179 protein-coding genes, 4 tRNA genes, 2 pseudogenes and 1 riboswitch (1 of these 186 running past the window's edge) are annotated in these 200799 nt (G+C 72.0%); of the genes and pseudogenes, 72 read left to right on the forward strand and 113 right to left on the reverse strand.

Annotated features, from left to right (window positions below; genetic code table 11):
- Window positions 1-1508, forward strand: the 3' portion of a protein-coding gene (locus ACF1GV_RS23635; protein ID WP_391684186.1) for a ricin-type beta-trefoil lectin domain protein. It extends 40 nt beyond the left edge of the window; 1508 of the gene's 1548 nt are visible here — the last part of the coding sequence; the start codon falls outside the window, past its left edge; its stop codon occupies window positions 1506-1508.
- 31 nt (window positions 1509-1539) lie between these two features.
- On the opposite strand, the gene hutI is transcribed toward ACF1GV_RS23635, so the two are convergent.
- The 4 genes from hutI to hutU are packed head-to-tail and all read right to left on the reverse strand — an operon-like array spanning window position 1540 to window position 6960.
- Entirely contained in the window at window positions 1540-2709 is a 1170-nt protein-coding gene (gene hutI / locus ACF1GV_RS23640) for an imidazolonepropionase (protein ID WP_391684189.1), read from the reverse strand.
- A gap of 38 nt (window positions 2710-2747) precedes the next feature.
- Window positions 2748-4085, reverse strand: a complete 1338-nt coding sequence (locus ACF1GV_RS23645; protein WP_391684192.1) for a formimidoylglutamate deiminase — start codon at window positions 4083-4085, stop codon at window positions 2748-2750.
- A complete protein-coding gene (locus tag ACF1GV_RS23650; protein ID WP_391684195.1) occupies window positions 4082-5299 on the reverse strand; it encodes an allantoate amidohydrolase in 1218 nt (405 codons plus the stop codon). The genes ACF1GV_RS23645 and ACF1GV_RS23650 overlap by 4 nt, the downstream gene beginning before the upstream one ends.
- Entirely contained in the window at window positions 5296-6960 is a 1665-nt protein-coding gene (gene hutU / locus ACF1GV_RS23655) for a urocanate hydratase (protein ID WP_363263274.1), read from the reverse strand. The genes ACF1GV_RS23650 and hutU overlap by 4 nt, the downstream gene beginning before the upstream one ends.
- 162 nt (window positions 6961-7122) lie before the next feature.
- Between hutU and ACF1GV_RS23660 the strand changes: the two genes are divergently transcribed.
- From ACF1GV_RS23660 to ACF1GV_RS23680, 5 genes are all read left to right on the forward strand, one after another.
- Window positions 7123-8496, forward strand: coding sequence for a diaminopimelate decarboxylase (locus ACF1GV_RS23660; protein ID WP_391684199.1), 1374 nt, complete (start codon window positions 7123-7125; stop codon window positions 8494-8496).
- Window positions 8497-8661: 165 nt separating this feature from the next.
- The gene (locus tag ACF1GV_RS23665; RefSeq protein WP_391684202.1) at window positions 8662-9066 is read left to right on the forward strand and encodes a hypothetical protein; all 405 of its coding nucleotides are present in this window, start codon (window positions 8662-8664) and stop codon (window positions 9064-9066) included.
- On the forward strand, window positions 9063-9887 hold the full coding sequence (locus ACF1GV_RS23670; protein WP_391684207.1) for a transcriptional regulator: 825 nt from the start codon (window positions 9063-9065) through the stop codon (window positions 9885-9887). The genes ACF1GV_RS23665 and ACF1GV_RS23670 overlap by 4 nt, the downstream gene beginning before the upstream one ends.
- 67 nt (window positions 9888-9954) lie before the next feature.
- Entirely contained in the window at window positions 9955-10425 is a 471-nt protein-coding gene (locus ACF1GV_RS23675; protein WP_391684210.1) for a roadblock/LC7 domain-containing protein, read from the forward strand.
- A 15-nt stretch (window positions 10426-10440) separates the two neighbouring features.
- On the forward strand, window positions 10441-10815 hold the full coding sequence (locus tag ACF1GV_RS23680; RefSeq protein ID WP_363263280.1) for a hypothetical protein: 375 nt from the start codon (window positions 10441-10443) through the stop codon (window positions 10813-10815).
- 11 nt (window positions 10816-10826) lie between these two features.
- On the opposite strand, the gene ACF1GV_RS23685 is transcribed toward ACF1GV_RS23680, so the two are convergent.
- Together ACF1GV_RS23685 and ACF1GV_RS23690 are read right to left on the reverse strand one after the other, a co-directional pair.
- The gene (locus ACF1GV_RS23685) at window positions 10827-11411 is read right to left on the reverse strand and encodes a hypothetical protein (RefSeq protein WP_391684213.1); all 585 of its coding nucleotides are present in this window, start codon (window positions 11409-11411) and stop codon (window positions 10827-10829) included.
- Between the two features lie 104 nt (window positions 11412-11515).
- Entirely contained in the window at window positions 11516-12358 is an 843-nt protein-coding gene (locus ACF1GV_RS23690) for a MurR/RpiR family transcriptional regulator (protein WP_391684215.1), read from the reverse strand.
- 120 nt (window positions 12359-12478) lie between these two features.
- Here ACF1GV_RS23690 and ACF1GV_RS23695 point away from each other — a divergent pair, with 120 nt between their 5' ends.
- Together ACF1GV_RS23695 and ACF1GV_RS23700 are read left to right on the forward strand one after the other, a co-directional pair.
- Window positions 12479-13885 (forward strand): purine-cytosine permease family protein, encoded by a 1407-nt coding sequence (locus tag ACF1GV_RS23695; protein ID WP_391684218.1) that lies wholly within the window; start codon window positions 12479-12481, stop codon window positions 13883-13885.
- Window positions 13886-13918: 33 nt separating this feature from the next.
- A complete protein-coding gene (locus ACF1GV_RS23700; protein ID WP_391684221.1) occupies window positions 13919-14341 on the forward strand; it encodes a hypothetical protein in 423 nt (140 codons plus the stop codon).
- A 15-nt stretch (window positions 14342-14356) separates the two neighbouring features.
- On the opposite strand, the gene ACF1GV_RS23705 is transcribed toward ACF1GV_RS23700, so the two are convergent.
- The gene (locus ACF1GV_RS23705) at window positions 14357-15118 is read right to left on the reverse strand and encodes an SDR family oxidoreductase (protein WP_391684224.1); all 762 of its coding nucleotides are present in this window, start codon (window positions 15116-15118) and stop codon (window positions 14357-14359) included.
- Window positions 15119-15267: 149 nt separating this feature from the next.
- Between ACF1GV_RS23705 and ACF1GV_RS23710 the strand changes: the two genes are divergently transcribed.
- Window positions 15268-16158 carry a helix-turn-helix domain-containing protein gene (locus ACF1GV_RS23710; RefSeq protein WP_391684227.1) on the forward strand — a complete coding sequence of 297 codons (891 nt, stop codon included), beginning with the start codon at window positions 15268-15270 and terminating at the stop codon, window positions 16156-16158.
- Here ACF1GV_RS23710 and ACF1GV_RS23715 read toward each other — a convergent pair.
- A complete protein-coding gene (locus ACF1GV_RS23715) occupies window positions 16126-16539 on the reverse strand; it encodes a DUF6924 domain-containing protein (RefSeq protein WP_391684229.1) in 414 nt (137 codons plus the stop codon). The two genes, ACF1GV_RS23710 and ACF1GV_RS23715, sit on opposite strands and share 33 nt — an antisense overlap.
- Here ACF1GV_RS23715 and ACF1GV_RS23720 point away from each other — a divergent pair.
- On the forward strand, window positions 16538-16702 hold the full coding sequence (locus ACF1GV_RS23720) for a hypothetical protein (protein WP_391684232.1): 165 nt from the start codon (window positions 16538-16540) through the stop codon (window positions 16700-16702). The two genes, ACF1GV_RS23715 and ACF1GV_RS23720, sit on opposite strands and share 2 nt — an antisense overlap.
- Before the next feature lie 354 nt (window positions 16703-17056).
- On the opposite strand, the gene ACF1GV_RS23725 is transcribed toward ACF1GV_RS23720, so the two are convergent.
- On the reverse strand, window positions 17057-18439 hold the full coding sequence (locus ACF1GV_RS23725) for a cystathionine beta-synthase (RefSeq protein ID WP_391684235.1): 1383 nt from the start codon (window positions 18437-18439) through the stop codon (window positions 17057-17059).
- 212 nt (window positions 18440-18651) lie between these two features.
- On the opposite strand from ACF1GV_RS23725, the gene ACF1GV_RS23730 reads away from it, so the two are divergent.
- The 3 genes from ACF1GV_RS23730 (at window position 18652) to ACF1GV_RS23740 (ending at window position 22286) form a co-directional block, all read left to right on the forward strand.
- Entirely contained in the window at window positions 18652-19659 is a 1008-nt protein-coding gene (locus ACF1GV_RS23730) for an SGNH/GDSL hydrolase family protein (RefSeq protein WP_391684237.1), read from the forward strand.
- A 355-nt stretch (window positions 19660-20014) separates the two neighbouring features.
- Window positions 20015-21235, forward strand: coding sequence for an acetyl-CoA C-acetyltransferase (locus ACF1GV_RS23735; protein WP_391684240.1), 1221 nt, complete (start codon window positions 20015-20017; stop codon window positions 21233-21235).
- Between the two features lie 271 nt (window positions 21236-21506).
- Window positions 21507-22286: a hypothetical protein gene (locus ACF1GV_RS23740; protein WP_391684243.1), complete on the forward strand. Its 780-nt coding sequence runs from the start codon at window positions 21507-21509 to the stop codon at window positions 22284-22286.
- Window positions 22287-22366: 80 nt separating this feature from the next.
- Here the strand turns inward: ACF1GV_RS23740 and ACF1GV_RS23745 are convergent, their stop codons facing one another.
- Window positions 22367-22678, reverse strand: a complete 312-nt coding sequence (locus ACF1GV_RS23745) for a hypothetical protein (RefSeq protein ID WP_391684245.1) — start codon at window positions 22676-22678, stop codon at window positions 22367-22369.
- A 102-nt stretch (window positions 22679-22780) separates the two neighbouring features.
- Between ACF1GV_RS23745 and ACF1GV_RS23750 the strand changes: the two genes are divergently transcribed.
- On the forward strand, window positions 22781-23008 hold the full coding sequence (locus tag ACF1GV_RS23750; protein WP_361628545.1) for a DUF4287 domain-containing protein: 228 nt from the start codon (window positions 22781-22783) through the stop codon (window positions 23006-23008).
- Window positions 23009-23123: 115 nt separating this feature from the next.
- Here ACF1GV_RS23750 and ACF1GV_RS23755 read toward each other — a convergent pair whose 3' ends face one another.
- The 3 genes from ACF1GV_RS23755 to ACF1GV_RS23765 all read right to left on the reverse strand — a co-directional run bounded on the left by ACF1GV_RS23755 (window position 23124) and on the right by ACF1GV_RS23765 (window position 25655).
- Window positions 23124-24020 (reverse strand): Bax inhibitor-1/YccA family protein, encoded by an 897-nt coding sequence (locus ACF1GV_RS23755; RefSeq protein WP_391684248.1) that lies wholly within the window; start codon window positions 24018-24020, stop codon window positions 23124-23126.
- 207 nt (window positions 24021-24227) lie between these two features.
- Window positions 24228-25403 carry a 4-hydroxybenzoate 3-monooxygenase gene (locus ACF1GV_RS23760; protein ID WP_391684251.1) on the reverse strand — a complete coding sequence of 392 codons (1176 nt, stop codon included), beginning with the start codon at window positions 25401-25403 and terminating at the stop codon, window positions 24228-24230.
- Between the two features lie 168 nt (window positions 25404-25571).
- A tRNA-Leu gene (locus ACF1GV_RS23765) sits at window positions 25572-25655 on the reverse strand.
- A 402-nt stretch (window positions 25656-26057) separates the two neighbouring features.
- On the opposite strand from ACF1GV_RS23765, the gene ACF1GV_RS23770 reads away from it, so the two are divergent.
- Both ACF1GV_RS23770 and ACF1GV_RS23775 read left to right on the forward strand, forming a co-directional pair.
- Window positions 26058-26831: an ABC transporter ATP-binding protein gene (locus tag ACF1GV_RS23770; protein ID WP_391684253.1), complete on the forward strand. Its 774-nt coding sequence runs from the start codon at window positions 26058-26060 to the stop codon at window positions 26829-26831.
- Window positions 26831-29362, forward strand: coding sequence for an ABC transporter permease (locus ACF1GV_RS23775; RefSeq protein WP_391684256.1), 2532 nt, complete (start codon window positions 26831-26833; stop codon window positions 29360-29362). The genes ACF1GV_RS23770 and ACF1GV_RS23775 overlap by 1 nt, the downstream gene beginning before the upstream one ends.
- 56 nt (window positions 29363-29418) lie before the next feature.
- Here the strand turns inward: ACF1GV_RS23775 and ACF1GV_RS23780 are convergent, their stop codons facing one another.
- From ACF1GV_RS23780 to ACF1GV_RS23860, 17 genes and pseudogenes are all read right to left on the reverse strand, one after another.
- The gene (locus ACF1GV_RS23780; protein ID WP_391684258.1) at window positions 29419-30711 is read right to left on the reverse strand and encodes a class I SAM-dependent methyltransferase; all 1293 of its coding nucleotides are present in this window, start codon (window positions 30709-30711) and stop codon (window positions 29419-29421) included.
- Window positions 30712-30992: 281 nt separating this feature from the next.
- Window positions 30993-31112: pseudogene (locus tag ACF1GV_RS23785) on the reverse strand (Uma2 family endonuclease); the annotation flags it as partial.
- Window positions 31113-31267: 155 nt separating this feature from the next.
- The gene (locus ACF1GV_RS23790) at window positions 31268-32656 is read right to left on the reverse strand and encodes an NAD(P)/FAD-dependent oxidoreductase (protein ID WP_391684261.1); all 1389 of its coding nucleotides are present in this window, start codon (window positions 32654-32656) and stop codon (window positions 31268-31270) included.
- Between the two features lie 507 nt (window positions 32657-33163).
- Window positions 33164-33535 carry a hypothetical protein gene (locus ACF1GV_RS23795; protein WP_391684262.1) on the reverse strand — a complete coding sequence of 124 codons (372 nt, stop codon included), beginning with the start codon at window positions 33533-33535 and terminating at the stop codon, window positions 33164-33166.
- A gap of 107 nt (window positions 33536-33642) precedes the next feature.
- Window positions 33643-34608: an exopolyphosphatase gene (locus ACF1GV_RS23800; protein WP_391684265.1), complete on the reverse strand. Its 966-nt coding sequence runs from the start codon at window positions 34606-34608 to the stop codon at window positions 33643-33645.
- Window positions 34605-35159, reverse strand: coding sequence for a DUF501 domain-containing protein (locus ACF1GV_RS23805; protein ID WP_363263306.1), 555 nt, complete (start codon window positions 35157-35159; stop codon window positions 34605-34607). Before ACF1GV_RS23805 ends, ACF1GV_RS23800 begins: the two co-directional genes overlap by 4 nt.
- A 22-nt stretch (window positions 35160-35181) precedes the next feature.
- Window positions 35182-35658, reverse strand: coding sequence for a septum formation initiator family protein (locus ACF1GV_RS23810; RefSeq protein WP_391684268.1), 477 nt, complete (start codon window positions 35656-35658; stop codon window positions 35182-35184).
- Between the two features lie 99 nt (window positions 35659-35757).
- On the reverse strand, window positions 35758-37053 hold the full coding sequence (gene eno / locus ACF1GV_RS23815; protein ID WP_363263308.1) for a phosphopyruvate hydratase: 1296 nt from the start codon (window positions 37051-37053) through the stop codon (window positions 35758-35760).
- 280 nt (window positions 37054-37333) lie between these two features.
- A complete protein-coding gene (locus ACF1GV_RS23820; protein ID WP_391684272.1) occupies window positions 37334-38047 on the reverse strand; it encodes a transglycosylase family protein in 714 nt (237 codons plus the stop codon).
- 3 nt (window positions 38048-38050) lie between these two features.
- Window positions 38051-38221, reverse strand: a riboswitch (cyclic di-AMP (ydaO/yuaA leader).
- 183 nt (window positions 38222-38404) lie between these two features.
- Entirely contained in the window at window positions 38405-39499 is a 1095-nt protein-coding gene (locus ACF1GV_RS23825; protein ID WP_391684275.1) for a transglycosylase family protein, read from the reverse strand.
- 127 nt (window positions 39500-39626) lie between these two features.
- Window positions 39627-40928: a cytochrome P450 gene (locus ACF1GV_RS23830; RefSeq protein ID WP_391684277.1), complete on the reverse strand. Its 1302-nt coding sequence runs from the start codon at window positions 40926-40928 to the stop codon at window positions 39627-39629.
- Entirely contained in the window at window positions 40925-41971 is a 1047-nt protein-coding gene (locus tag ACF1GV_RS23835) for a nucleoside triphosphate pyrophosphohydrolase (protein ID WP_391684280.1), read from the reverse strand. Before ACF1GV_RS23835 ends, ACF1GV_RS23830 begins: the two co-directional genes overlap by 4 nt.
- 154 nt (window positions 41972-42125) lie before the next feature.
- On the reverse strand, window positions 42126-42767 hold the full coding sequence (locus ACF1GV_RS23840) for a SurA N-terminal domain-containing protein (protein WP_391684283.1): 642 nt from the start codon (window positions 42765-42767) through the stop codon (window positions 42126-42128).
- A 145-nt stretch (window positions 42768-42912) separates the two neighbouring features.
- Window positions 42913-43743, reverse strand: a complete 831-nt coding sequence (locus ACF1GV_RS23845; protein ID WP_391684285.1) for a glycoside hydrolase domain-containing protein — start codon at window positions 43741-43743, stop codon at window positions 42913-42915.
- Window positions 43744-43826: 83 nt separating this feature from the next.
- A complete protein-coding gene (locus ACF1GV_RS23850; protein WP_391685080.1) occupies window positions 43827-45338 on the reverse strand; it encodes a serine/threonine-protein kinase in 1512 nt (503 codons plus the stop codon).
- A 17-nt stretch (window positions 45339-45355) separates the two neighbouring features.
- Entirely contained in the window at window positions 45356-45952 is a 597-nt protein-coding gene (locus ACF1GV_RS23855) for a hypothetical protein (protein WP_391684287.1), read from the reverse strand.
- 105 nt (window positions 45953-46057) lie between these two features.
- Window positions 46058-48073, reverse strand: coding sequence for an N-6 DNA methylase (locus ACF1GV_RS23860; protein ID WP_391685082.1), 2016 nt, complete (start codon window positions 48071-48073; stop codon window positions 46058-46060).
- Between the two features lie 405 nt (window positions 48074-48478).
- On the opposite strand from ACF1GV_RS23860, the gene ACF1GV_RS23865 reads away from it, so the two are divergent.
- Complete coding sequence (locus tag ACF1GV_RS23865) at window positions 48479-49180, forward strand: hypothetical protein (RefSeq protein WP_391684290.1); 702 nt, start codon at window positions 48479-48481, stop codon at window positions 49178-49180.
- A gap of 128 nt (window positions 49181-49308) precedes the next feature.
- The gene (locus ACF1GV_RS23870; RefSeq protein WP_391684292.1) at window positions 49309-50043 is read left to right on the forward strand and encodes a hypothetical protein; all 735 of its coding nucleotides are present in this window, start codon (window positions 49309-49311) and stop codon (window positions 50041-50043) included.
- Window positions 50044-50109: 66 nt separating this feature from the next.
- Here the strand turns inward: ACF1GV_RS23870 and ACF1GV_RS23875 are convergent, their stop codons facing one another.
- Window positions 50110-50856: an HNH endonuclease family protein gene (locus tag ACF1GV_RS23875; RefSeq protein ID WP_391684294.1), complete on the reverse strand. Its 747-nt coding sequence runs from the start codon at window positions 50854-50856 to the stop codon at window positions 50110-50112.
- A gap of 177 nt (window positions 50857-51033) precedes the next feature.
- Here ACF1GV_RS23875 and ACF1GV_RS23880 point away from each other — a divergent pair, with 177 nt between their 5' ends.
- A complete protein-coding gene (locus tag ACF1GV_RS23880; RefSeq protein ID WP_391684296.1) occupies window positions 51034-51219 on the forward strand; it encodes an antitoxin in 186 nt (61 codons plus the stop codon).
- 113 nt (window positions 51220-51332) lie between these two features.
- Here the strand turns inward: ACF1GV_RS23880 and mfd are convergent, their stop codons facing one another.
- The 3 genes from mfd to ACF1GV_RS23895 all read right to left on the reverse strand — a co-directional run bounded on the left by mfd (window position 51333) and on the right by ACF1GV_RS23895 (window position 58479).
- Window positions 51333-54866, reverse strand: coding sequence for a transcription-repair coupling factor (gene mfd, locus ACF1GV_RS23885; protein ID WP_391684299.1), 3534 nt, complete (start codon window positions 54864-54866; stop codon window positions 51333-51335).
- A gap of 248 nt (window positions 54867-55114) precedes the next feature.
- Window positions 55115-57694, reverse strand: a complete 2580-nt coding sequence (locus ACF1GV_RS23890; protein ID WP_391684302.1) for an ABC transporter permease — start codon at window positions 57692-57694, stop codon at window positions 55115-55117.
- A complete protein-coding gene (locus tag ACF1GV_RS23895) occupies window positions 57691-58479 on the reverse strand; it encodes an ABC transporter ATP-binding protein (protein WP_391684304.1) in 789 nt (262 codons plus the stop codon). The genes ACF1GV_RS23890 and ACF1GV_RS23895 overlap by 4 nt, the downstream gene beginning before the upstream one ends.
- Before the next feature lie 425 nt (window positions 58480-58904).
- On the opposite strand from ACF1GV_RS23895, the gene ACF1GV_RS23900 reads away from it, so the two are divergent.
- Window positions 58905-60401: an MFS transporter gene (locus ACF1GV_RS23900; RefSeq protein ID WP_391684307.1), complete on the forward strand. Its 1497-nt coding sequence runs from the start codon at window positions 58905-58907 to the stop codon at window positions 60399-60401.
- 74 nt (window positions 60402-60475) lie between these two features.
- On the opposite strand, the gene ACF1GV_RS23905 is transcribed toward ACF1GV_RS23900, so the two are convergent.
- Entirely contained in the window at window positions 60476-61372 is an 897-nt protein-coding gene (locus tag ACF1GV_RS23905) for a hypothetical protein (RefSeq protein ID WP_391684309.1), read from the reverse strand.
- A 321-nt stretch (window positions 61373-61693) separates the two neighbouring features.
- Here ACF1GV_RS23905 and ACF1GV_RS23910 point away from each other — a divergent pair, with 321 nt between their 5' ends.
- Complete coding sequence (locus ACF1GV_RS23910) at window positions 61694-62080, forward strand: DUF485 domain-containing protein (RefSeq protein WP_391684311.1); 387 nt, start codon at window positions 61694-61696, stop codon at window positions 62078-62080.
- A 29-nt stretch (window positions 62081-62109) separates the two neighbouring features.
- Window positions 62110-63690 carry a cation acetate symporter gene (locus ACF1GV_RS23915; protein ID WP_391685084.1) on the forward strand — a complete coding sequence of 527 codons (1581 nt, stop codon included), beginning with the start codon at window positions 62110-62112 and terminating at the stop codon, window positions 63688-63690.
- Between the two features lie 7 nt (window positions 63691-63697).
- Here the strand turns inward: ACF1GV_RS23915 and ACF1GV_RS23920 are convergent, their stop codons facing one another.
- The 4 genes from ACF1GV_RS23920 to ACF1GV_RS23935 all read right to left on the reverse strand — a co-directional run bounded on the left by ACF1GV_RS23920 (window position 63698) and on the right by ACF1GV_RS23935 (window position 69427).
- Entirely contained in the window at window positions 63698-64405 is a 708-nt protein-coding gene (locus tag ACF1GV_RS23920) for a DUF4328 domain-containing protein (RefSeq protein WP_391684313.1), read from the reverse strand.
- Window positions 64406-64572: 167 nt separating this feature from the next.
- Complete coding sequence (locus ACF1GV_RS23925) at window positions 64573-65457, reverse strand: DivIVA domain-containing protein (protein ID WP_391684316.1); 885 nt, start codon at window positions 65455-65457, stop codon at window positions 64573-64575.
- A 195-nt stretch (window positions 65458-65652) separates the two neighbouring features.
- Complete coding sequence (locus ACF1GV_RS23930; protein ID WP_391684318.1) at window positions 65653-68430, reverse strand: SUKH-4 family immunity protein; 2778 nt, start codon at window positions 68428-68430, stop codon at window positions 65653-65655.
- Between the two features lie 7 nt (window positions 68431-68437).
- The gene (locus tag ACF1GV_RS23935; RefSeq protein WP_391684320.1) at window positions 68438-69427 is read right to left on the reverse strand and encodes an SMI1/KNR4 family protein; all 990 of its coding nucleotides are present in this window, start codon (window positions 69425-69427) and stop codon (window positions 68438-68440) included.
- A gap of 328 nt (window positions 69428-69755) precedes the next feature.
- Here ACF1GV_RS23935 and ACF1GV_RS23940 point away from each other — a divergent pair, with 328 nt between their 5' ends.
- Both ACF1GV_RS23940 and ACF1GV_RS23945 read left to right on the forward strand, forming a co-directional pair.
- Window positions 69756-70274 (forward strand): YwqJ-related putative deaminase, encoded by a 519-nt coding sequence (locus tag ACF1GV_RS23940; protein ID WP_391684323.1) that lies wholly within the window; start codon window positions 69756-69758, stop codon window positions 70272-70274.
- Between the two features lie 38 nt (window positions 70275-70312).
- A complete protein-coding gene (locus ACF1GV_RS23945) occupies window positions 70313-70807 on the forward strand; it encodes an SUKH-3 domain-containing protein (protein ID WP_391684325.1) in 495 nt (164 codons plus the stop codon).
- Window positions 70808-70819: 12 nt separating this feature from the next.
- On the opposite strand, the gene ACF1GV_RS23950 is transcribed toward ACF1GV_RS23945, so the two are convergent.
- Window positions 70820-72130: a sensor histidine kinase gene (locus ACF1GV_RS23950; protein ID WP_391684327.1), complete on the reverse strand. Its 1311-nt coding sequence runs from the start codon at window positions 72128-72130 to the stop codon at window positions 70820-70822.
- A gap of 234 nt (window positions 72131-72364) precedes the next feature.
- Between ACF1GV_RS23950 and ACF1GV_RS23955 the strand changes: the two genes are divergently transcribed.
- The 7 genes from ACF1GV_RS23955 (at window position 72365) to ACF1GV_RS23985 (ending at window position 78165) form a co-directional block, all read left to right on the forward strand.
- Window positions 72365-72436: transfer RNA gene (locus ACF1GV_RS23955), tRNA-Gln, on the forward strand.
- A 117-nt stretch (window positions 72437-72553) separates the two neighbouring features.
- Window positions 72554-73999 carry a bifunctional UDP-N-acetylglucosamine diphosphorylase/glucosamine-1-phosphate N-acetyltransferase GlmU gene (glmU, locus tag ACF1GV_RS23960; protein WP_391684330.1) on the forward strand — a complete coding sequence of 482 codons (1446 nt, stop codon included), beginning with the start codon at window positions 72554-72556 and terminating at the stop codon, window positions 73997-73999.
- A 141-nt stretch (window positions 74000-74140) separates the two neighbouring features.
- The gene (locus tag ACF1GV_RS23965) at window positions 74141-75121 is read left to right on the forward strand and encodes a ribose-phosphate diphosphokinase (RefSeq protein ID WP_363263335.1); all 981 of its coding nucleotides are present in this window, start codon (window positions 74141-74143) and stop codon (window positions 75119-75121) included.
- 244 nt (window positions 75122-75365) lie between these two features.
- Window positions 75366-75956, forward strand: coding sequence for a 50S ribosomal protein L25/general stress protein Ctc (locus tag ACF1GV_RS23970; RefSeq protein ID WP_391684333.1), 591 nt, complete (start codon window positions 75366-75368; stop codon window positions 75954-75956).
- A gap of 202 nt (window positions 75957-76158) precedes the next feature.
- Complete coding sequence (pth, locus tag ACF1GV_RS23975; RefSeq protein WP_363263337.1) at window positions 76159-76755, forward strand: aminoacyl-tRNA hydrolase; 597 nt, start codon at window positions 76159-76161, stop codon at window positions 76753-76755.
- A 42-nt stretch (window positions 76756-76797) separates the two neighbouring features.
- Complete coding sequence (locus ACF1GV_RS23980) at window positions 76798-77301, forward strand: hypothetical protein (protein ID WP_391684336.1); 504 nt, start codon at window positions 76798-76800, stop codon at window positions 77299-77301.
- A gap of 156 nt (window positions 77302-77457) precedes the next feature.
- Entirely contained in the window at window positions 77458-78165 is a 708-nt protein-coding gene (locus ACF1GV_RS23985) for an LPXTG cell wall anchor domain-containing protein (protein ID WP_391684339.1), read from the forward strand.
- Window positions 78166-78240: 75 nt separating this feature from the next.
- On the opposite strand, the gene ppc is transcribed toward ACF1GV_RS23985, so the two are convergent.
- Window positions 78241-80973, reverse strand: a complete 2733-nt coding sequence (gene ppc / locus ACF1GV_RS23990) for a phosphoenolpyruvate carboxylase (protein ID WP_391684341.1) — start codon at window positions 80971-80973, stop codon at window positions 78241-78243.
- A 291-nt stretch (window positions 80974-81264) separates the two neighbouring features.
- Here ppc and ACF1GV_RS23995 point away from each other — a divergent pair, with 291 nt between their 5' ends.
- Window positions 81265-82278, forward strand: a complete 1014-nt coding sequence (locus tag ACF1GV_RS23995; protein ID WP_391684344.1) for an acyl-CoA desaturase — start codon at window positions 81265-81267, stop codon at window positions 82276-82278.
- Window positions 82275-82949: a TetR/AcrR family transcriptional regulator gene (locus tag ACF1GV_RS24000; protein WP_361628412.1), complete on the forward strand. Its 675-nt coding sequence runs from the start codon at window positions 82275-82277 to the stop codon at window positions 82947-82949. The genes ACF1GV_RS23995 and ACF1GV_RS24000 overlap by 4 nt, the downstream gene beginning before the upstream one ends.
- A 72-nt stretch (window positions 82950-83021) precedes the next feature.
- On the opposite strand, the gene ACF1GV_RS24005 is transcribed toward ACF1GV_RS24000, so the two are convergent.
- The 3 genes from ACF1GV_RS24005 to ACF1GV_RS24015 form a co-directional block, all read right to left on the reverse strand.
- Complete coding sequence (locus ACF1GV_RS24005) at window positions 83022-83195, reverse strand: CsbD family protein (protein WP_361628410.1); 174 nt, start codon at window positions 83193-83195, stop codon at window positions 83022-83024.
- Window positions 83196-83260: 65 nt separating this feature from the next.
- Window positions 83261-83623, reverse strand: coding sequence for a glyoxalase (locus ACF1GV_RS24010; protein WP_391684347.1), 363 nt, complete (start codon window positions 83621-83623; stop codon window positions 83261-83263).
- A 2-nt stretch (window positions 83624-83625) separates the two neighbouring features.
- On the reverse strand, window positions 83626-84438 hold the full coding sequence (locus ACF1GV_RS24015; protein WP_391684350.1) for a trans-aconitate 2-methyltransferase: 813 nt from the start codon (window positions 84436-84438) through the stop codon (window positions 83626-83628).
- 88 nt (window positions 84439-84526) lie between these two features.
- Here ACF1GV_RS24015 and tamR point away from each other — a divergent pair, with 88 nt between their 5' ends.
- Complete coding sequence (gene tamR, locus ACF1GV_RS24020; RefSeq protein WP_363263345.1) at window positions 84527-85024, forward strand: MarR family transcriptional regulator TamR; 498 nt, start codon at window positions 84527-84529, stop codon at window positions 85022-85024.
- Here the strand turns inward: tamR and ACF1GV_RS24025 are convergent.
- The gene (locus ACF1GV_RS24025) at window positions 84983-85762 is read right to left on the reverse strand and encodes a LuxR C-terminal-related transcriptional regulator (RefSeq protein ID WP_391684354.1); all 780 of its coding nucleotides are present in this window, start codon (window positions 85760-85762) and stop codon (window positions 84983-84985) included. The two genes, tamR and ACF1GV_RS24025, sit on opposite strands and share 42 nt — an antisense overlap.
- Before the next feature lie 239 nt (window positions 85763-86001).
- Here ACF1GV_RS24025 and ACF1GV_RS24030 point away from each other — a divergent pair, with 239 nt between their 5' ends.
- Window positions 86002-86445, forward strand: a complete 444-nt coding sequence (locus tag ACF1GV_RS24030) for a GNAT family N-acetyltransferase (RefSeq protein ID WP_391684356.1) — start codon at window positions 86002-86004, stop codon at window positions 86443-86445.
- On the opposite strand, the gene galK is transcribed toward ACF1GV_RS24030, so the two are convergent.
- Genes galK through galT form a run of 3 tightly spaced genes read right to left on the reverse strand, consistent with a single transcriptional unit; the run spans window position 86438 to window position 89650 of the window.
- Window positions 86438-87589 carry a galactokinase gene (gene galK / locus ACF1GV_RS24035; RefSeq protein WP_391684358.1) on the reverse strand — a complete coding sequence of 384 codons (1152 nt, stop codon included), beginning with the start codon at window positions 87587-87589 and terminating at the stop codon, window positions 86438-86440. The two genes, ACF1GV_RS24030 and galK, sit on opposite strands and share 8 nt — an antisense overlap.
- 40 nt (window positions 87590-87629) lie before the next feature.
- The gene (gene galE / locus ACF1GV_RS24040) at window positions 87630-88592 is read right to left on the reverse strand and encodes a UDP-glucose 4-epimerase GalE (protein ID WP_391684361.1); all 963 of its coding nucleotides are present in this window, start codon (window positions 88590-88592) and stop codon (window positions 87630-87632) included.
- Window positions 88589-89650, reverse strand: coding sequence for a galactose-1-phosphate uridylyltransferase (galT, locus tag ACF1GV_RS24045; RefSeq protein WP_391684363.1), 1062 nt, complete (start codon window positions 89648-89650; stop codon window positions 88589-88591). The genes galE and galT overlap by 4 nt, the downstream gene beginning before the upstream one ends.
- Window positions 89651-89856: 206 nt before the next feature.
- Here galT and ACF1GV_RS24050 point away from each other — a divergent pair, with 206 nt between their 5' ends.
- Both ACF1GV_RS24050 and ACF1GV_RS24055 read left to right on the forward strand, forming a co-directional pair.
- On the forward strand, window positions 89857-91545 hold the full coding sequence (locus ACF1GV_RS24050; RefSeq protein ID WP_363263351.1) for a sodium:solute symporter family protein: 1689 nt from the start codon (window positions 89857-89859) through the stop codon (window positions 91543-91545).
- Between the two features lie 29 nt (window positions 91546-91574).
- Complete coding sequence (locus ACF1GV_RS24055) at window positions 91575-91898, forward strand: hypothetical protein (RefSeq protein WP_391684366.1); 324 nt, start codon at window positions 91575-91577, stop codon at window positions 91896-91898.
- Window positions 91899-92016: 118 nt separating this feature from the next.
- Here ACF1GV_RS24055 and ACF1GV_RS24060 read toward each other — a convergent pair whose 3' ends face one another.
- From ACF1GV_RS24060 to rsmI, 23 genes are all read right to left on the reverse strand, one after another.
- Window positions 92017-92697: a LuxR C-terminal-related transcriptional regulator gene (locus ACF1GV_RS24060; RefSeq protein WP_391684368.1), complete on the reverse strand. Its 681-nt coding sequence runs from the start codon at window positions 92695-92697 to the stop codon at window positions 92017-92019.
- 136 nt (window positions 92698-92833) lie between these two features.
- Window positions 92834-94762 carry a PQQ-binding-like beta-propeller repeat protein gene (locus ACF1GV_RS24065; protein WP_391684371.1) on the reverse strand — a complete coding sequence of 643 codons (1929 nt, stop codon included), beginning with the start codon at window positions 94760-94762 and terminating at the stop codon, window positions 92834-92836.
- A 100-nt stretch (window positions 94763-94862) separates the two neighbouring features.
- On the reverse strand, window positions 94863-96668 hold the full coding sequence (locus ACF1GV_RS24070; protein ID WP_391684374.1) for a PQQ-binding-like beta-propeller repeat protein: 1806 nt from the start codon (window positions 96666-96668) through the stop codon (window positions 94863-94865).
- 229 nt (window positions 96669-96897) lie between these two features.
- The gene (locus tag ACF1GV_RS24075) at window positions 96898-98706 is read right to left on the reverse strand and encodes an ABC-F family ATP-binding cassette domain-containing protein (protein WP_391684376.1); all 1809 of its coding nucleotides are present in this window, start codon (window positions 98704-98706) and stop codon (window positions 96898-96900) included.
- A 101-nt stretch (window positions 98707-98807) separates the two neighbouring features.
- Window positions 98808-99887 (reverse strand): cellulase family glycosylhydrolase, encoded by a 1080-nt coding sequence (locus ACF1GV_RS24080; RefSeq protein ID WP_391684378.1) that lies wholly within the window; start codon window positions 99885-99887, stop codon window positions 98808-98810.
- 41 nt (window positions 99888-99928) lie between these two features.
- The gene (locus ACF1GV_RS24085; protein WP_391684381.1) at window positions 99929-101041 is read right to left on the reverse strand and encodes a GNAT family N-acetyltransferase; all 1113 of its coding nucleotides are present in this window, start codon (window positions 101039-101041) and stop codon (window positions 99929-99931) included.
- Between the two features lie 75 nt (window positions 101042-101116).
- Window positions 101117-101953: a polysaccharide deacetylase family protein gene (locus tag ACF1GV_RS24090; RefSeq protein WP_391684383.1), complete on the reverse strand. Its 837-nt coding sequence runs from the start codon at window positions 101951-101953 to the stop codon at window positions 101117-101119.
- 30 nt (window positions 101954-101983) lie between these two features.
- Window positions 101984-103183 (reverse strand): glycosyltransferase family 4 protein, encoded by a 1200-nt coding sequence (locus ACF1GV_RS24095; protein ID WP_391684385.1) that lies wholly within the window; start codon window positions 103181-103183, stop codon window positions 101984-101986.
- On the reverse strand, window positions 103183-104733 hold the full coding sequence (locus tag ACF1GV_RS24100; RefSeq protein ID WP_391684387.1) for a polysaccharide biosynthesis C-terminal domain-containing protein: 1551 nt from the start codon (window positions 104731-104733) through the stop codon (window positions 103183-103185). Before ACF1GV_RS24100 ends, ACF1GV_RS24095 begins: the two co-directional genes overlap by 1 nt.
- Window positions 104691-105251 carry a 2'-5' RNA ligase family protein gene (locus tag ACF1GV_RS24105; protein ID WP_391684388.1) on the reverse strand — a complete coding sequence of 187 codons (561 nt, stop codon included), beginning with the start codon at window positions 105249-105251 and terminating at the stop codon, window positions 104691-104693. Before ACF1GV_RS24105 ends, ACF1GV_RS24100 begins: the two co-directional genes overlap by 43 nt.
- Window positions 105248-105898: a nucleotidyltransferase domain-containing protein gene (locus tag ACF1GV_RS24110; protein ID WP_391684391.1), complete on the reverse strand. Its 651-nt coding sequence runs from the start codon at window positions 105896-105898 to the stop codon at window positions 105248-105250. The genes ACF1GV_RS24105 and ACF1GV_RS24110 overlap by 4 nt, the downstream gene beginning before the upstream one ends.
- A 267-nt stretch (window positions 105899-106165) precedes the next feature.
- Complete coding sequence (locus tag ACF1GV_RS24115) at window positions 106166-107359, reverse strand: glycosyltransferase family 4 protein (protein WP_391684394.1); 1194 nt, start codon at window positions 107357-107359, stop codon at window positions 106166-106168.
- Window positions 107356-108594, reverse strand: coding sequence for a glycosyltransferase family 4 protein (locus tag ACF1GV_RS24120; RefSeq protein WP_391684397.1), 1239 nt, complete (start codon window positions 108592-108594; stop codon window positions 107356-107358). The genes ACF1GV_RS24115 and ACF1GV_RS24120 overlap by 4 nt, the downstream gene beginning before the upstream one ends.
- A complete protein-coding gene (locus ACF1GV_RS24125) occupies window positions 108591-110507 on the reverse strand; it encodes a glycosyltransferase (protein ID WP_391684400.1) in 1917 nt (638 codons plus the stop codon). The genes ACF1GV_RS24120 and ACF1GV_RS24125 overlap by 4 nt, the downstream gene beginning before the upstream one ends.
- Window positions 110508-110555: 48 nt before the next feature.
- Window positions 110556-112886 (reverse strand): hypothetical protein, encoded by a 2331-nt coding sequence (locus ACF1GV_RS24130; RefSeq protein ID WP_391684403.1) that lies wholly within the window; start codon window positions 112884-112886, stop codon window positions 110556-110558.
- On the reverse strand, window positions 112883-113395 hold the full coding sequence (locus ACF1GV_RS24135; RefSeq protein ID WP_391684405.1) for a hypothetical protein: 513 nt from the start codon (window positions 113393-113395) through the stop codon (window positions 112883-112885). The genes ACF1GV_RS24130 and ACF1GV_RS24135 overlap by 4 nt, the downstream gene beginning before the upstream one ends.
- A gap of 44 nt (window positions 113396-113439) precedes the next feature.
- Window positions 113440-114318 carry a glycosyltransferase family 2 protein gene (locus ACF1GV_RS24140; protein WP_391684407.1) on the reverse strand — a complete coding sequence of 293 codons (879 nt, stop codon included), beginning with the start codon at window positions 114316-114318 and terminating at the stop codon, window positions 113440-113442.
- A gap of 158 nt (window positions 114319-114476) precedes the next feature.
- Window positions 114477-115373, reverse strand: a complete 897-nt coding sequence (locus ACF1GV_RS24145; RefSeq protein ID WP_391684409.1) for a 4-(cytidine 5'-diphospho)-2-C-methyl-D-erythritol kinase — start codon at window positions 115371-115373, stop codon at window positions 114477-114479.
- Window positions 115370-116278: a 16S rRNA (adenine(1518)-N(6)/adenine(1519)-N(6))-dimethyltransferase RsmA gene (gene rsmA / locus ACF1GV_RS24150; protein WP_391684411.1), complete on the reverse strand. Its 909-nt coding sequence runs from the start codon at window positions 116276-116278 to the stop codon at window positions 115370-115372. The genes ACF1GV_RS24145 and rsmA overlap by 4 nt, the downstream gene beginning before the upstream one ends.
- A 45-nt stretch (window positions 116279-116323) precedes the next feature.
- Window positions 116324-117718 (reverse strand): ubiquitin-like domain-containing protein, encoded by a 1395-nt coding sequence (locus ACF1GV_RS24155; protein ID WP_391684413.1) that lies wholly within the window; start codon window positions 117716-117718, stop codon window positions 116324-116326.
- A gap of 104 nt (window positions 117719-117822) precedes the next feature.
- The gene (locus tag ACF1GV_RS24160) at window positions 117823-118722 is read right to left on the reverse strand and encodes a TatD family hydrolase (protein ID WP_391684415.1); all 900 of its coding nucleotides are present in this window, start codon (window positions 118720-118722) and stop codon (window positions 117823-117825) included.
- A 91-nt stretch (window positions 118723-118813) separates the two neighbouring features.
- Window positions 118814-119242 carry a hypothetical protein gene (locus ACF1GV_RS24165; RefSeq protein ID WP_391684418.1) on the reverse strand — a complete coding sequence of 143 codons (429 nt, stop codon included), beginning with the start codon at window positions 119240-119242 and terminating at the stop codon, window positions 118814-118816.
- A gap of 243 nt (window positions 119243-119485) precedes the next feature.
- The gene (gene rsmI, locus ACF1GV_RS24170) at window positions 119486-120349 is read right to left on the reverse strand and encodes a 16S rRNA (cytidine(1402)-2'-O)-methyltransferase (protein ID WP_391684420.1); all 864 of its coding nucleotides are present in this window, start codon (window positions 120347-120349) and stop codon (window positions 119486-119488) included.
- An 86-nt stretch (window positions 120350-120435) separates the two neighbouring features.
- Here rsmI and ACF1GV_RS24175 point away from each other — a divergent pair, with 86 nt between their 5' ends.
- The 3 genes from ACF1GV_RS24175 (at window position 120436) to ACF1GV_RS24185 (ending at window position 125766) form a co-directional block, all read left to right on the forward strand.
- Window positions 120436-122178 carry a dolichyl-phosphate-mannose--protein mannosyltransferase gene (locus ACF1GV_RS24175; RefSeq protein ID WP_391684423.1) on the forward strand — a complete coding sequence of 581 codons (1743 nt, stop codon included), beginning with the start codon at window positions 120436-120438 and terminating at the stop codon, window positions 122176-122178.
- Window positions 122179-122341: 163 nt separating this feature from the next.
- Window positions 122342-123973: a penicillin-binding transpeptidase domain-containing protein gene (locus ACF1GV_RS24180; RefSeq protein ID WP_391684425.1), complete on the forward strand. Its 1632-nt coding sequence runs from the start codon at window positions 122342-122344 to the stop codon at window positions 123971-123973.
- A 122-nt stretch (window positions 123974-124095) separates the two neighbouring features.
- A complete protein-coding gene (locus tag ACF1GV_RS24185; protein ID WP_391684428.1) occupies window positions 124096-125766 on the forward strand; it encodes a penicillin-binding transpeptidase domain-containing protein in 1671 nt (556 codons plus the stop codon).
- Window positions 125767-125805: 39 nt separating this feature from the next.
- On the opposite strand, the gene ACF1GV_RS24190 is transcribed toward ACF1GV_RS24185, so the two are convergent.
- The gene (locus tag ACF1GV_RS24190; RefSeq protein WP_391684430.1) at window positions 125806-126141 is read right to left on the reverse strand and encodes an SsgA family sporulation/cell division regulator; all 336 of its coding nucleotides are present in this window, start codon (window positions 126139-126141) and stop codon (window positions 125806-125808) included.
- A 180-nt stretch (window positions 126142-126321) separates the two neighbouring features.
- Here ACF1GV_RS24190 and ACF1GV_RS24195 point away from each other — a divergent pair, with 180 nt between their 5' ends.
- The 5 genes from ACF1GV_RS24195 to ACF1GV_RS24215 all read left to right on the forward strand — a co-directional run bounded on the left by ACF1GV_RS24195 (window position 126322) and on the right by ACF1GV_RS24215 (window position 130692).
- Window positions 126322-127377 carry an energy-coupling factor ABC transporter permease gene (locus ACF1GV_RS24195; protein WP_391684432.1) on the forward strand — a complete coding sequence of 352 codons (1056 nt, stop codon included), beginning with the start codon at window positions 126322-126324 and terminating at the stop codon, window positions 127375-127377.
- Between the two features lies 1 nt (window position 127378).
- Window positions 127379-128140, forward strand: a complete 762-nt coding sequence (gene cbiQ, locus ACF1GV_RS24200; RefSeq protein ID WP_391684434.1) for a cobalt ECF transporter T component CbiQ — start codon at window positions 127379-127381, stop codon at window positions 128138-128140.
- Window positions 128128-128886 (forward strand): energy-coupling factor ABC transporter ATP-binding protein, encoded by a 759-nt coding sequence (locus ACF1GV_RS24205; RefSeq protein ID WP_391684436.1) that lies wholly within the window; start codon window positions 128128-128130, stop codon window positions 128884-128886. Before cbiQ ends, ACF1GV_RS24205 begins: the two co-directional genes overlap by 13 nt.
- Before the next feature lie 36 nt (window positions 128887-128922).
- The gene (locus ACF1GV_RS24210; RefSeq protein ID WP_391684439.1) at window positions 128923-129390 is read left to right on the forward strand and encodes an HIT family protein; all 468 of its coding nucleotides are present in this window, start codon (window positions 128923-128925) and stop codon (window positions 129388-129390) included.
- Window positions 129391-129534: 144 nt separating this feature from the next.
- Window positions 129535-130692, forward strand: coding sequence for a serine hydrolase domain-containing protein (locus tag ACF1GV_RS24215; protein ID WP_391684442.1), 1158 nt, complete (start codon window positions 129535-129537; stop codon window positions 130690-130692).
- A 24-nt stretch (window positions 130693-130716) separates the two neighbouring features.
- Here the strand turns inward: ACF1GV_RS24215 and ACF1GV_RS24220 are convergent, their stop codons facing one another.
- From ACF1GV_RS24220 to ACF1GV_RS24245, 6 genes are all read right to left on the reverse strand, one after another.
- Window positions 130717-130995, reverse strand: coding sequence for a DUF1876 domain-containing protein (locus ACF1GV_RS24220; RefSeq protein WP_363263387.1), 279 nt, complete (start codon window positions 130993-130995; stop codon window positions 130717-130719).
- A 73-nt stretch (window positions 130996-131068) separates the two neighbouring features.
- Window positions 131069-131914 (reverse strand): EamA family transporter, encoded by an 846-nt coding sequence (locus ACF1GV_RS24225; RefSeq protein WP_391684446.1) that lies wholly within the window; start codon window positions 131912-131914, stop codon window positions 131069-131071.
- A gap of 16 nt (window positions 131915-131930) precedes the next feature.
- Window positions 131931-132119 (reverse strand): DUF397 domain-containing protein, encoded by a 189-nt coding sequence (locus tag ACF1GV_RS24230; RefSeq protein WP_391684449.1) that lies wholly within the window; start codon window positions 132117-132119, stop codon window positions 131931-131933.
- Window positions 132116-132961, reverse strand: coding sequence for a Scr1 family TA system antitoxin-like transcriptional regulator (locus tag ACF1GV_RS24235; RefSeq protein WP_391684451.1), 846 nt, complete (start codon window positions 132959-132961; stop codon window positions 132116-132118). The genes ACF1GV_RS24230 and ACF1GV_RS24235 overlap by 4 nt, the downstream gene beginning before the upstream one ends.
- A 138-nt stretch (window positions 132962-133099) precedes the next feature.
- Window positions 133100-135319, reverse strand: coding sequence for an MMPL family transporter (locus tag ACF1GV_RS24240; protein ID WP_391684453.1), 2220 nt, complete (start codon window positions 135317-135319; stop codon window positions 133100-133102).
- Window positions 135320-135418: 99 nt separating this feature from the next.
- Window positions 135419-136018 carry a TetR/AcrR family transcriptional regulator gene (locus ACF1GV_RS24245; RefSeq protein WP_391685086.1) on the reverse strand — a complete coding sequence of 200 codons (600 nt, stop codon included), beginning with the start codon at window positions 136016-136018 and terminating at the stop codon, window positions 135419-135421.
- A gap of 189 nt (window positions 136019-136207) precedes the next feature.
- Here ACF1GV_RS24245 and ACF1GV_RS24250 point away from each other — a divergent pair, with 189 nt between their 5' ends.
- A complete protein-coding gene (locus ACF1GV_RS24250) occupies window positions 136208-139441 on the forward strand; it encodes a S41 family peptidase (RefSeq protein ID WP_391684456.1) in 3234 nt (1077 codons plus the stop codon).
- Window positions 139442-139517: 76 nt separating this feature from the next.
- Here the strand turns inward: ACF1GV_RS24250 and ACF1GV_RS24255 are convergent, their stop codons facing one another.
- From ACF1GV_RS24255 to ACF1GV_RS24270, 4 genes are all read right to left on the reverse strand, one after another.
- The gene (locus tag ACF1GV_RS24255) at window positions 139518-139724 is read right to left on the reverse strand and encodes a hypothetical protein (RefSeq protein WP_391684458.1); all 207 of its coding nucleotides are present in this window, start codon (window positions 139722-139724) and stop codon (window positions 139518-139520) included.
- Between the two features lie 87 nt (window positions 139725-139811).
- Window positions 139812-140696 (reverse strand): SDR family oxidoreductase, encoded by an 885-nt coding sequence (locus tag ACF1GV_RS24260; RefSeq protein WP_391684460.1) that lies wholly within the window; start codon window positions 140694-140696, stop codon window positions 139812-139814.
- The gene (locus tag ACF1GV_RS24265; protein ID WP_391684463.1) at window positions 140693-141622 is read right to left on the reverse strand and encodes an alpha/beta fold hydrolase; all 930 of its coding nucleotides are present in this window, start codon (window positions 141620-141622) and stop codon (window positions 140693-140695) included. The genes ACF1GV_RS24260 and ACF1GV_RS24265 overlap by 4 nt, the downstream gene beginning before the upstream one ends.
- Entirely contained in the window at window positions 141619-143220 is a 1602-nt protein-coding gene (locus ACF1GV_RS24270; RefSeq protein ID WP_391684465.1) for a flavin-containing monooxygenase, read from the reverse strand. The genes ACF1GV_RS24265 and ACF1GV_RS24270 overlap by 4 nt, the downstream gene beginning before the upstream one ends.
- 153 nt (window positions 143221-143373) lie before the next feature.
- Between ACF1GV_RS24270 and ACF1GV_RS24275 the strand changes: the two genes are divergently transcribed.
- Window positions 143374-144018 (forward strand): MerR family transcriptional regulator, encoded by a 645-nt coding sequence (locus tag ACF1GV_RS24275; protein ID WP_363263398.1) that lies wholly within the window; start codon window positions 143374-143376, stop codon window positions 144016-144018.
- 10 nt (window positions 144019-144028) lie between these two features.
- Here ACF1GV_RS24275 and xth read toward each other — a convergent pair whose 3' ends face one another.
- Window positions 144029-144832, reverse strand: coding sequence for an exodeoxyribonuclease III (gene xth / locus ACF1GV_RS24280; RefSeq protein WP_391684467.1), 804 nt, complete (start codon window positions 144830-144832; stop codon window positions 144029-144031).
- A 79-nt stretch (window positions 144833-144911) separates the two neighbouring features.
- Here xth and ACF1GV_RS24285 point away from each other — a divergent pair, with 79 nt between their 5' ends.
- Window positions 144912-145388, forward strand: a complete 477-nt coding sequence (locus ACF1GV_RS24285; RefSeq protein WP_391684469.1) for a GNAT family N-acetyltransferase — start codon at window positions 144912-144914, stop codon at window positions 145386-145388.
- A gap of 33 nt (window positions 145389-145421) precedes the next feature.
- On the opposite strand, the gene ACF1GV_RS24290 is transcribed toward ACF1GV_RS24285, so the two are convergent.
- Window positions 145422-146054, reverse strand: a complete 633-nt coding sequence (locus ACF1GV_RS24290) for a response regulator (RefSeq protein ID WP_391685088.1) — start codon at window positions 146052-146054, stop codon at window positions 145422-145424.
- Between the two features lie 60 nt (window positions 146055-146114).
- On the reverse strand, window positions 146115-147449 hold the full coding sequence (locus tag ACF1GV_RS24295; RefSeq protein WP_391684472.1) for a sensor histidine kinase: 1335 nt from the start codon (window positions 147447-147449) through the stop codon (window positions 146115-146117).
- Between the two features lie 167 nt (window positions 147450-147616).
- On the opposite strand from ACF1GV_RS24295, the gene ACF1GV_RS24300 reads away from it, so the two are divergent.
- Together ACF1GV_RS24300 and ACF1GV_RS24305 are read left to right on the forward strand one after the other, a co-directional pair.
- Entirely contained in the window at window positions 147617-148462 is an 846-nt protein-coding gene (locus tag ACF1GV_RS24300) for an ABC transporter ATP-binding protein (RefSeq protein WP_391684475.1), read from the forward strand.
- On the forward strand, window positions 148456-150912 hold the full coding sequence (locus ACF1GV_RS24305) for an ABC transporter permease (RefSeq protein WP_391684478.1): 2457 nt from the start codon (window positions 148456-148458) through the stop codon (window positions 150910-150912). Before ACF1GV_RS24300 ends, ACF1GV_RS24305 begins: the two co-directional genes overlap by 7 nt.
- A gap of 79 nt (window positions 150913-150991) precedes the next feature.
- On the opposite strand, the gene ACF1GV_RS24310 is transcribed toward ACF1GV_RS24305, so the two are convergent.
- From ACF1GV_RS24310 to galU, 7 genes are all read right to left on the reverse strand, one after another.
- Window positions 150992-151065, reverse strand: a tRNA-Ala gene (locus tag ACF1GV_RS24310).
- 73 nt (window positions 151066-151138) lie between these two features.
- Window positions 151139-152335, reverse strand: a complete 1197-nt coding sequence (gene glpR / locus ACF1GV_RS24315; RefSeq protein ID WP_391684480.1) for a gephyrin-like molybdotransferase receptor GlpR — start codon at window positions 152333-152335, stop codon at window positions 151139-151141.
- A 238-nt stretch (window positions 152336-152573) separates the two neighbouring features.
- The gene (locus tag ACF1GV_RS24320; protein WP_391684483.1) at window positions 152574-153188 is read right to left on the reverse strand and encodes a GNAT family N-acetyltransferase; all 615 of its coding nucleotides are present in this window, start codon (window positions 153186-153188) and stop codon (window positions 152574-152576) included.
- 17 nt (window positions 153189-153205) lie between these two features.
- Entirely contained in the window at window positions 153206-153712 is a 507-nt protein-coding gene (locus tag ACF1GV_RS24325) for a MogA/MoaB family molybdenum cofactor biosynthesis protein (RefSeq protein ID WP_363263404.1), read from the reverse strand.
- Window positions 153709-154221 carry a cyclic pyranopterin monophosphate synthase MoaC gene (gene moaC, locus ACF1GV_RS24330; RefSeq protein WP_391684486.1) on the reverse strand — a complete coding sequence of 171 codons (513 nt, stop codon included), beginning with the start codon at window positions 154219-154221 and terminating at the stop codon, window positions 153709-153711. The genes ACF1GV_RS24325 and moaC overlap by 4 nt, the downstream gene beginning before the upstream one ends.
- Window positions 154222-154307: 86 nt before the next feature.
- The gene (gene glp, locus ACF1GV_RS24335) at window positions 154308-155630 is read right to left on the reverse strand and encodes a gephyrin-like molybdotransferase Glp (protein WP_391684489.1); all 1323 of its coding nucleotides are present in this window, start codon (window positions 155628-155630) and stop codon (window positions 154308-154310) included.
- Between the two features lie 5 nt (window positions 155631-155635).
- Entirely contained in the window at window positions 155636-156538 is a 903-nt protein-coding gene (gene galU, locus ACF1GV_RS24340; protein WP_391684491.1) for a UTP--glucose-1-phosphate uridylyltransferase GalU, read from the reverse strand.
- Window positions 156539-156651: 113 nt separating this feature from the next.
- Here galU and ACF1GV_RS24345 point away from each other — a divergent pair, with 113 nt between their 5' ends.
- Complete coding sequence (locus ACF1GV_RS24345) at window positions 156652-157251, forward strand: 5-formyltetrahydrofolate cyclo-ligase (RefSeq protein ID WP_391685090.1); 600 nt, start codon at window positions 156652-156654, stop codon at window positions 157249-157251.
- Between the two features lie 65 nt (window positions 157252-157316).
- On the opposite strand, the gene ACF1GV_RS24350 is transcribed toward ACF1GV_RS24345, so the two are convergent.
- Window positions 157317-160148, reverse strand: coding sequence for a penicillin acylase family protein (locus ACF1GV_RS24350; protein ID WP_391684493.1), 2832 nt, complete (start codon window positions 160146-160148; stop codon window positions 157317-157319).
- 213 nt (window positions 160149-160361) lie between these two features.
- On the opposite strand from ACF1GV_RS24350, the gene ACF1GV_RS24355 reads away from it, so the two are divergent.
- The 6 genes from ACF1GV_RS24355 (at window position 160362) to mscL (ending at window position 166179) form a co-directional block, all read left to right on the forward strand.
- On the forward strand, window positions 160362-161861 hold the full coding sequence (locus ACF1GV_RS24355; RefSeq protein ID WP_391685092.1) for a potassium/proton antiporter: 1500 nt from the start codon (window positions 160362-160364) through the stop codon (window positions 161859-161861).
- 279 nt (window positions 161862-162140) lie between these two features.
- Window positions 162141-163433: an MFS transporter gene (locus tag ACF1GV_RS24360; protein WP_391684496.1), complete on the forward strand. Its 1293-nt coding sequence runs from the start codon at window positions 162141-162143 to the stop codon at window positions 163431-163433.
- Between the two features lie 67 nt (window positions 163434-163500).
- Window positions 163501-163824, forward strand: a complete 324-nt coding sequence (locus tag ACF1GV_RS24365; RefSeq protein WP_391684499.1) for an FmdB family zinc ribbon protein — start codon at window positions 163501-163503, stop codon at window positions 163822-163824.
- Window positions 163825-163913: 89 nt separating this feature from the next.
- The gene (locus tag ACF1GV_RS24370; RefSeq protein WP_391684502.1) at window positions 163914-164756 is read left to right on the forward strand and encodes an S-methyl-5'-thioadenosine phosphorylase; all 843 of its coding nucleotides are present in this window, start codon (window positions 163914-163916) and stop codon (window positions 164754-164756) included.
- 259 nt (window positions 164757-165015) lie between these two features.
- Window positions 165016-165585, forward strand: coding sequence for a hypothetical protein (locus ACF1GV_RS24375; protein ID WP_391684505.1), 570 nt, complete (start codon window positions 165016-165018; stop codon window positions 165583-165585).
- A gap of 138 nt (window positions 165586-165723) precedes the next feature.
- Window positions 165724-166179 carry a large conductance mechanosensitive channel protein MscL gene (gene mscL, locus ACF1GV_RS24380; protein WP_363263414.1) on the forward strand — a complete coding sequence of 152 codons (456 nt, stop codon included), beginning with the start codon at window positions 165724-165726 and terminating at the stop codon, window positions 166177-166179.
- A 119-nt stretch (window positions 166180-166298) separates the two neighbouring features.
- On the opposite strand, the gene ACF1GV_RS24385 is transcribed toward mscL, so the two are convergent.
- On the reverse strand, window positions 166299-166481 hold the full coding sequence (locus tag ACF1GV_RS24385; RefSeq protein WP_391684507.1) for a hypothetical protein: 183 nt from the start codon (window positions 166479-166481) through the stop codon (window positions 166299-166301).
- Window positions 166482-166547: 66 nt separating this feature from the next.
- On the opposite strand from ACF1GV_RS24385, the gene ACF1GV_RS24390 reads away from it, so the two are divergent.
- The 4 genes from ACF1GV_RS24390 to ACF1GV_RS24405 all read left to right on the forward strand — a co-directional run bounded on the left by ACF1GV_RS24390 (window position 166548) and on the right by ACF1GV_RS24405 (window position 171409).
- Window positions 166548-167765, forward strand: a complete 1218-nt coding sequence (locus ACF1GV_RS24390; RefSeq protein ID WP_391684510.1) for a low temperature requirement protein A — start codon at window positions 166548-166550, stop codon at window positions 167763-167765.
- 52 nt (window positions 167766-167817) lie between these two features.
- A complete protein-coding gene (locus ACF1GV_RS24395) occupies window positions 167818-168855 on the forward strand; it encodes a P1 family peptidase (protein WP_391684512.1) in 1038 nt (345 codons plus the stop codon).
- A 415-nt stretch (window positions 168856-169270) separates the two neighbouring features.
- A complete protein-coding gene (locus ACF1GV_RS24400) occupies window positions 169271-170491 on the forward strand; it encodes an Ig-like domain-containing protein (protein WP_391684514.1) in 1221 nt (406 codons plus the stop codon).
- A 177-nt stretch (window positions 170492-170668) separates the two neighbouring features.
- A complete protein-coding gene (locus ACF1GV_RS24405) occupies window positions 170669-171409 on the forward strand; it encodes a DUF6227 family protein (RefSeq protein WP_391684517.1) in 741 nt (246 codons plus the stop codon).
- 98 nt (window positions 171410-171507) lie between these two features.
- Here ACF1GV_RS24405 and ACF1GV_RS24410 read toward each other — a convergent pair whose 3' ends face one another.
- From ACF1GV_RS24410 to ACF1GV_RS24430, 5 genes are all read right to left on the reverse strand, one after another.
- Complete coding sequence (locus ACF1GV_RS24410) at window positions 171508-171768, reverse strand: hypothetical protein (RefSeq protein WP_391684520.1); 261 nt, start codon at window positions 171766-171768, stop codon at window positions 171508-171510.
- A 131-nt stretch (window positions 171769-171899) separates the two neighbouring features.
- Complete coding sequence (locus ACF1GV_RS24415; protein ID WP_391684522.1) at window positions 171900-173951, reverse strand: fructose-specific PTS transporter subunit EIIC; 2052 nt, start codon at window positions 173949-173951, stop codon at window positions 171900-171902.
- Between the two features lie 153 nt (window positions 173952-174104).
- Window positions 174105-175091: a 1-phosphofructokinase gene (gene pfkB, locus ACF1GV_RS24420; protein ID WP_391684525.1), complete on the reverse strand. Its 987-nt coding sequence runs from the start codon at window positions 175089-175091 to the stop codon at window positions 174105-174107.
- Window positions 175088-175849 (reverse strand): DeoR/GlpR family DNA-binding transcription regulator, encoded by a 762-nt coding sequence (locus ACF1GV_RS24425; protein ID WP_391684527.1) that lies wholly within the window; start codon window positions 175847-175849, stop codon window positions 175088-175090. Before ACF1GV_RS24425 ends, pfkB begins: the two co-directional genes overlap by 4 nt.
- A 178-nt stretch (window positions 175850-176027) precedes the next feature.
- Complete coding sequence (locus tag ACF1GV_RS24430; RefSeq protein ID WP_391684530.1) at window positions 176028-177551, reverse strand: MFS transporter; 1524 nt, start codon at window positions 177549-177551, stop codon at window positions 176028-176030.
- A 62-nt stretch (window positions 177552-177613) separates the two neighbouring features.
- On the opposite strand from ACF1GV_RS24430, the gene ACF1GV_RS24435 reads away from it, so the two are divergent.
- A complete protein-coding gene (locus tag ACF1GV_RS24435) occupies window positions 177614-178582 on the forward strand; it encodes a WYL domain-containing protein (RefSeq protein ID WP_363263426.1) in 969 nt (322 codons plus the stop codon).
- 588 nt (window positions 178583-179170) lie between these two features.
- Here the strand turns inward: ACF1GV_RS24435 and ACF1GV_RS24440 are convergent.
- Entirely contained in the window at window positions 179171-180166 is a 996-nt protein-coding gene (locus tag ACF1GV_RS24440; RefSeq protein ID WP_391684533.1) for an RNA polymerase sigma factor RpoD/SigA, read from the reverse strand.
- 544 nt (window positions 180167-180710) lie between these two features.
- Window positions 180711-181499, reverse strand: a complete 789-nt coding sequence (locus ACF1GV_RS24445; RefSeq protein WP_363263428.1) for a class III extradiol ring-cleavage dioxygenase — start codon at window positions 181497-181499, stop codon at window positions 180711-180713.
- Window positions 181500-181614: 115 nt separating this feature from the next.
- Between ACF1GV_RS24445 and ACF1GV_RS24450 the strand changes: the two genes are divergently transcribed.
- Entirely contained in the window at window positions 181615-182142 is a 528-nt protein-coding gene (locus ACF1GV_RS24450; RefSeq protein ID WP_391684536.1) for a MarR family winged helix-turn-helix transcriptional regulator, read from the forward strand.
- A gap of 16 nt (window positions 182143-182158) precedes the next feature.
- Here the strand turns inward: ACF1GV_RS24450 and ACF1GV_RS24455 are convergent, their stop codons facing one another.
- Both ACF1GV_RS24455 and ACF1GV_RS24460 read right to left on the reverse strand, forming a co-directional pair.
- Complete coding sequence (locus tag ACF1GV_RS24455; protein ID WP_391684539.1) at window positions 182159-183703, reverse strand: MFS transporter; 1545 nt, start codon at window positions 183701-183703, stop codon at window positions 182159-182161.
- 184 nt (window positions 183704-183887) lie between these two features.
- Window positions 183888-184532 carry a TetR/AcrR family transcriptional regulator gene (locus ACF1GV_RS24460; RefSeq protein WP_391684542.1) on the reverse strand — a complete coding sequence of 215 codons (645 nt, stop codon included), beginning with the start codon at window positions 184530-184532 and terminating at the stop codon, window positions 183888-183890.
- A 498-nt stretch (window positions 184533-185030) separates the two neighbouring features.
- On the opposite strand from ACF1GV_RS24460, the gene ACF1GV_RS24465 reads away from it, so the two are divergent.
- Together ACF1GV_RS24465 and ACF1GV_RS24470 are read left to right on the forward strand one after the other, a co-directional pair.
- Window positions 185031-186350: a M6 family metalloprotease domain-containing protein gene (locus tag ACF1GV_RS24465; protein ID WP_391684545.1), complete on the forward strand. Its 1320-nt coding sequence runs from the start codon at window positions 185031-185033 to the stop codon at window positions 186348-186350.
- A gap of 192 nt (window positions 186351-186542) precedes the next feature.
- Window positions 186543-188132, forward strand: a complete 1590-nt coding sequence (locus tag ACF1GV_RS24470; protein ID WP_391684548.1) for a helix-turn-helix domain-containing protein — start codon at window positions 186543-186545, stop codon at window positions 188130-188132.
- Window positions 188133-188148: 16 nt separating this feature from the next.
- Here the strand turns inward: ACF1GV_RS24470 and ACF1GV_RS24475 are convergent, their stop codons facing one another.
- Window positions 188149-188289: a hypothetical protein gene (locus tag ACF1GV_RS24475; RefSeq protein WP_391684550.1), complete on the reverse strand. Its 141-nt coding sequence runs from the start codon at window positions 188287-188289 to the stop codon at window positions 188149-188151.
- Window positions 188290-188454: 165 nt separating this feature from the next.
- Here ACF1GV_RS24475 and ACF1GV_RS24480 point away from each other — a divergent pair, with 165 nt between their 5' ends.
- Window positions 188455-188712 (forward strand): GntR family transcriptional regulator, encoded by a 258-nt coding sequence (locus ACF1GV_RS24480; RefSeq protein WP_391684552.1) that lies wholly within the window; start codon window positions 188455-188457, stop codon window positions 188710-188712.
- A 368-nt stretch (window positions 188713-189080) separates the two neighbouring features.
- Window positions 189081-189153: transfer RNA gene (locus ACF1GV_RS24485), tRNA-Arg, on the forward strand.
- A 400-nt stretch (window positions 189154-189553) separates the two neighbouring features.
- On the opposite strand, the gene ACF1GV_RS24490 is transcribed toward ACF1GV_RS24485, so the two are convergent.
- On the reverse strand, window positions 189554-190528 hold the full coding sequence (locus ACF1GV_RS24490; RefSeq protein WP_391684555.1) for a magnesium transporter CorA family protein: 975 nt from the start codon (window positions 190526-190528) through the stop codon (window positions 189554-189556).
- A 77-nt stretch (window positions 190529-190605) separates the two neighbouring features.
- Here ACF1GV_RS24490 and ACF1GV_RS24495 point away from each other — a divergent pair.
- The 3 genes and pseudogenes from ACF1GV_RS24495 to ACF1GV_RS24505 all read left to right on the forward strand — a co-directional run.
- Window positions 190606-191023 (forward strand): annotated as a pseudogene (locus ACF1GV_RS24495) (HTTM domain-containing protein); the annotation flags it as partial.
- Between the two features lie 132 nt (window positions 191024-191155).
- Entirely contained in the window at window positions 191156-191860 is a 705-nt protein-coding gene (locus tag ACF1GV_RS24500; RefSeq protein WP_391684558.1) for a DUF5994 family protein, read from the forward strand.
- A gap of 365 nt (window positions 191861-192225) precedes the next feature.
- A complete protein-coding gene (locus ACF1GV_RS24505; protein ID WP_391684561.1) occupies window positions 192226-192612 on the forward strand; it encodes an STAS domain-containing protein in 387 nt (128 codons plus the stop codon).
- Here the strand turns inward: ACF1GV_RS24505 and ACF1GV_RS24510 are convergent.
- The 6 genes from ACF1GV_RS24510 to ACF1GV_RS24535 all read right to left on the reverse strand — a co-directional run bounded on the left by ACF1GV_RS24510 (window position 192561) and on the right by ACF1GV_RS24535 (window position 195325).
- Window positions 192561-192731 carry a hypothetical protein gene (locus tag ACF1GV_RS24510; RefSeq protein WP_391684563.1) on the reverse strand — a complete coding sequence of 57 codons (171 nt, stop codon included), beginning with the start codon at window positions 192729-192731 and terminating at the stop codon, window positions 192561-192563. The two genes, ACF1GV_RS24505 and ACF1GV_RS24510, sit on opposite strands and share 52 nt — an antisense overlap.
- Window positions 192732-192885: 154 nt before the next feature.
- Window positions 192886-193479, reverse strand: coding sequence for an alkaline shock response membrane anchor protein AmaP (gene amaP / locus ACF1GV_RS24515; RefSeq protein WP_391684566.1), 594 nt, complete (start codon window positions 193477-193479; stop codon window positions 192886-192888).
- 10 nt (window positions 193480-193489) lie between these two features.
- A complete protein-coding gene (locus tag ACF1GV_RS24520) occupies window positions 193490-194188 on the reverse strand; it encodes a DUF6286 domain-containing protein (RefSeq protein ID WP_391684569.1) in 699 nt (232 codons plus the stop codon).
- Window positions 194185-194631, reverse strand: coding sequence for an Asp23/Gls24 family envelope stress response protein (locus ACF1GV_RS24525; RefSeq protein WP_391684572.1), 447 nt, complete (start codon window positions 194629-194631; stop codon window positions 194185-194187). Before ACF1GV_RS24525 ends, ACF1GV_RS24520 begins: the two co-directional genes overlap by 4 nt.
- Entirely contained in the window at window positions 194628-194855 is a 228-nt protein-coding gene (locus ACF1GV_RS24530; RefSeq protein ID WP_391684574.1) for a hypothetical protein, read from the reverse strand. Before ACF1GV_RS24530 ends, ACF1GV_RS24525 begins: the two co-directional genes overlap by 4 nt.
- Window positions 194856-194893: 38 nt before the next feature.
- A complete protein-coding gene (locus ACF1GV_RS24535; RefSeq protein WP_391684577.1) occupies window positions 194894-195325 on the reverse strand; it encodes an Asp23/Gls24 family envelope stress response protein in 432 nt (143 codons plus the stop codon).
- A gap of 133 nt (window positions 195326-195458) precedes the next feature.
- Here ACF1GV_RS24535 and ACF1GV_RS24540 point away from each other — a divergent pair, with 133 nt between their 5' ends.
- Together ACF1GV_RS24540 and ACF1GV_RS24545 are read left to right on the forward strand one after the other, a co-directional pair.
- Window positions 195459-196244, forward strand: coding sequence for a hypothetical protein (locus ACF1GV_RS24540; RefSeq protein ID WP_391684579.1), 786 nt, complete (start codon window positions 195459-195461; stop codon window positions 196242-196244).
- Between the two features lie 311 nt (window positions 196245-196555).
- Entirely contained in the window at window positions 196556-197599 is a 1044-nt protein-coding gene (locus ACF1GV_RS24545; protein ID WP_391684582.1) for a fatty acid desaturase family protein, read from the forward strand.
- Window positions 197600-197952: 353 nt separating this feature from the next.
- Here the strand turns inward: ACF1GV_RS24545 and ACF1GV_RS24550 are convergent, their stop codons facing one another.
- On the reverse strand, window positions 197953-198435 hold the full coding sequence (locus ACF1GV_RS24550) for a DUF5994 family protein (protein ID WP_361947075.1): 483 nt from the start codon (window positions 198433-198435) through the stop codon (window positions 197953-197955).
- Window positions 198436-199854: 1419 nt separating this feature from the next.
- A complete protein-coding gene (locus ACF1GV_RS24555; RefSeq protein ID WP_391684584.1) occupies window positions 199855-200307 on the reverse strand; it encodes a hypothetical protein in 453 nt (150 codons plus the stop codon).
- Window positions 200308-200799: the final 492 nt, after the last annotated feature.

Raw genomic sequence — 200799 nt, forward strand, 5'->3', positions numbered from 1 at the left:
ACGCACGTCTGACGGAGTTGCTGCGCACGGGGACCGCGACCGCCTACCCCGCCCTGCAGGAGCTGCGCCGCCGCCACCTGAGCCGCGTCCTGGACTACGCGCGCCTGTGTGCCGCCGGTGACGCGGCGGCCCGGCAACTGGCGGCGGAGGCGTTCGCGCACGCGGCCCGTGAGGTCGCACGCGGGATCGACCCCGCCGTACCGTGGCGGCACCATCTGCTGCTGCTCACCGTCCAGCTCGCTGGCGCCTGGTCCGCCGACGAGCGCGCGGGCGGCCTCGACCCCTCTTTTCTGCTCGTGATGAGCAGCGCCGGCCCGCACGGGCCGGCCCCCGCGATGCTCCCCGCCTTCCGCTCCCTGCCCCCGCGCGCCCAGGGCCTGATCTGGTACGGCGTACTGGAAGGGGAGACGGCCCAGCGCACCGCCGCCCTCGTCGGCGTGAGCCCCGCGGACGTCGCCCACGGCACCGGCCCCGCGCTGAAGACGCTGGCCCAGGCCTGCCTGCGGCAGCGCCTGGCCGCCTCGCCCGACCCGGACTGCGGTGACTTCCGCCGTCTGATCGAGGAGTCGGTACGGCCCGACGGCCCCCGCGACAGCGCCGATCTGCGGGCCCACATGACGCACTGCGCCTCCTGCACGGCCGCCCGCGAGGAGCTGACCGCGCTGTACGACACGCCCGCCGCGGTGCTGGCCGAGGGACTGCTGGCGTGGGGCGGCACCGCGTATCTACGGCGGGAGGCTGCCGACACCGGTCCGCTTCTCCTGCCCGAACAGCCGGCCTGGCGGCCCGCCCGCCGGGTCGCGCTCGCCTCGGCCGCGCTCGGCGTCGCGCTGGTCCCCTTGCTGGTGCTGCTGCTGGAGCCCGCCGAGCAGCCCGCCCAGGACCGGGCGAGCGCGGTCACGACCCCGACGATCGCCCCGCCGGTGACGGTGACGGCCACGACGACCGTCCCGGCGTCGCCCTCGCCGTCCCGCACGTCGGCGTCCCCCTCGCCCTCCCCTTCGACGTCACCGTCCGCCGCGCCGTCGTCCACGCACACCGCGCCGAAGCCGGCTCCCACCCGGCGGCCTCCCGCCCCGCCCCCTCCCGCGCCGCGGCCGCCGGGCGGCACGTACGCGCAGGTGGTGAACGCGGCGTCGGGCCTGTGCCTGGACGTGCGCGACGGCGCATTCGAGGAGGGCAACGACGTCGTCACCGCCCCGTGCGACTCCTCCCCCACCCAGCGCTGGCGCTACGACGACGAGCGCGGCGCGCTGCAGTCGTACGCCGATCCCGGCTTCTGCCTGGACAGCCGCGGCGACGTGGACCGCGGGGTCGGGATCTGGGAGTGCGGTTCCCTGTACGGGCGCAACGGGGACAATCTGCGGTTCGTGGTGGACGGCGACGGGGCGATCCGCCCGGTGATCGACCTCGGCAGTGCCCTCACCCCGGAGTGGGGCGGCGACGGGTTGTCCCTGGACCGCCTCGACGGGAGCGCCCGCCAGCGGTGGCGGGCCGGCGCGCGCTGACGCCGCACGGCCCGCTGCCGCGCCGGCCCGCTCAGGCCACGCGCGTGCCGCGGCGCCAGACCTCCGTGACCAGCGGGACACCCGGCCGGTACGCCAGGTGGACGTGGCTGGGCGCGTCGAGGACGGCGAGATCGGCATAGGCGCCCGGAGTGAGGCGGCCGATGTCGTCGCGGCGCAGGGCGGCCGCGCCGCCCGCGGTGGCCGACCACACCGCCTCGTCGGGGGTCATGCCCATGTCCCGGACGGCGAGCGCGATGCAGAAGGGCACCGAGGAGGTGAAGGACGAGCCCGGGTTGCAGTCCGTGGACAGGGCGACCGTGGCGCCGGCGTCGAGCAGCCGGCGCGCGTCGGGCCACTCGGCGCGGGTGGAGAACTCGGCCCCGGGCAGCAGCGTGGCGACCGTGGAGCTGTTGGCGAGGGCGTCGACGTCGGCGTCCGTGAGGTGGGTGCAGTGGTCGGCGCTGGCCGCGTCGAGTTCGACGGCGAGCTGCACGCCGGGGCCGTGGGAGAGCTGGTTGGCGTGGATGCGCGGGAGCAGGCCCCTGGCCTTGCCGGCGGTGAGGATCGCGCGGGCCTGGTCGCCGTCGAAGGCGCCCTTCTCGCAGAAGACGTCGATCCAGCGGGCGTACGGCGCGCAGGCGTCCAGCATCGCGCCGGTGACCAGGTCGACGTAGGCGGCCGGGTCGTCGGCGTGGTCCGGGGAGACGATGTGCGCGCCGAGGTAGGTGACCTCGTCGGTGTGGCGTGCGGCGATGCGCAGGGCGCGGGCCTCGTCCTCGACGGTCAGGCCGTAGCCGGACTTGGTCTCGAGGGTCGTGGTGCCCTGGCGCAGGGCCTCGGCGAGGTAACGGGTGAGGTTGGCCTCGAGTTCCGCGTCGCTCGCGGCGCGGGTGGCGGCGACCGTGGTGCGGATGCCGCCGGCGCTGTAGGAGCGGCCTGACATACGGGCGTTGAACTCCGCCGTGCGGTCGCCCGCGAAGACCAGATGGGAGTGGGAGTCGACGAAGCCCGGGAGCACCGCCCGGCCGCCGACGTCGACCCGGTTGTCAGTGGCGGGTGCTTTGCTTGACGTACCGATCCAGGCGACGCGGTCGCCGTCGACGACGACGGCCGCGTCCTGGATCAGACCGAGGGGGGAGCCGTCACCGAGGGAGGGGTCGTTGGTGACCAGCGCGGCGATGTTGGTGATGACGGTGCTCATGGTGTCCTCGTGGTGGGCCTGGTCGGGGGACTGCCGGGTCAGCCGCGCAGGGCTTCGACGGCGCTCGCGAGTGCCTGCGGCACGTCCGGTACGAGTGAGTGGTGACCGTCGCGCACGACGTGCCGGCCGCCCACGACCGTGTGCCGTACGTCCGCTGCCGTCGCGGCGAATACGGCCGTCTCGGCGCCGAGCCGGGGCAGCGGTCCCGCAGTCCTGACCGAGTCCAGCGCGATCGTCGTGAAGTCGGCGAGGGCGCCGGGGGCGAGGGTGCCCGCGTCGGACCAGCCGAGGGAGGCGTGGCCGTCGGCGGTGGCGGCGCGCAGCAGGGCGGCGGCCGTCCAGTGGCCGCGGGTGCGGGTGCGCAGCCGCTCGTTCAGCTCCATCGCGCGGGCCTCTTCGAGCAGGTCGACGACGGCGTGGCTGTCGGAGCCGAGGGAGAGCGGGGAGCCGGCGCGCTGCAGGGCGACGGCGGGTCCGATGCCGTCGGCCAGGTCGCGTTCGGTGGTGGGGCACATGCAGGTGCCGGTGGAGGAGCCGCCGAGCAGCGCGATGTCCTCGTCGGTGAGGTGGGTGTTGTGCACGCCGGTGGTGCGCGGGCCGAGCACGCCGTGGTCGGCGAGGAGCCGGGTGGGGGTGCAGCCGTGTGCCTGAAGGCAGGCGTCGTTCTCGGCGGTCTGCTCCGAGAGGTGCACATGCAGCGGGGCCCGCCGCTCCTCGGCCCAGGCGGCGACGGTGGCCAGCTGTTCGGCGGGCACGGCCCGCACCGAGTGGATCGCCGCTCCGATCCGTGCGTGATCGCGTTCCTTGAGAAGTGAAGAGCGTTCGGCCCAGGCCGCGGCGGTGCCGTCGGAGAAGCGCAACTGGTGGGCGTCGGGCGCGGCGCCGAAACCGGCTGACAGGTAGCAGGTGTCCAGAAGGGTGATGCGGATGCCGGCCTCGGCGGCGGCCGCGATCAGCGCCTCGCCCATCGCGTTGGGGTCGGCGTAGGGGGTGCCGCCGGGCGCGTGGTGGACGTAGTGGAACTCGCCGACGGCGGTGATGCCGGCCAGCGCCATCTCGGCGTACACCGCGCGGGCGAGCGCGTGGTAGCTGTCGGGGGTGAGCCGGTCGGCGACGGAGTACATCACCTCGCGCCAGGTCCAGAAGGTGCCCGAGCCGACCTGGACGGTGCCGCGCAGGGCCCGGTGGAAGGCGTGGCTGTGCGCGTTGGCCAGTCCGGGCAGGGTCAGTCCGCGCAGCACCTCGGCGCCGGGCGGCGGGGCGGTGACGCCGGTGCGGACGGCGGCGATGCGGCCGCCCGTGATGTCGAGGGCGACGTCCGGCTCGACATGGGTGCCGAGCCAGGCGTGTTCGAGCCAGTACGTCCCGTGGGTCACCGGCAGGCCAGTCCTTCCAGTACGTCGGCGAGGGCGTGCACTCCGGCCAGGCAGTCGTCCTCGGCGGCGGACTCGGCCGGGGAGTGCGAGACGCCCGTGGGGTTGCGTACGAACAGCATGGCGGTCGGGATGCTCCCGGACAGGATCCCGGCGTCGTGTCCCGCGCCCGTTCCGAGGACGGGCACGGTGAGCTCGCCGTCGTGGCCCAGGAGGCGGGCGAGTTCGTCGCGCAGGGCGTGGTCGAACTCGACGACGGGCGTGAAGGACTCGCGGACCACGTCCAGGTCGATGCCGTGGGCGTCGGCGTACTCCCGGGCCGCCTTCTCGATGCCGGCGAGCACGGTGTCGAGGGTGCCCTGGGCGGGGGCGCGGGAGTCGAGCCAGCCGCGCACCAGGGAGGGGATCGCGTTGACGCCGTTGGGCTCGACGGCGATCTTGCCGAAAGTGGCCACGACACCGGCGAGTTCGGCCTCGCGGCGGGCGGCGAGGACGGTCTGGGCGTAGGGCAGCATCGGGTCGCGCCGGTCCACCAGCCGGGTGGTGCCGGCGTGGTTGGCCTCGCCGCGGAAGTCGAACCGCCAGCGGCCGTGCGGCCAGATGGCGCTGGCCACGCCGACGGCGTCCCCGGTCAGGTCGAGGGCGCGGCCCTGCTCGACGTGCAGTTCGACGAAGGCGCCGATGCGGGCGAGCCGTTCGGGGTCCGCTCCGATGGCGTCGGGGTCGTGGCCGGCGGCTTCCATGGCCTTGGCCAGGGTGACGCCGTCGCCGTCGGTGAGGCGGTGGGCCTGCTCGCGGGTGAGCTGCCCGGCGGTGAGCCGGGAGCCGACGCAGGCGAGGCCGAAGCGGGCGCCCTCCTCGTCGCCGAAGTTGACCAGGGCCAGCGGCTTGGTGAACTCCGCTCCCCGCTCGCGCAGTTCGTCCAGGGCGGCGAAGGAGGACACCACCCCGAGGGGGCCGTCGAAGGCGCCGCCGTCCGGTACGGAGTCCAGGTGGGAGCCGGTGACGACAGCGTCCCCGGCGTGCGGGTCGCCGAGCCAGGCCCACTGGTTGCCGTTGCGGTCCACCTCGTAGGTGAGCCCGCGGTCCTCGGCCTGCTGCCGGAACCAGCCCCGGCAGTCGGCGTCGGCGCCGGTCCAGGCGTAGCGCCGGTAGCCGCCGGAGGCGGAGTCACGGCCGATCGGCAGCAACTCCGCCCACATGCTGTGGAAGCTCACGCCCCGTCACCCTCACGCATCGGCACCCGCACCCCGCGCTCGGCCGCGACGGACTCGGCGATGTCGTAGCCGGCGTCGACGTGCCGGATGACGCCCATGCCGGGGTCGTTGGTCAGCACCCGGCGGATCTTCTCGCCGGCCAGCGGGGTGCCGTCGGCGACGGTGACCTGGCCGGCGTGGATGGAGCGGCCCATGCCGACGCCGCCGCCGTGGTGCAGGGACACCCAGGAGGCGCCGGAGGCCACGTTGACCATGGCGTTGAGCAGCGGCCAGTCGGCGATGGCGTCGGAGCCGTCGAGCATGGCCTCGGTCTCGCGGTAGGGGGAGGCGACGGAGCCGCAGTCGAGGTGGTCGCGGCCGATGACGATCGGCGCGGCCAGTTCCCCGGAGGCGACCATGTCGTTGAAGCGCTCACCGGCCTTGTCGCGCTCGCCGTAGCCGAGCCAGCAGATGCGGGCGGGCAGGCCCTGGAAGTGGACCCGCTCACCGGCCATCTTGATCCAGCGGGCCAGGGACTCGTTCTGCGGGAACAGGTCGAGGATCGCCTTGTCCGTCTTGGCGATGTCGGCGGGGTCGCCGGACAGGGCGGCCCAGCGGAAGGGGCCCTTGCCCTCGCAGAACAGGGGACGGATGTAGGCGGGGACGAAGCCGGGGAAGGCGAAGGCGCGGTCGTAGCCCGCGAGCTGGGCCTCGCCGCGGATGGAGTTGCCGTAGTCGAAGACCTCGGCGCCCGCGTCCAGGAAGCCGACCATCGCCTCGACGTGCCGCGCCATGGACTCGCGGGCGCGGGTGGTGAAGCCGGCCGGGTCCTTGGCAGCGGCGTCGGCCATGTCCTCGAAGGCGATGCCGACGGGCAGGTAGGCCAGCGGGTCGTGGGCGGAGGTCTGGTCGGTGACGATGTCGATGGGGGCGCCCATCGCGAGCAGCTGCGGGACCAGCTCGGCGGCGTTGCCGAGGACGCCGATGGACAGCGGCTTGCGCTGGTCGCGGGCCTCGGTGGCGAGCTGCAGGGCGTGGTCGAGGGAGTCGGCCCTGACGTCGAGGTAGCGGTGCTCGATGCGGCGGTCGATGGCGCGCGGGTCGCAGTCGATGCAGATGGCCACGCCGTCGTTCATCGTCACGGCGAGGGGCTGGGCGCCACCCATGCCGCCGAGGCCGGCGGTGAGGGTGATGGTCCCGGCCAGGGTGCCGTTGAACTTCTTCGCGGCGACGGCGGCGAAGGTCTCGTAGGTCCCCTGGAGGATGCCCTGGGTGCCGATGTAGATCCAGGAGCCGGCGGTCATCTGGCCGTACATGGTCAGGCCGAGGGCCTCCAGGCGGCGGAACTCCTCCCAGTTGGCCCAGTCGCCGACCAGGTTGGAGTTGGCGATGAGGACACGCGGCGCCCACTCGTGGGTCTGCATGACGCCGACCGGGCGGCCGGACTGGACCAGCATGGTCTCGTCCGCCTTGAGGCCCTGCAGGGTGCGGACCATCGCGTCGAAGGAGCGCCAGTCACGGGCGGCCTTGCCGGTGCCGCCGTAGACGACGAGCTTGTCGGGGTGCTCGGCGACCTCGGGGTCGAGGTTGTTCTGCAGCATCCGCAGCGCGGCTTCCTGCTGCCAGCCCTGCGCGCTGAGCTCGGTGCCGCGGGGTGCTCGTACGGGGCGGGGTCCCGACATCGTCTGCCTCCTGCTGTTACTACGACTATTCACATCCTGGCTTCCTGAATAGAACTAGTCAACACGGTGGAGCGGCCGCGTCCGCGCGCTGCGGGTGTTTGGCTGGATGCGGGCAAGGCGGCACGGCAGGCACAGACACAGGGGCGACAGGAGGGGCGATTCGTGGAGCACGACATCGACACCGAGGCGCACCAGCGCGCGGCGCGGCGGGACGAGGCGGTGCGGGCCGCGGTGGAGCAGGGCCTGCTGGGTCCCGACGCGCCGCTGGTCGGACTGCTCGACGTGACCGGCATCCGGGAGTCGGCGGCAGCGCTGCGGGCGGCGTTCGAGGCGGTGGCCGCGCCGGGCACACCGGTGCTGCACGCCTTCGCGGTGAAGGCGACCCCGCTGGTGCCGGTGATGCGGCTGCTGTGGGAGGAGGGCATCGGCGCCGAGGTGGCGAGCCCGGGTGAGCTGGCGCTGGCGCGGGCGGCCGGGGTGCCGGCCGCGGCGACGGTGCTGGACTCGCCGGCCAAGACGCCGGCCGAGCTGCGCGAGGCGCTGGCGCTGGGCGTCGCGGTCAACGCCGACAACCCGCAGGAGCTGGACCGGCTGGATGCCCTGATGCGGACCACCTCCAGCGCATCACCCCTCGGCATCCGGGTGAACCCGCAGGTCGGCGGCGGTTCCATCGAGGCGCTGTCGACCGCGACGGCCACCTCGAAGTTCGGCGTGGCACTGCGCGACGAGGGCGCCCGGGAGTGGGTGGTGCGGGCGTATCTGGAGCGGCCGTGGCTGACCCGGCTGCACGCGCACACCGGGTCGCAGGGCATCCCGCTGTCCCTGATGGCCCAGGGCGTGACGCAGACCTACGAGCTCGCGGAGGAGATCAACGCGCGGGCCGGGCGGCGCCGGATCGACACCCTCGACCTCGGTGGCGGACTGCCGGTGAACTTCGCCTCCGACGCGACGACGCCGACGTACGCACAGTACGCGCGGCTGCTGCGGGAGACCGTGCCGGGGCTGTTCGACGGGAGGTACGGGCTGGTCACCGAGTTCGGCCGGTCGCTGCTGGCCAAGCACGGCACGGTGGTGGCGCGGGTGGAGTACGCCAAGAGCGCGGGCGGTCGGGCGGTGGCGGTCACGCACGCGGGCGTGCAGGTGGCCACGCGCACGGTGTACGCGCCGGGCGCCTGGCCGCTCAGGATCGCCGCGTACGACGCGAAGGGACGCCCCAAGGAGGGGCCGGCCGTGGTGCAGGACGTGGCGGGGCCGGCGTGCTTCGCGGGGGACCTGCTGGCCCGCGAGCAGGCACTGCCGCTGCTGCAGCAGGGGGACCACGCCGCGGCGCTGGACACGGGCGCGTACTACTTCGCGCACCACTACGCCTACAACTCGCTCGCACGGCCCGGCATCTACGGCTTCGCACCGGACGGGGAAGGCGGCGTGACCTTCGCGGTCGCGCGGGAGCCGCAGACCCTCACCGAGATCGTCGCCGAGTCCGGCGGGGCGCACGCCGGGGCGCTCACCACCCTTCCCGCTTCCAAGCGCGGGTGAGCACCCCTCCCCGAACGGGCCAACAGACCCGAACATGTGCTCAGTTGACCCACACTAGTCCGCGCTCAGCATGTTCCGCTGGAAAATGCCAGAAGCCTCACCGGCCCTCCGAACGGTGCGTAGTGTCGTCGTCACTCGCCCGGACCCGAGGCGGAGGGGAGCGACGTGCCCGGAATCGACGAGTGCTTGCTGGAGGCCATGCGGCTGCCCGGCGCGCGCGGCGCGGCCCTGGTCGACTGGACCAGCGGGCTGGCGCTGGGCGTCGTCGGGGAGTTCCCCGGCGGCGATCCCGAGGCGGCCGCCGCGGAGGTGGCGGAGCTGGCCCGGCTGGCGGCCGAACAGCCGGCCTTCGCCGCCGAGGACACCTCCGGCGGCGGGCCGGACGACGCCGACCCGCCGGTGGAGGACGTGATCGTCAGCAATCGGGACGGCTACCACCTGCTGCGGTTCGTCCCGGCGCCGTTCGACAGCGGTGCGGTGCTGCACCTGTGGCTGGGCCGCGCCGACGGCAATCTCGCCCTGGCCCGCATCCGGCTGGGCGAGATGGCCGGGCGGCTGGTGCTGGGATGACCGTGGTCGAGGCCCCTCCCCCGCTGCCGGTGCGGGACAAGGCGCTGCGCGAGCCGGCGGGCGGGGTGTCCCCGATGCTGAACCGGCTCGCCGCCGAGCGCGCCACCGGCGTCCTGGTCCGTGAGGGCGGCACCCTGTACCTCACCGACGGTCTGGTGGTGCACGCCGAGAGTCCGTACGCCCCGGGCCCGGGCGCGCTGCTCACCGCGCAGGGCGCGCTCAGCGCCGAGCAGTGGTGGGCGGCGGCCGGCGCGGCGGGTGATCCGGAGGGCACCGCGCGGCTGCTGGTGGACGCCGGGCACCTGTCCTGGGCCGGGATGGAGATCTGCCACCTGCAAGCGCTGTACGACGCCGCGTACTTCGCCCTCGCGCCGAGCAGCAGCCCGGGCCGCTTCCACTACGCGGCCGAGGCGCAACCCGGCGGCGCGCTGCCGGCGGTGCCGGTCGCCGCCGTGGAGCGGGAGGTGCTGCGCCGGCGGGAGGTGCTGCACCGGCTGTGGCCCGATCCGCTCACCGACAGCGCACCGCTGACGCGCACCGACCTGGTCGCGGCACCGGCGGTCACCGCCCGCCAGGCGGCCGTCCTGGCCCTGGTCGACGGGGTGCGCACGGCCCCGGACATCGCGCTGGCGCAGGGCCGGCGGTCGTTTCCCACGCTGGTGGAGGTGCGCCGGCTGGCCGCCGCGGGACTGCTCGCGACGCCGCGCCCGCACCCACCGCCCGCGGCCGCGGCCGCTCAGCCGTCGGCCGCCCTGCCCGACGACTTCGATCCCCACATCGCCTTGCTGAAGAGGGTCAGGGATGCGCTGGAGGCCCTTTGACCGGCCGCGCCCCCGTGCCGAGCCCCCCACCGACACACCCACCTCACTCACCGAGAGGAGACACCTGATGGCGGCCGAGCCAGAGATCCTCGCCGAGCTCCACCGGCTGCGCGCCCGCCTCCCCCAGCTCACCGGTGCGATCGCCGCCGGGCGCGACGGCCTGGTCCTCGCCCACGACGCCCCCGGCGTCGAGCCGGACGGCCTGTCCGCGCTCACCGCCACCACGCTCGCGGTCGCGATCCGGATGACCGACGCGACCGGCCGGGGCGAGTTCCGCGAACTGCTGATCCGCGGCGCGCAGGGCTACGTCGCGACCTATGCCGCGGGCCGCACCGCCGTGCTGACCCTGCTCACCGAGGACCGCGTCAACGTCGGCCGGCTCCATCTGGAGGGCCGCCGCGCCGGCGCCCGCATCGGCGAGCTGGTCGACGCCCACGAGGCGCTGGCACAGGCGCCCGCCCGTCCCTCGATCCCACCCCAGGAAACCGCGCGTCCGCTGCCCGTCAGGGCAGTGGGGGCGCGCACCACCGACAGCTGAAAGGCAATCACCGTCATGGCCACCACTGAGACCGCGCTGAAGGAAGCCCTCGCCTCGATCGAAGGCGCGACCGGCGTCGCCCTGGTCGACTACACCAGCGGCATGGCACTGGGCACGATGGGCGGCAGCAAGACGTTCGACCTCAACGTCGCCGCCGCCGGCAACACCGACGTGATCCGCGCCAAGATGCGCACCATGGAGATGCTCGGCCTCAAAACGGAGATCGAGGACATCCTGATCACGCTCACCGACCAGTACCACCTGATCCGCCTGCTGAGCGGCCGCAGCGGCAACGGGCTCTTCCTCTACCTGGTCCTGGACGCCAAGCGGGCCAACCTGGCGATGGCCCGCCACCAGCTGAAGAAGATCGAGCAGGAGCTCGAGGTCTGACAGACACCCGGTCAGACCAGCGCCGCGGGGCGGCGGCGGGCCCCGCCCGGGGCCGCGTCGCCCGCCGCGATACCCGTGCCGCGCCAGGCCCTGACCGCCGGGCCGGCGGGACGCCCGCGGCGCCCGTCGAGCCAGTCGACGCGCACCCACAGCAGCGCCTCCCCGGCCCGCTCCCGTCGCCCGAGCCACGCGGCCTTCAGCCACAGCCCGGTGCCGCACCCGGCGAGCAGCAGCCCGCCGGCCACCGGCACGGCGAACGCGGAGGCGAGGGCGGCGGCGAAGGCGAACAGCAGCCACCAGCGGTGCCCCCGGCGCCAGGCGCGCGCGGTCACCGCGCGGTCCTGAAGGATGTCGTACTTGCCCGCGCGGGCGGCCCCGCGGGCAAGGGCGGCGTACCGCCCACGGCGGGCGAGCGCCACCGCGGCCGCGGCGAGCAGATACAGCGCCGCCCCCGCGAACACGCCGATCCGGCGCCCGGTCAGCCCCTGCGGCACCACCCCGATCCCGGCCGCGACCAGTCCGAGCCACCACAGCGGTGCCGCCCCCGCCCGTACGACGACGGCGACCCGCGCAAGTCCCTGTCCACCGCGCGCCACGTCAGCCTCCCGTGTCACGTGTCCATCAAGCCGTCCATGAAGCCGTCGGGAAAGTTAGCGGCAGAACCTGAGACGAATCTGAGAACACCGGAGGTGTCCGGCTGTCACTCCACGAACAGCCCGCGCGCGGCAGCCTTGGCGTCGAAGTCCTCCAGGCGGGCCTGCGCGTCCGGCAGTTCGTCGGCGATCGCCTCCAGCAGCACCCGCCCGAGCAGCATCGGCGCGCAGGCGGTGTCGAAGGCGAGTCCGGTGCCGACGGCGGCGGGCAGCAGCAGGTCGGAGACCTTGGCGACCGGCGCGAACGCGGAGTCGGCGACCGTGACCACGGTCAGTCCGGCCTCCTTGGCGTACTCCAGGGACTCGATGACCTCACGCGGGTGGCGCGGCAGCGCGAAGCACAGCAGGGCCGTGGCGCCGGCGCGCACGGCGGCGTCCACGCGGTCGTGGATCATCGTGCCGCCCTCGTTGAGCAGCCGGACGTCCGGGTGGACCTTGGCGGCGAAGTAGGAGAAGCCGTACGCCTGGGAGGCGGCCGCGCGCAGGCCCAGCACCAGCAGGGGCCGGGAGGCGGCGAGGACGCGACCGGCTTTGTGCACCGGGCGCGGGTCGGCGAGCAGGTCGGCGAGGTGCCGGAGGTTCTCGATCTCGGCCTCGACGGCCTGCTGGTACTCGTTGTACGACGCGGAGTCCGCGGCCGGTTCGGCGGGGACGACCTCGCGCAGGTGCCGCCGCAGCGCCGGGTAGCCGTCGAAGCCGAGGGCGACCGCGAAGCGGGTCACCGACGGCTGGCTGACCCCGGCCAGCTCGGCCAGCTCCACGCTGGACAGGAAGGGCACGTCGGCGGCGCGGCGGACCATGCTGTGCGCGATGCGCCGCTGGGTCGGCGTGAGACGGTGCCCCTCGAAGAGGGCCTGCAACCGGCTCGCCGGGCTGTCGGTCACGCTCATGACGTACTCCCCCTCCAGTTGTCCTCGCCGCCCCGGGAGAGTACAGCGCCGAGGCATTGACAATTTATTCAGTCTACGTGAACCCTGCATACGGTTATACAGACCGACCGGGGAGTACGCATGGCTCAACTCGTCGAACTGCGTTCCATCGACGTCGTACCGGACGAGGAGCGGCACGGCACCGCCTTCAGCCAGTTCACCCTCTGGCTCGGCGCCAACCTGCAGATCACCGCCGTCGTCACCGGCGCCCTCGCGGTCGTCTTCGGCGGGGACGTCGTGTGGTCCGTCGTGGGCCTGCTGCTCGGCAACCTGCTCGGCGGCGCGGTGATGGCGCTGCACTCCGCGCAGGGCCCGAAGCTGGGCCTGCCGCAGATGATCCAGTCGCGGGCCCAGTTCGGGGTGCGCGGCGCGGTGGTTCCGCTGCTGCTGGTGATCGTGATGTACATCGGCTTCTTCGCCTCCGGCAGCGTGCTCGCCGGGCAGGCGGTGGGCGAGCTGACGCACACCGGCGACACCACCGGCATCATCGTGTTCGCCCTGGTCACCGCGGTCATGGCGACCGTCGGCTACCGGGTCATCCACACCCTGGGGCGTATCGCGAGCGCGGTCTGCGCGCTCGCCTTCGTCTACCTCGGCATCCGGCTGCTGGACCGCGCCGATGTGACGGCCCTGCTGCACGACGCGCACTTCTCGCTGCCGATGTTCCTGCTGGCGATGTCCCTGTCGGCGTCCTGGCAGCTGGCGTTCGGCCCGTACGTGGCGGACTACTCCCGCTATCTGCCGCGCACGACCTCCACGAAGGCCACCTTCTGGTGGACCCTGTCCGGCTCGGCGCTGGGCAGCCAGTGGTCGATGACGTTCGGGGTGCTGGTCGCTGCGACGGCGGGCGAGAAGTTCCTGGACGGCCAGGTCGGCTATGTCGTCGCGCTCGGCGGCACCGGCCTCGTGGCCTCCTTCTTCTACTTCGTCATCGCACTCGGCAAGCTCACCGTCAACGTGCTCAACACCTACGGCGGCTTCATGTCGATGGTGACCAGTGTCAGCGGCTTCAGCGGCAAGGCGGTGCTGTCGCGGCGCGGCCGGGCCGCCTACATCGCGCTGATCATGGTGGCGGGCACCGCGGTGGCCCTTGCCGGCAAGGACAGCTTCCTGTCGTCCTTCAAGGACTTCCTGCTGTTCCTGCTGACCTTCTTCACCCCGTGGTCGGCGATCAACCTCGCCGACTACTACCTGGTCTCCCGGGAGCGCTACGACATCCCCGCCCTGTTCGACGCCCGGGGCCGCTACGGCGCCTGGCGCCGGGGAACCCTCGCCGTGTACGGGGTGGGACTGCTGGCGCAGCTGCCGTTCCTGGCCACCGGCTTCTACACCGGCCCGCTGGTCGAGCCGCTCGGCGGTGCCGACATCTCCTGGATCGTCGGTCTGGTCGTCCCGGCCGTGCTCTTCCTGCTGATCTCCCGGCGCCCGGCGGACCCCCGGAACAACACGGGGGTTGTCCCCAGTGCGGAGGCGGCCCGCACTCCCTAGCGTGGACGCCGGACCACGGGACGGGAGACGGTGATGGACGCCCACGACACGGAGCTGAAGAAGGAACTCGACGCCACCCTGCACGCCCGCAGGGAGCTGGGTGAGGAGTACGAGTCGGCGCTGGTCGACTCCTTCCTGGAGAAGGTCGACCAGCGGGTCGACGCGGTCGTGGACCGCCGGGTGCGCCGGCAGCTGGCCGAGCAGCAGATGGCGCAGGCGCGCGGCGCCCGGTCCACGCCGGCCTCGGACTCCTGGGCGGAGCGGTTCGGCTTCGGGATCATCTCCCTCGTGCTCGCCATCCCGCTGTCCGCGATCGCGGTGACCCAGGCGGGGCTGAGCGGCCTGGTCGTCGCCTGGGCGGGCATCGTCGGCGTCAACCTGGTCCAGGCCGCCCGCTCGAACGCCGCCCTGTTCGGCCGCCGCCGTGCCGAGCGGGACTCCGACTGGCAGGAGTGAGGACGCCGCGTCGCCTCACGCCTGCCGGGTCGGCAGCACCATGATCTGGCGGAGGTTGATGTGCCGGGCGCGGCTGGTGACGTAGGCGACGACGTCGGCGACCTCCTCGGCCGCCAGCCCGCCGAGCGCCTCGAACATGCCGTCCAGCTGCGTGGCCAGCTCACCGTTGCCGACGTGATCCTTCAGCTCGGTGTCCGTCAGCCCCGGCTCGATGTTGGTCACCCGCACGTCGCGCGGCCCGAACTCGGTGCGCAGGGACTGCGAGAGATAGGTGACCGCGGCCTTGGTGGCGCCGTAGACGGCGTAGTTGGGGAAGGGGACGTGCGCGCCGATGGAGGAGATGTTCACCAGGTCCGCCGCGCCGCCCTCGGCGGCCGCGGCGACCAGGTCGCCGGTGAAGGCGCGGATCACCCGCAGCACCCCGGTGACGTTGGTGTCGAGCATGCGCTGCCACTCGTCGGTCCGGCCCTCGTCGATGGGTCCGGGCAGCATGACGCCCGCGTTGTTCACGACCAGGTCGACCCGGCCGTAAGCGGCGCGCACGGCGTCGGCGGCGCGCGCCACGGACTCCTCGTCGGTGACGTCGGCGACGACGGCGAGGGCCTCACCCCCGTCGGCGCGGATCTTCTCCACGACCGTCTCCAGCCGGTCCCCGCGCCGGGCCAGCAGCGCGACCCGCGCGCCCCGCGCGGCCAGCAGCGCGGCGACGGCCCGCCCGATCCCGCTGGCGGCCCCGGTGACGACGGCGGTACGGCCGGAAAGGTTCTCGTACGACATGTGGTGCTCCTCGTGATCCGCGGCCGGGGCGTCTCCCCGACGGCACGTGATCACTGTGGCGGCCCACGCCCGCCCCACCCAGGGCTGCGCTTTTCCTGGGTCTGCCAGTACCAGGTTCCCGACGGCCCCGCGCGCCTAGGATCGGGGTCATGACCGGGGACCGGAACACTGCCGACATCGGTGACTTCCTGCGCTCGCGCCGCGCCCGCATCCAGCCGGAGGAGGTGGGGCTGCCCACGCACGGCCGGCGCCGCGTGCCCGGTCTGCGCCGCGAGGAGGTGGCACAGCTCGCCGGGGTGAGCGTCGACTACTACATCCGGCTGGAACAGGGCCGCGGCAGTGGGGGCACCTCCCGGACGAAGTCCGGGGGAGTGAGCGACGCGGTGCTCGACGCCGTCGCGCGGGTGCTGCGCCTGGACGAGACCGAACACGCCTATCTGCGCACGCTCGCCCGCCCGCGCGACCGGCGCACCGCCGTCCGGCCGGCCGCGCCGCGCGTGCGCCGTGGCGTACAGCTGCTGCTGGACGGCATGGAACGCAGCCCCGCCTTCATCGTGAACCAGCGGATGGAGGTACTGGCCTGGAACGCCCTCGGTGACGCCCTGAACGGCTTCAGCCGCATGGCCCCCGAGGAGCGCTGCGTCCCGCGGCAGGTCTTCCTCGACCCGGCCGGCCGCGAGCTGTACCCGGAGTGGCACGCGGTCGCCGCGCAGACCGTGGCGCATCTGCGGCTGAGCGCCGGGCTGCACGCGGACGACCCCGAGCTGTGCGCGCTGGTCGGTGAACTCTCCGTCAAGAGCGAGGACTTCCGCCGGCTGTGGGCCGATCACGAGGTCGCGGAGTGCGCGCGGGGCGTGAAGAAGATCCACCATCCGGTCACGGGTCTGCTCACCCTGCCGTACGAGACCCTGTCCCTGCCCGGGGACCCGGACCTGACGATCGTCGTCTACACGCCCGAGCCGGGCTCGGAGACGGCCGAACGCCTGGCGCTGCTGGGCAGTTGGACCTCAGCCGTCCCCGAAGCCACGGAACGTGCCTGAGGGGTCGGCCGCGTCGGCGTAGTCGGCGAAGTCGAGGTTGGCGATAGAGAGGTTGGCGGCGAGCTCCGGGTACCAGCGCACCGGGACCCGGAAGGTGCGGCCGGGCTCGTCGTGGAGGTCGACGGCGAGCAGCGGAAGTTCGGGATCGGTGAGGGTGGTGGCGTCGGCGAGGAACACCTCGCAGATCCGCTCGTCCTCCTCGGCCGCCAGCTCCTCGTCGAGCAGCGCCTGGACGCTCGCCCCGGAGAACCGGGGGTCGCTGACGCGGCTCGCGCCGTCGGCGGAGTCGAGCGCCGTGCACAGGGCGTCCCAGGCGGTGTCGTCGGTGAAGTCGGTGCGCAGGACGAGCGTGGCGAGGTCGTCGGGCTGGGGAAGGGCCATGCCGGTGATCCTCTCACCCGGCACCGACACCGGCCGACGGGTAATGGGCACGGAAGAGTCGCGGATCCGTTCCGAAAACGTCATGCGCGGGGACGGAAGCATCGTGCGCCGGGACGGAAACATCCCGGGCGGGGCGGAAACACCGTACGCGGCGAAATGGTGACGCGCCGGGGGAAGTTGTGCGCGGGGACCGCCGCACCCCCGTTGCCGGGGGGCGGGACGACGGCGGTCCCCGCGCGGGGACGCGGGCCGGGTCAGGACCGGGCTCCTGCGTCCGTGGCGTCCATGGGAGGTCCGGGAGCCGCTCCGGAGGTCCGTGACGCCGTTACGCCGCCGGCGAGGGACGGGGAGCCGCTCCCGTTCCCCCTGCCGACATCCACCACTGTGCCGGGCGCGTGTTAAGCCGGTGCTGCGCGGACGTGACGCCCTCGTACCACTTCCGCGTCAGCCCGATCGGCCCAGGTCACCGCGAGTTCGCCGCCGCAAGCGGCGGTTCACCCCGGGTTCACCGTCTCGTTCAGCCCTTGGCGAGGAAGGCCAGCAGGTCCTGCCGGGAGACGACCCCGGTCGGCTTGCCCTCGACCAGGACGATCGCCGCGTCGGCCTTGCCGAGCACGGCCATCAGGTCCGCGACCGGCTCGCCGGAGCCGACCTGCGGCAGCGGCGCCGACATGTGCTTCTCCAGCGGGTCCTCCAGCGAGGCCCGCTTGCTGAACAGGGCGTCCAGCAGCTCGCGTTCGACCACGGAGCCGACGACCTCGGCGGCCATCACGTCCGGGTGGCCGGCGCCCGGCTTGACCACCGGCATCTGCGAGACGCCGTACTCGCGCAGCACCTCGATGGCCTGTCCGACGGTCTCCTCGGGGTGCATGTGCACCAGGGACGGGATGGCGCCGTGCTCCTTGTCGTTGAGCACGTCGGCGACGCGGGCGCTCGGCCCCTCGTCCTCCAGGAAGCCGTAGTCGGCCATCCACTCGTCGTTGAAGATCTTGCTGAGGTAGCCGCGCCCGCTGTCCGGCAGCAGGACGACGACGACGTCGTCCTCGGTGAGCCGCTCGGCCACCTCCAGCGCGGCGACGACCGCCATGCCGCAGGAACCGCCGACGAGGAGGCCCTCCTCCTTGGCGAGGCGGCGGGTCATCTGGAAGGAGTCCTTGTCGGACACGGCGACGATCTCGTCGGCGACGTCACGGTCGTAGGCGGTCGGCCAGAAGTCCTCACCGACGCCCTCGACGAGATACGGCCGGCCGGAGCCGCCGGAGTAGACGGACCCCTCGGGGTCGGCGCCGACGACCTTCACCCGGCCGTCGCTGGCCTCCTTCAGGTAGCGCCCGGTGCCGGAGATGGTGCCGCCGGTGCCGACGCCCGCCACGAAGTGGGTGATCTTCCCCTCGGTCTGCTCCCACAGCTCGGGGCCGGTGGAGTGGTAGTGGGAGAGCGGGTTGTTGGGGTTGGAGTACTGGTCGGGCTTCCAGGCCCCCGGCGTCTCCCGCACGAGCCGGTCGGAGACGTTGTAGTAGGAGTCGGGGTGCTCAGGCGCCACGGCGGTCGGGCACACGACGACCTCCGCGCCGTAGGCCCGCAGCACGTTGATCTTGTCGGTGCTCACCTTGTCGGGGCACACGAAGATGCACTTGTAGCCCTTCTGCTGGGCCACGATGGCGAGCCCGACGCCCGTGTTGCCGCTGGTCGGCTCGACGATCGTGCCGCCCGGCTTGAGCTCGCCGCTCTGCTCGGCCGCCTCGATCATGCGCAGGGCGATGCGGTCCTTCACCGACCCGCCCGGGTTGAAGTACTCCACCTTGGCAAGGACGGTCGCCCTGATGCCCTTGGTCACGCTGTTGAGCCGCACCAGCGGGGTGTTGCCGACGAGGCTGATCATCGAGTCGTGGAATTGCACCGTTGTCTCCGGATGCTGCAAAAGATGTGGTCGTAGTGGTTCCGCCAGCCTAGGCCCTGTCGCCGGATTCACGGCGGACGGCGGGAATCGCGCGACGGGGCCCGCGGCCTGCCGCGCGTCCGTGACGGGCGTTCACTCTTCGTTGAGATTGGGCGACGGTCCGTACGGGGCATGGAGTGGGTGAGGGCGGTTCGAGGAGGTGGCGGCGACGCATGACGAGCATGTCGAGGGCGCGGGTGGCCCGTCGCATCGCGGCGGGCGCCGCCTACGGCGGTGGCGGGATCGGACTGGCGGGCGCGGCACTGGTCGGTCTGCTGGTGGCCGAGGCGCAGATGGCCCGCCGTCAGGTGAGCAACGGCACCACCAACCATGTGCCGAACGCCGAGGGCCTGTACGGCCTGTCCTACGACACCCCGGGTGAACCCCCGCTGCGGCTGCTGATGCTGGGCGACTCCACGGCCGCCGGGCAGGGCGTCCACCGGGCCGGGCAGACACCGGGCGCGCTGCTGGCGTCCGGGCTCGCGGCGGTCGCCGAACGCCCGGTGCAGCTGCGCAACGTCGCCCTGCCCGGCGCCCGCTCCGACGACCTGGAGCGCCAGGTGAGCCTGGCCCTGGCGGACCCCGGTCTGCTCCCCGACATCTGCGTGATCATGATCGGCGCGAACGACGTCACCCACCGGATGCCACCGACCCGCTCGGTGCGCCACCTGTCGACGGCGGTACGGCGGCTGCGCACCGCCGGCGCGGAGGTGGTGGTCGGCACGTGCCCTGATCTCGGCACCATCGAGCCGGTGCAGCAGCCCCTGCGCTGGCTGGCCCGGCGCGCCTCGCGGCAGCTGGCGGCGGCGCAGACGATCGGGGCGGTGGAACAGGGCGGCCGTACGGTGTCGCTGGGCGATCTGCTGGGCCCGGAGTTCGCGGCGAACCCGCGTGAGCTGTTCGGCCCCGACAGCTACCACCCCTCCGCCGAGGGGTACGCCACCGCCGCGATGGCGGTGCTGCCGACCGTCTGCGCGACGCTGGGGCTGTGGCCGGCGGAGGAGGAGCGGCCGGACGTCAGCCGCCGCGAGGGCTTCCTGCCGGTCGCGAAGGCGGCGGCGGAAGCGGCGTCGGAGGCCGGCACCGAGGTGGCAGCGGCACGGGGCCCCTGGGCCCTGCTGAAGCGCCGCCGCCGGCGCCGGGTCCCGGAAACGGAGCCGGCTGCGGCACCGTCGCCTTGAGGGGTACCCGGCGCTGAGGTGGGCCGGGGGTGGTTGCGCCGCCCGCGCCCACCCGTGCCGCCCTGGGGGTCCCCCGGGGCCCCCTGCTCGAAGAGCTTGGGGGAGGCCCGCATGCCCGACGGCGCTGCACCCCCCCTAGGGGCGCGGGGAGCTGCGCGACCAGCCGCCCACTCACCCGCGGACGAAAGATGATCCCGGCACCCCCCGCGCCCCTTCCGCCCAGCCGCCGACCAGACAAAAGCAAGCGCTTAGAAAGTTGCGGCCAAGGTCACACCTCGCCGCCCGTGACCTGAACCATACGGAGGGGTAACTTCCCAGGAAGTCCGCTCGACCCCCGCAAGCCCATGGAGCCGTGATGCCCGAAGCCGTCATCGTCTCGACCGCCCGCTCCCCCATCGGCCGCGCCTTCAAGGGCTCCCTGAAGGACCTGCGCCCGGACGACCTGACCGCCACCATCATCCAGGCGGCCCTCGCCAAGGTCCCCGAGCTGGACCCGAAGGACATCGACGACCTCATGCTCGGCTGCGGCCTCCCCGGCGGCGAGCAGGGCAACAACCTCGGCCGTGTCGTCGCCGTGCAGATGGGCATGGACCACCTGCCCGGCTGTACGGTCACCCGCTACTGCTCCTCGTCGCTGCAGACCTCCCGCATGGCCCTGCACGCCATCAAGGCCGGCGAGGGCGACGTCTTCATCTCGGCCGGCGTCGAGATGGTCTCCCGGTTCACCAAGGGCAACTCCGACAGCCTCCCGGACACGCACAACCCGCTCTTCGCCGAGGCCGAGGCGCGCACCGCCGAGGTCGCCCAGCAGGAGGGCACGACCTGGCACGACCCGCGTGAGGACGGCCTGCTGCCCGACGCGTACATCGCGATGGGCCAGACCGCCGAGAACCTCGCCCGCTGGAAGGGCGTCAGCCGCCAGGAGATGGACGAGTTCGGCGTCCGCTCGCAGAACCTCGCCGAGGAAGCCATCAAGAACGGCTTCTGGGAGCGCGAGATCACCCCGGTCGCCCTCCCGGACGGCACGGTCGTCTCCAAGGACGACGGCCCCCGCGCCGGCGTCACCCTGGAGGCCGTCCAGGGCCTGAAGCCGGTCTTCCGCCCCGACGGCATGGTCACCGCCGCCAACTGCTGCCCGCTGAACGACGGCGCCGCCGCGCTCGTCATCATGTCGGACACCAAGGCCCGCGAACTGGGCCTGACCCCGCTCGCCCGGATCGTCTCCACCGGCGTCTCCGGCCTGTCCCCGGAGATCATGGGCCTCGGCCCGGTCGAGGCGAGCAAGCAGGCGCTGCAGCGCGCCGGCCTGACCATCGGCGACATCGATCTGGTCGAGATCAACGAGGCGTTCGCCGCCCAGGTGATCCCGTCCTACCAGGACCTCGGCATCGACCTGGACAAGCTGAACGTCAACGGCGGTGCCATCGCCGTCGGCCACCCCTTCGGCATGACCGGCGCCCGCATCACCGGCACGCTCATCAACTCCCTGCAGTGGCACGACAAGCAGTTCGGCCTGGAGACGATGTGCGTCGGCGGCGGCCAGGGCATGGCGATGGTCATCGAGCGCCTCAGCTGACCCCTGTGTAACCGGCGGGACACCTTGTGTGAGCCCTTGGCCCGGAGTCCGCGAACTCACGCGGCTCCGGGCCGTTTTGTGATCCAATCTCCCCCATGATGTGACCTATATCCCTCACCCAGGGGAAACTCGCAGGTCATCGTGGTCACACCAGCCACCGACGACACAACACCCTGTCCGTTTCGTGACGTTACGCACTGACAACTTGATGGTCCACCCTTCAAGCTGATGTAGGAAGTCGGGGGTCGACTTTGAACCTGGGAGTACGTCAGTGAGCGCCATGCCGATCGCGTTGCTGGTCACCACGGCCGCCACGGGCGCCGTGGGCCTCGCCGTCCTGCGCACCCTCGTCCTGCTGCGCAGGCAGGTGACGGCCCTGCAGACTCAGCTGGCCGTGAACCACTCCGCGACCCACGGGCTGCTGCCCGCGGCGCGCGCCGCGGCCGACGCGGACGAGATACGCGCCGCCGTGGCCGACGCCCTCGCCGAGGAGCGCGAGCGTGAACTCGCCGAGGCACGGGCGTTCTGGGCGGCCCAGGAGGCCCGCGACGCCTCCGACACGCCCTCGTTGCTGGGCCTGGCCGACGGTGAGCTGTTCCTGCCCCGCCAGGCCGACTTCGTGGGCCTGGAGCCGGTGACCGAGCACGGCCCGGAGGCCGACGAGTTCTCGGGCGAGTCCCCCGAGCTGGCCGCGGCCCGCCGCCGACACCCCTCGCACCCGGACTTCGTACCGATGCAGTCACCGGTCGTGAACGACCATGAGCGCACGGTCTCCATCCTGGAGGAACTGGCCGCGGACCGCGTCCAGCTGACCGACGTCCGCCCCGGCCCGCTCGGCACGCTCGACGTCTACGTCTTCGCCGACGGCACCACGCTGTGCATGACCCCGGGCCACCGCGACACCGCGGACCGTCTGGCGGCCGCCCTGCGCGCCGGCGACACCCCGTACCTGCTCGGCGGCTCCGGCATCTCGGGCGCGTACACCCTGACGTTCGCCTGCGGCGAGGACAACGTCTACATCCTGGCGGACCGGGTCATAGCGAGCCTGTAAGGACGGGGTACGGGGCGCCCGCAAGGGGCGCGGGGAACGGCGCGACCGGCCGAAGTCGACCCGCGCCCGCCGACGAGACCTCAGACCCCCGCCCTCTTCTGCGCCTCCTCCACCCACCGCACCGCCTCGTCGACGTCGGCCTGATCGGTGAGCACCACCGCGAGATCCCGTCCCGCGACGGTCACCTGATCGGCCACCGCGAACATCCCCGCGTCGGGCATCTCCCGCACCACGCCCCCCGGCGACTCAAGATCCTGCGCCCACCGGGCCAGCTCTCTGGCCAGCCCCAGCGCCTCCGCGGCAGCCCCCCGTTGCAGTCGGGACTGCGGTGCTGCCCGCAACCGATCGGCGAAGTGATCAACAGCTCGGGTCAGAGACGTCGTATCCACCACGCCGTGAGCCTACGCGCCCGCTCGGGACTGTTGCCAACGAGCGAACACTCAGGCACGGTGACCTGAAGGACCGGCTTACATCCCATGCGTCCGGAGGCGCCGATGTCCCATGTCCTCTCCGAGGAGACCCACCGCAACATTCTCGCCCGCATCCCCCACTGCACCGGTCGTGAGATCGCCGACTGGCTGCGCACCGTCGAAGAAGGCCCGGCCCTCCGTTTCGAGGAGAAGGTCAGCTGGCTGCGGCACGAGCACAATCTCGCGTACGGCCACGCCAAGGCGATCATCCATGAGTACGAACTGAGGAGGGCCGCGCGGAAGCTGCGCTGACCGCTCCGCCTCCCGCGAAGGAGCGTCGCGCGCACCCGCCGACAAACGCCGAAGGGCCCCGGGACGCTCGTCCCGGGGCCCTTCCCGACGGGGGGCCGGCAACCGCCGGCCCGCGTCAGTCGTTGCTGCTGAAGATCGCCACCAGACGCAGCATCTCCAGGTAGATCCACACCAGGGTCATGGTGAGACCGAACGCGGCCAGCCACGCCTCGTTGCGCGGTGCGCCGTAGGCGATGCCGTCCTCGATCTGCTTGAAGTCGAGGGTCAGGAAGAACGCGCCGATCAGGATCGCGATGATGCCCACGACCGCGCCCAGCGGGCCCATGCTGCGCAGACCGCCGTCCCCGGCGACGCCGAACGCCACCAGCAGCAGGTTGACCGCCATGACCACCACGAACGCGATGGCGATGGCCATGCCGATGCGGGCGTAGCGGGCCGTGACGCGGATCCAGCCGGCCTTGTAGACGAGCAGCGTGGCGCCGGAGACCGCCATGGTGCCGAGCACCGCCTGGAACGGGGCGCCGCTCCACGCGCTGTTGTACATCTCGCTGATCACGCCGAGGAAGATGCCCTCGAACGCGGCGTAGCCCAGGATCAGCGCGGGCGACGGGGTGCGCTTGAAGCTCTGCACCATCGCCAGGACGAAGGCGACCAGCGCCGAGCCGACGGCGAGGCCGTAGGAACCGGGCGAGACCGGCAGGACGGCCCAGGCGAGGATCGCGCCGAGGACGACCACGCCGAGCGTGGTGGCCGAGCGCGTGACGACGTCGTCCATCGTCATCCGGCCGGTGGTGGCCGGGGCCTGCGGGGCGCCGTACTGCGTGTCCTGCTGGGCGTACGGGTTGGTCGCGTACGGGTTCTGCGCGTAGGGGGTGCCGCCCTGGGCGTACTGGCCGCCCTGGGCGTAGGGGTTGCCCTGGGCGTACCCGGCCTGCGGTGCGGTGTTGAAGCCCGCGTAGCCGTTGTCGCGGCTGAACCCCCGTCGCGAGAAGACCGGGTTACTGCTCCTCATCTCACTCCTCCATGGCCATCGAGCGTGGCCTTGGCTCAAGAGTAATGGAAAGGCAAAGGATCGACCCTAATACCTGGGAAGGATCTTTCCCGCCCTGTGCTGCGCAACACGCTACGCGTCGGCGTGATTCCCGCCACCGGCGGGATCGATTCATCACCAAGCCGGTACACGTCCGGAATCGGCCGGAGATCCACTCGCGTCCGGGGCTCAGTCGAGCGGGAAACCGGTGTAGGCCTCGGCGAGGTCGGTCTCGGCGGCGCGGTGGCCGGCGATGCGCTCCAGGCGGGCGAGCTGGAGGCGGTCGTCGAAGGGGGTGGCGCCGGGGGCGCGGTGCAGCAGGGTCGTCATGTCGTAGGAAAAGCGCTCGGCCTGCCACACCCGGCGCAGGCAGGTCTGCGCGTAGGAGTCGAGCAGGTCGGGGGAGCCCGTCTCGCGCTCGTGGACCAGGGCGCGGGCGAAGGTGACGACGTCACCGACGGCGAGGTTCAGGCCCTTGGCGCCGGTGGGCGGCACGATGTGCGCGGCGTCCCCCGCGAGGAAGAGGCGGCCGTACCGCATGGGCTCGTGGACGAAGGAGCGCATCGGCGTGACGGACTTCTGGGTGACCGGGCCGCGCCGAAGGCGCCAGTCGTCGGCGGTCTCGAAGCGGCGCTCCAGCTCGTCCCAGATCGCCTGGTCACTCCAGGACTCCGCGTCGGTGTCCGCGGGCACCTGGAGGTAGAGGCGGGAGACGGACGGGGAGCGCATCGAGAGCAGGGCGAAGCCGCGGTCGTGGCGGGCGTAGACCAGTTCGTCGTGCGAGGGGGCGACGTCGGCGAGGACGCCGAGCCAGCCGAAGGGGTACGTCCGCTCGAAGACGCGGGACAGCGCGGTGGGGATCGCCTTGCGCGCCACGCCCCAGAAACCGTCACAGCCGACGACGTAGTCGCACGCGAGGACGTCCTCGTGGCCCTCGTACCGGAACCGCACGCGGGGCCGGTCGGTGCCGGCGTCCTCCACGGCGAGGGCCTCGGCCTCGAACAGCAGCGGGCCGCCCTCCTTGAGCTGGAGCGCGATGAGGTCCTTGCACACCTCGGTCTGGGCGTAGACCATCACCGACTTCCCGCCGGTCAGGGCCGGGAAGTCGACGCGGTGACGCTTCTTGTCGAAGCGCAGCTCGATGCCGTCGTGGCGCAGGCCCTCGCGGTCCATGCGCTCGGCGGCGCCGGCCGCGCGCAGGACGTCCACGGTGCCCTGTTCCAGGATCCCGGCGCGCTGGCGCTGTTCGACATAGGCGCGGTCGCGGCTCTCCAGGACGACCGAGTCGATGCCGGCGGTGTGAAGCAGCCGGGCCAGGACGAGGCCGGCCGGACCGGCGCCGATGATGCCGACGGTGGTGCGCATCGGGCGTTCCCCTTCGCGTGGGCGACACGGCCCGCCGAGCGGCCCGTTCGCGTGGTGAAGTTTTCTTCACTGACTTTCGGGCGTGAGTCTGCGCCCGTCGTCACCCGCTGTCAACGGGTGCGCGGTGACGCATCGGGAAGGGTGCGGCCGACGGCCGAGGGTCGGAGGTGCCCGGAGCCGGACTTGAACCGGCACGCCCGCGAAGGGGCAGCGAGGTTTAAGCTCGCCGTGTCTGCATTCCACCATCCGGGCAGGCCATGGGCTCCGCATCGAGACTCCTGACCCTATCGGGAGACGTCCCCCGAACAGCGGTCGGGTGATCCGATGTTGTCTTATTTTATTGACGTCTGAGGGAGCATCAGCCACCGGAACAGGCCGTCCGCACTTGCCAGCAGCCTTGCGTGCGGCGCTCTGCCGCGTACGCGAAATGACGGAATTTCACCCTCCGAACGAGGGTGCGCCACCGGTTCTCACCATCGCCCCCACCCCGCATTCTCAGGGACGGCCGTCATCCCCAGGTATGACACGGCCGCCCGGCGTCCGACCCCAGTCGGCCCCGGGAACCGGAACAGCGGGTGACTACAGGGGGTCAAGGCGCCGCAACGATGGAACACGTCCCTCGAACATCGTCGTTTCCGTGAGGAGAGCCTTCCCGTGACCACCACATCCGTCGCCGGCCGGACCAGTGCCGCCGTGGCCGCACGCGCCACGGACCTGTCGAAGATCTACGGCCAGGGCGAGACCCAGGTGGTCGCCCTCGACCGGGTCTCGGTCGACTTCCACCAGGCCCAGTTCACCGCCATCATGGGCCCCTCGGGCTCCGGCAAGTCCACCCTGATGCACTGCGTCGCGGGTCTGGACACCTTCTCCTCCGGCTCCGTGCGCATCGGCGACACCGAGCTGGGCTCCCTGAAGGACAAGCAGCTGACCAAGCTGCGCCGCGACAAGATCGGCTTCATCTTCCAGGCGTTCAACCTGCTGCCGACCCTGACCGCGCTGGAGAACATCACGCTGCCGATGGACATCGCGGGCCGCAAGCCCGACCGGCAGTGGCTGGACGCGGTGATCGGGATGGTCGGCCTGGCGGACCGGCTCGGGCACCGGCCCTCGCAGCTCTCCGGCGGCCAGCAGCAGCGCGTCGCCGTCGCCCGCGCGCTCGCCTCCAAGCCGGACATCATCTTCGGTGACGAGCCGACCGGAAACCTCGACTCCCGCTCCGGCGCCGAGGTGCTCGGCTTCCTGCGCAACTCCGTGCGGGAGCTGGGCCAGACCGTCGTGATGGTCACCCACGACCCGGTCGCCGCCGCCTACGCGGACCGCGTCGTCTTCCTCGCCGACGGCCGCATCGTCGACGAGATGATCCGCCCCACGGCCGACGCGGTCCTCGACTTCCTGAAGCAGTTCGACGCGAAGGGCCGCACCAGCTGATGTTCCGCACCGCGCTGCGCAACGTCCTCGCGCACAAGGCCCGTCTGCTGATGACCGTGCTCGCCGTGATGCTCGGCGTCGCGTTCGTCTCCGGCACCCTCGTCTTCACCAACACCATCTCCGGCGCCTACGAGAAGAGCTCCGCCAAGGGCTTCGACCACGTCGACGTCGCCGTGCGGCCCCACTCCCGCGCCGACACCGGAAACACCGTCAGCAAGCGGGCCGAGCTGACCCAGGCTCAGCTGGACACCAGCGCCAAGGTGCCCGGCGCTTCCTCGGCGATCGGTGTCGTCCAGGGCTTCACCGCCATCGCCGACCGGCACGGCAAGCTCATCGGCGGCGGCTTCCGCTCCGAGGGCGGCAACTACTGGGGCGCCAAGGACCCGCGCTACCCGCTCGTCGAGGGCCACGCGCCCACCGGCACGAACCAGGTCCTCATCGATGAGAAGACCGCCGAGCGGGCCGGCTACGAAGTCGGCGACACCGTGCGCATCTCGGTCGACGGCCCCGTGCTGACCCCGGCCATCACCGGCATCTTCACCACCGACGACGGCAACGTCGCCGCCGGCGGCAGCCTGGCCCTGTTCGACACGGCGACCGCGCAGCGGCTGTTCGGCAAGGCGGGCACCTACGACGAGATCGACGTCAAGGCCGCGCCCGGCACCTCCCAGGCCGCGCTGCGGGCCGCGCTGGACAAGGCGCTGCCGAAGGACGCCGTGGAGACCACCACCGGCGAGCAGCTCGCCGACGACCAGGCACAGATGATCTCCGCGCAGATGGGCGGGATGCAGCAGGCGCTGCTGGTCTTCGCCGGCATCGCCCTGTTCGTCGGCACCTTCATCATCGCCAACACCTTCACCATGCTGGTCGCCCAGCGCACGAAGGAACTCGCGCTGCTGCGCGCCGTCGGCGCCTCCCGCCGGCAGGTCACGCGCTCGGTGCTGATCGAGGCGCTGGTGGTCGGCGCGGTGGCCGGTGTGGCCGGCCTGGTCGCGGGCATCGGCATCGGCGCCGGACTCAGGTCCCTGATGGGCACCTTCGACGCGACCGTCCCGGACGGCCCGCTGGTGATCTCCCCCACCACCGTCGTCACCGCGCTCGTCGTCGGCGTCCTGGTGACGATGCTGGCCGCCTGGCTGCCCGCCCGGCGCGCCGCGAAGATCCCCCCGGTGGCGGCGATGAGCAGCGTGCACGCCAAGGCGACCACCAAGTCTCTGGTGCTGCGCAACACCATCGGCGCCCTGTTCGCCGCGGCCGGCGTCGCGGTGGTGCTCGCCGCCACTTCGATGGACGCCGACGCCGCCCAGGCGCCCATGGGCCTCGGCGCGGTGCTGCTGATCACCGGCGTGTTCGTGCTCACCCCGCTGCTGTCCCGCCCGCTGATCGCGGCCGCGGCACCGGTGCTGCGCGCCTTCGGGGTGTCGGGCCGGCTCGCGCGGCAGAACTCGGTGCGCAACCCGCGCCGTACCGCCGCCACGGCCTCCGCGCTGATGATCGGGCTCACCCTGATCACCGGCCTGACGGTGATGGCGGGCAGCCTGCAGACGTCCATCGACAAGATGGCCTCGGCCGCGATCCGCGCCGACTACGTCGTCTCCATGGCGAACGGCAACGAACTCTCCCCGGCCGTCGAGAAGAAGCTGCGCACGACCGAGGGCGTCACGGACGTCAGCCCGCTGCGCAACGCGCCCTCGCGCATCGACGGGCAGACCGAGTACCTGACCGGCGTCGACGGCGCCGCGATCGGCAAGCTCACGAATCTGAAGACCGACGACGGCTCCTTCGCCGTCGGCGGCGACAAGGTCGTCGTCGACAAGGACACCGCGACCTCGCACGGCTGGCGCGCCGGTTCCGGCTTCACCGTGCACTACGAGGACGGCAAGGCGCAGCGGCTGACGGTCGCCGGGGTGTACGAGGGCAACGACATGATCCGCGGGATCATGCTCGACACCGCCGCCCTCACCCCGCACCAGCCGGCCGACGCCGGTGACATGCAGGTCATGGTGAAGACCGCCGACGGCGCGTCGGGCACGGCCAAGGACCGTCTGGTGAAGGCGCTGGGCGACAACCCGGCGATCAGGATCCAGGACAAGCAGGACGTCTCCGACGAGATCGCGCAGATCTTCACGCTGATGCTGAACATGCTCTACGGCCTGCTCGGCATGGCGGTGATCGTCGCGGTGCTCGGAGTCATCAACACCCTGGCGATGAGCGTCTTCGAGCGGGCGCAGGAGATCGGCATGCTGCGCGCGATCGGCCTTGACCGCTCGGGCATCAAGCGGATGGTCCGCCTGGAGTCCCTGGTGATCTCCCTGTTCGGCGGCGTGCTCGGCATCGGCCTCGGCGTGTTCTTCGGCTGGGCGGCCGGTGAGCTGCTCGGCACCAAGATGCCGACGTACGAGCTGGTTCTGCCGTGGGCGCGGATGGCGCTGTTCCTGGCGGGAGCCGCCCTGGTGGGCGTCCTGGCGGCCCTGTGGCCGGCCCGCCGCGCGGCCCGCCTGAACATGCTGCAGGCCATCAAGGCGGAGTAGCGGGTACGACGCTGACGGGCCCCGCTTCCTTCCGGGAGCGGGGCCCTTGTGGCGTGTCAGTTCCAGGTGCGGGCGCGCAGCGGCATCCCGGACGCGCCGGAGCCGGGGGTCTTCACGGCGAGGACCTGGTTGACGCCGATGCGGTTGTGTTCGAAGGACAGGGCCGAGGCGGCCATGTACAGCCGCCACACGCGGGCCCGCCCGGGGCTGGTCAGCCGGACCGCGCGGTCCCACTGAGCTTCCAGGTTGGCGACCCAGCTGCGCAGGGTGAGCGCGTAGTGCTCCCGGATGGACTCCACGTCGCGCACCTCGAACCCGGCCCGCTCCAGCTGGGAGACCGTGATGCCGATGGGCTGCAGCTCGCCGTCGGGGAAGACATAGGCGTCGATGAAGGCGTCCACGTCGTACGCGCCCTCGTCACGCTGCGGACGGCGGGCGATCTGGTGGTTGAGCAGCCGGCCGCCGGGCTTGAGCAGGGCGTGCAGATTCTGCGCGTACTCCAGATAGCGCTCGGCGCCGACGTGCTCCGCCATGCCGATGGAGGAGATCGCGTCGTAGGGCCCGTCCTGCACGTCCCGGTAGTCCTGCACCCGGATCTCGACCTTGTCGGTCAGGCCCTCGTCGGCGGCCCGCTTGCGGGCGTAGGCAGCCTGCTCGTGGGAGAGCGTGATGCCGACGACGCTCACGCCGTGCTCGCGGGCGGCGTGGATCGCCATGGAGCCCCAGCCGCAGCCGACGTCGAGCAGCCGCTGACCCGGCTTCAGGGCGAGCTTGCGGCAGACCAGTTCGAGCTTGTCGCGCTGGGCGGTCTCCAACGTCGCGTCGGGGGCGGGCCAGTAGGCGCAGGAGTACACCATGGACGGGCCGAGGACCAGCTCGTAGAAGTCGTTGCCGACGTCGTAGTGGTGGCTGATGGCCTTCTTGTCCGTGCGGCGGGTGTGCAGATGGCCGCGGCGCCGGCGGACCTCCTCGGCGGGCGGGGCGGGCGGCAGCGGCGGCCCCGCGAGCTTCACCAGGCCGCGCACGGCCTGGCGTACGGTCGGATCGCGCAGGGCCTCGCCGAGGGTTCTGGCGTCCTCGCCGCGGTCCCAGATCAGGTCGGCGAGCAGATCCAGCGCGGCGTACAGGTCGCCCTCGATCTCCACGTCACCGGCCACCCAGGCGCGGGCCAGGCCCAGTTCGCCCGGTTTGAACAGCAGCCGGCGCAGCGCGCGACGGTTGCGCACGATCAGCGTCGGGGCGCCGGGGGGACCGGCCTGTGAGCCGTCCCAGGCGCGGATACGGACCGGGAGCGGCACTCCCAGCAACTGCTCGAGCAGGCGCGTGAGCCGCAGCGCGGCGTCGGCCATGTGCAACACCTCCGTGACCGGTCATCCCGGATGTCTGTCACCACGTAAACACTCACGGGGCCCGGCCGCAGTCCCCCACGCGCGTCAGGTCTCGGCAAACCCTCGGGCGGAGGGGTCGGTTCAGAGGTCCCTCAGCGTTTCGAGGGTGATGTCGATCCCGATGTCGCACGGCACCGACAGCTTGAGCTGGTCGCGGTGGGTTCCGGTCAGGGAGTACGTCCTGGACACCGGGTCGAGCTCGTAGCCAGGTCGTCGACGACGGCCTGCGCGCGCACGACGCAGAGGTCGGGCAACGTGAACAGGTCGTCCACGGTGTATCCGTCCCGGGGCGGCACCGGCCAGCGGCGGCCGGACGCGGAGGTCGGCTCGGCAACGGGCTCGGCGGTCATGATTCCTCCCATGGACGGGATTCTCGGCCCTCCCGTCCACGGTAGCCGCGGAGATCGACCGACGTCATCACAAAGGGTGACCATGGCCCGGACGAACGCCGAAGGGGCCGCCCGCACCACGGATGGCGGGCGGCCCCTTCGGGCGTCGAAGCAGGTGACCGGGAGGGTCAGGAGGCCTTGGCCTTCTCCCCGGTCTTCACGGCGGCCGAGGCGGGAGCCGGGGCCGGCTTGGCGGCCTCGTAGAACTCCTCGCGCGGGGACTCCAGCGCGCCGAGGGAGACGACCTCGCGCTTGAGGAACATGCCGAGCGTCCAGTCGGCGAAGACCCGGATCTTGCGGTTCCAGGTCGGCATCGCCAGACCGTGGTAGCCGCGGTGCATGTACCAGGCGAGACGGCCCTTGAGCTTGATCTTCATCTTGCCCATGACGATCATCGCGACGCCCTTGTGCAGGCCGAGGCCCGCCACCGCGCCCTTGTTGGCGTGGCTGTACTCCTTCTGCGGGAAGCCCCGCAGGCCGGAGAGGACGTTGTCGCCGAGCACCCGGGCCTGGCGCAGCGCGTGCTGGGCGTTCGGCGGGCACCAGGCGTTCTCGTTGCCGGCCTTGCGGCCGACCAGGTCCGGGACCTGGGCGTTGTCGCCGGCGGCCCAGATGTAGTCGGTGCCCTGCACCTGGAGCGTGGGCGCACAGTCGACGTGACCGCGCGGGCCCAGCGGCAGGCCGTAACGGGCCAGCACCGGGTTGGGCTTGACGCCGGCGGTCCACACGATGGTGTTGGCGTCGACCTCGAGGCCGTTCTTCAGCACCACGTGGCCGTCGACGCACGAGTCCATGGAGGTGGACAGGTAGACCTCGACACCGCGGGACTCGAGGTGCTCCTTGCCGTACTGGCCGAGCTTCGGGCCGACCTCGGGCAGGATCTTGTCGGCGGCGTCGACGAGGATGAACCGCATGTCCTCGCGGGACACGTTGTTGTAGTACTTGGCCGCGTCCCGGGCCATGTCCTCGACCTCGCCGATGGTCTCGGCGCCGGCGAAGCCACCACCGACGAAGACGAAGGTGAGCGCCTTGCGGCGGATCTCCTCGTCGGTCGTGGAGTCGGCCTTGTCGAGCTGCTCCAGCACGTGGTTGCGCAGGCCGATGGCCTCCTCGATGCCCTTCATACCGATGCCCTGCTCGGCGAGGCCGGGGATCGGGAAGGTGCGGGAGACCGCGCCGAGCGCGATGACCAGGTAGTCGAAGGGCAGCTCGTACGCCTCGCCGACCAGCGGGGCGATCGTGGCGACCTTGCGGTCCTGATCGATGGTGGTGACCCGGCCGGTGAGGACCTCCGCCTTGGGAAGCACACGTCGCAGCGGGACGACGACGTGGCGCGGGGAGATGCTGCCGGCGGCGGTTTCGGGGAGGAAGGGCTGGTAGGTCATGTACGACCGGGGGTCGACGACCGTGACGGTCGCCTCTCCGTAACGCATCTTCTTCAGAATGCGTCGAGCTGCGTACAGGCCTACGTACCCACCGCCTACTACGAGGATCCTGGGACGCTCCGTGGTGCTCATGGCATCGAGTATCCACCCGGATGGAGGGGGTGGCTCGTGCGCCCCTTCACAAGGTCCGACACCACCTGTGCTACACTCCGCGGCCCGCGTGACGCAGGTCATGGCGTGCGACGGGAACCGTTGCCCGGTACAACCCGTTGTCAATGCCGCGTGAGCTGCCTCTCTGGGCGGTGGAGGCCACGGTGAGCAAGCCGTGAGGCCCTGCGGGACGCGTGATCCGAAGGTGCGTCATCCACCCCTTCTGAACATGTTCAAAGGCGAGTTCGGCCCCCGGAGGGGTGATCCGAAGGCGTTCGGGGGGCCTGCGGAACGGAATTCCTTGTGAAGAACTTCACGAACTTTCCCGACGTGGCGCCATCGGACCGTTCGCCGACCCCGCTCAGGCGTGTTCACGGGTGCTCAGGGGAGGACGCTGACCAGGGTCTATCGCGTTCTGCGGCGGGCCCCCGGAGCGGGGTGCCGGGGGTCGTTGTCCGCCGGCACCCCGGGGTTCCCGCGGCCGGATCCCTACCGGTCTCCCGGCCCCATGCCGCCGCGGTCCTCGCCCGTTTCCCCGGCGCTCTCGATGCGCTCCTTGCGCACCCCCTCCACCGGTACGGCCTCGCTCTCCACGACCGGCCGTCTCACGGCGCTCGATACCCACGTCAATGCGCTCATCGAGCGCGTCATCGCGTCGTCGTCCGAGCCCCCGCGCATGCCGGCGGCCGCACGGTTCCGCCGCACCCGCGGCGTCGGCCGTCCCCGCGGCACCCACCAGTAGTCGTAGGGCCGGTGCTCCTCGTCCTCCGAGAGGTGGCCGCCGCCGTCGACGATCTTCTTCCCGTCCTCGCCGAGGACCGGGTGGTCCGGGACTGCCGGGATCTGCTCGCTGGTGATCATGGTTCACCTCACCCCAAAAGGGTGAAACGAACCATTGGCAACAAAGGGCGCATACCTTTCGTAAGTGCCCCACCGCACCTCAGTGCACCGCCGTCACGGCAGGGCTGTCACACCAGGGACCAGGCGATGCCGTCCAGGATGTCGTGCTCGCTCACCACGACCTCTTCGGCGCCGGTCCGCTCCATGATCGACAACAGCACCAAGGAGCCCGCCGCGATCACGTCGACCCGGCCCGGGTGCATCGACGGCACCGCCGCGCGCTCGGCGTGCGTGGAGTGCAGCAGCCACTCGGTGATCTCGCGGACCTTGTCCCGGGAGATCCGGGAGTGGTGGATGCGCGCCGAGTCGTACTCGGGCAGCTCCTGGGCGATCGCCGACACGGTCGTCACCGACCCGGCGAGCCCGACCAGCGTGCGGGCCTGACGCAGCGGAACGCTCTGCTCGGCGAGGTCCAGGGCGGCCTCGATGTCGGCCCTCATGGCCGCGATCTGCTCCTCGGTGGGCGGGTCCGTGACCGCCCCGCCGGCCACCAGGTGACGCTCCGTCATCCGTACGCAGCCGACGTCCACCGAGCGGGCCGCGCGCACGTGTTCCTCGCCGACGACGAACTCCGTGGAGCCGCCGCCGATGTCCACCACCAGGAACGGCCGCTCCAGGTGCTCGTGCCCGGCCAGCTCCCTGGTCGCGCCGGTGAAGGAGAACTCCGCCTCCTGGTCGCCGGTGATGACCTCCGGCTCCACGCCGAGGATGTCCAGCACACCGCGCACGAACTCGTCGCGGTTCTCCGCGTCCCGGGAGGCGGACGTGGCCACGAAGCGCAGCCGCTCGGCGCCGTGCTCCTTGATGATCTCCGCGTACTCCCGGCAGGCGGCGAAGGTGCGCTCGAGCGCCTCGGGGGCGAGACGCCCGGTGCGGTCGACGCCCTGCCCGAGCCGCACGATCGTCATACGGCGGTCCAGCTCGACGAGTTCATCCGTGGCCCCCGCGCCGGAGGCGCTGTCGGGCACGGCCACGTCGGCGACCAGCAGACGGATGGAGTTCGTACCGCAGTCGATGGCGGCGACCCGGGTCACTTGGCGTCCTCCTCGGTCCCGGCGCCCGCGCCCTCGCCGGCCGGCGTGACGCAGGGGCCCTTGCGCCACCACTCGGGCAGCATCGCGATCGCCTCGTCGCCGAGCGGGTTGACGCCCGGTCCGGCGGCCAGCGAGTGGGCGACCAGCACGTGCAGGCACTTCACGCGGTCCGGCATGCCGCCGGCGCTCGGGAAGCCGGTCAGCTCCTCGATCTCGTCGCGGCGCCGGATGTAGTCCTCGTGCGCGGCGCGGTAGGCGGCGGCCAGCTCCGGGTCGGTTCCCAGCCGCTCGGTCATCTCCTTCATCACGCCCTCGGCCTCCAGGGTGCCGATCGCGGAGGAGGCCCGGGGGCAGGTGAGGTAGTACAGCGTCGGGAAGGGCGTGCCGTCCGGCAGGCGCGGGGCGGTCTCCACGACGTCGGGCTGCCCGCAGGGGCACCGGTGGGCGATCGCGCGCAGCCCGCGCGGCGGCCGGCCCAGCTGCTGCTCGAAGGCAGCCACATCCGCGTCGGTGGGCTCGGTGCGCGGGGTGGACGGCGGGGGCGTTTCCACTACGAAGTTCTCTCTTGTCGAATTACTGGTCGGAGGCGTCGGCCTTGTCGACCCCGTCCCAGACGTTGGAGTACCAGGGGCGGTCCGCCGAGCCGAGTTCGGTGTGCGCCTGCTTGGCGGCGTCCGGGTCGACCACGACGTAACCGGTCTCCCCCGGCATCACATAGTGCAGCCGCTGCCGGATCTGCTGCTCGGCGAAGGAGTCGTCCTGCCAGCGCGCCTTGAGGTCGCGCAGCTGCTCCACGCGCTGCCTGGCCTGCTGCTTCTGCCGTTGCAGATCGGCGATCCCGGCGCGTTGCGAGACGTACTGGCGCATGGGATAGGCGAGCGCCACGATCAGCGAGCACACCACCAGCGCGAGCAGTGCCGCGCGGCCGGTGAGCCGGGAGCGGCGGGCCTGCCGTTTGGTCTGGGAACGGTAGACGCGGGCCGCGGTCTGCTCGCCGAGCAGCCGGATCCTGGTCGCCGTGGAGAAACGGTCCCGGTCCTTCACGGCCATGCCGGCCTCCCCTTTCACACGCGCGTACGTCCCCGGACACGGTACGGGACCGAGTACGGGGACGTACGTACGACTGGCTAAGCCTTACGCCAGGATGGGTCAGCCCTTGGAGACCGCGCCCCGGAAGCGGGGGAACGCGCTGCGGCCGGCGTACACCGCGGCGTCGTCGAGGATCTCCTCGATGCGCAGCAGCTGGTTGTACTTGGCGACGCGCTCGGAGCGGGCCGGGGCACCGGTCTTGATCTGGCCGCAGTTGGTGGCGACGGCGAGGTCGGCGATGGTGACGTCCTCGGTCTCGCCGGAGCGGTGGGACATCATGCACTTGTAGCCGTTGCGCTGGGCCAGCTCGACGGCGTCCAGGGTCTCGGTGAGCGAGCCGATCTGGTTGACCTTCACCAGCAGGGCGTTGGCGGCGCCCTCCTCGATGCCGCGGGCCAGGCGCTCGGGGTTGGTGACGAACAGATCGTCACCGACGAGCTGGACCTTGTCACCGAGCTTGGCGGTGATGGTCTTCCAGCCCTCCCAGTCGTCCTCGAACAGCGGGTCCTCGATGGAGACCAGCGGGTACGCCTCGACCAGCTCGGCGTAGTACTCGGTCATCTCCTCGGCGGAGCGGTTCTTGCCCTCGAAGACGTAGGAGCCGTCCTTGTAGAACTCGGACGCGGCCACGTCGAGGGCGAGGGCGATCTGCTCGCCGGGGGTGTAGCCGGCCTCCTTGATCGCCTCGAGGATGAGGTCGAGGGCCTCGCGGTTGGAGCCGAGGTTCGGGGCGAAGCCGCCCTCGTCGCCGAGGCCGGTGGCCAGGCCCTTGGACTTCAGGACCTTCTTCAGGGTGTGGTAGACCTCGGCGCCCCAGCGAAGGGCCTCGGAGAAGGACTCCGCGCCGATCGGGGCGATCATGAACTCCTGGATGTCCACGTTGGAGTCGGCGTGCGAGCCGCCGTTCAGGATGTTCATCATCGGCACCGGCAGCAGGTGCGCGTTCGGGCCGCCCAGGTAGCGGAACAGCGGCAGGTCGCTGGCCTCGGAGGCGGCGTGGGCGACGGCGAGGGAGACGCCGAGGATGGCGTTGGCGCCCAGCGAGCCCTTGTTGTCGGTGGCGTCCAGGTCGAACATGGCCTGGTCGATCAGACGCTGCTCGGTGGCGTCGTAGCCGACCAGCTCCGGGCCGATCTGCTCGATGACGGCCAGCACGGCCTTCTCGACACCCTTGCCCTGGTAACGGCTGGCGTCGCCGTCACGGAGCTCGATGGCCTCGAAGGCGCCCGTCGAGGCGCCGGACGGGACGGCGGCACGCCCGGTGCTGCCGTCGTCGAGGCCGACCTCGACCTCGACCGTGGGGTTGCCTCGGGAGTCCAGGATTTCCCGGGCTACGACGACGTCGATGGACGGCACGAGCATCTCCTTCGTGGATGTGACGCTGAAAGTGCGGGGCTGGTGAGCCTTGCGACTAGAGCCTAACCGCCCCGGGGCCATCGGCCAGCCGACCGCCCGGCCCGTGGACAGACAGACCGTACCCATTGTTCACCGTCGGAACAAAGGGGGGTGGCGTTCTGGCCGAATATTCGCCGAACCGGCGGCAGACAAAACCCGCCCCGGTGCGTACGGGGGAACACGCACCGGGGCGGGGAGCCCATGGGGACGGGGAGCGGCCCTTGGCCTGCCGGCTGCCGCTTTACTTCAGGTGCAGCTGCTGGCCCGGGTAGATCAGGTTGGCGTCCTCGACGATGTCCTTGTTCAGGTCGAACAGCTTCTTCCAGCCGCCGGCGACCTTGTGCTTCTCGGCGATGGAGCTGAGGGTGTCGCCCTTGACGACCTTGTACTCGCCGTCGCCCTTCTTGACCTTCTTGCCGGTCGGGGTGGTGACGGTCTTCGAGCTGTGCTTCTTCTGCGACTGCGCCGGGCGCTCACTGGAGCGGGAGGCGCTCTGCTGCTCGGTGGAGCGCGTCGTGGTGGTGCCCTGGGAGGACGAGCCGCTGCTCTGGGAGGAGCTCGAGGAGGCGCCGCCGTCGTTGGGGGTGCTCGACAGGCCCGTGCCGCAGACCGGCCAGGCGCCCTTGCCCTGGGAGGCGAGGACCTTCTCGGCCACCTGGATCTGCTGCGCCTTGCTGGCCTCGTTGGCCTGCGGGGCGTAGGCGGTACCGCCGTACGCGGCCCAGGTGGAGGCGGAGAACTGCAGGCCGCCGTAGTAACCGTTGCCGGTGTTGATGGACCAGTTGCCGCCGGACTCGCACTGGGCGACCGCGTCCCACTCGGAGGTGGTGGCGGCGGAGGCGTTGCCGGCCGCCATCAGCGGAGCGGCGACGGCGGCACCGGTGACACCGGCGATCGCGATGGCGCGGGTGGCCTTGGAGGGACGACGGTGCTTGCCCTTGCCGGAAAACAGCATGGTGGATCCCCTCACCGACGCCTGCGAGGTGAGCTGTCGGGTTCGGGCCGGTTGAGTTGCCCGGCCACCCCTCCCCTGGAGGAGGTGTGGCTTCACCCCTAGCCGCTCCGGCTCAACTGCCGGGCGCGGCGCTTACCTTGGGTCCCCCGCTCCTGCCTGCGGCGCGTTAAGCGACGAGTGTTCCCGTGCGGCCGCTGGCAGGATTCGGCGTTGCGGCCGGCCGGGGCTCGCGGTGGCGAGCGGTCATGACCGTAGACAGGCGATCGGCCGAATTTCAAAGACGATCACGGCTTCTGAGACTCATCCCACACTTTCACCAAAGCGGACATTAGTCTCGAAACAGGGCGTCAACTCCCGCTACTTTTCGCCCGTTTCGCCACCGACAAGCAGGGTCTGACCGGGCACGATGTGGCTCGGGTCGGCACCGATCGCGTCCTGGTTCTCCGCGTACAGCGCGCGCCACCCGCCCGCGACGCCAAGGGAGTCGGCGATGGACGTGAGGCTGTCCCCGTCGCGCACGGTGTAGCGCGAGGCGTGCCGGCCCGAGACGGGCGTCGCGCCGGCTTCGGTCACTTCTTCCTGTGCACTGACGCCTCGGTGGCGGCCGCCGCCGTCGAGGGCGCCGGTGTCGACGAGCCCCGAATCCCCGACGATCTGGCGCAGGTTGTCCGGATCGTCGCTGTTTGCGGCACCGGTGGAGGCGCTGTCGGACGGCTGCGAGGTGCCGTGCTCCGCACTTCCGGACGCGCCGGACTCGCCGGCACCGCCCGCGGACGGGGTGGTGGACGACAGGCCGTCAGAGGGCTGCGCGGGGCTGCCCGTGGAGGGAGTGCCGGCCGCCGTACCGGAGGGCGTGCCGGAGGAGTCGGGCAAGCCGGGCGAGTCCACCGAACCGGAGATTCCGGATGATCCGGAGGTATCGGTGGATCCGGAGGTACCGGCCGAACCGGAGGAGTCGGGTGAACCAGTGGACCCGCCCGAGCCGGAGGAGTCCGATCCGGCGGTGGCGCCGGTGGAGGCCGAGCCGCCGCCCGGCGTGTCGCCCGGTACACCCGTGTCGATGTCGGGTGCGGAGGTGTCGGCGGACAGGCCCGACGTCAGCCCGCACACCGTCCAGTGGCCGACGCCCTGGTCGGCGAGGACCTTCTCGGCGACGGCTATCTGCTGCGAGCGGCTGGCGAGGTCGGGGCGGGCCGCGTACTCCAGGCCGCCGTGGCCCTCCCAGTCCTCCTGCGACAGGTGCAGACCGCCGTACAGCCCGATTCCGGGGTTGTCGCTCCAGCGGCCGCCGCTCTCGCACTCGGCCACCTTGTCCCACGTCGTGCCGTCGGCCGCGTGGGCGCTCGCCGCGCCGAGCAGCGGGATGGCGATGGCGGAGCCGGTCACTCCGGCCGCGACGAGGAGTGCCGGAGCCTGACGGGGGCGACGGTGTCGACCGTTCCCGGAGAGCATGCGGTGACCTTTCGCAAGACAGCAGTGACCAGCGCGACGCCTTGAGGCAGCGGCGTCACGCTGACGAGTGAACGTATCGGCAGACGATCGTCAGTCACAAGTTCATGCCGCGCAGATCACGTGAAGATCACAAAGTTGAAGAGGTGTCATTTTCCTGTGTGCCCTCGGGCGTGAACACCACCGGCAACTGCCGCAGCCCCCGCATGATGAGACCGCCACGCCAGCGCAAGTCGTCTGGCTCCGCGTCCAGTTGGAGGTCGGGCAGCCGGGTGAGCAGGGTGGCGAGGGCGGCCTGGCCCTCCAGGCGGGCCAGCGGGGCGCCCAGGCAGTAGTGGATGCCGTGGCCGTAGCCGAGGTGCTGGTTGTCACGGCGGGCGAGGTCCAGCACGTCCGGCCCGGGGAAGCGCTCCGGATCGCGGTCGGCGGCGGCCAGGACGACGAGGACGGGGTCACCGGGGGCGATGTCCTGCCCGCCGATGCTCAGCGGCTCGGTGGCGAACCGCCAGGTCGCCATCTCCACCGGGCCGTCGAAGCGCAGGAGTTCCTCCACCCCGGTCTCCAGCAGCGCGCGTTCGCCCCTGGCGAGGGAGTCCTGCAGCCGGTGCCGCTGCCCGGGGTGGGTGAGCAGGGCGTAGGTGCCGTTGCCGATGAGGTTGACGGTCGTCTCGAAGCCGGCGAACAGCAGGATGAACGCCATCGCCGCGGCCTCGTTCTCGGTGAGGTGCTCGCCGTGGTCCGAGGCGCGGATCAGGCCGGAGATCAGATCCTCGCCGGGGGCGGCTTCGGCGGGCAGGGCCTGCCGCTTCCGGTGGATCAGCTCGGCGAGGTAGCCGCGCATCTTCTTCACCGACCGGGCGACCCCGCCCCGCGGCCCTCCCCCGTGCCGGATCATCATCCCCGCCCAGTCCCGGAAGTCGTCCTGGTCCTCACGGGGGACGCCGAGCAGGTCGCAGATGGCGTAGATGGGCAGCGGGAAGGCGAACTCGTGGATGAGGTCGGCGGAGCCCTTGTGCGCGAACTGGTCGATGAGGTGGTCGGTCAGCTCCTGCACGCGCGGCGCGAACTCCGCGACCCGGCGGGGCGTGAACGCCTTGCTGACCAGGCGCCGCAGCCGGGTGTGGTCCGGCGGGTCGATATTGAGCAGGTGCGTCATCAGCTCCGCCTTGCGCTCCCCGGGGATGCCGGTCTTGCCCTTGGCGTGCGCCGGCTCGTCGTGGTGCGCCGGGTTCTTGCTCAGGCGCTGGTCGGCGAGGGCTTGGCGGGCGTCGGCGTACCGGGTGACCAGCCAGGCCTCCACCCCGCTGGGCAGCCGGGTGCGGTGCACGGGCGCGTGCTCGCGCAGCCAGGCGTACGCGGGGTAGGGGTCGGCCGCGAACTCCCAGGTGAAGAGTTCGGGAGCGGTGTCGTCGGGGCGGAGCTGCTCGGTCACTCCTCGACCGTATCCGGATCCGGGTGGGCCTCGGCGTCGCGGTGGTCGGCGGGCGCCGCGGCGAGCGCGCCGGGGGCGACGCCCTCGGCCTCGCGGATCGCGTCCCGGTAGGCGCGGGCCGCCGCGCGCAGCGACGTCTCCGGGTCGACGCCGTCCGCCTCGGCGCGCGCGGCGAGCGCGAGCAGCTGGTAGCCGATGCCGTCGCCCTGCGGCAGCTCGACGTCCAGGCCGGCCGTGCGGGTGCGGGCGGCGAGCTTGGCGGCGAGGGAGAGGGCGGGCTGGTGGAGCGGGACGCCCTCGGTGACGGAGGCGCGCCGCTTCTCCTGCGCCTTGGTGCGCAGCCAGTGCGCCTTGACCTCCTCCGGGGTGGTGGCGGTGGCGTCCCCGAAGACATGCGGATGGCGGTGGATGAGCTTGGCGACGATGCCGCCGGCCACGTCGTCGATCGAGAAGGGGGCGTCGGTGTCCTCCTCGGCGATGCGGGCGTGGAAGACCACCTGGAGCAGCACGTCGCCCAGCTCCTCGCGCAGTTCGTCGCGGTCGCCGTCCTCGATGGCCTCGACCAGCTCGTACGCCTCCTCCATGGCGTACTTCGCCAGGCCCTCGTGGGTCTGCCGCGAGGACCACGGGCAGGCGACGCGGATGCGGTCCATGACCTGTACGAGGTCCAGCAGGCGGGCGCCGGGCAGGTCGTAGGAGGCGGGCAGCAGCTCCAGCTCCGGCATGGTGACGCGGCCGGAGCCGGCCAGCCGGGCGAGGCCGTCGGTCAGCGCCGGCTCGCCCTCGCCGCTCGCCACGACCACGACGGTGCGGGCGCCTTCGCAGGCGGCGAGGAGTTCCTCGGCGGTCACGGCGGTCACCTCGACGTCGACGCCGGCGTCACGGAGGTAGGGGAGCTGGGGGTGGGCGTCGTCGGCGCACAGCACCCTGCCGGCCGTGCGGAGTGCCTTCCAGGCGGGCCAGGAGAGGAGGCCGGGGGCGACTCTGTGGCTGGTGGTGAGCAGGACGATACGGCCGGGGTGCTCTGGGCGAGGTGCGTTCACGCTTCGAACGTACCGCCCACCAGCTCGGGGGGTGTCTGTGGGCGGGCGGGTGCGGGCGGTCTGTGGCTGGTCGCGCCCACGCGGCGGAACCGCATATCGAAAACACCCCCGCGCCCCTTGGGTGGAACACCTCGCCGACGGCCGGGAGGTCCCGTTACGCCGGCTGCTGTGACGCCGCCGTCACGTCCTTCACCCACGGGGTCTTCGCGTCCACCCGGCCGACCTTCTGGGCGTCCCAGGTGCCGTAGCGCGGGTTGAGGTCGACGCCCAGTTCCTGCGACGCCGTGGACAGGGCCTTCCAGAACGCCGGCTGGTTGGTGTCGGTGCCCAGCTTCGCGGCCAGCTTCTGTGCCTCGACCTGCAGGCGCAGGTTGTCGTCGACGCGCTGCGGCGGGATGCCGTACTCGCGCAGCCAGGTCGTCTCCAGGGCCTTGGCCCCGCCGAGCTGCTGCTCCACGCCCGCGCGCAGCTGCTGCACGTCGCGGGGGGTGACGGCGACGTGCGCGTCCTGAGCTGCGCGGTGCAGCACCTGGTCCAGGACCATGCTGTGCAGCGTCTGTCGCGTGAGGTTGCCGGAGCCGGAGACCGCGCGCGCGTAGTTCGCCTGGTCTCCGGCTGCCGCGCGCTGCGCCGCGCGGACCTCGTTCACCCGGTCCTGAAGCTGGGAGACCGTGATCTTCTGGCCGCCGACGACGGCCGCCGCACCCGGATGCGTGTCACTTCCGCAGGCGGTGAGCAGGGGAGCTGCGACGATCGCGGCGGACAGCAGGAGCGCGGTGCGACGGCGGCGGTGCAAGGGGAACCTCCCGAGGAGATTGTGCGACGGTGCACAAGGTCTTGCGGTGATCGATGGTAGGCAGTGGGCAGGCTGAGGCCAACCCATTCGACCAACGATTCACCGCCACTTCCGGCACCGCCGCGCACCCTCTTGGCGAAGAGCGTCAGCCGACGATGGCCACCGGCGCGTCCCACGCGTCGCGGTCCACGGTGATCGTGTAACCGCCCCGGGTCTCCTTGCTGTTCACCAGGTACTGGTGGCCACGGCTGTGGTCGGTGAACTGCGACACGCCCCACGGCCAGTCCGCGGTGGTGGTCTCCTTCTTGTCCCACAGCGCGTACCAGAGGTTGCCCGGCAGGTCCGTCTTGTTGGCGGCCGTGGCGATCGCCTTGGCGCTGGAGCTGCTGAAACCGTAGAAACCGGCCCGGTAGGTCTTGGCCCGCAGCCCCTTCGTGAACGCGCGCACGTACGTCAGCACGGCGTCGTTGCACGACTTGTTCGTGATGTCGTACGGCTCCATGTCGAGGTAGATCGCGCTGCCGGCCTTCATGCCGAGCGCCGCGGCCTTGGTCACTGCGTCGCTCGCGTCGCTCGCGCCGAGGGAGGCGGCCGTGGCGGCGGTCAGCTTCTCGGGGTTGCGGCTGGTCTGGCAGGGCGGCTGCGCGCCGACGTAGAGCGGGACGAGCTTCCAGCCCTGGGCGTTCACCGACTTCACCCAGGACGCGGTGAGGTTGGGCTGGCTGCAGCCGCGGTTCTTGCCGCCGATGTAGACGGCGGCGCCGCCGTAGTAGCCGTCGGCGCGCCAGGCCTTCATGGCGCTCAGCGACGGCGCGGTGCAGGTGTCGAAGGCCCGGCCGGTGTACGTCTTCTGGGCGGGCCAGGTGGTGGCCGCCATGGACTGCTGTGCGGCTATCCCGCCCCCGGCGACGACGGCGGCGCCCGCCACCGCCCAGGTGATGTATCTGCGCTTCTTGGACTGACGATGGCTGGACACGGCTGACCCCACCCCTTCGATGTATGTGACCGCTCGGTGTCCGCGACAACCACGAGCGGCTCGTACGTTAGCCCGTGCCGTGCCTAGCCCCGCACCTGCCCCAGCCATTGCAGGGTGCGGCGCACGTCCGCGGCCAGCGGGTGCCCGGGGCCGTGGAGCCGTTCCACGTCGTGCAGCAGGCGCATCAGCGTGTCGTGCGCGGCGGGCCGGTCGCCGAGGGCGAGCAGCAGCAGACCGATGCGGCGGCGCAGCTCGTGGGCGAGCGCGGGATCGCCGGAGACGTACTGGTTCTCGTAGTACGGCAGCAGCGCGCGGTACTCGGCGAGCGCGGCCCCCGGTTCGCCGAGCTGCTCCAGGCACTGGGCGGCGTCGTAGCGGAAGCGCAGGGACTGCGGGTCGGAGACTCCGGCCTCGGCGGCGCGTTCGTCGGCCAGGCGGCGCAGTTCGGGCAGCGCACGCCGGTACTGGCCGTCGTCCATGAGCGTGGCGGCGTACTGCTTGCGCAGGGTCCGTACGACCGGGGAGTGCTCGCCGTGTTCCCCGGCGGCGACGGGCAGGATCGCACCGAGGATGTCGACGGCCTGCGTGATGCTGCCCTGCCCGAGCAGGCGCTTGACCTCGTCCACGGCGGCGGCCACATCGGGTTTCCCCGCGGCGGGCGGATGGGCGGCGGGGGACGGCTGCGGCGCGGGGGTGCGGGCGCGGTCCGGCCAAGGGGCGTGCGGACGCAGGAAGGGGCGCGTGGGGTCCAGCGGCGCTCCGCTCGGTATGCCGCGCCCGGGCAGCAGCGGCACCAGCTGCTCGTACACCTCCTGCGCGGACGCGGGCCGGTGCAGCGGGTCCTTGGCGAGCAGACGCAGCACCAGCGACTCCAGCGCCTCGGGCACTTCGGGGCGGAACCGACGCACCGGCACCGGCGGCTCGTACAGATGCCGGTGCAGCACGCCGAGCGCGGTGGAACCGGCGAACGGGACGTTCCCGCTGAGCAGTTCGTGCAGCAGCACACCGAGCGCGTAGAGGTCGGTGTACGGCCCGACCGCGCCGCCCATCGCCTGCTCCGGGGCCATGTAGGCGGGCGAGCCGATGGGTGAGCCGGTGTGGGTCAGGCGCGTGGTGTCGCTGTCCATCACGGAGGCCACGCCCAGGTCGAGCACGGTGACCGTGCCGTCCTGCTTGACCATCACGTTGCGCGGCTTGAGGTCGCGGTGGACGATCGGCACCGCGTGCACGGCGCTCAGCACGGCGCACAGCTGCGCCGCCACGGCGACCGCCCACGGCCACGGGTAGGGGTCGTGCTCGGCGAGGTGGTCCGACAGGTCGGCGCCGTCGACGTACTGCATGACGAGGAAGAGCTCCTCGCCCTCGCTGCCCGCGTCGTGCACGGTCACCAGGCCCGGGTGGTCGACCTGCGCCGTCACCCGGCACTCGCGCAGGAACCGGCGGCGCAGCTCGTCGGCCTCCTGACCGGCCACCTTGTCGGGGCGCAGCAGCTTCACCGCCACGCGCCGGTCGAGCCTGCGGTCGTAGGCCGTCCACACCTGGCCCATGCCGCCCTGGCCGAGGAGGGAGGCCAGTTCGTAACGGCCGGCGATCATCCGCCCCGTCGTCACGGTCACCTTCCGCCCTCGCCGTGACCCTCGTGGCCGTCACTGCGCCGCAGGTAGTCGCTGAGCTCGTCGAGTTCGGCCCGCACCTGCTCGATCCGGGCCGGCGCGGGGCGGTGCGGGGGCGGCGGGGTGGGGATGCTGGGCACGGGGGTCACCATGGGCGCCGCCGGCGTCTGCGGGAGCGTGGCCGCGTACGGCGACGGGGACTGTGGGTAGCCGTAGTTCACAGCCGGCGCCGGGGGCACGGCATACCCGGCGGGGTGGGGCCGGTGATGACGTATGTCGGCGTACAGGTAGTAGGCGACGCAGGCCACCATGTTGAGCAGCAGGATGACCATGCCGGCGCTGCCCTTGGGCGTGCTGAAGTCATCGGTGTCGTCGGTCGCGAGCAGGCTGAAGGAGACGACCAGGACGGCCACCGACCCCCCGAAGAACCACCACTCGCCCCGCTTGCGGGTCACGATCGCCGCACGCAGCGGCGCCACCCACGCGAGGAATCCGATGCTGAGGACCGCCACCGCAACGAAGATCACGCGCAGCAGGACCAGCACCCCGGTCGAGGGCCGACGGGGTGGAGGCGGGGCGTAGCCGTGGCCCTGCATGGCTGCTCCTGAAGGCCTGGTGGGGACGAACGTGGTACCGGGTCAGAGCGTATAGGCCGACACGGACAACACGGCACGGGTTGTACCGAACCGTTGTCACACTGATCACTCCGGCGCGACCGTGCCGTCCGTCAGCCCGTCGTACATCCCGCGCACGAACTGCTCACCGAGCAGGCTCGTCTGCCGGAGCGCCCGCTCGAACTCCTCGAGGGCGCGGAACCGCTCGCCGTAGCGCCGCTGTTCCTCCAGCGGCAGCCGGGGCAGGTGCAGCCGGCGCACGTCGAGCCGGGTGGCGGTGGAGGCGTAGCTGCTGGCCTGGCGGTTGTTGGCGGTGCCGCGCAGGAAGCCGGCGAGGAACCACGGGTCGAGCGCCTGCCGGTCGGGGCGCAGCAGCACGAGGTTGCGGCCGAGGGCGGCGTCCCGGGTCGTCTCGTCGATGACGCGCGCCACCGCGCCGCCGCCGACCACCGGCACCACCACGTCGCCCGGCCGCGTCAGCACCGCCTCCTCCTCGCTCTCCGGCAGCGAGCCCGACGGTGCCGTCCCGGCGAGCACGTCGTGGTCGGTGAGCACCCGCACGCGCGTGGGGCCGCCGTTGCCGCCGGTCCGCATCTCCAGGGCCCCGCCGCGGGCGAGTTCCCCGACGGTGGTGAGCGGCCAGCGCTCACGCCGGGGCGCGTCCACGGGCGCCGGCGTGAGCTCCCCGGTCAGGCGCAGGGTCTCGCCGAGGCGTTCACGCACCACCGTGAGCGCCCCCGTGCCGTCGGCCGGCGCCGCGGGCGGCAGATGGCGGGCGGGCGCCAGGTCGACGTCGTCGTCCAGGAGGTCGATGACGGGCAGGGAGCGGGCCAGACCGGGCCGTTCCTCGAAGCCGCCCGCGCGGTCGAAGGCGGACCAGGCGTCCAGCACCGCCTCGCGCACGGCCTGCCAGTCGGGCCCGCCGCGCCCCTCCCCCGCGAACTGCCCGGCGTCGGCGAGCAGCACCTCGGGCTGCGCGGCCACGCCGGCGGGCCGTCGCAGCAGCCACAGATGCAGCGGGATGTTGTACGGCGGTGCCGCGCCCACCGGCAGGGCGATCACGGCCCGCAGCGCGCCCCGCCGCAGCAGGTCGGCGCGGATACGGCGGCCGGAGCGGCGGGAGGCGGTGGCGGGCGGCATCAGCAGCACCGCGGTGCCGCCGTCGCGCAGGCGGGCCAGCGCGTGCTGCACCCAGGCCAGCTCGGACTCGGCGCGGGCCGGGAAGCCGTACTCCCAGCGCGGGTCGTAGGCGAGTTCGTCGTGGCCCCAGTTGCGTTCGTTGAACGGCGGGTGGCAGAGCACCGCGTCGGCGCGCACCGCCGGGTGGGCGTCGGCACGCAGGGTGTCGCCGGCGGCGGCGTGCACGGCGGCCGGGGAGTGCAGGGCGAGCCGGAGCGCGGTGAGCGCGGCCAGGTCGGGCGCGCTGTCCTGGGCGTACAGCTCCTGCCCGGGGCATGGGGCGACGGCGCGCAGCAGGGCGCCGGTGCCGCAGGCCGGGTCCAGGACGGTGCGGGCGCCGCCGGCCAGGTCGGCCATGAGGGAGGCCAGTTCGGCGGGGGTGAGCGTGTACTGGCGCGGGTTGGCGTCGAGGTGCCGGCCGAGCAGGAACTCGAAGGTCTGCCGGGCACCGAGTTCGGCGGCGAGTTCCGCGGCGCCGCGCAACAAGGGGGCGGACGGGAGCAGTTGGGGGCCGGTGGGGGTGTGCACGGCGGGCGCGGGGGCGTGCGGGCCGCCGAAGCGCGGGGCGAGGACCTGCTCCAGGGCGGACGGCGCCATCGCGGCCAGGCGTTCGTCGGAGCCGGCGCTGATGTCCAGCCAGACGGTGGGGCGGTCGTGGATGAGGAGCAGGACGCAGCCGGCGTGGGTCAGGGCGGTTACGGGGCCCTCGGGGTGGCCGGCGAGCTGCTGCCAGACGCGTTCGCGCAGCGGGACCTCGGCGAGCTTGCCCTGACGGCGCAGCCAGTCCTCGACCTCGGCGAGCGCGAAGGAGGGGCTGGTCTCGGTGCCGCCGATGGGCTTGGGAAAGTCGGCGTGCCGGCGGCGCCAGTTGCTGACGGCGGCGCGGCCGACGCCGGCGAGGCGCGCGATGCCGGCGGCGGTCACCTCGGTGGCGTTGTCGGCGGCGGGTGCGGTTCCCGCGCCGGTGCCGGTGGTCGTGCCGGTGCCGGAGGTCGTGCCGGTGCCGGTGGCAGTGCTGGTCCCGCTGGCGGTGACCCCGCCGGCCGCTTTCGTCGTCGCGCGCGTGACCGCCCTGCTCGTCGCCGCCTGGTCTGCCGCCTCGTCCTGCACGGGCCGCGCTCCCCTCGTCCGCGCTGTGCGACCGCCCCGTACGGCCGCACCTGTGACGCCGAGGATACCGGCGAACGCAAGATCCGAGGCTTAACAGTCGTGTACTCAACCCTTGCTGTGAATCGTGTTGACTCGGTTCACAGTGCATGCTCTTATTGACCCGCGAACGAACGGCCGCTTCAGAAGAGGCGGTCACACCGTCCGAGGGGGGACACAGTCATGGGCACGAAGGCCAAGGTCGCGCTGGGCGCCGTCGTGGGGATCGTCGTCATCGGTGCCGTGTCGGCGAACGCCGGCGGCGACGGCGGTTCCGGCAGCTCCGGCAGCAAGGACAAGGGGTCGTCGGCCTCCGTCGGCCAGAGCGCGGGGGGCAAGGGCTCCGGTGCGCGGAAGCCGGGGGCGGAGGCGGCCGAGGAGAAGAAGGCCGCGTTCGACGGCGACGGCGACTTCCAGGTCGGCTCGGACATCAAGCCCGGCACCTACCGCACCACCGGCAACACCGAGGGGATGTGTTACTGGGAGCGGGCCAAGGACGCCTCCGGCGAGACCGATGCGATCCTGGCCAACGACAACGTCACCGGCACCAGCTACGTGACGGTCAAGCCCGGCGACAAGTTGTTCAAGTCCACCGGCTGCCACGACTGGGAGGCGGTCGGCGCGGGGGCCAAGGGCACGCCCGCCTCCGCGATGAAGGGCGACGGCGGCATGTTCAAGGTCGGCGTCGACATCGCTCCCGGCACCTATCGCTCCACCGGCAACGCCGACGACTCCTGCTACTGGGAGCGCACCAAGGACGCCGGCCACTCCGTCGAGTCGATCATCGCGAACAACAACGTGAGCGGCTCGGCCGTGGTGACCATCAGCGCCTCGGACGCCTACTTCAAGACCGCCGGCTGCAAGGACTGGAAGAAGACCGGCTGACCGGCCGCCCCGGCCTCAAGCCCCTCCGGCGTGACTCCCGGCCCCCACCCGGGACCGCGCTCATCCACCGGGCCCGACCGCACTGCGCGGGCCCCACCCGCACTCACCATCTCCACCAAGGAACCCCCATGCGTCGCACCGCTCTCGCCGCCACCACCCTCTGCCTGGTCACCGCGACCGCCGCGGTCCTGACCGGCTGCCAGTCCGGCCAGGACACGGCCGACGGCAAGCCGGCCGCCGCCTCCGGCGCGCCGGCGAAGGCCCAGGACCCCAACGCCGGTCTGCTCACGGGCACGCAGCTCAAGCAGGCGCTGGCCCCCGCGTCGGTCTTCCCGGCCGAGCTGACCCCGGTCGCCGACGGAGCGACGGACAGCGGCGACGACTTCCTCGCGCCGAGCAGCCGGAACACGGCCAAGACGGACTGCACCAAGCTGGAGAACACCGCCTGGCTCGACGTCACCGGCTACAAGGGCGGCGTGTCGTTCGCCCAGGACGACCGCGCCAACCAGGACCGGACCGAGGAGATGACCCAGGAGATCGACGCCTTCCAGGGCACGACCGCGCAGGCGGTGATGCAGCGGATCCGCGGCGTGGCGGCCGAGTGCGCGACGTTCACGGACACCGCCGACCACGTCAAGGTGCGGGTGAAGGGCAAGTCCGCGGACGGGCTCGGCGACGAGGCCTACACGCTCACGCTCACCAGCGCCACCTGGGAGAACGGCACCACGCTGATCGCCAGCCGGGTCGGGAAGTCGGTCATCACCGTCATGTCCACCGCCGGCTCCGAGAACGGCGCGGCCTCGGCGAAGAAGCTCACGACGCACCTGGTGGAGTCGCTGCGCAAGACGGCACCGGCCTCCTGACCGACGGCCCGAGGGGGGCGAGGGGGCGCAGGTTCATGCCTGCGCCCCCTCAGTCGCCTGCGCCCCTCAGTCGCACTGACGCAGCATCATCTGCTTGTCGGCGGCGGTCACGGGCAGGGCGTACTTGAGCGACACCTGTGCGAAGCGCACCGCGTAGGCGCACCGGATCCGCTTGTCCGGCGGCAGCCAGGTCGCCGGGCCGGAGTCGCTCTTGGCGCCGTTGGCGGGCCCGTCCACCGGAAGCAGATTGAGCGGGTCGTTGGCGATGGCCTCCCGCTTGTCCTTGGCCCAGCGCGAGGCGCCCATCTGCCAGTCGTACGACAGCGGCATGACGTGGTCGATCTGCACCGTGGTGGCACGGGACTTGGTCCACGCGATGCTCTTGCCGGTGTAGGGGTCGTGCAGCGTCATGGAGACGACCACACAGTTGGAGCCCTTGCGGAAGCGGACGTCCTGACCGTCGCGCTTGAGCAGGTCGTTGCGGGTGTCGCAGCCGTTGTGGGCGTAGGGCACGTCACCGGGGACCGAGTCCATCCAGGCGTAGCCGAACTTGTCACGCTCGTACCCGGTCTTCGGACCGCGCCCCTTGGTCGCCACCTTCTGGATGAGCGCCCTGGCCTCGGCGCGGTCGGCCGCGTCGGTGAGGGGCGCCAGCCCGGGTTTCGTCCCGTCGGGGTTGTCCAGCGGACTGACCGCGTGCCCGTCTGCGGCCGACCGCTCCGGCCCCGATGACCCCGTCGTCTGCGGCGTGCAGCCGGTGATGCCCAGCAGCAGCACGGCGGCGACCGTGACCCCGCCCCTCGCACACCTCACGGTGCGTCCCTCCCCTTGCTCGACCGGTTCCACCCCGCACCCGCGAGTCTTCCCGCACGGCCCCTGTGTACACACCGTAACCGCACAGAGGTTCAGACCATATCCGCGCATACTTGGGCATCCCGCTCATCCCCCGCGTATCGTCGGAAGGGAGTTCTCACCGGAAGGAGCTTCCGCATGGGCCTCTTGGACAGGTTCCGCCAGAACAAGCAGGCGCAGGACAAGGGCAAGCAGATGTCCGACGCCGGCGAAAAAACGGTCAACGACAAGACTGGCGGGAAATACGAGGACCAGGTCGACGCCGCGCAGCGCCAGGCCGAGCAGCGTCTCGGCATGGACCGCGACCGCCCCGACCAGCAGTAGGCCCCCGACCGAGGCCGAAGCCGCCCACGGATCGCGCATCCGGAGGGCGGCTTCGCCCGTTCCCCCGGCCTCGGGCCGAAACGGGCCCGCGCAGGGGAACGGCGAACCGTCCCCTACGAGTCCAGCACCGACGTCAGGAACTCGCCCACCCACGCCAGCAGTTCGCGTCCGATCAGCGGCTTGCCGCCGACCTTGGCCGTCTTCGGGCGCGGGACCAGCACCTGGTGCGTGGCCGGCTTGATGACGCTGCCGGGGTACAGGCGCTTCAGGCGCAGCTCCTGCGACTCGCGCAACTCCACCGGCGCGAACCGGATGTTGGTGCCCTGGAGCACGATCTCGCCGACCCCGCAGGCCCGCGCGAGCATCCGCAGTCCGGCGACCAGCAGCAGGTTCTCCACCGGCTCGGGCAGCTTGCCGTAGCGGTCGGTGAGTTCCTCGCGGACGTGCCGGACGTCCTCCTCGCTGTTGGCCGAGGCGATCGACCGGTAGGCCTGCAGGCGCAGCCGCTCGCCGGGCGCGTAGTCGTGCGGGACGTGCGCGTCGACCGGCAGCTCGATCTTGACCTCCAGCGGCGCCTCTTCCTGGATCTCGCCCGTCTCCAGCTGCCTGCGGTAGTCCGCGACCGCCTCGCCGACCATCCGCACGTACAGGTCGAAGCCGACGCCCGCGATGTGCCCGGACTGCTCGCCGCCGAGCAGGTTGCCCGCGCCGCGGATCTCCAGGTCCTTCATCGCCACGTACATGCCGGCGCCCATCTCGGTGTGCTGCGCGATGGTCGCCAGGCGCTCGTGCGCGGTCTCCGTCAGCGGCTTCTCCGGCGGGTACAGGAAGTAGGCGTAGCCGCGCTCCCGGCCACGGCCGACGCGGCCGCGCAGCTGGTGCAGCTGGGACAGGCCGAAGGTGTCGCTGCGCTCCACGATCAGGGTGTTGGCGTTGGCGATGTCGATGCCGGACTCGACGATCGTCGTGGAGACCAGCACGTCGAACTTCTTCTCCCAGAAGTCGACGACGACCTGCTCCAGGGCCGACTCCGACATCTGGCCGTGCGCGGTGGCGATGCGCGCCTCGGGGACGATCTCGCGCAGCCGCGCCGCCGCCTTGTCGATGGACTCCACCCGGTTGTGGATGTAGAAGACCTGGCCCTCGCGCAGCAGCTCACGCCGGATCGCCGCGCCGATCTGCTTCTCCTCGTACGGCCCGACGAAGGTGAGCACCGGGTGCCGCTCCTCCGGCGGCGTGGTGATCGTCGACATCTCGCGGATGCCGGTGACCGCCATCTCCAGGGTGCGCGGGATCGGCGTCGCGGACATCGTCAGCACGTCGACGTTGGCGCGCAGCTTCTTCAGCTGCTCCTTGTGCTCGACGCCGAAGCGCTGCTCCTCGTCGACGATGACCAGACCGAGGTCCTTGAACTTGGTCTCGGAGGAGAACAGCCGGTGCGTGCCGATGACGATGTCCACCGAGCCGTCCCTCAGGCTCTCCAGGGTCGCCTTCGCCTCGGTGTCGCTCTGGAAGCGGGAGAGCGCCCGCACGTTCACCGGGAACTGCGCGTACCGCTCGGAGAACGTCCCGAAGTGCTGCTGCACCAGCAGCGTCGTCGGTACGAGGACGGCGACCTGCTTGCCGTCCTGCACCGCCTTGAACGCGGCCCGCACCGCGATCTCGGTCTTGCCGTAACCGACGTCGCCGCAGATCAGGCGGTCCATCGGGACCGTCTTCTCCATGTCCTCCTTGACCTCGGCGATCGTGGTGAGCTGGTCCGGGGTCTCCGCGTAGGGGAAGGCGTCCTCCAGCTCGCGCTGCCAGGGCGTGTCGGAGCCGAAGGCGTGGCCGGGGGCGGCCATGCGGGCGCTGTAGAGCTTGATCAGGTCGGCGGCGATCTCCTTGACGGCCTTCTTCGCGCGCGCCTTGGTCTTGGTCCAGTCGGCGCCGCCCAGGCGGTGCAGCGTGGGTGCCTCGCCGCCGACGTACTTGGTGATCTGCTCCAGCTGGTCGGTGGGGATGTACAGCCGGTCGCCGGGCTGGCCGCGCTTGGCGGGCGCGTACTCCACGACCAGGTACTCGCGCGTGGCGCCCTGCACCGTGCGCTGCACCATCTCGATGTAGCGGCCGACGCCGTGCTGCTCGTGGACGATGTAGTCGCCCGCCTCCAGGGTGAGCGGGTCGATCGTCTTGCGGCGCCGCGCGGGCATGCGGGCGCCGTCCTTGCCGGCGGCCTTCTGCCCGGTCAGGTCGGTCTCGGTGAGCACCGCCAGCCTGAGGCCCGGGTCGACGAAGCCGTTGTCGATGGAGCCGCACGCCACGTGCACCAGGGACGGGGACAGCTCGCCGAGGTCGGCGTCGAGGCGGGCGGCGATGCCCTCCCCGCCGAGCACCTCGACCGTACGGGCGGCGGGGCCGTGGCCTTCGGTGACGTACACCGTGCGCCAGCCGTCGGCGAGCCAGCCCTTGGTGTCGGCGAGCGCCCGCGCGGTGTCGCCGCGGTAGGCCTCGGGGGCGTGCATGCCGAGTTTGAGGGTGCCGGCGTCCAGCTCGTCGTCGGCGGCGAACGGCGACACCGACCACCACATCATGTCCAGCTCGCGGGCCCGGTCGCGGACGTCGGCGATGGACCACAGGGAGGCCGCGCCGACGTCGATGGGCGCCTCGCCGCCGCCGGCGGTGGCGGCCCAGGACGCCTGCAGGAACTCCTGGCTGGTGGCCACCAGGTCGGCGGCGCGCGTACGGACCCGCTCGGGGTCGCAGACGACGGCCATCGAGCCCTTGGGCAGCACGTCGAGCAGCAGCTCCATGTCGTCGACGAGGACCGGAGCGAGGGACTCCATGCCCTCGACCGCGATCCCCTCGGCGATCTTGTTCAGGAGTTCGCCCAGCTCCGGGTGGTCCTCGGCAAGGGCACGCGCGCGTGCGCGGACGTCCTCGGTGAGCAGCAGCTCGCGGCAGGGCGGCGCCCACAGGCCGTGCTCGGCGACCTCCAGGGAGCGCTGGTCGGCGACCTTGAAGTAGCGGATCTCCTCGACGTCGTCACCCCAGAACTCCACGCGCAGGGGGTGTTCCTCGGTGGGCGGGAAGACGTCCAGGATGCCGCCGCGCACGGCGAACTCGCCGCGCTTCTCCACCAGCTCCACGCGCGCGTACGCCGCCGCGGCGAGCGCCTCCACGACGCTGTTGAGGTCGGCGCTGCGGCCGGTGCGCAGGGCCACCGGTTCGAGGTCGCCGAGACCCTTGACCTGCGGTTGCAGCACCGAGCGCACGGGGGCGACGACGACGGAGACCGGGCCGGTCTCGGGGTCGTCGGGGCGGGGGTGGGCGAGGCGGCGCAGGACGGCGAGGCGACGGCCGACGGTGTCGCTGCGCGGGCTGAGCCGCTCGTGCGGGAGGGTCTCCCAGGAGGGGTACTCCACGACGCCCTCGGACGGCAGCAGGGAGCGCAGCGCCGCCGCCAGGTCCTCCGCTTCACGCCCGGTCGCTGTCACCGCGAGCACGGGGCGGGCGGCCTCGCGGGCGAGCGCGGCGATCGTGAAGGGGCGGGCGGCCGGCGGGCCCACCAGGTCGAGGTGCATGCGGTTGCCGTCGGTGGCGGCCGAGATCGCTTCCGCGAGGGCGGGGTCCTTGACGGCGGCGTCGAGCAGACCGTGCAGGCTCATGGAGGGCTGTTCCGTCCCGTGGTGACGAGGGTGGGCAACGCGAAAGGCCCGACGCGAGATGCGGCCGGGGGTGTCCAGCGTACGACTTGTCCGCGGCGGCTGCCGGAGGCTGTGGACAACCCCGCTCGCCCCGTGCCCTGCGCGAAGGCGGCCCCGTCGGCGGACACACCACGGCGCCGGGAAGCCCCCCAAGGCTTCCCGGCGCCGGGCCTCGCCCCCGTGACCCCCGTCCACGGTGGCCGTCTGTGTCAGTCCGTCGCGATGGCGTTCAGGACGTTCATGCGGCCCGCCCGGAACGCCGGGACCAGGGCGGCGAACAGGCCCACGAAGGCCGAGCCGATGAAGACCGCGGTGATCGTCGGCCAGGGAATCTCCAGAACCTTCAGCCCCTCCAGGGCGAGCAGCTTCTGGGCCGTCGCGCCCCAGCCCATGCCCAGCCCCAGGCCGAGCAGCGCGCCGAAGAGGGCGATCACCACCGACTCGAGGCGGATCATGCGCCGCAGCTGCCGGCGCGAGAGGCCGATGGCCCGCATCAGGCCGATCTCCCGGGTCCGCTCGACCACCGACAGGGCCAGGGTGTTCACGACACCCAGGACCGCGACCACGATCGCCAGGGCCAGCAGCCCGTAGATCATGTTCAGCAGCTGCCCGATCTGGTCCTTCAGCGCCTGCTTGTAGTCGGTCTGGTCGCGCACGGTGTACTGCGGGTAGTCGTGCAGCTGCGCCTTGAGCGCCTTGTACGCGCTCTCCTGCTGCCCGTCCTTGGCGGTGGCGAAGAGCAGCATGTCCAGCGGCATCTTCTCGGCCGGCACGTACTTCGTCACCGTCGCGATCGACGCGTACATCGCGCCCTTGTCGATCACCACGTCGTCGCTGGTGATCGCGCGGACCGTGAGCCGGGCCGTCGTACCGTCCTTGAAGGCGACCGCGACCGTGGAGCCGAGCTTGATGCCGTGGTCCTTGGCGAAGCCCTCGAAGACGGACATCGAGTCGGGCCGGTAGGCGTCCGCGAGGCGGCCCGCGACGGTCTCGGTGCGCACGTCCTGCGCGTAGGCCGGGTCGGCGGCGTTGATGGTCTCCTTCTTCGTGGTGCGCCCGTCGGGCGTGGTCAGCGTGGCGTCGAGGACCTTGTACTCGGTGACGCGCTCGAGACCCTGCACCGACTTCGCCGCCTTGACGGCCTGCGGAGTGATCAGCTGCCCGCTGTCGGACTGGACGATGAAGTCCGTGCCGACGCTCTTGTCCAGTTCGTCCGTCGCGGAGGCGACCATGGAGGAGCCGACCACCGACAGGCAGGCGACCAGCGCGAGCCCGATCATCAGCGCGGCGCCCGTCGCCCCGGTGCGCCGCGGGTTGCGCAGCGCGTTGCGCTCGGCCATCCGCCCGACCGGCCCGAAGACCCGCAGCAGGACCGCGCCGAGGACCCGGACCACGCCACCGGCGAGCAGCGGGCCGACGACCACGAATCCGATCAGGCTCAGCACCACGCCGAGCCCCAGCCACAGCGAGCCCTCGCTCGCCTTGTCCGCGTTCGCCGCGACGAACAGGCTCGCCCCGCCGGCCCCCGTCAGCACCAGACCCAGCAGAGCGCGCACCCAGCCGGCCTTCACGTCGGCCGGGGTGCCCGCGTCGCGCAGTGCGGCCATGGGCGAGATCTTCCCGGCGCGCCGGGCCGGGACGTAGGCGGCCAGGACCGTCACCACGACGCCCAGCACCAGGCCGGCCACCGGCGTGGTCCAGGCGACCGTGAGGTCGTCGGTGGACAGGTTCATGCCCATCTGGCCCATGAGCTTCATCAGCCCGACGGCGATGCCCACACCCGCCGCCGCGCCGAGCAACGAGCCGACGACGCCCAGCATCAGCGCCTCGATCAGCACCGAGCGGTTGACCTGCTTGCGGGAGGAGCCGATGGCCCGCATCAGGCCGATCTCCCGGGTGCGCTGGGCGACCAGCATGGAGAAGGTGTTGATGATCAGGAAGATGCCGACGAGGAAGGCGATCCCGGCGAAGCCGAGCATCGCGTACTTCATGACGTCGAGGAAGCTCGCGACGCTCTTCTGGTTGGCGTCGGCTACCTCCTTGGCGGTCTGCACCTTGTAGCCGCCGCCGAGCCCGGCGACGACGTCCTTCTTCAGCTGGTCGTCGCTGATTCCGGGCGTGGCGGTGACGTTGACGTTGGTGTAGACGCCGCTCTGCCCGACGAGGGTGTCCTGCGCGGTCCTGGTGTCCAGGTAGAAGATCGCGGCGCCGGGGTTGGTGACCTGGAAGGCGGCGATGCCGGAGATCTTCGCGGTGTGCGTGCCGATCGCGCTGATGACGCCGATCTCGTCGCCGAGCTTCAGGTGGTGCTTGCCGGCGGTGTCCTCGTCGACCATGACCTGGCCGGGTCCGTGGGGCGCCGCGCCCTCGGTGATCTTCATGGTGCGGGCGTCCTGGCCGTTCCAGCTGCCGACGATGGTCGGGGCGCCGGAGGACGGTGACAGGTTCTCCTTGTCGGCGTCGACGACGGTCACCGAGGTGGAGAACACCGTGCCCTCGGCGGCCTTGACGCCGTGGACGCGGCGCACCTTGTCGATCACCAAGGCCGGCATGACCGGCGGCTTGCCGTTGTCGGAGGTCGTCTCACCGGTGTCCGAGGCGCTCTCGGCGGTGACGGTGACGTCCGAGGAGGTGGCGGCGAACAGCTTGTCGAAGGTGGTGTTCATCGTGTCGGTGAACACCAGCGTCCCGCACACGAACGCCACCGACAGCAGCACGGCGACCGCCGACAGCGCCATGCGGCCCTTGTGCGCGAAGAAGTTGCGCAGGGAGGTCTTCAGCACGGTCATGAGGTACGCCCTCGCGCGTCGAAGTCCTTCATGCGGTCCAGGACCTGCTCGGCGGTCGGCTGGTACATCTCGTCGACGATGCGGCCGTCGGCGAGGTACAGCACCCGGTCCGCGTACGAGGCGGCGACCGGGTCGTGGGTGACCATCACGATGGTCTGCCCCAGCTCGGTGACCGACCGCCGCAGGAAGCCGAGCACTTCCGCCCCGGCACGCGAGTCGAGGTTGCCGGTCGGCTCGTCACCGAAGATGATCTCCGGCCGGGCCGCCAGCGCCCGCGCGACGGCGACGCGCTGCTGCTGACCGCCGGAGAGCTGGTTGGGCCGGTGCTTGAGCCGCCCGGCGAGCCCGACGGTGTCCACCACGCGCGCCAGCCACTGCTGGTCCGGCTTGCGGCCGGCGATGTCCATCGGCAGCGTGATGTTCTCCAGCGCGCTGAGCGTCGGCAGCAGGTTGAACGCCTGGAAGATGAACCCGATGCGGTCCCGGCGCAGTTGGGTGAGCTTCTTGTCCTTCAGGCCGGTGATCTCGGTCTCGTCGAGATGGATTTGGCCGCTCGTCACGGTGTCGAGCCCGGCGAGGCAGTGCATCAGCGTGGACTTGCCGGACCCCGACGGGCCCATGATCGCGGTGAACTGCCCGCGGGCGATGTCCACGTCGACGTGGTCCAGCGCGACGACGCGGGTCTCCCCCGCCCCGTACGCCTTGACGACCTGCCGCGCCCGCGCGGCAACGGCCGTTGTCCCTCCAGTGCCCCCGTGCCTGGGAATGGTCACAGCCGAAGTCACGGTATGTCTCCTATGTCGGTCGGCAGAGTCGAAAGGTGTCCGGTACGTCGCGTCCGGTCCTGTGTGGTTACGGCATTGAGTCTCGCGGGCGGCAGGGGTGCCGCGCGCTGGTGTGGGACCCCGTCTTCGGGCGGGGGAAAACCCCACCCCGACGGTTCGGCCGGCCGCCCCCCAGCGGCGTAAAGCCAGCCTAAGGACGGCAGCCCCGCCCGCTCGTCCTCCAGGGGGACGAACCCTCCCCGGGCCGTAGTGCGGAGGAACCCCTAGGGGCCCTCCACCGCCGGGTGGAGTGCCCCTAGGGGTTCCTCTCCACCCTCCGGTGCACCCAGGCTGCGCCCTCCCGTTGCGTGAGGGTCAAGTGGGAAGCTGTCCCCGGCAGATAGCTGCAAGGGGCACGGACACGTGGCACGGCGAAGGGGCACCCGGTGGACACTGCGAGACCTGCGATACGCGACGGCGTCGTCCGGCGGCCGGGCACCCGGCAACGGGCGGCGGTGGTCGCGGCGCTGATGCTGGCGATGGCGCTGGCCGCCCTGGACTCCACCGTCGTCGCCACCGCCGTACCGCAGATCGTCGGTGACCTGGGCGGCTTCTCCGTCTTCTCCTGGCTGTTCTCCGGCTATCTGCTCGCCGTGACGGTCACGCTGCCGGTGTACGGCAAGCTGTCCGACACCTTCGGCCGCAAGCCCGTTCTGGTCGCCGGCGCCGTGGTGTTCCTGCTCGGCTCCCTGCTGTGCGCGTTCGCCTGGAACATGGGCGCCCTGATCGCCTTCCGCATCGTGCAGGGCCTGGGCGGCGGCGCCCTGCAGGGCACCGTGCAGACGCTCGCCGCCGATCTGTACCCCCTGAAGGAGCGCCCGAAGATCCAGTCCAAGCTGTCCACGGTGTGGGCGGTGTCGGCGATCGCCGGACCGGGTCTGGGCGGCGTGCTCGCCGCGTACGCCGACTGGCGGTGGATCTTCCTGATCAACCTGCCCATCGGAGCGGTGGCGTTGTGGCTGATCGTCCGTCATCTGCACGAGCCGCAGCGCGAGACGCGGCCACGCGCGCGTGTCGACTGGGCGGGCGCCCTCGCCGTCTTCGCGTGCGGCGGTGTGCTGCTGACCGCGCTGGTGCAGGGCGGCGTGGCCTGGCCGTGGCTGTCGCCGCCGTCGGTCGCCCTGTTCGCGGCCGGGCTCGCGCTCGCCGTGGTCGTCGTCCTCGTCGAACGCCGCGCCGCCGAGCCGATCATCCCCGGCTGGGTGTGGCGGCGGCGCACCATCGCCGCGGTCAACCTCGCGCTCGGCGGACTGGGTCTGCTGATGGTCGCCCCGTCGGTCTTCCTGCCCACCTACGCCCAGTCGGTGCTCGGGCTCGGCCCGGTCGCCGCCGGGTTCGTGCTCTCCGTGTGGACGCTGACCTGGCCGATCTCGGCGGCCGTCAGCCAGCACGTGTACCGGCGGATCGGCTTCCGCAACACCGCGATGCTCGGCATCGGCGCCGCCACGCTGATCCTGCTGACGTTCCCGCTGCTGCCGTATCCCGGTGCCGCCTGGCAGCCGACCCTGCTCATGCTGACCCTCGGCGCGGCCCTCGGTCTGTTCCAGCTGCCGCTCATCGTCGGCGTGCAGTCCACCGTGGGCTGGGCGGAACGCGGCACCACCACCGCCTCCGTGCTGTTCTGCCGGCAGACCGGCCAGACCATCGGCGCCTCCCTCTTCGGCGCGGTCGCCAACGGTGTGCTGGCCGCGCGCCTCGGTGGCGCGGGCGACCTGGACTCCGTCACGCGCGCGTGGGAGGCCGGCCGGGCACCGGAGGCGGTACGGCACGCCATCGCCGACGCCGTCCACGCCGTGTACGTGGGCGCGGCGTGCGCGGCGGCGCTGGCGTTCCTGGTGCTGCTGTTCGTCGCGCCGCGCCGCTTCCCGGTCCTGACGGACTGAGCGCGCACAGGGAAACGAAGCAGGCAGCGGCGACCGCCGAAGTCGCCACTGCCTGTCTGCCGTTCAGTTCACCGTCAGGCGCCGAGGTAGACCCCCGGGGCCTGCTTGGCAGCACCCACGACGTGGTTGCTGAACGTGCCGTCGCCGTTCAGCACGACGATCGTGTCGCCGTCCTGCGCGGCCGTGGCGGGGCTGCCGTCCGGGACGGAGCGCACCGGGCCGGGGTGGCCGGCCCGCACCAGCTGGACGGCCCACACGCTGCCCTTCTTGGACAGCTTGGCGAGAACGCCGTTGGGCAGCTTGTAGGTGCCGGTCTTCTTCTGGGCGTTGACGTTGCCGGTCCAGCTGTAGGCCTGGCCGGCCGGGGTGAGGGCGAAGTAGACGCCGTTGTGCTGGCCGCCGGCGGTGGCGCCCTTGGCGTGCAGCGTGCCGAAGGAGTCCTGGCGGTAGACGTTCTCACCGCGGTAGTCGCGGTCGGCGATGCGGTAGATCTTGACGTAGGAGCCGTCGACGGCCTTCACCGTGCGGACGAGGGTGCCGACCTGGCCCTTCTCGGGCAGCAGGTGCTTGTCGACGCCGCCCTGGGCCGTGATCTCCAGCATCGGCCGGGCATGGGCGACGCCGGTGAGCCGGTAGGTGCGGCCGCCCACGGTGGCGGTGGTGTGACCCCGGTCGAGCAGGGCGAGGACGCGGCCGCCCCAGCCGTCGGTCTGCTGCCAGGTGGTGGACACCGCGCGCAGCCAGACCTGCGGACCGCCGTCGGAGGGGACGTTGCGCAGGACGGCGAGGGTTCCCGGCGCGACGTACAGCTTGTAGCCGTCGTACCGGGCGTCGGCGCCGGCCGGAGTGGCGGCCCGCGCCGACGCGGGGGTGACGGCGTGGGAGCCGGCCGCGAAAGCGGCGGAGGCGGGCAGCGCGACCGCGCCGAGGAGGGCGACGGTGGCGACGGCGGTGCGGAGGGCGGTGCGCATGACGACTCCTGTGGAGCTGGGGCGCGAAGGGCGCCGGGTGGGAGGTTCAGGAAGAGCCGAATGCCGCCTGCTCGGTCGGGTGAGGCCGCTGCGAACGGGGTGGCTGTGCCCACCACATTACGGATCATGAGGCTGCGGAGGTGTCCACTCCCTGTCACAGGTCCGTGACAGCACGTGAAAAAATCGCATACCGACCGCCCAGTTTGACGAAAAGGCAGCGCTCCGGGCGACGCGCTAGTAGCGTGCGGCCCCCGCTCAACCCCGCTCACCCCTCTCCCTGCGGTCCGCTGCCCGGACCCGAACCGCGCAAGGAGCACCGGGATGTCCTACGACCCGCCCCCGTCGTACACCCCCCACCCCCGGCGGTCCGCCCCGCCGCCGTCCCAGCACACCCCGCACCGCCCCCTCGGCCGCCACAGCGACCTGCGGATACTGCGCAGCGCCTACCGCTGGCAGCGGCGCACGGCCACCCTGACCGCGCTCGGCTACTTCTCGCTCTTCCTCCTGCTGTCGGCGTTCGCGCCCTCGTTCATGACGCGCACCGTCACCGGCGGCCTGCCCGCCGGACTGCTGCTCGCCCTGGTCCAGCTCCCCGTCACCTGGCTGGCGGTGGCCATCTACGAGCACACCGCCCGCCGTCATGTCGACCCGCTCGTGGACCGCATCCGCCGGCAGGCCGAGATGGACACCGAGCGGGAGGCGGCGTGAAGACCGACTTCAGCGGCAACGCGCAGACGATGTCCCTGCTGGCCTTCACGGCCGTCGCCACCGTCACGCTCCTGCTGTGCGTGATGACCGGCCCCGACGGCGACGACCTCGACGAGTTCTACACCGGCTACGGCTCGCTCTCCCCGCTGCGCAACGGCCTCGCCATCGCCGGTGACTACATCTCCGCGGCGAGCGTGCTCGGCACCGGCGGCGTGATCGCGCTGTGCGGCTACGACGGCATCGTCCTCGCCCTCGCCACGGCGCTGTCACTGATGCTGCTGATGTTCCTGCTGGCCGAACCGCTGCGCAACGCGGGCCGGTTCACCATGGGCGACGCGCTCGCCCGCCGTATGCCGGGCCGCGCGGTGCGGGTCACTGCGAGCCTGGTGACCCTGGCCGCGCTGCTGCCGCTGATGCTGGTGCAGCTCGCCGGCACCGGGCAGCTGCTGGCGTTCATCCTGGGCTTCTCCAGTGACGCGCTGAAGACCGGCGTGATCATCGGACTGGGCGGGCTGATGATCAGCTACGCGGCGATCGGCGGGATGAAGGGCACCGCCCTGATCCAGATCCTGAAGATCGTGATGCTGCTCGGCTCCGGCGCGGTGGTGGCCGTACTGGTCCTGAACCGATTCGGCTGGGACCTGGGCGCGCTGTTCGACGCGGGGGCCGCCAAGAGCGGGGCGGGCCCGGCCTTCCTGAACTCGGGGCTGGAGTTCGCGGGCGGGGCGAGCCCCCGGCTCGACATGATCACCTCGGAGCTGACGGTCGTCCTCGGCGGGGCGTGCCTGCCGCACATCACCATGCGCATGTACACCGCCTCCAGCGCCCGCCAGGTGCGCCGCTCGATGTCCTGGGCGGTGTCGTGCGTGGTGCTGTTCGTGGCCGTGGTCACGGTCGTCGGGGTCGGCGCGACCGCGCTGCTCGGCCGTGCGGCGATCGCCGGGGCCGACCCGCGCGGCAACACCGCCTATCTGCTGGGCTCACGCGCGGTGTTCGGCGCGGACGTGTCGTACGCCGAGACCCTGCTCTTCACGACCGTCACCACGGCGATCTTCCTGACCGTGCTCGCCTCGGTCGCCGGGATGATCCTCGCCTGCGCCAACTCCCTGGCGCACGACGTCTTCGCCACGCGTGTGCGGGAGATGTCACCGCGCCGCGAGATGCTGCTGGCCCGCCTGTCCGCACTCGGCGTCGGCATCCCGGCGATCCTGCTCGCCGCCCAGGTCCAGCACCGCAGCCTGCAGCCGCTGGTAACCCTGTCCTTCTGCATCGGCGCCTCCGCGCTCGCCCCGGCGCTGGTGTACAGCCTCTTCTGGCGCCGCTACACCCGCGCCGGAGTGCTCGCCACCCTCATCGGCGGCACCCTGTCGGTGCTGCTGCTGATGCCCGGCACCAACCTGGTCTCCGGCTCGCCCGCGGCCGCCTTCCCCGAGGCGGACTTCAACTGGTTCCCGTTCACCACGACCGGCCTGGTGACCATCCCCCTGGGCTTCGCCCTCGGCTGGGCCGGCACGCTCCTGTCCGGCCGCGGCACGGCACAGGAACAGCGCCGTCAGTACGAGGCCGTGGAGGGCTGGATCCTGGCGGGTGCGGTGCGCCGGGGCGGGTGAGGGACCCTCAGGCGGCCGCCTGCCGGCCCCGGGTCGCCTTACGGCGCTGCATCGCCGTCAGCTGGACGGCGAAGTACACGGCAGCGACCGCGGCGGCGACGTTCAGCACGTCGCCGATCATGTACTGCCCGACCGCGTCCCGCAGCTCCGCCAGATTCTCGGTCCCGTGGTATCGCGTGGCGGAGAACCGGTCGAGGAGGATGCCGCACACGAACAGGCTCCACCACAGGGTCACCGGCCAGGTCCGGACCGCCCGGTACGGCTCATCGTCGGCCGGCAGCCGTGTGGCGGCGTACCACATGTCGATGGCGACCTGGTACGGCAGCCACAGGTTGCCCACCGGCACCGCCCAGGCCCCGATCGCCCAGCCCGGACCGTTGCGGAAGCGGTCCGGGCCCAGCGGGGCCGTGGCCCGGCGCATCAGGAAGAACCACACCACGAACGCGACGGCACAGGGCAGGTAGGCCTGGACCTGCCACCGGTCGGCCGTCTCGTACAGGTCGTAGGCGTCCAGCAGGCGCTGCCGGTCGGCGAAGCGGAAGCCGTCGCGGCCCTCGATCAGGCCACGCAGCCGGACGGCGGCGAACAGGCTGAACAGATCGCACAGGGCGACGGCGCCCAGCCCCGCCACGGCGGCGATCAGCGGACCGTGCGAGGACGGTCGCGCACCTTGGGGCAGCGGTGGACGCAGGCGCAGCTCGTTGGCAGCGGACATGATGGAAGGCCCCCCCCCGGGCGAGATGTCGACGGAACGTGCCGCGACACGACGCGGCCGGGGAACGATACCCGTCCCAGGCGCCCGGTGCATGACAATCACACAGGTGAAGGGCGGCGCCCGCCGGCCCGGCCCCACCCGGCCTCCCGTGGGCGCCCGCCCGCGGCCTACTCCACGAGCCGGCCCGTCAAGTCGCTGAGGCTGTCGCGCATACGGTCCATGTGGGCGCACACCTCGTCCCAGCGCTCCCCGTGCTCACGCAGGATCTGTTCGGTCTCCTGCGCGATGCGCTCCGCCTCCAGGCGGGCCTCGGCCAGCAGTTCCGCGGCACGCACGCGGGCCACCTCCTGGCAGCGGCGCCCCACGGGCTCGGCGTCGGCGAGCGCCTGGCGGGCCTCCTCCAGCGCCTCCTCGGCGCGCGCCATGAGGGTCGCGTGATGGGCGTCCAGCGCCGCCGCCTGCTCGGCGGCCTCCCGCTCGGCCCGCTCCCAGCGTTCGATGTGTCTCTGCTCCTGCTCGGCGAGCAGGCCGGCGGCCCGCTGCCGTCGCTCGCGCAGCGCGGACAGCTCCCCGCCACGGGCGGACTTCATCGTGCGGCGGGCCAGCACACGGATCTCCCCGGCCTGGGCCCGGGCCGCGAGAAGGCGCTGCCGGGCCTGCTCGTCGGCGTCCTCGCGCACCACCTCCGCCTCTTCCCGCGCCGCCCCGAGCACCTCCTCGGCGTGCGCCTCGGCCCGTGCCACCTCCTCCTGCGCCGCCTGCCGCGCGCCCTCCCGCACGGCCGCCGCCTCCTCGGTCGCGAGCTGGAACAGCCGCCGAGCGCGCTCGCCCAGAACGTCGTACGTCTGCGGCTCGAGCGCGGCGACCGTCTCGCGCAGCCGCAGCGCCTCACCCTCCATCTCCTTGGCGAGCACCGTGAGCCGGGCCGCCCGCTCCCACGCGGCGTCCCGGTCCTCGGCGATCGCCGCGACGAAGGTGTCGACCTGTTCGGGGCGGTAGCCACGCCCCTTGACGGTCACGAAGCCGTACGGCGTCGACGATGTGCTGCTCATCCCGGAACCTCTCTCCGCCGAACAGACCCGAAAAATGATGATGTGGCGCACATCTTGAGGGATTGCGCAGAAATGTTCACAACGCGACACTCCGGACGAACGTCACGGTCACCGGAGGAAAAGAAAGGGGCCGGTCCCGATCTTTCGATCAGAACCGGCCCCTTCGGCCCCAGGCCGCGGGTCACTGACGACAGGTCAGAGCAACCCGTCCCACATCTGCTCCAGCAGCACCGACCACCAGCTCTCCGGCGACGCCAGCGCCGCCGGGTCCAGCGCCGCCAACTGCGCCTGGAAGTCGACCGTCCAGCGGCCCGCCTGCTCCTGGTTCAGGCCGAACCGAAGACGCCACATCCGCCCCAGCAGCGCAAGGCACCGCTGAAACTCCGGCAGCCCCGAGTTCACGAACTGCGGCGGCACCGGCGCCCCGCCCGGACCCGCCTCCACCGGCACGGCCACGATGTGCGCGGTGCCGTACTGCACACACAGCGCCCTGCCGAAGTCGGTGCCCATCACCAGGTACGAGCCCGCGTCCGACGCCGGCTGCACCCCGCGCTCGGCCGCCAGCTCCGCCAGCGTCGGCACCGGCCGCCCCGGCTGGGCCTGCGCCCAGAAGAACGGACTCACATCCACCGGCAGACCCGCCACCACCAGCGAGTGCGCCACGATCGGCGGCACCCCCTGCCGGGACACCGCCTGCTGCTCGAACCGGAAGATCCCCGGTCCGAACGCCACCGCCAGCTCCTGTGCGATGCCCTCCGGCGGGATCGGCGGCACCGGCTGCACCGGCTGCAGCGGCGCCCGCACCGGCGCCGGACGCGCCGGGCCGTCCGCGACCTGGTGCAACTCACCCTGATGGGCGATCAGCTGCTGCATGCCCTGCTGCCGGCTCGCGTGATCCGTGCCGTACGGCGCGATCGACGTGATCCGCGCCTGAGGCCACTGCTCCCGGATCATCCGCGCGCAGTACGCGCCCGGCAGCTCGCACGACTCCAGCTCCGTGTGCAGCTCCAGCACGTTGGCCGGCGGCACGTTCATGGCGCGCAGCTCGTGGAAGATCTGCCACTCCGGGTGCGGAGTGCCCGGCGCCGAACGCCGGATCAGCTGCTGCTCCGAGCCGTCCGGCGCCCGGTAGCGCAGAACGGCCTGGTAGCCGGGGCCGACGGTCGGCTGACCGGGGACAGGCTGCGGGAAGCCGGGCACGGGCCCGCCGGCCGGCGGGGGCATCGCACCGGGCGGCATCGGCTGCGGCACCCCGGGCGGCATGCCGGGGGGACCCGGGGCGGGCGGCGGCACAGGTGCGCCGGGGCCGCCCACCGGGGGCGCGGCCAGCACGGTCTCCGCATGGTGCACGGCACCGCGCGCGCCACCCGCCGAGGGATGCGCGCCGGGGGCACCGGGCGGAGTCGGCGCACCCGGAACACCCGGCGCGCCCGGAACACCCGGCGCGCCGGGAGGCTGCGGGGCGCCCGGACGTCCCGGGTCGGCGAACATCGTCGCCGCATGGTGGACACCGCCGGGGGGCGTACCGCCCGGAGCGCCGGGAGCGCCCGGAGGCTGCGGGGCGCCCGGACGTCCCGGGTCGGCGAACATCGTCGCCGCGTGGTGGACACCCCCCGGCGGGGTGCCGCCGGGCGTCCCCGGAGCGGCAGGGGGCTGCGGGGTGCCGGGAGCGCTCGGCGTGCCGGGCGCGGCCGGAGCCGGCTGCGGGCCCTCCGGGCCGAGCGAGGACATCATCTGCGTCGGCACATAGCCGCCCGCCGCGGGCGCGGACGGCGGCACGGACGCGGCGCCGGCCCGCGCGCCCGGAGCCCCGGGAGCACCCGGCGGAGGCGGCGGGGTCGCACCCCGCCCACGCCGCGGAGGCGGCGCCGCCTTGCTGGTCGCGGCGTCCGCGATGTCACCGGGGCTCGACGGAACCGACGGCGCACCCGCGCCGGCACCGGCATGCGGCGGCGTGGCGGGCCCACCCGGACCGGCCGGAGCCCCGGGCCCCGACGGATAGCCGTACGACGGGGCGCCCGGCGACGGAGGCGGCGTACCGCCCCCCTGCGGGTAGCCGTACGACGGAGCGGCACCCGGCGGGGGCGGAGGCGTGGCCGGTCCGCCCGGGCCCTGCGGGTAGCCGTACGACGACGCACCCGGCGGCGGAGGCGGCGTGCTGCCCGGCGACGAGGCGCCCGGCTCCGTGACCGCCGGGGCCACCCTCGTGCGCGGGAGCCCGCTGCCCCCGGACATCAGCGCGGTCTTGGCCTCCGGCAGGGCCACCGGCGGCCGGTCCTCCCCCGCGTCGCTCAGCGGCGGCGCGAACACCGTCTCCGGCAGCGGCACCGAACGGTCCTCACCGGCGTCCGCGTTGGTGTCCGTACCGGCCCACGGCGTGGCCCCCGCCGGCACACCCGGCGTCTCGGCGACCCGCGCCACATCCGGCGTCCCGGCCGCACCCGGCGTATCCGGCACCCCGGCCTGCGTCTGCGCCAACGCGCCCGCACCACCGGGCGTATCGGACACGGGGGGCACAGCGGACACGCCGGCCCCCTCGGACGCCCCGGAGCCGTACGAGCCGCCCGCCGCGCCCGAGCCCTCCCTGCGGTGATCCGGAATACCCAGCTTGTCCGCCGCCTCCTGCAACCACTCCGGCGGCGTCAGCAGGAACGACGTCTGGTTCAGGTCCACCCGGGCCGCCGGCGCCGGCGCCGGTTCGGCCGCCGTCCCCGCGCGCCCGTACTCTTCCTCATAGCGGCGGATCACCTCGCCCACCGGCAGCGCCGGCCACAGCGTGGCCTCCCCGCTGTCCCGGGCGATCACCAGCCGCTGTCCGCCGCCGTCCGACCGCGGACCGTCCGCCCGGTCCTCACCCCACACCACGAACCCGAGCTCGAACTCCCGCACCCGCACCTCACGATGCTGGTACGCGGGCACCTCCCCGTTGAGCCACTCCTCCGCGCGCTCCTGCGCCTGCGCGAACGTCACCATCGCGAACTCACTCTCCCGCGGAAGAAACCGGAACGGCACGCGCGAACCCGCCGTCCACCATCAGATTCGCCACGGTCTCCAACTCCGGCGGAGATCCCGCGAGTCGGGACAAGAAGGCGTCGAAGTCGTCCCCGCACGGCATCAGCAACCGCTCCACCCGCTCCGCCGGAGGCCACGAAGGATCCACGTCCCGCGCGTCGTCGAACGCGCAGAACCACACCGAACCGATCCGCTCCCCCTTCACCTTCACGGCCAGCAGACCGCCCTGGACGAAACCGACGCCCAGATAGTCCTTCGTCAGGTGGTCCCGCAGACACTTGTTGACGTACACCAGGTCGTTGACCGCCGCCTCGTCCCGCACCGTGAAGACCGGCTGGTCCACCAGCAGCCCCAATTCCGCGTCCAGCGCCGTCCCCACCGGCGCGCACCCGCCCGCCGCCTTCAAGAACGAGCGATACGCACCCGGCAGCCGGTACCCCAGGTCCTCCTCGACCCCCTGCACCTGCTGCTCCGTCACCGCCACACCCGACTTCGGCAGCCCGAAGTGCGCCGGCCGCGTCTCCTGCAACGGCCGCGTACCGCGCTTGTCCTGGTCCACCAGCGACGTCGCGATCCCCCCGTGGTGCCGCAGCAGCGCCTTCACCTCGACCGGGATCAGCTCAAGGCGGCGCGAGCCCACCACGTGATGCCACGTCCACCCGTGCGGCGTCGCCACACTCGGCACCGTGTCCCACAGCTCATGCCCGCTCGCCGCAAGCGCCGCGTTCGCCGACACATAGTCCGTCAGCCGCAACTCGTCGACACCGAAACCCTCCGGCGGCTCCGCGATCTCCGCGGCCGCACGGGCGTAAGGCGAAAAGTCGGGATAACCCCGTTCGTCCACCCGCACCCCTCCGGGATGACGAGCGGCCCGAACCGGATCCGGGAAGTGCACGACCTGCCCGGCGTATGCCGCGTTCGGCGGCGCGGCTTGTTGCCCGAGCCGACCTGTCGTCATGGCGGTTGCCCCCTGCGGCACTCTGTACGACCCGTATGACCACCCTTGGTCCACTACGGCCCGTATCCGACTGTCTCAACGGTCCTGGGCACGCTGACCGCGCCCATCGCGGTGCCGACAGCCTATGCGGTACGACGACCCCGGTCACCGGCACCGACCCCGCACCGGCAGCGACCCCTCCGCCTCCCGTGACCAGCCGTCACGACGCTGTCACCGCACCGTCACAGCCACCCCGGCCCTGGCGTGTCATCCCGCCCCAGCTTCCGCACTCACCACACCATTTGGCACTCTGAGTCCTTCGGGGGATGCACGGGAGGCTAAGACGATCATGAACGCCACGCAGACGGGCCCACACACCGGCACCGCCCCCACGGGCGACCCCCGCATCGGCTGGAGCAGCACCGACACCGGCCTGCCGCCCGCCCTCCGCCACCGCCGCGACGGCATACTCCCCACCGTCGCCGCCGCCCTCTCCGTACGCGGCGCCACCCTCACCGGCACCGCCGCCCGCGGCGACCAGCCCCCCGCCCTGCACCCCCTCGTCCAGGACTTCCTCGACACCCTCACCAGCACTCAACGCGACCGCTTCACCGGACGCTGCGCCGAGACCATCCTCATCTCCCGGCACCTCACCACCGCCGACGCCGCCCGCAGCAAACGCGCCGCCCGCAAACCCATGACCAACGGCGAAGCCCGCAAAGCCCTCAAACACGCCAAACTCACCGCCCGGCGCATCCGCGAGGACGGCGACCCCCTCCACGGCACCTTCGCCCCGCCCTGCCGCGCGTGCACCGCCCTCAGCGCCCACTTCGGCGTCCGCATCGTCGACCCCGCCGCCGACGACTGACCACGCCAGCACACCACCCCACCGACGAACCAGGGCAGATGCACACCGACCGCACCTCGACCACCCGTTTCCCCGTCCCCGTCGACGCCGCCCTGCGCGCCGCAGGCTGGCAACCCGGACGCTGGGACATCAAACAAGCCGAGATCTGGGCCGACACCCTGCGCGAACACACCTCACCCGCCGGCCACCGCCACACCGTCTTCCCCGCCGCCGTCGAAGCCTGGGCCGAATTCGGCGGCCTCACCGTCACCCCCGGCGGCCCCGGCCGCCAGATCGCCCCCGCCACCCTCCACCTCGACCCCCTCCACGGCCTCCACCTGGCCCGCACCCTCGGCGACCTCGGCCGCGCCCTCGGCACCGACGTCAGCCCCCTCGGCACCGAAACCGACACCCAGGCCCTCATCGCCATCGACACCTCGGGCCGCGTCTACGCCCTCGACCACACCGGCGACTGGTACCTCGGCCCCGACATCGACCACGCCCTCACCGCCCTCGTCACCGGCGCCCAGCCCGCCCGCCTCACCACCGGCTGACCCCTGCCGGCGCTACGGCGCCGGAAGCACCGCCGACACCCGGAAACCCCCCGCGTCCGTCGGCCCCGACACGAACACCCCGCCGAGCGCCACCACCCGCTCCTTCATCCCGACCAGGCCATTGCCCCCCGACGGCAACCGCGCCGACGACGCCGACCCCGCCTCCGGCGGTGGCTCGTTCTCCACCTGCATCGCGATCTCCGCCCCCCGGTACGCCAGCCGTACGTACGTCTTCGCACCGGCCGCATGCTTGTGGACGTTCGTCAGCGCCTCCTGCACCACCCGGTACGCCGTCGCCTCCACCTCCGAGGCACACGAGCGCGCCTCGCCCTCGACCGACAGATCGACCACCATTCCGGCAGCCGCCGACTGCCCGACGAGCTCCTCGATCTCCGCCAGACACGGCCCGTCGGCCACCACATCGTTGTCAGCGGCCCGGGAGGCCACCGCGGCAGCGGCCACCCCCACAGCCGCGAGCGGCACCGGCACCCGCCTGCTGTCCGCACCACCGTCCGAACTGCGCAGCACCCCGAGCATCTCCCGCAACTCGGTCAGCGCCTGCCGCCCCATATCCCCCACCAGCGCGGCGTTCCTCACGGCCTTCTCGGGGTCCTTGCGCGCCACGGCCTGCAGGGCAGCCGCGTGCACCACCATCAGACTCACCCGATGCGCGACGACGTCATGCATCTCCCGCGCGATCCGCGTCCGCTCCTCGCCCCGCGCCCACTCCGCGCGCTCCTCCGCACGCTCCGCGAGCAACTGCAGCTCACGCTCCAGGGAATCCGCCCGCTCCCGCAGACTCTCCATCAGCCTGCGCCGCGCCCCCACGTACAACCCCAGCAGCACCGGCGGAGCCGTCATCCCGAGCGCCATGCAGATGGACGCGAACGGCACGAACCAGGCCCCCACGTCACCGCTGTCCGCGGCCTGCCGCAACCGCACGAACGTCACGATCAGCATCGCGACCAGGGACATCCCGGCCAGTGAGGCGATGATCCGCCGCGGCAGCTCGGAGGCGGCGAGGGTGTAGAGCCCGACCACGCCCATGAGGAAACCCATCTGCGCGGGCGTGACCGCGATGGACACCAGCACGACGGCGATCGGCCAGCGCCGGCGCACGAGCAGCACGGCCCCGGCGAGAAACCCGAACACGACCCCCACGGACACCGGAACCCCGGCGTCCCGCGCGAACGGAATCCCCTCCACCGCACACTCGACGGCGGACACCGCCGCGAGCCCCCAGTCCAGCGCGGCGGAGCGCCACCGCACCCACCACCACGGCCCGGCCCCGGCCGCCGCGTGCTCTTCCCCCGTCTTGGTCATGCCTCCAGCCTACGGGCGCCCCCCGGGGCTTTTCCGGCGAGTTTCGACCCCCGGCGGAGATCCCTCGAACAGGCGAAGCCGACAGCCCGGAAGCACCGGGCGCATGAACTCGCGATCCACTCACCGTCCGGCAGAGTGCCGACTTGTACCGTCGCATCGAAGGCGCGTGGTGCGGCATAGTAGGTGCCGCGACCTCAACGGACCAGCGAAATGTCCGCTTAGCGCCCTATACCCTCCCCTGTGGTGTAATTGGCAACACGGGTCACTTTGGATGATTTGTTCCAGGTTCGAGTCCTGGCAGGGGAGCTGGAGTCACGCGGGTCCTGACAGCACCGTCAGGACCCGCACTCATTTCTCCCGCCAAACGCCCCGGTATCCTGCGGATGTCCACCCCCACCCCACCACCAGCCGAAGGGCACCCCCGTGAGCGTCATCCGCCCGGCCGCCGTCGTCGTACTCGCAGCGGGTGAGGGCACCCGTATGAAGTCGGCCACACCGAAGGTGCTGCACGAGATCTGCGGGCGCAGCCTCGTCGGCCATGTGCTGGCCTCCGCCCGTCAGTTGGACCCCGAGAACCTGGTCGTCGTCGTCGGGCACGCGCGTGAGAAGGTCGTCGCGCACCTCGCCGAGACCGCCCCCGGCGTCCGCACCGCCGTGCAGGAGCAGCAGAACGGCACCGGGCACGCCGTACGGATGGCGTTGCAGGAGCTGGGCGGGGGTGTCGAGGGGACCGTGGTCGTGGTGTGCGGGGACACGCCCCTGCTGACCGGTGACACGCTCGGCCGGCTCGCCGCGACGCATGCCGCCGACGGCAACGCCGTGACCGTGCTGACCGCCGAGATGCCGGACGCGACGGGGTACGGGCGGATCGTGCGGGACGACTCCGGTGCCGTGACGGCGATCGTGGAGCACAAGGACGCCACCCGGACGCAGCGGGAGATCCGGGAGATCAACTCCGGGGTGTTCGCGTTCGACGGGGCGCTGCTCGCGGACGCGCTGAAGCAGGTGCGCACGGACAACAGTCAGGGTGAGGAGTACCTGACCGATGTGCTGGGCATCCTGCGCGAGGCCGGGCATCGGGTCGGTGCCTCCGTCGCCGGGGATCACCGGGAGATCGCCGGGATCAACAACCGGGTGCAGTTGTCGCAGGCCCGCCGGATCCTCAACGAGCGGCTGCTGACCGCTGCCATGCTCGGTGGGGTCACCGTGATCGACCCGGAGAGCACCTGGGTCGACGTGACGGTCACCTTCGAGCAGGACGTCGTCGTGCATCCGGGGACGCAGCTGACCGGTGTGACCCACCTGGCGGAGGGTGCGGAGGTCGGTCCGAACTCCCGGCTGCACGACACGCGGGTCGGCGCGGGGGCGCGGGTGGACAACACCGTGTCGGACGGGGCGGAGGTCGGGCCGGAGGCGTCCGTGGGTCCGTTCGCGTATCTGCGGCCGGGTACGCGCCTGGGCCGTAAGGGCAAGATCGGTACGTACGTGGAGACGAAGAACGCCGAGATCGGTGAGGGGACGAAGGTCCCGCACCTGAGTTACGTCGGTGACGCGACGATCGGTGAGTACACGAACATCGGTGCCGCGAGCGTGTTCGTGAACTACGACGGCGAGAAGAAGCACCACACGACGGTCGGGTCGCACTGCCGTACCGGCTCGGACAACATGTTTGTGGCGCCTGTCACGGTCGGGGACGGTGCCTATACGGCGGCCGGCTCCGTGATCACCAAGGATGTGCCGCCCGGTTCGCTGGCTGTGGCCCGTGGCCAGCAGCGGAATATCGAGGGTTGGGTGGCGCGTAAGCGTCCTGGGAGCGCGGCGGCGAAGGCGGCCGAGGCGGCGTCCCGGGAGCCGGGCAGCGAGGGCTGACCGGGAACAGGTGCGTCGAAGACGGCGTACCGTGATAAGTGCACACACCCGCACCCCCACCAGCTGAGACGGCCTGCCGCCGCGCCCCAGCGGCGAGGTCTCTCTACTTCCAGCTGAGAACACCTCTGAGGAGACAGTGCTGTGACCGGGATCAAGACGACCGGCGAGAAGAAGATGATGTTCTTCTCCGGCCGCGCCCACCCCGAGCTTGCCGAGGAGGTCGCCCAGCAGCTGGGTGTCGGGGTCGTCCCGACGAAGGCCTTCGACTTCGCGAACGGTGAGATCTATGTCCGTTATCAGGAGTCTGCTCGTGGTGCGGACTGCTTCCTGATCCAGAGCCACACGGCTCCGATCAACAAGTGGATCATGGAGCAGCTGATCATGATCGACGCGCTGAAGCGTGCGTCGGCCCGCTCCATCACGGTCATCGTGCCGTTCTACGGTTACGCGCGGCAGGACAAGAAGCACCGCGGTCGTGAACCGATTTCGGCGCGTCTGATCGCGGACCTGATGAAGACGGCGGGTGCGGACCGCCTCCTGACGGTGGATCTGCACACGGATCAGATCCAGGGCTTCTTCGACGGTCCTGTCGACCACCTGTTCGCACTGCCGCTGCTGGCGGACTACGTGGGCCGCAAGGTCGACCGGGCGAAGCTGACGGTGGTCTCTCCGGACGCCGGCCGGGTGCGGGTGGCGGACCGCTGGTGCGACCGTCTGGGTGCGCCGCTGGCGATCGTGCACAAGCGGCGTGACAAGGACGTGGCGAACCAGGTGACCGTCCACGAGGTCGTGGGTGAGGTCAAGGGCCGCGTCTGTGTGCTGGTGGACGACATGATCGACACCGGTGGCACGATCTGTGCGGCTGCGGACGCGCTGTTCGCGCACGGTGCGGAGGACGTCATCGTGACGGCGACGCACGGTGTGCTGTCGGGTCCGGCGGCGGACCGGCTGAAGAACTCGCGGGTGAGTGAGTTCGTGTTCACGAACACGCTGCCGACGCCGGGTGAGCTGAACCGCGATCTGGACAAGATCACGGTGCTGTCGATCGCGCCGACGATCGCGTCGGCGGTGCGTGAGGTGTTCGAGGACGGTTCGGTGACGAGCCTGTTCGACGAGCAGTAGGAGTGCTCGGGGGCGTCCGGCGGGCGGTGTGCAGGAAGGGTTCTGCACAGGTCGGCCGGGCCCCGATGTGATCCTTTTGGTAGGGCCTCCCGGTCCGAGTAGACTGCTGCAGTTGCTCGGCGAGGGAGGCCGTACTCATTTCCTGTGGGTGCGGCGGTCCGTAATCGACGCGCTCTTCGTAGCAGGCCGTTCGTTGGCCGGGTGACCCCGTCCGTTTTCAAGCTTCCTACGAGGAGTGATCAGTATGTCCGAGGTCAAGCTCGCCGCCGAGTCGCGCACCGAGTTCGGCAAGGGTGCCGCGCGTCGTATCCGCCGCGACAACAAGGTTCCCGGTGTTCTGTACGGTCACGGCTCCGACCCGCTGCACCTGACGCTGCCGGGCCACGAGCTGCTGCTGGCGCTGCGTACGCCGAACGTCCTGATCGCCCTGGACATCGACGGTCAGCGCACCGAGCTGGCGATCCCGAAGTCCGTGCAGCGTGACCCGCTGAAGGGCTTCCTGGAGCACGTGGACCTGCAGCTGGTCCAGCGTGGCGAGACGGTCACGGTCGAGATCCCGGTGCAGACCGAGGGCGAGCTGGCCCCCGGCGGCAACCTGCTCGAGCACGTGCTGAACGCCCTGCCGGTCGAGGCCGAGGCCACGCACATCCCCGAGGCCGTGACGGTGTCCGTGGAGGGCCTGGCGGCCGGCGCTTCCATCCTCGCCAAGGACATCACCCTGCCCAAGGGCGCCAAGCTGGCCGTCGAGGACGACGCGGTCGTCATCCAGGTCCTGGCCGCCCAGGCCGAGGAGGCCACCGAGGGTGCCGAGGGCGAAGAGGCCGCCGAGGCCTGACCGGCGGTTCAGCCGTAGCGTCCGTGCCGCTGGTTCCCACGCACCCGGCGCTGCGGGCTGTGCCCACCCTCCCCGCTCTCGGCTTCGCTCGAGCGGGAGGGGCCCCATCGCCCTGCAGAACCACTGCCCACAGCGGTAGCTGTTCCAGCCGCTGCTTCCCTGGCCGGGAAGCAGCGGCTGTCGCACGTGAGGAGACACGGACGTGACCACATCCGCCGACGCCCCCTGGCTGATCGTGGGGCTGGGCAATCCCGGTCCGGAGTATGCGATGAACCGGCACAACGTGGGGTTCATGGTGGCGGATCTGCTGGCCGAGCGGATCGGCGGCCGGTTCAAGCGGGCCGGCAAGGCGCAGGCGCAGGTCGTCGAGGGGCGGATCGGTCCGCCCGGGCCGGCGGGCCGGCGGGTGGTGCTGGCGAAGCCGATGTCGTACATGAACCTGTCGGGCGGTCCGGTGAACGCGCTGCGGGAGTTCTACAAGGTGCCGTTGGCGAACGTGGTCGCGGTGCACGACGAGCTGGACATCGACTACGGGACGCTGCGGGTGAAGCTGGGCGGCGGGGACAACGGCCACAACGGGCTGAAGTCGATCACCAAGGCCATGGGCCGGGAGTACCACCGGGTGCGGTTCGGGATCGGGCGGCCGCCGGGGCGTATGCAGGTGGCGGACTTCGTGCTGAAGGACTTCGCGTCGGCGGAGCGCAAGGAGCTGGACTACTTGGTGGACCGGGCGGCGGACGCGGTGGAATGTCTGGTGACGGAGGGCCTGGAGCGGGCGCAGAGCGCGTACAACTCCTGACTTGTCCCTTACGTGAGTTGACCGGGTGCACGGGGATGGCCAATGATCCCGGCCATGCCTGCCACCGCCGTCCGCTCCCGCCAGGTCTCGCTCGCCGCGCTGCGGCTCGGGCGGCTCGCCGCGATGAGCACGGTGGCGGCGCTGATCGTGGTCGCGGGGGTGTGGGCGTCCTGGGGGTCGGCGCAGCACGTGATGCTGACCAAGGGGCGTGAGCACGGGACGGTCGTGGTGACGCGGTGCGGTGAGGACACGTGCAGCGGGCCGTACACGCCGGCGTCGGCGGGCTCGTCGGCGCCGCGCACCGTGGTGATCGGCGACCCGGTGGCGGTGCGGGAGGGCAGTACCTACGCGGTGGTGGTGAAGCCGGGCAGTGACGAGGTCGTGCGCTCGGGGCCGGCCGGGATCCTGTACGCGTGGGTGCCGCTGGGCGGTGCGTTGCTGCTGGCGTCGGTGGTCGTGGCGGGCGGGCTGCGGTGGATGCGGACGGCGTGGGTGCTGGCGGGGTCGGGGATCGCGTTGCTGACGGCGGCGTTCCTGGCGGTGTGAGCGCGGGTTTCGTGACGCTTCGGTGGGTATCGCCGTTTGCCGGGTTGTGGAGACTACGAGTGTTGCGTGTTCGTGATTGACCTTCTGCGCGGGGCGGCAGGAAGCTGAGCCGCCCCCTCCACATCTTCCCGTTCGCTTCTCGAAGATGGACTGCCCATGCGTACCCCCACCCGCGTCGGCGCCGTGTGCGCCCTCGCCGCGGCTGCCGTGTTCACGGCGCCTGCCGCTCATGCGACCGCGCCCGGCGACAACGGCACGGTCAAGATCCACGATGCCTCGACCGGCGAGGAGCTGCGCCGCAACGAGCCCCACGTGTGCACGTTCTATCTGGACGCCTTCGGTTTTGACGGCGGCCAGCAGGTGTCCTGGCACATCGAGTCCTGGGCGCCGACGGCCGACGTGAAGGGCGACACGGTGAAGTCCGGTGCGATCGCTCTGGACGGCGCGGGTCATGGCCGTACGGAGGATCTGTCGCTGCCGGACGGGCACTACAAGCTGTTCTGGAAGTTCGCCGGTGAGAAGAGCAAGGCGGCGAAGCACAAGGTGTTCTGGACGGACTGCTCGCCGTCGCAGGGCGGCGGGGTGCCGTCGGCGTCGGCGTCCGCCTCGGCGTCGGCGTCCGCCTCGGCGTCTCCGTCGGCCTCCGCCTCCGCCGGTGGGCCTGCCCCCTCGGCGTCCGCGTCCGGCGCCGGCGCCGCCCCGTCGGCGTCCTCGTCGCCGTCGGCGCAGGGCGGTGCGGCCGGGGGTGACCTGGCGGAGACCGGGAACAGCGCGCCGGTGGGTGTGCTGTCGGGTGTCGCGGCGGCGCTGGTCGCCGGCGGCGGTTTCCTCGTCGTGCGGCGCCGCAGGGCGGCCCGGGGCTGACCTGGCCTGCGGGAACGGGCGGTGCCCCCGAGCCGTGCGGCTCGGGGGCACCGTCGTGTGCTGTGCGGAGGCGGGTCAGCCGGTGTTGCGCAGGCCCGCCGCGACACCGTTGACGGTGAGCAGCAGGGCCCGGGCGAGCAGCGGGTCGGGCTGCTCGTCGGCCGCGGCGGTGTCGCGCTGCCGCTTGAGCAGGGCGACCTGGAGGTAGCTGATCGGGTCGAGGTAGGCGTCGCGGATGGCGAACGTCTGCTTCAGGACGGGCTGGGCGTCGAGGAGCTCCCTCTCGCCCGTGACGCGGAGCACCTCGGCCACGGTCAGCTCGTGTTCGGCCTTGATGGTGTCGAAGACGTGCTTGAGCTCGTCGGGGACGAGGGTGTCGACGTAGTGCTGGGCGATGCGCAGATCGGTCTTCGCGAGGGTCATCTCGACGTTGGAGATGAAGTTGCGGAAGAAGTGCCACTGCTGGTGCATCTCGTCGAGCACGGTGTCGAGCCCTGCCTCGCGCAGTGCCTTGAGGCCGGATCCCACGCCGAACCAGCCGGGGACGATCTGCCGGGACTGGGTCCAGCCGAACACCCACGGGATGGCCCGCAGTCCGTCGAGCGAGACGCCCGAGCCGGGGCGGCGGGAGGGCCGCGAGCCCAGGTGCAGGTCGGCGAGCTGGTCGACCGGCGTGGAGGCGAGGAAGTACGTCGGCAGGTCGGGGTCCTCGACCAGGCGGCGGTAGGCGCCGTGGGCGGCGTCGGAGACGACGTCCATGGCGGCGTCCCAGCGGGCGAGTGCCTCGTCGGACTGGCGGGGGGCGGTGTGCAGGGCGGAGGCCTGCAGGGTGGCCGCGACCGTCAGCTCCAGGTTCTCCCGGGCGAGGGAGGGGATGAGGTACTTGTCGGAGATGACCTCGCCCTGCTCGGTGACCTTGATCTCGCCTTCCAGGGTGCCCCAGGGCTGGGCGAGGATCGCGTCGTGGGAGGGGCCGCCGCCGCGGCCGACGGTGCCGCCGCGGCCGTGGAAGAGGCGCAGCCGCACGCCGTAGCGGTGGGCGACGTCGCGCAGGCGGCGCTGGGCGCGGTGGATCTCCCACTGGGAGGTGGTGATGCCGCCGAACTTGGAGGAGTCGGAGTAGCCGAGCATGACTTCCTGCACGTCGCCGCGCAGGGAGACCAGGCGCCGGTAGGAGGGGTCGGAGAGCATCTCCTCCAGGATGGTGTCGGCGGCCTTCAGCTCGTCGGTGGTCTCCAGCAGCGGCACGATGCCGATCTTGGCCCAGCCGGCGTGCAGGTCGATCAGTCCGGCTTCGCGGGCGAGGACGGCGGCGGCGAAGACGTCGTCGGCGCCCTGGCACATGGAGATGATGTAGGACTCGATGACCTCGGGTCCGAAGACCTCCAGGGCCCGCTTGACGGTCTGGAAGACGCCGAGGGTCTTCTCCCCGGCCGCGTCGACGGGGGCGGGGCTGGGCGCGAGCGGCCTTCTGGAGCGCAGCTCCTTGGCGAGGAGCCTGGTGCGGTAGTCGCGCGGCATGTCGGCGTAGCGCCAGGACTCCTCGCCGAGGCGGTCGAAGAGCTGGCCGAGGGCGTGGTGGTGGGCGTCGGCGTGTTCGCGGACGTCCATGGTCGCGAGCTGGAGGCCGAAGGCCGACAGCGTGCGGATGGTGCGGGCGAGGCGGCCGTCGGCGAACAGGCCGCCGCGGTGGGCGCGCAGGGAGTTCTGGATGATGCGCAGGTCGGCGAGGAGTTCGCTGGTGCCGAGGTAGTCGCGGCCGCTCTCGTGGGGGGTGCCGCCGGCCAGGCGCTGCTTGGTGTTCTCCAGCTTCTGCCGGATGCAGGTGGCCTTGAGCCGGTAGGGCTCCTCGGCGTTGAGGCGCTTGTAGCGCGGGCTGATCTCGGGGAGGTGGTCGAGGTCGGCCTTGAGGGAGTCGAGCAGCTCGTCGGTGGCGCCGGTGTAGCGGACGGAGTTGGACAGCAGCCCGCGCAGCTCGTCGATCATGTCGAGGGCGTCGTTGATGCCGTGCTCGTGCTGGAGGATGAGCACGTCCCAGGTGACCTGGGGGGTCACGTTGGGGTTGCCGTCGCGGTCGCCGCCGATCCAGGTGCCGAAGGTGACGGGGCGGGTGTCGTCGGGGAGCTTGACGCCGACGCGTTCGAGTTCCGCGCTGAGGTCCTCCAGGACGTCGCCGACGGCGCCGGCGTGCAGTTCGTCGAGGTAGTAGATGGCGTTGCGGGCCTCGTCGGCGGGTTCGGGACGTACGACGCGCAGTTCGTCGGTCTGCCACACGAGGTCGATGTTCTCGGCCAGCCGGGTGTCGTGGCGGCGCCGGTCGGAGTCGAGCACGGGCTCTTCGAGGAGGGCGGCGATCCGCCGGAGCTTGTTGAGCACGGACCGTCGCGCGGCCTCGGTGGGGTGCGCGGTGAACACGGGGCGGACGTTCAGATGCTGGACCGTCTCGCGCAGGTGCTCGGGGTCGGCGTCCTTGAGCCGGTCGGCCGTGCGGGAGAGCAGGCCGCCCTCGGCGGCGCGCCTGGCGCGCAGTTCTCGGCCGCGGTGGACCTGTTCGGTGACGTTGGCGAGGTGGAAGTACGTGGAGAAGGCGCGGACCAGCTTGGCCGCGGTCTCCAGTTCGGTGCCCCGCAGCAGTTCGGCGGCTGCGTCACCGTCCTCGCGGGTGAGTCGGCGGACCTTCTCCACCAGCTCCAGCAGCTCGGGGCCTTCCTGGCGGACGAGGGTCTCGCCGAGGAGGTCGCCCAGCCGGCGGATGTCGGCGCGCAGCTCACTGCTCGTGCTGGTGGTCTGGTCGTCGGCACTGCTCACAGGTGCGGCTCCTTGCAGTGTTGAAGCTCGTCTGGGAGGGGAACCCGGACGAGCGTCTCGAGCGACGGGCACCGATTGCGTGCCGGACGTCCGGGAAAAAACTTCAGAGCGGACCGCGCTGTCCGACCGACTCCAGGATAGGTGGCGGTCGGAACGCGCAGGCCCATGGGCTCTTGCCGCAGGGCAACACGCTGCCATACTTACGATGCCGTAGGTTACGGAACCGTAGGAAAGGGACTCGGTTTCCGCAGCTCGGCACCGCCCAGACCCTCGACCCCACAGGGGACGCGTATGACCACTAGCTCCTCCGATGTGATCGCAGACGCGCGTAAGGCGCCGGACGACACGCCCGTACCGCCCGCCACCCTCGGCGGCGAGCAGAAGCGTTCGATCGAGCAGATCGCGCTGCTGCTGTTCATCACTGTTCCGTTCCTCGCGCTGCTGGCAGCGGTGCCGCTGGCCTGGGGATGGGGCGTGAGCTGGCTGGATCTCGGCCTGCTGGTCTTCTTCTACTACCTCGGCTGCCACGGCATCACGATCGGCTTCCACCGGCACTTCACGCACGGTTCCTTCAAGGCGAAGCGCCCTCTGAAGATCGCGCTGGCGATCGCCGGGTCGATGGCCGTGGAGGGTCCGCTGGTGCGCTGGGTGGCGGACCACCGCAGGCACCACAAGTTCTCCGACGCCGAAGGTGACCCGCACTCGCCGTGGCGGTACGGCGAGACCGTGCCGGCGCTGATGAAGGGCCTGTGGTGGGCACACATCGCCTGGATGTTCGACGAGGAGCAGACCCCGCAGGAGAAGTACGCCCCGGACCTGGTCAAGGACCCGACGCTGCGCGCGATCTCCCGGCAGTTCGTGCTGTGGACGGCCCTGTCCCTGGCGCTGCCGGCGGTGATCGGCGGGCTCGTGACGATGTCCTGGTGGGGCGCGTTCACCGCGTTCTTCTGGGGGTCACTCGTCCGGGTGGCGCTGCTGCACCACGTCACCTGGTCGATCAACTCGATCTGCCACGCGGTGGGCAAGCGGCCGTTCAAGTCGCGGGACCGTTCGGGCAACGTGTGGTGGCTGGCGATCCTGTCGTGCGGCGAGTCCTGGCACAACCTGCACCACGCCGACCCGACCTCCGCGCGGCACGGTGTGATGCGCGGCCAGATCGACTCCTCGGCGCGGATCATCCGCTGGTTCGAGATGCTGGGCTGGGCGTACGACGTGCGCTGGCCGTCACGCTCGCGTATCGATTCCCGTCGCAACAGCGACGATGACCGCTCCCGGCGGCGGAAGGCGAGCGCCGAAGCGGCATGATGGACGCCGTGGCGACCGACTCCAGCACCTCCAGCAATGACAAGCCGCGGCGTGTGCGTCGCACCCGGATGACCGGTGCCGAGCGCCGCCAGCAGCTGCTGGAGATCGGTCGGACCCTGTTTGCCGCAAAGGGCTTCGAGGGCACGTCGGTGGAGGAGATCGCGGCGAAGGCCGGGGTGTCCAAGCCGGTGGTGTACGAGCATTTCGGCGGCAAGGAGGGCTTGTACGCGGTCGTCGTGGACCGTGAGATGCGGCGGCTGCTGGACATGGTGACCAGCTCGCTGACGGCCGGCCATCCGCGTGAGCTGTGCGAGCAGGCGGCGTTCGCGCTGCTGGACTACATCGAGGAGTACACGGACGGTTTCCGCATCCTGGTCCGTGACTCGCCCATCCCCCAGTCGACGGGCTCCTTCGCCTCGCTGATCTCGGACATCGCCACCCAGGTGGAGGACATCCTCGGCCGCGAGTTCAAGTCGCGCGGCTTCGACGCGAAGCTGGCGCCGCTGTACGCGCAGGCGCTGGTCGGCATGGTGGCCCTGACCGGCCAGTGGTGGCTTGACGTGCGCCGCCCGAAGAAGGCGGAGGTCGCCGCGCACCTGGTGAACCTCGCCTGGCACGGGCTGGACGGCCTGGAGCCGAAGCCGCGGCTGATAGGTCACCGCAAGAGCTGAACGACACGCGAGGGCCCCCGGCGGAGTCCGCCGGGGGCCCTCGACTCATGTGGACTGCCTGAAGATGTGGGCTCAGTGCTTGAAGACGTCCTTCGTCTTCTCCTTGGCCTGGCGGGCGTCGCCCTTCATCTGGTCGGCCTCGCCCTCCGCGGTCATGCGCTCGTTGCCGACGGTGCGGCCGACCGCTTCCTTGGCCTTGCCCTTCAGCTGCTCCTTCTTGCCCTTGGCCTTCTGCTCGCCTGCCACGGCTGATCACTCCCAGTCAAGTCTGAGGGGCGTCTCATCGCTACGGGTGACCAGACGGGCGCGATTCAAACGCGGGGCTCGAGGAACTCCAGGCGGTTGCCGACGGGGTCCTCGGCGTAGAACCTGAGATGACCTGGCAGGTTGTCGTCCCAGGTGACCTCGGTGCCGCACACGGTGAGGTGGGCGGCGTAGGCCTCGATGCCGGTGACGCGCAGCCCGGGGTGGGCCTTGCGGGCGGGGCGGAAGTCTTCCTCGACGCCCATGTGGAGCTGGACGGCGCCCGCCTGGAACCAGCAGCCGCCGCGGGCCGCGAGCACCGGCGGCTTGGGGATCTCGGTCATGCCGAGGACGCCGGTGTAGTAGGCGCGCAGGGCGTCCTCGCTGCCGGGCGGGGCGGCGAGCTGGACGTGGTCGAACGCGGTGATCATCCTCAGGTCCCCTTGACGGCCACGGCGAACAGGCGGCGGAAGGGCAGCACGGTGCCGTAGGGCGCGCTCGGGTAAGCCTGGCGCAGCAGGTCGCGGTACTCGGTGAGGAAGGCGTCGCGGGCCTCGGCGTCGTCGGCGAGGGCGGTGAGCGCGGGGCGCAGGCCGGTGCCCTTGACCCAGTCCAGTACCGGGTCGTCGCCCGGCAGGACGTGCAGATACGTCGTCTGCCACACGTCCGTGGCGCAGCCGAGGCGGGCGAGGCGGTCGAGGTAGGCGCCGGGGGTGTGGACGGAGTCGGTGCGGCGCAGGACGCCGGCGAGGCGGGAGCGCCAGCGGGGGGTGTCGGCGAGGTCGCGCATCAGGGCGTGCAGGGGGGCGTCGATGTTGTCGGGGACCTGGAAGGCGAAGGTGCCGCCGGGCCGCAGCGCGGCGATCCAGTGGGGGAAGCGGTCGGCGTGGTCCGGCACCCACTGGAGGGTGGCGTTGGAGACGATCACGTCGTACGGCTCCGCGGGCGTCCAGTGGCGCACGTCGGCGTGGGCGAAGTCGAGGTGGCCTCCGCCGGAGGTCGGGCCCTCGTGGCCGGTGTGGGCGGCGTCCAGCATCTCGGGTGCGTTGTCGTAGCCGGTGATGTGGGCGGTGGGCCAGCGCTCGGCGAGCAGGGCGGTGACATTGCCGGGGCCGCAGCCGAGGTCGGCGATGCGGGGGCGGTCGCCGGGCGGGCCGGGGATGCGGGCCAGCAGGTCGGTAAAGGGGCGGGCGCGGTGCCCGGCGTGGCGCAGGTACTGGGCCGGGTCCCAGGTCGGCTTGGTCATGGACTCACTGTCCTCGCCGATTTATCTTGATGTCAAGAGACACGACATCAAGAGACTTAATGTCGACACAACCACTACACTGATCGCCATGGAGGACGAGGTCGATCGGCTGGTCGCAGCGTGGCGCCGGGAGCGTCCGGACCTCGACGTGGAACCGCTCGAGGTGCTCAGCCGGGTGAGCAGGCTGGCCCGGCACCTGGACCGGGCGCGCCGTCTTGCCTTCGCCGAGCACAGTCTGGAGCCGTGGGAGTTCGACGTACTGACGGCCCTGCGCCGCGCGGGCGCCCCGTATCAGCTCTCCCCCGGGCAGCTGCTGACCCAGACGCTGGTGACGTCGGGGACGATGACCAACCGGATCGACCGCCTGGCCAAGAAGGGCCTGGTCGAGCGGCTGCCCGACCCGAGCGACCGCCGCGGGGTGCTGGTGCGCCTGACCGACGAGGGCCGCGACCGCGCCGACCAGGCACTGGCCGGGCTGCTGGACCAGGAGCGGGCGATCCTCGCCGAGCTCTCCCGTGCCCAGCGCGGCGAACTGGCCGGGCTGCTACGCCAGTTGACCGCCCCGTTCGACAACATCCCCGGCTGAGGGGCCCACCAGGTCCGCCGGTCCCACGCCGGCCCGCCGGGCCAGCGCCACGGCCGCGAGGGTGGAGTGCACACCGAGCTTGCCCAGCACGTTCTGCATATGGGTGCGCACGGTGTGCGGGGAGAGGAACAGCCGCTCGGCGACCGCCTTGCGGCCGAGCCCGGCGACCATGCAGCGCAGCACCTCCCGCTCGCGCGGGGTGAGGGACTCCACCAGCCGCTCGCTCTCGGTGCGGTGCTTGCGCGCGGCCGTCAACTCTCGCAGGACGCCGGTCAGCAGGGCGGGCGGCAGATGCGTCTCGTCGCGCAGCACCCCGCGGATCACGCTCAGCAGCCGGGACAGCGAGCAGTCCTTGGCGACCCAGCCGCAGGCCCCGGCCTGCAGGGCGAGCGCCGCGCGCCGCGGGTCGTCCTTCTCCGCGAGCACCACGATCCGCACCTGCGGCTGCGCCGTACGCACCCCCACGACCAGGGAGATCCCGTCGACGACGCCCTCGTCACCGCCCTCCGGCAGGTGCGGCGCGGGCCGCACTGCGGGCGGCAGGGCGCCCAGGTCGGCGTCGACGAGAGCCACGTCGAAGCGGCGGCCCTCGGCGGCCGCCCGCTCCAGCGAGCGCAGCGCGGCCGGTCCGCTGCCGGCCGCGGCGACCTCGACGTCCGGCTCGGCGGCCAGCGCCGCGGCGAGCGACTCGGCGAAGATGCGGTGGTCGTCGACGACCAGGACTCGGATGCGCACCACGGATGACCCCCACTGGCCTCGCCACGACGACCGGCACGGATACGGCGCCCGAGGGGCCGGGCGAACCGTACGGCCGCCGCCGCACCGGACCGCTTCCCCCCGCGGAGCGCCGTACCCGACGTCACTCGCCCCCTGAACGGCACCGGCCCCCACCGGTGCTGTTCACAGGGTAGGGCCGCAGCCGGGCAGGGCAAGGAGAATTGCAGAACTGGCGGATCCCAGCGTTTAGGGTGAGCCGCATGTTCCGTATTGAGGCACGAGTGGACAAAGAGCGACGTCATCTGCTGCGCTCGCGCCTCCGTGAGGCGAACACGGCGGCCTCCCCCGTGCTGCGCGCCCTGCGCGGCACCCCCGACGAGCGGGACGCCCCCCTGCATCTGTGGGCACTGGACGACGCCGGTGATCTCGCGGGCGGCCTGGTCGGGCGCACCTGGGCCGGCTGGCTGCACGTCGACCATCTGTGGGTGGACGAGCGGCACCGCGGCGCCGGCCTCGGCTCCCGCCTGCTCGCCCGGGCCGAGCGCCTCGCCCGCACCGACCGTGCCTGCACCGCCGTACGCCTGGAGACCTGGGACTTCCAGGCGCCCGGTTTCTACGCCAAGCAGGGTTACGAGGTGGTGTGCGTGATCCCCGACTATCCGCCGGGGATCACGGAGTACACGCTGGTGAAGCGGCTCAGATGAGCCGGCGCGCGCCCGCGGAGGGCACCGCCTCGAACACGCGCGGGGCGGTCAGTCCCGCCGTGGCGAAGGCTTCCTCGACCGCCTTCGTGATCGTCTCCACAGCGGAGATCTCGGCCAGGACGATCGCCGAGCCGCCGAAGCCGCCGCCGGTCATGCGGGCGCCGAGGGCGCCGGAGGCCAGCGCCGTGTCGACGACCAGGTCCAGCTCGCGGCAGGAGATGCGGAAGTCGTCGCGCAGGGAGGCGTGGCCCTCGACGAGGACCGGGCCGATGGCGCGGGTGTCGCCGGACTCCAGCAGCGACACCACCCGCTGAACCCGGTGGTTCTCCGTGACGATGTGCCGGACCAGGCGGCGGACCTCCTCCTCGTCGCCCAGCCGGGCCAGCGCCTCGTCCAGACCGTCGAACGGCACGTCGCGCAGGGCGTCGACACCGAGCAGCGCGGCGCCCTTCTCGCAGCCGGCGCGGCGCTTGCCGTACTCGCCCTCGCTGTGCGCGTGCTTGACCTGTGTGTCGACGACCAGCAGGCGCATGCCCTCGGCCGCGAGGTCGAAGGGGATCTGCCGCTGGGACAGGTCGCGGGTGTCGAGGAACAGGGCGTGGCCGGCCTCGCAGCAGGCCGACGCGGTCTGGTCCATGATGCCGACCGGGGCGCCGACGTAGACGTTCTCGGCGCGCTGGCACAGCCGGGCCAGCTGCCAGCCGCGCAGGCCGAGGCCGAACAGGTCGTTCAGGGCCAGGGCGACGACGACCTCCAGGGCCGCCGAGGAGGACAGGCCCGCGCCCGCCGGGACGGTGGAGGCGAGGTGGACGTCCGCGCCGGTCACCGGGTGCCCGGCCTCGCGCAGCGCCCACACCACGCCCGCCGGGTAGGCCGTCCAGCCCTTGTCCGACTCGGGGGCGAGATCGTCGACGCGCAGGTCGACGACGCCGCCCTCGATGTCCGCCGAGTGCAGCCGCAGCCGGCCGTCCTCGCGCCGGCTCACCGCGGCGACCGCGGTGTGCGGCAGCGCGAACGGCATGACGAAGCCGTCGTTGTAGTCGGTGTGCTCGCCGATGAGGTTGACGCGGCCCGGCGCCGCCCACACCCCTTCGGGCTCGGCTCCGTACAGCTCTTCGAACCGCTCGGCGACGGCCTCGCTCATCCCTGACCCTGACCTTTCGTACCTTCTGCTCGAAAGTGCGTTACTTCGCGCGGTTCTGCGCGAACTCCCACGCGTCGGCGACGATGCCGGCGAGGTCCGCGCGGCGCGGCTGCCAGCCCAGGCGCTCGCGGGCGGTGTCCGCTGAGGCGACCAGGACCGCCGGGTCGCCGCCCCGGCGCGGGGCGACCACCTCGGGGATCGGGTGGCCGGTCACCTTGCGGACGGTCTCGATCACCTCGCGGACGGAGAAGCCGTTGCCGTTGCCGAGGTTGCAGATCAGGTGCTCACCCGGCCGGGCGGCCTTCAGGGCCAGCAGATGGGCGTCCGCCAGGTCCGCGACGTGGATGTAGTCGCGCACACAGGTGCCGTCCGGCGTCGGGTAGTCCTCGCCGTAGATCGAGATCGCGTCGCGGCGGCCCTGGGCGACCTGGAGCACCAGGGGGATGAGGTGCGACTCGGGGTCGTGACGCTCGCCGTAGGCGCCGTAGGCGCCGGCGACGTTGAAGTAGCGCAGGGAGACCGCGCCCAGGCCGTGCGCGGTCGCCTCGCTGGAGATCATGAAGTCGACGGCCAGCTTGGAGGCGCCGTAGGGGTTGGTGGGCTTCGTCGGGGCGGTCTCGACGATCGGGACCTGCTCCGGCTCGCCGTAGGTGGCGGCAGTGGAGGAGAAGACCAGCTTCTTCACACCCGCCTCGCGCATGGCGCCGAGCAGGGCCATGGTGCCGCCGACGTTGTTGTCCCAGTACTTCTCCGGCTTCACCACCGACTCGCCGACCTGCGAGAAGGCGGCGAAGTGCAGCACGCCGTCGAAGGAGGAGTCCAGCCACTTGGCGGCGTCGCGGATGTCGCCCTCGACGAAGGCGGCGCCCGCCGGGACGCCCTCCCGGAATCCCGTGGAGAGGTTGTCGAGGACGACGACCTCGTGGCCGGCCTCCAGCAGATGCTGGGCCACCACGCTGCCGACGTACCCCGCACCGCCCGTCACCAGGTACTTACCGCTCATGAACTCGCTACCTCTCGCAGTCGCTCGGCCGCGCGCTCCGGAGGCACGTCGTTGATGAACACGCTCATGCCGGATTCGGAGCCCGCGAGGTACTTCAGCTTGCCGGACGTACGGCGAATGGTGAAAAGCTCCAGGTGGAGCGCGTAGTCGTCACGGGTGACGCCGTCGTGCTCCGCCAGCGGGCCGAACGGCGCCTGGTGCCAGGCGGCGATGTACGGCGTGGGCGGTTCACCACTTCCGAAGATCCGGTCGAAGCGCCTCAAGAGTTCCAGATAGACCTGGGGGAACTCTGTGCGGGCCCCCTCCTCCAGCGCCAGCAGGTCGGGCACCCGCCGCTTCGGATACAGGTGCACCTCGTACGGCCAGTGCGCCGCGTACGGCACGAACGCCACCCAGTGCTCCCCCTCCAGCACGACCCGCTCGCCGGCCAGCTCCCGCTCCACGACGGCGTCGAAGAGGTTCTCGCCGCCACTCGCCTCCTTGTACGCCGCCACCTGGCGCAGCATCAGCGCGGTGCGGGGAGTGGTGAACGGGTAGGCGTAGATCTGCCCGTGGGGGTGGCCCAGGGTGACGCCGATCTCGGCACCGCGGTTCTCGAAACAGAACACCTGCTCGACGGAGGGCAGATGCGACAGCTCCGACGTGCGGTCGGTCCAGGCGTCCAGGACCAGCCGTACCTGTTCCTCGGTCAGATCGGCGAAGGAGGAGTGGTGGTCGGAGGTGAAGCAGACCACCTCGCAGCGACCGGAGTCGCCGGCCAGGGAGGGGAAGCGGTTCTCGAAGACGACGACGTCGTAGGAGGAGTCGGGGATCTCGCTGAGCCGCTCGCCCTCCGACGGGCACAGCGGGCACTCGTCGGCCGGGGGGTGGTAGGTGCGGCCCTGGCGGTGCGAGGCGATCGCCACGGCGTCGCCGAGCAGCGCGTCGTGGCGGATCTCGGAGGTCGTCACGGTCCGCTCCAGCGGGCGCCGGTCGACCGCGCCCCGCACCATGTCGTCGCGCAGGTCGTAGTAGATCAGCTCACGACCGTCGGCCAGCCGGGTCGAGGTCTTCTTCACGCCGGACTCCCTCTGTCCGCACCCAAGCGCCTGCTGGGGGACCGAAGCACTGCTCTGACTCAACACAATCAAACATAACACGTCACAACCCACCAGGCCCTTGCACATCACAATCCAACAAAGACCATCACCAGAAGTGTTCATTTTCTAAACGCGGACGCGTAGGTTCCGCTGAGGATCAGTTCGCGCAACGAAGCGAGTGCTTAATGCAGACCCCCACAACCGCCACATATCTGGCCGCCGAGCTACGGCTCCCCACGAACTGGCTCGACTACACGATCCTCGCGATCTACTTCCTGGTCGTGCTGGGCATCGGCTTCGCCGCCCGCCGGTCGGTGAAGACGAGCCTCGACTTCTTCCTGTCCGGGCGCTCACTGCCCGCGTGGGTGACGGGACTGGCGTTCATCGCGGCCAACCTCGGCGCCACCGAGATCCTCGGCATGGCGGCCAACAGCGCGCAGTACGGCGTGTACACCACCCACTGGTACTGGATCGGCGCCATCCCGGCCATGGTCTTCCTCGGCCTGGTGATGATGCCCTTCTACTACGGCAGCAAGGTCCGCTCGGTCCCCGAGTTCCTGCTGCTGCGGTTCGACAAGTGGGCCCATCTGCTGAGTTCGATCCTGTTCGCCCTCGCGGCCATCCTGATCGCCGGCGTCAACCTGTACGCCCTCGCGATCGTCGTCGAGGCCCTGCTCGGCTGGCCGCAGTGGGTGGCGATCGTTGTCGCCGGCTTCTTCGTGCTCGCCTACATCACCCTCGGCGGCCTGTCCTCGGCGATCTACAACGAGGTGCTGCAGTTCTTCGTGATCCTCGCGGCCCTCATCCCGATCACCGTGCTCAGCCTGCGGAAGGTCGGCGGCTGGGACGGCCTGTCCGACTCCCTGACCAAGAGCCACGGCGGTGACTTCCTCACCTCCTGGGGCGGCACCGGCATCGGCCACGCCAACCCGCTGGGCGCCAACTGGCTGACGATCGTGCTCGGCCTCGGCTTCGTGCTCTCCTTCGGCTACTGGACGACGAACTTCGCCGAGGTGCAGCGCGCCCTGTCCGCGAAGAACCTCTCGGCGGCCCAGCGCACGCCGCTGATCGCCGCGTTCCCGAAGATCTTCATCGTCTTCCTGGTGATGATCCCGGGCCTGGTCGCCGCCGTCCTCGTGCCGAAGATCGGCACGTCCGGCTCGGACCTGCAGTACAACGACGCCATCCCGTACCTGATGGAGCAGTTGCTGCCCAACGGTGTCCTCGGCATCGCGGTCACCGGTCTGCTGGCCGCGTTCATGGCCGGCATGGCGGCCAACGTGTCGTCCTTCAACACGGTGTTCACCACCGACATCTGGGCCAAGTACGTGGTGACGGACCGCGAGGACTCCTACTACGTGCGCTTCGGCCGGCTCATCACCGCGATCGGCGTGTTCGCCTCGATCGGTACGGCGTTCCTCGCCTCGTCGTTCTCGAACATCATGGCGTACCTGCAGACGCTGTTCTCCTTCTTCAACGTGCCCATGTTCGTCGTCTTCATCATCGGCATGTTCTGGAAGCGGGCGTCGGTCAAGTCCGGCTTCTGGGGTTTGATCGCCGGCACGACGGTCGCGATGCTGAACTACTTCTGGATCTACAAGCAGGGCGTCATCGACATCCCCTCCGACCAGGGCGCCAACTTCGTCTCCGCGATCGCGGGCTTCGTGGCGGGCGGGGTGGTGATGGTGGCGGTGACCCTGTTCACCAAGCCCAAGCCGGCCGAGGAACTCCAGGGTCTGGTCTACGGCACCCGGTCCCCGGGAATGGCCGAGCCGCCCGCCGCCGGGGACGACGCGTGGTACCGCCGGCCTGCGCTGCTGGGCTGGGGCGCCATCGTACTGGCCGCCGTCTGCTACATCCCGTTCTCGTTCTGAGGGCCTGCTCGTAAGGAGTGTGAGAGACCATGACTGAGAATTCCGGCCACCGCGAGCACCGTGAGTACTCCGAGCGGGACGTCCAGCGTGAAGTCACCGAACTGCAGGGGCAGTCGGCTACGGCGGCACGGCTGTTCGACATCCGGCGGATCATCGGCGGGCTGTTCGTGCTGTACGGCGTCATCGTCACGATCACGGGGCTGACGGACTCCGACGCGGCGATCGACAAGGCGCAGGGGGTGAACATCAACCTCTGGACCGGGCTGGGGATGCTGGCCCTGGGGGTGTTCTTCCTGGTCTGGCTGAAGCTGAGGCCTGTGGCGCCTCCGACGCCGGACGAGTCCGCGGAGTAACGCCGCTGGGGCGCGGGTGCGTTGGTGCCGGTTCGTCGTGGCCGGTCGCGCCCACGCGGCAAAGCCGCATATCAGGCAGAGCCCCGCGCCCCTCGGCGGGCTGCCGTGCCGTCGGCTGTCAGCCCTCGGTTTCGACGGGTGCCGCACGCTCCAGCAGCCCCGTCCGCGCCGCCAGGGCCGCCGCCTCGAGACGTGAGCCCACCCCCAGCTTCATCAGGACCCGTTGCACATGCGTGCGGGCCGTGGACGGGGCGATGCCCATGCCCGCCGCGATCACCCTCGTGTCCTCGCCGTCCGCGACCCGGACCAGGACCTCCACTTCCCGCGGCGTGAGGATCGACAGCAGGCGTTGGCCCTCGTCGTCCGGCTGGGCCGCGGGGTTGAGCAGTTCGGCGAACGCCTGCTGCAGCAGGGCCGGTGCCACCGCCGCCTCCCCCGTCCGCGCCTTCGTGATGGCCCGCTCGACGCCCTCGATCCGCTCGTCGTGCCGTACATAGCCGCACGCCCCCGCCGCGAACGCGGCCGCGATGCCGCGCGGGCTCGGCACCGGGCCCAGTACCAGCACGGCCACCTGCGGCCGCTCCCGCCGGATGCGCGCCACGGGGTCGAACACCCCCGGTTGCGCAGGCGCCGCCGTTCCCAGCAGGCACACCTCCGGCGCCCGCGAGATCACCAGTTCCGCCGCTCCCGCGACGGGCGCCGTCGCGGCGAGCACCCGGTGCCCCCGCAGCTTCAGCGCCGAGGCCAGCGCCTCGGCGTGCAGTCGGTGATCGTCGACCACCATCAGCCGCACTCCCAAGAGAACCCCCCAGCCCCCCGGATCCATTGCTCCCGGAAGCTACACGCTTGTACGACGTCGCGCGCCCCCTACGCGACGAAAAGTGGCCCCGCCCCCTGAACAGGGGCGGGGCCACACCGCGCGGATCAGGCGGACGTCACCGCGTGCCGAACCCGATCGCCAGGTACTCCCGCTCACCCGCCATCGGCTTGCGGGCGAAGGTGTCCGCCATGTACAGCCGGCCACCGGCGAAGATGATCTCCGCGTGGTCCGGGAGCATGCTGGTCTCCACGTCCCGCACCGACCGTGTCGCCGGGTTCTCCAGGAGCGTCGTCGCCTTGAAGCCGGCGCCCCCGATGCTGACGACCTGCCCGCCCTTGTCGTACGGCGGCCGCTTGTACGCGATGAGGTTGGAGCCGTCCATGCGCAGCGGGGTGTAGGTGTAGCCGTCGCCGGCGTCGGCGCGCTGGCCGGTCTGCTTGCCGGTGGCCAGGTCGAAGGCGACGATCTCGTTGGTCCGGCCGTGGTCGCCGGTGCCCTCGTGCTCCGCGGTGGAGACGTACAGCTTGCCGTTGCCGGCCACCAGGCCGTGGCAGTTCTCCACCTCGTCGAGGGTGTCGCAGGTCTCCGTGTATCCGTCGCCGGACAGGGAGATGTGCGCCTTCAGCTGCCCGGTGGCGTTGTCGATGGAGAAGATGTCGGACACCCCGCTGCCGTTGCCGGTGTCACCGACGTCGGCGCCGACGACGAGCGGGTTGCTGGAGACGATGGCCGCGTCTTCGATGCCCGTGGACATCTTGTAGTCGGAGAACACCTTCCCGGACTTCGGGTCGATGGTCTGGATGTGCACCACCGGGTTGTCGTACGACCCGCACTTGCGCACCGCGACGAGCTTCTCCCCGCCGCCGTACCCGGCGTCCTCGCAGGTGTCGGCCGCCTTCGGGGCCCACAGGGACTTGCCGGAGGTGGCGTCCCAGGCGGCGCCGCCGTCCAGGCCGCCCGCGGCGACGGTGCCGCCGCTGAGGGTGACGTTGTCGAACGTGGCCAGGTCGTCGCCGTTCTTGGCGGTCTGCGTCCACAGCTTCTTGCCGGTCGTCAGGTCGATCCCGGCGACCTGGCTGCAGCCGTGGGACGGCTTGTCCTTGGTCGGCATCGCGGGCTCGAACACGACGGCCGCCTTGCCGTCGGCGGAGGCGTACTTGCTGGCCGTGCACACCGGGCCGGGAAGCGGGATCGACCACTGCTTGGTGCCCTTGGCCGGGTCGTAGCCGACGATCTCGGCGACGCCGGTCTTGGCGTACACCTTGTCGGTGAGCCAGGAGCCGTTCACGCTGACGCTGCTGTCGTCGGTGACCGGCGGCATGGGCACCTGGAACAGCACCTGGGAGGCGGGGTTGTCCGGCACCTTCTCGCTGCCGCCACCGCCAGAGGGCGTGTCGCCGCCCTTGCCGCCGCCGGTGGGACCGGCGGAGCTGGCGGTCTCGTCCTTGCCGCCCTTGGAGTGGGAGTACCAGACACCGCTGCCGATGATCAGCGCGCACGCGACGACGGCGGCGACGATGATCGCCACCTGCGGGTTGACCTTGCGCCCGCCGCCGGACGACGGCGCGGTCTGCGGCTGGGGCGCCGTCTGCGGCGGGTAGGCGTACCCGGGCTGCTGCCCGTACGGCGTCTGCGGCCCGCCCGGGTAGCCGTAGCCGGGCTGCGGCTGGGGCGGCGTCGGGGGCAGGCCGGGCTGCGGGTAGCCGTAACCGGGCGCGGGCTGCTGACCCGGCATCGGCGGCGGGGGCGTCTGCGGAGCCGGGGGCGTGGGCGCGGCGGCCTGCGGCTGCTGCGGGTAGCCGTAACCGGGGGCCGGCTGCGGGGGCTTGTTCAGGCTCGGCGCCGCGGCCGGACCCGGGGGGGTCTGCGGCGCGGCGGGCGGAGTCTGCGGCGGGGTCGGTGGGGCGGCCGGCGGCTGGGCGGGCTGCGGCGTGCCGTAACCGCCCTGCTGCTGCGGGGGCTGCGCGGGCTGCTGGTCCTGCGGCGGGCCGAAGCCACCTCCCTGCTGCGGGGGCTGGTTCGGGGGCGGGGGCGGCTGGGTCATGACGTGGGTACCTCGGGTCGGACGACCTGGTCGTCGGCTGGGCGGACTGGGAGAGAAGCGCACACGACAGCGGGGCCCGGCGACGGGCCCCGCTGCGGGCTCACTTGCCGAAGGCGAGCATCAGCTTCTCCTTCGCGTCATCGCCGCCGCCCAGCCGGGTGGTCGCGATGTAGAAGCGTCCGTCGACCCAGTCGTAGGTCTTGGAGAAGAAGCCGTTCTCGATCTCCGCGGTGGACGCGGGCATCTGCAGCAGTGTGGCCGGCTGGTGCGCGGTGCCCGCCGTCGGCACGGACACCACCTGGCCGCCCGCGTCGTACGACGGCTGGACGTAGGCGACGAGCTGGTTGCCGTCGACGCGCATCGGCAGCATCGACTCGTCGGCCGGGGACTTCACGCGCCACTTCTCCTTGCCGTTGGCGAGGCTGATGGCGACGACCTCGTTGGCGCCGGTGGTGGCGTCGGTGGGCAGGTACAGCGTGTCGCCGCCGGCGGCGGTGCCGAGGCAGCCCTGCAGGTCGCGCTGGAAGATGCTCCAGCCGCACTGGAAGTCGAACTTCTCGTTGACGTTGACATGGGTGCGCAGCTTGCCGTCGGCCTGCAGGACCACCATGTCCCAGACCTTCTTGTCCTCATTGGTGAGGTAGACGACCAGCGGGTCCATCGAGAAGACCTTCTTGACCTCCCAGCCCTTCTCCAGCGGCTGGGTCCACAGCACCGCCCCCGTCTTGGGGTTGAGGCCCTGGAGCTCCTCGTGCTCGTTGGACGTCATGGCGCCGCAGCTGGCGACCTGGACCAGCTTGGCCGTGCTGCCGGCGAAGGCGGAGGGGAAGCAGGCGGAGCCGTAGCGCTTCTTGTCGAACAGCTTGTGGCCGCTGTGCACGTCGAGGGCCACGCCGGACTGGGAGCGGCCGATCATCAGCGTGTCACCGGCGATCGTCAGCTCGACGTTGAGGGCGCTGTCGAACAGGGCGCCGTCGTCGACCGAGCCGGTCCAGCCCTTCTGGCCGGTGGCGAGGTCGATCTCCTGGAGCTGGTTGCACTTGGCGCGCTCGCTGGTGCCGTCCATGTACGCGACGACGATCTTGTTGTCGGCCGTCTTCTCACGAGTGGCCGCGCAGATCTTCGACGCGAAGGTGATGGGGGTCCAGGCGGGCTTGCCGTCGCTGATGTTGTAGCCGAAGACCTGCTTGTAGGCGGCCTTGACGGTGACCTTGTCGGTGATCCACAGGCCGGGGGCCTCCGCGCCGCCCTTGGGCGCGTCGGGTGCCGTCTGGTACCACAGCACCTTCGCCTCGCCGGGCTGGCGGCCGGCGTTGAGGTCCTCGGGGCCGTCGCCGCCGCGGTCGCCCGTGGGGCTCTCGGATCCGGTCGGCTTGGGGTCGTCGCTCTGCTGGGCGACCGGCTTCTTCTTCGGCTCGCCGTCGCCGCTGACCGCCCACACCGTGCCGCCGATGACGAGCAGCGCGGCGACGGCGGCGCCGACGACGGCGAGCGGCCTGCCCTTGAACGGGTTCCGACCACCGGGGGATCCGGGCGGCGGCGGAGTGCCGGGCGCACCGGGGAACTGCGGCTGCTGCGGGTAGCCGTAGCCGGGCTGCGGCTGGCCGTAGGGGCCGGGCTGCTGCGGCGGGCCGTACGGTCCCGGCTGCTGGCCGTAAGGACCGGGCCCCGGCGGGGTGTTGGGAGCCGCGTACGGGCCGCTCGGCTGGCCGTAGGGCCCGGGCTGCTGCGGGTAGCCGTACCCCGGCTGCGGGGCGCCGGCCGGCGGGGTCTGCGGAGGCGGCGGCGTCTGCGGTGCGCCGGGCGGCGGGCTCTGCGGAGCGCCGAACCCGCCACCGGGCTGCGGCGGCTGGTCCTGCGGCGGTCCGAACCCGCCCGGCGGCGGCTGATTGGGCGGCTGAGTCATCAGCGTCTCCCCCTACCTCACTGATTTTCACCCACGCCCTGAGGTACGCGATGGACCCAGAGTCGTTCGACAGACAGTTCTCAGACGGCCCTTTCTATCACCCGCCGCCGACCGTCCACCGGTGTGCGCCCGAGCCTGTACCCAACGGAGGACCGGCTCGTGATGCCCTCGTTACGCGCCTTCACGCCCCCTTCACGTGACGTGCGCGCGGGGCGCATGCGCCGAACGGTCAGGCGTCCTCGGCCAGTTCCAGCCAGCGCAGCTCCAGCTCCTCGCGCTGGCCGGCCAGCTCCCGCAGTTCGGCGTCGAGTTCCGCCACCTTCGCGAAGTCCGTGGCGTTCTCGGCGATCTGGGCGTGCAGCTTGGTCTCCCGCTCGGACACCTTGTCCAGCTGCCGCTCGATCTTCTGCAGTTCCTTCTTCGCGACGCGCTGGTCGGCGGCGCTCTTCTCCGTCCCGGCCGGCTTGGGCGCCGCCGCGGTGACCTGCGCGGCGACCGCCTCCTCCATACGCCGGCGCCGCTCCAGGTACTCGTCGATGCCGCGCGGCAGCATTCTGAGGGCGCCGTCGCCGAGCAGGGCGAAGACGCGGTCGGTGGTGCGCTCGACGAAGAACCGGTCGTGGGAGATGACGATCATCGAGCCGGGCCAGCCGTCGAGGAGGTCCTCGAGCTGGGTGAGGGTCTCGATGTCGAGGTCGTTGGTGGGCTCGTCGAGGAAGAGGACGTTGGGCTCGTCCATCAGCAGCCGCAGCAGCTGCAGCCGGCGCCGCTCACCACCGGAGAGGTCACCGACGGGAGTCCACTGCTTCTCCTTGCCGAAGCCGAACGTCTCGCACAGCTGACCGGCGGTCATCTCGCGGCCCTTGCCGAGGTCCACGCGCTCGCGGATCTCCTGGACGGCTTCCAGGACCCGCGTGTTCGGATTCAGCTCGGCGACCTCCTGGGACAGGTAGGCGAGCTTGACGGTCCGGCCGACGGCGACCCGGCCACCGGCCGGCTGCGCCTCGCCGCCGGTGCGGGCGGCGTCGGCCATCGCGCGCAGCAGCGAGGTCTTCCCGGCGCCGTTGACGCCGACGAGGCCGATGCGGTCGCCGGGGCCGAGCTGCCAGGTGACGTGCTTGAGCAGCACCTTGGGACCGGCCTGGACGGTCACGTCCTCCAGGTCGAAGACGGTCTTGCCGAGCCGGGAGGAGGCGAACTTCATCAGTTCGCTGCTGTCGCGGGGCGGCGGCACGTCCTGGATCAGCTCGTTGGCGGCCTCGACCCGGAAACGCGGCTTGGACGTGCGTGCGGGCGCGCCGCGCCGCAGCCAGGCCAGCTCCTTGCGGACCAGGTTCTGCCGCTTGGCCTCCTCGGTCGCGGCGATGCGCTCACGCTCGGCCCGCGCGAAGACGTAGTCGGAGTAGCCGCCCTCGTACTCGTAGACGGCGCCGCGCTGCACGTCCCACATCCGGGTGCAGACCTGGTCGAGGAACCAGCGGTCGTGCGTGACGCACACCAGCGCCGAGCGCCGGTTCTGCAGATGCCGGGCCAGCCAGGCGATGCCCTCGACGTCGAGGTGGTTGGTGGGCTCGTCCAGGACGAGCAGGTCCTGCTCCTCGATGAGCAGCTTGGCCAGCGCGATACGGCGCCGCTCGCCACCGGAGAGCGGTCCGATGACGGTGTCGAGGCCCTTGGGGAAGCCGGGCAGGTCCAGCCCGCCGAACAGTCCGGTCAGCACGTCCCTGACCTTGGCGTTGCCGGCCCACTCGTGGTCGGCCATGTCGCCGATGACCTCGTGCCGGACGGTCGCCTCCGGGTCGAGGGAGTCGTGCTGCGTGAGCACGCCGATGCGCAGGCCGCCGGAGTGGGTGACGCGGCCGGTGTCGGCCTCCTCCAGCCTGGCGAGCATCCGGATCAGGGTGGTCTTCCCGTCGCCGTTGCGGCCGACGACGCCGATCCGGTCCCCCTCGGACACGCCGAGCGACACACCGTCCAGCAGGGCACGGGTGCCGTACACCTTTGTGACGTTCTCGACATTGACCAGGTTGACGGCCATTTCACTCCTGCCCGGGGGATGGATCAGCCTCCCAGCGTAATGCGCGCGCGTCGGTGACCGGAGCGTCGCAGCTCAGGGCCTTGCCGGAGCGCCGGCGGCGATCACTTCCGCTCGAGCGCGGCGATGGCCCGGCGGAAGGCGCCGAGAGCGGGCTTCGCACTGCCGTCGGCCCGGAGCAGTCCGAAGAAGTTCTCCCTCGAGGACGGGTCGGTGCCGAGGTCGCGGTCGGAGTACCAGAACAGTGCCTGCACGCGCGGGGTGGCGGCAGCGGTGCGCACCGCGTCCGCCGCGATCGCGGCCTGCCGCTGCTCGGTCACATGCGTCGTCTCGTCGATCGTCCCCGCCCGCCCGTCCGACGCGGGGCCGGGACCGTCGGTGGGCGCTCCGTACTCGGTGATCCACACGGGCATGCCGGGTGTGCCGTGCGCGGACAGCACGCTCTCCAGGCCGGAGATGTCCTCCCATGGGGTTCCCCACGGGGTCCTGTCGCTCGCGAGGTAGGGGTAGGTGTACGGGTGGTAGCCGACGGCGTCGACGAGCCGGTTGCCGCCGCGGGCCGACACGGCCGCGAGGAAGTCGGCCGGTGAGAGGCTCCCGCCCTGCGAATGCGCCGCGGCGAGCCCGCCGAGGATCACCTGCGCCGAGGGGTCCTCGTGCCGCAGCGCCCGGCTCGTCGCCCGCAGCAGCATGGTGTAGGCGGCCGGGGCGGGCCGGGGCTTCCAGAAGTCGCCTGTGTTCGGCTCGTTCCAGATCTCCCAGGTGTGGATGCCGGACGGTGCGTAGCGTGCCGCGGCCGCCGCGGCGAAGGCCGCGAACGCCGCGGGGTCGGCAGGCCGGCATTTGTCGCTGGTGCACCCCGGCTGCCGCGCCCAGGGCGGTGTGTAGGCGAGGATGGGCAGCAGGCTGAGGTGGCGTTTGCCGGCCGCGGCGACGACACGGTCGAACCGGCTCCATCGGTACTGATCCGGTGAGCTGGGCTGTACGTCCCCCCACGGCAGGTCGGCCCGGACCCAGCGGGCCCCCACGTCGACGGCCTCGTCGAGGGCGTCGCCCAGGTCTTTGTCGGACAGCCCGATGAGGCGGTGACCGTACGCGATGCCGAGCCGCAGGGGCCTGTGGTCGTCTCTTGTACAGGCCGTGGGCAGCAGAGCCGTGACCGCGCAGATGATCAGCGCCGTCACGAAGGCCACGAGGCCGTGCCGGCAAGCCCGGGCCGTCGGCATTACGGTGTTTTTCCCGGCCCGCGGGGCATGCCCACGCTCCTCAGCAGCCGGTTGGCCCGCCCGAGCACTTCCGCGTGCGAGGAGACGACGTCCGCCAGCGCCCGCACCGGGGCATGGCTCTTCCCGAGGACCAGGGCGACGGGATGGCGGCGGCTCACCACTCCTTCCGAGACCCTCAGTTCATCCGTTTTGAAGGAGTCCTTGTACCGGCTGTCGCCCCGTCCCAGATCCAGGTACGCGATTCCGTCCCGCGCCGCGGCCTGCACCATGTGCATCATGTGGATCAGGCCCGGGGAGTACTTCGCGAACGCCGGGTCGTACGCGGGGAACCACACGGCCAGTACCCTTTCGGTGCGCAGCCCGAAGTGCGCGGCGATCGGCCTTCCGTCGGCGTAAAGCACGGACAGGATGCCCGCGAACGGCTCGGAGCGGGTCTGGAACAACTGCTGCACGAGCTGGGTGATCCAGGGACGCGCGAAGCGGTCGGCGAGACCCGTGCGGTGGTACTGCGCCGACTTCCACTCCATCAGCGTACGCAGGACGGCCGGGTCGCGCTCGTCGTGGACATAGCGCACGTCGGTGTGGTGCCGCCCGAGCTTGCGCTCCTTGGCCAGAGTGGTCCCGGTGAACGTCGGTGACTTCGCGCGCAACCGGGCCAGGTAGGCGTCCCAGCCCTCCGCCACATCGATCACGGGCGAGGCGAAGCTTCCCGTGGCCGACTGCTCGAACGGATGCTGCCCGACCGTGAGATGGTCGAATTCCCACAGGGTGAGGCCGCAGGCCGCCAGCAGTTCGTCCGCGTCCCACTGGAAACCGGGCCGGTGGACGAGCCCCTGGCAGTCGGACATGCCGAAGGCGACCGCGCGGCCCAGCCCGGCGGGATAGCGCTGGTACGGGAAGAACGCCACCGGCTCACCGGACGGGCCCTTCTCCCGGACCACGGCGACACGCACCCCGCGCTTGCAGCGGCCGACCGCCAGGGTGAACTCGGGCGAGAGGAAGGGGTTCGCCATCTGGGGCCGGCCGCCGGGCTGCGCCGCCGACTGCAGCGCCGTCCAGGCCGCGCGGTCCGCGACGGTCAGTTCGTCGGGGTGGTGCACGCTGACGTCCATGACGCACGTCCTTCTCCGTGTCGTTCTCCCTGGCCGGGCGGCCGGCGCTCGGGGCCGGTCCCCGCCGGGGCGGCGCTAGTGGTGGGCGGCGAGGGCGTCCTCGGGCAGGTCGGCGAGGGCGTCCTCCGGCAGGACCGGCATCCGCAGAACGCGCCGGTACAGCCGGTCGGTGCGAATGCCGAGGGTGTCCGGCCGTGTCGAGGCGACCCGCGCGCCGCGACCGGTCATCCAGGCGCTCACCTCCTCGACGGTGGTCGACGCGAGCAGCGGCAGCCGGGCGAGGGCGTAGACGTCGTCCCCGACGCGGCTCAGCCTGCCGCGCACCGCGCAGGCCGAGTCGTATCCGCACGCGGCGACCTCCCGGCGAAGACGCGGGGTGAAGTGACCGTACGGGTAGGCGAAGGAGCGGATCTCATGTCCGAGGGCGTCCTCGAGGAGTTCCTTGCTGTGCACCACCTCGTCCGCCGCGACCCGGGGGTCGGCCAGATCGAGGTCCCGGTGGGTGTGGGAGTGCGACCCGATCTCCACCCCCTGTTCCTCCAGCTCGGGCAGCCTGCTCCAGCTGACCATCGGATGCGGCGGGAAGACGGTCTCGCGTCGGCGCCGGCCCTCCAGGGAGCCGGTGGCCGCGAAGAACGTGCACGGCAGGCCACGCGCGGCCAGGGCGGGGACGGCGACGTCCGCGAAGTCGGCGAAGCCGTCGTCGAAGGTGATGACGACGGGGTTGCGGGGCAGGGCACGGCGGCCGCGGGAGGCGTCGGCGAGGCGTGCGACCGGCACCACGGTCCGGCCGCCGTCGGCGATCGCGTCGAGATGCCTCTCGAAGTCGCCGGGGGTCACCGTGTACTCGGCGATCCAGGGCGCGGGGTAGTCCGCGACGCAGTGGTAGTTGAGGATGGGAATGCGGATCATGCCGGTGCTCCTTCCGGACCTGGCTCCTCGTCAGGTCCTCACCCGGCGAGGGGGCGGCGGCCGCAGCGATCCGCCGGCGGGACGGTGTGCGGGGCCGGCTGCGGCGCCCTCGGCCCGGTGCCGTGCCACGACCTCGTGCAGAACGGCCACTTCCTCGGCCGCCTCGCGGCGGGCGTCGAAGTCCTTCAGCAGACGGGCCCGGCCGGCCGCTCCCATGCTCGCGCGCCGGGCCGGGGCATCGAGCAGTGCGCTCAGGGCCGCGAGCAGGCCGCCGTCGTCACCGGGTGCGACCAGCAGGCCGGTCCGGCCGTCCGCCACCAGTTCCGGGACCCCGTTCACCGCGCAGGCGACGACGGGCAGTCCGGCCTCCATGGCCTCCAGGACGGCGATGGAGAACGCGTCGATGCGGCTCGGGAAGGCGAACAGCGCGGACGAGCGCAGAATCCGCCAGAGCCGGGGGTCGCCGGGACGGATGTCGTTGACGACCGTGAGATTGCGGCCTCGCGGAACGTGTTCCCTGGTGATCACGACCAGTTCGCAGCGGTCGGCGAGATGGCGCTGGTGCAGTGCGACGAGTTGGCTGCCGCCCTTGCGTTCCATCTGCGCCCCGACGAAGACGATCCGCGGGAGGTCTTGACGCAGTGTCCCCGGAGCGGCGGGCGGGTCGGCCGCGTGCGGGATGATGCCGGGCCTGACGACCTGCAGGCGGCTGTCCCTGACGCCGTACTGGTCGCGGACCGACGCCGCGGCCGAGTCGGTCTTCGCGACGATCGCGCCCGCCGACCGGAAGACCGCCGTCTCGAGGTGCAGGGTGGGGCGCAGCATGGGCTCGGTCCACCGGGTCGGCTCCCGGTAGGGCAGCATGTACGCGTTGCGGGCGTTGGTCGTGTCCAGCCCCACCACCGACGGCTTGCGGCGCAGTGTCGCGGTGCTGAGCAGCATGGTGTTCTGCGTGTAGGCGTGGATCACGTCGAACCGCTCCTCCAGCCCCCGCAGTCGGCTGCGGACCCAGGCGCTCGTGGCGAGCTGCAGCCGCAGCGGCTGCAGGTCCAGGTCCCAGCGGCCCAGGAACGGCAGTCGGGAGCCCACCGCCAGCCGGAGCAGTGAGGGCGGCGGCACATCGAGGAACTGCGCCTCGATCTCCGGATGCTCCTCGCGGAGCACCTGCCGCAGATGCAGGTGCATCGTCGCGTGTCCGCCGAGATTCTCGTTGATGAAGAGAACTCTCATCACTTGTCCTCCGTTCCTGATGGGTACGCGGGTGTGCCGCCGGGTTCGCCGGGATCACCGTCCCTGTGCCACAGCGCCCGCAGCGCCCGCAGGACCGCCGCGTAGACGACGGCGGTCACGATCGCCGCCAGGGGCCAGAACGTGAACCGGGCGAGGGACCAGCCGACGACCGCCCCGCACAGGGCGGCGCACAGCACGCGCAGCCACGGCGGCGTCGGCAGCGGACGCATCCCCGGGATCCGGCGCAGCAGCAGCGTCATCAGGACGCAGACCATGACGTCGGTCACCAGCGTGCTGACCGCCGCACCGAGATACGACCACCGGGGTATGGCCACGAGGTTGAGCGCGACGTTGACGAGCAGACCGAGCAGGGTGACCAGTGGGTAGCGGCGGTTCCGTCCGGCCGCCACCAGGCAGTTGAACGCCAGGAAGGTGAAGAAGGCGACGCACTCGGACGCCACGACGAGGCGGGCGGCATCGGCCGCCGGAGCGTACCGGGCGCCGTACAGCGTGCGGATCACCGATTCCGCGAAGACGGTGAACTCGCACACCAGCAGGCCGCCCAGTACCGACAACAGGAACGCGGCACGCCCGGTGGCCGCCCGGAACGCCGCGGGCTGGTGCGGCCAGGTCCGCGCCAGCAGCGGCAGGACGGCCATGCCGACGTACAGGGACGCGGAATGCGCCAGGTCGACGAACTTGTACGCGACCCCGTAGGCGCCCGCGGCAGTGAAGGAGTCCAGCTTCGTCAGCATCACGGCGTCGATGCGGTAGTAGACCAGCATCAGGCCGGCTCCGATCGACAGCGGCACGGCCTCCCGGATCAGCGACCACCACTCGGGCAGGTCGATCCGGTAGCGCAGTGGCATGACGCGGTGTGCGGCGGTCGCCTTCGAGGTGATCTCCAGCAACTCGCACAGGACGACGGGAATGGCGAAGAGCAGGACGGTCCCGCCGGCCGCCGCGATCGCCGCGGTCAGCGCGAGCTGGCCGACCGCTCCGAGCGCGGTGGCGAAGGCGATGGGGCGCAGCCGCATCCTGGCCTCGAACACCGCGTTGTAGGCGTTCGCGGGTGTCGCCACCACCACGACGACTCCGGCGACGGCGGTCGCACGGACGACGTCCGCCGGGTATCCGGCGGCGGCGACGAAGCCCACGGCCAGCGCGTAGCCGACGACACCGAGGGCCAGCCGCAGCAGGACGTAGTTGCCGCCGAATCTGCCGGGGTCGTTCAGTCCGCTGGACAGGCGGACCACTGCTATCCGCCCGATCTGCAGGTCCGTGATGATGCTCAGCATCCCGAGGATGCTGAAGATGAAGGTGAACTTGCCGAAGTCGACGGGTGACAGGGAACGGACGATGATCAGTGACGCGATCCAGATGAGCGACGACGCCACCACCCTTCCCGTGGCCATGGCCCCCACGTTGGCGAACATGCCCGGCGGGCGCGCCGCCGTCCTGCCGCCGGACAGGGCCCGTGTGGCGGGGACCTTGTGGAGCATCGTCGCTACGCCGTTCCGCACAGCGGGAAACGGCTTCTGGTGTGCCATCCTCGTGCGCTCTCCGTCATCAGGGTCACTTCCCTGGCCTGACAGGCGATGGGCAGGAGCGGCCGGAGCCGCTCGGTGTCCCCGTGGACGCTGCCGTCCTCGGCCATCGTCACGTGCGGGACGAACTCGGCGAACCGGCCCTCGTACGGCTCGTAGCCGGGCCACTGCCGCATCACGAGGTCGACGAGGTCCGCGAACGGCTCCCCGGGCACGGGCCGCAGGTACAGCACGCCCGGGAACCGCCCCACCTCGGTGAGCCGGAAACCGAACGGCGGGACCGAGGCGGCGATCCGGGCCAGTTGCGCCTCCGCCCGGTCGTCGATGGCGCGCGCGGGCAGGAAGGGGTACATCACCGTGACGTGGGCCGGTACTCCGCCGGGGAGCATCTCCTCGCCCCGCCACGTGCGCAGCGCGGTCTCCGCCTCGGGGACGGGGACCAGCAGGATGCTCGCGGGCCGGACGACGCGTATCGCGGCACCCATCAGGTTCCGGGTCAGTGTGCGGGCACCGCGGCTCATCGCGCTTCCCTTCGCTTCATGAGGAGTTCTTCGAGCAGGGCGACGTCGTGCCGGTCCGACGGGCGCACCGGATAGCCCTGGTGGATCGCCAGCTGGAGGCGGAGGGGCAGACACGGCACCGGTTGCCCGGCGATCGTGCCGCGGTCCTCGGACGCGGGATCGGGCGGGGCGGCGGCCGTCGCGGTGGCGGGCCGGCCGTTCTCGCGCCCGCGGGGCAGTTCACGGAACGGCCAGCGGGTGATGTCGACCGGCAGCAGGTCGACGACGACCAGCCCGTCGTCCATCACCCAGCGCACCGGCATCGGACGGCCGTCGGGGTGGACCTCGTCGCTCAGCGGCCGGAAACCGATGCCGGCCATGGCGCGCTTGGCCCTCTCCTCGAGGCCGTCGTCCCAGGCGAGCACGACGTCGATGTCGAGGTGGCGCCGGGTCTGCAGGCCCAGCAGGGCGTCCACGCCCCAGCCGCCCGCCAGCCACCCCCGCACGTCGGCTCGCTGCAGCGCGTCGAGCACGGCGAGGACGTCCACCGCCGGTGCCGTGCGCATCACTTCCCGCTGGAGCATCGGGAACGCCACCAGGAACCCGAACCGGGATCGGTCGACGGCTCGCCCGACGGAGCGGGCCGCGCGCAGGGCCCGACGCGTCATGTGGGCCGCTCGGACGGGTTGCGGCGCGGCCGGTCCGGCACTGCGTGACGGTGGCGGGGCCGGGGTGGTGGCGTCACCGGGAGTGTCCGGTCGCGGGCCGGGACGTATGCGCATGCTGGGCTCCCAGACCTGGCGAAGAGCGCTGACTATGTATGCTTACACCGTATATGTCCATCTTGGTGATGTTTTGCCGGATGGTCAAGGACCTGCCTCCGGCTTCGAGCGGCCGATACCCGGCGTCCGCGCCGCGGTGCGGTGCGGGGGGCCTCAGAGCGACCGGAAGAGTGCGAGATAGCGGTCGGTCAGGGGCGGCCAGGCATAGCGTTCGACGGCGCGCCGCCGGCCCGCCGCGCCCATACGGTCCGCGAGAGCGCCGTCCCGCAGCAGCCGCCGGCAGGCCGCGGCCAACGCCTGCGCGTCCCCCGGCGGAAACAGCAGCCCGGTGACATCCGGAGTGAGGACGTGAGGGATGCCCCCCACGTCGGAGCCGACCACGGGTGTGCCGCACGCCATCGCCTCGATCAGCACCATCGGATGGCACTCCGCCTCCGTCAGCGACGGCAGGACGAGCACGGCAGCGCGCTGCACCGCCGCGACCAGCGCATCCCCGGTGAGCGCGCCGGTGAACTCCACCCGGTCGGTGATGCCGAGCCGCTCGGCCAGCGCCACATGATCGGACAGGGCGTCCCCGTCGCCGACGAGCCTGAGCCGTACGCCGGGCAGATCGGCCAGCTCCGCGAAACCCCGGAGCAGGACGTCGACACCCTTCCACGACGACGCGCGGTCCATCCGGCCGACATAGACGAGCGTGCGGGGCCGCGCCGATGCCGGCGGACCCGGCGTGAACCGGTCAACGTCGACACCCGGCGTGATCTCGACGGCACCCGCACGGCCCGCGGCCAGCGAGGTGGGTGAGACGGCGACGAGCGCACGGGCCCGCGCGAACACGCGCGGCAGCACCCGCCTCTCGTACAGGCCGAGAAGACGGTCGCGGAACCGGTGCCCCTTGATCATCGATCCGGCGTGGTAGGTCAGGACGGCCGGCCGGCCGGACCACAGGACCGCCAGATCCCCCAGACCGGGCACCGGGGCGTGCGCGTTGACGACGTCGACGCCGAGCCGGTGCAGCCAGCGGCGCAACTGCAGCGGCCACAGCGGACTCACCGGCGCGTTCACCAACCGGCGCGACCACGTCCCCAGCCGGATGACGGGTACGCCGCCGTCGTGTCCGACCGAGGTACGCCAACCGGCCGGGCTCGCGGTGATGACCACGGCTCGCATGGCGGGGTCGGCGGCGACCGCGTGGGCGACGCGACGCGCATAGTTCTCCGCGCCACCGATCTTCGGCCAGTAGTTGGGCGCGACGACGGCGACCGTCCGCACCGCCTCGCGGCGGCCGCCCGGTACGGCACCGGCCACCCGGGGTGCGCGGTCGGCCTCGGTCTCCCGGGCGGTGCTCATGCTCCGCCGGCCTTTGCGCCACAGGCGGGTGCCTCGGCCAGCAGCGACCGGAAGAGCTGGAGGTAGCGGTCGGTCAGTTTCGCCCAGGCGAAGTGTTCCACCACACGCCGCCGCCCGGCCGCGCCCATCCGGTCGGCGAGGTCACCGTCCCGCAGCAGCCGCCGGCAGGCCGCGGCCAGAGCCTCGGTGTCCCCCGGCGGAACCAGCAGCCCGGTGACATCCGGATCGATGACGTGGGGGATGCCGCCCACGTCGGAGCCAACCACGGGCGTGCCGCAGGCCATCGCCTCGGCCAGCACCATGCCGAAGCCCTCCACCTCCGACCGTGAGGGCAGGACGAGCACGGCAGCGCTCTGCAGCGCTGCGACGAGATCGTCGTCCGGGATCTCGCCGGTGAACTCGACCCGGTCGGCGATGCCGAGCCGCTCGGCCAGGGCGATGTGATCGGGCAGGGCGTTCCCGCCGCCCACCAGCTTGAGCCGGGCGTCGGGCAGGTCGGCCAGGGACACGAACGCCCGCAGCAGGACGTCGATCCCTTTCTCCGAGGAGGCGCGCAGCATCCTGCCCACGTAGACGACGGTGCGCGGCCGCGTCGACGCCGGCGGCCCGGGCGTGAACCGGTCCACATCGACACCCGGCGTGATCTCGACGGCGCCCTGACGGCCGAAGGCCAGCGAGACCGGTGACACGGCGACGAGCGCACGGGCGCGCGCGAACACCCGGGGCAGGACGTGCCGTTCGTACCAGCGGATCACCACGTCGACGTTCTTGCGGCCCTTGCTCATCGATCCGGCGTGGTACGTCAGCACGGACGGGCGCCGCCCGGACACGGCGACCGCCAGATCCGCCAGGCCCGGCACCGGCGCGTGCGCGTGGACGAGATCGACCTTGAGCAGGCGCAGCCAGCGGCGCAGTTGCAGGGGCCACAGCGGATTCACCGGTGTGTTGGACAGGCGTGCCCACGTTCCCAGCCGGATGACCGGCACCCCACGCTCGTCGACGCCGTATGTCGTGCGCCACCCGGTCGTGTTGGAGGTGATCACGATGGCCCGCATCGACGGGTCGTCGTCGACCGCGCGGGCGACGTGTGCGGCGTAGTTCTCGCAGCCACCGATGTGCGGCGGGTAGTACGGGGCGACCACCGCGACCGTGTGCAGCGGGCCGCGCTTGCCGCCGCGGGTACGGTCGGCGGCCTCGGCAGCCCGATCGGACCGATGCTCCCGGGTGTCGTTCATCGCTGCATCGCCTTTCCCGTCGGGGCCGGTGTCGAGGAGCTCCTCGGTACGACTCCCGGCGCCGGTGCCGGTGCCGTGGGGAGCAGTGATCGAAAGAGCCGGAGGTAGCGTTCGGTGAGCGTGGGCCAGGCATAGCGTTCGACCACGCAGCTGCGGCCGGCGGCGCCCATACGGTCGGCGAGCCGCCCGTCCCTCAGCAGTCGTCGGCAGGCCGCGGCCAGCGCGTCCGCGTCGGCGTGCGGGAACAGCAGCCCGGTCACGCCCGGCACGATCACATGCCGTGGGCCGCCCGTGTCGGACCCCACGACGGGCGTGCCGCAGGCCATCGCCTCGACCAGCACCATGCCGAAGGACTCGTGCTCGGTCTGCGAGGGCAGCACGAGCACCGCCGCGCTCTGCATCGCGGCGACGAGGGCGTCCGCGACGAGTCCGCCGGTGAACTCGACACGGTCGGCGATCCCGAGCCGCTGCGCGTGCGCGAGGTGGTCGGGGACGGCGTCCCCGCCGCCCACCAGGCGCAGCCGGACGTCGGGCAGATCGGCGAGGGCCGCGAACGCCCGCAGCAGGACATCGACCCCCTTCCACGGCGACGCGCGGTCCAGCCGCCCGACATAGATGACGGTGCGGGGCCGCGTGGAGGCTGGCGGACCCGGCGTGAACCGGTCCACATCGACACCAGGCGTGATCTCGACGGCCCCCGGACGGCCGGCGGCCAGCGAGACGGGTGAACTGGCGACGAGCACGCGGGCCCACGAGAACACCCGGGGCAGCACATGCCGTTCGTACGCGTTGACCAGCACATCGACGTCCTTGTGCCCCTGGACCATCGTGCCGGCGTGGTACGTCAGCACGGACGGGCGGCGTCCGGACACGGCGACCGCCAGATCCCCCAGACCGGGGACGGGGGCATGGGCGTTGACGAGGTCCACGTCGAGACGGCGCAGCCAGCGCGGCACCTGCCACAACCACAGCGGACTGACCGGGGTGTTGAGGTGGCGCGCCCACGTCCCGAGGCGGACGACCGGCACCTCGCGGTCGGCCCCGACCGACGTACGCCACCGGGTCGGGCTCGCGGTGATGACGACGGCCCGCATCGCGGGGTCGTCGGCGACCGCGTGGGCGACGCGCCTGGCGTAGTTCTCGACGCCGCCGATCTTCGGGAGGTAGTTGGGCGCCACGACGGCGACCGTGTGGATCGCGCGGCCGCCGTCCGCGGCTCGGTCGAACACCTCGACGGTGCGGTCCGACTGACACTCCCACGACGGCTCCGGAACCGCCCGCGGTGACACCGTGCCGCCGAGCGAGGCGGTGACGTCCGGGGGCCCTGGCGGCGCGTGCGGCACCGGGCTCGTGGGGAGCCACTCCGGATCGGCGCCGGGGCAGATCGTGGTCGAGCGGCCCAGGAAGAGGTCGGGCAGGTCCAGGGCGGTGAAGGCCGACGAGCACACCACCTCCTGCGCCCGGCGTGCGGTCCGGGCCAGCACGGTGCGTGCGTGCCTCGCGCGCCACGGGCCGGACGGCGCCTGCCCCTCGCGCGTGGTCCCCGGGTGGCACGTCAGCACGAACGGCAGGTCACCCGAGGCGCGCGCGGCGGCGTCGGCGAGGAGGGGAGCCGACGCGTACGTGTGCGCGTTGACCAGATCGACCGCCTCGGCCTCGATGACACGGCGCACACCGCGCCGCCAGAGGTACCCCGGCGGCACCGTCCCGGTGGCCGGGAGGCGGTACACCGGGACACCGTCCGGGCCGTCGTACCGCCCGGCCGCGCACCCTTCGGGCGCGGTCGTGGCGATCACCACCCGGCAGCCGTGCCGCGTCCGCAGCAAGCGCGCGAGCTGCCCCACATAGCGCGCCGCGTCGCCGGAGTCCGGCCCGGTGTGCGGTGCCGCGAGCAGGACGGTGCGCGCTGTCATGGGGACCTCCTCGGGTGCCGTACGCCGGGAGCCGCGACGGGTCGCGGGTCAGCGGAAGATGGCCGCCCCGTTGCTGCTGTAGACCCTGTTCTTGGTGGCGTCCAGGAAGCCGATCGGATAGTGGTAGTTGATCGTGTCGCCGCGGTAGAAGAGGGATTCCTCGCCGTTGCGGACCGTCGTGTAGCCGAGGAAGACATAGGCGTCCTTCTGGACGAGTGCCGGGTAGATGCTGTCCCCCGCGTGCTTGCGCAGCCGCAGTTGCAGCCGGGTGTAGGGAGCGTGGTCCGCCTGCATCTTCGACTGGATGTCCACGGGCTGTCCCTGGGCGCGGGGCAGCAGCCATTGGAGCGCGGCGCGCTCTTCGGGATGGGGGTAGTAGCTGTCGTAGTACTGGCCGGCGTTGTCCAGGTTCAGCACCGGCGGATAGCCGCCGACGAGCTTCGGCAGGGCACCGGCGAGGTCGAGGAAGAGCACCAGCGTCACCGCGCACGCCAGCGGCGCGGCCCGCCGCCGCCCGGCCCACCGGCAGATCCACACGAGCCCGGCCGCGAGGAAGGGGGCGAAGATGACAAGACCCTGCTGGAAGGCGCGCAGCACGCCGTAGTCGACGGAGACCTGGGGCAGAACGGTGAGCAGGGCGATCACGGTGCCCGCTCCGACGGTCAGGGTGACCTGGTCGCGTGTCGGGCGGAACGCCTTGCGCCGCCCCCACACCGTCGTCACGAACCCGAGAAGCAGCAGCAGTTGGAGAAGCCCCGCGATGAACGCGCGGAAGCCGCTGTTGGCCGCGGCCACGTCGACACCGGTGTCCTTGAGGGCGTGGCCGGCCGGGGTGAGCGGCTGGAGGTGCTGGGGGACGACCGTCAGGGGGTAGCTGTCGACCACGCTCAACGGCACCAGGGCACCGCCCGGCCCGGCCTGTCGCCTCAGTTCCATGGCGTAGGTGCGGTACTCGTTCAGTCGCTGGGCGGGACTCACGCGTGCCCCGCCGATCAGGCTGTAGGACACGTCGGACGACCGGTTCCCCAGCTGCCCGCTCTGGAGATCGTGCACGGTCGTGCTGACCGTCGTCTGCAGTTGCCCGCCCGTGTGCGAGACGGGGCCGGCCCAGATGGCCGCGGCGGCCGCTGTCGCGACGACGATCCACCAGGTGACGAAGGCTCGCCGGGCGTCCCGCGGTGTTCGCCTCCTCAGCCGCGAGCCCAGCCGCCACAGCAGGTCGGTGACGAGCGCGATCACCAAGGTCACCACGATGATGTAGGTGGTGGAGTAGTGGGAGAGGACGATGCCGAGGGCCAGCACCGTGAACGCGATCCGCCGGGCGGCCACCGGGCGGCCGGTGTCGGTCAGCACCACCATGGCGCACCCGAGCAGCAGGAAGGCGATCTCCTGGCGGCCCAGGAACACCATGTCCGTGAAGAACGTCGGGAACATGATGAAGAAGACCGCCGACAGCAGCGCGACGATCTGCGGCGCGACGTTGCGCACCGAACGGTAGACCAGCGCCGGGGTGAAGGCGAACAGCAGGGGCAGCAGGACCTTGAAGACGTAGATGCCGGAGATCCCCGTCAGCCGGGCCAGCGACGTCGGCAGCAGGGTGATGCTCATGCAGGCGTTGTACGGGTCGCGGTAATCGGCGATGTTCCAGTGGTTGCCGGCGGCCGTCAGCTGGAAGATCTCGAACTCGTGCCGGATGTCGTGGCCGGTGACGTACCAGCCGCGCAGCGAGGTGAGGAGAAGGAGTCCCGCCGCCGCGCAGAACAGGCCCAGGACGATGACGGAGGACGAGTAGCGGCGGCGCCGCCACATCAGGAGGGCGAGCAGCAGCGCGCCGGCGACCATCGCGGTGAAGCTGACGGCCGAACCCGCCTGGTTGTTCAGCCGGATCGGGCCCGCGACGGACAGGAGGAGGGTGACGGCGCCGAGCGCCGACACCGGCAGGAGACCCGGCGGCAGGTTCCGGGTATGCCCCTCGCGCCACCGGGCGAGGCCGTCGGTCAGGCGCTCGGCGGGAGGATCCGCGGCGAGAGCGAGGACGGCGACGGCCAGCATGGAGGCGATCGCGAGGGGAACGCGGGCGAGCGGCTGTCCGATGCCGACGGCCGGCAGGGCGGTGTTCACCAGCAGGGCGACGACCATGGCGGTGAGGACGCTGAGGCCGACGGCGAGAAGCACCCGGCCGTCCCTGGTCGACACGAACCGGGCGGCGATGGCGTACCACAGCACTGTCGGTGCGCCGAGGAGGAGCCAGAGACCGGCGAACGCCAGCAGCCCGGTGGGAGCCCCGGGCAGCAGCTCGATGAGAGTGGCGAGCGCGGTGGAGCCGAGGAGCGCACGGCGGGCTGCCGCGCGTCCTGCCAAGATGCCGACGGCGGTCATGGTGAGCCCTTGGTGTTCTCGGAGCTGCCGGCTCCCAGGCGGAAGTGCAGCGACTCGGGGTGTCCGAGGAGCGCGACATGGACGACCTGGCCGCCCTGCCGCAGCGGAAGCCGCGTGATGGTCGACATGCGACCGCCCGGCCGCTCGGTGAGCGTGGTTGTGGCCGACGCCGTCGTACGACCGGTGGACGACTCCAGCCACACGCGGAGCCGGTCGGTCCCCTTGCTGTCACCGTGGCGGACGACCGAGACGGGGACGACGACCTGGGCGTGGGAGACGGCCGGCGCCGTGGTGAAGTACAGCTCGGTGTAGGAGCTCGGCAGCCGTGCGAACGATTCGCGCAGCTCACGGCGTGCGGCTGGAGTCACCAGGACGCCCACCACCGCGACGATCAGGACGAGCAGGGTGATGAGGACGGGGCGACGGCGACGCCGGCGTTCCGGGCGCACCTGGCCCGTGGGCGCCGCTTCCTGCTGCGACGGCTTCTTGAGGCTGTCGAGGAAGCTCATCTCGCCTTCTCCTTCTGAGCTCAGCTGCCGTCGCACCCCGGCGATCAACGCGGGGACGGTCCACGGACGTCATGCCGGCCGACGGCCCGCCGGCCGTTGAGGCCCGGCTCGGCCGGGAAGTCGGGGAGGCGGGGCGGCAGGGCCCGCGGGATGCTGGGCCCGACACGCTCCCTGCGCATGCAGCGGACCTTGCCCATGATGCGGAAGCAGTCGACGGCGTCGTGCCAGCTGATCTTCTTGCCCTCGGCGTGCGACCGGCTGTAGTAGCTCACCGGGACCTCGAAGGGGCGGACGCCGATGCGGAGCAGACACGCGGTGATCTCGGTGTCCAGTCCGAAGCCGCGCGCATGCAGGTGCAGCGAGCGGAAGAGCGACAGCGGAATCAGCTTCAGGCAGGTGTGCAGATCGGCCAGGTGCGCGTCGAAGAGGACGTTCGCCGCGAGCGTCATCAGCTCGTTTCCCAGGGCATAGCGGTAGGACTGGTAGACCGTGTTCTGCCCGAACAGCCGCGCCCCGTAGACGACGTCGCAGCGCCCCTGGATGACGGGTTCCACGAGCCGTGGGATGTCGTCCGGCGAGTACTCCAGGTCGGCGTCGAAGGGAAGGATGTGCGTTCCTGTGGCCAGCTTCCCGGCCGTGAGCAGGGCGGCGCCTTTGCCGAGGTTGCGGGGGTGCCGGTGGGTGATCACCAGGGGATGCGCGTGCTGGGCCAGCAGGAGCGGAGTGCGGTCACTGCTGCCGTCGTCGACGACGATCAGTTCCATCTCGCACGGATACTCGCGCGAGAGGACCGAATCGACCGCTGCGGCGATCGTTCTTTCCTCGTTGTACGCCGCCATCAGGACGGAGAGCTTCACCGGGCCGTCGCCGGACCACTTCCGGCCGCCGACGGGCGGGGGAACAGGGATGTCTGGTGCGCTCATCGCGAGGCCCTCCTCGGTTGAGCTCTCGACGACGCAAGCACGCTGCACCAGCTATGTACGCTTACGTCGTATACGTCCCCACTGTGCCCACCACATCTCTCGACGTCAAGAGCAAAAAACAGCGAAATCAGGCTAAATCAGGACAGGCGGGACAGCGCCTAGTCGATGACCGTCGCCCCGGCCACCGGCCCCGACGCCATGCGTACGCTCCGGCACGTGCCCGACGTGCGCAGGGCCTCCGCGACCTTCTCGGCAGCCGCCCCGTCCCGGACCAGGAACGCCGTCGTCGGGCCCGACCCCGACACCAGCCCCGTCAGCGCGCCCGCCGACCGGCCGGCCTCCAGGGTGTCCGCCAGTTCGGGGCAGAGGGACAGCGCGGCCGGCTGAAGGTCGTTGGTGACGGCAGCGGCCAGCGCGTCCGCGTCGCCCTTCGCCAAGGCGTCCAGGACCTGTTGCGAGGCCACCGGCCCGGGAATGTCCCGGCCCTGCGCCAGCCGGTCGAACTCGCGGAAGACCGCCGGCGTGGACAGCCCGCGCCCGGCCATCGCGAACACCCAGTGGAAGGTGCCGCCGACCCCCAGCGGCGCCAGCTTCTCGCCCCGTCCGGTGCCCAGCGCCGCACCGCCGGTCAGGCTGAACGGCACGTCGCTGCCCAGCTCGGCGCAGATGCCCAGCAGCTCCTCACGGGTGGCACCCGTGTTCCACAGCGCCTCACAGGCCAGCAGCGCGCCCGCGCCGTCCGCGCTGCCGCCCGCCATGCCGCCGGCGACGGGGATGTCCTTGGCGATGTGCAGATGGACGGCCGGCTCGATGCCGTACCGCGCCGCGAGCACCTCGGCCGCCCGGGCCGCGAGGTTCGTGCGGTCCAGCGGGACCTGCCCGGCGTCCGGGCCCGCGCAGGTCACCCGCAGCTCGTCGGCCTCGGTGACGGTGACCTCGTCGTACAGGCCGACGGCGAGGAAGACGTTGGCCAGGTCGTGGAAGCCGTCGGGGCGGGCGGCGCCGACGGCGAGCTGGACGTTGACCTTGGCGGGGACGCGGACGGTGACGCTCACTGCTGCACGGACTCCTCGTTCGGCGGCGCGGGGGCCGTTCCCCGCGATGACCCAGCCTCGGCGATGCGCGCGAACTCCTCGACGGTCAGCGCCTCCCCGCGCGCCTGCGGAGAGACGCCCGCGGCCACCAGGGCCGCCTCGGCGGCCGCCGCGGACCCGGCCCAGCCGGCGAGCGCCGCGCGCAGCGTCTTGCGGCGCTGGGCGAAGGCCGCGTCGACCACCGCGAAGACCTCCTGCCGGGAGGCCGTCGTCCTGATCGGCTCGGCGCGCCGGACCAGCGAGACCAGCCCGCTGTCGACGTTCGGCGCGGGCCAGAAGACATTGCGGCCGATGGCGCCGGCCCGCTTGACCTCGGCGTACCAGTTGGCCTTCACGGACGGCACGCCGTACACCTTGGAGCCGGGGCCCGCGGCGAGCCGGTCGGCGACCTCCGCCTGCACCATGACGAGGGTGCGCTCGATGCTCGGGAAGGTGTCGAGCATGTGCAGCAGGACCGGCACGGCCACGTTGTACGGCAGGTTCGCGACCAGCGCGGTGGGCGGCGGGCCGGGCAGCTCGGTGACGTGCATGGCGTCGGAGTGCACCAGCGCGAACCGCTCGGCGCGCTCCGGCATCCGGGCGGCGATCGTCGCGGGCAGCGCGGCCGCGAGCACGTCGTCGATCTCGACGGCCGTGACCCGGTCGGCGGCTTCCAGCAGCGCCAGGGTGAGGGAGCCGAGCCCCGGGCCGACCTCGACGACCACGTCGTCGGGCCGGACGCCGGCGGTGCGGACGATCCGGCGGACCGTGTTGGCGTCGATGACGAAGTTCTGTCCCCGCTGCTTGGTGGGACGGACGCCGAGGGCGCCCGCGAGTTCACGGATGTCGGCGGGGCCCAGCAGGGCGTCCGGGGTGGGGCTGCTCACGTGACAAGGGTACGGGGGCGCGCGGGGCGCGACGGCCGGGGCCGCTCAGCCGTGCAGCCGCGCCCCGCAGTGCGGCCAGGAGCTCGCCCCGCTGCGGGTGTACAGCTTCTTCGCCCGGTACGTCTGTTCGGCCGCGGGCGCGTCCTGCGGGCGGCCGGTGCCGCCGAGGGCGTGCCAGGTGTGGGTGTCGAACTGGTAGAGGCCGCCGTACGTCCCCGAAGGGTCCACGGCGTCGGGCCGGCCACCGGACTCGCAGACCGCGAGGGACTGCCAGTTCAGGTGGTCGGCGCCCTGGACGGAGGCCGGCAGCGCCCTGGTGCCCACCCGCACGATCTGGGTGCGCGGCCGGCGCACCACCTCGCTCTGCTCGCGCCGCGGCTTGAGCCGTACGCCGTTGACGGTCCGCACGGTGTACGTCACCCGGCGCAGGCCGGGGCGTCCCTGCTGCTCGACGACCTCCGTCCCCCGGAAGAGCGACGGGTCGTGGGTGCGCTGCTCCCGGAACGGGATCAGTTCCTCCCGCACCTCCTTGCTGCCCCTGATCCGCAGCACGGTGACGGTCTGCCCGTCGCGCGGGAAGCTGCCCGGCGCGACGGAGGTGGTGTCCTGGCCGCGCAGGGTGAAGCCGGCCTGCTCGACGGCCTCGCGCACGGTCGCCGCGTTGGTGCGGATGGTGCGGGTCTGCCCGTCCGCCATGACGGTCACGGCGCGTTCGGTGCGCACGTCGAGGGCGAGCCCGGCGCGTCCGATGCGCTGGGAGCGCGCGATGGACAGGTAGGCGCCCTCCGCGCGCACGCCGAGCTGTTCCAGCGCCCCCTGGACGGTGTGCGCGGTCGTCCACACCTCACGTGGCTGCCCGTCGATCGTGAGCCGCACGGGGCGCGCGTAGCGGACGGCGATTTCGTCGCCGTTCTCCAGGTGCGCGCCGCGTCCGGGCGCGACCACGTCGTGCGCCCCGGCCTCGATGCCCTCCTGGGCGAGCAGCTCGGTCACGTCGTCGGCGAAGGTGTGCAGGGTGCGCGGCCGGCCGCCGTCGACGCTCAGCTCGACGGCCTTGTCCTGGGCGACGAAGGCGGCGGTGCCGCCGGCGAGGAAGGCGACGACGAGGGCCTGCGGCAGCAGCCGGCGCACGGAGCCGTCCGCCCGCTCGGCGTACCGCGTTCTGCGCCGGCGAGCGGCCGGGCGGTGCGCCACCGTCCGGGGGGCGGACACGGGCGGTGGCGCCGCAGGCGGCTCGTACGCCTCGCCGTATCCCAGGGTCTCGGCCGTGCAGGGGTCGAAGGCGGGGTCCTGCGGCGGGTACGGCCGTCGCGGCCCGGCGTACCGCCACTGCGGCTGTTCCCCGGCGTCCTGCCGGGGCGGCTGGGGCTCCGTGTCCTCCCACTGCGGCTGCGGCTGATACGGCGAGTACTGCGGGTGCGCGTACGGGGATTTGTTCACGCCGCCACTCCTGGGTCCGAAGGGGTCCCGGTCGGGCCCAGAACCTAGCGGAGCCGCGCTCACTCTCCAAAGCGGCGCGGCTACGGAGGGTGGCGAACAGATGGTCAGTAACCGAAGGCCCTGGCGGTGTTCGCGCCGAGGGCGCCCGCCAGCTCGTCCTCCGAGATACCGCGTACGGCGGCCATCGCGCGCACGGTGACCGGCACGAGGTAGGGCGCGTTGGGCCGGCCGCGGTAGGGCACCGGCGTCAGGAAGGGCGCGTCGGTCTCCACGAGGACCAGCTCCAGCGGGGCCACGGCGAGGGCGTCGCGCAGGTTCTGGGCGTTCTTGAAGGTCACGTTGCCGGCGAACGACATGAAGTAGCCGGCGCTCGCGCAGACCCGCGCCATCTCGGCGTCACCGGAGTAGCAGTGGAAGACGGTCCGCTCGGGGGCGCCCTCCTCCTTCAGCACGCGCAGCACGTCCGCGTGGGCGTCGCGGTCGTGGATGACGAGGGTCTTGCCGTGCCGCTTGGCGATCTCGATGTGGGCGCGGAAGGACCGCTCCTGCGCCGCCTTGCCCTCCGGCCCGGTGCGGAAGTAGTCGAGGCCGGTCTCGCCGACCCCCTTGACCTGCGGCAGCGCGGCCAGCCGGTCGATCTCGGCGAGCGCCTCGTCCAGCGCCGCGTCACCGCCGGCCGCGCGGGCGCCCTGCCTCGACCAGCCGTCGGGGTCGCCGTGGACGATGCGCGGGGCTTCGTTCGGGTGCAGGGCGACGGTGGCGTGGACGGCGTCGTGCTGTGCCGCCGCCTCGGCCGCCCAGCGGGAGCCGGCCAGGTCGCAGCCGACCTGGACGACCGTGGTCACGCCCACACGGGCGGCCTTCGCGAGCGCCTCGGCCACGGTGCCGGACTGCATGTCGAGGTGGGTGTGGGAGTCGGCGACGGGGACCCGCAGGGGCTCCGGAAGGGGCGGCGCGGCGTTCTTGTCGCGCGGGTCGGCCGGGTCGGGGGCGTTCGCAGGCATGCCCCGATCCTACGAAAGGGGCATGCCGTCCGGTCCGGCCGCGGCGTCGCGTGCGCTCGGCTCGCCTCGCGGTGGAGGGCGTCGCGTGCGCTCAGCTCGCCTTGCGGTGGAGGTGGAGGGCGTGCAGAAGGTCGGACAGGTGCCAGTGCCGTCGCTCGGCGGTGACGTCCGGCGCGGCCGGTCCGTGCGCCGCGGGCACCTGCGGGACCTCCACGGGTCCGGCCGGCGGCACCCGGTGCATGTCGTGCGCGCCGCGGACGGAGGCCACGCGTCCGGGCCGCATGATGCGGATCACATGGCTCTCGCAGTTCTGGCACCGGGGCCGCTGCAGCGGCGAGGGCACGACGCGTCCGTCGGTGACGTACAGCACGAACTGGTGGCCGTCCGCGTCGGTGTGGTGCTCTATCTCGTACGCCTGCTCCCAGCCGGTGCCGCAGCGCATGCAGGCGAAGGAGTACGACTCGTGGACGACGGCCGTCGCGCCGTCGCGCAGGCCGGGCTGCCCGGTGATCTCACTCATGCCGGCTCCTGTTGTCCGCTGAACAGGGACGGGTGCGTCCCTTCATCCAGTGGACGCTTCCGCGACCGCGAACGCACGGGTGCTGTCGAGTGTTGGACCCGATTTGGAGCTTCCTTGCCGAAAGTGACCCGTTCGGTCCGTTTCGGCTTTGCCATCGGTGACGGCCGTTTACCCGGCCATGGGGCGCACGCTCAGCCGAGATGCGCCCTGCTCAGAGGGGGTATACGCCCCCTCGCCACGGGTTCACGCCCCGGCGCCGGCGGCCCCCGCGTTCTTCGCCGCCACCACCGCGTCGAACACCTGCCGCTTGGGCAGCCCGGCCTCGGCCGCGACCGCCGCGATCGCCTCCTTACGGCGCTCCCCGGCCTCCTCGCGCACGCGCACCCGGCGCACCAGCTCCTCGGCGCTCACCTCCTGCGCGCCCCGCTCGGGCGCCCCCTCCACGACGACGGTGATCTCCCCGCGCACCCCCTCGGCCGCCCACGCCGCCAGTTCGCCGAGCGGGCCGCGCTTGACCTCCTCGTAGGTCTTGGTCAGCTCCCGGCACACGGCCGCGCGCCGCTCGGCACCGAACACCTCGGCCATCGCGGCGAGGGTGTCGTCGAGCCGGTGGGGGGCCTCGAAGTACACCAGCGTGCGCCGCTCCTCGCCGACCTCCCGCAACCGGGACAGCCGCTCCCCCGCCTTGCGCGGCAGGAACCCCTCGAAGCAGAACCGGTCCACCGGCAGCCCCGAGAGCGCCAGCGCGGTCAGCACGGCGGACGGCCCGGGCACGGCGGTGACCTTGATGTCCTTCTCGACGGCCGCGGCGACCAGCCGGTAGCCCGGGTCGGACACGGACGGCATGCCCGCGTCGGTGACCAGCAGCACCCGCGCGCCGCCCACGAGTTCCTCGACCAGCTCCGGTGTGCGGGCGGACTCGTTGCCCTCGAAGTACGACACCACGCGCCCCTTGGGCGTCACACCGAGCGCCTGGGTCAGGCGCCTGAGCCGACGGGTGTCCTCGGCGGCGACGACGTCCGCCCCGGACAGTTCCTCCGCGAGCCGGGGAGGGGCGTCCGCGATGTCGCCGATGGGGGTGCCCGCCAAAACAAGGGTTCCAGTCACGCCCCCATCCTCCCAGGACGCGCCGCGAGGGACCGCATCCCGGCCATGCACGGGACTCACACAGCGCGGTTCCCTACGATGGCGCGGTGACCAGTACCGCGTCCTCCACGGACACCCGGCAGGACCGGGCACCGCACGACCAGCGGCCGTCGTGGCAGCAGCGGCTGCGCCGTTTCGGCCACGCGGAACGGCCCACCGCCGACGTACACGACCGGCTGGTGCCTCCGTACGCCGCGCCGAGCCCGCGGCTGTGGCAGGTGCTGGGCGTACCGCCGGTGATGGCCGGCCGGATCCGCCGGTGGTCCGGCTGGGGCGGTCCGCTGCTGGTGACGCTGATGGCGGGCGTGATGCGGTTCTGGAACCTGGGCAGCCCGAAGGCGGTGATATTCGACGAGACGTACTACGCCAAGGACGCCTGGGCGCTCGTCCACCGCGGTTTCGAGGTCAACTGGGACAAGAACGCCAACGACCTGATCCTGTCGGCGAACGGCCACGTCCCGATCCCGACGGACCCCGCCTACGTCGTGCATCCGCCGGTCGGCAAGTACGTCATCGGGCTCGGCGAGCTGATCTTCGGCTTCGACCCGTTCGGCTGGCGGTTCATGACGGCGCTGCTCGGCACACTCAGCGTGCTGATGCTGTGCCGGATCGGCCGCCGGCTGTTCCGCTCCACGTTCCTCGGCTGCCTGGCGGGCGCGCTGATGGCCGTGGACGGGCTGCACTTCGTGATGAGCCGCACCTCGCTGCTGGACGGGGTGCTGATGTTCTTCGTGCTGGCGGCGTTCGGCTGCCTGGTGGTCGACCGGGACAGAGCGCGGGAGCGGCTGGCCGCGGCGCTGCCCGTGGACGCCGACGGCCGGGTGCGCCCGCACGCGCACACCGCCGACACGACGGGTCTCGGCCTGCGCCCCTGGCGCTGGCTGGCCGGGCTGATGCTGGGCCTGGCGATCGGCACCAAGTGGAACGGCCTGTACGTGCTGGTGGCGTTCTGCGTGATGACGGTGCTGTGGGACGTCGGCTCCCGCAAGGTGGCGGGCGCCCGCCACCCGTACGCGGCCGTGTTCAAGCACGATCTGGGGCTGGCGTTCGTGGCGACGGTGCCGGTGGCGGTCGTCACCTACCTCGCCTCCTGGCTCGGCTGGATCCTCTCCCCCACCGACGGCACGGGCGGCTACTACCGCAACTGGGCCGCCACCGACGGCAGGCACAGCAGCTGGTCGTGGCTGTTCCCGGACTGGTGGCGCAGCCTGTGGCACTACGAGCACGAGGTGTACGAGTTCCACCTCAACCTGCACTCGCCGCACACGTACCAGTCCAATCCCTGGAGCTGGATCGTCCTGGGCCGCCCGGTGTCGTACTTCTACGAGTCCCCGGCGCCCGGCAAGGACGGCTGCCCGGCGGACGCGGGCGAGAAGTGCGCGCGGGAGGTCCTGGCGATCGGCACGCCGCTGCTGTGGTGGGTGGCCTGCTTCGCGCTCCTGTACGTGCTGTGGCGCTGGTTCTTCCGCCGCGACTGGCGGGCGGGCGCGATCGCCTGCGGCGTCGCGGCCGGCTACCTGCCGTGGTTCCTGTACCAGGAGCGCACGATCTTCCTCTTCTACGCCGTCGTCTTCGTGCCGTTCCTGTGCCTGGCGGTGGCGATGCTGCTCGGCGCGATCGTCGGCTCGCCCGGCGCGAGCGACACCCGCCGCGTCGCGGGCGCGACGAGCGCGGGCGTCCTGGTCCTCCTGATCGCCTGGAACTTCATCTATTTCTGGCCCCTGTTCACCGGCACGGCCATCCCGATCGACCAGTGGCGGTCGCGGATGTGGCTGGATACGTGGGTATGACACGGATTGACTGAGCGCTTCCCGTCTCTCTTCGGACAACTTCTGGAAACAGACGCCCCACCGGGCCCGCGGTCCGCATACAGTGCGGGACGACACGGTCTTTGAACACGTTCAATTACGCGTGGACGAGGGCTCCAAGGGGAGACACGGGGAGGGACGCGGGATGCGTTCGGGGGTGAAGGCCGGCATCGTGACCGCGGTGCTGGTCACCATGGTGGGCGGAGCGGGGTACGGGGCCTACAACGTCGTCTCGGCGCTCAGCGACACCGGCGGGAGCGGGACGAGCGGCCCGGCGCCGGTGAAGAGCGGTCCGCCGAGCAGTGACGAGGTGCGCGAGACCACGCGGAACTTCTTCGCTGCCTGGGAGAAGGGGCGGGCGGCCGAGGCGGCGTCGTACACCAACAACACGGGGAAGGCGGAGCCGCTGCTGACCTCCTACGGCCAGGCGGCCCACATCACCGGGGTGCGGATCACGCCGGGTGCGGCGAGCGGCGCGACCGTGCCGTTCACGGTGAAGGCAACGGTGTCGTTCGGCGGCAGGAGCAAGCCGCTGGACTACAGCAGCCGGCTCACCGTCGTGCGCGGGCTGACCACCGGGCGGGCGCTGGTGGACTGGCAGCCGTCCGTGGTGCACCCACAGCTCACCGGCATGGACGACCTCCTGGTCACCGGCGAGGCGGCCGCACCGCCGGTCGAGGCGGTGGACCGCGACGGCGCTGTCCTGACCAAGGAGAAGTACCCCTCGCTCGGCCCGATCCTGGACGAACTGCGCGCCAAGTACGGCGACAGGGCGGGCGGCACCCCGGGCGTCGAGCTCAGCATCCACCACGCCGACGCCGGCACCGCCGACACCACCCTCCTCACGCTCGCCGAGGGCAGGGCGGGCAAGCTGGCGACCACGCTGAGCGCCCGTGCGCAGGCCGCCGCCGAGACGGCGGTGCGCAACTACGCCGAGTCCTCGGTGGTCGCGGTCAAGGCGAGCACCGGCGAGGTGCTGGCCGTCGCCAATCACCGCGGCGACGGCTTCAACGCCGCCTTCCTCGGCAAGCTGGCGCCCGGCTCCACGATGAAGATCGTCACCGCTGCCACCCTCATCGACAACGGTCTGACCACCGCGAACGGACCGGCGCCCTGCCCCGACGACGCCCTGTGGGAGGGCCAGACCTTCCACAACCTCAAGGGCATGAAGGCGCAGCCCGAGGCCACGCTCGCGGACAGCTTCGCCCGCTCCTGCAACACCGCCTTCATCAAGTACGTGAAGCAGCTGAAGAACGAGTCGCTGAACCAGGAGGCCACCGAGCGCTTCGGCCTCGGTCGGGACGACTGGCAGACCGGCATCCCCTCCTTCGACGGCTCCGTCCCGGCCGTGGAGGGCCCCGACAAGGCGGCCGGCCTCATCGGCCAGGGCCAGGTGCAGATGAGCCCGCTGAACATGGCCTCCGTCACGGCGACCGCGATGACGGGCTCCTTCCACCAGCCGGTGCTCGTGCCGCAGAGCCTGGACGACCGTGAACTGGCCCACGCCCGTGGCCTGTCGCCGGACACCGTCCGCCAGCTGCGCGCCATGATGAACCGCACCGCGACCAGCGGCACCGCCGCCCGCGCGATGGCCGGGCTGAGCGGCCGGATCGGCGCCAAGACCGGCTCGGCGGAGGTCGACGGGCAGGCGAGGTCCAACAGCTGGTTCACCGGCTACCGGGGCGATGTCGCGGCGGCGGCGATGACCCAGGAGGGCGGACACGGCGGCGACGCGGCCGGGCCGATTGTCGCAAGCGTGCTACGGGTGGGCGGCTGACGTCACCCGCGCAGGACGGGACTCTAGGCTGGTCGCCGTCGTTGGGATGGGTGAGGGCGACGAGGGCAGGGGGACCAGGGGCCTGGAGGCGTCCTGGGCAACGCGCGGAGGAACAGGGAGCAGTGGGCAAGAGACGACGCGTCGCCGAGCGACGCAGAACCGGGCCCGCCGTGGTCGGCGGGATGATCGCCGTGGTCGTCGGCGGCGCCGGGATCGGCGCGTACGCGCTGTACGGGGGCGGGGCGGCGGCGGAGGACAACACGGCGACGCAGGCGGCGGCCCACAAGAAGGCCGTGAAGACCGGTCCGCTGTCCGCGGCCGAGGTCACCACCACCGCCCGGACCTTCCTGACGTCCTGGCAGCAGGGCCGTCTGCCCCAGGCGGCGGCCGCCACCTCCGACGCCGCGGCCGCGACCGCCCTGCTGACCGGCTACACCAAGGACGCCCACATCCAGGGCGTCACCCTGAGCGCGGGCGCGCCGCAGGGCGCCAAGGTGCCGTTCACCGTCAAGGGCACGGTGTCCTACCAGGGCGTCAGCAAGCCGCTCGCCTACAGCAGCGCGCTCACCGTGGTGCGCCGCGCCGAGGACGGCAAGCCCTACGTCGACTGGCACGCCTCCGTCGTCCACCCCGGCCTGTCGGACGGCGACACCCTGGTCACCGGCGAGTCGGGCACGCCACCGGTGAAGGCGCTGGACCGCGCGGGCGGCGAGATCACCGCGGCGAAGTACCCGTCGCTGGGCTCGGTGCTGGACGGGCTGCGCGAGAAGTACGGCAAGAAGGCCGGCGGCAAGGCCGGCATCGAGCTGCGGGTCGTGCGGGGCAAGGCCTCGAAGGCGAAGAAGCTCTCCGACAAGACACTGCTGGAGCTGCGCAAGGGCACGCCCGGCACGGTGAAGACGACACTCAGCCCGCGGCTGCAGGCGGCGGCCGAGCAGCAGGTGGCCAAGCGTGCGCGGGCCTCGGTGGTCGTGCTGCGCCCCTCGACCGGTGAGATCCTCGCCGTCGCCAACAACGGCCACGGGTTCGACACCGCGCTGCAGGGTTCGCTCGCGCCCGGCTCCACGATGAAAATCATCACCTCGTCGCTGCTGCTCGACAAGGGCCTGGCCGCCGTGGACAAGCAGCATCCCTGTCCGAAGTACTTCTCCTACGGCGGCTGGAAGTTCCAGAACGACGACGAGTTCGAGATCAAGAACGGCTCGTTCAAGGCGAGCTTCGCCCGCTCCTGCAACACGGCCTTCATCAGCCAGGCGCCCAAGCTGAGCAACGACGACCTGACGAAGCAGGCGCAGCAGGTGTTCGGTCTGTCGATGAACAACTGGTCGCTCGGTGTGCCGTCCTTCGACGGTGCGGTGCCGGTGCAGTCGGCGGCGCAGAAGGCGGCCTCGCTGATCGGCCAGGGCGGGGTGCGGATGAATCCGCTGAACATGGCCTCGGTCGCGGCGACCGTGCGGTCCGGCTCCTTCCACCAGCCCTATCTGGTCTCCCCGGACGTGGACGGCCGCAGCCTCGCCCACGCCTCGCGCACCCTGTCGCCGTCGACGCTGGCGCAGCTGCGGGAGCTGATGCGGTACACGGCGGCGGCCGGTACGGCGGCCGAGGCGATGTCCGGGCTCGGCCCGGACTACGGCGCCAAGACGGGCTCGGCGGAGGTCGACGGCCAGGACAAGCCGAACGGCTGGTTCACGGCGTACAAGGGCGATCTGGCGGCGGCCGGTGTGGTGCAGGCGGGCGGTCACGGCGGTGACACGGCCGGGCCGATCGTGGCGGCGCTGCTGAAGATGGGCTGAGCGCCCACCCCACCGCACGGGCAGCGGCCCCGAGGGGAATCAGACGGTGGCCAGATAAGTGCGCCGCAGGAAGCGGAGCAGCGTCTTCGTCTCGAACTGGACGACGGAGACGCCCCGCGCGGAGTGGAACTCCACGACGGCTCCGACCCGCCCGCACGGCCACACCCGGACCTCGCCGGTGCCGGCCGGGGCGCGCAGTCCCTGTTCGAGCAGGGTGCGGGAGAAGGTCCATTCATCGGTGCCGGGCAGGCCGACGCGCACCGAGCGCGGGTCGGCCTCGGGGTCGTAGCGCAGGACCACCGGTATCGCCGTGTCCTCTGCGGCGTCCGTGTCCGTGACGATGTGGGCTCGTGCGTACTGCTCGACTACGGACATCGGACGGCCCCTTACAGTCAGTGACCTATATGAAAGCTGTACATCCGCTTCCCTTACCAATGTCCCACATGAGGCGGCTCACGCCCTGTTGAGCGCCATCTCACATCTGACGTGACCGCCCCGAGACGACCAGTGACTCGCTCTTGCAAGTCGTTCGCATTAAGCCACTATCATCGAACGGTGCACGTACCTGACGGATTCATCAACGCCCCGGTCTCCGCCGCGACCGGCGTCGTCGCCGCCGGCGCGATAGCCGTGAGCCTGCGCGGCGCCCGCCGTGAACTGGACGAACGCACCGCGCCGCTGGCCGGCCTGGTCGCCGCGTTCATCTTCGCGGTGCAGATGCTGAACTTCCCCGTGGCGGCCGGCACCAGCGGCCATCTGCTGGGCGGAGGACTCGCCGCGATCCTCGTCGGCCCCTGCACCGGCGTGCTGTGCGTGTCGGTCGTCCTGCTCATGCAGGGCATCCTGTTCGCCGACGGCGGCCTGACCGCGCTCGGCGTGAACATCACCGACATGGCGATCGTCACGACCGTCGTCGCCTACGCCCTCTTCCGCGGCCTGGTGAAGGTACTGCCCCGCAGGCGCCGCTCGGTCACCGTCGCCTCCTTCGTCGCCGCGCTGCTGTCGGTGCCGGCCGCCGCGGTCGCCTTCACCGCGATCTACGCCCTCGGCGGCACCACCGACGTATCCCTGACCAAGGTCGCCACCGCGATGATCGGCGTGCACGTCCTCATCGGCATCGGCGAGGCCGCGATCACCGCGCTGACCGTCTCCGCCGTCATCGCCGTACGCCCGGACCTCGTGTACGGGGCGCGTGGGCTCCAGCGGCGGCTGAAGCTCAAGGTGAACGGGGAGCTGGTGGACGCCCCGACACCGGTCACCGTGCCCGCCGCGGCGCGCACCTCGCGGCGCAAGGTGTGGATCACCGGACTGGTCACCTCCCTCGTCAGCGCCGGTTTCGTGAGCTTCTACGCCTCCGCCAGCCCCGACGGGCTGGAGAAGGTCGCGCACGACCAGGGCATCGCCCACAAGGCCGAGCCGCACGCCTCCGACGACTCGCCGCTCGCCGGCTACGGCGTGAAGGACATCAGCGACGCCCGGCTGTCCGGCGGTCTCGCCGGTGTGATCGGGGTGGGTGTGACGGTCGTCGCGGGCAGCGCGGTGTTCTGGGCCGTGCGCCGGCGCCGCAGCGACGACGTGTCGCCGGCGTCGACGACCGTGGAGAACGTCTGACATGGGCGCCGGGCACGCTCACCGGCTCTACCGGCACGGGCACACGCCGGTGCACGCGCTGCCGCCGCACACCAAGCTGGCCGCCACGTTCGCCTTCGTGGTCGTCGTCGTCTCGACGCCGCGCGAGGCGATGTGGGCGTTCGCCCTGTACGCCGTCCTGCTCGGCGTGGTCGCGTACCAGGCGCGCGTGAGCGCGGGATTCCTGTTGAAACGGCTGCTGATCGAGGTGCCGTTCGTCGCGTTCGCGGTGCTCATGCCGTTCGTGGCGGAGGGCGAGCGGGTCGACGTCCTCGGTCTGTCGCTGAGCGTCAACGGCCTGTGGGGGGCGTGGAACGTGCTCGCCAAGGGCACGCTCGGCGTCGCCGCGTCCGTCCTGCTCGCCGCCACGACCGAGCTGCGCGAGCTGCTGCTCGGCCTGCAGCGCCTGAAGCTGCCGCCGCTGCTGGTGCAGATCGCGTCCTTCATGATCCGCTACGGCGATGTCATCACCGACGAGATGCGGCGCATGCGCATCGCCCGCGAGTCCCGCGGCTTCGAGGCCAGCGGCGTGCGGCACTGGGGGGTGCTGGCGAAGTCGGCGGGCGCGCTGTTCATCCGCTCCTACGAGCGCGGCGAGCGCGTCCACCTGGCGATGGTCAGCCGCGGATATGCCGGTTCCATGCCGGTGATCGACGAGGTGACCGCCTCGCGGGCGCAGTGGCGGCGCGCCCTCGCCCTCCCCTGTTCGGCCCTGGTCGTCTGTCTGCTGGGATGGTTCCTGTGACACCTTCACTGGACGTGGCCGGACTGGCCTTCGCGTACCCCGACGGGCACCAGGCCCTGTTCGGCGTGGACTTCACCCTCGCGCGCGGCGAGCGAGTCGCGCTGCTCGGGCCGAACGGCGCCGGCAAGACGACCCTCGTGCTGCACCTCAACGGCATCCTGTCCGGCGGGGCGGGCACCGTGAAGGTCGCCGGACTGCCCGTCGGCAAGCGGAACATGGCTCAGATCCGCCGCAAGGTCGGCATCGTCTTCCAGGACCCCGACGACCAGCTGTTCATGCCGACGGTCCGCGAGGACGTCGCCTTCGGGCCGGCCGCCGCCGGGCTGAAGGGCGCCGAGCTGGAGGAGCGGGTGGACCGGGCGCTGGAGCGGGTCGGCATGCTCGCCTTCAAGGACCGCCCGCCGCACCATCTGTCCTTCGGTCAGCGCCGCCGGGTCGCGGTGGCGACCGTGCTCGCCATGGAGCCGGAGATCCTCGTCCTGGACGAGCCGTCCTCCAACCTCGACCCCGCCTCCCGCCGGGAGCTGGCCGACATCCTGCGCTCCCTGGAGGTGACGGTGCTGATGGTCACCCACGACCTCCCTTACGCCCTGGAGCTGTGCCCGCGCTCGATGATCCTCAGCGACGGCGTGATCGCGGCGGACGGCAGGACGGCCGAGCTGCTCGCCGACGAGGAGCTGATGCGCGCCCACCGCCTGGAGCTGCCCTTCGGCTTCGACCCGCGCTCGGTGACGACGGGCGCGTGACGCGCCACGCCGGGGACGTCCGCACGAGGAGGGGTGATGACCGCTGAGGCGGCGCCGCACGCCGGGTGCCTGGCATGCGACCTGATGACCGGCAGGGCCCACCTGCCGGGCGGCACGCTGCTGCGCAGCGGCTGCTGGGTGGTCGAGCACTGCGTCGGCCCGCTCGGCCTGGGGACCGTCGTGGTCAAACCGGCCCGGCACGTGACCCATGTCGCCGAGCTGACCGCCCGGGAGTCCGGCGAGCTGGGACCCCTGCTGCAGCGGGTGAGCGCCGCGGTCACCGAGGTCGTCGCCCCGGAACAGGTCTATGTGTGCCTCTGGTCGCACGCCGGCGGCGTCCCCGGCCATCTGCACTTCGTCGTGCAGCCCGTGCGCGGGGAGGACGTGAGCCGGTACGACGCCTTCGGGCCGGCGCTGCAGGTGGCCATGGGGCGAGCCGGGCACCTGCCCGGGACGGCGGAAGTGGAGCGGGTCTGCGAGGAGCTGAGGGCGGCTCTCGCCTGACGCCCCGGCGGGCCGTCACCCGCGGACACCCTCCCCGGCAACATCGGTATAACGATCCTTACCGGGGTGCGGGGCAAAGGAATCGCAGGTCGCCCACCGGCGTTACCCGCTGTGTCGCAGGCGATTCGAAGGGGAAGTGCGGACGTGGACGTGCACGGAGCGGTGGCCGAGGGCTTCGAGCCGGTCAGGGAGGCGTTCGCCCGTAACTTCACGGCGCTCGGGGAGAAGGGCGCCGCGGTGACCGTCTACCGGGACGGGCACAAGGTCGTCGACCTGTGGGGCGGCACCCGGGACGTCGACGGCTCAGAGCCCTGGGAGAAGGGCACCGCGCAGATCGTGCGCTCGGCCACCAAGGGCGTCGCCGCGGCCGTCCTCCTGCTGCTGCACCAGCGCGGCGAGCTGGACCTGGACGCGCCGGTCGGCGCCTACTGGCCCGAGTACAAGGCCGCCGGCAAGGAGCGCACCCTGGTGCGGCACCTGCTCGCGCACCGGGCCGGCGTCCCCGTCCTGGACCGCCCACTGACCCCGGCCGAGGCCGCCGACCCGGACCTCGCCGCGGCGGCCGTCGCCGCGCAGACGCCGGTGTGGGAGCCGGGCACCGAGCACGGCTACCACGCCCACACCTACAGCTGGCTCACGGGCGAGCTGGTGCGGCGCGTCACCGGGCGGACGATCGGCGAGTGGATCGCGGGCGAGATCGCGGAACCGGTGCGCGCGGACTTCTGGCTGGGGCTGCCGGAGAGCGCCCACGCGCGTGTGGGCCGCGTCGGGCGCGTCACGGCACCCGAGGCGGGCGGGCTGAAGACCCGCCCCAAGCGCGCGGTCGCCGACGCCTACGCCGACCCCGCATCGTTGACCCTGCGCGCCTTCGGCGCGATCAGCCCCGCGCCCGACGAGAACGACCCCGCCTATCACGCGGCCGCCCTGCCGGGCTCCACCGGCATCGCCACCGCTGACGGCCTGGCCCGCGTCTACGCCTCGCTGATCGGCGAGGTCGACGGCGGGATGCGGCTGTTCACGCCGGAGACGGTGGACCTGGCGCGCGGCGAGCAGTCGGCAGGCCCGGACCGGGTGCTGGTCGTGAACACCCGTTTCGGGCTCGGCTACATGCTGCACGGCAGCGCCTCGCCGCTGCTCGCCGACGGCTCCTTCGGCCACCCCGGCCGCGGGGGCGCCCTCGGCTTCGCCGACCCCGCCTCGGGCATCGCCTTCGGCTACGTCACCAACGGGTTCCGGCAGAGCGTGACGGCGGACCCGAGGGCGCAGGCGCTGGTGCGGGCGGTGCGCGGCGCGCTCGCCTGACCGGCCGCTCCCCGGCGCGGGGGCTCACACGTGGATCGGGTGCGACGTGCGGCCGGACGCGTCGTCGATCTCGTCGTGCGCCTTCGTCAGCAGCCGCATGGCCAGCTCGTTCAGCGCCCGCGCACCGGCGATCTCCTCCCCGACGCGCGGCTGATGGGAGTCCGTGCGGTGGCGGGTGGCGCTGCCGTGGGCCCGCACTTCCGAGCCGTCGGGCAGCCGCACCAGTGCCACCGCGCGCGTGTGCTGGTCGTCCTCGAGGAACTCCAGCTCCACGTGCCATCCCACAGTGGTGTGCATGGTCATGATGATCACCTCCGGGACATCTGCTTCCAGGGTCCTCCTCACGACGCCCGGACGCATCCAGCCGGGCGCGGCCCTACCCGGCGTGCAGCATCAGCCCGATCCCGACCACCAGCAGACCCGCCGCGGCGATCCTGGGCGCGCCGAAGCGCTCCTTGAAGAACAGCGCGCCGATCGCCGCGCCCACGATGATCGACGACTCGCGCAAGGCCGCGACCGGCGCGAGGTCCGCCTTCGTCTGCGCCCACAGCACCAGCCCGTAGGCGAAGACGGACAGCGCGGCACCGAGCAGGCCGAGCACGGCGTACGGCCGCAGCACGGCCGCCGTCCGCCCGCGCCAGCGCATCACGGCGTACGCCGGGATCACCACGCCCTGGACGGCCATCAGCCAGGCGATGTACCCGAGGGAGGATCCCGAGGCCCGCACCCCGAGCCCGTCGACGACCGTGTAACCGGCGATGGTGAGCCCGGTGGCGAGCGCCGCGCCGATCGCCGCCCAGTTCGGCCGGCGCCCGCGCATCCCCCACAGGGCGACCCCGGACAGACCCGCGCAGGACACGGCGACCCCGGCGGCGGCCCAGCCGTCCGGCACCTCGTGCGCGAAGACGGCGGCGAGCACGGTCACCACCAGCGGCGCCGACCCGCGGGCGATCGGATAGGCCAGCCCGAAGTCCCCGAGCCGGAAGGAGCGCATCAGCAGCGCGTAGTACGCGACGTGGATGACCGCGGAGCCCAGCAGACACGGCCAGGCGGCGGCCGCCGGGAACGCCGTGAACGGCATCAGCGCCAGCCCGATCAGCATTCCACCGCCCGCGATGAGCGTGAACCCGACCAGCTTGTCGGTGATGCGGTGCGCGATGGCGTTCCACCCGGCGTGCGTGACGGCGGCGAGCAGCACGGCCGCGGTGACGACCGGGGTCACGGGGTGCGCTCGCCCCCTACGGCTGCTTCAGCGCGCCCAGGAAGGCGGCCCAGGCCCGGGGAGCTACGGCGACCTGCGCCGTGTCCGGCGTCTTGGAGTCACGCACATGCACCGCGACGGACGTACCGGCGACCTCGACGCACTCGCCGGGTTCGTTGCTGCTGCTGTAGCTGCTCTTGAACCAGTGGAGTTCAGAGGTGCTCATAGTCTCCCCAGCGCTTGCTCGATGAACGTGTGCGACTCCCTCGGCGTAAGAGCCTGCGCCCGGATCATGCCATAGCGCAGTTCGAGGATCCGCAGATCCCTGGGGCTCGAGACCGGGCGCCCGTTGAACGCGCCTTCGGACCGCCCGATCGCCGTGCCGTCAGCGAACTTCAGCACCTCGATCAGACCGGGAACGCCGGCATGCTCCTCCCGATCGGTCGGCATGACCTGGAGGGACACGCTCCGCAACTGGGCCACCTCCAGCAGGTGTTCGAGTTGTCGTCGCAGCACCATCTTGCCCCCGAGTGGGCGCTCCAGCGTCACCTGTTCCTGGACAAAGCTGAGCGCGGGGGCGGGTGCGCGGTCGAAGACGGACTTCCGGGCCATGCGCGCAGCGCACTCGCGCTCGATCACGTTCTCGGACAAGGCCGGTTGCCGCATCTCGTACAGCGCCCTCGCGTACTCCGGCGTCTGCAGCAGGCCGTGGATGTTGTGGCTGCTGTACAGCAGCATCTCCACCGCCCGCGCCTCCATGTCGGCGAGCTCCCGCACCTTCTTCGGATACCGCGCCTTCCTCATGTCCTCCATGAACGCCCGCAGATGCCCCTGGGCCCTCAACAGCGTGTCCGCACGGTCCAGGAACTCCGGCCGGGGAATCCGCGTCCCCCGTTCGATCTTGCGGATCATGTCCTCGCCGTAGCCCATGGTCTCGGCCAGTTCCGCCGCGCTCATCCCCGCCGACTCCCGGCAGACCTTGAGCAGCCGGCCCACCGCCTGGACGACGGGTTCGATGTCGTCCCCCGGTTCGACGTCCCAACTCGCCTCGTCCGCGCCCTCGTTCATCGCACACCTCCGTCACGCAGCCGTACCCGTACAACGACCGGGACAGCCGGGACAGTGCGGGACAGAATGAAGACAAGCCGGTGAGGGCGCCCCGTCCCCACGGAACCCTCACCGGCGGCTCTGATCAGGCGCGGCGCGTCAGGCGTGCACCAGCTCCTTGTCCCCGTGCCCGGCGTCGCCCGCCGTGCGCAGGCCCACGCCCTCGACGTCGACGTTGGGCAGGGCGCGGTCCAGCCACTTCGGCAGCCACCAGGCACGCTTGCCCAGCAGCGCCAGGACGGCCGGGACGAGCGCCATGCGGACGATGAAGGCGTCGAAGAAGACGGCGATGGCCAGGCCGAAGCCGATCATCTTGACCATCGCCTCGCTGGAGCCGATGAACCCGGAGAACACGGCGATCATGATGACGGCGGCCGCGGTGACGACCCGCGCGCCGTACTTGAAGCCGGTCACGACGGCCTGGCTCGGCTTCTCCCCGTGGACGTACGCCTCACGCATCCGGGTCACGAGGAACACCTCGTAGTCCATCGCCAGGCCGAAGACCACGCCGACCATGAAGATCGGCATCATCGACATGACCGGGCCGGTCTGCTCGACGCCCATCAGGCCGGACAGCCAGCCCCACTGGAAGACCGCGACGACGGCGCCGAGGGCCGCGAGCACGCTCAGCAGGAAGCCGAGGGCCGCCTTCAGCGGGACCAGGATCGAGCGGAACACCACGATCAGCAGCAGGAACGCCAGGCCCACGACCAGTACGAGATACGGCACGAGGGCGTCGTTCAGCTTCTGCGAGACGTCGATGTTCATGGCCGTGGAGCCGGTGACGAGCACCTTGGCACCGGTGTCGGACGTGATGTCCGCGCCCTTGTCGCGGATGGCGTGGACCAGGTCCTCGGTCTGCGTGGAGGAGGGCTTGGACGCCGGGATCACCGTGATCGTGGCCGTGTCGCCGGCCTTGTTCGGCTTGCTCTGGACGACCGCCGCGACGTCCTTCATGCCCTTGATCTCGGCGGCGACCTTGTCGAAGGCCGTGCCCGGCGCGCCCGCGTCCTTGCCGTCGACGACGGCCATCAGCGGCCCGTTGAAGCCGGGGCCGAACCCTTCGGACAGCAGGTCGTACGCCCGCCGCTGGGTCGTGGAGACAGGCTGGGAGCCGTCGTCGGGCAGGCCCAGTTCCAGGGAGGCCGCCGGGACGGCCGCCGCGCCGAGGCCGACGACGCCGAGGAGCAGGACGGCGACCGGGCGGCGTACGACGAAGCTCGCCCAGCGGGTGCCCATGTTCGGCTTGCCGGACGCGGCCTTGGCGGCGGCCTTGGCGCGGCCCCCGCCGAGCAGCTTGCTCTTCTGACCGGCCGGCTTGATCCTGCGGCCGGCGTAGCCGAGCAGCGCCGGGATCATCGTCAGGGCGATGAGGACGGCGATGGCGACCGTGCCCGCGGCGGCGATGCCCATCTTGGTCAGCATCGGGATGTTGACGACCGACAGGCCGACCAGGGCGATGACGACGGTGAGGCCGGCGAAGACGACCGCGGAGCCCGCGGTGCCGACGGCCCGGCCGGCGGCGTCCTCGCGGGTGCGGCCCTCGGCGAGTTCCGCGCGGTAGCGGGAGACGATGAACAGGGCGTAGTCGATGCCGACCGCGAGGCCGATCATCGACGCGAGCGTGGAGGTGGTGGAGCCGAGGTCGAGGGTGCTGGCCAGCGCGCTGATCGAGGAGACGCCGATGCCGACGCCGACGATCGCGGTGAGCAGCGGCAGCCCGGCCGCGAGCAGCGCGCCGAAGGTGATGACGAGGACGACGGCGGCGATGCCGATGCCGATGACCTCGGTGGCGCCGGTCTCGGGCGCCGCGGACAGCGCGTCACCGCCGATCTCCACGGTCAGCCCGGCGTCCCGCGCGTGCTGCGCGGCGCTCTTCAGGGCGTCCCGGGAGGAGTCCTGGAGCTCCATGCCGGAGACCTTGTACTTCACCGATGCGTACGCGATCGTGCCGTCCTTGCTGACGGCGTGTCCCTGGTACGGGTCGGCGACGGAGGCGACCTCGGAGCCGGTGGACAGCTCCTGCACGGTCTTCTCGACACTCGCCTTGGTGGCGGCGTCGGTCATCTTGTGCCCGGCGGGCGCCTTGAAGACGACCCGGGCGGTGGCGCCGTCGGCGCTCATCCCGGGGAAGCGCTGTTCCAGCAGGTCGAAGGCCTTCTGGGCCTCCGTGCCGGGTATCGAGAAGGACGTGCTGCCGGCCGCGGGCGCGGAGGCGGCGCCGACGCCGGCGAGCGTCAGCAGCGCCACCCAGATCAGGGCGACGAAGTGCCGTCGCCTGAAGGCGAGGCGGCCCAGTTTGTAGAGGAACGTGGCCACGAGGGCGTACTCCCGGTCAAGTCGTGGTTTCAGGGCAGGGATGATCAGCCCGACGACGTGAGCGGAGACGTCAGGAATGGGCTTGCTGGGAGGGGACTGTCAGGCGATGGAGACGCCGAGGGCGGGGAGGACCACGGCGTCGATGTACGAGGTGAGGAAGGCCTGGGTGGGCGGCTGGTCGTCGAGCAGCGCCCGGGTGGCGAAGCCGCCGACCATCATGTGCAGCAGGAAGTCGAGCGCGGGACAGTCCGCGCGGACCTCGCCGCGGTCGATCGCCCGCTGGATCACCTGGTGGAAGCCGGACATCTCGGGTTCGACGAGTTGGGCCCGGAACGCCTCCCGCAGGTCCGCGTTGTGGTGCATCGCCATGGCGACGCCCCGCATGAGCGCGGAGTTCTGCTGGATGGTGCAGTCGTCCTCGAGCCGCACCAGGGCGTGCAGGTCGCCCCGGAGCGAGCCGGTGTCGATCTCGTCGATCCGGCCGTGCTTGGTGTGCCGGATGGCCTTCACGACCAGTTCGGCCTTGCCGCCCCACTGGCGGTAGAGCGTGGCCTTGCTGGAACGGGTGCGGGCGGCGACGGCGTCCATGGTGAGGGCGTCGTACCCGACCTCGCGGAGCAGGTCGAGCACGGCCTCGTACAACTCGGCCTCGCGCTCGGGGGTGATACGGCTGCGACGTGCCGTCGTGGCCTCGGTCATCCCGGTCACCACCCTCCTGCTCCTGCTTGAACGACACGGTTTCGTACACGTCCAAGGTACTGCACGGCGCAAGCGAAACGAAACGGTTTCGTTCGTGTTGTGGGTCACGATCGTGAGGACCGTATAAAGGTCCCGAAGAGGGCGGCGTCACAAGTTGCCCGGGCTCCTCCTGCGGAAAAGCATGGGGAGGTGAGCTATCTGCGCATGCCCCACCTCCATGGCGATCTGCTGTGCTTCGTGGCCGAGGACGATCTGTGGCTGGCCCCGCTCGACGGACGGGAGCGCGCCTGGCGGCTGACCGCCGACCGCACCAAGGCCGGCCACCCCCGCTTCTCGCCCGACGGCCGCCTCGTCGCCTACACCAGCTGGCGCACCCTCGACCCGGAGATCCACCTGGAACCGGTGGACGGCGGCACCAGCCGCCAGCTCACCTACTGGGGCAGCTCCGACACCCGGGTGACCGGCTGGACCCCCGACGGCGACATCCTCGCGGTCGCCTCGCACGGCGAGCCGTTCTCCTACTTCACCTGGGCCTACAAGGTGACGACCGAGGGCGACCCGGGCCGCAAACTGCCCTGGGGTCCGGTCACCGACGTCCAGGTCGCCGACCTCGCCGGGGAGCGCAAGTCGCTGCTGCTGACCGGCACCCCGCCGCACGAACCGGCGTCCTGGAAGCGGTACCGGGGCGGCGCCATGGGCCGGCTGTGGCTGCACGGGCGCCGGCTGCTCGCCGGCATCGGCGGCCACCTGGCCTCGCCGATGTTCGTCGGCGACCGGATCGCCTTCCTCTCCGACCACGAAGGCGTCGGCAACCTCTACTCCTGCGCCCAGGACGGCTCCGACCTGCGCCGCCACACCGACCACGACGCCTTCTACGCCCGCCACGCCGCCAGCGACGGCAGCCGGGTCGTCTACCAGTGCGCGGGCGAGCTGTGGATCGTCGACGACCTCTCGGCCGACTCCGAGCCGCGCCGCCTCGACGTCCGCCTCAGCGGCCCGCGCACCGGGCGGCGGCCGTACCAGGTGCCGGCCGCGCAGCACGTGGACGGGCTGAGCGTGGACGAGACGGGCCGCGCGAGCGCCGTCGTGGTGCGCGGCAGCCTGTACTGGCTCACCCACCGCGACGGCCCCGCCCGCACCATCGCCGACACCCCCGGCGTGCGCATCCGGCTGCCGGAGATGCTCGGCTCCGGCGGACAGGTCGCCTACGTCACCGACGCCGAGGGCGAGGACGCGATCGAGATCGCCTACCTGCCGCGCACGACCGGCGAGCGCGCCCCGCGCCGGCTGGCCTCGGGCGCGCTGGGCCGGGTGCTGGAGATGGTCGCCGACCCCGACGGCGAGCGGCTCGCGATCGCCTCGCACGACGGACGGCTGCTGCTCCTGGACGCGGGCGACGAGGCCGACGGCGAGGTCTCCGAGCTGATCCGGTCCGTCAACGGGCCCGTGCGGGACCTGGCGTTCTCCCCGGACGGGGCGTGGCTGACGTGGTCCCATCCGGGAATCGGCCGGTCCTTGCGGCAGATCAAACTCGCCCGCATCAAGGACACCTACATCGTCGACGTCACCAACGGCCGCTTCGAGGACGAGAACCCGGTCTTCACCCGCGACGGCCGCTACCTCGCCTTCCTGTCCTGGCGCGGCTTCGACCCGGTCTACGACGTGCACACCGGCGACCTGTCCTTCCCGCTCGGCTGCCGCCCCTACCTCGTGCCGCTGTCGTCGGCCACCCCCTCCCCCTTCGCGCTGAGCCCCGAGGGCCGGCCGGCCGCCGGGGGCCTGGACCCGGTGGACGACGAGGGCGACGGGCAGGTGACCGTCGAGGTGGAGGGGCTGGCGAACCGGGTCGTGCCCTTCCCGGTGATCGCCTCCAAGTACTCGGCGCTGTACCCGGTCGCCGGCGGCGGTCTGGTGTGGCTGCGCTGGCCGATCTCCGGCGCGCTGGGCGAGACCTTCGTCAACCCCGACGACACCACCGGCCGCCCCACCCTGGAGTACTTCAACCTCGCCAAGGCGAAGAAGACCGAACTCGTCGGCCACCTGGACCACTTCGCGGTCAGCGGTGACGGCACCCGGCTCGTCGTCGTCGACGAGGGCGAGTTGCGCGCGGTGCCCTCCACCGAGCCCGGCGACAGCGATTCGACGGTGTGGATCGACCTGCGGCGCATCCTGCACGAGGTCGACCCGCCCGCCGAGTGGCGCCAGTCCTTCGAGGAGGCCGGCCGGCTCATCCGCGCCTACTTCTGGGACCCCGGCATGAGCGGCATCGACTGGGACGCGGTGCTCGCGCAGTACCGCCCGCTGGTCGAACGGGTCGCCTCCCCCGACGAGTTCGCCGACCTGCTGCGCGAGGTGCTCGGCGAACTCGGCACCTCGCACGCCTACGTCACCGCCGCCCGCCGCAACGAGGGCCCGCCGCACTACCAGCGCTGGCAGGGCCTGCTGGGCGCCAACTTCGTGTGCCGCGACGGGACCTGGCGGATCAAGCGCATCCTGCCCGGCGACTCCTCCGACTCCAAGGCCCGCTCCCCGCTCGCCGGCACCGGCATCCGCGAGGGCGCCACCCTCACCCACGTCGACGGCCGCCCGGTGGACCCGGTGGCGGGTCCGTCTCCGCTGCTCGCGGGGGCGGGCGGGACGACCGTGGAGCTGACGTTCAGCGTCGCCGAGGGCGAAGAGGGCGCGGAGGCGCACTCCCGGCGGGTGGCCGTCGTCCCGCTGATCGACGAACGGCCCCTGCGCTACCAGGACTGGGTGGCCAAGCGCCGCGAGGTCGTGCGCGAGCTGAGCGGCGGCCGGTGCGGCTATCTGCACATCCCCGACATGGGCGGGTCCGGCTGGGCCCAGTTCAACCGCGACCTGCGCATGGAGATGTCCCGGCCGGCGCTCATCGTCGACGTGCGCGGCAACGCCGGCGGCCACATCAGCGAACTGGTCGTGGAGAAGCTGACCCGCACGATCCTCGGCTGGGACCTCACCCGCAACGCCCAGCCCGTGTCGTACGCCTCCAACGCCCCGCGCGGGCCCATCGTCGCGCTCGCCGACGAGGCGACCTCCTCGGACGGCGACATGATCACGGCCGCGTTCAAGCTGCTGAAGCTGGGGCCGGTGGTCGGCCAGCGCACCTGGGGCGGCGTGGTCGGCATGACCGGCCGGCACCGCCTGGGCGACGGCTCGGTGATCACCGTACCGATGAACGCGGCCTGGTTCGACGCGTACGGCTGGTCCGTCGAGAACCACGGGGTCATCCCCGACGTCGAGGCCCTGCGCACCCCGCTGGACTGGGCCGAGGGCCGCTACGCCCAGCTCGACGACGCCGTCCGGTTGGCGCTGGACCTGCTGCGCACGCACCCGCCGGCGTCTCCGCCGGACTACCGCAACGTCCCCGACCGGGCCCGGCCGAAGCTGCCGCCGCGGCAGTGACCACCGGGTGGGCGGACACGAACGTGGGGTGCCCGAGGAATCCCGGGCACCCCACGCCGTACCGGTCAGGCCGAGGTCAGATCATGTCCTCGTCGCGGTCGAAGCGCTCGTCCAGCTCCTGCTCCGCGTCCTCCATGCCCTGGCGGCCGCGCTCACGCTGCGGCTTGCCGGGCTGCTGCTGCGAGCCGCGGTCGCCCATCTTCTCGCGAGCCTGCTCGCCCCGCTGGCGGGCCTGCTCCTGCAGCTTCTCGGCCTGGTCCTGGAACTTGTCCTTCATGCCCATGTGGGTTCACTCCTGTGGTGGGTGATTCAGTCGCCCCCGGAGGGGCCTCGACCAGATTCACACGGGCCGTCACCCTGCGCATGTCGATCAGTTACGCAGCGTGCTGCGCTCCTGTTCATCGGCCGCCCCACCTGCGCCGACGAGGCCGGAACGCATGCCCTGGAGCCGGTCCCCGAAGCGCCGCATCTCCCGCTGCCCCACCGTGCCGATGACAGCCGGCAGACAGCCGCGCACCCCCTGCATGCCGCGCAGCCACCACTGCCCGTACACATGGCTCGAGCGGCGCTCGATCCCGGCGACGATCCGGTCCACGGCCGGGCCCAGCGGGTAGGTCTTGTTGGACGGCCACGGCAGCCGCTGCCGCAGCTCGCGCATCACCTCGTCGCTGTCGGCGCCGCGCACCATGTCGGTGTCGGTCCACGACAGGTAGGCCACGCCCACCCGCACACCCCGGTAGCCGACTTCGGCGCGCAGGCTGTGCGCGTACGCCTCCACACCCGACTTGGACGCGCAGTACGCCGTCATCATCGGCGCGGGCGTGATGGCGGCGAGCGAGGCGACCTGGAGCAGATAGCCGCGGCTCTCCATCAGCACCGGCAGGAAGGCGCGGGCGGTGACCGCCGAGCCGATCAGGTTGACCTCGATCACCCGCCGCCAGGCGTCCGGGTCGGAGTCGACGAACGGACCGCCCGTCGCCACACCGGCGTTGGCGACCACGATGTCGACCTTGCCGAACCGCTCCTTGACCTCCTGCGCGACCCGCGCCATCGCCTCGTGGTCGGTGACGTCGGCGTGCCAGTAGGCGCTCTCGCTGTGCAGCCGCTCGGAGACCTCCTTCAGGGCCTGCGGCTCCAGACCGACCAGGGCGACCTTCGCGCCGCGCACGGACAGCTTGCGGGCGAGCAGCTCACCGACCCCGCGTGCGGCGCCGGTGACGACCGCGACCTGCCCCTCCAGGCTCACCTTGCTCATGCGCTCTCCTCCAGCTTCGCGGGTGCGGTGACGTGGGCGGCGGCCAGTTCCCGGATCCTGGTGGTGACCAGTTCGGGCGCCTCGATCGGGGTCATGTGGCCGATGCCGGGCAGTTCGGTGAGCCCGGCGCAGTCGGGCAGCGCGGCGGCAAGGGCCCGGGCGTGCACCGGCGGGGTGAGCCGGTCGGCGGTGCCCACGACGACCTCGGTGGGCACCGTCAACTCCGCGACGCCGTGGTCGAGGTCGAGCAGGTCCAGCACCCGCGACCAGGCGTGGCGGGCCTTGCGCGGGCAGCCGTGCACGATGTGCGCGCACGCCCGCACCATGTGCGGGGCCGAACCGGGGCCCATCGTCGCGTATTTGAGGATGCGCAGCGCGAGCGGCGTGACCGGGCCGAGCGGGGCCCGCGAGCCGAGGACGTGCCCGGTCAGCCAGGTCCGCAGGCGCCCGGCCCGGATCGGTACGACGGTGGACTGGGCGACCAGCCGGGAGCTGCCGGTGCTGCACAGCAGGACGGCCGCCGTGTGCTCGCGGAACGTCGTCCGGCCGGCCGCCGCCATCACCGTCATGCCGCCCATCGAGTGCCCGGCGACGACCGCCCGCTCGCCGGGCGCGAGGGCCGCTTCGAGTACGGCTTCGAGGTCGTCGGCGAGGGCGTCGGTGCTGCACGCCTCGCTCGCGGGGCTGCGGCCGTGGCCGCGCTGGTCGTAGGCGATGACACGGTGGTCGGCGGACAGCGCCCGGATCTGCGCCGCCCAGAACGCCGTCGAGCAGGTCCAGCCGTGGGCGAGGACGACGGCGGGGGCACCGTCGGGTCCGTGCACCTCGACGTGGAGGCGGGCGCCGTCGGCGGAGGTGACGGTGAGGGTGCGGGCGGGGTTCGGCGGGGCGTAGGGGCCGGACGTGACGTGGGCGGGGCGGCTCACGCGGTCACCTCCGCGGCGTCGGTCGCCGGAGTGGCCTCGGGGGCCCCGGTCTGCGCGGAAGCCTCGGCGCTCTCGTCCTGCGCGGCCGTTGCCGCCGGTGGCCGCAGGACGACGTACTCCGCGAGGTCCACCCGTCGCGTCGCCCGCCGGAACTCGCTGGTCGTGCCTGGCCAGATGGTCGTGTTGCGGCCGCTCGCGTCCAGGTACCAGCTGGTGCAGCCGCCCGTGTTCCACACCGTGCGCTTCATCCGCTCCTGCACCCGCCGGTTCCAGGCGTGCACGGCGCTCGGGCGGGCGTCGAGGGCGGCGCGGCCTCCCCCAGTGCCTTGAGGGCCTGGGGGGACCCCCAGGACGTTCAGCTGGCGCAGATAGTCGGCCAGGTAGTTCAGCTGGGACTCGATCATGAGGATCATCGAGGAGTTCCCGAGGCCGGTATTGGGCCCGATGATCGTCATCCAGTTCGGGAACCCGGCGGCGGCGGCGCCGCGCAGGGCCTCCATGCCGCCGCTCCAGTGCTCGGCGAGGGTGCGCCCGTCCGCGCCGACCACCCGCTCGGCGATCGGCATGTCCGTGACGTGGAAGCCGGTGCCGAAGATGATCGCGTCGACCTCGGTCTCCGTGCCGTCCGCGGCGACGACGGTGGACCCGCGGACCTCACTGAGCCCGCTGGCGACGACGTCGACGTTGGGCTGCGCGAGCGCCGGATAGTAGGTGCTGGAGAGCAGGATCCGCTTGCAGCCGATGCGGTAGTCCGGGGTGAGCTTGGCGCGCAGGGCCGGGTCCTTGATGGCGCGGGCCATGTTGCGCTTGGCGAGCTGCTCGACGAAGCCGAGCTCGTCCGGGTGCTTGGTGAACGCCTGCACCTGCAGCTCCCGGATGCCCCACAGCAGCCCGCGGCGGGCCCTGGTGGTGAACGGCAGCTGCTGGTGCAGCCACCGCTCGGCGCCGGTGATGGCCCGGTCGACGCGGGGCATCACCCAGGCCGGGGTGCGCTGGAAGAGGGTGAGCCGGCCGACCTTCGGCTGGATGGACGGCACGATCTGGATGGCGGAGGCGCCGGTGCCGATCATCGCGACGCGCTTGCCGGTGAGGTCGTAGTCGTGGTCCCAGCGGGCGGAGTGGAAGACCTTGCCGGGGAAGGTGTCCAGACCCGGGATGTCCGGGATCTTCGGGTCGGACAGCGGTCCGGTGGCGGAGACGACGACGTCTGCGGTGAGATCCCCGGAGGCGGTCTCGATACGCCACCGCAACTGCTCGCCGTCCCAGGTCATCCGCTTCACCTCGGAGTCGAAGCGGAGGTGCGGGCGCAGCCGGAAGGTGTCCGTCACGTGTTCCAGGTAGGCGCGGATGTGCTCCTGCCCGGAGAAGGTGCGCGGCCAGTCGGGGTTGGGGGCGAAGGAGAAGGAGTACAGGTGGGAGGGGACGTCGCAGGCGCACCCCGGGTAGCTGTTGTCGCGCCAGGTGCCGCCGACGCTGCTCGCCCGCTCCAGGACGACGAAGTCCGTGATCCCCTCGCGGCGCAGCCGCACGGCCGCGCCGAGCCCTCCGAATCCGGACCCGATCACCGCCACCCGTACATGCTCGTGTTCGTGGGCCATCCCGAAGCCTCCGCGCATCGCTGTTGGACCCTGCCGGTCCCTGCCAGACCCTGCCAGTGAACACTGGCGCAATGGGGAGAGTAGAGGAGCCGCGTACTGATGGGTAGGGGGTGGGCGAGGAAAGTTACCGGCGGTAGACCATAGGCTCCTCCCGTGGCAGAGAAGCGTGAATACCGCATGGAGGAGCTGGCACGGCTGGCCGGCATCACGGTGCGCACCCTGCGCTTCTACCGCGAGCGCAAGCTGCTCCCGCCGCCCCGCCGCGAGGGCCGTATCGCCTGGTACGACGAGCATCATCTGGCCCGCCTGCGCACCATCGCCGCCCTGCTGGAACGCGGCCACACCCTGAACGGCATCGCGGAACTCGCCGAGGCCCTCGACCAGGGCCGCAACGTCGCCGACCTGATCGGCGTCGGCACCCCCACCGAGGAGGAACCGGTCCGCCTCACCCCGGAGGAGCTCGCCGCCCGCTTCGAGGGCGAGGTCACCCCCGAGAACCTGGCCGCCGCGATGGACCTCGGCTACCTCGGCACCGACGGCGACGAGATCGTCCACATCAGCCGGCGCCTGCTGGACGTCTCCTCCGCCCTGGTCCGTGAGGGCATCCCGCTCGCCGAGGTTTTGGCGGCCGGCGCCCGCGTCCGCGACCACGCCGACGCCCTCGCCGAACTCTTCACCGACCTGATCCAGCGCCACACCGGCGAGGCCGGCCTGCACCGCCTGCGCCCCCTGGCCCGCAGTGTGGTGGAGGCGGAACTGTCGTTGGCACTGGACCGGCGGATCAGCAAGCGGGACTAGGGCCTGCGGCTCAGCGGTCGTACACGACCGTCACCGGCGCGTGGTCCGACCAGCGCTCGGCGTGCGTGGCGGCGCGCTCGACGAACCCCTTGACCGCCCGCTCCGAAAGCCCCGGCGTCGCGACGTGGTAGTCGATGCGCCAGCCGCTGTCGTTGTCGAAGGCCCGCCCCCGGTACGACCACCAGCTGTAAGGGCCCTCCACGTCCGGATGCAGGGCGCGGACCACGTCCACATAGCCACCCTCGGCCGGGGTGAGGACGCGACTCAGCCACTCGCGTTCCTCCGGCAGGAAGCCGGAGTTCTTCTGGTTGGCGCGCCAGTTCTTCAGGTCGGCCTGCTGGTGGGCGATGTTCCAGTCGCCGCAGACCAGCACCTCGCGGCCGTCGGCGGCGGCCCGCTCGCGCAACTCCTTGAGATACGCCAGGAACTCGCCCATGAAGCGGATCTTCTCGTCCTGCCGCTCGGTGCCGACCTCGCCGGAGGGCAGATAGAGGGAGGCGACCGTGACCCCGGGCAGATCGGCCTCGGCGTACCGGCCGCTGCCGTCGAACTCCGACGACCCGAACCCGACGCGGACCCGGTCGGGCTCCCGGCGGGTGTACAGGGACACGCCGGCGCGGCCCTTGGCGGCGGCCGGCGCGTGCACGACGTGCCAGCCCGCGGGCTCCCGGACCTCCTCGGGCAGCTGATGCGGCTCGGCGCGCACCTCCTGGAGGCACACGACGTCCGCCTCCGTCCGGGCCAGCCACTCGACGAAGCCCTTCTTGGCGGCGGCCCGCAGCCCATTCACGTTCACGGTGGTCACAGTCAGCACCCCGGCACGATACCGGCACACTGGTCGAGGTCCTCAAAACCCGAGACCTCACCTACTGCATAGAAGTACGATAACCAGCATGTTTATACGTCGCGTCCCCTTCGACCACCCCGACGCCGTCAAGCTCAACGACGAGGTCCAGGCCGAGTACCACGAGCGCTACGGCGACGGCGGCGACGCCACCCTGCTGGACCCGGCCGACTTCGAGCCGCCGAACGGCGTGTACTTCATCGTGTACGACGCCGACGAGCGGCCCGTCGCCACCGGCGGCTGGCGTCGGCAGGACGCCAACCACGAGGGCAACCGGGACGGCGACGCGGAGCTGAAGCGGATGTACGTGGTCGCCGACGTGCGCGGTCGCGGGCTGGCCCGGCGGATGCTGGCCGCCCTGGAGGAGGACGCCCGGGCGGCGGGGCGCTCCCGGATGGTCCTGGAGACCGGCACCAAGCAGCCCGAGGCCATCGCCCTGTACACCTCCTGCGGCTACGAGCCCTGCGAGAAGTTCGGCTACTACCGCTTCCACGAGGAGAGCCGCTGCTTCGCCAAGGCGCTGTAGCGGCCGGCCAGGCCGGGGGCCCTGTGTCCTCGCTCACTCCCGCAGGAACGCCAACACCGCCAGCACCCGGCGGTGCACGTCCTCGGCGGGCGGCAGGTCCAGCTTGGTGAGGATGGAGCCGATGTGTTTGCCGACCGCCGCTTCGGAGACGACCAGCTGCCGGGCTATCGCGCCGTTGGACCTGCCCTCCGCGACCAGCGCCAGCACCTCCCGCTCGCGCGGGGTGAGCCGCGCCAGCGGATCACGGCGACGGCGCAGCAGCTGCCGTACGACCTCCGGATCGACCACCGTGCCGCCGGCGGCGACCTCGGCGAGGGCGTTCACGAACTGCTCGACCTGACCCACCCGGTCCTTGAGCAGATAGCCGACCCCGGTGCCGTCGCCCGAGTCGAGCAGGTCGGCGGCGTACGCCCGCTGCACGTACTGGCTGAGCACCAGCACCGGCAGCCCCGGCCGCTCGGTGCGCAGCCGGACCGCCGCGCGCAGCCCCTCGTCGGCCTGGCCCGGCGGCATCCGGACGTCGGTGACCACCACGTCCGGTTGGTGCTCGGCGACCGCGGCGAGCAGGGCGTCCGCGTCTGCGACGGCCGCCGCGACCCGGTGCCCGAACCGGGTGAGCAGGGCGGTCAGCCCGTCCCGCAGCAGCACGCTGTCCTCGGCCAGCACCACCCGCAGCGACCGCCCGCCCCTGGTCTCACCCATCACATCCCCCGTCCGTCTCGCCCCTCACCCGGGTCGCTCCCCCGTGGCGACCCGCGCGGCCGTCCCGCCCTCCTGGGCGGCCGGGCGCACCGCGCACGGAATCTGCGCGCGCAGCACCGTCCCTCCGCCCGGCGGACTCGACACGGAAAGTCTTCCATCGACCACTGACAACCGGTCCCCGAGCCCGGTCAGCCCGCTGCCGCGGGCCGCGTCCGCGCCGCCCCGGCCGTCGTCGTGCACCTCGACGGTCAGCCGTCCGCCGGTGTGCCCGCCGCGCACCTCGGCGCGGTTCGCACCACTGTGCCGGGCGACGTTGGCGAGGGCCTCGCACACCACGAAGTAGGCGGCGGCCTCCACCGCCCCCGGCAGCCGTCCCGGCAGGTCGAAGCGCACCTCGACGGGGACCGGGCTGCGGTCGGCGGCGTCGGTGACGGCCGCCTGAAGGCCGTAGTCCGCGAGGACCTTGGGGTGGATGCCGTGGATGAGCTCCCGCAGTTCCGCGAGGACGGCGCCCGCCTCGTCGTGCGCCCGGGCCAGCTGCTCGGCGAGCGGGCCGGGCGGTGCGTCCAGGCGGGCCAGGCCCAGCGTCATCGTCAGCGCCACCAGCCGCTGTTGTGCCCCGTCGTGCAGGTCGCGCTCGATACGCCGCCGCTCGGCCTCGAAGGCGTCGACCAGCCGGCTGCGGGAGCGGGCCAGTTCGGCCACCCGTGCGCCGAGTTCCGGCTCGCGGGGCGCGAGCAGCAGCCGGGTGAGCCCGGCCCGGGCCCCGGCCGCGGCGCCGAGGACGTACGCGCCCGCCGCGAGCAGCAGCACGCCGAGAACGGCCACGCCCCATGCGGCCGGCCACCCGGTCACCGTCCACGTCTTGAGCACCTTCGCCTCCCGGCCGCCGCCGGTCGTCGCCATCAGCAGCGGGGTCGCCGCCATCGCCACCGGGAAGAGCACCGCCACGGTCACCACCAGCGCCTCGGCCGGCCACAGCAGTGCCGCGCACAAGAGCGCGTGGCCGAGTTCTCGCCAGGTGGCCTGCTCCCGCAGCCGGGTCGTCAGCCAGCTGCGCAGCCCGGGTTCGCCAGGCGCGGCGTGCCCTCCCGGGACCGGGCCGTCGGCCACCAGGCGCAGCCGGTGCCGTTCGAGGGCGGCCACGGGCAGCCCGGCCAGCGCGACGGCGGCGAGCAGCGGCAACCCCACCAGCACGAGCGCCAGTACGCCGCCGACCGCGACCAGGGTCACCAGGGACACCAGCACGGCGACCCCGAGGGCCACGCCGGACACCAGGTAGGCGGTGGCGCGCCACGGCCACGGCGTCAGCAGATAGCGGGGGCGGCCCAGAGCCTGCCAGAGGGTGCGCGGTTGCATGCCGGCCACGGTAGGAGCGGTGGGCCTCTCGCCGCCATCGGTCCGGCGGGTGGGCGGGGGGTATGCCTGGCCCTACCCCAAGTCTCGCCCCCGCCCGACCGACCCGGGCGCCCGACGCCGGTTGGCTTGTCCCTGTGCGATTCCAACGAGTGGGGACGGAAGGGCAGATGACCACCGACGCTATCCAACTGACCGCCGTGAGCCGGCGTTACGGCACCTCGGACGACGGCGTGACGGCGCTGGACGGGGTGTCGCTGGCTTTCCGGCACGGCACGTTCACCGCCGTGATGGGCCCGTCGGGCTCCGGCAAGTCGACGCTGCTGCAGTGCGCCGCCGGACTCGACCGGCCCACCTCGGGCTCGGTCCGGCTCGGCGGGACGGAACTGACCGGGCTGAGCGAGCGGAAGCTGACGCTGCTGCGCCGTGAGCGGATCGGGTTCGTCTTCCAGGCGTTCAACCTGCTGCCGTCCCTGACCGCGGCCCAGAACGTCGCGCTGCCGCTGCGGCTGGCCGGCCGCCGCCCCTGCGCGGCACGCGTGCGTGAAGCGCTGGAGCAGGTCGGTCTCGGCGCGCGGGCCCGGCACCGGCCGTCGGAGCTGTCCGGCGGGCAGCAGCAGCGGGTCGCGCTGGCCCGCGCCCTGATCACCGCTCCCGAGGTCCTCTTCGGCGACGAGCCGACCGGTGCGCTGGACTCGCGCACCAGCCGCGAGGTGCTGCAGTTGCTGCGCGGCATGGTCGACGCGCGGGGCCGGACCGTCGTCATGGTCACGCACGACCCGGTGGCCGCCTCCTATGCCGACCGGGTCGTCTTCCTGGTCGACGGCCGTGTGCACGGCGAGATGAGCGGGGCGTCGGCGGGCGGCATCGCGGCGCACCTGGCGGCCCTGGAGGCGGACGCCGACGCAGCCGCACCGCACGCACGCGAGGAAGCCGACGGCGTCACGCCGCACGCACGTGTGGACGCCGAAGCGGGTGCGCGGCACGCACGTGTGCCGGGGATGTTCCCGTGCTGAGTCTCGCCGTGCGCACGCTGCGCGCCCGCCGGGTGTCCTTCGCCGGCAGCTTCCTCGCCCTGTGCCTCGCCACGACGCTGCTCACCGCGATGGGCCTCGCCCTCGACGCCACGCTCGATCCCCCGCGCCACCGCCCGGAGCGCTTCGCCGCCGCGCCCGCCGTGGTCCGCGGCCAGGACACGCTGCGGGTGGAGACCGAAGCCGGCGTGCGCACCCGCCCGCTCACCTCACCCCGCACGCTGCCGGCGGCCACGGTGGCCGCGCTGCGCACGGTCGGCGACGTCGTCGAGGACCGCTCCTTCGCCGTACGCGTCGACGGCGGCCCCGGCGATCTGGTGGGCCACCCGTGGCCGGTCGCCCGCTTCGCCCCGTACCGGCTGGACGCCGGACGGGCGCCCCGCGCCGCCGACGAGGTGGTCGCGGCCGGCGGCTGGACGGCCGTGGGCCGGCGCCTGCGCAGCGACCACGGCACGCTGCGGGTGGTCGGCACGGTCCACGCCCTCGGCGCCGAGAACCCGGTGTTCTTCACCGACGCGCGTGCCGCTCGTCTCGCCCCCGGCGTCGTGCAGCTGGTCGCCGACGCCGACCCGGTGGCCGTACGACGGGCCGTGGGCGCGGCGGACGGCGTGCGGGTGCTGACCGGTGACGCGCGGCGGTTCGCGGACCCGGACCCCGGCCGCGACGCCCGCGCGCTGACGGCGCTGAACGCCCTGTTCGGCACGGCGGGCGGGGTCAGCGGCTTCGTGTCGGTGCTCGTCGTGGCGTCCACCTTCGCCTTCACGGTCGCCCAGCGCAGCCGGGAGTTCGGCCTGCTGCGCGCCGCGGGCGCGACACCGGGTCAGGTGCGGCGCACGGTGCTGGCGGAGGCGCTTCTCGTGGGCATCGCGGCCTCGGTGGCGGGCTGCGCGCTCGGCGCGTACGGCGCGCCGCTGCTCGTCACGCGCGTGGTCGAGGGCGGCCTGGCCCCCGGCTGGTTCCGCCTCGCCGACCTGTCCTGGCATGCGTGGCCCTATCAACTGGCCTTCTGGACGGGCCTGCTGGTCGCGCTGAGCGGGGCGGCCGCCGCGGCCTGGCGCGCGGGCCGGACCGCGCCGACGCAGGCGCTGCGCGAGGCGTCGGTGGACGGCCGCACCCTGACGTGGGGGCGCCGCGTGTGCGGTACGGCCCTGTTGCTCGCCGCCGCCGCGACGCTCGCCCACACGCTGCTCACCGACCCGGGCGACCTGCTGCACCGCAAGACCTACGTCAGCCGCCCGCTGCTGCTGATCGGCGCGCTCGCCCTGCTCTCCCCCGCGCTGCTGCGGCCGTCGGTGCGGCTGCTGGCCTGGCTGCCCGCCCGGTTGCCGGGCGCCCTGGGGATGCTGGCCCGTGAGAACACCGCGACGAGCCTGCGCCGCACGGCTGCCGTCGCCGCGCCGGTGCTGGCCACGGTGGCCCTGACGGGCTGTCTGCTCGGCACCCCGGCGACGCTGGAACAGGCGCGGGCGGCGGAGTCCGACCGGGCGACGGTGGCGGACTTCGTGGTGGTGCCGGAGAGCCACGCGCGTGGAGACGCCTCCGACGGGATCGGTACGGCGACGGTGGACCGGCTGCGGTCGATTCCCGGCGCCACCGTCTGTCCCGTCCGCGGCACGGCCGTCCACACCCTGGAGGGCGGCGTCGCGCTCGTCACCTCTTCCGCCCACGCCGCCGATCCCCCTGCGCCGGCCGCGACCGTACGGCTGCCGGTGACGGCCGGCCGGATCGCCGACCTGGACGACGCGTCGATCGTCGTCAACGAGGAGTGGGCCGAGCACACCGTCGGCCGCCACGTCACCGTCTGGCTCGGCGACGGCACACGCAGGACGCTGCGGATCGCGGCCGTCCTGGCCACCGGCACCGGCGACAACGGCGCGTGGCTCACCCCGGCCAACGCCCCCGGCGCGCCGGTGGAACGACTCGACGTCCGCGTGCGCGCAGGCGCCGATGCGGCCGCTGTCGCGACGGCCCTGCGCGCGACGGTCCGCCCCGGGGACGGCGTACGGGTCCTCACGCGCGCGCAGTGGCTGCACGCGTCCCGGCCGGTGGCGACGGGGACGACCCGGCTCGGTCTCTTCCTGGTCCTCGGCATCGCCCTGCTCTACACGGGCCTCTCGCTCGCCAACACCCTGACCATGTCGACGTCCGGCCGGGCCGCTGAGTTCACGGCGCTGCGGCTGGCGGGCGCCACGCGCGGGCAGATACTGCGGCTGACGGCCCTGGAGTCGCTGACGGTGGTGGCGGCGGGCGCCCTGCTCGGGCTGCTGGTGACCTTCGTCACCTGGGCCGGTACGGGTGCCGCCCTGGGGCTGTTGTCTGCGCCGGTGCCGCTCGTGCTGCCCTGGCCGGCCCTGGGCGCGGCGACGGCCGGGTGTGCGCTGCTGGCGGTGGTGTCCTCGACGGTCACGACGGCGGCGGCACTGCGCCGCTGAGGAACAAGAGCGGGACCACCGGGCCGGGAGAATGGCCGAGGGCCCCGGCGATCCGAAGATCGCCGGGGCCCTCATTGCGTGGACCTGAGGGGATTTGAACCCCTGGCCCCCTCGATGCGAACGAGGTGCGCTACCGGACTGCGCCACAGGCCCTTGCAACGAGTGAAACTTTAGCATCCCCCGCTGCGTGCTCGGAAATCCGCTCCCGGCGGGGCGAGCGCCGGGGTCACTCGTTGGCCGCGCGCGGCCGCTCCCCGTCCTCGTACTGGTCGAAGAGGGGCGTGCGCCCGCGCTCGCGGGCCCGGCGTGCGGAGGCCGCACGGCGCGCGTCGCTGCGGCCGTCGTCCGCCGGGCGGTCCTCCGCGCCGGTGGGCGCGTCCTGCGCGGCCGGTTGCTCGTCCCGCAGTTCCGGAGCGACCGCGCTGGAACGGGCCGAGCTCCACGCGTCCGGGGCGCCGAGGTCGACGTCGGCCGTGGCGCGCGGGGCGACCGGCGCGGTGACGTACGTCGGCAGGGGCACCGGCACCGGGTCCCAGCTGTCGCCGTGGCCGGGCCGCTGCTGCCGCTCGCGCTGCTGGTCGACCCACTCGGCGTGGTCGGTCTGCTCCACCAGCGCGCGCCGGTCCGCGGCGAGCGCCGACAGTCCGGGGTCGGTGGCGGTGCCGTGGCCTTCGGCGGGCTCCTCTGCGTCGGTGGGCGCGCCGGTGCCCACGGGCGTACGCCGGCGCGGCTGGCGTTCGCGCAGTCGCTGCGCCGCGACCTCGGCCCGGCGGCGGTCCATCTGGTAGGCGAAGCGGCGGCGCTCCTGCCGGCGCAGATAGACGATGTACGCGCTGAGCAGGAGGGCGGGCACGCCGGGCGCCCACAGGAACGCGAGCCCGCCGACCGCGGCCACGATCGCGCCGAGGGTGAAGGCGAGGAAGAGCATCACCGTGGTGCGCCGGCGACGGGCGAGGGCCTTCGTGCGCTGGGCGCGCGCGGCGGCCGCCTGAGCGGAGAGCTCGCGCCGGGCTTCCGGCACCCGGCCGTGCGCCGGTGCGAGCGCGGGCTCGTGCGCCGGGTCACGCTCCGACTCGTACTCCGGCTCGTGCTCCGGTTCGTCGTACTCGTACGCCTGCGCCTCGTCCGCCGCCCGGGTGTGCCGGCGGGTCGGAGGCACGGCGAAGGCCCGGACGTCCACCGTGTCGGTGACGGCGTCCGGGGCGGCGAGGTCGGGCTCCTCCTCGTCGGCGGAGCGCGCCCGCAGGTCCTTGGCGTACCGGCGCTCCATGCCCGCCCGTCCGGACAGCAACCGGATGGCGGTGCTGAAGCGTTCCGTCGGACGGGCTTCGTTCAGCTCGTCCTGCCTACGGAGCCACATCGGCACCAAGTAGGCGGCCCAGGCCCCGACGATGACTGCGTAGATGAGGCCGCTGCTGCTCACATCTCACACGGTAGAGGGGTTTGCCTGAGGCCATCCGCCAATTGCGCCGGTGTGTCGCACGATCTGGCTGATATTTCGAACTTTTTTTGTGACCGATGCGATCAGCGGGCCACTTCGACCCGGAATTCCCCGTCCCGAGACGGTCACAGGCCGATCAATTTCGAACATATATTCAATTTCCCAGGTCGCGCGTCGGCCGGCCGGGTTTTCCCCGGCCCAGCCGTGATTTCCCGGGATCCTACGGGCGGTGCGACGAGCCGTTCTGCGCCCGGCTGCGCCGCCAGCGGGCGAGCAGGCCCTCCGGCACTTCCTCGGCCGTCAGCGCGAAGACGAGATGGTCGCGCCAGGCTCCGTCGATGTGCAGATAGCGGGGCCGCAGCCCCTCCTCGCGGAATCCGAGTTTCTCCACCACCCGGCGGCTGGGCACGTTCTCGGGGCGAATGCACACCTCGATGCGGTGCAGGCCCACGTTCCGGAAACAGTGGTCGACCGCGAGCGCCACGGCCGTCGGCATCACGCCACGGCCGGCCACCGCCTCGTCCACCCAGTAGCCGACGTGACCCGAGCACATCGAGCCCCAGGTGATCCCGGCGACCGTCAACTGCCCGACCAGCCGGCCCTGGTACTCGAGGACGAACGGCAGCATCCGGCCCGCACGCGCCTCGCGGCGCAGGTGCCGCACCATCTGGCGGTAGGTCGGCCGGTGCGCGACCGGCCCGGTCGGCGTGGGCGGCGGGATGGTCGCCTCCCAAGGCCGGAGCCAGTCCCGGTTGCGCCGGTTGACCTCGCGCCAGGCGCTCTGATCGCGCATTCTGATGGGCCGCAGGACGACATCGCCCTCGGCCAGCACCACGGGCCAGGATGAGCCGTTCAGCTCGCACCCCCGCTTCCGGCGTCGGGTCTGGGGTGGTCGCCGCCGCGGACCTGGTCGACGGCGTGCACCAGCAGCGGCTGCAGAACGGCGAGACCGTCCCTCACCCCGCCCGTCGACCCCGGCAGGTTGACGATCAGGGTCCGCCCGGCCACGCCGGCCAGTCCGCGCGACAGCGCCGCGGTCGGCACCTTGTCCCGGCCGAACGCGCGGATCGCCTCCGCGATGCCCGGCACCTCGTGGTCGATCACCGCGCGCGTGGCCTCCGGCGTGCGGTCGGTGGGCGAGAGCCCGGTGCCGCCGGTGGTCACGACGACGTCGTAACCGTCCTCGACGGCCGCCCTCAGCGCGTCGCGCACCGGGTCGCCGTCGGGCACCACCCGCGGGCCGTCGACGTCGAAGCCGAAGCGCTTCAGGCCGTCCGCGATCAGCGGCCCGCCCCGGTCCTCGTAGACACCCGCGGCGGCCCGGTTGGAGGCCGTGACGACCAGCGCCCGATAGCTCATGACCGGCTCCAGTCGCCCGACTTGCCGCCCGTCTTCTGCTCCACCCGCACGTCCGTGATGACCGCTCCCTTGTCGACCGCCTTGACCATGTCGATCACGGTGAGCGCGGCGACGGAGACCGCGGTGAGGGCCTCCATCTCGACGCCCGTACGATCCGTCGTCTTCACCGTGGCCCAGATCTCCACGGCGTCGTCCGCGACCGACAGGTCCAGTTTCACACCGGACACCGCGAGCGGGTGGCACAGCGGGATCAGATCGGGGGTCCGCTTGGCTCCCATGATCCCGGCGATCCGCGCGGTGGCCAGGGCGTCGCCCTTGGGGACGCCCTCGCCGCGCAGCAGCTCGACCACGCGGGGCGAGACGAGGACGCGGCCGCTGGCGCGGGCGGTGCGCGCGGTGACGTCCTTGCCGGACACGTCGACCATGCGGGCGGCACCCGCGTCGTCGATGTGCGTCAGGCGGTCCTGCACGGGCTGTCCGGGGGTCTCCCCCCGGTTGGGCACAGTCATGGTGGTGGCGCTCCCGGTCCGGGCCCGGCGCGGTGCGGCGCGCGGGCCTGTGTTGTGCGCGACACGGTACCTCGGGCCGGGAGCACTCAGCCGAGCAGGACGACCTCGACCTCGCTGCCGGGCGCGACGGACTCCACGTCCTCGGGCACCACGATCAGGGCGTTGGCGTGCGCGAGGGCCGCGATCAGGTGCGAGCCGGCACCGCCCACCGGGGTGACCGTGCCGTCGGTGTGGACGCCGCGCAGGAACTGCCTGCGGCCCTTCGGGGACGTCAGCGGCTTCTGCGCGGACAGCGTCGCCGTGGCCTTCGGCCGGTGCACGTCCTGAAGCCCCATCAGAGTGCGGATGGCAGGCCGCACGAACAGCTCGAAGGAGACGTACGACGACACCGGGTTGCCCGGCAGCGCGAGCAGCGGCGTGTGGTCGGGGCCGATGGAGCCGAAGCCCTGCGGCTTGCCGGGCTGCATGGCGAGCTTGCGGAACTCCACGCCGCCGCCCGCCTCGTCCTCGTCGCCGACGTGCGACAGCGCCTCCTTGACGACGTCGTACGCCCCGACGCTCACCCCGCCGGTGGTCACCATGAGGTCGGCGCGCACCAGCTGGTCCTCGATGGTGGAGCGCAGTGTCTCGGCGTCGTCGGCGACGGCGCCCACCCGGTAGGCGATGGCGCCGGCCTCGCGGGCGGCGGCGGTGAGGGCGAAGCTGTTGGAGTCGTAGATCTGGCCGGGCGCCAGCTGCTCGCCGGGCTGGATCAGTTCGCTGCCGGTGGACATCACGACCACGCGCGGGCGCGGGCGCACGCGGACCGTGCCGCGGCCGATCGCGGCGAGCAGGGCGATCTGCGGCGGGCCGAGCACGGTGCCCGCCTCGAGGGCCCGGTCGCCGGCCCGGACGTCGCTGCCGGCCGCGCGCACGTGCGCGCGTGCCTCGGCGGGCCGGTACACGCGTACGTGCCCCTCGGCGCCCTCCGGGGCGAGCGCGCGGGCGCGCATGCCGGTCACGGGGCCCTCACCGAGCCCGCCGTCGGTCCACTCCACGGGTACGACGGCCTCGGCGCCGGGCGGCAGCGGGGCGCCGGTCATGATGCGGGCGGCCTGGCCCGGACCCACGTGGAGCAGGTCGGCCTGGCCCGCGGCGACGTCCCCGACGACCTCCAGGACCGCCGGGAACTCCTCGTTCGCGCCGGCCACGTCCGCGACCCGCACCGCGTAGCCGTCCATCGAGCTGTTGTCGAACGGCGGCAGGGACACGGGCACCGGGATGTCCTCGACCAGGACGCAGCCCAGGGCGTCGAGCAGCTGCAGCTCGATCGGCTCCAGGGGGCGCACGGTGGTGAGGACGTCCTCCAGGTGCTCGTCCACCGACCACAGGTGGTCGGGGCCCGGGGTGCGGGAGGCGGCGCTGCTCAAGGTGGCTACATCTCCTCGGTGACGTAACGGCGGAGCCAGGCCCTGAAGTCCGGGCCCAGGTCCTCACGTTCGCACGCGAGTCTGACAATGGCCCGCAGGAAGTCGCCGCGGTCGCCGGTGTCGTAGCGACGGCCCTTGAAAACGACGCCGTGCACGGGGCCGGCGGCCTTCTCGTCCTCGGCGAGCTGCTGCAGGGCGTCGGTGAGCTGGATCTCGCCGCCGCGGCCCGGCTCGGTCTTGCGGAGTATGTCGAAGATGCCCGGGTCGAGCACGTAACGGCCGATGATCGCGTAGTTCGAGGGGGCGTCGGCCGGGTCGGGCTTCTCGACCAGGCCCGTCACCTTGACGACGTCGCCGTCCTCGGTGGCCTCGACGGCGGCGCAGCCGTAGAGGTGAACCTGCTCGGGCGCGACCTCCATGAGGGCGATCACACTGCCGCCGCGCTGCTCCTGGACGTCGATCATCCGCTGCAGCAGCGGGTCGCGCGGGTCGATCAGGTCGTCGCCGAGGAGCACCGCGAACGGCTCCTGGCCGACGTGCGGGGCCGCGCACAGCACGGCGTGACCGAGGCCCTTGGGGTCGCCCTGACGCACGTAGTGCATCGTCGCGAGGTCCTGGGACTCCTGCACCCTGCCGAGCCGCTCCGTGTCGCCCTTCGCGGCGAGGGCGGACTCGAGCTCGTAGTTGCGGTCGAAGTGGTCCTCGAGCGGGCGCTTGTTACGGCCCGTGATCATCAGGACGTCATCGAGGCCCGCGGTGACGGCCTCCTCGACCACATACTGGATCGCCGGCTTGTCGACCACCGGCAGCATCTCCTTGGGCGTGGCCTTGGTGGCCGGCAGAAACCGGGTGCCGAGGCCTGCCGCCGGGATGACAGCCTTGTTGATCCTGGGGTGCGACTGGGTCATGCCCGCCACCTTAACCGGTGTGCGGGGCGCGGCCCGCGACTCCCGGACATGAGTGCTCATATGAGCAGAAGAGAACGGTACGGGAGCGACAAGTGGGCGAAATCGGGCCGGTCATGGAGCCGGTCAAGCGGGCCGTTCGACGGCGTTTCCTGGCGGCGCGGAACGCCCTGACCCCGGCCGATGTGATGAATGCCGCGTCCGCCCTGGCCGAACGCGCCCTGGGCCTGCCGGAGCTGGCGCACGCGCGCACGGTCGCGGCGTACGTCTCCGTGGGCACCGAACCCGGCACGCTCGCACTGCTCGACGCGCTGCACGCGCGGGGCGTGCGCGTCCTGCTGCCCGCCCTGCTCGACGACAACGACCTGGACTGGGGCGAGTACACCGGCGAGGGCTCCCTCACGCGCGTGCAACACGGCGGAAAGACGGCACTGTTGGAACCCGCCGGCGAGCGGCTCGGCCCGCAGGCCGTGACCGCCGCCGACGTCGTGCTGCTGCCGGGGCTCGCGGTCGACGCGCGCGGGATGCGCCTGGGGCGCGGCGGCGGGTCCTACGACCGGGTGCTCGCACGGCTGGAGCGCGCGGGCGCGCGGCCGGCGCTGGTGGTGCTGCTGTACGACACGGAGGTCGTCACGCGCGTGCCCGAGGAGCCGCACGACCGGCCGGTGCACGCGGTGGTGACCCCGTCCGGGGTGCGCCGCTTTTCCGCGCCCTGATCCCCGCGGCACGCCGAAGGGCCCTCCACGCGCGCGTGGAGGGCCCTTCGGAGCTGCTCACACCGTCACGGCCGCAGGACGAGCGTGTCGCTGGTGCTCTTGTCGACCGCGTCCGACGAGAACGACCACGGCAGCAGTTCGCCCTTGGCCCACTTGTCCGTCTGGTCGGTGTAGTGGGCGCTGTAGGCGTGACCGGAGGCGCCGGAGAGGTTGATCCACTTCGACTTGTCGAGGTTGTCGAGGTTGACCACCATCCGCATCGACGGCACCCAGACGACGCCGTAGCCGCCGGCGGCGTTCCAGCCGGTGGCGTTGACCGCCGCCTCGCCGCCGCTGAGCTTGTACGGGCCGCGGTTGAGGACGTACTTGAGAATGCCGGGGCCCTCGGTGCCGAGCGTCTGGTTCTTCAGGAACAGGCGGTGCAGCCGGCCCCAGCTCCAGGTGTCGATGTCCTTGCCGAGCTTGGCGGTCAGCTCCCAGCGGGCGTCGATCATGGCCCGCTTGAACAGCTCGTCGCGGTTGTGCGCCGCGGGGCGCGTGCCCGACCTCGGCGCCTTCCACCAGTCGCTGTCCGGCTTGTCCATCAGGGTGCGCACGACCTCGAACCAGCGGTCGCCGCCGTCGGGCTGCGCCTGGTCGGCGTCGCGCTGACCGCACTCGCGCACCTTGTCGGTCTCGTCCACGGGGCCGGTGGTGCTGACCGGGTCGACCCACAGGCACTGGCCCTCGACCCGCAGCTCCTTGGGCAGCTTGTTGCCGAAGGCCAGCTTCAGGACGTTGCGCCACACGGAGTTGAAGTACGCGGCGGCCGCCGAGTCGGCGTCCTGGGTGTAGTCCCAGCCCTCCAGCAGCTCCTGCGCCTGGCGGACGTCCTTGTCGCCGACGTCGATCTTCAGCAGCGTCGGCACGAGCAGCTTGGCGACCTCGCTGCTGTTGTCCAGCTGCATCTGGCGCATGTCGTCGGTGGACATCTTGCCGTCGCCCTTGATCTTGGACTCGATCAGATCGGCGATGCGCTGGCTACGGGTGCCGTAGCCCCAGTCGGTGGTCAGCGTGTAGGGGTACTTGTCCGCGTCGACCACCGCCTGGTTGGCGGTGACGACGTAGCCGCGCTCCGGGTTGTACTCGTAGGGCAGCTTGTCGAAGTCGATGTACCCGGTCCAGCGGTACTTCGGGTCCCAGCCCGGCGCCGGGAGCGAGCCGTCGCCCTTGCCGCGCGTGGGGATCTTGCCCGGGAGCTGGTAGCCGATGTCGCCCTTGGCACCCTTGCTGTCGGCGTAGATCAGGTTCTGCGACGGCACGTCGAACAGCTTCGCCGCGGCGCGGAACTCCTTCCAGCCCGTCGCCCTGTCCATCGCGAACACGGCGTCCATGGAGGTGCCGGGCTGCAGGGCGGTCCACTTCAGCGCCATGGCGTAACCGTCGCCGCGGTCGGGCGCCGCGGTGTCGACGGTGGCCTTCTTGCCGACCTTGACCAGTTCGTCGTCGCGGTCGGACAGCAGCGGCATGCCGTCCTGCGTCTGCCGCACGACGATCTTCTTGGTCTCGCCGCCGGCGACCTTGATGGTCTCCTCGCGCGTGACGAACGGCCTGACCTTGCCGCCGTACAGGTAGCCGTCGCCGGTGACCTTCTCCAGGTACAGGTCGGTGACGTCGACGCCGGAGTTGGTCATGCCCCAGGCGATGTCCTTGTTGTGGCCGATGACCACGCCCGGCATGCCCGCGAAGGTGTAGCCGGTGACGTCGTACCGGCAGGCGCTGGAGACGCTGCGGCAGTGCAGGCCCATCTGGTACCAGACGGACGGCAGCGAGGCCGACAGGTGCGGGTCGTTGGCGAGCAGCGGCTTGCCGGTGATGGTGTGGTCGCCGCCGACGACCCAGGAGTTGGAGCCGATGCCGTTGCCGTTGACGCCGACGGCCGTGGGGACGTCGTCCAGGACCTTGTACAGACCCGCGAGCTGGCTCTGCAGGCCGGCGCCGGACGAGGTGCCGGTTCCCGTGCCGGTGCCGGTGCCCGTGCCGTTCAGCGAGGTACCGGAGCCGCTCGTGCCGCTGCCCGAGCCGCTGGAGCCGGAGCCGCCGCCGGAGCCGCTCGTGCCGCGGCCGCTGCCCTGCTCGAAGGAGTGGGTCAGCTCGTCGTACCCGCCCTCCTGCACGATCGCCTTGTTGCGGTCGTAGGGGTACTGCGGGTAGAGGTCGGCGATCTGCTGGGGGCCCAGGCGGCTGGTCATCAGGGCGCGGTCGATCTCGTCCTGCATGTTGCCGCGCAGGTCCCAGGCCATCGCCTTCAGCCAGGCGACGGAGTCGACCGGCGTCCACTGCGCGGGCTTGTAGTCGTTGCTGAAGCCCAGCGCCGCGTACTCCAGGGAGATGTCCTTGCCGTCCTTGCCCGCCAGGTAGGCGTTGACGCCCTTGGCGTACGCCTGGAGGTACTTCTTCGTCGAGGCGGACAGCTTGGTGTCGTACTCCTGCTGGGCGACGCGGTCCCAGCCCAGGGTGCGCAGGAACGCGTCGTTGTCGACCTGGGTCTTGCCGAACATCTCCGACAGGCGCCCGGAGGTCATGTGCCGGCGCACGTCCATCTCGTAGAAGCGGTCCTGCGCCTGGACGAAGCCCTGCGCCATGAACAGGTCCGCGTCGGAGGAGGCGTAGACCTGCGGGATGCCGTAGCCGTCGCGCTTGACGTCGACGGGGCCCGACAGGCCCTGCAGGGTGATCGATCCCTTGGTCTGGGGGAACGACGCCCGGACGGTGCTGACGGACCAGTAACCGCCCCCGCCGATGCCGCCGATGACCGCCAGCACCAGGAGGAGGACGATAAGACGGGCTTTGCGCCCCTTCTTCCTGCCGGACTTGCCGGGCTTGTGACCCGTTGTGGCGGTGGTGTTGGGGGGCATCGCTGTCCTTGCTGTCCTAACGCGAGCGGCAGGTTCGGCTGTGCTTTTAACTGAGCGCTGGAGCAACCATAGGCGCAGGGCCCGGTGGCACTTGACGCGGAGCCCGCAACCAGCCGGGGCAGGCGATCGATCTTGCCTCGCCGAGCGTCAAGAAATCGTCAAGAGTTAGGTAAGGTAACGAAGTAACCGGAAGATCGCAGGAAGGAACGGCCGCTGACTGTTCACCACCTCAACCAGCTCCTGCTCGTCTGCTCGCTCGTCCTGCTCGTCGCCGTGGCAGCAGTCCGGATCTCCTCGCGCAGCGGACTGCCCAGCCTGCTCGTCTACCTGGGCATCGGCATCCTCATGGGCCAGGACGGCGTCGGGCACATCCACTTCAACAGCGCCGCGCTGACCCAGGTCATCGGGTACGCCGCCCTGGTCGTGATCCTCGCCGAGGGCGGACTCGGCACGAAGTGGAAGGAGATCAAACCGGTCCTGCCGGCCGCCTCGGTGCTGGCGCTGGCCGGGGTCGCGGTGAGCGTGGGTGTGACGGCCGCGGGCGCGCACTACCTCGTCGGCCTGCAGTGGCGGCAGGCGCTGATCATCGGTGCGGTGGTGTCCTCGACGGACGCGGCGGCGGTCTTCTCCGTACTGCGCAGGATCCCGCTGCCCGCGCGCGTGACGGGCATGCTGGAGGCGGAGTCCGGATTCAACGACGCCCCCGTCGTCATCCTGGTCGTCGCCTTCTCCACGGCCGGTCCGGTCGAGCACTGGTATGTCCTGCTGGGCGAGATAGCCCTTGAACTGGCCATCGGCGCGGCCGTCGGGCTGGCGGTCGGCTGGTTCGGCTCCTGGGGCCTGAGGCACGTCGCCCTGCCCGCCTCCGGCCTGTACCCGATCGCCGTGATGGCCATCGCCGTCGCCGCCTACGCGGCCGGCGCCCTCGCCCACGGCAGCGGCTTCCTCGCCGTCTACCTCGCCTCGATGCTGCTGGGCAACGCCAAGCTGCCGCACTGGCCGGCCACCCGCGGCTTCGCCGAGGGGCTCGGCTGGATCGCGCAGATCGGCATGTTCGTCCTGCTCGGCCTGCTGGTCACGCCGCACGAGCTGGGCGACGACGTGTGGCCCGCACTCGTCATCGGGCTGGTGCTGACCATGCTGGCGCGCCCACTGAGCGTCGTGCTGTGCCTCACACCCTTCCGGGTGCCCTGGCGGGAGCAGACGCTGATGTCGTGGGCCGGGCTGCGCGGCGCCGTGCCCATCATCCTGGCGACCATCCCGATGGTGAACGGCGTCGTGGGCAGCCGCCGGGTCTTCAACATCGTCTTCGTCCTGGTCGTCGTCTACACCCTCATCCAGGGCCCGACCCTGCCCTGGCTCGCCCGTCTGCTGCGGCTGGGCGACGACACGGAGGCCGCCGACCTCGGCATCGAGTCCGCGCCCCTGGAGCGGCTGCGTGGCCACCTGCTGTCCGTGGACATCCCCGACGGCTCCAGGATGCACGGCGTCGAGGTCAACGAGCTGCGCCTGCCGCCGGGCGCGGCGGTCACCCTGGTGGTGCGCGAGGGCACCTCCTTCGTGCCGCTGCCCACGACCGTGCTGCGGCGCGGCGACGAACTGCTCGTCGTCACCACCGACCCGGTACGCGACGCGGCCGAGCGCCGGCTGCGCGCGGTGGCCCAAGGCGGCAAGCTGGCCGACTGGCTGGGCTCCGGCGGTGAGGAGCGGTGACGGTGACGCGGGCGGTTTCCGCCGCCCAGGCCAATCACAGGTGAACGAGCTGATGGTGCTCGTTTTCACAGGGCCGTCGTGCGGAAGCCCTGTACGATAAAGGCGCACCCCTGATCGAACCAACTCTGCCTGACGCAGAGCTGGCGCGACCGTATGGCGGCCGTGCAGCCCCTCACCGTGGGCCCCGGCATCTACCGCAGTCCGCGCAAGAGGACAGCTCTCGGCGCACGGTGCCCTTACAAGGGCGTCGCGCTACCAGGCGGCAGAAAGGCACGGGCCGTGGCGTCCACGGTCACCTCGGAGAAGAAGAAGGCGGCTACGGCCGCCCGCCCGGGCTACGGGCAGCTGCTGCGCACCCGCGGCGCCTGGACCTTCCTGCTCCCCGGCTTCGCGGCACGCCAGCCGTTCGCGATGCTGACCCTCTCCATCGTGCTGCTCGTGCAGCACACCACCGGCTCCTACGGCGCGGCCGGCGCCGCGGCGGCCGTCACCGGCGTGTCGATGGCGCTGTTCGCGCCCTACAGCGGCCGCCTCGCCGACCGCTACGGCCAGCGTGCCGTCCTGCTGCCCGGCGTGATCGTGCACACCCTGTCCGGTCTCACCTTCACCGCGCTCGCCCTCGCGCACGCCCCCCTGTGGGCGCTGTTCGTGGCGGCCGTGCCGACCGGCGCCTCGGTGCCGCAGGTCGGGCCCATGGTGCGGGCCCGCTGGGGCGTGCAGCTCAAGGGCTCCCCCCTGATGAGCACCGCCGCCGCCTTCGAGTCCGTCACCGACGAGCTGACCTTCGTGGTCGGCCCGCTGCTGGCGACCGCCCTGTGCACCGCGGTGGCCCCCGCCGCCGGTCTGATGACCGAGGCCGCGCTGACCCTGGTCGGCGGCCTGCTGTTCGCCGCGCAGAAGAGCACCCAGCCCCAGGTCCACACCGGCGGCGAGCACACGCGTGTGCGGCACGCCTCCGCCCTGCGCGTGCCCGGTGTACGCGTGCTGATCGTGACGTTCCTGGGCATCGGCTCCGTCTTCGGCGGCATGCAGGTGTCGCTGGCCGCGTTCACCGAGTCGATCGGCGAGCCCGGTCTGAACGGCGTGCTCTACGGCGTCTTCGCCGCCGGCAACATGATCTCCGGCGTCGTCTGCGGCGCCATCGCCTGGAAGGTCGCCCCGCAGCGGCGCCTGGTCGTCGGCTACGCCGCCCTCGCGCTGACCGCGTCCGCGCTGTGGACCGCCCACTCCGTGCTCCTGCTCGCCGGGCTCGGTCTGCTGGTCGGCATGTGCATCGCGCCCGCCCTGATCACCGGCTACACCCTCGTCGAGGGGCTGGTCCCGGCCGGGGCGCGCACCGAGGCGTTCACCTGGCTGACCGGTGCGGTCGCCCTCGGCCAGGCCGCGGCCGTCACGGTCGCCGGGCAGCTGGAGGACCGCTTCTGGGGCGGCGCCGGGTTCCTGGTGCCGATGGGCGGCACGGTGCTGGCCCTGGTGACCCTGCTGGCGCTGCGCTCCCGGCTGGTGGCACACCCCCGGGGCCGTACCGTCGCGCGTGGCGTGGGTCACCGCGTGCCGGTGACAGTGGACTGACGCCACGGAATACGTCACTATGGTTCGTCGTTAGCACTCATCGAGTGAGAGTGCCAGGAGGAAGACAGTGCCCACCTACCAGTACCAGTGCACCGAGTGCGGCGAGGGCCTCGAGGCGGTGCAGAAGTTCACCGACGACGCCCTGACCGAGTGCCCCAACTGCCAGGGCCGCCTCAAGAAGGTGTTCTCGGCGGTCGGCATCGTCTTCAAGGGCTCCGGCTTCTACCGCAACGACAGCCGCGGCTCCTCGTCGAGCAGCTCGCCGGCGTCGTCCAAGTCGTCGTCCTCGTCTTCCACGACGTCCGCTTCGTCGTCCTCTTCGTCCTCTTCGGACGCGGGTTCCTCGTCGGGCTCCAGCGGCTCTTCGAGCAGCAGCACCACCGCCGCCTGAGGCCCACTTCTTCACGGACTCCTCGCAGGACCCTGCCATCGCCCGATGGCAGGGTCCTCGGCATGTGCGCCGCCGGTTAGGGTGCGGGCATGGCGAACAAGGCGAACGCAGAGATCGGCGTGATCGGCGGCTCCGGTTTCTACTCGTTCCTGGACGACGTGACCGAGGTCCAGGTCGACACCCCCTACGGTCCGCCCAGCGACTCCCTCTTCCTCGGTGAGATCGCCGGCCGCCGGGTCGCGTTCCTGCCCCGGCACGGGCGCGGCCACCACCTGCCGCCGCATCGCATCAACTACCGCGCCAACCTGTGGGCGCTGCGCTCGGCCGGTGTGCGCCAGGTCCTCGCACCGTGCGCGGTGGGCGGCCTGCGTCCCGAGTACGGGCCGGGCACGCTGCTGGTGCCGGACCAGCTCGTGGACCGTACGAAGTCCCGGGCGAGCTCCTACTTCGACGGGCTGCCGCTGCCCGACGGCACCGTCCCGAACGTCGTGCACGTGTCCCTTGCCGATCCGTACTGCCCCGTCGGGCGCGCGGTCGCGCTGAAGGCGGCACGGGGGCGCGACTGGGAGCCGGTGGACGGCGGAACGCTCGTCGTCGTCGAGGGGCCGCGCTTCTCGACGCGTGCCGAATCGTTGTGGCACCAGGCGCAGGGCTGGTCGGTGGTCGGCATGACCGGTCATCCGGAGGCGGCGCTCGCCCGTGAGCTGGAGCTCTGCTACGCCTCCCTCGCCCTGGTCACCGACCTGGACGCCGGCGCCGAGACCGGCGAGGGCGTCTCCCACGACGAGGTGCTGCGGGTGTTCGCGGCGAACGTGGACCGGATGCGGGGAGTGCTCTTCGACGCGCTGGCGGCGCTGCCCGCGAACGAGGAGCGGGACTGCCTGTGCACGTCGGCGCTCGGGGGGATGGATCCGGGGTTCGCGCTGCCGTGACGGGGGTTGGCGGGCGCCGGGGGCGCGCTGCCGTGGCGGGGGGTCGCTGACACCTGGTTCGTGCTGTCGCGGCGGGAGTCGCGGGCGCCGGGTGCGCGCTGCCGCGGCGCGGGGGGTCGCTAGGGCCGGAACGTCCCGTACGGGTGACGGGGTTTTCCACAACGCGCGGGTGGTCCACGGGCGTCTGCGGGCCTCGGCGTGAGGGCTCATCGTGGGTGTGCAAGCCGTAGCCCTCGCCGCAGGTGGTGGTCCTGTGTCCATGCCCCTCTCCGTCCCGGTGTCCTTCCCCGCCCCCGTCGCCTCTGCTCCCTCGCCTCCCCCGCCGTCCGGTCCGCGTCCGCCCGGCGACGACGTGCCGCCGACGTGCGAGGTGCCGCACTTCGCACCGGTGCGGGTACGCGGGGTGCGCCACCTGGCGCACCGGCTCGCCCGGCACCGCCGGCGGACCGTCGCCGCCGGCCTGGCCGTCACCGCGGCCGCGCTGATGGCGGCGGGGCCACGGCAGACCACCGGCCCCGACCGGGTCCGCGGGCATCCGCCGCATCGCGGGGGCGGGGAGACGGTGGCGGCGCCGGTGCGGATCGCCGACGCCGGCACCGTGCGCCTGCTGCGGCCGGGCGACCGGGTGGACGTCATCGCCGCCGAGGACGGCACGGACGGCGGGGATGCGCGGGTCGTGGCCCGCGGTGCCCGCGTGGCCCGGCTGCCCGAGGTCACGGACGACGGCACGCGCGGCGGCACCCTCGTCGTGCTGTCGGTGCCGCGGGCCACGGCGGCGCGGCTCGTCGGGGCGAGCGCGACGGCACGGCTCGCGGTGACGGTGGGGTGAGCCGGACGATGCGGCGGCTGTGCGAACGTTTGTCGAACAGCACGATCGTGTTACCGGATTGGACATGCCTCCCGGGGCCTGCCGTAGGTTGCGGAGCGATTTACTCCACATGCCGTACGGACGAGGAAAGGCCTCGAGGTGAGCGAGAAGAAGGCGCCGAGTGTCTGGGAGGGCTTCAAGGCCTTCCTGATGCGCGGGAATGTCGTCGATCTGGCAGTAGCGGTGGTCATCGGCGCCGCCTTCACCAACATCGTGAACTCGGTGGTGAAGGGCGTGATCAACCCGGTGGTCGGGGCGATCGGCACGCAGAGCCTGGACAACTACAGCTCCTGCCTGACGGCGAGCTGCACGAAGGACGAGGGCATCCGCATCATGTGGGGCTCGGTCCTCGGCGCGACGCTGAACTTCGTGATCACCGCCGGGGTGGTCTACTTCCTGATGGTCCTGCCGATGTCGAAGTACCTGGCCCGCCAGGCGGACCGCAAGGCGGCCCGCGAGGGCACGAAGGAGATCGTCGAGGTCAGCGAGCTGGAGGTGCTCAAGGAGATCCGCGACACGCTGGTCGCCCAGCGGACCGCCGGCCGCGGCGAGTAGGAGCGGCGGGGGCGGCAAGCAGGACCGGCCGAGCCGGTCGCCAGGTCGGCTTTCTGGAGGGCGGGGCTCGGCTGCCGGGCGGACGCGGCCTGCCGGGGCCGCCCGGGCTGCCCCGGGCGTCAGATGTGGTGGGGCGGCTTTTCGTCCAGGAAGCGCTTCAGGTCGGCCGCGCTGTCACCGGTCGTCGCCGGACGCTCGCCCCACCCACTGTCGGTGTCGTCCGAGGACTGCAGTTCGAGCGGGTCGTCGAAGACCAGCGCGGCCTTCGGGTCGCGCGGCTCGGGGGCGGAAGCAGTGCTCATACCTCCAGGTTACGCCGCGGCATCGGCCCGAAGATTTTCGGCCGGTTATCTGCTGTGCTGGGACACATGACGCCGAGTTCCAGCCCGTCCCCCGCGCCCTCCGACGCGCCCGCCCGACACCGGCCCCTGCGCAAGCTCACCGCCCGCGGCCGCGACGAGGCCCATCGCGTCGCCTCGCCGCTGGAGCTGCTCTTCGACCTGTGCTTCGTCGTGGCGATCGCCCAAGCAGGCGTCCAGCTGGTGCACTTCCTCGTCGAGGGGCACGCGGGCCAGGGCATCCTCAACTACGCGATGGTCTTCTTCGCCATCTGGTGGGCGTGGATGAACTTCTCCTGGTTCGCCTCCGCCTACGACAACGACGACGTGCTGTACCGGGTCGTCACCCTCGTACAGATCGCCGGTGTCCTGGTGCTCGCGGCGGGGGTGTCACGGGCCTTCGACGACCACGACTTCGTCGTCGTCTGGCTCGGCTACGTGATCATGCGGCTGGCCCTGGTCGCGCAGTGGCTGCGCGCCGCGAGATCGGCCGAGGGCGGGGAGCGGACCGCGGCGGTGCGGTACGCCTGCGGGGTGCTGCTCTGCCAGGTCGGCTGGGTGGGGCTGATCGTATTGCCGGAGCCCGCGCGGCCCTGGCTGTTCCTGGTGATGGTGCTCGCCGAGCTGTCGGTGCCGTTGATCGCGGAGAGGTCCTTCACCACGGCCTGGCATCCGCACCACATCGCCGAGCGCTACGGCCTGTTCACGATCATCGTGCTCGGCGAGACGATCGCCGCGGCCACGGTCGCGGTCAAGTCGGCCGTGGACGAGCACGACGCCCTCGGCGACCTGCTGCCGATCGCGGCCGGCGGGCTGCTGATCGTGTTCGCCGCCTGGTGGATCTACTTCGTGGTGCCGATCCACGGGCACCTGCGCTCCAGCCGTCAGGCGTTCGTGTGGGGCTACGGGCACTATCTGATCTTCGCCTCCGCGGCGGCGATCGGCGCGGGGCTGGAGGTGGCCGTGGAGCAGGCGGTCGGTTCCGCGCACATCTCCGCGACGGCCGCCTCGGCGGCGGTGACCCTGCCGACGGCGCTGTATCTGCTCACCGTGTGGGCGCTGCACGCCCGTCACTTCAAGGTGGGCATCGCGCAGCAGCTGGTCCTGCCGGTGACCGCGCTGCTCGTGATCTGCTGCACGTTCCTGGGCGAGTGGGCGGTGCTCGTGGCGGGCATCGTCTCGGGGCTGTCGGTGGCGGTGGGGGTGACGCTGACGGCACGGGCGCGCTCCGCGCACCGGGCCGGGTGACACGGGGCCGGCACACGGGGCCGGGTCACGGGGCCGGGTCACACTGGGGCGTATGACAGTTGACGCTCTGACGGATGTCAGCGGGGTGCGGGTCGGGCACGTCACCCGCCGTGGTGACGGATGGCTGACCGGGACGACCGTCGTGCTCGCTCCCGAGGGGGGGGCCGTGGCCGCCGTGGACGTGCGCGGCGGCGGGCCGGGGACGAAGGAGACCGACGCACTCGATCCGCGCAACCTCGTGCAGAAGGTCGAGGCCGTGGTGCTCACCGGGGGCAGCGCGTACGGGCTCGACGCGGCGTCCGGGGTGATGGCGTGGCTGGAGGAGCGGGGCCGGGGGGTTCGGGTGGGGCCGGATCCGACGCATGTCGTGCCCGTGGTGCCGGCGGCGTGCGTGTTCGACCTCGGACGCGGTGGTGATTTCCGGGCGCGGCCGGACGCGGCGATGGGGCGGGCCGCGGTCGAGGCGGCGGCAGGCAGTGCGGTCGGGGCCGCTGTCGAGGAGGGGTGTGTGGGGGCCGGGACGGGGGCGGCCGTGGGGTTGCTGAAGGGCGGGGTCGGCACGGCGAGCGTGGTGCTCGACTCCGGTGTGACCGTGGGGGCGTTGGTCGTGGCGAACGCGGCGGGGGCGGTGGTGGATCCGGGGACGGGGGTGCTGTACGGGGAGATGTACACGGAGTTGTTCGGGGGGCGGCGGGTGGCGTATCCGCCGGCGGGGGTGGTCGAGGCGGCGCGGGCGCGGCTGGGGGAGCTGGCGGCTGCGCGGGTGGCTCCGCCGCTGAACACGACGTTGGCCGTGGTCGCCACGGACGCGGTGCTGTCGAAGCCGCAGGCGCAGAAGTTGGCGGGGACGGCGCATGACGGGATCGCGCGGGCTGTGCGGCCGGTGCATCTGCTGAACGACGGGGACAGTGTGTTTGCGTTGGCCACGGGGGTGCGGGAGTTGTCTTCGGGGGGTGGGGATCCGCTCGCGCTGAACGCGCTGCTCGCGGCGGGGGCGGATGTGGTGACGCGGGCGATTGTGCGGGCGGTGCGGGCGGCTGAGTCGGTGGGTGGGTGGCCGTCGTACGGGGAGCTGTTCGGAGAGGCTTGAGTGCTGTCTGCGGGTTTCGTCGTGGCTGGTCGCGCAGTTCCCCGCGCCCCTTTTGTGCCTGCGGCGGCCCGTCACTGTCCGGTGGGTCGCTGGTGTCGCGCCTGCGGTTCGTTGTGAGTCGGGGCCGGGTGGCCGCCCTGCCGACATAGCTGCGTGCAGTCGTGCGTCCCCGCCAGCGCCGGTGAGCGCACCCCGCCCCCGGCCGGCACCGACGCCGGGCACCAGACAAACGCCGGGCCCTCAGCCCGCCCCCGCTCAGCCGCAGCCACGTTCGCCGGAGACCGCCGGGCGCCGAGCCCAACCCACCAGCACCCGGCAGGGAATTGTCGCAGTTCTGTCACGTGGGAACCGGAGCAGTCGTTTGATCGCTCTTTCTTCACGCCTTGGAGTGATCGATGAAAACTGGGAGCAGCCTGTGACAACGCCGGACACAGCAGCGCGGCGCGTACTGGGGGCCTGTGCCGCCCTGATGGTCGGCGCCCTGACCCTCACCGCGTGCGGCGGGAACGCCAGCGCCACCAACGACGACAAGAACGGCGGGGGCGGCGACACCAAGACCTCCGTCGCGAAGATCGCCATCTCGGCCAAGGACGGCTCGACCGGCGCCTCGATCAACAGCACCGGAGTGAAGGTCAGCGACGGCAAGCTGACGGAAGTGAAGATGACGGTGGCCGGCACCGGGCAGGCCGTGGCCGGTGAGATATCCGCCGACGGCAGCACCTGGAAGCCCAAGGAGCAGCTGGAGCGCGGCACGAAGTACCAGATCTCCGCGACGGCGAAGGACTCCGGCGGCCGTACGGCGGCCGCGAACGCCATCTTCACCACCGTCTCGACGTCCAACAGCTTCATCGGGACGTACACGCCCGACAACGGCACCACGGTCGGCGTCGGGATGCCCGTGTCCTTCACCTTCGACAAGGCGATCAGCGACAAGAAGGCCGTGCAGTCGCACATCACGGTCACGTCCAGCAGCGGCCAGCAGGTGGTCGGGCACTGGTTCGGCGCGCAGCGGCTCGACTTCCGGCCCCAGGACTACTGGAAGGCCGGGTCCAAGGTCACGATGAAGATCGACCTGGACGGCGTGAAGGGCGCGAACGGTGTCTTCGGGGTGCAGAAGAAGGTCGTCACGTTCACCGTGGGGCGGTCGCAGGTCTCCACCGTGGATGTGAACACGCAGACCATGACCGTGGTGCGGGACGGGCAGACCCTGAAGACGATCCCGATCTCGTCGGGCAGCCCCGAGCACACCACGTACAACGGTGCGATGGTGATCTCCGAGAAGTTCACGCAGACCCGTATGAACAGCCAGACGGTCGGGCTGGGCGGCGAGTACGACATCCCGGACGTGCCGCACGCGATGCGGCTGACGCAGTCGGGGACGTTCATCCACGGCAACTACTGGTACAACAAGGGCAATCCTCCCTTCGGCAGCCAGGGGACCAGCCATGGCTGCGTCGGGCTGGCCGACGAGCGGGGCGCGCAGGGGGACACTCCGGCGAAGTGGTTCTACGACAACTCGCTGATCGGTGACGTGGTGGTCGTCAAGAACTCGCCGGACAAGACCGTCTCCCCCGACAACGGGCTCAACGGCTGGAACATGGGCTGGAGCGAGTGGGTCGCCGGGAGTGCCTCCTGACGCGGCAATAGCCCCGTGAGGGACGGGCGTTGGCTTCTCGTCGGGCCGTGTGGGAACTCCCCGCACGGCCCACGCGTTTTCCGGGCATACGTTTTCTCGGTTCCCGGACACGATGTCCGACCGAGGGGCTACGGTATGCACCCACTGGGTGACATGCAGCAAGCGCCGGGAGAAACCTTGAGCGTTCCGTACGAGACCGCAGCGTACGAACCACCCGCGTCGCCGGATGAGCATCTGGCGCGGATTCTCGGCCGCGCCCTGAACTCCTTCGAGCTGCCCGACGACGTGCTAGGGCGGCTGGACTGCGCGCTGGCCTACGACGGCTCGCTGCACTCCGCGCACCACAGCGCGGGGCTGCACCGGGAGACCTACCGGCACACCTGGCTCCTCGCGGACGGCCAGGCGCTCACCCTGTGGGAGCTGGTGCACAACACCGCCCCGGGCAGCGACCCGCAGCACGAGGTGTACGTCGACGAGGAGGAGCTGCGCGCGGCCACGGCGCTGCTGCCGCTGCCACCGGAGGGGACGGAGTTCGAGCTGCCCCTGCCGGCGCACCCGGCCCCCGTGCCCCGGCCGCGACAGGTGTACATCACCGACGGCTCGGCCGACCACGCGCGCCGGCTGCTGCGCCGCGCGGAGAACACCGACCGCCCGGGCGGGGAGACCGCGGCCCTGCTGGCCACGGCCCAGGGGCACCGGATCACGCAGGCGTTCGGCCGTCCGTGCCGGGCGGGCCGTATCGGACTGTCCTTCTCGCTCTACGAGCACGCCTTCCTGCTGCGCGACGGCCGGGAGGTGGCCCTGTGGGAGGTGGAGCACACGGCGACCCCGGACGGGCGGCACATGTGCGAGGTGTACGCGAGCGAGGAGGCGGCCCGGGAGGCGATGGAGCGGCGCGCCGAGCGGGTCTCCCGGTAGGGGGAGCCTGAGCAGCTTCCGGGGCGCTCCGGCGGCTCTCGGCAGGCCGGGCGGCAGCACCGGTGCGGGGCGCTTCGGCGACTACCGCGGGGATGCCGTCAGTGGCCGTCGCCGAGGCGGCGTACCAGGCCGGCGAAGGCATCCCGTTCCGCCGGGGTCAGTTCGACGGCCTCCAGGCGGGGGCCGGTCTCGCGCGGACCCGGGAGGGCGGACAGGGCGGCGTCCGGGCCGAACTGCCGGACGATCGCCTCGTTGCGGAAGCGGCGCAGCATGCGGGTGATACCGATCAGCCAGGCGACGCCGGCCAGGGCGAGGACGGCCATCCCTGCCGCCTGGAGGATCGAGGAAGGCTCGGGCATGCGTTCCAGTAGACACCACGGTCCAGGACTTTGGCCCCGGACCGTGACGAATCTCGCATGGTGCGTCCTATCCTGACAGGCGCCGTGAACAAGTCACAGCGCCTGAAAGGGACATGCGGCGTTCTGTTCCCTTACGCCGCCACCGGCTGCTTGGCTCCCGGGGCCGCCGTGCTCCCGCTCGTTCCCGGCTCCGGGGTGCCGGGGGCCGCCTTGCGCAGGCCCTTGAGGACGATGACCAGGGCGGTGCTGACGCAGACGCCCGCGGCGATCGCGACCAGGTACAGCAGCGGGTTGCCGATCAGCGGGACGACGAAGATGCCGCCGTGCGGGGCGCGCAGGGTCGCGTCGAACGCCATCGACAGGGAGCCGGTGATCGCGCCGCCGACCATCGCGGAGGGGATGACCCGCAGCGGGTCGGCCGCCGCGAACGGGATCGCGCCCTCGGAGATGAAGGAGATGCCGAGGACCCAGGCGGCCTTGCCGTTCTCCCGCTCGGTGTGCGTGAAGAGCTTGCCGCGCACGGTCGTGGCCAGGGCCATCGCCAGCGGCGGGACCATACCGGCGGCCATCACCGCTGCCATGATCTTCATCGCGGAGTCGCTGGGGCTCGCGACGGCGATACCGGCGGTGGCGAAGGTGTAGGCGACCTTGTTGACCGGACCGCCGAGGTCGAAGCACATCATCAGGCCCAGCAGCGCGCCCAGGAGGACGGCGTTGGTGCCGGTGAGGCCGTTCAGCCAGTCCGTCAGGCCCTTCTGCGCCGAGGCGATGGGTTTGCCGATCACCACGAACATCAGGAACCCGACGATCGCCGAGGAGATCAGCGGGATCACCACCACCGGCATGACGCCGCGCAGGGCCGCCGGGATCTTCACCTTCTGGATGGCTATCACCACGCCACCGGCGATGAGACCCGCGGCCAGACCGCCGAGGAAGCCCGCGTTGATGGTGAGGGAGATCGAGCCGCCGACGAAGCCGGGCACCAGGCCGGGCCGGTCGGCCATGCCGTAGGCGATGTAGCCGGCGAGGACCGGGACGAGGAAGGCGAAGGCCACGCCGCCGATCTGGAACAGCAGGGCGCCCCAGCTGTCGGCCTGGGTCCAGATGAAGTGGTCCATCACCGATGGCGCCTTGTTGATCTTGTAGCCGCCGATCGCGAAGCCGAGCGCGATGAGCAGACCGCCCGCGGCGACGAACGGGACCATGTAGCTGACGCCGGACATCAGCCACTTGCGGAGCTTGGTGCCGTAGCCCTCCGTCGAGTCGCCGGTGCGCTCGACCGGGGTGCCGCCGGCCGCGGGGGCGCCGGCGCTGACCTCGCCGCGCGCCGCCTTCTCGCGGACCTCGGTGATCAGTTCGGCCGGGCGGTTGATACCGGCCTTCACGCCGACGTCGACGGTGGGCTTGCCCGCGAAGCGGTGCTTGTCGCGCACCGGCACGTCGTGGGCGAAGATCACACCGTCCGCGTCCGCGATCACCGCCGGGTCGAGCCGGGTGAAGCCGGCCGAGCCCTGGGTCTCGACGGTGAGTTCGACACCTGCCTCGCGGCCCGCGTTCTCCAGCGACTCGGCAGCCATGTAGGTGTGGGCGATACCGGTCGGGCAGGAGGTCACGGCGACGATCCGGAACGGGCGCTCGCCGGCGTCCTGGGCGCTGGTGTCCGTGGCGGCGCCGGCGGAGGCCGCCACCGGCGCCGCCACGGAGTCCTGGGAGGCGTGTTCGGCCTCGACGTCCGCCGGGGTGAGGTCCCCGCGGATCAGCGCCGCCGCCGTGCCCGCGCCGCTCACGGAGCGCAGCACGCCCGTGAACTCGGCGTTCATCAGCTGCCGGGCCAGCGACGACAGGATCGTCAGATGGGCGTCGTCGGCACCGGCCGGCGCGGCGATCAGGAAGATCAGGTCGGCGGGGCCGTCCGCGGCACCGAAGTCGATTCCGGCGGCGCTGCGCCCGAAGGCCAGCGTCGGCTCGGTGACATGGGCGCTGCGGCAGTGCGGGATGCCGATGCCGCCGTCGAGGCCGGTCGGCATCTGCGCCTCGCGCGCGGCCACGTCGGCGAGGAAGCCGTCCAGGTCGGTCACCCGGCCCAGCGCCACCATGCGCTCGGCGAGGGCGCGGGCCGCCGCTTCCTTGGTCGTGACGGACAGGTCGAGGTCGACCAGTTCCGCGGTGATCATGTCGCTCATCGCGGGCTCCTTAGCTCGCGTATCGCCCGGTCGGTGGAGTGGGCGGGAGGGGGACGGGGGTGGGGAGGGAGGAGACGGGGGCGGGGGCGGGGGCGGCCGGTGGCACGGGCGGTAAGAGGGAGCCGCGCCGCGCGGGAGCGGTGACGTGGCAGGTCATGGCACCGGCTCCTTCAGCGGACGGTCCACCGGCAGCCGGTGCACCGGCTCCTTCAGAGGACGGTCCACCGGCACCCGGTCCGTGACCGTCACGGCCGCGGGGTCGAGGTCGGCCGGGGTCGGCATGACACTGCCGGGCAGCGTTACGGCGGCGGCCCCGTGGGCGACGGCGGAGGCGAGGGCGCCGGGGCCGTCGCCGCCGGCGATGAGGAAGCCGGCCAGGGAGGAGTCACCGGCGCCCACATTGCTGCGTACGGCGTCCACGCGGGCGCTGCCGAACCAGGCGCCCGAGCCGTCCACCAGCAGCTGGCCGTCGGCGCCCAGGCTCGCGAGCACCGCGGCCGCGCCCATCTCGCGCAATTCCTCGGCCGCCTTGAGCGCGTCGCCCACCGTGGCGAGGGGACGTCCGACGGCCTCCGCGAGCTCCTCGGCGTTGGGCTTCACCACGTCGGGCCGGGCGCGCAGCGCCTCCAGCAGGGCGCGCCCCGAGGTGTCCAGTGCGATCCGCGCGCCCCCGGCGTGCGCCCGGGCGACGACATCGGCGTACCAGGAGGGGGCGAGTCCCCGGGGCAGGCTGCCGCAGCAGGCGATCCAGTCGGCGCCGCGGGATGCCTCGCGCACGGTCTCCAGCAGCAGTTCCTGCTCGGCGGCGGTCAGGTGCGGACCAGGCGCGTTGATCTTCGTCAGGACGCCGTCCGCCTCGGCGAGCGCGATGTTGGAGCGGGTGGCCCCGGCGACCGGGACCGGCGCGACCTCGATGCCCTGCGCGTCGAGCAGCTCGGTGACGACCGCGCCCGGCGCACCGCCCAGGGGCAGGACGGCGACCGTGCGCCGCCCGGCGGCCGCGACCGCGCGGGAGACGTTCACGCCCTTGCCGCCGGGGTCCATGCGCTCGGTCTCGGCGCGGATGACATCGCCGCGCCGGAGCGCCTGGACCTCGTAGGTGCGGTCGAGGGACGGGTTGGGGGTGACGGTGAGGATCATGCGCGTACTACTTCCGTGCCGCCGCGCTCGATGCCGGCGGCGTCTTCGGGGCTCAGCCCGCTGTCGGTGATCAGCAGGTCCACGTCGCTCAGGTCGCCGAAGCGGGCGAAGTGCTCCTGGCCGTGCTTGGAGGAGTCGGCGAGCAGGACCACCCGGCGGGCGGCGGCGACGGCCGCGCGCTTGACGGCCGCCTCGGCGAGGTCCGGGGTGGTCAGGCCGTGCTCGGCGGAGAAGCCGTTGGCGGCCACGAACAGCACGTCCGCGCGGATCTCGCCGTACGCCCGCAGCGCCCAGGCGTCCACGGCGGCACGCGTACGGTGCCGTACCCGCCCTCCGACGAGATGGAGCTGGATGCCCGGGTGGTCGGCGAGGCGGGCCGCGATGGGCAGCGAGTGCGTGACGACGGTGAGCGAGGACTCCAGCGGCAGCGCGGCGGCCAGGCGGGCGACCGTGGTGCCGGCGTCGAGGATCACCGTGCCCTCGGTGGGCAGTTCGGCGAGGGCGGCCTTGGCGACGCGGTCCTTCTCGTCGGCGGCGGTGGTCTCGCGCTCGGTGAGGTCGGGCTCGAAGTCCAGGCGCCCGACCGGGATGGCCCCGCCGTGTACACGGCGCACCAGCCCGGCCCGGTCCAGGGCCTTCAGGTCACGGCGGATGGTCTCCGCCGTCACCTGGAACTCCTCGGCGAGCGACACCACGTCCACCCGGCCGCCGTCCCGGGCGAGCCGGAGGATCTCCTGCTGTCGCTCCGGTGCGTACATGTCCGTTCGCCTCCGCCTCATACCCGAACGTGTGGTTTCACAGGGGAGGCTACGCCCGGATTTCTGGAAAGTAAACAGGTTCGGGCACAACCAGAAGCAAACGGGCATGATCAGGCATGAAAGAAGGGACCCGGCGCGTCATCAGCGCCGAGCCCCTCGCCCACGACCGGCAGGATCGTCAGGACACCAGCTCCCGCTCCTCCTCCGACGTCTTGAGCTCCTCCGCCGGAGCCCCGTCCACGTGCTGCGCCGGACGCTTCGGCAGCGCGGACATCAGCAGGAAGATCACGGCCATCACCGCGGCCACCCAGCCCAGCGCGTGCTGGAAGGCGTGCACGAAGGCCGGGCCGGCCTCGGCCGGGGTGAGCCGGTCGCCGATCTCGCCGAAGAAGACCACCGAGACCAGGCCGAGGCCCAGCGCGTTGCCCATCTGCTGCACGGTGTTGATCAGCCCCGACGCCGAACCGGCGTGCTCGCGCGGCACCTCGGACAGCACCGCGTCGGTCAGCGGCGCGACGATCAGGCCCATGCCGAGGCCCATCACCACCAGCGGCAGCGCCATCTGCCAGGGCGCGATGGACAGGCCGTAGTGCCCGGCCTCCGCGAGGTACAGCAGCACACCCAGCGCCATCACCAGCGCGCCCGCCTGGAGCACCCGGCGCCCGAACCGCGGAACCAGCTTCTGCACGCTCATCCCCGCCGCCAGGGACACGGCGATCGAGAACGGCACACCGGTCAGGCCGGCCTTGAGCGGGCTCCAGCCCAGCCCCATCTGCATGTACAGCGTCCACACCAGGAAGAAGACGCCGAGCGCGATCCCGAACACCGTCTGCACGGCGATGCCGGCCGCGAAGCTCTTCACCCGGAACAGCGACAGCTCCACCAGCGGCGAGCCGTCCCGCGCCGCCTTGCGCCGCTCGTAGGCGACCAGCACCCCGAAGACGACGAGCGCGCCGGCCATCGAGCCGTACCCCCACAGCGGCCAGCCCAGCTCACGGCCGCGGGTGAGCGGGTAGAGCAGCATCAGCAGCCCCAGCGTCACCAGGGTGACGCCGACCAGGTCGAGCTTGAGGGCGCGCGGGGCGCGCGACTCGGTGATGAAACGGCGGCCGAGGAACCAGGCGGCGACGCCGACCGGCAGGTTGATCAGGAAAATGGGCCGCCACTCGAGGCCGAAGAGGTTCCACTCCGTCAGCAGCGCGCCCAGCAGCGGGCCGGACACGGCGCCGAGGCCGATGATCGCGCCGAACAGGCCGAAGACCTTGCCGCGTTCGTGCGCCGGGAACGTGGCGTGCACGATCGACAGCACCTGCGGCACCATCAGCGCCGCCATGCCGCCCTGGAGCACACGGGAGGCGACGAGCATCTCCGGGTTCACGGCGAAACCGCACAGGGCGGAGGCCAGCGTGAAGCCGCCGATGCCGATGAGGAAGACCCGCTTGCGGCCGTGGATGTCACCGAGCCGGCCGCCGGTGATCAGCCCGGCGGCGAAGGCGAGCGCGTAGCCGGCGGTGATCCACTGGATCTGGCTGAACGAGGCGCCGGCGTCCCGCTTGATGGACGGGATCGCGATGTTCACGATCGTCACGTCGACGAGGTCCATGAAGGCAGCCGTCATCACGATCGCCAGGGCGAACCAGCGGCGGCGGTCCCCGGCCGCGGGTGGTGCGCTGCGGTGCGTTTCGGTCTCGGTGGAGGTCATGCATCGAAGGTAGGACGGCAGTAGGTCAGATTGTGTCCTACTTCTGCGGCATTCTCGACTGCATGACGACCGATACTCCGGCCCGGCTCCTGCAGCTCCTCTCCCTCCTCCAGACGCCCCGCGAATGGCCCGGCGGGGAGCTCGCCGAGCGGCTCGGCGTCTCCCGCCGCACGGTCCGCCGGGACGTCGACCGGCTGCGCGAACTCGGCTATCCGGTGCAGGCGAGCATGGGCGCCGACGGCGGCTACCGGCTCGTCGCGGGCAAGGCCCTGCCCCCGCTCGTCCTCGACGACGAGGAGGCCGTGGCCATCGCGGTGGGGCTGCGGGCCGGTGCCGGGCACGCGGTCGAGGGCCTGGAGGAGGCGTCCGTGCGGGCGCTGGCCAAGCTGGAGCAGGTGCTGCCGTCGCGGCTGCGCCACCGGGTGACCACACTGCAGGCCGCGACCACACCGCTGACCAGCGGAGACGGGCCGAGCATCGCGCCGGAGACGCTGACTGTGATGGCGTCCACGGTGGCCGGGCGGGAGCGGCTGCGGTTCGCCTACCGGGCCGCCGACGGCACCCGGTCACGGCGCCTGACCGAGCCGTACCGGCTGGTGTCGACGGGACGGCGGTGGTACCTCGTCGCCTACGACCTCGAGCGCGAGGACTGGCGGACCTTCCGCGTGGACCGGGTGAGCGAGCCGTTCGCGACGGGCGCGCGGTTCGTGCCGCGGGAACTGCCGGAGGGCAGTGCGGCGGAGTACCTGCGGCGCTCGATGCAGCGCGGGCAGGAGTCCTACGACTATGTCGTCGCGTTCGCCGAGCCGGTGGACGCGGTCGCGGCGCGGGTGCCGGGGTGGCTCGGGGCGCCGGAGCCGGACGAGGGCGGCGGATGCGTGCTGCGCGGGCGGGGCAGCGGCCCGGTGGAGTGGCTGGCGGCCCGCCTGGCGACGCTGGGCTTCGACTTCACGGTGCGGGAGCCGGCGGAACTGGTGGAGGGCGTACGGGAGATGGGCGAACGGCTGAGCCGGGCGGCGCGGGCACGCTGACGCCCCGGAGGCCGTGACGGCCGCGATGACGTGACGACCGCGAGGACCTGACGAGCGTGAAGATGTGACGGCCCGTGGTCGGACGGTGATCGGCCGTATGACAGAATCTCCCGTCCGGGCGGGTCACCCCGTGGTTCAGGTACGGGGTGGCCCGTTCTTTCACGGCTCTCGTCGCGCACCGCGCGGCTCTCCCGGAGCGCAAAAGGAGCCGGACTCCGGCACCCGGGGGGGGGAGGGCGCCGAAGCCCGGCTCGGGGAACGTCCCGGCGCCGGGGGGGGGATTGCGCCGGGACGTGGTTCGGTTGGCTCGTGGTTCGGTTGGCTGGTGGGCCGGCCGCTGAAACGGTTCGCCGGGGAGGGAGTTGCGGGCTCCGCATCCGGACACCTGTGTCCGCTGGATCCGAACTCCCTTGCCCTGAGGGGTTGTTCCCCCGGCCCCGTGGGTTGAAGCGGCGGAACAGCGCCATGTTTGCGCGGTGTTTCGCCACCCGGCGCACGCGCCCGCGCACACCGGCCGACGGGAACACGCCCACCCGGGCGCGCCGTGTCAGGCCGCCGCGCCGGACACCGGACGCCTGGACGCCCGCGTCAGGCCGCCGCGTCGAAGCCCGTGTCGCGGGCGAGCTTCTTCAGCTCCAGCAGGGCGTGCTTCTCGATCTGGCGGATGCGCTCGCGCGTCAGGCCGTGCTCCTTGCCGACCTCCGTCAGCGTGCGCTCGCGGCCGTCCTCGATGCCGTACCGCATCTTGATGATGGACGCCGTGCGCTGGTCGAGGCGGCCGATCAGGTCGTCCAGCTCCTCGCTGCGCAGCAGCGTGAGCACCGACTGCTCGGGGCTCACCGCGGAGGTGTCCTCCAGCAGGTCGCCGAACTGGGTCTCGCCCTCGTCGTCCACCGCCATGTTCAGCGAGACGGGGTCGCGGGCCCAGTCCAGTACGTCGATGACGCGCTCCGGCGTGGTCGCGAGCTCGGCGGCGATCTCCGTGGGCTCCGGGTCGCGCCCGTGCTCACGGTTGAACTCGCGCTGCACGCGGCGGATGCGGCCCAGCTCCTCCACGAGGTGGACGGGCAGCCGGATCGTGCGCGACTGGTCCGCTATCGAGCGGGTGATCGCCTGGCGGATCCACCACGTGGCGTACGTCGAGAACTTGAAGCCCTTGCGGTAGTCGAACTTCTCGACCGCGCGGACCAGGCCCGCGTTGCCCTCCTGGATCAGGTCAAGCAGGGGCAGACCACTGCGGGGGTAGCGACGGGCCACGGCGACGACCAGCCGGAGGTTGGAGCGGATGAAGACGTCCTTGGCCCGCTCTCCCTGGGCGACCAGGGCCTCCAGCTCCTCACGGCTCGCGTCCAGCGGGGACTTCTCGTACCCGTCGAGGATCTGCCGCGCGAAGACACCCGCCTCGATCTGCTGGGACAGCTCGACCTCCTTGGCGGCGTCGAGCAGCGGTGTCCGCGCGATCTCGTCGAGGTACATGCCGACCAGATCGCGGTCGGCGATGTCGCCGGTGGCGCGAACACTGCTTGCCGCGTCGGCCGTCTCGCCGGTGGCGGACTTACGACGGGCGACGGCACGGGTTGCCATGCGTGCTCCCTTGCGATGGTGGGTCAGCGGGTGGTCCGTCGGACACTCGGCACGGCGGGAGGCGCCGCCGAGGCCTTCCGGACCCTCCTCCGGACTCCTCGGACTCTCCTCGGGTGCCCTGCATCCGATGGAAACAACGACTGGAATCCGGACAGAATTCCCAACCCGACCCCCGAATTTTCTGATCATGCAGTACCCTGTCGGACCGCACGCCGCTGGGCGGTCCGACCGGCGGCGAAGGACGCAGGTCAGCGCGGGCCTGAAGGCCGTCCCGGCGCTCCTCGCCGACCGCTCCGCTCCCGGCGCGGGTGAGACGCCCGTCACACGCGGAGCGATCATCCTCGCCTCCCTCGGGGAGCGTCCGCCTCGACCGCTCTCCCACCCCGGAAGACGACCGACACCCGCCGAAGGTTGCCAGGGGCGCTGACTCACAGGGTTTTCAGCGGCGGGCCATATCCGGCCTTTACGCCGGGGCCGAGCCGGCGCGAACCGGTCAGCGCCGGGTCCAGCCGGGGCCGAGCCGGTGCGAGCCGGTGCGAGCCGGTCAGCCGAACTGGACCGAGCGCTTGGCCAGGCCCAGCCAGAAGCCGTCGATCACCGACTTCTGGCTGCCGAGTTCACCGGCGGCGTCGGCCGCACCCATGGTCACGAACAGCGGGGCGAAGTGCTCCGTGCGCGGATGGGCGAGGTGGCCGGCCGGGGAGCGGTGCAGGAAGTCCAGCAGGGCGTCGACGTCGCCGCCCTCCAGGGCCCGCCGTCCCCAGTCGTCGAACTCCGCCGACCAGGCCGGGGTGGAGCCGGCGTGCCGCAGCGCGGCCAGGTTGTGGGTGAAGAACCCGGAGCCGACGATCAGCACGCCCTCGTCGCGCAGCGGCGCGAGCCGGCGGCCGATCTCCATCAGGCGCACCGGGTCCAGGGTCGGCATGGAGACCTGCAGGACGGGGATGTCGGCGCCGGGGTACATCTCGACGAGCGGCACGTACGCGCCGTGGTCCAGACCCCGGTCGGGGATGTCCTGCACCGGCATGCCGGGGGCGCGCAGCAGCTTGCGCACGCTCTCGGCCAGCTCCGGGGCACCCGGCGCGTCGTAGCGGACGCGGTAATAGTGCTCGGGGAAGCCCCAGAAGTCGTAGACGAGCGGCACGGTCGTGGTGGCGCCGAGGGCGAGCGGGGCCTCCTCCCAGTGCGCGGAGACCATCAGGATCGCCTTCGGCCGCGGCAGCCCGGCGGACCAGGCGGCCAGTTCGCCGGGCCAGACGGGGTCGTCCGCGAGCGGCGGGGCGCCGTGGCTGAGGTACAGGGCGGGCATGCGCTCCTGGGTGGCGGCGGACATCGGCGGCACTTCCCCTCGCTTACTGGATCATTCACTTTAACTCTCAAGCTTTCCTTTTTCCGAGGGTACGCCCGACTTGTTTAAGTTTCAAGAACAAGCGCCGTACAGTGGACGCATGACCACGGCACCCGCATCCTCCGCCTCCTCCCCCGCCGCGGAACCGCCCCGCTGGCTCTCCACGGAGGAACAGCGCGTCTGGCGCGCCTACCTGCACGCCACCACCCTGCTCGAGGACCACCTCGACCGGCAGTTGCAGCGCGACGCGGGCATGCCGCACATCTATTACGGCCTGCTCGTCGGCCTGGCCGAGGCCCCGCGCCGCCGGCTGCGGATGACCGAGCTGGCGATGCAGGCGAAGATCACCCGCTCCCGGCTCTCGCACGCCATCGCACGGCTGGAGAAGAACGGCTGGGTACGCCGCGAGGAGTGCCCCTCCGACAAGCGCGGCCAGTTCGCCGTCCTCACGGACGACGGCCTGAAGGTGCTCGAGCGCACCGCACCCGGTCATGTCGCCGCCGTACGCCAGGCACTGTTCGACCGGCTCAGCCCGGCACAGCAGAAGGCCCTCGGCGAGATCATGGAGATCGTCGCCGAGGGCCTCCAGCCCAACGAAGCGGGTGCGGACCTGCCCTGGCTCCGCTAATACACCGTGCGGCCGGTCAGTGGGCCACCACCGGCACCGGCACCTCGTCCTCGATGCCCGCGCCGTCCCCGGAGGCCACCGTGGTGGAGCCCGGACGGCCGGCGTTGACGAAGGTGAAGGCGATCAGCGCGGCGGCGGCCAGGATGCCGACGGCGAACCAGATCGCGGTGCTGTAGCCGTGCACCATGCCCTGCAGCGCGACCAGCTGCTGCTGCGGCTTGCCGGCGGCGGAGGCGATGTGGTCCTTGACGTACGACGTGGTCGCGGACGCGGCGATGGTGTTCAGCAGGGCGGTGCCGATCGCGCCGCCCACCTGCTGCGAGGTGTTGACCATCGCGGAGGCGACACCGGCGTCCCGCGGCTGGACACCCTGGGTGGCCAGGGACATCGCCGGCATGAACGCCGTACCCATGCCGAGGCCGAGCAGCACCATCGCGGGCAGCAGCTGCGTGGGGTACGAGGAGTCGATCTTCAGCTGGGTGAGCACCAGCATGCCGAGCGCGGCGACCAGGAACCCGGGACCCATCAGGAAGCGGGCCGGGATGCGGGTCATCAGCCGGGTGCCGATCTGGGTGGAGCCGGTGATCATGCCGGCCACCATCGGCAGGAACGCGAAGCCGGTCTTGACCGGCGAGTAGCCCTTCACGACCTGGAGGTAGTAGGTCAGGAAGAGGAACAGGCCGAACATGCCGATGATCGCGAGACCGAGGGAGAGGTAGATACCGCCCCGGTTGCGGTCGGTCACCACGCGCAGCGGCAGCAGCGGGGCCTTCACCTTGGACTCGACGAGCACGAAGGCGATCAGCGAGACGGCGGAGATGACGAACATCGCCACGGTCACCGTGTCACTCCAGCCGTCGGACTCGGCGCGGGTGAAGCCGTAGACCAGCGCGACCAGGCCGAGAGTGGACAGCACCACGCCGGGGATGTCGAGCGGCGAGCGGTTGCGGCCGCCCTCCGGCTCACGGATGACGAAATAGGCGCCGAGCGCGGCGACGATGGCGAAGGGGATGTTCACGAAGAACGTCCAGCGCCAGTCCAGGTACTCGGTGAGGAAGCCGCCGAGGATCAGGCCGACCGCGCCGCCACCGCCGGCGATGGCGCCGTAGATGCCGAACGCCTTGGCGCGCTCCTTGGCATCGGTGAACATCACCGCGAGCAGGGACAGGGCGGCGGGCGCGAGCAGCGCGCCGAAGGCACCCTGCAGCGCGCGGGCGCCGAACATCATCGCGCCGCTGGTCGCGGCACCGCCGAGCGCGGACGCCGCGGCGAACCCGCCGAGGCCCAGCACGAAGGCGCGCTTGCGGCCCCACAGGTCGGCTATGCGGCCGCCGAAGAGCAGCAGTCCGCCGAAGGCGAGGGCGTAGGCCGTGACGACCCACTGCCGGTTGCCGTCGGAGATGCCGAGGTCGGTCTGGGCGGAGGGAAGCGCGATGTTCACGATGGTGGCGTCGAGGACGACCATCAGCTGGGCCAGCGCGATGAAGACGAGCGCCTTCCAGCGGTTGGCGTCGCCGCCGCTGCGGACGGTGCCGGGAGCCTTGAGGGCTGTTTCGGACATGGAGGTACCCACTTCAGGACTTCGTGACGGAAAAAGCGTGTGGTGAACGGAAAAATCGGTAAGTGACGGAACGGCTCGCCCTGGGTGGGGGCCGGTGAGGCCACCGTCCGTTGTGCAGACGGACGGCGTATGCGGAACTAATCGCTCAGGCGTCGGGCTCGGACATCGGGCTCAGGCGTCGGGCTCAGGCGTTGCGGAGGTCCTCCACGGTCGCCGCCGTACCGGGCAGGGCGGAGCGGGCCGGGGCCCGCAACCCGTCCAGGAACAGCTGCAGATGGCGGTGGACGAAGCGGTCGAGGCTGCCGCAGCCGGTGCCGGCCGGGGGCCGGCTGAGCTGCGCGACGGCGATCACCAGATCACCGACCTCGACATCGGTGCGGAGCTGGCCGGCCGCCTTGGCGCGGTCCATGATCTCCGCGATGAGGTCCTCGGCCCCCTGCCGCGCCGCCTCCAGGTCGGGGTGGTTCTTGTCGAAGGTGGTGGAGACCATCGGGCACAGCGCGCTGATCCGCTCGTCGGCGGCCGTGTGCGCGAAGCGCTCCAACGCCTCGAAGGCATCCCCGGTCTCGGCCAGCGCCTCCTCGGCCGCCCGCGCCGTACGGTCCATGACGGAGCAGACGACCTCGCGGACGAGGGCGTCCCGGTCGGGGAAGTTGCGGTACACCGTGGCGTTGCCGACGCCGGCCCGGCGGGCGATCTCGTCGAGCGGCACGTCGGGGCCGTGCTCGACGAACATCTCCCGCGCGGCGGTGACGATGCGCTCGCGGTTGCGCAGGGCGTCGGCGCGGGGCCGGGGCACCTTGCGCGGCGCGGTTGCGGTGGTCGTCACGGTGTACTCCTCGGGCTGTCTGTCTGGGTGACTCACGATCCGGGGACACGGTCCCCGTTTCGCGCGAACACCTGACTAAACGGGGAGACGGTCCCCGGTTATTTCCCGGCGTCGGGGGGATTTTCCGTGACCTGGGTCACAGGGCGTGTAGGGGGTGCGGGTTGGGGGCTCGGCGGGCCTGGGTGGGGACGCCGGTTGGGGGCTCGGCGGGCCCGGGTGGGGACGCCGGCCGCCCTGGCCCCCTGGATGCACCCGGCACCCGCCGCACGAGCCGCCCTGGCCCCCGGATGCACCCGGCGCCCACCCCGCGAGGGGTCCCACGGGACCCCCGCCCGCCGCTGACCACCCGAGCGAGCCGGACCCGCCCAACTCCCCACCACCCCACACGCACCACCCCCCGATCGGCCCGCTCCAGCGCGCGAGCGCACCCGGTGCAACGGAGGGTGATCGCATGGGTGCAGCCGGGAGTCGGCGGCTGCCTGGAGCGAAGGGCCCTGCATGCAGCCGCAGCGACCCCGGAGGGGAACGCACCGCCGCCGCCGGATACGCCCGCGCCGCACGGCCGCCCTCGCCTCCGTCACGCTGCTGACCCTCGCCGTCAGCACCACGGCCGGCACCGGGCACCTGACGCCGGGCGCCTCCCCGGCCGGGGCGGGCCCCGTCGCGGCGCTGTCCCGTTCCACCACGCTGGGCCCCTGCATGATCACCGGTGGCCCGTCCGTCCAGATGTCCGAGGGCGTGCCCACCGCCGGCGGCTACGCGCACTCCACGGGGACCGTGCGCGCGCTGACCCTGATGATCGACTTCCCGGACGCGCGGGGACAGGGCAAGGCGATGGACCGCTTCCACGAGTTCTTCCCGCAGACCCAGCGGTGGTTCCGCACCGCCTCCTACGGCCGCCTGGACTACCGCCCGCTCACCCCGATCCGCCACTGGCTGCACCTGCCGAAGCCGTTCAAGGCGTACGGCATAGAGCGCGGCGCCCCCTTCGACCCGGGCTACCGCGCGCTGGTCCAGGACATCGTGGCCACCGCGGACGCCCAGGTGGACTTCAGCGCCTACGACCTGCTCAACGTGCTGGTCACCCCGAACGCGGGCCCCTCCGCCCTGGACACCGTGCTGTCGGTGACCTTCGCGGGCAACGCGGACGCCCCCGTCGCGGACGGAGTCCCGGTCGCCAACGCCTCGTTCGTCTACTCCCGCCAGGACGACGGCTCCGGCTCCTACGCCCGCACCGGCTACCGGGTCCTGCCGCACGAGAACGGCCATGTCTTCGGGCTGCCCGACCTGTACACCGCGGACGGCGGGGGCGCGGTCGGGCACTGGGACATCATGAGCGAGGACTGGGGCGCCGACAACGACCTGCTCGGCTGGCACAAGTGGAAGCTGGGCTGGCTCGACGCCAACCAGGTCCGCTGCGCCGCCTCACCCGGCACGGCCGAGTTCCCGCTCACCCCGCTCGCCCGGCCCGGCGGGCCCAAGCTGGTCTTCGTCCCGCTCGACGCCCGTACCGGATACGCGCTGGAGCTGCGCACCCGGGAGGGCAACGACGAGGCGGTGTGCCGGCCGGGCGTCCTGATCTACCGCGTGAGCGCCGACGTCGACACGGGCATGGGGCCGGTGCAGGTGTACGACTCGCGGCCCGACAGCGGCGGCTGCACGCGCAGCCCGAACGTCCACGCCGAACTCTCCGACGCCACCTACGTCCCGGGCCAGACCTTCGAGGACCCCCACCACGGCATCCGCATCAAGGTGACGGAACCGGACCGCGAGGGCGAAGAGGAGGGCGAGGTGGTGGTCAGGGTGACGCGGAAGTAGGACACCGGGGCGTGGGCCGGCCGGAGCGCGGCCGGGCCGCGGGGAACGATCGCTCGGCACCCAGCCACCGCACCCCGCCGACACGGTGTCCGCAAGGCCCCTGCCCCGCCGATACGGCGTCCGCGAGTCCCCTGCCCCGCCGGATACGGTGTCCGCACGTCCCCTCCCGCCAGCCCGGAGACCGCACGGCCCATGCACCCGCCGCCCGACACCGCCCACCCCGTCTCCGGAGCCACCGCGCCCCCGGAGGAGGCCGTCACCCCGCTGATCCGCGGTGTCGCCGTACTGCACCGGCTGACGGAGGCGGGCGGCACGCTCAGCCTGAGCGCGCTGGAGCGGACCACGGGTCTGGCCCGCTCCACGGTGGACCGCATCACCTCGACCCTGGCCCGCATGGGATACGTCCGCCTGGACGGCCGCGACGCGATCCTGACCCCTCGCGTGATGGAACTGGGCAACGCCTACCTGGCGGCCCTGCGCCTGCCGGCGCTGCTCTCGGCACGGGCGGACGCCCTGGCGGACGAACTGGACGAGTCGGTGTCGCTGGCGGTCGCCGACCGCGACGGCATCCGCCTCATCCACCAGGCGACCCGCCGCCGCGCGATGTCGCTGAGCTTCCGCATCGGCGACCTGCTCCCGGCCGAGCGCACGGCCCCCGGCCCGCTCTTCGCCACCGAGTGGACGGAGACCGACTGGCGCCGCTGGCACACCCGCCGGGCGGCGGACCCGCACGACGCCACCTTCACGGCCGTACCACCGCGCGAACGCCCGGCCCCCGACGAGGAGTTCGTCCACCGCACCCGGCAGGCGGCGAGGGACGGCTGGTCCCTGGACGACCAGCTGATCGAACCGGGCCTGGTGGCGATCTCGGCGCCGGTGCGGGACCCGGGGACCGGCCGCATCGCCTGCGTGGCCAGCATGGTGAGCCACACGAGCCGCCACACGGCGGACGAACTGGCGGCAACGCTGCTCCCGCGCCTGCGGGAGGCGGTGCGGGCGATGGAGAAGGACCTGTCCGCGCGGTCCGCCGGGAACCCCGCGCCGCCCCCCGCCGGCCTGGCGACCTGGACGACGGCATCGAAGAACGAACTGGGCCGCACCTTCGTCGAATCCCTGGCCCGCGGCCTCACGGTCCTGACGGCATTCGACGAGGGCAGGGGGGCCCTGACGCTGACGGAGGTGGCAAAGGTGACGGGCCTGGTGAGAGCGACGGCCCGCAGAGCACTGATCACCTACGAGCACCTGGGCCTGGTGGAGGCGGCGGAGGACCGCACGTTCTCCCTGACTCCCGGGGTGCTGTCCCTGGGCTTCCCGCCCCTCTCCCGCACCACGCTGCCGGACATCGCGGAACCCCACCTGCGCGCCCTGACGCGCCGCATCCAGGAATCGACGGCCCTGGCGATCCGCACCCCGTCCCCGGACCAGATCCACTACGTGGCCCGCGCGACGCACCACAGGGTGATGAGCGCGAACATCCCCCTGGGCACCGGCCTCCCCGCATCCCAGACCTCGGCGGGCCGCATCCTGCACCCGCCCGGGAAGGCCGCCACCCCCTACGTCCTCCTGAACGCGGAACTGGAAGCGGGCCTGCGCACGTTGGCGGTCCCGATCCACGACGCCAGGGGCAAGGTGGTCGCGTCCCTGACGACGGCAACGCACGCGGCCCGCCGCACCCCGGAAGACTGCGTGGAGAGCCTCCTCCCCGAACTCCTGGCAACGGCATCCCGAATCGAGGAGGACCTCCACACGGCGTCCCGCTTCACGCAAGTCCCGCTTGCGTGAGGGTGGTTCGATCAGGTCACCTTTCCCCGTCCTCCCGCCCGGCGATGACGCCGACGCACTCTTCGAGGGCGGCATGCAAGGGGCTCACGAAGGCGGCGAGCTCGGCGTCGCACGCCGCGCCTTCCTCCAACACCGCCCCGACGACGGCGACGAGCACGGCAGCGGCTTCCAGAGCATGCCGATCGGCTCAGCCCCGGCACGGAAGCTCTCACTTCCGGCCGGGGCGCTTCTGTGCGGCCACGGCATCGCCTTGTATCGCTACGTAGCGATACGTATCCCAAAGAGCGCGCGCGTATCAGTGCGCTTGCCTAGCGTCGACTGCATGAACGCTGACGCTGAGATCGACCACGGCGCACCTCTCACGCCGTACCGGCAACTGGCGGAGATTCTGCGTGCCCAGATCCGGCGCGGCGACTGGCAGCCGGGGCGGATGCTGCCGAGCGAAGCGCAGCTGGTGCAGCGGTACGGGATCGCCCGCACGACGGTACGCCGCGGCCTCGGCCTGCTCGCCGACGAAGGCTGGGTGTACGCCGTACCCCAGCGAGGCTGGTTCGTCTCCGAACCCCTGCCGGCGGACTGAGGACCTGCCTGTGCAGCGGGGCAGGGGGGAGAGCACCGCTCTCCTGCAACCGGGCGCGCACGCGGTACACCCAAGAGCGTGCCTGATCGTGGCTAACCAGGGACGCACCATGCTCTGGTCCCCGGCGCTGACGACATGGAACTGGACAGCACCCGGCGACTCGCGCCAGATCGCGACGGAGATCATCCGGCGCATCAAGGACGGCACGTACCCTCCGGGCAGCCGGGTGCCGTCCACCTTGGAGATCGCCCAGGAGTTCGGCGTCGTGAACGCCACGGCGGCCGCTGGACGCTCGTGGACCTCGCTCCCTCCCCCCAACAGACGCATCCGCTACCCTGTCATCAGCCAGCCGGGCTTCCGGCGGCGCCGCCTTCGTAGCTCAGGGGATAGAGCACCGCTCTCCTAAAGCGGGTGTCGCAGGTTCGAATCCTGCCGGGGGCACAGAGAAACACCAGGTCAGGGGCCCTTCCGTCCGACGGACGGGAGGGCCTTCGCACTCGCAGCACGCGGAGTCGCCGATGCGGCCCGCCCTCAAGCCCGAGTACCGGGGCTACTACGGGCAGCTGATCCTGAACGGCGACTGAGCGCCTCTCGGTGTGGGCGGAATTCCCATTCCCAGCAAACATGCTTCCGGCTCGCGGGCGCGGCCGCTGCGCATCGCGGCCACGGCATCAAGTACCGGGAGAGTGCTGGGAGATGAAGTTCTTTCTGAGGCCACGCGAGTTCACGTCGCGCCAACCCAGACCAAGCCTCCGACCTGCACGTAACACCAGGTCAGGCGTAGTGCTGAGAGATCAGCACCGGCGCCCGTCTGCTGACGAGCACGCAGCAGGGTGTGCGGTCAGAGCCACTCCCAGCGCTTGAAAACGAAGTACAGCGTCAGAGAGACAACGACGATGACGGCGCTGGAAACGATGAAACCCGACTGGTGTGCGAACCCGGGGTAGGGAAGGTTCTGTCCGTAGAAGCCAGTGATCGCCGTGGGCACGGCGATGATCGCGGCCCAGCCCGTCACCTTCTTCATGATCAGATTGACCCGGTTCGCCTGCACGGACAAGTTGGTCTCCATCACCGAAGCCACTAGGTCGCGCAGCGACTCCGTCCACTCGCCGGCACGCAGCACGTGGTCGTACACATCTCGGTAGTACGGCAGCAAGGGATCATCAACGATGTCGAGGTCGGGGCGCATGAGGGCGTTGACGACCTCCCGCATGGGCAGGACCACGCGACGGAGCCGGACCAGTGATTTCCGCAGGGCGTAGGACTGGCGCTGTACGGTCTGGATCTGCCGGCCGCCTTCGGCGAAGAGAAGATCTTCCAGCTCCTCGATACGTTCGTCGAGCTGCCGTACCGCGGCGAAGTGCCCGTCGACGACATGGTCGAGCAGACCGTGGAGCAGAAAGGCCACCCCGTGCGCTGTCAGAGCCGGGGTGCGGTCCCAGCGGGCGACCAGTTCGTCGAGGGAGAACGCGGCGTCCTTGCGGACCGTGATCAGCGCTTGTGGCGTGAGGATGACCGCGAGCTCACTCATCGTCAGTCCCGCACTGTCCGGGTCGACGGCGACCGCGTAGACGCTGAGGAAGTGATGGGTGCGGTAGTTGTCGAGTTTCGCCCGCTGCCCCTCGTGCAGCGCGTCCTCGAGAGCCAGCTCATGGAGACCGAGTTCCTCGCCGACCGCCGTGAACTCGGCGCGGTCCGGGCGGTACAGATCCAACCACACGGTCGCAGAGGAGTCCGCCAGATGCCGGGAGATGTCCCGGACCGGGAAGTCCTCTTCAACCAGGGAACCGTCGCGGTACAGCCGGGTACGGGCCATGTCGCGCACCCTAACGGCACCAGCGGAACATCGGCGGACACCACTGCCGGAGATGCACCCCGACGGGCGGCACCGCCACGTTGGTCACCGTGGTGCACAACTGCGGCGTCCTCGTGATCGCGGCGCAGGTCTGCCTCCTGTACGGATCGGCCGGTCTGTACAACGTCCAGGGCTCGTTCTGGGACGACGGCACCGCCCTGCACTATGTGCTGAACCTGGAGCTCTTCCAGCCGTGGCCCGCGCTCTCCCACGCCGTGGACCGGTATCCGCTCGCGATGGCGGTCGTCGGATACCTGACCGTTCTCACCCAGGTCGCCTTTCCGTTCGTGCTCTTCGGCCGGCTCAAGTGTCCTGGCCGTGCTGCTGGGCATGCACGTCGCCATGGCGTGGTTCTCGGACCGCCGCTCGGGCGCGATGATCGTCGCGGACGCCGTGTTCCTTCCCGACCGCTCCTACACGTTCCTGCCTCACCTCCTTCGGCGCAGCGCCAGTCGATGCAAAACGCTCCTCGCACAACAGTGACTCTCCCGCGCACCGGGTGCAGGGCCGGGCCGTGCGGGAGATCCCCGGCCGGTACTCCACATCCATGCGGCCGCCGCTCCTCGCCGCCGGGAAACGCGGAGTAGTGTGGACATTACCGAGGGCATCTCGCACACCGGCTTCCACGCCGGGTCGCCCCCGGCGAAAGATGAAACCCGGGCCGCCGCGGAGGCGGCCCGGAGACGGGTCCGCATCATGTCGGCGACCTTGCTTCCCACCCTGCCGCACGCCGAGCCCGTCGCAGCCCCGGCCGCGCGTCTCGCGCTGAAGACCGACGGCACCTCCCGGGGACTCCTGGACGGAGCCTGGTGGCCCCGGTCCCGGGATCTGCTGAGCGAACTGCCGGCGCTCACGGACGTGTTGGATCCCCTCTGGGGCCGCATCACCCGCATCGCCGTCAACCCGGAGCACTGGCCGGTCATCCCCCGCAAGATTCCCGTGGACGGGCACATCGTCAAGGTCGGCTGGTTCACCCCGGAGATCGACCCGCACAAGATGCTGCTGCTCTCCTACGGCGCCGGCCGCTGGGATCTCCTCATCATTCCGCCCGAGACCGGATCGGAGTCGGCGGCTCGGCTGATGGCAGCCGCGTCCGAGTACGACGGGCCGCCCCTGACCGCGAGCGCGTTGATCGTCGCGGAGGAGGCCCGGCACGGTGTCTCGGTCACTGACCGGCCACTGGAACCGGACGAGGCATGGGAGTACGAGGGCGGCGCCTCGGCGGTGTCCGCGGCCGTTCCCGGTCAGACCGGTCCACCGAGGCCGGCCAGCCGGCTGACCGTCGGTATGTGAGGTGGCCGCCGTGAACGCCTTCCTGACGGTCACCGCCTTCCTGGTTCTCGTCGCAGTGGCGGCGTACGTGATCCACCGGCTCGACCTCCAGCACGCCAACAGGATCGCCGCGTACCGGTACAGCGCCCCCCGGCCCGGCCGCCGCGGCCGCTGCGCGCCACAGCGGCCGCTACGCGCCGCAGCCGTACCACGCGCCACGGGTGATCATCCGCGCTCCCCGCCGGCCGCCCGACCGCGCCTCGGAACCGTCGGCTCACTCCGCGGCGACGCGAGCCGGCGTACCCCCGGGCCCGGGCCCCGAACCGGGCGGGAAGCGGCCGGGACCCGCGGACGGGGCATCTGAGCAGCATCCGAATCGAGGCGTCATGACTCTTCCGCAGCTGAACATCTACCGGCACGACCGGGACAGGCGGGCACTGGTCACCCTGGCCGGTGTGATCGACCCCGCCACCGCGCCCCAGGTGCGCGCCGCTCTGGAGCGGTGCCTGCAGGACGGCATCACCCTCATCGACGTCGATCTGACCACCGTCGACCGCTGTGACAGCAGCGGCCTGCGCGTCTTCCTCGACGTGTCACGGCACGCCGCCGAGACCCACGCGTCCCTGCGGCTGCACCACCCCTGCCCGCAGACCGAACGACTGCTCACGGACACGGGCTCCACCCGTCTGCTCCGTGCGACGAGACCGGGAGGGGCGCGGCCTCAGCGAGCCGGGCGCCGAGGAGATCGCCACACGGAGCGGGCCGCCAGGTAGAGCAGATCGGCGATGAGGAGCAGGACACCGGCGGAGGTCAGATAGAGCGTGCCGGCGACGCCGGCCCCGATGGCGATCAGAGCGACTGCGGCGACGAGCAGGCTCAGGAAGAGGACCATGGCGGAATGCCTCCCTTCCGGGAACCGCGGCGTGGATGGTTCCGGGGCGGTCGTGAAGACCTGCGCTGCGGGCCACCCTCGGAGGGGCTGGCCGGGTCCCCCGCCCTCGGAGGGGGACCCGCCGGGTCCCCCGTCGGGAGTCCGGCACCGGGGATCAGTCGGCGCGTCGTGCGTGGTGGCGGACTTCGGTGAGCCGGACCTTCGTGGGGAGGCTGTCCAGGCCGGCCGAGTCCCGTGCGTGGGAGAGGGTTTCCCCGCTCAGTCGCCCCAGCGTCCGCGCCGGATCGGCGTGCGGCTCCAGCACCAGCCGTACCCGCGCGGCCGGAGCGGTGCTTCGGCCCGTCACCCGTACATGAGCCCGTGCGACCCCCTCCAGGTCCCGCGCCTCCGCCTCGATCGCGTCCTCCAGCGTGCCGCCGTCGAGTCGGGCCGGCGCCCCGTCCCCGCTGTCGACGAGGACGCCGCCCAGGCGGTGCCTGCGCTGCGCGAGGAGCCACCACAGCAGCAGGGCCAGCAGCACGGCGAGCACCGCGATGACGGTCGGCCACCACCAGCCTTCCTCCCGCCACCGGGTGCGGCCCTCGGTGCCCAGCACCACGTCGTCGGGCCCGCGGAAGGGCCACCAGTCCGGCAGACCGAAGTCCCAGCGGCGCGGCAGGTCCAGCCCGCCCAGCAGCACACCGCCGCCCAGGGCGAACAGCCCGAGGCCGACGAGCCCCAGCAGCACCCGGTTCACCGCCTTGAGCATCGGGATCACCTCAGCCCTTCTTCGGGCGCCGGACGCGCACGGTCAGCGTGGGTGGCCGGGCCAGACCCAGGAACGTCACGGCTTCGCCCAGCGTGGCGTCCAGGTCCGTGCGGACCTCCTCGAGATCGCGGAAATGGGCGCGCGCCCGGGCCTTGACCTTCCGGCGGCCGACGGCGACCTGTACCGACTGGACACCGGGTACCCGCACCGCCCGGTCGCGCAGAACCAGGTCGGCCGCGCGGCGGTCGAGCCCGGCACGGACCTCCCCCTTTCCGGGGCTGCCGGCGGGCTGCCGCATGGGCAGCAGCCTGCGCAGTCCCGGCGTCACCGCCAGCAGGAAAAGCGACAGGCCGAGGGCCATCGCGGCCGCGGCCCCGACGATCATCCAGACGTCGTCCAGTGGTCGGGTGGCCAGTTCCTCGGCGAGCCGCCGCCGCCAGCGCATCGCGGACCGGCCCGCCCGGACCGAGACCACGTCGTACAGGAGCAGTCCGGTGGCCGCGGCGGACAACAGGGCCACCAAGGCGGCGGGAACCCGCCGCGTCGACCAGAAACGGCGCACCCGCCGGTCCGATGCCTCGACCGCCGGTGTCGAGTCGGCCGTGGCCGGGTCCTTGCCCCGACTGCCGTCCGCGGACGGGTCCGCCCTTCCGGATCCGGGGGGAGGGTCGCTGTCACCGGCCGGCCGCCCCCGGGTGTCCGCGCTCATCTCACCCTCTCCTCGCCCGCGTGCCGCGTATGCGCCGAGTGCAGTCGCCCGACCGACACCACGAGATGTGACACGTCCATACCGGACCATGTCCTGAGCCGTTCGGTGACCTCCCTGCGCACGGCGGCGCACTGTGCCCCGATGTCGGACGGATAGCCGAGCTCGACGGTGATGTGCAGCCGTGCCTCACCGAGCGCCGCCGGTCGTCCTGCGGCGGACTCGCCGTCCCGCCCTGCGGTCCGCCGCTCCGGCGCCCGCCGCACGGAGGTGGTCACGTGGGGCGTCCGGCGGCCCGGCGGTACGTGGCCGGCCGACTCGTGGAACCGGCTCAGCGCCTCGCGCGCCACGCGGGAAGCGATCTTCGCGACGACCCGGTCGGCGACGGTGGTCGCCCCGCGCGCCCTGCGGGGGATGCCCGGACGCCGCTCCGCTTCGTCGGTCACTGCCGCCAGTCTCCCCGAGCCCGTCGCCGGTCGTCGCGGATCCGCTCCTGCCGGTCCCGGCGACGGACGAAGTCGCCCAGTTCGAGATCACCTTCCATGAACCGTCCTAGCACGAGACCGACGACGCCCAGCGCCAGCACCAGCAAGAACGCCCAGAAGTCACCGAAATACGCGGCGAAACCCAGCGCCATTCCGGCCATCAGGCCCACCACGGCTCTGCTCATCACGCGCTCCTTCGCTCACTCGGGCTGCTGCGCCCCGGCTACTGGATCCGCTGTCGCTCCTCCCCTTCGTCCTCCTCGTCGGGGAGCTTCACATCGCTGACCGTGATGTTGACTTCGACGACTTCGCGTCCCGCCATCCGCTCCACCGCGGAGATCACGCTCTCCCTCACCTCACCGGCGACGTCCCTGATCGAGACGCCGTACTCGACGACGATCTCCAGGTCGATGGCCGCCTGCAGCTCTCCTACCTCGACGCTGACCCCGCGTGTGACGGACTTGCCGCTGCCGGCACCGGGCATCCGCTCCCTCATGGATCCCATCGAGCGGGCGAAACCACTGCCCAGGGCGTGGACGCCGGGCACATCCCGTGCCGCCATTCCGGCGATCTTCTCCACCACCACATCGGCGACCGTCGTCCGGCCGCGATCAGCGGGAACGCCACCGTGCCTTGCGCCGGTGTTCTCAGTCATCGGGATATTCCTCCCTCAAGGGCCCATCTGACCATGATATTTCCGATTATATTCGCTTTAGCGTGCACTGCAGGACTTGAACGCTGTGAGGCGCGAGGGTCGGACACGTCGCCTGAGAGAGGGTGAGAGGCCGGTGAAGACCGAGGCTTGGACGCAGGCGGTACGGCACCAGTTCGGCCTGGGCCGGTTGCTCCCGCTGGGCGGGCCCGCCGACGGGGCATGGATCACTGAGCAAGCGGCCGTCCAGGCCCTCGGTCGGGCCGCGAACGAGATTCCCGGGGTGCGGCTGGAGTCTCTGCGCATCGGGCCGGCGCCGCTCGAGTCCGTGTCAGAGCCGGCCGTTCGTCCGCCGGCCAGCGCCATGCCGCCGGGCCCGCTCAGGATCGAAGCCGCGTTCTCGGCATCACTCGGGCGGCCACTGCCGGAAACCGCCGACCAGTTGAGGAGCAGGCTGCTGGACGCGGCCGCTCGACGGCTCGGTCTGACAACCGTGACGGCCGACCTGCGCGTCACGGACCTCCACGAGGTTCCCCACGCGGGTACGAAGGCGCGGCCCGTTGCGAGATCCATGAAACTCACGCCGCAAAGCACAGCCGCAGCAACGACCGCAACCGCACGCAGCTCGCTCTCCGTGACCGGAGCGGGCTCCCCGCGAGGGCCCGTCGGGGATCTGGCGGACGTCGCAACGGGTGTTCCGGGCGTCGCCGGCCTCACCACCGTGCTGGGGAGCCGCCCGGTCAAGATGGAGGACAATGCGGACCCACCCGGCCGGCGTGTCGAGGTCCACTTCGCGGTCACCCCCGGACACCATCCCCTGGAAGTCGCGCGCGCCGTCCGGACTGCCGTGGCCGACGCGGCGGCCACCGACGCCCCGGGCCCGGTCACCGTTGCCGTCCTCATCACCGAGACCGCGGCCTGACCGGCCGGGCGTCGACCACTCATCAGCGATCAGCGGGATTCGCTTCACCGGCCGGAGTCGGTTCTGCCGACAGCACGCGGACCGCTCCGGAGGCCCCGTCTGACACGGTGTGAGACGCCCGCGCCGGGGTACCCGCGAGAAACAGAGGGCCTGCGCAGCAGCCGCTGACGGACGAAGCAGACGCCTCCCAGCTCTGTGGCCGCGTGATGTGTCCGCCACCACGGAGGACGAAAGGCTCGCCTGCGGCCCGGTCCCAGCGGCTCCCGGGGCGGCGCCGAGCCAACCGGCCTTCTTCGGAGAGATTCACCATCATGAGCAGTAACACCGCGGTCCGCCCCCCGCCCTCGGAGGCGTCCGGCAGTGACTTCGCCCGCCTGTCGAGAAAGATCGCCGCCGCCGGGCTGCTGGGGCGCCGTCCGGCCTACTACGCGCTGCGGACCACGGTGGTGGCCGGGCTCTACGTCAGTGGGTGGGCCGCCGTCGCGCTCATCGGCGACAGTTGGTGGACTCTGGCGGTCGCCGCCTTCCTTGCCGTCGTCTTCGGCCAGGTCGCCCTGCTCGCCCATGACGCGGCGCACCGCCAGGTGTTCCGCCGACGCCGGGCCAGCGAGGTGTCCGGACGGATCGCCGGTGCCGGTATCGGGATGGGATACGGCTGGTGGCAGGACAAGCACACCCGCCACCACGCCAACCCCAACCACGAGGATCTCGACCCCGACCTCGCCCCCGACCTGCTGGTCTGGTCCCAGGACCAGGCGCGGACCGCCAAGGGGCTCCCCCGCCTGATAGGCCGCTGGCAGGCGTACCTGTTCTTCCCGCTCCTCACCCTGGAGGGCTTCAACCTGCACGTGTCGAGCGTGAAGGCACTGGCCAATCGTTCGCTCAAGCACCGCACGCTCGACGGCGTCCTGCTGTTCGCGCACTTCGTGCTCTACCTGACCGTGCTGCTGTGGCTGCTGCCGCCCGGCATGGCGATCGCCTTCCTCGCCGTCCACCAGTGCCTGTTCGGCGTCTACCTGGGCTCCCTCTTTGCGCCCAACCACAAGGGCATGCCGATCCTGACAGGCGAGGACCGCCCGGACTTCCTCCGTCGCCAGGTGCTCACCTCACGCAACGTGCGCGGCGGCTGGTTCACCGACATCGCGCTGGGCGGGCTGAACCATCAGATCGAGCACCACCTGTTCCCCAGCATGCCCAGCCCCAATCTGCGCAAGGCCCGGACCATCGTGCGGCGCCACTGCCAGGAACTGGGTGTGGACTACGTGGAAACCGGGTTGATCGCCTCCTACCGGTTGGCACTCGCCAGTCTCCACCGGGCCGGAGCACCGCTCCGGCACGTAAGTGTCCCCACCTGACAGACCTGCCGGAGCCGTCGGAGGCCGTGATGTGGTCACCGTAGGTCCTGCAGCAGCATGCCGAGACCGGGCGTCCACGACCTCCGTGCCGGAGCCGTGGCGCCGAGAGATCAGTCGTCATCCTGGGCCACCCGTAACACGGATACGGCGGGTGAGGGGATGACAGCAGAACGGCGCGCGGCCCGCTCCGAGAGTGCGGGGAGGACCAGCGGATCGACCGCGTGAACCCAATGGAGGGGACCAGCCTTGGTATCCGGGCGGTGACGCGAACCTGCTCATGGTCGAGTTGACGCCGCGGACCTCTCGCGCCCGTCGTCCGACACCGTTGCGCCGTCGCGCCCGGCGGTGACCCGTCAGCCCGACGAACCGCGCCCGCTCCCGGTGTCGATGAGGATCTGTTCCGCCTGGCTGATGTTGTCCGCCCGGACCGCCTGGGCCATCGCGGTGCGGGCGGCGTCCGGTGCCGCGTCCGGCGGGACCACCAGGAGGGAGAAGATGTCCCGGTCGCCCCGGGTGATCAGGACCGTGTCGTCACCGACCGGGAAGGAATCGATGTGCACCACGCGGTCGTCCACGAGGATGCGCGTCGGGAGACCTTCCCAAGCTGCGGTGTCCAGCCCCACGCGGGTCACGGGGCCGAGGTGGGCGATGAGGGCACTCAGCAGCGCGGGCAGCTCGGCGCCCATGTCGCGCGAGCGCGGCCACCACGCACCATCGAGGACACCTTCACGTGATGCGGTCGTCTCCAGCCGGAGAAGCGCACAACCCGGGCGAACGGCCTCGTGGACACCGCTGGGCAGGCGCCGGGGAACGGGAGGTGTATCCGAGCTGGTCATGAGGACCACCCGTCTGTAGGGCAGGTGCGACAACGGGACCGCCTCGCACCTGTCACGCTACTCCTGGTGCCACGCGCGCCGGCGTCTCCGACATGGCCCTCTGCCGACCGGCCCCAGCCGGATCGGATCCAGCACACATGAGGCCGGGAAACCCCGTGAACACACGAGAACCACGGAAAATTGTTTTCCCGGGCCAGGCGACCTGAAGCGAGCGTTTTCGCAGGTCACAGTCGCCTTCGGAGAAAACTCCTAAAGCGGGTGTCGCAGGTTCGAATCCTGCCGGGGGCACCAGGCAAAAGGCCCCGGACCGATCATGGTCCGGGGCCTTTGACATCCACTTCTGACATCAACGCAGGCGGTCACTCGTGGATGGGGCGTCTCCTGAGCAGCCGGTCCATGCGGCTCATGGCCTCGCGCTGGGTGTCCTGCACGACCAGAGCACGGGACGGGACGGAACGGCGACACGGCTCTTGGAGTCCTGGACGTGGAGGACTGGCTGCAGGCGAGTGCTCGAACTCGACGAGACCCCGGAGGCCAGCGTCGCCCGCGAGGCCCAAGAGACGGGTGTACCAGGGGTCAAGATGTTCGTCAGCCTGTGGGACGAGTACCGACGATGGCGCCCGGTCGACGGCGGGACAAGACTTTGTGATCTTCGCGTCGGCTGCGTCCTTGTGGCCAGCCGTTAGCATCGGGCCATGACGTCACATCAGGCGGATGCCGCGTAGGTCCCCGCGCGAGGTGAGGGCCACCGTGCCCCATGGGCAAAGCGATGGCGCGGTGAGCACGCTGCTCATCAGCGCGTGTCCTGGGCCGCCGACGTGCGCTGCCGTCCACACGTACCTCTTCGTCGATGGCCTCGACGTAGTCGCGCGCAGCGACAGCAGAATGGCCGGCCTCGATCCGAGGCGACTGCTCCGCCCAGGCGGACCGCTGTATCCGACCGATACGCCATGCACGGTGGATGTGGCAACCCAGGGGCAACCCGAGCCAGGGCCGGACAGGCTGACCGTTCGGGTCCGGCTCCGGGGCGAGACGGTCATCTGGTCCGGTCTGATGTACCCGGGCCCCGATGGCAGGCCGATCGAGAAGGTTCGCTTCCGCCTGGAGCAGTACCTGGGCGAGGTCGAGCGAGGGTACGCGGCGTTGAAGGGCCCCTCTTCAGTCAGTAGTCCCGGATGAAGAGGTTCGTGAGCATGTGCCGGCTGTCGCGGCTTGCTCTGGTCGACGGAACCGTGCAGCGTGGCTGAGGCCGGTGGGGTGCAGCGAGGCATACGCCCGCCTCTCCGTCGGCGCACCCGCCGTCGCGGCGGGCTGCCGTCGGCTGGGGTCGGGCGCGGCAGGATCTTGAGGGCTGCAGTCCGCCGGGCACGACAGGGGCCCCGCCGACGCTGGTCGACGGGGCCCGGGTGGCGCGCGGGGTCAGCAGGCGTCGTACTTCCAGGCGCCGCCCTCAACCGTCCACGGCTGCCCCTGCTGGTCGAACTTCGGCAGGCCCTTCACTTTGTACGAGACGCGGCCCATGTCCCCTGAAACCGTCGCGTGCACGTCCGTCGCCGGGTGGTTGGGGCCGTAGTCCTTCGCGGCCTGCTCCACGGTGGCCGCGTACGTGGCCGGGTCTGCCTTGGCGCGACAGCGCTTCGACAGAAAGGCATACGCCCCTTCCCCGGCCCCTCCGAAGTAGAGGTTCACGTAGGTGGCCGCGACGCGCTCCAGTTCAGTGGCGTCGGGCGGCGTCGGGGCGGTGGTCGGCGTCTCGGCGGCCGTGGCGGGGCTGCTGTTCGGGGTGTCGGCTTTGTCGTCGCTGGACGAGGAGCAGGCGGCGAGGGTGGCGAGCAGGGCGGTGGTGAGCGTGATCGTGGCGCGGGTGCGCATGTGTCCCCCATGAACGGTGTGCTGGAGGGGGCATGGTGCCACGCCGGACATGGTTGGGGCCCCGCCCGGGGGAATTCGGCGGGGCCATGGGACCAGTCTGCGGCCGCTGTTGCAGAAGCGGTGCTGTGCGCTCACCCCCTTGCTCCATTGACATCCACGGCTGACATCAACGGCGGGGAACGATGACACACCGAAGCGGTCGCAGCCGGATCGCAGAGCGACCATCGAGCCCCGTTTCGGCACGCCATGCCGCAGCGTGATCGAACTCCTGAAGCGGGTGTCGCAGGTTCGAATCCTGCCGGGGGCACCAGCGCAAAGGCCCCGGACCGATCACGGTCCGGGGCCTTCGACATCCACCTCCGACGTCAACGCGGCGCGTCAGCTGTCCGGGCCGGACTGATGGCCGTCGCCCGGTCGGCCGGGATCACCGCCGTCCCTCCCGCCTCTCCGGCGCGGGGGGGGGGGGGGGGCCGGGGGGGGGGGGGGCGGCGG

This window comes from Streptomyces sp. NPDC014006, from assembly GCF_043088925.1.
In the GTDB taxonomy this organism is placed as follows: Bacteria; Actinomycetota; Actinomycetes; order Streptomycetales; family Streptomycetaceae; genus Streptomyces.

Coding starts and splice junctions, on each gene's coding strand:
- ACF1GV_RS24410 (WP_391684520.1), bottom strand. CDS start 171,768: ATGCCCGAGCCTTCCTCGATCCTCCAGGCGGCAGGGATGGCCGTCCTC.
- galE (WP_391684361.1), bottom strand. CDS start 88,592: ATGAGCGGTAAGTACCTGGTGACGGGCGGTGCGGGGTACGTCGGCAGC.
- ACF1GV_RS23985 (WP_391684339.1), top strand. CDS start 77,458: ATGCGTACCCCCACCCGCGTCGGCGCCGTGTGCGCCCTCGCCGCGGCT.
- ACF1GV_RS24430 (WP_391684530.1), bottom strand. CDS start 177,551: ATGACCTCCACCGAGACCGAAACGCACCGCAGCGCACCACCCGCGGCC.
- ACF1GV_RS24425 (WP_391684527.1), bottom strand. CDS start 175,849: ATGTACGCACCGGAGCGACAGCAGGAGATCCTCCGGCTCGCCCGGGAC.
- ACF1GV_RS24130 (WP_391684403.1), bottom strand. CDS start 112,886: ATGACCGCCGTCGGCATCTTGGCAGGACGCGCGGCAGCCCGCCGTGCG.
- ACF1GV_RS24115 (WP_391684394.1), bottom strand. CDS start 107,359: ATGAGCACCGCCCGGGAGACCGAGGCCGACCGCGCACCCCGGGTGGCC.
- ACF1GV_RS23935 (WP_391684320.1), bottom strand. CDS start 69,427: ATGACGACAGGTCGGCTCGGGCAACAAGCCGCGCCGCCGAACGCGGCA.
- ACF1GV_RS24090 (WP_391684383.1), bottom strand. CDS start 101,953: ATGATCCGCATTCCCATCCTCAACTACCACTGCGTCGCGGACTACCCC.
- ACF1GV_RS23920 (WP_391684313.1), bottom strand. CDS start 64,405: ATGTCCGCTGCCAACGAGCTGCGCCTGCGTCCACCGCTGCCCCAAGGT.
- ACF1GV_RS24545 (WP_391684582.1), top strand. CDS start 196,556: ATGAGCAGTAACACCGCGGTCCGCCCCCCGCCCTCGGAGGCGTCCGGC.
- ACF1GV_RS24065 (WP_391684371.1), bottom strand. CDS start 94,762: ATGACCCAGCCGCCCCCGCCCCCGAACCAGCCCCCGCAGCAGGGAGGT.
- ACF1GV_RS24390 (WP_391684510.1), top strand. CDS start 166,548: ATGACGCCGAGTTCCAGCCCGTCCCCCGCGCCCTCCGACGCGCCCGCC.
- ACF1GV_RS24055 (WP_391684366.1), top strand. CDS start 91,575: ATGACTGAGAATTCCGGCCACCGCGAGCACCGTGAGTACTCCGAGCGG.
- ACF1GV_RS24415 (WP_391684522.1), bottom strand. CDS start 173,951: ATGAGCGACATGATCACCGCGGAACTGGTCGACCTCGACCTGTCCGTC.
- ACF1GV_RS24110 (WP_391684391.1), bottom strand. CDS start 105,898: ATGACGCGTCGGGCCCTGCGCGCGGCCCGCTCCGTCGGGCGAGCCGTC.
- ACF1GV_RS24100 (WP_391684387.1), bottom strand. CDS start 104,733: ATGGCACACCAGAAGCCGTTTCCCGCTGTGCGGAACGGCGTAGCGACG.
- ACF1GV_RS23930 (WP_391684318.1), bottom strand. CDS start 68,430: ATGGTGACGTTCGCGCAGGCGCAGGAGCGCGCGGAGGAGTGGCTCAAC.
- galU (WP_391684491.1), bottom strand. CDS start 156,538: ATGACCCAGTCGCACCCCAGGATCAACAAGGCTGTCATCCCGGCGGCA.
- ACF1GV_RS24210 (WP_391684439.1), top strand. CDS start 128,923: ATGACCGCTGAGGCGGCGCCGCACGCCGGGTGCCTGGCATGCGACCTG.
- ACF1GV_RS23970 (WP_391684333.1), top strand. CDS start 75,366: ATGTCCGAGGTCAAGCTCGCCGCCGAGTCGCGCACCGAGTTCGGCAAG.
- mfd (WP_391684299.1), bottom strand. CDS start 54,866: ATGAGCCTGCACGGTCTGCTCGACGCCGCCGTCAAGGACCCCGCCCTC.
- ACF1GV_RS23820 (WP_391684272.1), bottom strand. CDS start 38,047: ATGCTGTTTTCCGGCAAGGGCAAGCACCGTCGTCCCTCCAAGGCCACC.
- ACF1GV_RS24075 (WP_391684376.1), bottom strand. CDS start 98,706: ATGGCCGTCAACCTGGTCAATGTCGAGAACGTCACAAAGGTGTACGGC.
- ACF1GV_RS24440 (WP_391684533.1), bottom strand. CDS start 180,166: ATGGCAACCCGTGCCGTCGCCCGTCGTAAGTCCGCCACCGGCGAGACG.
- ACF1GV_RS24260 (WP_391684460.1), bottom strand. CDS start 140,696: ATGAGCAAGGTGAGCCTGGAGGGGCAGGTCGCGGTCGTCACCGGCGCC.
- ACF1GV_RS24490 (WP_391684555.1), bottom strand. CDS start 190,528: ATGGCCCGTACCCGGCTGTACCGCGACGGTTCCCTGGTTGAAGAGGAC.
- ACF1GV_RS23720 (WP_391684232.1), top strand. CDS start 16,538: ATGCCGGTGATCCTCTCACCCGGCACCGACACCGGCCGACGGGTAATG.
- moaC (WP_391684486.1), bottom strand. CDS start 154,221: ATGACTGTGCCCAACCGGGGGGAGACCCCCGGACAGCCCGTGCAGGAC.
- ACF1GV_RS24160 (WP_391684415.1), bottom strand. CDS start 118,722: ATGCCTGCGAACGCCCCCGACCCGGCCGACCCGCGCGACAAGAACGCC.
- ACF1GV_RS24285 (WP_391684469.1), top strand. CDS start 144,912: ATGTTTATACGTCGCGTCCCCTTCGACCACCCCGACGCCGTCAAGCTC.
- ACF1GV_RS24180 (WP_391684425.1), top strand. CDS start 122,342: ATGCGTTCGGGGGTGAAGGCCGGCATCGTGACCGCGGTGCTGGTCACC.
- ACF1GV_RS24235 (WP_391684451.1), bottom strand. CDS start 132,961: ATGAACGAGGGCGCGGACGAGGCGAGTTGGGACGTCGAACCGGGGGAC.
- ACF1GV_RS24510 (WP_391684563.1), bottom strand. CDS start 192,731: ATGGTCCTCTTCCTGAGCCTGCTCGTCGCCGCAGTCGCTCTGATCGCC.
- amaP (WP_391684566.1), bottom strand. CDS start 193,479: ATGCTCAAGGCGGTGAACCGGGTGCTGCTGGGGCTCGTCGGCCTCGGG.
- ACF1GV_RS23715 (WP_391684229.1), bottom strand. CDS start 16,539: ATGGCCCTTCCCCAGCCCGACGACCTCGCCACGCTCGTCCTGCGCACC.
- cbiQ (WP_391684434.1), top strand. CDS start 127,379: ATGGGCGCCGGGCACGCTCACCGGCTCTACCGGCACGGGCACACGCCG.
- ACF1GV_RS23865 (WP_391684290.1), top strand. CDS start 48,479: ATGGGCACGAAGGCCAAGGTCGCGCTGGGCGCCGTCGTGGGGATCGTC.
- pfkB (WP_391684525.1), bottom strand. CDS start 175,091: ATGATCCTCACCGTCACCCCCAACCCGTCCCTCGACCGCACCTACGAG.
- ACF1GV_RS24535 (WP_391684577.1), bottom strand. CDS start 195,325: ATGACTGAGAACACCGGCGCAAGGCACGGTGGCGTTCCCGCTGATCGC.
- ACF1GV_RS23825 (WP_391684275.1), bottom strand. CDS start 39,499: ATGCTCTCCGGGAACGGTCGACACCGTCGCCCCCGTCAGGCTCCGGCA.
- ACF1GV_RS23910 (WP_391684311.1), top strand. CDS start 61,694: ATGTCCTACGACCCGCCCCCGTCGTACACCCCCCACCCCCGGCGGTCC.
- ACF1GV_RS24520 (WP_391684569.1), bottom strand. CDS start 194,188: ATGAGCGCGGACACCCGGGGGCGGCCGGCCGGTGACAGCGACCCTCCC.
- ACF1GV_RS24455 (WP_391684539.1), bottom strand. CDS start 183,703: ATGTCCGAAACAGCCCTCAAGGCTCCCGGCACCGTCCGCAGCGGCGGC.
- ACF1GV_RS23995 (WP_391684344.1), top strand. CDS start 81,265: ATGACCACTAGCTCCTCCGATGTGATCGCAGACGCGCGTAAGGCGCCG.
- ACF1GV_RS23670 (WP_391684207.1), top strand. CDS start 9,063: ATGACCGTGGTCGAGGCCCCTCCCCCGCTGCCGGTGCGGGACAAGGCG.
- ACF1GV_RS24030 (WP_391684356.1), top strand. CDS start 86,002: ATGTTCCGTATTGAGGCACGAGTGGACAAAGAGCGACGTCATCTGCTG.
- ACF1GV_RS24165 (WP_391684418.1), bottom strand. CDS start 119,242: ATGAGTGAGATCACCGGGCAGCCCGGCCTGCGCGACGGCGCGACGGCC.
- ACF1GV_RS24095 (WP_391684385.1), bottom strand. CDS start 103,183: ATGAGAGTTCTCTTCATCAACGAGAATCTCGGCGGACACGCGACGATG.
- ACF1GV_RS24295 (WP_391684472.1), bottom strand. CDS start 147,449: ATGCAACCGCGCACCCTCTGGCAGGCTCTGGGCCGCCCCCGCTATCTG.
- ACF1GV_RS23880 (WP_391684296.1), top strand. CDS start 51,034: ATGGGCCTCTTGGACAGGTTCCGCCAGAACAAGCAGGCGCAGGACAAG.
- ACF1GV_RS23705 (WP_391684224.1), bottom strand. CDS start 15,118: ATGTCGTACGAGAACCTTTCCGGCCGTACCGCCGTCGTCACCGGGGCC.
- ACF1GV_RS23680 (WP_363263280.1), top strand. CDS start 10,441: ATGGCCACCACTGAGACCGCGCTGAAGGAAGCCCTCGCCTCGATCGAA.
- ACF1GV_RS23775 (WP_391684256.1), top strand. CDS start 26,831: ATGTTCCGCACCGCGCTGCGCAACGTCCTCGCGCACAAGGCCCGTCTG.
- ACF1GV_RS24135 (WP_391684405.1), bottom strand. CDS start 113,395: ATGAGCTTCCTCGACAGCCTCAAGAAGCCGTCGCAGCAGGAAGCGGCG.
- ACF1GV_RS24550 (WP_361947075.1), bottom strand. CDS start 198,435: ATGACCAGCTCGGATACACCTCCCGTTCCCCGGCGCCTGCCCAGCGGT.
- ACF1GV_RS24220 (WP_363263387.1), bottom strand. CDS start 130,995: ATGACCATGCACACCACTGTGGGATGGCACGTGGAGCTGGAGTTCCTC.
- ACF1GV_RS24530 (WP_391684574.1), bottom strand. CDS start 194,855: ATGAGCAGAGCCGTGGTGGGCCTGATGGCCGGAATGGCGCTGGGTTTC.
- ACF1GV_RS23915 (WP_391685084.1), top strand. CDS start 62,110: ATGTCCCTGCTGGCCTTCACGGCCGTCGCCACCGTCACGCTCCTGCTG.
- ACF1GV_RS24105 (WP_391684388.1), bottom strand. CDS start 105,251: ATGAGCCGCGGTGCCCGCACACTGACCCGGAACCTGATGGGTGCCGCG.
- ACF1GV_RS24140 (WP_391684407.1), bottom strand. CDS start 114,318: ATGAGCGCACCAGACATCCCTGTTCCCCCGCCCGTCGGCGGCCGGAAG.
- ACF1GV_RS24255 (WP_391684458.1), bottom strand. CDS start 139,724: ATGGGCATGAAGGACAAGTTCCAGGACCAGGCCGAGAAGCTGCAGGAG.
- ACF1GV_RS24190 (WP_391684430.1), bottom strand. CDS start 126,141: ATGTCCGTAGTCGAGCAGTACGCACGAGCCCACATCGTCACGGACACG.
- ACF1GV_RS24370 (WP_391684502.1), top strand. CDS start 163,914: ATGGCGAACAAGGCGAACGCAGAGATCGGCGTGATCGGCGGCTCCGGT.
- ACF1GV_RS23795 (WP_391684262.1), bottom strand. CDS start 33,535: ATGATCACCAGCGAGCAGATCCCGGCAGTCCCGGACCACCCGGTCCTC.
- ACF1GV_RS24325 (WP_363263404.1), bottom strand. CDS start 153,712: ATGAGCTATCGGGCGCTGGTCGTCACGGCCTCCAACCGGGCCGCCGCG.
- ACF1GV_RS24555 (WP_391684584.1), bottom strand. CDS start 200,307: ATGCGCACCCGCGCCACGATCACGCTCACCACCGCCCTGCTCGCCACC.
- ACF1GV_RS24085 (WP_391684381.1), bottom strand. CDS start 101,041: ATGGACGTCAGCGTGCACCACCCCGACGAACTGACCGTCGCGGACCGC.
- ACF1GV_RS24465 (WP_391684545.1), top strand. CDS start 185,031: ATGCAGCCGCAGCGACCCCGGAGGGGAACGCACCGCCGCCGCCGGATA.
- ACF1GV_RS23950 (WP_391684327.1), bottom strand. CDS start 72,130: ATGACCAAGACGGGGGAAGAGCACGCGGCGGCCGGGGCCGGGCCGTGG.
- ACF1GV_RS24505 (WP_391684561.1), top strand. CDS start 192,226: ATGACTCTTCCGCAGCTGAACATCTACCGGCACGACCGGGACAGGCGG.
- ACF1GV_RS23675 (WP_391684210.1), top strand. CDS start 9,955: ATGGCGGCCGAGCCAGAGATCCTCGCCGAGCTCCACCGGCTGCGCGCC.
- ACF1GV_RS24385 (WP_391684507.1), bottom strand. CDS start 166,481: ATGAGCACTGCTTCCGCCCCCGAGCCGCGCGACCCGAAGGCCGCGCTG.
- ACF1GV_RS24125 (WP_391684400.1), bottom strand. CDS start 110,507: ATGACAGCGCGCACCGTCCTGCTCGCGGCACCGCACACCGGGCCGGAC.
- ACF1GV_RS23890 (WP_391684302.1), bottom strand. CDS start 57,694: ATGACCGTGCTGAAGACCTCCCTGCGCAACTTCTTCGCGCACAAGGGC.
- ACF1GV_RS23905 (WP_391684309.1), bottom strand. CDS start 61,372: ATGCGCACCGCCCTCCGCACCGCCGTCGCCACCGTCGCCCTCCTCGGC.
- tamR (WP_363263345.1), top strand. CDS start 84,527: ATGGAGGACGAGGTCGATCGGCTGGTCGCAGCGTGGCGCCGGGAGCGT.
- ACF1GV_RS23780 (WP_391684258.1), bottom strand. CDS start 30,711: ATGGCCGACGCCGCGCTGCGGCTCACGCGCCTGCTCGAGCAGTTGCTG.
- hutI (WP_391684189.1), bottom strand. CDS start 2,709: ATGAGCACCGTCATCACCAACATCGCCGCGCTGGTCACCAACGACCCC.
- ACF1GV_RS24015 (WP_391684350.1), bottom strand. CDS start 84,438: ATGACCAAGCCGACCTGGGACCCGGCCCAGTACCTGCGCCACGCCGGG.
- ACF1GV_RS24070 (WP_391684374.1), bottom strand. CDS start 96,668: ATGACTCAGCCGCCCAATCAGCCGCCGCCGGGCGGGTTCGGACCGCCG.
- ACF1GV_RS23925 (WP_391684316.1), bottom strand. CDS start 65,457: ATGAGCAGCACATCGTCGACGCCGTACGGCTTCGTGACCGTCAAGGGG.
- ACF1GV_RS23730 (WP_391684237.1), top strand. CDS start 18,652: ATGACGAGCATGTCGAGGGCGCGGGTGGCCCGTCGCATCGCGGCGGGC.
- ACF1GV_RS24205 (WP_391684436.1), top strand. CDS start 128,128: ATGGTTCCTGTGACACCTTCACTGGACGTGGCCGGACTGGCCTTCGCG.
- ACF1GV_RS23690 (WP_391684215.1), bottom strand. CDS start 12,358: ATGAGCGTGACCGACAGCCCGGCGAGCCGGTTGCAGGCCCTCTTCGAG.
- ACF1GV_RS23760 (WP_391684251.1), bottom strand. CDS start 25,403: ATGCGCACCACCGTCGGCATCATCGGCGCCGGTCCGGCCGGCCTCGTC.
- ACF1GV_RS23945 (WP_391684325.1), top strand. CDS start 70,313: ATGCACACCGACCGCACCTCGACCACCCGTTTCCCCGTCCCCGTCGAC.
- ACF1GV_RS24450 (WP_391684536.1), top strand. CDS start 181,615: ATGACCACGGCACCCGCATCCTCCGCCTCCTCCCCCGCCGCGGAACCG.
- ACF1GV_RS23750 (WP_361628545.1), top strand. CDS start 22,781: ATGTCCCATGTCCTCTCCGAGGAGACCCACCGCAACATTCTCGCCCGC.
- ACF1GV_RS23695 (WP_391684218.1), top strand. CDS start 12,479: ATGGCTCAACTCGTCGAACTGCGTTCCATCGACGTCGTACCGGACGAG.
- ACF1GV_RS24270 (WP_391684465.1), bottom strand. CDS start 143,220: ATGGCCCACGAACACGAGCATGTACGGGTGGCGGTGATCGGGTCCGGA.
- ACF1GV_RS23870 (WP_391684292.1), top strand. CDS start 49,309: ATGCGTCGCACCGCTCTCGCCGCCACCACCCTCTGCCTGGTCACCGCG.
- ACF1GV_RS23735 (WP_391684240.1), top strand. CDS start 20,015: ATGCCCGAAGCCGTCATCGTCTCGACCGCCCGCTCCCCCATCGGCCGC.
- ACF1GV_RS24050 (WP_363263351.1), top strand. CDS start 89,857: ATGCAGACCCCCACAACCGCCACATATCTGGCCGCCGAGCTACGGCTC.
- ACF1GV_RS24300 (WP_391684475.1), top strand. CDS start 147,617: ATGACCACCGACGCTATCCAACTGACCGCCGTGAGCCGGCGTTACGGC.
- ACF1GV_RS24395 (WP_391684512.1), top strand. CDS start 167,818: ATGACAGTTGACGCTCTGACGGATGTCAGCGGGGTGCGGGTCGGGCAC.
- ACF1GV_RS24230 (WP_391684449.1), bottom strand. CDS start 132,119: ATGAGCACCTCTGAACTCCACTGGTTCAAGAGCAGCTACAGCAGCAGC.
- ACF1GV_RS24000 (WP_361628412.1), top strand. CDS start 82,275: ATGATGGACGCCGTGGCGACCGACTCCAGCACCTCCAGCAATGACAAG.
- ACF1GV_RS24120 (WP_391684397.1), bottom strand. CDS start 108,594: ATGAACGACACCCGGGAGCATCGGTCCGATCGGGCTGCCGAGGCCGCC.
- galK (WP_391684358.1), bottom strand. CDS start 87,589: ATGAGCGAGGCCGTCGCCGAGCGGTTCGAAGAGCTGTACGGAGCCGAG.
- hutU (WP_363263274.1), bottom strand. CDS start 6,960: ATGTCGGGACCCCGCCCCGTACGAGCACCCCGCGGCACCGAGCTCAGC.
- ACF1GV_RS24445 (WP_363263428.1), bottom strand. CDS start 181,499: ATGTCCGCCGCCACCCAGGAGCGCATGCCCGCCCTGTACCTCAGCCAC.
- ACF1GV_RS23940 (WP_391684323.1), top strand. CDS start 69,756: ATGAACGCCACGCAGACGGGCCCACACACCGGCACCGCCCCCACGGGC.
- ACF1GV_RS23855 (WP_391684287.1), bottom strand. CDS start 45,952: ATGCAGGGCCACGGCTACGCCCCGCCTCCACCCCGTCGGCCCTCGACC.
- ACF1GV_RS24375 (WP_391684505.1), top strand. CDS start 165,016: ATGCCCCTCTCCGTCCCGGTGTCCTTCCCCGCCCCCGTCGCCTCTGCT.
- ACF1GV_RS24245 (WP_391685086.1), bottom strand. CDS start 136,018: ATGACCGAGGCCACGACGGCACGTCGCAGCCGTATCACCCCCGAGCGC.
- ACF1GV_RS24435 (WP_363263426.1), top strand. CDS start 177,614: ATGACGACCGATACTCCGGCCCGGCTCCTGCAGCTCCTCTCCCTCCTC.
- ACF1GV_RS24470 (WP_391684548.1), top strand. CDS start 186,543: ATGCACCCGCCGCCCGACACCGCCCACCCCGTCTCCGGAGCCACCGCG.
- ACF1GV_RS24345 (WP_391685090.1), top strand. CDS start 156,652: ATGGAGCCGGTCAAGCGGGCCGTTCGACGGCGTTTCCTGGCGGCGCGG.
- ACF1GV_RS24480 (WP_391684552.1), top strand. CDS start 188,455: ATGAACGCTGACGCTGAGATCGACCACGGCGCACCTCTCACGCCGTAC.
- ACF1GV_RS24010 (WP_391684347.1), bottom strand. CDS start 83,623: ATGATCACCGCGTTCGACCACGTCCAGCTCGCCGCCCCGCCCGGCAGC.
- ACF1GV_RS23700 (WP_391684221.1), top strand. CDS start 13,919: ATGGACGCCCACGACACGGAGCTGAAGAAGGAACTCGACGCCACCCTG.
- ACF1GV_RS23980 (WP_391684336.1), top strand. CDS start 76,798: ATGATCCCGGCCATGCCTGCCACCGCCGTCCGCTCCCGCCAGGTCTCG.
- ACF1GV_RS23790 (WP_391684261.1), bottom strand. CDS start 32,656: ATGAGCACCACGGAGCGTCCCAGGATCCTCGTAGTAGGCGGTGGGTAC.
- ACF1GV_RS24350 (WP_391684493.1), bottom strand. CDS start 160,148: ATGCCCCCCAACACCACCGCCACAACGGGTCACAAGCCCGGCAAGTCC.
- ACF1GV_RS23850 (WP_391685080.1), bottom strand. CDS start 45,338: ATGATCGCCGGCCGTTACGAACTGGCCTCCCTCCTCGGCCAGGGCGGC.
- ACF1GV_RS23710 (WP_391684227.1), top strand. CDS start 15,268: ATGACCGGGGACCGGAACACTGCCGACATCGGTGACTTCCTGCGCTCG.
- ACF1GV_RS23755 (WP_391684248.1), bottom strand. CDS start 24,020: ATGAGGAGCAGTAACCCGGTCTTCTCGCGACGGGGGTTCAGCCGCGAC.
- ACF1GV_RS23810 (WP_391684268.1), bottom strand. CDS start 35,658: ATGGCCGTGAAGGACCGGGACCGTTTCTCCACGGCGACCAGGATCCGG.